210 protein-coding genes and 1 pseudogene (2 of these 211 running past the window's edge) are annotated in these 226,543 nt (G+C 60.6%); 92 read left to right on the plus strand and 119 right to left on the minus strand.

Translation table 11 applies throughout. From position 1 onward, the window contains the following. Positions 1-152: the start of a response regulator transcription factor gene (locus ACM6HV_RS26205; protein WP_003223938.1), read on the minus strand. The gene continues 532 nt to the left of window position 1, outside the view; the window shows 152 of its 684 coding nt (coding positions 1-152); its start codon is at positions 150-152; its stop codon lies off the left edge, out of view. A gap of 306 nt (positions 153-458) precedes the next feature. Between ACM6HV_RS26205 and ACM6HV_RS26210 the strand changes: the two genes are divergently transcribed. From ACM6HV_RS26210 to ACM6HV_RS26235, 6 genes are all read left to right on the plus strand, one after another. Next, the gene (locus ACM6HV_RS26210) at positions 459-1,400 is read left to right on the plus strand and encodes a hypothetical protein (protein WP_414905660.1); all 942 of its coding nucleotides are present in this window, start codon (positions 459-461) and stop codon (positions 1,398-1,400) included. Positions 1,401-1,665: 265 nt separating this feature from the next. Then, positions 1,666-2,013 (plus strand): metalloregulator ArsR/SmtB family transcription factor, encoded by a 348-nt coding sequence (locus ACM6HV_RS26215; RefSeq protein WP_095666906.1) that lies wholly within the window; start codon positions 1,666-1,668, stop codon positions 2,011-2,013. A 26-nt stretch (positions 2,014-2,039) separates the two neighbouring features. After that, positions 2,040-2,510, plus strand: a complete 471-nt coding sequence (locus ACM6HV_RS26220; RefSeq protein ID WP_041062974.1) for an arsenate reductase ArsC — start codon at positions 2,040-2,042, stop codon at positions 2,508-2,510. A gap of 12 nt (positions 2,511-2,522) precedes the next feature. Further along, positions 2,523-3,221, plus strand: a complete 699-nt coding sequence (gene arsH, locus ACM6HV_RS26225) for an arsenical resistance protein ArsH (protein ID WP_047295022.1) — start codon at positions 2,523-2,525, stop codon at positions 3,219-3,221. A gap of 102 nt (positions 3,222-3,323) precedes the next feature. Beyond that, positions 3,324-4,163: a helix-turn-helix domain-containing protein gene (locus ACM6HV_RS26230; RefSeq protein WP_095666904.1), complete on the plus strand. Its 840-nt coding sequence runs from the start codon at positions 3,324-3,326 to the stop codon at positions 4,161-4,163. A 68-nt stretch (positions 4,164-4,231) separates the two neighbouring features. Further along, positions 4,232-4,810: a LysE family translocator gene (locus ACM6HV_RS26235; protein WP_222015103.1), complete on the plus strand. Its 579-nt coding sequence runs from the start codon at positions 4,232-4,234 to the stop codon at positions 4,808-4,810. Here the strand turns inward: ACM6HV_RS26235 and ACM6HV_RS26240 are convergent. The 7 genes from ACM6HV_RS26240 to ACM6HV_RS26270 are packed head-to-tail and all read right to left on the minus strand — an operon-like array spanning position 4,781 to position 11,102. Continuing rightward, on the minus strand, positions 4,781-6,175 hold the full coding sequence (locus ACM6HV_RS26240) for an ATP-binding protein (protein WP_145596788.1): 1,395 nt from the start codon (positions 6,173-6,175) through the stop codon (positions 4,781-4,783). The genes ACM6HV_RS26235 and ACM6HV_RS26240 overlap by 30 nt on opposite strands. After that, on the minus strand, positions 6,172-6,834 hold the full coding sequence (locus ACM6HV_RS26245; RefSeq protein ID WP_047295015.1) for a response regulator: 663 nt from the start codon (positions 6,832-6,834) through the stop codon (positions 6,172-6,174). The genes ACM6HV_RS26240 and ACM6HV_RS26245 overlap by 4 nt, the downstream gene beginning before the upstream one ends. An 11-nt stretch (positions 6,835-6,845) precedes the next feature. Beyond that, positions 6,846-7,490, minus strand: a complete 645-nt coding sequence (locus tag ACM6HV_RS26250; RefSeq protein ID WP_414905661.1) for a tetratricopeptide repeat protein — start codon at positions 7,488-7,490, stop codon at positions 6,846-6,848. Continuing rightward, positions 7,487-8,296: an SDR family oxidoreductase gene (locus ACM6HV_RS26255; protein WP_414905662.1), complete on the minus strand. Its 810-nt coding sequence runs from the start codon at positions 8,294-8,296 to the stop codon at positions 7,487-7,489. Before ACM6HV_RS26255 ends, ACM6HV_RS26250 begins: the two co-directional genes overlap by 4 nt. After that, complete coding sequence (locus ACM6HV_RS26260; RefSeq protein WP_414905663.1) at positions 8,283-8,957, minus strand: TenA family transcriptional regulator; 675 nt, start codon at positions 8,955-8,957, stop codon at positions 8,283-8,285. Before ACM6HV_RS26260 ends, ACM6HV_RS26255 begins: the two co-directional genes overlap by 14 nt. Further along, the gene (locus ACM6HV_RS26265; protein ID WP_145596798.1) at positions 8,954-10,435 is read right to left on the minus strand and encodes an AMP-binding protein; all 1,482 of its coding nucleotides are present in this window, start codon (positions 10,433-10,435) and stop codon (positions 8,954-8,956) included. The genes ACM6HV_RS26260 and ACM6HV_RS26265 overlap by 4 nt, the downstream gene beginning before the upstream one ends. Continuing rightward, positions 10,425-11,102: a thermostable hemolysin gene (locus tag ACM6HV_RS26270; RefSeq protein WP_414905664.1), complete on the minus strand. Its 678-nt coding sequence runs from the start codon at positions 11,100-11,102 to the stop codon at positions 10,425-10,427. Before ACM6HV_RS26270 ends, ACM6HV_RS26265 begins: the two co-directional genes overlap by 11 nt. Before the next feature lie 207 nt (positions 11,103-11,309). On the opposite strand from ACM6HV_RS26270, the gene ACM6HV_RS26275 reads away from it, so the two are divergent. Continuing rightward, on the plus strand, positions 11,310-11,858 hold the full coding sequence (locus ACM6HV_RS26275) for a cytochrome b (RefSeq protein WP_095666897.1): 549 nt from the start codon (positions 11,310-11,312) through the stop codon (positions 11,856-11,858). A 209-nt stretch (positions 11,859-12,067) separates the two neighbouring features. On the opposite strand, the gene ACM6HV_RS26280 is transcribed toward ACM6HV_RS26275, so the two are convergent. Next, on the minus strand, positions 12,068-12,466 hold the full coding sequence (locus ACM6HV_RS26280) for a carbohydrate-binding module family 20 domain-containing protein (protein WP_414905665.1): 399 nt from the start codon (positions 12,464-12,466) through the stop codon (positions 12,068-12,070). A 192-nt stretch (positions 12,467-12,658) separates the two neighbouring features. Then, entirely contained in the window at positions 12,659-13,198 is a 540-nt protein-coding gene (locus tag ACM6HV_RS26285) for a thioesterase family protein (RefSeq protein WP_108184378.1), read from the minus strand. A 507-nt stretch (positions 13,199-13,705) separates the two neighbouring features. Here ACM6HV_RS26285 and ACM6HV_RS26290 point away from each other — a divergent pair. The 6 genes from ACM6HV_RS26290 to ACM6HV_RS26315 all read left to right on the plus strand — a co-directional run bounded on the left by ACM6HV_RS26290 (position 13,706) and on the right by ACM6HV_RS26315 (position 18,432). Continuing rightward, a complete protein-coding gene (locus ACM6HV_RS26290) occupies positions 13,706-14,068 on the plus strand; it encodes a DUF6124 family protein (protein ID WP_003226001.1) in 363 nt (120 codons plus the stop codon). Positions 14,069-14,207: 139 nt separating this feature from the next. After that, positions 14,208-15,749 carry a DUF2235 domain-containing protein gene (locus ACM6HV_RS26295; RefSeq protein ID WP_414905666.1) on the plus strand — a complete coding sequence of 514 codons (1,542 nt, stop codon included), beginning with the start codon at positions 14,208-14,210 and terminating at the stop codon, positions 15,747-15,749. After that, complete coding sequence (locus ACM6HV_RS26300; RefSeq protein WP_414905667.1) at positions 15,749-16,405, plus strand: DUF2931 family protein; 657 nt, start codon at positions 15,749-15,751, stop codon at positions 16,403-16,405. Before ACM6HV_RS26295 ends, ACM6HV_RS26300 begins: the two co-directional genes overlap by 1 nt. Positions 16,406-16,416: 11 nt before the next feature. Beyond that, the gene (locus tag ACM6HV_RS26305; protein ID WP_198758165.1) at positions 16,417-17,073 is read left to right on the plus strand and encodes a DUF2931 family protein; all 657 of its coding nucleotides are present in this window, start codon (positions 16,417-16,419) and stop codon (positions 17,071-17,073) included. Positions 17,074-17,084: 11 nt separating this feature from the next. Then, positions 17,085-17,744 carry a DUF2931 family protein gene (locus ACM6HV_RS26310; protein WP_098964397.1) on the plus strand — a complete coding sequence of 220 codons (660 nt, stop codon included), beginning with the start codon at positions 17,085-17,087 and terminating at the stop codon, positions 17,742-17,744. Positions 17,745-17,775: 31 nt separating this feature from the next. After that, a complete protein-coding gene (locus ACM6HV_RS26315) occupies positions 17,776-18,432 on the plus strand; it encodes a DUF2931 family protein (protein ID WP_198758166.1) in 657 nt (218 codons plus the stop codon). Positions 18,433-18,768: 336 nt separating this feature from the next. Here the strand turns inward: ACM6HV_RS26315 and ACM6HV_RS26320 are convergent, their stop codons facing one another. The 4 genes from ACM6HV_RS26320 to ACM6HV_RS26335 form a co-directional block, all read right to left on the minus strand. Then, positions 18,769-22,287, minus strand: coding sequence for an NACHT domain-containing protein (locus ACM6HV_RS26320; RefSeq protein ID WP_414905668.1), 3,519 nt, complete (start codon positions 22,285-22,287; stop codon positions 18,769-18,771). 482 nt (positions 22,288-22,769) lie between these two features. Further along, a complete protein-coding gene (locus ACM6HV_RS26325) occupies positions 22,770-23,876 on the minus strand; it encodes a DNA alkylation repair protein (RefSeq protein WP_414905669.1) in 1,107 nt (368 codons plus the stop codon). Positions 23,877-23,878: 2 nt separating this feature from the next. Then, entirely contained in the window at positions 23,879-24,484 is a 606-nt protein-coding gene (locus tag ACM6HV_RS26330) for a glutathione S-transferase (RefSeq protein ID WP_414905670.1), read from the minus strand. 61 nt (positions 24,485-24,545) lie between these two features. Continuing rightward, positions 24,546-25,454, minus strand: coding sequence for a MurR/RpiR family transcriptional regulator (locus ACM6HV_RS26335; protein ID WP_041062907.1), 909 nt, complete (start codon positions 25,452-25,454; stop codon positions 24,546-24,548). 539 nt (positions 25,455-25,993) lie between these two features. On the opposite strand from ACM6HV_RS26335, the gene ACM6HV_RS26340 reads away from it, so the two are divergent. The 3 genes from ACM6HV_RS26340 (at position 25,994) to ACM6HV_RS26350 (ending at position 28,541) form a co-directional block, all read left to right on the plus strand. Then, on the plus strand, positions 25,994-26,398 hold the full coding sequence (locus ACM6HV_RS26340; protein WP_003225981.1) for a TraR/DksA family transcriptional regulator: 405 nt from the start codon (positions 25,994-25,996) through the stop codon (positions 26,396-26,398). Between the two features lie 606 nt (positions 26,399-27,004). Further along, positions 27,005-28,228 (plus strand): methyl-accepting chemotaxis protein, encoded by a 1,224-nt coding sequence (locus ACM6HV_RS26345; RefSeq protein WP_414905792.1) that lies wholly within the window; start codon positions 27,005-27,007, stop codon positions 28,226-28,228. Positions 28,229-28,340: 112 nt separating this feature from the next. Next, on the plus strand, positions 28,341-28,541 hold the full coding sequence (locus ACM6HV_RS26350) for a hypothetical protein (protein WP_007966907.1): 201 nt from the start codon (positions 28,341-28,343) through the stop codon (positions 28,539-28,541). A gap of 6 nt (positions 28,542-28,547) precedes the next feature. On the opposite strand, the gene ACM6HV_RS26355 is transcribed toward ACM6HV_RS26350, so the two are convergent. Beyond that, positions 28,548-28,784 carry a DUF2789 family protein gene (locus tag ACM6HV_RS26355; protein WP_095666879.1) on the minus strand — a complete coding sequence of 79 codons (237 nt, stop codon included), beginning with the start codon at positions 28,782-28,784 and terminating at the stop codon, positions 28,548-28,550. Positions 28,785-28,830: 46 nt separating this feature from the next. Then, a complete protein-coding gene (locus tag ACM6HV_RS26360) occupies positions 28,831-29,106 on the minus strand; it encodes a hypothetical protein (protein WP_414905671.1) in 276 nt (91 codons plus the stop codon). 402 nt (positions 29,107-29,508) lie between these two features. On the opposite strand from ACM6HV_RS26360, the gene ACM6HV_RS26365 reads away from it, so the two are divergent. From ACM6HV_RS26365 to ACM6HV_RS26375, 3 genes are all read left to right on the plus strand, one after another. Next, positions 29,509-29,979: a hypothetical protein gene (locus tag ACM6HV_RS26365; RefSeq protein WP_041062894.1), complete on the plus strand. Its 471-nt coding sequence runs from the start codon at positions 29,509-29,511 to the stop codon at positions 29,977-29,979. An 8-nt stretch (positions 29,980-29,987) separates the two neighbouring features. Then, on the plus strand, positions 29,988-30,185 hold the full coding sequence (locus ACM6HV_RS26370) for a hypothetical protein (protein ID WP_041063058.1): 198 nt from the start codon (positions 29,988-29,990) through the stop codon (positions 30,183-30,185). A gap of 128 nt (positions 30,186-30,313) precedes the next feature. Beyond that, positions 30,314-31,330: an ABC transporter substrate-binding protein gene (locus ACM6HV_RS26375; RefSeq protein WP_414905672.1), complete on the plus strand. Its 1,017-nt coding sequence runs from the start codon at positions 30,314-30,316 to the stop codon at positions 31,328-31,330. 157 nt (positions 31,331-31,487) lie between these two features. Here the strand turns inward: ACM6HV_RS26375 and ACM6HV_RS26380 are convergent, their stop codons facing one another. Next, positions 31,488-33,620, minus strand: coding sequence for a TonB-dependent receptor (locus tag ACM6HV_RS26380; RefSeq protein WP_414905673.1), 2,133 nt, complete (start codon positions 33,618-33,620; stop codon positions 31,488-31,490). A 92-nt stretch (positions 33,621-33,712) separates the two neighbouring features. Then, positions 33,713-34,102: a DUF2946 domain-containing protein gene (locus ACM6HV_RS26385; protein ID WP_145596836.1), complete on the minus strand. Its 390-nt coding sequence runs from the start codon at positions 34,100-34,102 to the stop codon at positions 33,713-33,715. A 94-nt stretch (positions 34,103-34,196) separates the two neighbouring features. On the opposite strand from ACM6HV_RS26385, the gene ACM6HV_RS26390 reads away from it, so the two are divergent. Next, a complete protein-coding gene (locus ACM6HV_RS26390; protein ID WP_222015062.1) occupies positions 34,197-34,637 on the plus strand; it encodes a DUF3995 domain-containing protein in 441 nt (146 codons plus the stop codon). A gap of 145 nt (positions 34,638-34,782) precedes the next feature. Here the strand turns inward: ACM6HV_RS26390 and ACM6HV_RS26395 are convergent, their stop codons facing one another. The 7 genes from ACM6HV_RS26395 to ACM6HV_RS26425 all read right to left on the minus strand — a co-directional run bounded on the left by ACM6HV_RS26395 (position 34,783) and on the right by ACM6HV_RS26425 (position 41,995). Continuing rightward, entirely contained in the window at positions 34,783-35,145 is a 363-nt protein-coding gene (locus ACM6HV_RS26395) for a Na+/H+ antiporter subunit G (protein WP_047294967.1), read from the minus strand. After that, a complete protein-coding gene (locus tag ACM6HV_RS26400; RefSeq protein WP_003225959.1) occupies positions 35,142-35,420 on the minus strand; it encodes a K+/H+ antiporter subunit F in 279 nt (92 codons plus the stop codon). Before ACM6HV_RS26400 ends, ACM6HV_RS26395 begins: the two co-directional genes overlap by 4 nt. Beyond that, the gene (locus tag ACM6HV_RS26405) at positions 35,417-35,905 is read right to left on the minus strand and encodes a Na+/H+ antiporter subunit E (RefSeq protein ID WP_414905674.1); all 489 of its coding nucleotides are present in this window, start codon (positions 35,903-35,905) and stop codon (positions 35,417-35,419) included. The genes ACM6HV_RS26400 and ACM6HV_RS26405 overlap by 4 nt, the downstream gene beginning before the upstream one ends. Beyond that, positions 35,902-37,581: a monovalent cation/H+ antiporter subunit D gene (locus ACM6HV_RS26410; protein ID WP_095666874.1), complete on the minus strand. Its 1,680-nt coding sequence runs from the start codon at positions 37,579-37,581 to the stop codon at positions 35,902-35,904. The genes ACM6HV_RS26405 and ACM6HV_RS26410 overlap by 4 nt, the downstream gene beginning before the upstream one ends. Next, entirely contained in the window at positions 37,578-37,922 is a 345-nt protein-coding gene (locus ACM6HV_RS26415) for a Na+/H+ antiporter subunit C (RefSeq protein WP_003225953.1), read from the minus strand. Before ACM6HV_RS26415 ends, ACM6HV_RS26410 begins: the two co-directional genes overlap by 4 nt. After that, positions 37,922-40,840, minus strand: a complete 2,919-nt coding sequence (locus ACM6HV_RS26420) for a monovalent cation/H+ antiporter subunit A (protein WP_047294961.1) — start codon at positions 40,838-40,840, stop codon at positions 37,922-37,924. The genes ACM6HV_RS26415 and ACM6HV_RS26420 overlap by 1 nt, the downstream gene beginning before the upstream one ends. A gap of 216 nt (positions 40,841-41,056) precedes the next feature. Continuing rightward, a complete protein-coding gene (locus ACM6HV_RS26425) occupies positions 41,057-41,995 on the minus strand; it encodes a DMT family transporter (protein ID WP_414905675.1) in 939 nt (312 codons plus the stop codon). An 85-nt stretch (positions 41,996-42,080) separates the two neighbouring features. Here ACM6HV_RS26425 and ACM6HV_RS26430 point away from each other — a divergent pair, with 85 nt between their 5' ends. Then, complete coding sequence (locus tag ACM6HV_RS26430) at positions 42,081-42,644, plus strand: helix-turn-helix domain-containing protein (RefSeq protein WP_047598262.1); 564 nt, start codon at positions 42,081-42,083, stop codon at positions 42,642-42,644. Beyond that, positions 42,645-44,039: an FAD/NAD(P)-binding protein gene (locus ACM6HV_RS26435; protein WP_414905676.1), complete on the plus strand. Its 1,395-nt coding sequence runs from the start codon at positions 42,645-42,647 to the stop codon at positions 44,037-44,039. 187 nt (positions 44,040-44,226) lie between these two features. On the opposite strand, the gene ppnN is transcribed toward ACM6HV_RS26435, so the two are convergent. Then, the gene (ppnN, locus tag ACM6HV_RS26440) at positions 44,227-45,600 is read right to left on the minus strand and encodes a nucleotide 5'-monophosphate nucleosidase PpnN (RefSeq protein WP_041062856.1); all 1,374 of its coding nucleotides are present in this window, start codon (positions 45,598-45,600) and stop codon (positions 44,227-44,229) included. 223 nt (positions 45,601-45,823) lie between these two features. Here ppnN and ACM6HV_RS26445 point away from each other — a divergent pair, with 223 nt between their 5' ends. Beyond that, positions 45,824-46,351, plus strand: coding sequence for a DUF3087 domain-containing protein (locus ACM6HV_RS26445; RefSeq protein ID WP_086790878.1), 528 nt, complete (start codon positions 45,824-45,826; stop codon positions 46,349-46,351). Here ACM6HV_RS26445 and ACM6HV_RS26450 read toward each other — a convergent pair. Further along, complete coding sequence (locus ACM6HV_RS26450) at positions 46,348-46,734, minus strand: DUF2784 domain-containing protein (protein WP_095666869.1); 387 nt, start codon at positions 46,732-46,734, stop codon at positions 46,348-46,350. The two genes, ACM6HV_RS26445 and ACM6HV_RS26450, sit on opposite strands and share 4 nt — an antisense overlap. Positions 46,735-46,887: 153 nt before the next feature. Here ACM6HV_RS26450 and ACM6HV_RS26455 point away from each other — a divergent pair, with 153 nt between their 5' ends. The 3 genes from ACM6HV_RS26455 to ACM6HV_RS26465 all read left to right on the plus strand — a co-directional run bounded on the left by ACM6HV_RS26455 (position 46,888) and on the right by ACM6HV_RS26465 (position 48,115). After that, entirely contained in the window at positions 46,888-47,586 is a 699-nt protein-coding gene (locus tag ACM6HV_RS26455; protein WP_027612977.1) for an AzlC family ABC transporter permease, read from the plus strand. Next, positions 47,586-47,897, plus strand: coding sequence for an AzlD domain-containing protein (locus ACM6HV_RS26460; RefSeq protein ID WP_177327894.1), 312 nt, complete (start codon positions 47,586-47,588; stop codon positions 47,895-47,897). Before ACM6HV_RS26455 ends, ACM6HV_RS26460 begins: the two co-directional genes overlap by 1 nt. A gap of 62 nt (positions 47,898-47,959) precedes the next feature. Further along, a complete protein-coding gene (locus tag ACM6HV_RS26465) occupies positions 47,960-48,115 on the plus strand; it encodes a hypothetical protein (RefSeq protein WP_414905677.1) in 156 nt (51 codons plus the stop codon). Between the two features lie 45 nt (positions 48,116-48,160). Here the strand turns inward: ACM6HV_RS26465 and ACM6HV_RS26470 are convergent, their stop codons facing one another. From ACM6HV_RS26470 to ACM6HV_RS26485, 4 genes are all read right to left on the minus strand, one after another. Next, positions 48,161-48,433, minus strand: a complete 273-nt coding sequence (locus tag ACM6HV_RS26470; RefSeq protein WP_414905678.1) for a hypothetical protein — start codon at positions 48,431-48,433, stop codon at positions 48,161-48,163. Positions 48,434-48,802: 369 nt separating this feature from the next. Further along, positions 48,803-49,483, minus strand: a complete 681-nt coding sequence (locus tag ACM6HV_RS26475; protein WP_262948792.1) for an SOS response-associated peptidase — start codon at positions 49,481-49,483, stop codon at positions 48,803-48,805. Positions 49,484-49,531: 48 nt separating this feature from the next. Next, the gene (locus ACM6HV_RS26480) at positions 49,532-50,374 is read right to left on the minus strand and encodes an ABC transporter permease (protein WP_414905679.1); all 843 of its coding nucleotides are present in this window, start codon (positions 50,372-50,374) and stop codon (positions 49,532-49,534) included. Between the two features lie 60 nt (positions 50,375-50,434). After that, entirely contained in the window at positions 50,435-51,421 is a 987-nt protein-coding gene (locus ACM6HV_RS26485) for an aliphatic sulfonate ABC transporter substrate-binding protein (RefSeq protein ID WP_145596849.1), read from the minus strand. A 292-nt stretch (positions 51,422-51,713) separates the two neighbouring features. On the opposite strand from ACM6HV_RS26485, the gene ACM6HV_RS26490 reads away from it, so the two are divergent. The 3 genes from ACM6HV_RS26490 to ACM6HV_RS26500 all read left to right on the plus strand — a co-directional run bounded on the left by ACM6HV_RS26490 (position 51,714) and on the right by ACM6HV_RS26500 (position 54,044). Next, positions 51,714-52,661, plus strand: coding sequence for an ABC transporter substrate-binding protein (locus ACM6HV_RS26490; protein ID WP_095666865.1), 948 nt, complete (start codon positions 51,714-51,716; stop codon positions 52,659-52,661). A 131-nt stretch (positions 52,662-52,792) separates the two neighbouring features. Then, on the plus strand, positions 52,793-53,692 hold the full coding sequence (locus tag ACM6HV_RS26495; protein WP_145596851.1) for a polysaccharide deacetylase family protein: 900 nt from the start codon (positions 52,793-52,795) through the stop codon (positions 53,690-53,692). A 109-nt stretch (positions 53,693-53,801) separates the two neighbouring features. Then, positions 53,802-54,044 (plus strand): DUF1652 domain-containing protein, encoded by a 243-nt coding sequence (locus ACM6HV_RS26500; protein WP_041062828.1) that lies wholly within the window; start codon positions 53,802-53,804, stop codon positions 54,042-54,044. A 4-nt stretch (positions 54,045-54,048) separates the two neighbouring features. On the opposite strand, the gene ACM6HV_RS26505 is transcribed toward ACM6HV_RS26500, so the two are convergent. Further along, positions 54,049-54,411 carry an NUDIX hydrolase gene (locus tag ACM6HV_RS26505; RefSeq protein ID WP_007966809.1) on the minus strand — a complete coding sequence of 121 codons (363 nt, stop codon included), beginning with the start codon at positions 54,409-54,411 and terminating at the stop codon, positions 54,049-54,051. Positions 54,412-54,633: 222 nt separating this feature from the next. On the opposite strand from ACM6HV_RS26505, the gene ACM6HV_RS26510 reads away from it, so the two are divergent. After that, on the plus strand, positions 54,634-54,831 hold the full coding sequence (locus tag ACM6HV_RS26510) for a DUF2188 domain-containing protein (protein WP_414905680.1): 198 nt from the start codon (positions 54,634-54,636) through the stop codon (positions 54,829-54,831). Positions 54,832-54,893: 62 nt separating this feature from the next. Here the strand turns inward: ACM6HV_RS26510 and ACM6HV_RS26515 are convergent, their stop codons facing one another. Then, positions 54,894-55,133: a hypothetical protein gene (locus ACM6HV_RS26515; RefSeq protein ID WP_414905681.1), complete on the minus strand. Its 240-nt coding sequence runs from the start codon at positions 55,131-55,133 to the stop codon at positions 54,894-54,896. Between the two features lie 186 nt (positions 55,134-55,319). Between ACM6HV_RS26515 and ACM6HV_RS26520 the strand changes: the two genes are divergently transcribed. After that, a complete protein-coding gene (locus ACM6HV_RS26520) occupies positions 55,320-55,655 on the plus strand; it encodes a hypothetical protein (protein WP_414905682.1) in 336 nt (111 codons plus the stop codon). Between the two features lie 283 nt (positions 55,656-55,938). Beyond that, positions 55,939-56,064, plus strand: a complete 126-nt coding sequence (locus tag ACM6HV_RS26525) for a hypothetical protein (RefSeq protein WP_414905683.1) — start codon at positions 55,939-55,941, stop codon at positions 56,062-56,064. A gap of 191 nt (positions 56,065-56,255) precedes the next feature. Here the strand turns inward: ACM6HV_RS26525 and ACM6HV_RS26530 are convergent, their stop codons facing one another. After that, positions 56,256-57,140 carry a LysR substrate-binding domain-containing protein gene (locus ACM6HV_RS26530; protein ID WP_145596860.1) on the minus strand — a complete coding sequence of 295 codons (885 nt, stop codon included), beginning with the start codon at positions 57,138-57,140 and terminating at the stop codon, positions 56,256-56,258. A gap of 159 nt (positions 57,141-57,299) precedes the next feature. On the opposite strand from ACM6HV_RS26530, the gene ACM6HV_RS26535 reads away from it, so the two are divergent. After that, on the plus strand, positions 57,300-60,326 hold the full coding sequence (locus ACM6HV_RS26535) for an FAD-binding and (Fe-S)-binding domain-containing protein (protein ID WP_414905793.1): 3,027 nt from the start codon (positions 57,300-57,302) through the stop codon (positions 60,324-60,326). Here the strand turns inward: ACM6HV_RS26535 and ACM6HV_RS26540 are convergent. Both ACM6HV_RS26540 and ACM6HV_RS26545 read right to left on the minus strand, forming a co-directional pair. Beyond that, entirely contained in the window at positions 60,259-60,948 is a 690-nt protein-coding gene (locus ACM6HV_RS26540) for a paraquat-inducible protein A (RefSeq protein WP_414905684.1), read from the minus strand. The two genes, ACM6HV_RS26535 and ACM6HV_RS26540, sit on opposite strands and share 68 nt — an antisense overlap. Then, entirely contained in the window at positions 60,945-61,541 is a 597-nt protein-coding gene (locus ACM6HV_RS26545; RefSeq protein ID WP_041062800.1) for a paraquat-inducible protein A, read from the minus strand. The genes ACM6HV_RS26540 and ACM6HV_RS26545 overlap by 4 nt, the downstream gene beginning before the upstream one ends. Before the next feature lie 180 nt (positions 61,542-61,721). Between ACM6HV_RS26545 and ACM6HV_RS26550 the strand changes: the two genes are divergently transcribed. Continuing rightward, complete coding sequence (locus ACM6HV_RS26550; protein ID WP_414905685.1) at positions 61,722-62,891, plus strand: DUF1624 domain-containing protein; 1,170 nt, start codon at positions 61,722-61,724, stop codon at positions 62,889-62,891. 150 nt (positions 62,892-63,041) lie between these two features. Here ACM6HV_RS26550 and ACM6HV_RS26555 read toward each other — a convergent pair whose 3' ends face one another. Beyond that, complete coding sequence (locus ACM6HV_RS26555; protein WP_108182405.1) at positions 63,042-64,433, minus strand: aldehyde dehydrogenase family protein; 1,392 nt, start codon at positions 64,431-64,433, stop codon at positions 63,042-63,044. A gap of 103 nt (positions 64,434-64,536) precedes the next feature. Between ACM6HV_RS26555 and ptrR the strand changes: the two genes are divergently transcribed. Continuing rightward, positions 64,537-65,409 carry a putrescine utilization regulator PtrR gene (gene ptrR / locus ACM6HV_RS26560; protein WP_414905794.1) on the plus strand — a complete coding sequence of 291 codons (873 nt, stop codon included), beginning with the start codon at positions 64,537-64,539 and terminating at the stop codon, positions 65,407-65,409. Positions 65,410-65,462: 53 nt separating this feature from the next. On the opposite strand, the gene ACM6HV_RS26565 is transcribed toward ptrR, so the two are convergent. Further along, complete coding sequence (locus ACM6HV_RS26565; protein WP_414905686.1) at positions 65,463-66,086, minus strand: glutathione S-transferase family protein; 624 nt, start codon at positions 66,084-66,086, stop codon at positions 65,463-65,465. Between the two features lie 104 nt (positions 66,087-66,190). Then, a complete protein-coding gene (locus tag ACM6HV_RS26570; protein WP_145596870.1) occupies positions 66,191-67,606 on the minus strand; it encodes a purine-cytosine permease family protein in 1,416 nt (471 codons plus the stop codon). Positions 67,607-68,004: 398 nt separating this feature from the next. Between ACM6HV_RS26570 and ACM6HV_RS26575 the strand changes: the two genes are divergently transcribed. Further along, positions 68,005-68,916 (plus strand): LysR family transcriptional regulator, encoded by a 912-nt coding sequence (locus tag ACM6HV_RS26575; RefSeq protein ID WP_414905687.1) that lies wholly within the window; start codon positions 68,005-68,007, stop codon positions 68,914-68,916. Between the two features lie 19 nt (positions 68,917-68,935). Here the strand turns inward: ACM6HV_RS26575 and argE are convergent, their stop codons facing one another. The 9 genes from argE to ACM6HV_RS26620 form a co-directional block, all read right to left on the minus strand. Continuing rightward, positions 68,936-70,087 carry an acetylornithine deacetylase gene (gene argE / locus ACM6HV_RS26580; protein ID WP_414905688.1) on the minus strand — a complete coding sequence of 384 codons (1,152 nt, stop codon included), beginning with the start codon at positions 70,085-70,087 and terminating at the stop codon, positions 68,936-68,938. Further along, positions 70,084-70,761 (minus strand): DUF1028 domain-containing protein, encoded by a 678-nt coding sequence (locus ACM6HV_RS26585; RefSeq protein ID WP_047294908.1) that lies wholly within the window; start codon positions 70,759-70,761, stop codon positions 70,084-70,086. The genes argE and ACM6HV_RS26585 overlap by 4 nt, the downstream gene beginning before the upstream one ends. 118 nt (positions 70,762-70,879) lie before the next feature. Beyond that, a complete protein-coding gene (locus ACM6HV_RS26590; protein ID WP_414905689.1) occupies positions 70,880-71,296 on the minus strand; it encodes a RidA family protein in 417 nt (138 codons plus the stop codon). 57 nt (positions 71,297-71,353) lie between these two features. Continuing rightward, the gene (locus ACM6HV_RS26595; protein WP_041062773.1) at positions 71,354-72,673 is read right to left on the minus strand and encodes a flavin-containing monooxygenase; all 1,320 of its coding nucleotides are present in this window, start codon (positions 72,671-72,673) and stop codon (positions 71,354-71,356) included. 256 nt (positions 72,674-72,929) lie between these two features. Further along, positions 72,930-74,393 carry a GDL motif peptide-associated radical SAM/SPASM maturase gene (locus ACM6HV_RS26600; protein WP_414905690.1) on the minus strand — a complete coding sequence of 488 codons (1,464 nt, stop codon included), beginning with the start codon at positions 74,391-74,393 and terminating at the stop codon, positions 72,930-72,932. A gap of 102 nt (positions 74,394-74,495) precedes the next feature. Next, a complete protein-coding gene (locus tag ACM6HV_RS26605; RefSeq protein WP_145596884.1) occupies positions 74,496-75,074 on the minus strand; it encodes a DUF1842 domain-containing protein in 579 nt (192 codons plus the stop codon). 42 nt (positions 75,075-75,116) lie between these two features. Then, complete coding sequence (locus ACM6HV_RS26610; RefSeq protein ID WP_145596886.1) at positions 75,117-75,734, minus strand: DUF1842 domain-containing protein; 618 nt, start codon at positions 75,732-75,734, stop codon at positions 75,117-75,119. A gap of 34 nt (positions 75,735-75,768) precedes the next feature. After that, positions 75,769-75,954 carry a DUF1843 domain-containing protein gene (locus ACM6HV_RS26615; protein WP_414905691.1) on the minus strand — a complete coding sequence of 62 codons (186 nt, stop codon included), beginning with the start codon at positions 75,952-75,954 and terminating at the stop codon, positions 75,769-75,771. Positions 75,955-76,614: 660 nt separating this feature from the next. Then, the gene (locus ACM6HV_RS26620) at positions 76,615-76,845 is read right to left on the minus strand and encodes a hypothetical protein (RefSeq protein ID WP_414905692.1); all 231 of its coding nucleotides are present in this window, start codon (positions 76,843-76,845) and stop codon (positions 76,615-76,617) included. A 41-nt stretch (positions 76,846-76,886) separates the two neighbouring features. Between ACM6HV_RS26620 and ACM6HV_RS26625 the strand changes: the two genes are divergently transcribed. Next, complete coding sequence (locus tag ACM6HV_RS26625) at positions 76,887-77,255, plus strand: lysozyme inhibitor LprI family protein (protein ID WP_414905693.1); 369 nt, start codon at positions 76,887-76,889, stop codon at positions 77,253-77,255. Positions 77,256-77,292: 37 nt separating this feature from the next. Here ACM6HV_RS26625 and ACM6HV_RS26630 read toward each other — a convergent pair whose 3' ends face one another. The 5 genes from ACM6HV_RS26630 to ACM6HV_RS26650 form a co-directional block, all read right to left on the minus strand. Continuing rightward, positions 77,293-79,422 (minus strand): TonB-dependent receptor family protein, encoded by a 2,130-nt coding sequence (locus tag ACM6HV_RS26630; protein WP_414905694.1) that lies wholly within the window; start codon positions 79,420-79,422, stop codon positions 77,293-77,295. 202 nt (positions 79,423-79,624) lie between these two features. Further along, a complete protein-coding gene (locus ACM6HV_RS26635; RefSeq protein WP_414905695.1) occupies positions 79,625-81,169 on the minus strand; it encodes a class I SAM-dependent methyltransferase in 1,545 nt (514 codons plus the stop codon). A 290-nt stretch (positions 81,170-81,459) separates the two neighbouring features. Further along, a complete protein-coding gene (locus tag ACM6HV_RS26640) occupies positions 81,460-81,954 on the minus strand; it encodes a PaaI family thioesterase (RefSeq protein ID WP_414905696.1) in 495 nt (164 codons plus the stop codon). A gap of 8 nt (positions 81,955-81,962) precedes the next feature. Continuing rightward, complete coding sequence (locus ACM6HV_RS26645; protein WP_041062709.1) at positions 81,963-83,120, minus strand: GGDEF domain-containing protein; 1,158 nt, start codon at positions 83,118-83,120, stop codon at positions 81,963-81,965. A gap of 103 nt (positions 83,121-83,223) precedes the next feature. Then, complete coding sequence (locus tag ACM6HV_RS26650) at positions 83,224-83,472, minus strand: hypothetical protein (RefSeq protein ID WP_047294879.1); 249 nt, start codon at positions 83,470-83,472, stop codon at positions 83,224-83,226. A 170-nt stretch (positions 83,473-83,642) separates the two neighbouring features. Here ACM6HV_RS26650 and ACM6HV_RS26655 point away from each other — a divergent pair, with 170 nt between their 5' ends. The 3 genes from ACM6HV_RS26655 to ACM6HV_RS26665 all read left to right on the plus strand — a co-directional run bounded on the left by ACM6HV_RS26655 (position 83,643) and on the right by ACM6HV_RS26665 (position 85,889). Further along, the gene (locus tag ACM6HV_RS26655; RefSeq protein WP_414905697.1) at positions 83,643-84,287 is read left to right on the plus strand and encodes an ATPase; all 645 of its coding nucleotides are present in this window, start codon (positions 83,643-83,645) and stop codon (positions 84,285-84,287) included. 86 nt (positions 84,288-84,373) lie between these two features. Beyond that, on the plus strand, positions 84,374-84,715 hold the full coding sequence (locus ACM6HV_RS26660) for a hypothetical protein (RefSeq protein ID WP_041062700.1): 342 nt from the start codon (positions 84,374-84,376) through the stop codon (positions 84,713-84,715). A 220-nt stretch (positions 84,716-84,935) separates the two neighbouring features. Next, positions 84,936-85,889 (plus strand): bifunctional helix-turn-helix transcriptional regulator/GNAT family N-acetyltransferase, encoded by a 954-nt coding sequence (locus tag ACM6HV_RS26665; RefSeq protein WP_414905698.1) that lies wholly within the window; start codon positions 84,936-84,938, stop codon positions 85,887-85,889. Between the two features lie 45 nt (positions 85,890-85,934). Here ACM6HV_RS26665 and ACM6HV_RS26670 read toward each other — a convergent pair whose 3' ends face one another. The 5 genes from ACM6HV_RS26670 to ACM6HV_RS26690 form a co-directional block, all read right to left on the minus strand. Beyond that, complete coding sequence (locus tag ACM6HV_RS26670; protein WP_145596906.1) at positions 85,935-86,939, minus strand: XdhC family protein; 1,005 nt, start codon at positions 86,937-86,939, stop codon at positions 85,935-85,937. Between the two features lie 11 nt (positions 86,940-86,950). Beyond that, entirely contained in the window at positions 86,951-88,303 is a 1,353-nt protein-coding gene (locus ACM6HV_RS26675; RefSeq protein WP_414905699.1) for a c-type cytochrome, read from the minus strand. A 17-nt stretch (positions 88,304-88,320) separates the two neighbouring features. After that, positions 88,321-90,573 (minus strand): molybdopterin cofactor-binding domain-containing protein, encoded by a 2,253-nt coding sequence (locus ACM6HV_RS26680; protein ID WP_414905700.1) that lies wholly within the window; start codon positions 90,571-90,573, stop codon positions 88,321-88,323. Beyond that, positions 90,573-91,028, minus strand: coding sequence for a (2Fe-2S)-binding protein (locus ACM6HV_RS26685; RefSeq protein ID WP_027613020.1), 456 nt, complete (start codon positions 91,026-91,028; stop codon positions 90,573-90,575). Before ACM6HV_RS26685 ends, ACM6HV_RS26680 begins: the two co-directional genes overlap by 1 nt. Before the next feature lie 89 nt (positions 91,029-91,117). Continuing rightward, entirely contained in the window at positions 91,118-92,050 is a 933-nt protein-coding gene (locus ACM6HV_RS26690; RefSeq protein WP_414905701.1) for an AraC family transcriptional regulator N-terminal domain-containing protein, read from the minus strand. 242 nt (positions 92,051-92,292) lie between these two features. Here ACM6HV_RS26690 and ACM6HV_RS26695 point away from each other — a divergent pair, with 242 nt between their 5' ends. Beyond that, entirely contained in the window at positions 92,293-93,489 is a 1,197-nt protein-coding gene (locus tag ACM6HV_RS26695; RefSeq protein WP_414905702.1) for an MFS transporter, read from the plus strand. 14 nt (positions 93,490-93,503) lie between these two features. On the opposite strand, the gene ACM6HV_RS26700 is transcribed toward ACM6HV_RS26695, so the two are convergent. The 4 genes from ACM6HV_RS26700 to ACM6HV_RS26715 all read right to left on the minus strand — a co-directional run bounded on the left by ACM6HV_RS26700 (position 93,504) and on the right by ACM6HV_RS26715 (position 97,450). Continuing rightward, positions 93,504-94,502 carry an NADP-dependent oxidoreductase gene (locus tag ACM6HV_RS26700; RefSeq protein ID WP_414905703.1) on the minus strand — a complete coding sequence of 333 codons (999 nt, stop codon included), beginning with the start codon at positions 94,500-94,502 and terminating at the stop codon, positions 93,504-93,506. Positions 94,503-94,569: 67 nt separating this feature from the next. Continuing rightward, positions 94,570-95,439, minus strand: coding sequence for an alpha/beta fold hydrolase (locus ACM6HV_RS26705; protein WP_414905704.1), 870 nt, complete (start codon positions 95,437-95,439; stop codon positions 94,570-94,572). Between the two features lie 82 nt (positions 95,440-95,521). Beyond that, positions 95,522-96,310, minus strand: coding sequence for an SDR family NAD(P)-dependent oxidoreductase (locus ACM6HV_RS26710; RefSeq protein WP_414905705.1), 789 nt, complete (start codon positions 96,308-96,310; stop codon positions 95,522-95,524). A 39-nt stretch (positions 96,311-96,349) separates the two neighbouring features. Beyond that, on the minus strand, positions 96,350-97,450 hold the full coding sequence (locus ACM6HV_RS26715; RefSeq protein ID WP_414905706.1) for an alkene reductase: 1,101 nt from the start codon (positions 97,448-97,450) through the stop codon (positions 96,350-96,352). A 146-nt stretch (positions 97,451-97,596) separates the two neighbouring features. On the opposite strand from ACM6HV_RS26715, the gene ACM6HV_RS26720 reads away from it, so the two are divergent. Continuing rightward, positions 97,597-98,181, plus strand: coding sequence for a TetR/AcrR family transcriptional regulator (locus ACM6HV_RS26720; protein WP_414905795.1), 585 nt, complete (start codon positions 97,597-97,599; stop codon positions 98,179-98,181). Positions 98,182-98,294: 113 nt separating this feature from the next. Here the strand turns inward: ACM6HV_RS26720 and ACM6HV_RS26725 are convergent, their stop codons facing one another. From ACM6HV_RS26725 to ACM6HV_RS26745, 5 genes are all read right to left on the minus strand, one after another. After that, positions 98,295-98,681, minus strand: a complete 387-nt coding sequence (locus ACM6HV_RS26725; RefSeq protein ID WP_414905707.1) for a cupin domain-containing protein — start codon at positions 98,679-98,681, stop codon at positions 98,295-98,297. Between the two features lie 44 nt (positions 98,682-98,725). Beyond that, complete coding sequence (locus ACM6HV_RS26730) at positions 98,726-99,577, minus strand: AraC family transcriptional regulator (RefSeq protein ID WP_414905708.1); 852 nt, start codon at positions 99,575-99,577, stop codon at positions 98,726-98,728. Positions 99,578-99,643: 66 nt separating this feature from the next. After that, positions 99,644-100,012 (minus strand): hypothetical protein, encoded by a 369-nt coding sequence (locus ACM6HV_RS26735; RefSeq protein WP_414905709.1) that lies wholly within the window; start codon positions 100,010-100,012, stop codon positions 99,644-99,646. Positions 100,013-100,242: 230 nt separating this feature from the next. Continuing rightward, positions 100,243-101,082 (minus strand): glutathione-dependent disulfide-bond oxidoreductase, encoded by an 840-nt coding sequence (gene yghU / locus ACM6HV_RS26740; RefSeq protein WP_414905710.1) that lies wholly within the window; start codon positions 101,080-101,082, stop codon positions 100,243-100,245. Positions 101,083-101,155: 73 nt separating this feature from the next. Further along, positions 101,156-101,776: a LysE family translocator gene (locus ACM6HV_RS26745; protein WP_414905711.1), complete on the minus strand. Its 621-nt coding sequence runs from the start codon at positions 101,774-101,776 to the stop codon at positions 101,156-101,158. Between the two features lie 176 nt (positions 101,777-101,952). On the opposite strand from ACM6HV_RS26745, the gene ACM6HV_RS26750 reads away from it, so the two are divergent. The 3 genes from ACM6HV_RS26750 to ACM6HV_RS26760 all read left to right on the plus strand — a co-directional run bounded on the left by ACM6HV_RS26750 (position 101,953) and on the right by ACM6HV_RS26760 (position 105,799). Next, positions 101,953-102,846, plus strand: coding sequence for a LysR substrate-binding domain-containing protein (locus ACM6HV_RS26750; RefSeq protein ID WP_414905712.1), 894 nt, complete (start codon positions 101,953-101,955; stop codon positions 102,844-102,846). Between the two features lie 235 nt (positions 102,847-103,081). Next, positions 103,082-104,869: a thiamine pyrophosphate-requiring protein gene (locus ACM6HV_RS26755; protein ID WP_414905713.1), complete on the plus strand. Its 1,788-nt coding sequence runs from the start codon at positions 103,082-103,084 to the stop codon at positions 104,867-104,869. 216 nt (positions 104,870-105,085) lie between these two features. Next, positions 105,086-105,799, plus strand: coding sequence for a DUF72 domain-containing protein (locus ACM6HV_RS26760; RefSeq protein ID WP_414905714.1), 714 nt, complete (start codon positions 105,086-105,088; stop codon positions 105,797-105,799). Positions 105,800-105,844: 45 nt separating this feature from the next. Here ACM6HV_RS26760 and ACM6HV_RS26765 read toward each other — a convergent pair whose 3' ends face one another. Continuing rightward, a complete protein-coding gene (locus ACM6HV_RS26765) occupies positions 105,845-106,663 on the minus strand; it encodes an alpha/beta fold hydrolase (RefSeq protein ID WP_414905715.1) in 819 nt (272 codons plus the stop codon). Between the two features lie 189 nt (positions 106,664-106,852). Here ACM6HV_RS26765 and ACM6HV_RS26770 point away from each other — a divergent pair, with 189 nt between their 5' ends. Then, positions 106,853-107,302, plus strand: a complete 450-nt coding sequence (locus ACM6HV_RS26770; protein ID WP_145596942.1) for a winged helix-turn-helix transcriptional regulator — start codon at positions 106,853-106,855, stop codon at positions 107,300-107,302. Between the two features lie 73 nt (positions 107,303-107,375). Here the strand turns inward: ACM6HV_RS26770 and ACM6HV_RS26775 are convergent, their stop codons facing one another. Both ACM6HV_RS26775 and ACM6HV_RS26780 read right to left on the minus strand, forming a co-directional pair. Then, a complete protein-coding gene (locus ACM6HV_RS26775) occupies positions 107,376-108,419 on the minus strand; it encodes an LLM class flavin-dependent oxidoreductase (RefSeq protein WP_145596945.1) in 1,044 nt (347 codons plus the stop codon). A 63-nt stretch (positions 108,420-108,482) separates the two neighbouring features. Continuing rightward, positions 108,483-108,968: a flavin reductase family protein gene (locus tag ACM6HV_RS26780; protein ID WP_003225754.1), complete on the minus strand. Its 486-nt coding sequence runs from the start codon at positions 108,966-108,968 to the stop codon at positions 108,483-108,485. A 324-nt stretch (positions 108,969-109,292) separates the two neighbouring features. On the opposite strand from ACM6HV_RS26780, the gene ACM6HV_RS26785 reads away from it, so the two are divergent. Then, positions 109,293-110,699, plus strand: coding sequence for a purine-cytosine permease family protein (locus ACM6HV_RS26785; protein ID WP_414905716.1), 1,407 nt, complete (start codon positions 109,293-109,295; stop codon positions 110,697-110,699). Between the two features lie 345 nt (positions 110,700-111,044). Beyond that, positions 111,045-112,145: a polyamine ABC transporter substrate-binding protein gene (locus tag ACM6HV_RS26790; RefSeq protein WP_007960451.1), complete on the plus strand. Its 1,101-nt coding sequence runs from the start codon at positions 111,045-111,047 to the stop codon at positions 112,143-112,145. 77 nt (positions 112,146-112,222) lie between these two features. On the opposite strand, the gene ACM6HV_RS26795 is transcribed toward ACM6HV_RS26790, so the two are convergent. The 4 genes from ACM6HV_RS26795 to ACM6HV_RS26810 all read right to left on the minus strand — a co-directional run bounded on the left by ACM6HV_RS26795 (position 112,223) and on the right by ACM6HV_RS26810 (position 116,827). Further along, positions 112,223-113,200: a TerC family protein gene (locus tag ACM6HV_RS26795; RefSeq protein ID WP_414905717.1), complete on the minus strand. Its 978-nt coding sequence runs from the start codon at positions 113,198-113,200 to the stop codon at positions 112,223-112,225. 289 nt (positions 113,201-113,489) lie between these two features. Beyond that, positions 113,490-113,963: a hypothetical protein gene (locus ACM6HV_RS26800; protein WP_414905718.1), complete on the minus strand. Its 474-nt coding sequence runs from the start codon at positions 113,961-113,963 to the stop codon at positions 113,490-113,492. Positions 113,964-114,186: 223 nt separating this feature from the next. Beyond that, positions 114,187-115,899: an amidase gene (locus ACM6HV_RS26805; protein ID WP_414905796.1), complete on the minus strand. Its 1,713-nt coding sequence runs from the start codon at positions 115,897-115,899 to the stop codon at positions 114,187-114,189. Between the two features lie 139 nt (positions 115,900-116,038). Beyond that, positions 116,039-116,827: an AraC family transcriptional regulator gene (locus ACM6HV_RS26810; protein ID WP_095136410.1), complete on the minus strand. Its 789-nt coding sequence runs from the start codon at positions 116,825-116,827 to the stop codon at positions 116,039-116,041. A gap of 85 nt (positions 116,828-116,912) precedes the next feature. Here ACM6HV_RS26810 and ACM6HV_RS26815 point away from each other — a divergent pair, with 85 nt between their 5' ends. Beyond that, entirely contained in the window at positions 116,913-117,911 is a 999-nt protein-coding gene (locus tag ACM6HV_RS26815) for a bile acid:sodium symporter family protein (RefSeq protein WP_041062602.1), read from the plus strand. Between the two features lie 95 nt (positions 117,912-118,006). Here the strand turns inward: ACM6HV_RS26815 and ACM6HV_RS26820 are convergent, their stop codons facing one another. Then, positions 118,007-118,201, minus strand: coding sequence for a hypothetical protein (locus tag ACM6HV_RS26820; protein WP_414905719.1), 195 nt, complete (start codon positions 118,199-118,201; stop codon positions 118,007-118,009). 54 nt (positions 118,202-118,255) lie between these two features. Continuing rightward, a complete protein-coding gene (locus ACM6HV_RS26825) occupies positions 118,256-118,879 on the minus strand; it encodes a LuxR C-terminal-related transcriptional regulator (RefSeq protein WP_414905720.1) in 624 nt (207 codons plus the stop codon). A 114-nt stretch (positions 118,880-118,993) separates the two neighbouring features. On the opposite strand from ACM6HV_RS26825, the gene ACM6HV_RS26830 reads away from it, so the two are divergent. Next, positions 118,994-120,619: a hybrid sensor histidine kinase/response regulator gene (locus tag ACM6HV_RS26830; RefSeq protein WP_414905721.1), complete on the plus strand. Its 1,626-nt coding sequence runs from the start codon at positions 118,994-118,996 to the stop codon at positions 120,617-120,619. 1 nt (position 120,620) lies between these two features. Here ACM6HV_RS26830 and yecR read toward each other — a convergent pair whose 3' ends face one another. From yecR to ACM6HV_RS26850, 4 genes are all read right to left on the minus strand, one after another. Continuing rightward, on the minus strand, positions 120,621-120,929 hold the full coding sequence (gene yecR / locus ACM6HV_RS26835) for a YecR family lipoprotein (protein ID WP_145596960.1): 309 nt from the start codon (positions 120,927-120,929) through the stop codon (positions 120,621-120,623). 31 nt (positions 120,930-120,960) lie between these two features. Further along, positions 120,961-121,275 carry a hypothetical protein gene (locus ACM6HV_RS26840; RefSeq protein ID WP_041062586.1) on the minus strand — a complete coding sequence of 105 codons (315 nt, stop codon included), beginning with the start codon at positions 121,273-121,275 and terminating at the stop codon, positions 120,961-120,963. 507 nt (positions 121,276-121,782) lie between these two features. Beyond that, complete coding sequence (locus ACM6HV_RS26845) at positions 121,783-122,955, minus strand: cystathionine gamma-synthase (RefSeq protein WP_041062583.1); 1,173 nt, start codon at positions 122,953-122,955, stop codon at positions 121,783-121,785. Continuing rightward, a complete protein-coding gene (locus tag ACM6HV_RS26850; protein ID WP_108182454.1) occupies positions 122,952-124,328 on the minus strand; it encodes a pyridoxal-phosphate dependent enzyme in 1,377 nt (458 codons plus the stop codon). The genes ACM6HV_RS26845 and ACM6HV_RS26850 overlap by 4 nt, the downstream gene beginning before the upstream one ends. 392 nt (positions 124,329-124,720) lie before the next feature. On the opposite strand from ACM6HV_RS26850, the gene metE reads away from it, so the two are divergent. Next, complete coding sequence (metE, locus tag ACM6HV_RS26855; protein WP_414905797.1) at positions 124,721-127,009, plus strand: 5-methyltetrahydropteroyltriglutamate--homocysteine S-methyltransferase; 2,289 nt, start codon at positions 124,721-124,723, stop codon at positions 127,007-127,009. A gap of 123 nt (positions 127,010-127,132) precedes the next feature. Here the strand turns inward: metE and ACM6HV_RS26860 are convergent, their stop codons facing one another. Further along, a complete protein-coding gene (locus tag ACM6HV_RS26860; protein WP_414905722.1) occupies positions 127,133-128,068 on the minus strand; it encodes a Ppx/GppA family phosphatase in 936 nt (311 codons plus the stop codon). Between ACM6HV_RS26860 and ACM6HV_RS26865 the strand changes: the two genes are divergently transcribed. From ACM6HV_RS26865 to map, 3 genes are all read left to right on the plus strand, one after another. Next, positions 128,067-128,411: a hypothetical protein gene (locus ACM6HV_RS26865; RefSeq protein ID WP_414905723.1), complete on the plus strand. Its 345-nt coding sequence runs from the start codon at positions 128,067-128,069 to the stop codon at positions 128,409-128,411. The two genes, ACM6HV_RS26860 and ACM6HV_RS26865, sit on opposite strands and share 2 nt — an antisense overlap. Before the next feature lie 77 nt (positions 128,412-128,488). After that, positions 128,489-128,716 (plus strand): ParD-like family protein, encoded by a 228-nt coding sequence (locus ACM6HV_RS26870; protein WP_025111624.1) that lies wholly within the window; start codon positions 128,489-128,491, stop codon positions 128,714-128,716. Further along, on the plus strand, positions 128,713-129,504 hold the full coding sequence (gene map, locus ACM6HV_RS26875; protein WP_414905724.1) for a type I methionyl aminopeptidase: 792 nt from the start codon (positions 128,713-128,715) through the stop codon (positions 129,502-129,504). The genes ACM6HV_RS26870 and map overlap by 4 nt, the downstream gene beginning before the upstream one ends. A 131-nt stretch (positions 129,505-129,635) precedes the next feature. On the opposite strand, the gene ACM6HV_RS26880 is transcribed toward map, so the two are convergent. From ACM6HV_RS26880 to ribBA, 5 genes are all read right to left on the minus strand, one after another. Beyond that, positions 129,636-130,790, minus strand: coding sequence for an ABC transporter ATP-binding protein (locus ACM6HV_RS26880; RefSeq protein ID WP_414905725.1), 1,155 nt, complete (start codon positions 130,788-130,790; stop codon positions 129,636-129,638). Positions 130,791-130,807: 17 nt separating this feature from the next. Beyond that, positions 130,808-131,617 (minus strand): ABC transporter permease, encoded by an 810-nt coding sequence (locus tag ACM6HV_RS26885; RefSeq protein WP_414905726.1) that lies wholly within the window; start codon positions 131,615-131,617, stop codon positions 130,808-130,810. Between the two features lie 6 nt (positions 131,618-131,623). Further along, a complete protein-coding gene (locus ACM6HV_RS26890; protein WP_414905798.1) occupies positions 131,624-132,538 on the minus strand; it encodes an ABC transporter permease in 915 nt (304 codons plus the stop codon). Beyond that, on the minus strand, positions 132,535-133,560 hold the full coding sequence (locus ACM6HV_RS26895; protein WP_414905727.1) for an ABC transporter substrate-binding protein: 1,026 nt from the start codon (positions 133,558-133,560) through the stop codon (positions 132,535-132,537). The genes ACM6HV_RS26890 and ACM6HV_RS26895 overlap by 4 nt, the downstream gene beginning before the upstream one ends. A gap of 327 nt (positions 133,561-133,887) precedes the next feature. After that, positions 133,888-134,997: a bifunctional 3,4-dihydroxy-2-butanone-4-phosphate synthase/GTP cyclohydrolase II gene (ribBA, locus tag ACM6HV_RS26900; protein ID WP_414905728.1), complete on the minus strand. Its 1,110-nt coding sequence runs from the start codon at positions 134,995-134,997 to the stop codon at positions 133,888-133,890. Positions 134,998-135,066: 69 nt separating this feature from the next. Here ribBA and ACM6HV_RS26905 point away from each other — a divergent pair, with 69 nt between their 5' ends. Then, positions 135,067-135,363: a DUF1330 domain-containing protein gene (locus tag ACM6HV_RS26905; protein WP_414905729.1), complete on the plus strand. Its 297-nt coding sequence runs from the start codon at positions 135,067-135,069 to the stop codon at positions 135,361-135,363. A gap of 123 nt (positions 135,364-135,486) precedes the next feature. Here the strand turns inward: ACM6HV_RS26905 and ACM6HV_RS26910 are convergent, their stop codons facing one another. The 7 genes from ACM6HV_RS26910 to ACM6HV_RS26940 all read right to left on the minus strand — a co-directional run bounded on the left by ACM6HV_RS26910 (position 135,487) and on the right by ACM6HV_RS26940 (position 140,819). Beyond that, positions 135,487-136,050 carry an NUDIX hydrolase gene (locus tag ACM6HV_RS26910; RefSeq protein ID WP_041062549.1) on the minus strand — a complete coding sequence of 188 codons (564 nt, stop codon included), beginning with the start codon at positions 136,048-136,050 and terminating at the stop codon, positions 135,487-135,489. A 1-nt stretch (position 136,051) separates the two neighbouring features. Continuing rightward, positions 136,052-136,804 carry a GntR family transcriptional regulator gene (locus ACM6HV_RS26915; protein ID WP_041062542.1) on the minus strand — a complete coding sequence of 251 codons (753 nt, stop codon included), beginning with the start codon at positions 136,802-136,804 and terminating at the stop codon, positions 136,052-136,054. Between the two features lie 58 nt (positions 136,805-136,862). Further along, positions 136,863-137,252, minus strand: coding sequence for a carboxymuconolactone decarboxylase family protein (locus ACM6HV_RS26920; RefSeq protein WP_047293876.1), 390 nt, complete (start codon positions 137,250-137,252; stop codon positions 136,863-136,865). A gap of 135 nt (positions 137,253-137,387) precedes the next feature. After that, complete coding sequence (locus ACM6HV_RS26925; RefSeq protein ID WP_414905730.1) at positions 137,388-137,873, minus strand: flavin reductase family protein; 486 nt, start codon at positions 137,871-137,873, stop codon at positions 137,388-137,390. Positions 137,874-137,885: 12 nt separating this feature from the next. Beyond that, positions 137,886-139,367: an aldehyde dehydrogenase gene (locus ACM6HV_RS26930; RefSeq protein ID WP_222014916.1), complete on the minus strand. Its 1,482-nt coding sequence runs from the start codon at positions 139,365-139,367 to the stop codon at positions 137,886-137,888. Continuing rightward, a complete protein-coding gene (locus ACM6HV_RS26935) occupies positions 139,364-140,197 on the minus strand; it encodes an alpha/beta fold hydrolase (protein WP_414905731.1) in 834 nt (277 codons plus the stop codon). Before ACM6HV_RS26935 ends, ACM6HV_RS26930 begins: the two co-directional genes overlap by 4 nt. A 31-nt stretch (positions 140,198-140,228) precedes the next feature. Beyond that, on the minus strand, positions 140,229-140,819 hold the full coding sequence (locus ACM6HV_RS26940) for an amino acid synthesis family protein (protein WP_007968626.1): 591 nt from the start codon (positions 140,817-140,819) through the stop codon (positions 140,229-140,231). Positions 140,820-141,281: 462 nt separating this feature from the next. Between ACM6HV_RS26940 and ACM6HV_RS26945 the strand changes: the two genes are divergently transcribed. After that, positions 141,282-142,325, plus strand: coding sequence for a WD40/YVTN/BNR-like repeat-containing protein (locus tag ACM6HV_RS26945; protein ID WP_047293884.1), 1,044 nt, complete (start codon positions 141,282-141,284; stop codon positions 142,323-142,325). Continuing rightward, complete coding sequence (locus ACM6HV_RS26950; RefSeq protein ID WP_414905732.1) at positions 142,322-144,706, plus strand: efflux RND transporter permease subunit; 2,385 nt, start codon at positions 142,322-142,324, stop codon at positions 144,704-144,706. Before ACM6HV_RS26945 ends, ACM6HV_RS26950 begins: the two co-directional genes overlap by 4 nt. 175 nt (positions 144,707-144,881) lie before the next feature. Here the strand turns inward: ACM6HV_RS26950 and ACM6HV_RS26955 are convergent, their stop codons facing one another. Both ACM6HV_RS26955 and ACM6HV_RS26960 read right to left on the minus strand, forming a co-directional pair. Further along, positions 144,882-145,601, minus strand: a complete 720-nt coding sequence (locus ACM6HV_RS26955) for a FadR/GntR family transcriptional regulator (RefSeq protein WP_414905733.1) — start codon at positions 145,599-145,601, stop codon at positions 144,882-144,884. Positions 145,602-145,777: 176 nt separating this feature from the next. Continuing rightward, a complete protein-coding gene (locus ACM6HV_RS26960) occupies positions 145,778-147,514 on the minus strand; it encodes an IlvD/Edd family dehydratase (RefSeq protein ID WP_097087141.1) in 1,737 nt (578 codons plus the stop codon). A 194-nt stretch (positions 147,515-147,708) separates the two neighbouring features. Between ACM6HV_RS26960 and ACM6HV_RS26965 the strand changes: the two genes are divergently transcribed. The 8 genes from ACM6HV_RS26965 (at position 147,709) to ACM6HV_RS27000 (ending at position 154,454) form a co-directional block, all read left to right on the plus strand. Beyond that, positions 147,709-149,031 (plus strand): MFS transporter, encoded by a 1,323-nt coding sequence (locus tag ACM6HV_RS26965; protein WP_414905734.1) that lies wholly within the window; start codon positions 147,709-147,711, stop codon positions 149,029-149,031. A 146-nt stretch (positions 149,032-149,177) separates the two neighbouring features. After that, on the plus strand, positions 149,178-150,170 hold the full coding sequence (gene araD1 / locus ACM6HV_RS26970; protein WP_414905735.1) for an AraD1 family protein: 993 nt from the start codon (positions 149,178-149,180) through the stop codon (positions 150,168-150,170). 9 nt (positions 150,171-150,179) lie between these two features. Beyond that, on the plus strand, positions 150,180-151,760 hold the full coding sequence (locus ACM6HV_RS26975) for an aldehyde dehydrogenase (NADP(+)) (RefSeq protein WP_414905736.1): 1,581 nt from the start codon (positions 150,180-150,182) through the stop codon (positions 151,758-151,760). 158 nt (positions 151,761-151,918) lie between these two features. Then, complete coding sequence (locus tag ACM6HV_RS26980) at positions 151,919-152,218, plus strand: DUF5629 family protein (protein WP_414905737.1); 300 nt, start codon at positions 151,919-151,921, stop codon at positions 152,216-152,218. Beyond that, a complete protein-coding gene (locus ACM6HV_RS26985) occupies positions 152,218-153,393 on the plus strand; it encodes a lactonase family protein (RefSeq protein WP_414905738.1) in 1,176 nt (391 codons plus the stop codon). The genes ACM6HV_RS26980 and ACM6HV_RS26985 overlap by 1 nt, the downstream gene beginning before the upstream one ends. Positions 153,394-153,550: 157 nt before the next feature. After that, positions 153,551-153,730 (plus strand): hypothetical protein, encoded by a 180-nt coding sequence (locus ACM6HV_RS26990; protein WP_041062495.1) that lies wholly within the window; start codon positions 153,551-153,553, stop codon positions 153,728-153,730. Positions 153,731-153,990: 260 nt separating this feature from the next. Beyond that, positions 153,991-154,200: a hypothetical protein gene (locus ACM6HV_RS26995; protein WP_041062492.1), complete on the plus strand. Its 210-nt coding sequence runs from the start codon at positions 153,991-153,993 to the stop codon at positions 154,198-154,200. Further along, the gene (locus tag ACM6HV_RS27000; RefSeq protein WP_414905739.1) at positions 154,197-154,454 is read left to right on the plus strand and encodes a hypothetical protein; all 258 of its coding nucleotides are present in this window, start codon (positions 154,197-154,199) and stop codon (positions 154,452-154,454) included. The genes ACM6HV_RS26995 and ACM6HV_RS27000 overlap by 4 nt, the downstream gene beginning before the upstream one ends. A gap of 99 nt (positions 154,455-154,553) precedes the next feature. On the opposite strand, the gene ACM6HV_RS27005 is transcribed toward ACM6HV_RS27000, so the two are convergent. Genes ACM6HV_RS27005 through ACM6HV_RS27015 form a run of 3 tightly spaced genes read right to left on the minus strand, consistent with a single transcriptional unit; the run spans position 154,554 to position 160,017 of the window. Further along, complete coding sequence (locus tag ACM6HV_RS27005) at positions 154,554-155,138, minus strand: glutathione S-transferase (RefSeq protein WP_414905740.1); 585 nt, start codon at positions 155,136-155,138, stop codon at positions 154,554-154,556. After that, on the minus strand, positions 155,135-158,776 hold the full coding sequence (locus ACM6HV_RS27010; RefSeq protein WP_414905741.1) for an AAA family ATPase: 3,642 nt from the start codon (positions 158,774-158,776) through the stop codon (positions 155,135-155,137). Before ACM6HV_RS27010 ends, ACM6HV_RS27005 begins: the two co-directional genes overlap by 4 nt. Continuing rightward, positions 158,773-160,017 (minus strand): exonuclease SbcCD subunit D C-terminal domain-containing protein, encoded by a 1,245-nt coding sequence (locus tag ACM6HV_RS27015; RefSeq protein WP_414905742.1) that lies wholly within the window; start codon positions 160,015-160,017, stop codon positions 158,773-158,775. Before ACM6HV_RS27015 ends, ACM6HV_RS27010 begins: the two co-directional genes overlap by 4 nt. 242 nt (positions 160,018-160,259) lie before the next feature. Here ACM6HV_RS27015 and ACM6HV_RS27020 point away from each other — a divergent pair, with 242 nt between their 5' ends. Beyond that, complete coding sequence (locus ACM6HV_RS27020) at positions 160,260-163,883, plus strand: RCC1 domain-containing protein (protein ID WP_414905743.1); 3,624 nt, start codon at positions 160,260-160,262, stop codon at positions 163,881-163,883. 86 nt (positions 163,884-163,969) lie between these two features. Here ACM6HV_RS27020 and ACM6HV_RS27025 read toward each other — a convergent pair whose 3' ends face one another. The 7 genes from ACM6HV_RS27025 to ACM6HV_RS27055 all read right to left on the minus strand — a co-directional run bounded on the left by ACM6HV_RS27025 (position 163,970) and on the right by ACM6HV_RS27055 (position 171,432). Next, positions 163,970-165,607: a BatD family protein gene (locus tag ACM6HV_RS27025; protein WP_414905744.1), complete on the minus strand. Its 1,638-nt coding sequence runs from the start codon at positions 165,605-165,607 to the stop codon at positions 163,970-163,972. Next, positions 165,604-167,337, minus strand: coding sequence for a tetratricopeptide repeat protein (locus ACM6HV_RS27030; RefSeq protein WP_414905745.1), 1,734 nt, complete (start codon positions 167,335-167,337; stop codon positions 165,604-165,606). The genes ACM6HV_RS27025 and ACM6HV_RS27030 overlap by 4 nt, the downstream gene beginning before the upstream one ends. Next, positions 167,334-168,413: a vWA domain-containing protein gene (locus tag ACM6HV_RS27035; RefSeq protein ID WP_414905746.1), complete on the minus strand. Its 1,080-nt coding sequence runs from the start codon at positions 168,411-168,413 to the stop codon at positions 167,334-167,336. Before ACM6HV_RS27035 ends, ACM6HV_RS27030 begins: the two co-directional genes overlap by 4 nt. Next, positions 168,406-168,903: a DUF4381 domain-containing protein gene (locus ACM6HV_RS27040; protein WP_414905747.1), complete on the minus strand. Its 498-nt coding sequence runs from the start codon at positions 168,901-168,903 to the stop codon at positions 168,406-168,408. The genes ACM6HV_RS27035 and ACM6HV_RS27040 overlap by 8 nt, the downstream gene beginning before the upstream one ends. Then, the gene (locus ACM6HV_RS27045; RefSeq protein WP_047293911.1) at positions 168,900-169,844 is read right to left on the minus strand and encodes a DUF58 domain-containing protein; all 945 of its coding nucleotides are present in this window, start codon (positions 169,842-169,844) and stop codon (positions 168,900-168,902) included. The genes ACM6HV_RS27040 and ACM6HV_RS27045 overlap by 4 nt, the downstream gene beginning before the upstream one ends. 5 nt (positions 169,845-169,849) lie before the next feature. Next, positions 169,850-170,809, minus strand: a complete 960-nt coding sequence (locus tag ACM6HV_RS27050) for an AAA family ATPase (RefSeq protein ID WP_003218556.1) — start codon at positions 170,807-170,809, stop codon at positions 169,850-169,852. A 269-nt stretch (positions 170,810-171,078) separates the two neighbouring features. Next, the gene (locus ACM6HV_RS27055) at positions 171,079-171,432 is read right to left on the minus strand and encodes a hypothetical protein (protein ID WP_414905748.1); all 354 of its coding nucleotides are present in this window, start codon (positions 171,430-171,432) and stop codon (positions 171,079-171,081) included. Between the two features lie 503 nt (positions 171,433-171,935). On the opposite strand from ACM6HV_RS27055, the gene ACM6HV_RS27060 reads away from it, so the two are divergent. Then, positions 171,936-176,831 carry an NAD-glutamate dehydrogenase gene (locus ACM6HV_RS27060; protein WP_414905749.1) on the plus strand — a complete coding sequence of 1,632 codons (4,896 nt, stop codon included), beginning with the start codon at positions 171,936-171,938 and terminating at the stop codon, positions 176,829-176,831. A gap of 205 nt (positions 176,832-177,036) precedes the next feature. Here ACM6HV_RS27060 and ACM6HV_RS27065 read toward each other — a convergent pair whose 3' ends face one another. The 4 genes from ACM6HV_RS27065 to ACM6HV_RS27080 form a co-directional block, all read right to left on the minus strand. Further along, on the minus strand, positions 177,037-177,750 hold the full coding sequence (locus ACM6HV_RS27065; RefSeq protein ID WP_414905750.1) for an ATPase: 714 nt from the start codon (positions 177,748-177,750) through the stop codon (positions 177,037-177,039). Between the two features lie 241 nt (positions 177,751-177,991). Next, a complete protein-coding gene (locus ACM6HV_RS27070; RefSeq protein WP_414905751.1) occupies positions 177,992-178,393 on the minus strand; it encodes a cupin domain-containing protein in 402 nt (133 codons plus the stop codon). A 196-nt stretch (positions 178,394-178,589) separates the two neighbouring features. Next, positions 178,590-178,883: a putative quinol monooxygenase gene (locus ACM6HV_RS27075; RefSeq protein WP_047293918.1), complete on the minus strand. Its 294-nt coding sequence runs from the start codon at positions 178,881-178,883 to the stop codon at positions 178,590-178,592. Between the two features lie 123 nt (positions 178,884-179,006). Continuing rightward, positions 179,007-180,440 (minus strand): PLP-dependent aminotransferase family protein, encoded by a 1,434-nt coding sequence (locus ACM6HV_RS27080; RefSeq protein WP_414905752.1) that lies wholly within the window; start codon positions 180,438-180,440, stop codon positions 179,007-179,009. On the opposite strand from ACM6HV_RS27080, the gene ACM6HV_RS27085 reads away from it, so the two are divergent. Both ACM6HV_RS27085 and ACM6HV_RS27090 read left to right on the plus strand, forming a co-directional pair. Then, positions 180,429-180,671, plus strand: a complete 243-nt coding sequence (locus ACM6HV_RS27085) for a hypothetical protein (protein ID WP_414905753.1) — start codon at positions 180,429-180,431, stop codon at positions 180,669-180,671. The genes ACM6HV_RS27080 and ACM6HV_RS27085 overlap by 12 nt on opposite strands. An 83-nt stretch (positions 180,672-180,754) precedes the next feature. Then, the gene (locus ACM6HV_RS27090; protein ID WP_174376880.1) at positions 180,755-181,195 is read left to right on the plus strand and encodes a carboxymuconolactone decarboxylase family protein; all 441 of its coding nucleotides are present in this window, start codon (positions 180,755-180,757) and stop codon (positions 181,193-181,195) included. A 235-nt stretch (positions 181,196-181,430) separates the two neighbouring features. Here the strand turns inward: ACM6HV_RS27090 and ACM6HV_RS27095 are convergent, their stop codons facing one another. Then, complete coding sequence (locus ACM6HV_RS27095) at positions 181,431-181,775, minus strand: hypothetical protein (RefSeq protein WP_414905754.1); 345 nt, start codon at positions 181,773-181,775, stop codon at positions 181,431-181,433. Between the two features lie 207 nt (positions 181,776-181,982). On the opposite strand from ACM6HV_RS27095, the gene ACM6HV_RS27100 reads away from it, so the two are divergent. Genes ACM6HV_RS27100 through ACM6HV_RS27110 form a run of 3 tightly spaced genes read left to right on the plus strand, consistent with a single transcriptional unit; the run spans position 181,983 to position 184,166 of the window. Next, on the plus strand, positions 181,983-182,648 hold the full coding sequence (locus ACM6HV_RS27100; RefSeq protein WP_414905755.1) for a secretin and TonB N-terminal domain-containing protein: 666 nt from the start codon (positions 181,983-181,985) through the stop codon (positions 182,646-182,648). Then, positions 182,645-183,196: an RNA polymerase sigma factor gene (locus ACM6HV_RS27105; RefSeq protein WP_414905756.1), complete on the plus strand. Its 552-nt coding sequence runs from the start codon at positions 182,645-182,647 to the stop codon at positions 183,194-183,196. Before ACM6HV_RS27100 ends, ACM6HV_RS27105 begins: the two co-directional genes overlap by 4 nt. Before the next feature lie 31 nt (positions 183,197-183,227). Then, positions 183,228-184,166: a FecR family protein gene (locus ACM6HV_RS27110; RefSeq protein ID WP_414905757.1), complete on the plus strand. Its 939-nt coding sequence runs from the start codon at positions 183,228-183,230 to the stop codon at positions 184,164-184,166. Positions 184,167-184,454: 288 nt separating this feature from the next. On the opposite strand, the gene ACM6HV_RS27115 is transcribed toward ACM6HV_RS27110, so the two are convergent. Both ACM6HV_RS27115 and gspH read right to left on the minus strand, forming a co-directional pair. Continuing rightward, complete coding sequence (locus ACM6HV_RS27115) at positions 184,455-185,063, minus strand: prepilin-type N-terminal cleavage/methylation domain-containing protein (protein WP_414905758.1); 609 nt, start codon at positions 185,061-185,063, stop codon at positions 184,455-184,457. Further along, positions 185,060-185,512 (minus strand): type II secretion system minor pseudopilin GspH, encoded by a 453-nt coding sequence (gene gspH, locus ACM6HV_RS27120; RefSeq protein WP_414905759.1) that lies wholly within the window; start codon positions 185,510-185,512, stop codon positions 185,060-185,062. Before gspH ends, ACM6HV_RS27115 begins: the two co-directional genes overlap by 4 nt. A 133-nt stretch (positions 185,513-185,645) precedes the next feature. On the opposite strand from gspH, the gene ACM6HV_RS27125 reads away from it, so the two are divergent. The 3 genes and pseudogenes from ACM6HV_RS27125 to ACM6HV_RS27135 all read left to right on the plus strand — a co-directional run bounded on the left by ACM6HV_RS27125 (position 185,646) and on the right by ACM6HV_RS27135 (position 189,177). Next, positions 185,646-186,080, plus strand: a complete 435-nt coding sequence (locus ACM6HV_RS27125) for a type II secretion system protein N (protein ID WP_414905760.1) — start codon at positions 185,646-185,648, stop codon at positions 186,078-186,080. Positions 186,081-186,295: 215 nt separating this feature from the next. Next, the gene (locus ACM6HV_RS27130; RefSeq protein ID WP_414905761.1) at positions 186,296-188,704 is read left to right on the plus strand and encodes a hypothetical protein; all 2,409 of its coding nucleotides are present in this window, start codon (positions 186,296-186,298) and stop codon (positions 188,702-188,704) included. Positions 188,705-188,759: 55 nt separating this feature from the next. Next, positions 188,760-189,177, plus strand: a pseudogene (locus tag ACM6HV_RS27135) (type II secretion system protein N). A 96-nt stretch (positions 189,178-189,273) separates the two neighbouring features. Here ACM6HV_RS27135 and ACM6HV_RS27140 read toward each other — a convergent pair. Beyond that, positions 189,274-189,996, minus strand: a complete 723-nt coding sequence (locus ACM6HV_RS27140; protein WP_414905762.1) for an HNH endonuclease — start codon at positions 189,994-189,996, stop codon at positions 189,274-189,276. Positions 189,997-190,133: 137 nt separating this feature from the next. Beyond that, the gene (locus ACM6HV_RS27145; RefSeq protein WP_414905763.1) at positions 190,134-191,540 is read right to left on the minus strand and encodes a hypothetical protein; all 1,407 of its coding nucleotides are present in this window, start codon (positions 191,538-191,540) and stop codon (positions 190,134-190,136) included. A gap of 630 nt (positions 191,541-192,170) precedes the next feature. On the opposite strand from ACM6HV_RS27145, the gene ACM6HV_RS27150 reads away from it, so the two are divergent. The 4 genes from ACM6HV_RS27150 to ACM6HV_RS27165 all read left to right on the plus strand — a co-directional run bounded on the left by ACM6HV_RS27150 (position 192,171) and on the right by ACM6HV_RS27165 (position 196,550). Then, the gene (locus ACM6HV_RS27150) at positions 192,171-192,953 is read left to right on the plus strand and encodes a phage Gp37/Gp68 family protein (RefSeq protein WP_414905764.1); all 783 of its coding nucleotides are present in this window, start codon (positions 192,171-192,173) and stop codon (positions 192,951-192,953) included. 31 nt (positions 192,954-192,984) lie between these two features. Continuing rightward, complete coding sequence (locus tag ACM6HV_RS27155; RefSeq protein WP_414905765.1) at positions 192,985-194,214, plus strand: three-Cys-motif partner protein TcmP; 1,230 nt, start codon at positions 192,985-192,987, stop codon at positions 194,212-194,214. 191 nt (positions 194,215-194,405) lie between these two features. Continuing rightward, positions 194,406-195,104 carry a hypothetical protein gene (locus ACM6HV_RS27160; RefSeq protein WP_414905766.1) on the plus strand — a complete coding sequence of 233 codons (699 nt, stop codon included), beginning with the start codon at positions 194,406-194,408 and terminating at the stop codon, positions 195,102-195,104. A 1,086-nt stretch (positions 195,105-196,190) separates the two neighbouring features. Continuing rightward, the gene (locus ACM6HV_RS27165; RefSeq protein WP_414905767.1) at positions 196,191-196,550 is read left to right on the plus strand and encodes a DUF6124 family protein; all 360 of its coding nucleotides are present in this window, start codon (positions 196,191-196,193) and stop codon (positions 196,548-196,550) included. Between the two features lie 246 nt (positions 196,551-196,796). Here the strand turns inward: ACM6HV_RS27165 and ACM6HV_RS27170 are convergent, their stop codons facing one another. Continuing rightward, positions 196,797-197,435 carry an EcsC family protein gene (locus ACM6HV_RS27170; RefSeq protein ID WP_414905768.1) on the minus strand — a complete coding sequence of 213 codons (639 nt, stop codon included), beginning with the start codon at positions 197,433-197,435 and terminating at the stop codon, positions 196,797-196,799. A gap of 248 nt (positions 197,436-197,683) precedes the next feature. After that, positions 197,684-198,058 (minus strand): type II secretion system minor pseudopilin GspI, encoded by a 375-nt coding sequence (gspI, locus tag ACM6HV_RS27175; RefSeq protein ID WP_414905769.1) that lies wholly within the window; start codon positions 198,056-198,058, stop codon positions 197,684-197,686. Positions 198,059-198,206: 148 nt separating this feature from the next. On the opposite strand from gspI, the gene gspG reads away from it, so the two are divergent. From gspG to ACM6HV_RS27220, 9 genes are all read left to right on the plus strand, one after another. Continuing rightward, positions 198,207-198,665 (plus strand): type II secretion system major pseudopilin GspG, encoded by a 459-nt coding sequence (gspG, locus tag ACM6HV_RS27180; RefSeq protein ID WP_121185085.1) that lies wholly within the window; start codon positions 198,207-198,209, stop codon positions 198,663-198,665. Between the two features lie 8 nt (positions 198,666-198,673). Continuing rightward, positions 198,674-199,627 (plus strand): type II secretion system minor pseudopilin GspK, encoded by a 954-nt coding sequence (gspK, locus tag ACM6HV_RS27185; protein ID WP_414905770.1) that lies wholly within the window; start codon positions 198,674-198,676, stop codon positions 199,625-199,627. Then, complete coding sequence (gspL, locus tag ACM6HV_RS27190) at positions 199,624-200,808, plus strand: type II secretion system protein GspL (RefSeq protein WP_414905771.1); 1,185 nt, start codon at positions 199,624-199,626, stop codon at positions 200,806-200,808. Before gspK ends, gspL begins: the two co-directional genes overlap by 4 nt. Continuing rightward, the gene (gspM, locus tag ACM6HV_RS27195) at positions 200,801-201,349 is read left to right on the plus strand and encodes a type II secretion system protein GspM (protein ID WP_414905772.1); all 549 of its coding nucleotides are present in this window, start codon (positions 200,801-200,803) and stop codon (positions 201,347-201,349) included. Before gspL ends, gspM begins: the two co-directional genes overlap by 8 nt. Beyond that, the gene (gene gspD, locus ACM6HV_RS27200) at positions 201,346-203,727 is read left to right on the plus strand and encodes a type II secretion system secretin GspD (protein ID WP_414905773.1); all 2,382 of its coding nucleotides are present in this window, start codon (positions 201,346-201,348) and stop codon (positions 203,725-203,727) included. The genes gspM and gspD overlap by 4 nt, the downstream gene beginning before the upstream one ends. A 181-nt stretch (positions 203,728-203,908) precedes the next feature. Beyond that, positions 203,909-205,315, plus strand: coding sequence for a type II secretion system ATPase GspE (gspE, locus tag ACM6HV_RS27205; protein WP_414905774.1), 1,407 nt, complete (start codon positions 203,909-203,911; stop codon positions 205,313-205,315). Then, positions 205,315-206,526: a type II secretion system inner membrane protein GspF gene (gene gspF / locus ACM6HV_RS27210; protein WP_414905775.1), complete on the plus strand. Its 1,212-nt coding sequence runs from the start codon at positions 205,315-205,317 to the stop codon at positions 206,524-206,526. The genes gspE and gspF overlap by 1 nt, the downstream gene beginning before the upstream one ends. Before the next feature lie 473 nt (positions 206,527-206,999). Then, positions 207,000-208,112: a substrate-binding domain-containing protein gene (locus ACM6HV_RS27215; protein WP_414905776.1), complete on the plus strand. Its 1,113-nt coding sequence runs from the start codon at positions 207,000-207,002 to the stop codon at positions 208,110-208,112. A gap of 203 nt (positions 208,113-208,315) precedes the next feature. Continuing rightward, the gene (locus tag ACM6HV_RS27220; protein WP_414905777.1) at positions 208,316-220,807 is read left to right on the plus strand and encodes a filamentous haemagglutinin family protein; all 12,492 of its coding nucleotides are present in this window, start codon (positions 208,316-208,318) and stop codon (positions 220,805-220,807) included. Positions 220,808-220,872: 65 nt separating this feature from the next. Here ACM6HV_RS27220 and ACM6HV_RS27225 read toward each other — a convergent pair whose 3' ends face one another. From ACM6HV_RS27225 to ACM6HV_RS27235, 3 genes are all read right to left on the minus strand, one after another. Continuing rightward, positions 220,873-221,142 (minus strand): type II toxin-antitoxin system RelE/ParE family toxin, encoded by a 270-nt coding sequence (locus tag ACM6HV_RS27225; RefSeq protein WP_045122487.1) that lies wholly within the window; start codon positions 221,140-221,142, stop codon positions 220,873-220,875. Continuing rightward, the gene (locus ACM6HV_RS27230; protein WP_003225628.1) at positions 221,132-221,323 is read right to left on the minus strand and encodes a hypothetical protein; all 192 of its coding nucleotides are present in this window, start codon (positions 221,321-221,323) and stop codon (positions 221,132-221,134) included. The genes ACM6HV_RS27225 and ACM6HV_RS27230 overlap by 11 nt, the downstream gene beginning before the upstream one ends. Positions 221,324-221,595: 272 nt before the next feature. Next, positions 221,596-222,543, minus strand: a complete 948-nt coding sequence (locus tag ACM6HV_RS27235; RefSeq protein WP_414905778.1) for a transporter — start codon at positions 222,541-222,543, stop codon at positions 221,596-221,598. A 211-nt stretch (positions 222,544-222,754) separates the two neighbouring features. Between ACM6HV_RS27235 and ACM6HV_RS27240 the strand changes: the two genes are divergently transcribed. From ACM6HV_RS27240 to ACM6HV_RS27255, 4 genes are all read left to right on the plus strand, one after another. Then, entirely contained in the window at positions 222,755-223,852 is a 1,098-nt protein-coding gene (locus ACM6HV_RS27240; RefSeq protein WP_414905779.1) for an AraC family transcriptional regulator, read from the plus strand. Positions 223,853-224,035: 183 nt separating this feature from the next. After that, on the plus strand, positions 224,036-224,923 hold the full coding sequence (locus tag ACM6HV_RS27245; protein WP_414905780.1) for a Dyp-type peroxidase: 888 nt from the start codon (positions 224,036-224,038) through the stop codon (positions 224,921-224,923). A 25-nt stretch (positions 224,924-224,948) separates the two neighbouring features. Beyond that, the gene (locus ACM6HV_RS27250) at positions 224,949-225,914 is read left to right on the plus strand and encodes a Gfo/Idh/MocA family protein (RefSeq protein WP_414905781.1); all 966 of its coding nucleotides are present in this window, start codon (positions 224,949-224,951) and stop codon (positions 225,912-225,914) included. Between the two features lie 186 nt (positions 225,915-226,100). Continuing rightward, positions 226,101-226,543, plus strand: the 5' portion of a protein-coding gene (locus ACM6HV_RS27255; protein WP_041062347.1) for a GntR family transcriptional regulator. 310 nt of this gene lie beyond the right edge of the window; 443 of the gene's 753 nt are visible here — the first part of the coding sequence; its start codon is at positions 226,101-226,103; its stop codon lies off the right edge, out of view.

Genomic DNA, 226,543 nt, shown 5'->3' on the forward strand with positions numbered 1-226,543 from the left:
AGGGTAATCAGGTCGTAGTTACCACTGACAGCGCGGTCCAGACCTTCGCGGCCATTGTCGACCCAATCCACTTCCAGGCCGTGGCTGCTGAGTTCGGCAACGATTTCACGGGCAGTCACGGCGTCGTCTTCGATGGTCAAAATACGAGTCATAGAGCAGGCCTTGATCGGTTCAAACGGGATGGCAGCATTTTGCCAAGTATTTTCCGTCGCGCTTTAAATTAACTTTCATGTATAGCCTGTCACAAACGCAGATTCGGGTGCCCGGCTGTTTTGCCGTCAATGCAGAAAACCCGCCGCTTTGCGTGCATTGTTGCAAATTGCAATGAATGGAGAAGTTCAGTCTTTTTAACTCGTTGAAAAATAAAGGTTTATTTAAAGTTGTCGACTGGCACGGTCGCTGCAATTCATCTGCTGACGAGTTGTAACACCATTTTTCATGCCTGGAGCACTACAACAATGAATAGATCCTCTGATGGGTTTTATCCGGCCTTCAAAGGAGAGTCGAGCAACGTGTCAGGCGTGTCCTGGGGCGCGATCTTCGCGGGCGCGGCGGCGGCTGCAGCACTGTCGATGATTCTGGTGCTGCTTGGCTTCGGTCTGGGATTCTCTGCCGTTTCACCTTGGGCCGGGGAGGGCGTCAGCGCCAAGAGCCTGGGGATTTCCACGATTGTCTGGCTGGCGGCGACGCAGATTATTGCCTCCGGCCTGGGTGGCTACATCGCCGGTCGCCTGCGGGTGAAGTGGGCCAACATGCACGGAGATGAAGTGTATTTCCGTGATACCGCCCATGGCTTCCTCGCCTGGTGTGTGGCGACGCTGGTCACCGCCGTGCTGGTCGTCGGCTCGGTGAGCAGTGTCATCAGCGGCGGCGTGCAGGCCGGTGCCAGTGTCGCCGGTGGCGCAGCCGCTGCCGCGACTCAGGCGGCCGGTACCGCTGCAGCAAACACCAGCAGCGATCAATACGGTTACTTCGTCGACAGCCTGTTTCGCGATGACCGTCCTGCGTCCGTCAGCGATGACGCCGCGCATGGTGCGGTGACCCGGATCTTCGCCCAGAGCCTGGCCAACGGCCAACTCAGCCCTGAAGACCGCACCTACCTCGCGCAACTGGTCGCACAGCGGACCAACCTGAGTCAGGCCGACGCCGAGAAACGTGTCGACGAGGTTTATGCGCGTACTCAAAAAGCCATTGCCGATGCCAAGGTCAAAGCCCAACAGGCGGCTGACACCGCTGCCAAAGTTGCTGCCTGGACGTCGCTGTGGATGTTCATTGCGCTGTTGGCCGGTGCGTTCTTCGCCAGCCTGGCAGCCACCTTCGGCGGCCGTCGTCGGGATGCAGTCGAGTACGTTGAAGTCGAGACTTACACCGCCACTACCACGCTGCCTCCAGTCCGTTAACAAGGAGAATCACCATGCGCTCTCTACTACTGTTTTTCCTCGGTGTGCCAATCCCGATCATTATCCTGATCGCCCTGTTCGTGCACTGATCCTGTTGCTCTATTGAGGCCTTTGCCTCAGCCGCTTTCACTTCACGGTGAAAGCGGCTTTTTGCTTTCTGCGTCCACGCACGTTCCCGCAGGACTCATCGTTGTCGCTGAAATTCGGGGTTGAATAATATATGGATATCCGTATATTCGGTTTTCCATATGTTCGAGTCCGCCCCATGCTCACCCCCACCGAACTGTTCAAAAGCCTGGCCGACGAAACCCGCGTGCGCGCCACCTTGCTGATTGCCGAGCAGGGTGAGCTGTGCGTTTGCGAGCTGATGTGCGCCCTCGACGACAGCCAGCCGAAAATCAGCCGCCACCTCGCGCAATTGCGCAGCAATGGGGTGTTGCTTGATCGGCGTCAGGGCCAATGGGTCTATTACCGGCTCAACCCGGACCTGCCGGACTGGGTCCGGCAGGTTCTCAACGTCACGGCCAAGGCCAACACCGATTGGCTCAAGGACAACGCCTGTCGCCTGCACAACATGGATGGCCGTCCTGCCCGCGAAACCGCGTGCTGCTGAACTTCAAATATCCCCGGGAGCTACCCATGCGTGTCCTGTTCATGTGCACGGCCAACAGTTGCCGCAGCATCCTTTCCGAAGCCATGTTCAATCATCTGGCGCGGGAGGGCTTCGAGGCGGTGAGTGCCGGCAGTTTTCCCAAGGGCCAGGTGCTGCCACGCAGCCTGACGACGCTGCAACAGGCCGGTATCGCTATCGACGGTTTGTACAGCAAGGGCAACGACGCCTTTGAAGGCAACCCGCCGGACATCGTCATCACCGTTTGCGACAAGGCGGCGGGCGAAACCTGCCCGGTGTACTTCGGCCCGGCAATCAAGTGCCATTGGGGGCTGGAGGATCCCTCCGAGGTGACCGGTGATGAGGCGGCCGTGGACGCGGCGTTCCGTGCCACGCTGGCGATCATCGAGCGCCGCTGCGCAACGTTCCTTGGTCTTCCTTTCCAAACACTCAGCCGCGTTGAGCTTCAGCGTGAACTGGATCGCATCGGCTCCCTTTGAGCCGGAGGACATATGTCAAAGCACCTGCCCAATCTTGATCACACGCTGTTCGAAGGCCGCAACACGCCACCTTCGCACGAACACAAACCGCGTATCCTGCTGCTCTACGGCTCGACCCGCGAGCGCTCCTTCAGCCGTCTGCTGGTGGAGGAGGCCGCACGCTTGCTGGAGCACTTCGGTGCTGAAACGCGCATCTTCAATCCGTCCGGTTTGCCGTTGCCGGACGATGCCCCGGTCGATCATCCCAAAGTGCAGGAACTGCGCGAACTGGTGCTGTGGTCGGAAGGCCAGGTGTGGTGTTCGCCGGAACGCCACGGCGCGATGTCGGCGGTGTTCAAGGCGCAGATCGACTGGATCCCGCTGGAACTCGGCGCGGTGCGTCCGACCCAGGGCAAAACCCTCGCGGTGATGCAGGTCTGCGGCGGTTCGCAGTCGTTCAACGTGGTCAATCAACTGCGCGTGCTGGGGCGCTGGATGCGCATGTTCACCATCCCCAATCAGTCTTCGGTGCCCAAGGCTTTTACCGAATTCGACGAGGCGGGGCGGATGAAACCTTCGCCGTTCTATGATCGCGTGGTCGATGTCATGGAGGAACTGGTGAAGTTCACCGTGCTGCTGCGCGAGCGCCAGGATTTTCTGGTGGATCGCTATTCCGAACGCAAGGAAAGCGCCGAGCAACTGATGGCCCGGGTCAATCAGCGCTCGATCTGAAGCGCCGCGACACGCCTTCATCGGTCGGGCAGTGCACAAACGTTCTAGCCGTTCCGGGGCATTTGTGGATTACTGGCGCCAGCCCATTAGCGTATTCAAGCCATGAGTAACTGGATCGACCTTGCCCACGACCGGGAAACCGGCATCGAAACCCTGCACGCGCATTTCGCCGGGCATGCGCACGCCTACGATCCGCACTGGCATGAGACCTACCTGATCGGTTTCACCGAGCAAGGCGTGCAGCGCTTCAACAGCCGTCGGGCGCGGCACGACAGTACCCCGGGCAAAGTTTTCATGCTCGAACCCGGGGACATCCATGATGGCGACGCGCCGAGCCCGGACGGCTTCACTTATCGCATGCTGTACCTGCAACCGGCATGGCTGGAACAGGCGCTGGACGGTTTGCATCTGGGCAGTTATGGCAGCGGCTTGCCGGGCATCGGCAGTGTGCTCAACGATGATCCCGAGCTGGCCCGCGCCACCTTGTTTGCGTTCAATGCGTTGCATCAACAGGACGTGCGCATGGTGCGCGAGGTGGCGCTGGACGCCTTGCTCGAACGATTGGCGATTCATCTGTATCGCCGACCGCAACCGACCGCTGCCAACCGCGCGCCTTTGATCGCTCGTCAGGCGCGCGATTATCTGGTGGCCTTTCACGAACAGGACATCAGCCTGCAAACCCTGGCCGAGGTCTGCGGCACCGACCGCTTTCGCCTGACCCGCGCCTTCAAGGCAGCCTATGGGCTCGCGCCGCACGCGTGGCTGATCCAGCTGCGCCTCAGCCGGGGCCGGCAGATGCTCGCTGCCGGCATACAGCCTGTGGACGTCGCCAGTCGCCTCGGGTTCGCCGACCAAAGCCATCTGGGCCGCTGGTTCGTACGCGCTTACGGCATCACGCCGGGCGCCTATCAGCAACGCGCCATCGGCACCTCTCGGCGCTGAACAAACGTTCAAGACCGCAGCCCTGCGCAGCCGTCAGAGTAGGCCCTGACTTTCTACAGGGCCGTGCCATGCTTGCGTTCATCCTCTTTGCCTTCGTGGCCTCGGTTACTCCGGGGCCGACCAATCTGATCGTGCTCAGCACCAGCGCCCGGCGCGGCTGGCGGCCGTGCCTGCCGATCATCCTCGGCGCGGGAGCGGGTGCTGCGTCACTGGTGTGGGTGGCCGGCGCTGGCGCCAGCACTTTGATGCTGCCCGGCGTGCGCCCGGTGATCAGTGCGCTGGGAATGGGCTGGATGCTCTGGCTGGCGTGGCAGATCTTCAGCGCGCCGGCCACCGCCATCGACCCCGCCGCCGGCGAAGAGAAACCCGAACTGGGGCTGGTTGGCGCCGCGCTGTTGCAATGGGTCAACCCCAAGTCGTGGATGATGGCGATTGCCGTGATCAGCGTGTTCACCGCGCAGGGACAAGGGCTGAATGCGTTGTGCCTGGCGTTCTTTCTGGTGTCGTTGCCGTGTCTGGCGCTCTGGGCGTTGCTCGGTCGCGGTGCAGCGCGTTGGCTGAGCAATCCGGTGCAGTTGCAGTGGCTGAACCGGATCCTCGCGGTGTTGCTGGTCGTCTCATCCGCCGCGGCGTTGCTGCACACCTGAGCTGAGCGGCATCGACAAGGTGGCGCGTAAGCCACCCTCCGGCCGATTGACCAACGTAATCCGTCCGCCCAGGCGCAACGCGATGGTGTTGACGATGGTCAGCCCCAGGCCTGCACCGTTGGCGTTGCCGCGACTGTAAAAGCGTTCGAACAACCGTGCCCGATCGGCCTCGTCGATGCCCGGGCCCTGATCTTCGACGCTCAAAAGGCACCAGCCATCGGCCTCGCTCAGCTTGACGGTGATCACCCCGTTCTGCGGGGAGAAGTTGGCGGCGTTGGTGATCAGGTTGCTCAGGGCGATGTCGATGGCGGCGGTGCTGGCCATGACGTGCAGCGCTTGTGCGCTGTCTTCGAAGGCCAGTTCCAGGTGCTTGCTCAGCAGCCACGGCGTGAGTTGCACCAGGCTGTTGCGCACGGTTTCGCTGACGTCGATGCGTTGCAGCGGCGGCGGGTTGGATTTCGGTTCCAGGCGCGCCATGGTCAGCAATTGATTGACCAGACGACTGGCGCGATCAACCCCGGAAATCAGGAACTGCAACGACTCGCGGCGCTCCTGTTCGGTGCCGGCCTCCAGCAGGTTTTGCGCATGCACCCGCAGCACCGCCAGCGGCGTACGCATCTCGTGAGCGGCATCGGCGATGAAGCGCCGTTCACGGCCAAGCACCTCCTGGATCTGCGCAAGCATGCGGTTGAGCGCCGCCTGCATCGGTTCCAGCTCGCTGGGCAGGGGCGTCAGTTGCAACGGTTCCAAAGAGCCGCTGTGACGGGCGCGCAGGGTCGCGGCCATGTTCGCCAGCGGCTTGAGGCCCCAGCCGATGGCCAGCCAGACCATCGCCGCGAGGATCAGACTGCCCAGTACGTTCGGCCACAGCGTATGGCGCACGATACGATCGACCAGATCGGTCCGCACATCGTCGCGTTCGCCAACCCAGATGCGCAGCCCGTTTTGCGGGTCTTCGAGCATGAAGGCGCGCCAGTGGCGACCGTTCAAGTCCACCACATCACTGAAACCCGGTCGCGTCGGCGGCGCGGTGAACGAAGGGGCACTGGCGGTGTGCACCAGCACCTCGTTTTTCGGGTTCCAGACCTGGAAGGCGATCTTGCTTTCGTAAGGGTGACCGTCGACGCGCGGCTTGGCTTCGCCGAGCGCCTGATTGAACGCCTGATACAGCTGCGAGTGTTCCTGGCTCGCCAGCGGCATGCGCATCACGCCCTGCAGCAACCGAGCGTTTTGCGCCAATTGCGCGTCGTAGACTTCGGCGATTTCGTGGTTGCTGTCGTGCACGTTGAACACGCTGAGCACGGCAAGACCGGCGAGCAACAGGCCGATGATCAGCGTCAGCGTGCGGCGACGAATCGAGGTCATCGACGTTCCTCCACCAAATACCCCACACCGCGAATGGTGCGGATCAGGTCGGTGGAGAATTTTTTGCGCAGGTGATGGATATGCACTTCGAGGGTGTTGCTTTCTGCTTCCTCGTTCCAGCCGTAAAGCAGCTGGATCAGTTGATCGCGGGTCATCACCCGGCCCGGCGGCGAGAGCAATTCATGCAGCAACTGATACTCCTTGGGCGTCAGCGCCACAGGTTGGCCCTGATAGCTGACCTGCTGGGTGCCGGGGTTGAGGCTGATCCCGGCGTGCTCGATCAGCGCCTGAGCGCGGCCCGCACTGCGCCGCAACAGAGCGCGCAGGCGTGCCTTGAGTTCGGCGAGGTCGAACGGTTTGACCAGATAGTCGTCGGCGCCGGCATCCAGCCCGGCGATGCGGTCTTCGGTGGCATCGCGGGCGGTGAGTATCAGCACCGGCAGGTTCGAACCGCTGTCGCGCAGGCGGCGCAGCACTTCGAGGCCGTCCATGCGCGGCAGGCCCAGATCGAGCACCGCCACGTCAAAGGTTTCACTGAGCAGCGCATGCAACGCGCTGCTGCCATCCTTCAACCAGTCGACGGTGTAGCCCTCACGGCCCAATGCCTGATGAATGCCTTCACCGAGGGCTACGTCATCCTCAATCAGTAATAAACGCACGCGGACTCCTGTCAGTCGAGTTTCTTGTTCACGTCCACCAGCAGCGCAGCGATCTCTTTGCGACGCCCGGCGTCGGCGGTTTCCCGGCCCGGGCGCGGTGCAGCCTGCTGGGCCTTGAGCAGCGCGACCCTGGCTTCAGCGTAGCGCTTCTGACGGTAGAGGTGATCACCCCAGAAGTACAGGCTGTCGATGCCATCCGGATTCAGTTGCAGCGCCTGCTTGAGCAGTTGCTCGGCCTTGTCGCTGTCGCCGAAACCGATCGGCCAGCCCGGGACACGATCATACAGCGCTGCCAGGCTGGTATAGGCCGAACCTTGCAGGGCCTTGGGGTCGAGCGTCAGGGCTTTTTCCAGATCGGCCTTGGCGTCCTTGGCCTTGCCCAAGGCACCGAGCCCGCCCTGGGCTCCGGCCCAACTGCTGGTGACAATGCCTTTCCAGATCCACGCTTCGGCCACCGTCGGGCGCTGTGTAGTGAAGGCAGTGGCTTCGGACGACAACTGCTCGAACGCGGCGGCGCGCTGCTTTTCCGCCACTTCATACTGGATGTGCGCCCAACTCTGCTGGATGCCGTTCAGACGCTGCTGATCGGCCGGTTCCAGTGCCCAGACGCTTTGGCTGAGGGCGGCGAACAACAGGCATGCGCTAAGTTTTTTCATGGCTTCAGGGACTCGTTGTCGGTTTTTTCACTGAGGCGGCGGATCAGCGGCAGTTGCTTGCGCAAGCCTCGATCCACCAGATGCGGCAGCAGATTGTTCAGGCGTACGAAGAAGCGCTCCGGCCAGCCGAGATACAGGTCGCGGCGGTCGCCGGCGATCGCGTGGATCACCGCCGAGGCGACGGTTTGCGGGTCATCGACGCTGGCCTTGAGCGCATCGTTCAAGGCTTGCGCCGCCGCACTGTTCATCGACGTGCGCGTGGCGCGGGGCGCGACATACAGCACGTTGACCCGAGTGTCGGCCAGTTCGCGGCGCAGCGCTTCGGAAAATCCGCGCAGGGCGAACTTGGTCGCGCAATAACTGGCGTAGCCCGGGTAGCCGATCGAGCCGTAAGTGGAACCGACGTTGACCACCATCGCGCTGTCGGCCTGTTTGAGCAGTGGCAGCAGCAGCTTGGTCAGGCACATCGGCGCGCTGATGTTTACCGCGAGCATCGCGTTGATGTCGCTGTCGTCGAGCTGTTCGAGCATGGCGAAGTGATTGACTCCGGCCGCGTTGATCAGCAGGTTGATGCCGCCGATGGCTTCGGCAGCGGCCAGCACCTTGCGCCGGTCGCTGAGGAAGGTCAGGTCGGCGGCGACCCAGCACAGCGAATTTGGATAGCGCTCAAGCAACGGCGTCAGCGCCTGCTCATGCCGCGCCACCGCCAACACCTGGGCGCCGGCGGCGCACAAGGCCTCGGTAATCGCCAGGCCGATGCCGCCACTGGCACCGGTCAACACCACCCGCGCGTCACGCAGCTGCATGTTGAGTCTCCGCGTCACGCGGCAGGCCACGGAACATGTCGGTGTACAGGCGATAGACGACTTTCGAGGCGTGAATCACGGCCGCTTGGTCTTCGGGATCTTCCAGTTGATTCATCAAGCGGCGATAGGTCTGCATGTGCTCGATGTCCAGCGAACCGTGCGAGCTGAGGTAGCTGAACGCGGTGTCCGGCAGTGCCAGACGCTCGCGAATGCTCCCCGCCGCATGAGTGGCCAGGGCGATGCTGGTGCCTTCGAGCACGTTGACCATGCCGAACAGACCCACCGGATTGCCTCGGGCGATCAGGTCGTAGAGAAAACTCACCATCAGCTCAATCGGCAGCGAGGGCTGGCCGTCGCGGACCGCATCGCGATCACCGCCACACGCGGCAATATCGTTGAGCACCCACTGTTCATGGCCGTATTCGTCTTCGATGTACTCGGCCACCGCTTTGCGCAGCCACTCCAGGCGTGTCGGCAGGCGCGCGCCGCAGGCCATCATCAATGGCACGGTGTGGCGCACGTGGTAGTACGCCTGCGCCAGAAACGCCCGATAGCTTTCCAGGCTGACCTTGCCTTGCAGGGCGTCAAGAATGATCGGCAGATTGAACAGCTCGTGGCGTTCCTGCTGCGTGGCATCTTGCAGGGTGTCGAAAAAACTCATGATGCGGACTCCTCGGAAACAGCGGATTCAGTCAATTGGGCGTGGTACAGCGCGGCAATCGCCTCGCGGCGTGGCCGACCGTTGGCCGTGAGCAAGCCATTGGCGGCGGTGAACGGTTGCGCCAGGCGCGTCCAGCCATGCACCTGGGCGTAATCGGGCAAGGCTTGGTTGGCTTCGGCGACTGCGGCGGCCAGCTCCGCGTCGCTGCAATCGGCACGGTGCGGCCAGAGCAGGGCGTGGTTGCGCGGCAAGGCCTCGCCATAGACGAAGGCCTGGGCGATGTGGCGGCGCTGGGTCAGTTCCGACTCGACCCATTCCGGGTTGACGTTGCGCCCGAAACTGGTGACGAACTGGTGCTTCTTGCGACCCTTGAGGTAGAGGAAACCTTCGGGGTCGAACTCGCCCAGATCGCCGCTCGGCCACCATTCATCAGCGTATGGCGCGTCCCCCAGATAACCGAGCAGCGCCGAGCCCTTGATCAGCACTTCGCCGTCCTCGGCCAGGCGCACTTCAACGTGCGGCAGCGGCTGGCCGACGCTGCCTGGACGCCGCGCGCCGGGGCGATTGAGGCACACCACCGAGGCGCATTCGGACAAGCCGTAGCCCTCGAACACCGGCAGGCCGACACGCTGCGCGCGGTGCAGAAGATCCTCCGAGACCCGCGCACCGCCGACGGCGGCGAAGCGCAGTTTTTGTGGGTCGAAGGCTTTCTGCTCGGCAGCGCTGACCAACATCAGCAACAGTTGCGGCACCAGAATCAGACTCTCCGGCGCACGCCCGGCCAGACAGCCCAGCAAGTGCGGGACGTCGACGCCGCTGGCACCCTGGATGCCCAAGGTTTTCTGGCTCGGCAGACTCAAGGTCGCACCGGCGTACAGCGCGGCGTAGCAGCCGAGGTTTTCCAGCAGAATCGCCAGTGGCAACAACGCCAGATGATGCTGTGGATCGGTGGGTTTGCTCGCGTGATCCAGCTCACGCGCCACACGCAGCAAACTCTCTGCGCTCAGGCACACGCCTTTCGGTGTGCCGGTGGTGCCGGAGGTGAAGGTCAGTTTGGCGGTGCCGGCCGGCATCCGGCTCGGGCCGCTGAAGGTGCGGCACCAGAACTCGCCGCGCTGTTCATAGCCGGCGGCGAGCAGCTCGGCCGCCAGCTCCGGTTCGGCAATCACCCGTTCGGCCTGGCTCTGTTCCAGACAATGCGCCCGTTGCGCAGGGCTGAAAAACGGCGGCAGCGTCACGCAGGTCAAGCCCTCGAACAACACAGCCAGATCCCACAGCATCGCATCGACGCCGTTATCCAGCGCCAGGGCGACGACTTGCGCCGGTTCATCGCGCAGGCGCTCCTGGCGATACAGCACCTCGGCATACACCGTGGCGTAATCAAGTTTCAGCGTATCGCCCCACAGCGCGGTGGCGTTGTCATTGCGCCGCGCATGTTCGCGCAGGGTTTCCTGGAAGCGTTGCAGTTCAAGCGACATGGCAAGCTCCTTCGATCGAAGTCGGCAGGCCCAATCGAGTGAACAGGCCGATATTGCGCAAATGGACGAAGCCGGCGCGGATGTTGCCGACGTGCACCCACGGCTTGCTTTCGTAATAACTGCCCCAGTGTTGACGCTCGTCACCCAGGCGTTCCGGGTCGGCGGCGCATAATGTGACTGGCTTCAGACCGAGCCGATGGAAGCTGTTGACCAGCCCGATGTTGCCGGTGAACGTCACCCATTCCAGGCCGCCCATGGCCAACAGATAGGTGATCGCGATGATGCTCAAGCGTGCGCTGCCGGTGTCGCTGGCAGCGAGGTTGCCGACTTCGACGATGGAGCTACGCTCAACTGGACGATCCGCCGCCGCACTGATCAAGGGTTCGATCGGTTCATCCAGATAGCGCTCAAGGAACAGCGGTTCCACATGCGCTCGGCGCACCCCGGCCACCGCACACAGCGCACCGTCGCCGTTGTGCATGCCGAACAGCTCGGGCATAAAGTGCCGAATGTCGGCACCGTGGGCTTTGCGAAAACGCTGCTGGATGAAGGCTTCGAAAGTCTCTCGCAGCGCGTCGTCGGGCAAGGCGCCGGTCAACGTCATCTGCGGCGTTTCGGCTTGACCGAAGCGCAGGGGCAGGGGAATGTTCCAGTGGTAATCGGGCATGGGCAGAGCGCCTCCCTCAATGGTTTGAGCGCAGTATCGGAGGCATTTCTTAACGAAGTCTGAAGGTGAAAAAAGGTTAATCAACGGGCAATCTTCAGATTGTCTTAAGACTGCAAGGGCAGGGTGGCACCGTCGGTTCGCCCTGCAACCGGATCGAGACTGTCGAACGAATCGACCGTCGCTTACGACAATCACGAGGCGCTTCTTATGACCCGCGACACCGCCGTCACCCGTTATGGAAAACTGTCAATTACGTTGCACTGGCTGATGCTGGCGCTGTTCGTCGGCGTCTATGCCTGCGTCGAAATCAAAGGCTTCATGCCCAAGGGCAGCGAAGCGCGCGGCTTGCTGATGGGCTTCCACGGCCTGTTCGGCGCGAGCATTTTCGTGCTGGTCTGGGTGCGCCTGCTCGGCCGTCTGACCCCACGCCCGCCGATCACCCCCAAGCCGCCAGCCTGGCAGACCGGCATCTCGCACCTGATGCACTTGGCGCTGTACGTGCTGATGATCGCCACCCCGATCCTCGCCTGGCTGATGCTCGCCGCCGCCGACAAACCCTTCCCGTACTTCGGCTTCCACGTCCCGGCACCGGTCGCCATCGACCCGGACTTCGCCAAACAACTCAAGTACTGGCATGAAACGCTGGGCAGCGCCGGCTACTGGCTGATCGGCCTGCACGCGGCGGCGGGGCTGTTTCACCACTACTGGGTGCGGGATAACACGCTGGTGCGGATGTTGCCGGGCCGCACGGAATAATCCAGACCCCAATCCCTGTGGGAGCGAGCCTGCTCGCGAAGGCGGTGTGTCAGCCAGCGATGATGTCGGCTGACACGACGCCTTCGCGAGCAGGCTCGCTCCCACAGGTTTTTGTGGTGTCTGGCAGGTGGGGGGCAGTTGCCGTAATCGTACTTCGCGGCGGCCGAGGCCAGAGTTCGAGCTTGTAGCCGCGGCACCTTACGGTCGATTCAGAAGCTTCCCGTCGCCAGAGGTGTGGGACTGAAAGCCATGGTTACTTGATTGTTGGGGGCTGTTTGCCAGGTCGCGTCGCTGGGGTTGCTGTCACTGCGGACGATACATTTCCACTCCACGACATCACCGGCTTTTACGTTATTGAATTTTATCTTGCCGGACCAAGAGGGGTAGGCGGAAGGCGTGAGTCGAACCGCTTTGGCCGGGTCCCAATTCCCTAACTCCGGCCGATCACCCACCGCGTAGACGCTATAGCCTTGTGTCGTGACGCCGTTATCACAGCGGAAATCCACCTCGAGCGAAATATACGTCCAGGTGACACCGGCATCGCCAATCATTGGCTGCAAGGCCAGCAGCAGAGCACTCAGTGGCAACAAGTATCGAATGCGGCCCATGATCAGTTCCTCAGTTTTCCTTCAGTCGGGCCAGCTTAGCCCTGCGAAAACTGGAAGAGACCTGTAAGAACTGACAGTCCGTCAGACTCTTTTGCGATACCGTCACTGGCGCCTTATTCCCACCCCAAGCCGTGCGCGAAACCTGTGGGAGCTAGCCTGCTCGCGAAGACGCCAGCCCAGCCACCAAAGCACTCAAACCTCCTCACCCCTGAGCTGAAGACTCATCAGATCGCAACTCGCCGACCACGACGTCAACCATGCCGGCATCTCCGGCGACTGCTCAGGCAACCCCAACGCCCTGACAAACTCACCCGGCGCCATCGTGCCTCTCGCCGACCGAAACAGCCCACGCATGACCACCACGCCGATCACCCGTCCCTTGCTCACGAAGCGATGCTCCATGAAGCTCCATTTGTCGTCCCAGCCAAGCATCCGGCTGTGAATTTCAAACGCTTCGAACAGCTTCAGCTCACGCCGAAATTTGCCCCAGGTATCGCCAACAATCGGCAACGCCTTAGCGCGCAACGCCACCCGAAACGCGCCACTGCGCAACACAAAATCCATGCGCCCGACGTCAGCCATAGTGAAGTAGCGACCATTGGTGACATGCCGATTCAAATCGAGATCCAGCGGCCACACGCGCATGCGGATCACGGTGGATTCCAGCGCATTGACCGGTTTGCGCCACGGTCGGCGAAAAAGCATGCAGAGCAATCGAAACCACAGATTCATCAGTACGTCAGCCCGTTGAAAAGAGCGCTGCACTCTAGCGAGCCGAGCGATGGCGAGGTAGGTGCGTAAATGACTTTTTTGAACGGAACAGTGCATTCCGATCATTGCCGGGTGGGCGATGGATCGGTAGCCCGTTCAACCGGCGGATAAACAGGAAATAATCGGGATGTTTATATGAAGCCTGCCGTTACCACCGAAGCCCTACAACGCCTTGCGCCATCGCCTACGAGTACGCCAGAATCCGCCGGCTTGTGCGTCTAGAGCGCGGGTTCTATCGTCTGTCGGTCGCTGAAAAACAGTGATCGGGTTTGGTAGCCCTGAGTTCTCGTAGATTGCATAAGCATCATGATTTGCAGTGTCTGTTCGACACGGCTTTATGGTGGTCATGCACAGGGCGTCTTCGGGCGCGCCGGTTTTCTACGTCCCGGTCTACCAACCTGCGCATGGCCGCCACCCTCGTTTGGTAGCGAGAGTGATGGCTCCCTTTTTTGACGTAGGAGCTTCACCATGATCAAACCAACACCCAACCCGCCAGAAACCGACCTCGCATCCCCCTACGAATCCCTCGATTCCAAAAAACTCCACGAAGCCGCCGAACGCGCCCTCGACCATTACCTGTCCCCGGCCACCCAAATCATGGCCAGCCCGCACAAACCCGAACCCATGTACCTCGCCAACCCGAAGTGCGACACCGAATCCCTGCTCGCCAACGCCAGCGAAACCCTCGGCTCCGCCAGCGAAATGCTCAACAACTTCGCCGCCACACTCGACACCTCCCACCGCAAAACCGCACTGGGCATCGCCCAGGTCGTCATGCTCGGCGAACTCGCCGTAAACCAGGCCCTCGACAACGTCGAAATCGCCCACTGACCACCCGGTGCGACGAGCTCAAACCCTCGCCGCACCCGGCAATTTCAACCGAGCTGGCACAGAGCCACGCCTTGCGCCCCCAAGCCTCGGCTGTCACCCTTCGGCCCGTTCTTCAAGGATCAGAACAAGGAATCAAGGATTGAGTGGCTACGTTCCCAACCCCCCGAAAAACTACCGCTACGAAGAAGCCAAACCCGTCGATATTCATGCCCAGCGTTGGGCTGAGTATGAGAAGCATGGGAAAGAGCCTGCGCGCGAGCCCGAGAAAATCGGCATTGCGTTGAGGATTGGGGTGTTCTTTGATGGTACTGGCAATAATGCGAATAACACGGCAGCAGGGCTGCTGTGTGGTGCGCAGCATCCGATTGCGCCGCAGGATATTCCTGCGAGTTGCATGCCTTACATGAGTGATCCGGATAGCAGTTATGGGGCCGGCCTCACGAATGTTAAAAAACTGCATGATCTGTATAAAAAGACTGAAAAAGCGGAGGGCTCAGGGGCCTTCAAATGCATTTCACGTCCTGTCTATGTTGACGGAATAGGCACCGTCAGCAATAAAAAAGACAGCACGGTGGGCGCTGGTACGGGGCGAGGTGATACCGGTGTTGCAGCGCGTGTGCAGGCGTCTTTCGCGCAAATCAAACAAACCATTGATGAGGCCCTGCAAGATAGTCCCGGCAGTGAAATAGTGTCTCTGACTTTTGATACGTTTGGCTTCAGCCGTGGCGCCGCAGCTGCCCGGCACTTTTCCAATGAAATCGTGCGAGGCAAGCAGGGTCCACTAGGGAATTTGCTGAACATTTACGCCCGAGATTTCAGCCGAAATTTTGATAGCCAGTACGGAAACGGTATCAAGATGGGATTTATTGGCCTGTTCCACACAGTGCCATCCATTGCCGGCTTCACCAATCTTGGTCAAGTGACAAGTCCTATTGCTCCCGGTGTGAAGCTTTACCTGGACCGCAGGTTCTTCAAAGATGTTGTCCATCTCGTTGCTCGCGATGAGTGCCGAGTGAATTTCGCGCTCAGCCGTGTTAAGCCCGACCATCCGGAGTACACCCTTCCCGGCGTTCATTCGGATATCGGTGGAAGCTACCTCGATGAAGTCGAGGAATGCGTGCTGGTCAGCCCCATGCAAGCCCTTGATGTCTCTGTCCAAACTGACGTTGCAACTACGTCGATCTACCGGGATGCTGCACGCCTGAAAAGTCAGTGGGTTGCCAAAGGGTGGCCTGAGCATCTTCTGGAAGTTGTGACACCCACCGCGCTCGTGCTCCCGAGGGACAACCAAGATCGACTGGCTCCTAGAGAAAAACGCGTGTACGCCGCGCTGCAGCTCAAAAGGCCAGTCAGCGGTAAGCTTTCACTGGTTTACTTGAGAGTCATGTATCAACTGGCAAAGGAAAAGGGTGTTCAGTTCATCGACATGCCAGAAAACGATGAGTACGCGGTTCCGGAAGAACTACAAGCCTTGTGTGATCGTTTTGTTGCCGGTGATTACAAAACCTCTGATGAGGAAGAAACACTGCTTAAGCTCAAATACATCCACACCTCTGCAAACTGGAATCACCCTCTCGGAAGAAATGACGGCAGTGGCATCGAGGCCGTTTACATCAACGCTCCGACGGCAGACGCAATTCGCGTACAACACCCACACGTACCTGATTGGAAGCTTTGGTAATGAGAGCATTGATTGTTCTGCTGGGCATTTTTCTGTTGGCGGGTTGCCAGACGGGCGCAGCCGAAAGTGGCGAAAGTGACCCCAAATCTCCTTGGTGGCAGTTAGGGTTTGTAGAGCCGGACTACATGAAGGTTTGGGTAGAAGACAGCTCAGTCCTGGACATCAAAAATAGAACGTTTTTCAAGGCGGGCGGAAGCACCGCTGCCGGAGGTGAACCAGAAGATGGCACAGAGTCAGCCCGTGGTTGGGGCACGGTCAGTGGTTCTGGTATTCCGGTAACCGGTGCCGATCTTCCCAAACTCATCTTTGTTCGTTGGCAGTCCATATCAGAGCAGAAAACCTACAAGGGTTTCATTGAAATTCCAGAGTCAGCGAGGCAGTTGATGGTGGATTCAACGCACCAGCGTTGCCCGGAAACTCCTGAAAGGACCGCTCGGTACATGGCTTCGCTTTACGTGGGGCTGGCCCCGGGTGGGGTACTTCGAGCGTGGGTAAGAGACTCATGCCATCGCCCGATTCAAGTCGCTCATGCTCAAGGCGAACTTGAACCGCTAGGCCCGGAGCAAGGGAAGCACGGCGGGCGCTATGCCTATCCAGTCAGTGAAAAGTCTAAGCGGTATATCGAAAAATTCGGCATCCCTTACGGTAGTTGGTAGGCGGTAAACCTATGAAGTTAAGCATTGTGGCGGTATGCGCGTTGTTACTGAGCGGCTGTCAGTCCGCCTCTCCGCTTTCCGTAAAAAACGACCCGAAATCCGATTCATGGGAGCTTGCGTTCACCGAACCCTATTACATGAAGGTCTGGGTTGAGGACAGTGCCGTCGAAGACATAAACGGCAAGCTATTCACGCGGACGGGAGGAGGCACAGCCGCTGGTGGTGAACCAGAGAATGGCAAAGAGTCCGCACGCGGTTGGCATGCGGTGGGCGCGGCTGCGAAACCAGTGATTGGCGCTGACTTGCCCAAACGCATTTACGTGCGCTGGCAATCCATTGTCGAGCCGCAGACCTATAAGGTTTGGGTGGATGTGCCTGAAGAGGCGAGGCAACTGATGGTGCAATCGGTCAGTCAGCGGTGCCCGGAAACACCGGAGGAACAGGCCAGCTACAGCGCATCTATTTATCTGGGATTGGCTCCAGGGGGCGTTGTACAGGTTTTTGTTCGGGACGAGTGCCATCGCCCTGTCAAAGTCGCCAGAGCACAGGCAGAGGTCGAACCGCTGGGGCCTAGTCAAGGTAAGAACCAAGGGCGCTATGCGTATCCCGTCAGCGAAAAGTCCAGGCGGTATATCGATAAATTCGGCATCCCGTACGGGAGTTGGTAATCCTTAAGCCAATGAAACAACTCATAACGATACTTTGCGTTTTGCTGATCTCAGGGTGCCAAGAAACTGATCCACTCTCAGCCAAAAATGACCCGAAGTCCGAATGGTGGGAGCTGGCGTTTATTGAGCCGGACTACATGAAGGTCTGGGTTGAAAACAGTTCTGTTCAAGACGTTAACAACCGGATTTTCTACAAAACCGGCGGCGGCACCGCTGCCGGGGGAGAGCCTGAAGATGGAACAGAGTCAGCCCGGGGGTGGGCTGGTGGAGTTGGCGGCAGCGGGAGGAGGGTGATAGGAGCAGACCTGCCCGTTCGAATCTGGGTCCGTTGGCAATCAATCGTCGAACAGAAAACCTGGCAAGCATGGGTAGATATTCCGGAAGAGGCCAGGCAGTTGATGGTGACGTCCGTCAATCAGCGCTGCCCGCGAACTCCCGATCGGCAAGCAAGATTCATGGCATCGGTTTATCTCGGTCTGGCTCCCGGCGGTGTCGTGCAGGTTTGGGTAAGAGACTCATGTCATCACCCAGTTAAGGTCGCGCGAGCACAGGCGGAAATTGAGCCACTGGGGCCGAGCCAAGGTAAGAACGAAGGGCGGTACGCCTATCCTGTGAGTGAAAAGGCTAAGCGGTATATCGACAAGTACGGCATTCCATATGGAAGTTGGTAGCCGTGACAAATACTTGAATGGATCATTTGTAATGAAAGCAACGATTGCACTGCTGGGCGCTTTATTGTTGTCCGGCTGCCAAAGCAGTGGCCCAGAAACAGGCGAAAATGACCCTAAATATCCATGGTGGGAATTAGTGTTCGTTCAGCCGAATTACATGAAGGTATGGGTAGAGGACAGCTCCGTCCAAGACATCAATAACAGAGTCTTCTTTAGAGCTGGCAAGAGCACTGCAGCCAGCGGAGAGCCCGATATCAGCACGGAATCTGCTCGTGGTTGGGGAACCGTGTCGGGGAGCGGGAGACCTGTGACGGGCGCCGATCTTCCAAAACTGATCTTTGTCCGCTGGCAATCCATAACAGAGCAAAAAACCTACAAAGGCTTCATCGAAATTCCGGAAGAGGGCAGGCAACTGATGGTGAAGTCAACACACCAGCGCTGCCCGGAAACACCGGAGAAAACTGCTCGCTTTATGGCGTCACTTTACGTGGGGCTCGCTCCGGGCGGCGTGCTCAAAACATGGGTTAGAGATTCATGCCGAAATCCGGTTGAGATTTCTCGCGGTCAAGGGGAGATAGAGCCTCTGGGGCCGGAACAAGGGAAGCACGGTGGTCGTTATGCCTATCCGGTAAGTGAGAAGGCTAAGCGGTATGTCGAAAAGTACGGCATTCCGTATGGGAGTTGGTAGGCGACACTTCTCTTGCCTGTCTTTCAGGGCGTTTGTCTTGAGTGAGTCACCTTTTTGACAGCTATCGCGTCAATGCTGAGCTCAACGAAGGTTCGCTTTCGGCCAAAAGCAGACGGTGGATAATAAAAAACTTTGCCAACTGACGATTGAATATACATTTGTTCCGTCCAGGGCCAGTAGCTCGGGGAGTATAGCGAGCTACTGGATCTGGCTGAAATATACACTAACAATACAAGCACGCGACGCCTAGTCCTGCCGAAACCCCACTTTTATGCCGTGTTACTTTTGTAAAAGCTGACTACAAACTTCGCGGTACGAATATTGAGCATCTTTCAATCACGAAACTTTTGTGATTTCAAGCACTCCGTTCTGGAAGCGAATATTCAGCCCTTCTCTTGAAGCATTTCTTTCGAAATAGAAATATGTCGCGTGCCATGCCGAGGAGTTTGGGTTCTTATTAACAAAATCGGTTAGAGCGCTATATGCAGCAGGCCCTTCTTTCGCAATAATTCTTTCCACAACGCTGTGCATTGGCAGATTTTTACCTTTGTTTAGAATTAACCAAAGCGTGTTTGATTCAAGATCTATCTGATCCGCCATAATGCTCTGAGCTAACCATCTATTCCAGTCTTCATTTTTGATTTGGTCATGAAGTCCCAAGTAGTCATTAATGGACATGACAAGCTGTTTATTTGCCCAGTCCAAACCGGATTTCGCACAAATTAAAAGCAGCTTTCTACCTTCCAGGCTTTGAGTTCCTACCGCCTTTATGAGGTTTTCAGCTTGCGACAAAACTATTGCATCAATTTCTCTTGGGGCTTTACGGCTTTTAAATGGGCCGCCCAGTTTGATATTCTTAATATCACCATCCGGAAGCCAAGTCATGGAAATATGCAACTGCTCGATAATTCCAACAATTTCAGAGTTTTGCAACGTTCGGGAAAATATAGTCTCCACCCCATTCTTCACTATTGCATCAGTAAAATATGGGCTCTTGAAAATCCAAGAGTGAATTTGTTGAGTGCTCGCCGTATTCAGTTGCTCAGTGGCGGCTTGAGCGAACTCCGAGTAGCCGAGTGCCCCAAGAGTTATTTGAATATCATATCGGTGCTTGGAAGCAGTTAGCATGTCGTTCGCAACTTCAGATAGTAAATCGACAACCTCTTGAGGCACCCCTTCTCTTCGATTACTACTCAAATAAGAAAGGGGATAAACTTTGCCGCTGTCTTGCTCCGTTCGACACATGCCGCGAAAATGATTTTTCCACCAACTTGTCGACATGTAAGCCTCGCTAAAGCTTTGCCAGAGGCCGCCATATTCCGTTTCTTGGAATGCGGCCTCTATTAACGCACTTTGAGAGCCATCGGAGTACTCCTCTACAAAAAATGTTGCTACGCCCCTAACAACCAACGGGAGAGCACTTTCAGAAACAATAGCCTTCCAGTTTATCGATTCATTTTCGCGCAATTGATAAAGGACTTCTGCAATTACGGCGGAGGATAAAGTGCTTGAGCCTTCCTTTCGAGCTCTCTCCAAAAGAAGCTCAAGGGCCTCGTTTTTTGCGAGCGCTATTGCACGATGCCAATCTGAATCCCATAACTCTCTAATATCTTCTTGCGTAAGTACGGCTTTTAGGCAATCAAGCATAAGCTCGCTACTGCCAACTCTAACTAGAATAGTGGCTCGCTCGTAGATATCACGATTACTACTTACAAGTACATCTCTGATACTAGGATGCAGTGGCTTGCAAAAACCGTCAGCGATCAAGTTGCCAATCTGTATTCTGATTTGATGCCCGCCTTTAGTTAGGGCAAATGCCAACTTTGAAGCCACCATATCCCGAAGTTCTGAACTAACGGATGCACCATTGACAATGCATCTTGCAGCCAGCCTCAATGAAGTATAAAAAATATCATCATCGCGATCGATTTGACGGCGCAATAAGATATCCGCATTGTCTATTTTCTCTACGGCAAATTGAATCGCTTGAGCCCATGGGCGGCGATATACATTCTCAAGCCAGTCATCTGCATCAAGCCTACCGGCAAGAGCTAACACGCAGCCAGCCAAGTATTCTTGAATGGTAGGAATGCTAAAGGCGAGCCTTGGCCCTCTACGCTCAACGAGTCCATTTTGGACTAGTGCATCAATGCAATCGTCACCAATGGGGTCGCCGAGCGCTTTACTGAGGCATAAGCGTGCCATTGACTCAGGAACTGCAGCTTCGTTACGCTCCAAAGACAGAAACGCAATTGCTTCGGCTCCCCGTCGTAGCTGTGATTTTCCAATTGTGGACTTAACTACACCTTTATGCCTTTCTGGCGAAAGTGCATGCAGTATGTAAAGCTCCAATACTTCTGATCTACTGGTGGGGATCGCACCACTCCTGGGCAATGTGGCGGCATAAATTGCGAGAAACAGCGGAGTTCGGCAAAGTAGCTCTAACTCCTCGTAAGCTCGGACATGACTTAAGCTTCTTTCTGTGTCGATTTCCCCTCGAGTGCGAAGGTAGGCTCGCAACATCTTAATCATTTGGTCGTGATCGAGACGCTGCAACCGAAACAATTTGAATTGCGGCGGGAAAGACGTTACCGAAGCATCGCGCGCTCCGACCAATACTGGCATGTCTGGAAAACGTGCCACCGCTCGCCCAACCATGTTAACTAGGGCAGCCCTGGAGCTATCGTTAAGCTCATCAACGCCGTCAATGAACAAAACAGCTCGTCCCTGTTCACAAAGCACTGTCCAATCTATGGTCACTTGGTATTGGGCATTATAGTCGGAATTTAAGTAATCTTGTATTGTGGGATGTTCAGGCAACCGCTCTGCATGTATGAAAGCCGGGACAAATGTAGTCTGCTGTGCCAGCCGGCGAACTGTGGCACGGAGTAATGTTGACTTACCATGGCCAGCGCCGCTTTCGAGAATTACTAATCTCATTTCCGGCGTTGGGAATTCACGTAAATCTACTTCATCACCATTGTAACGGTGGGGACGCCATGGGTCCTCATCATCAAAATTGGCCCGGTCAGTTTTATCAAGCGACACAATGGTAGGCCAAACAAATAGGTCGTCTTGATGCACTGAAATAGAAGTGCCAGGTACGCCAATATGATCCACCTGTGTGGCTATGGCTTGGCCATATCGCTCAAGACCATCTGACTGGGTGCCAAAGATGCGGATATTGTATTTTTTGAACAACGTTTCTGATAGCTCATTCGCCCGAAAAGTATGACGAATTCTCGCGGCCTCACCACAGCAATCCCGCAATCGACTGTATAGGGCATATGGGCTCTCAGAGGCATGAGGCATCCAGTCCCTTACTCCTGACGTTTCGACTGAGCTCAGTATTAAAAATTCTGCACGGGTTCTTTTTACTACAAAAAAAGCATCATCTTCAGGCAAAGAAAGTGCATTCAATATTAAATCCGCAATTTCGCTATGCTTCTTATTAAGAGCGCTACGCCACTCTCCAATATTTTCTTTTCCTTGTGCTCGCTCTAGCGTCTCCCGCAGATTTTCCAATGCCGAACCAAAAGTTCCCAGGACTAGTCGAAACTGATCTGTGTCTCCACGAATTTTCTCAGTCTGTTTTCTGGCGGAACTCCAAAATTTTTCCCAAGCCTCACCTTTAAGAGCTAGTTGCTCCTTAGCCTGAATATAAAGCACCGACCCATTTGCGTAGGTTACAACGATATCATCGATATGTTCGGGAGCCTCTACACGTACAGAAACAACTCTTGAATGGCCATTGATCGGTGCCCGGATATCGAGTAATGCGCCCATGTAAAGCGCAGTGATACTGTTTTGGTAATAAATTCCCGACTGCGTTGTCGGACCTCCGGACTCAGCCAATTTGCCTCCTTATCAATCCAATAGCGCATTGTTTAGACCATGCTTCGCACTACGTACACCATTCTGTAAAGTCAAAGCAAGATAATAAACACGTTCACTAACCTATATGCTCCACTGCCCTAGGGTTACGCGCTTACGCCTTGGAGAGGCATTTTTGATAACGCGGAACCCAGCGCGCTGAGTTTTTAGCAGCCGCTTGTCCATTAAGCGATCAGCAGAAATGGCAATTCTAATGGTGGTTGCTGCATTCTTGACGAACCAAAATAACAGTAAAAATAGATGCTTGGCTCCGTCCTATCTTCTGCAGATGGCCGGAACAGCCGTCGGTGGACCACAGCTAAGGCCGTTAACCTTAGGTTGCGAACGTCCACTTCTGGCCGACAGCCGACGCTCCAGAACGTCTGCTTTTGGCCGAAAGCAGCCCCATCCGTAATTCCCTATCAGTCCGAGTCCCGCCAGATCAACGGAATCTATTACCGGTATCAATCAGCAACGATCTCAAACGCAGCACTCCCCAAAACCTCCCCATTAACCAAAACCCTCACCCCATGCCGCCCCAAAAAATGCTTCCGCGTCGTAAAATCCCGAATCACCTGCCGCCTCCCCACAACCACTTCCCCAAACCCCGCCAACACCACCGTCTTCAACTTGAATACCTTCCCCGAAACCCCGCCATTCGCCTTCACATAGTCAATCGCATAATCAATCACCAACCGTTGTTCATGCGCCACTGTCGACTTCACCGTAAACGACAACGTAATCGCTTCACCCAACCGAACCACTGCCGGCTCAACCCGCACATCCAGCAACTCAACCTCAGCCTTGGCCCCCGCACCAATCACCGTCAGCGCGCGCAAATCGCCCTGTTTGATCAAACTGCGCAATGCATGCTTGGCAATCCACGCCGTGTGTTTGTTCTCCAGTGGCCAGCCTTCAATCGTGTCCAGCACCCATTCCGGATGCTCTTTGGTCACGTCATTCAGATGGTTTGCCACGGACTTGCGTACGTACAGACTCTCGTCGGCTTTCAACCGATCGAGGATGCCGGCGGTCAGTTGCGGGTTGGCTTGCACGGCTTCCAGGCGGAATGACCAGGGTAGGCGGGGGCGGGTGCCTTCGCTGGCGAGGCGGCGGACGTGGTGGTTTTCGTCTTGGGTCCAGTAGTGCATGAGTTCCAGCGAGCGTTCGAGGTCGCTGCGCAGGAAGTGGCGGATGGCGAATTCGGAGGAGCCGAAGGTGGTGAAGTATTTCAGTGCTTGCATCGAGGTATCGAAGGCGTGGCCGCCGTAGCTGGCGACGTAGTGCGGCAGGCACATGCTGACGAATCCGCTGTTGAGGCGGGGGGCGAGTTGGCGTAGGACTTCAAGGGAATCTTCGTAGTCCAGCGGCAGCACGGCGTGCAGGCTTTCGCTGACGCGGGCCATGCGTTGCATCACTGACAATTCCGCCAGCCCTTGGTTGGCGTGCTTGAGAAACGCCTTGGCCTTGAACGCCGGGTACACGGCGCTCATTTCGCAGGCGATGTGTTGCAGGCGTTCGGCGTTGAAGATTTCCTTTAACGCCGGGGCGGCGGTGTCGGTGGCGCTCATGGTCAGGTCATCGGGGTGCTGACGAACGCTTCGAGGGTTTCGGCGTACGCGGTGTATTGGGCGATGTGCGGGTAGCGGCGGGTGTCGATCTGGTCGGGGACGACGAGGCCGGTGAAGCTCCAGGCGACGGCGAGGCTGATGCCGGCCTGGGTCAGGGTGCCGTCGGTGGGCAGGCCGGTTTTTTCCAGTTCCTGTTCGAGGGCGGTGAACGCGGCGGCGAGTTGGCCTTCGACGCGTTCGACCCACGGCTGGTATTGAATGTCGGCCGGGCGCAGGTTACGTTCGTAGTAGAGCTGGACGGCTTTTTCGCAGGCGGCGAGGCTGAGGCCGATCAGGCGCAGGGCGTGGGCGCGTTGTTTGAGGTCGCTCGGCAGCAGGCTGTTGCCGCTGGCGGCTTCGAGGTAGTCGAGGATGAGGGTGGAGTCCATCAGGACCACGCCGTCATCGAGGATCAGTGTGGGCGCCTTGACCACCGGGTTGATCTGCTGGAATTGCTCGAAGTGGCGGAACACCGAGACTGATTGATGTTCGAGGTCGATGCCGAGGCGTTTGGCGGAGATCGCCACGCGGCGCACGTAAGGGGAGTCCAGCATGCCGATCAGTTTCATGACGCGTTCCTTCAAGTCGAACCGGTGGGAAGGCATAACCTAGCCGAGCCTGAGGCAAATGTCAGTCGTCAAAACCAGCCTGCTCGTGAATCTCATCCACATTCAATTCCAGCCGATACGCCACCGCCACGAACAACGCCTGACACAAACACAAGGTCGCGCTCAGCGAACGAAACGCCAATGCGCTGCCTTCATTCACCAGCAGCAGGCTGTTGGCGTTTTTAGCCAAGGGCGAGAGATGGCTGTCGGTGAGGATCAGGGTATTGGCCTGTTGCTGGCGGGCGTAGCGCAGGCAGTGTTGGGTTTCCTTGGCGTAAGGGGTGAAGCTGATGGCGATCACCAAATCACCGCTACGCACGCTGCGCATCTGCTCGCGATAACTGCCGCCCAGCCCGGAAACCAGGTGAATGCGCTTGTGAGTGTGTTGCAAGTTGTAAACGAGGTAGTCGGCGACGGCGAAGGAGCGACGCACGCCGACCACATAGATGTTGTCGGCGTTGACGATCAGGTCGACGGCTTTTTCGAACGCGACGTCGTCGAGTTCACGGCCCAGGCGTTCGATGCCGGAGCGGGTGGCGTCGATGCATTCGCGGGCGAGGTCGCCGTCGCTGGCCTGCTGCGACTGGTTGGCGATCATGCTGCGGATGCGTTGCTGGTAGTTGTGCACCGGCGAGGCTTTGTGGGTGTAGGCGGTGCGGAACAGCGCCTGCATTTCGCTGAAGCCACTGAAGCCGAAGCGCTGCGAGAAACGCACGATGGCGGACGGATGCACCTCGCATTCGCGGGCGATGTCGCTGATGCGATCGACCATGATCCGCTCGCTTTGCTGGCTCATGTAGCTGGCGATGCGTTTGAGTTGGCGCGGCAGGGTGTCGTATTCGTCGGTGATCAGTTGCAGCAGACGCTCGGCATTGATCGGGGGGCTGGCGAGGGGGCGCTCGTCGTTGGCCGGCAGATCGGGGCGGGGCATAAGTCTTCCTTCAGGCTGATCAAATCACACTGTGGCGAGGGAGCTCGCTCCCGCTGGACTGCGCAGCAGGCCCAAAGTTGGGGGCCGCTTCGCGACCCAGCGGGAGCAAGCTCCCTCGCCACAGTTATTTACGGTGTGCCTGATGATAGGCGGGGTGCGGGGAGTTGGCAGGGGAGATTTCCGGCGTCTGCGCAGCTGAAACGATGCACTGCGCGGGCGGCATGGCTGAAAAAAATGCGATCAACTGCCGCTCGGTTAGCCGTTTGTCTTCTATATACAGCCGTTGGACTGAATTTCTTGCTATAAACGCACTCCGATGACCGCCATGACGCCTGTGTCAGAGCTGTTTACAGGGCTTGTCGGACAAATTCCCGGTATTTACAGTTGCTGAGGCCTCAAACGGGCCTTAGACTGCCGCCCCTTCGTAAATTGAGTGCCGGGTGGCGTTTGCAATAAACGATGCCTTTTCGTCGACCGGACACGGTTCGCCGGAACGCTCCCTATTTCGCCTTAATGCACGTTTTTTTATAGAGATATCAATGACAAAGGACAAGTTGCTGGCCATGCCGGCAGATGACTACATGAATGCCGAGCAACACGCTTTCTTCACTGAGCTGTTGCAGAACATGAAAGTCGAAACCCATGAGCGCATTGAGCAAAACCGTATCGCCATCGAAAGCCTGGACACTCCGGCCGACCCGGCGGACGCGGCTTCGGTTGAAGAAGAGCGCACCTGGCTGGTGAACGCGATCGATCGCGACCAGCGCATGCTGCCGCAACTGGAACAAGCCCTTGAGCGCATCAAGGAAGACAGTTTTGGCTGGTGCGACGACAGCGGCGAGGCCATCGGCCTGAAACGCCTGCTGATCAGCCCGACCACCAAATACTGCATCGAAGCTCAAGAGCGTCACGAGCAGATCGACAAGCACCAGCGTCAGGCCTGATTCCATGGCTGCCCCCTGAATCGGGGGCGCCTGCAAAAGATCGCAGCCTTCGGCAGCTCCTAGACGAGCTGACGGGGCTGCGATCTTTGCTTTTGCTCGTCTGCGATATGTTGCGCACCGTTCCATTGACCTGCTGCAGACTCCACGACTAACGGACCATGGATAATGGCGTTCTAGTGGCGTTTAATGCAGTCACAACAATGAGAACACGCGTGGGGTGTTGATATGACGAGAGATGGATCTCTGGTTGGGGCTTTGCCCGCACCAGTGCTGTTGCCGAAAAACCGCTGGATCGCTCCGACCCTGCAAAGCATCGCCCTGATGCTGTTGCTTGCCGGCATGACGCTGGGTGGAGGCTCGCTGTACATCGGCCTGCCGCTGGCGGTGCTGATTGTCTGGCTGCCGCGCCTGCGCTCGCGTGCCATCCCCGATGTTGCCCCTGTCGATGCCGGCAGCGCGATTTCCGAACTCACTCGCGACCTTTCCTACACCACCAGTCATAACGCGCTGTCAGCCGCCGGTGTGGCGTTTTCCGTCAAGCAACTGGCGAGCAAACTGGAATCGCAACTCGACGCGGCGGCGCAGATTGTCAGCAACGCCGAAGTGATGATCGCCACCGAACACGCCACCTCGCAGCTCAGCCGTGAAGCGCTGGACGCCGCCAGTGAAGCGCATCACAGCAGCGCGGCGGGGCGCACCGAACTGGTGGATTCGATTGCGCGCATGCATCAACTCAGTCAACGCGCCAATGCCAGCCGTGAGCTGATCGAAGCCCTGAGTCTGCGTAGCGACGACATTCAACGGGTGACGCTGGTGATTCAGTCCATCGCCAGCCAGACCAATCTGCTGGCCTTGAACGCGGCGATTGAAGCGGCACGGGCCGGCGAGCATGGCCGGGGTTTTGCGGTGGTGGCGGATGAGGTGCGCGGTCTGGCGGCGCGCACGGCGTCGGCGACGGGCGAGGTCGGCGAGATGGTCGCCGACATTCAGCAGCGCACCGCGCAGGTGGTGGAGCAGATCCGCGAGCTGTCCAGTGATCTGCAGACCGGCGTCGAGCAGGTCGAGAACACCGGTCAGCATCTGGAAAACATCGCCCGGTTGGCCGCCGGGGTGGAAGATCAGGTCGGCGAAATCGCCCGGGGTGCGGAAACCAATCGCGAGCAGCTCGACAGCCTGTTCAAGGCCATCGAACAGATGCGCAGCGATCTGGCGATCAGCGATCAACAGACCCGGCGCCTGGCCGAGGCCGCCGTGCAGATGGAAGGCCAGGCGGAAACCATCAGCGAGCGCCTGGCCGAAGTCGGTCTGGATGACTATCACCAGCGCGTCTATGACCTGGCGCGTGAGGGCGCGAGTCAGATTGCTGCGCGGTTCGAAGCGGATGTCGAGCAGGGGCGGATCAGCCTTGAGGATTTGTTCGACCGTCAGTATCAGCCGATTCCCGGAACGCAACCGCCGAAGTTTCAGACCCGTTTCGACCGTTACACCGATCAGGTGCTGCCGGCGATTCAGGAGCCGCTGCTGCCGCGTCATGAGGGGTTGGTGTTCGCCATCGCCTGCACGCAACAGGGCTATGTGCCGACGCATAACCTGGCGTTCAGTCAGCCTTTGACCGGTGACGAGCAAGTCGACGCGGTGGGCAACCGCACCAAGCGCAAGTTCGCTGACCGCACCGGGATTCGCTGCGGCAGTCATCAGCAAGCGGTGCTACTGCAGACGTACACCCGCGATACCGGCGAGCTGATGCATGACCTGTCGGTGCCGATCATGGTCAAGGGCCGGCATTGGGGCGGTCTGCGCCTGGGCTATAAGCCAGAGACTCCGCGCTGATCGATTGTTACCGCTCGCGCAATGAATCTGTGCACGGGCATTGCTGTTTCCTCCGCGACGAAGTCATTACCATGGCCGTTAGTTAGGTAGCTAATGAAATCGAGAGGTCAGTATGTGCAGAGTCGATGTCGCGGTGATGATTGGCAGTGGTGTGCCCGCCGGATTGCGCGCGATGGGCCAGAGTGTCTGCTGGGTGGTGCTGCTCAACGGTGAGCGGCGCGGCACTGCGTTCGCCAGTCGCGATGAGGCGGAGGAGTGCAAGGCTGCCTGGCTCGCGCAACTGATGGCCGAGCCTGGCGACAGCCTGCACTGACATTTATTAACGTCCGTCGTGCAGGCGTACGTTCAACTCATCGACCATCACCGCTTCTTCGCCGTCGGCGCGCAACCATTCTTTCAGAAGTTGCGCCTGTTGCGGCGTCCAGAACTCGGCATCGATCAACTTGGTGTTGGCGTCCAGCGGATGCGCTTCGATGAAATCGTCGATTGCCCCGTTTTCCGAAGGCAGGCCCAGTTGGTCGAACAGGGTTTTCAGATCATAGGCTGGCAGTTCCATCGTTTACTCCTTTTGCGTTGGCCGGAATGGCGCTGTCGCTCGCCCTTTATCTGAGGCGGTCGTTGGACAAGAGTTCGATTCGTGATTCAAGCGAGCGGGCAAGGGCGCATGCTTCGTTATGATCTTCGCGGAAACCTCTTACACGACCGGTGGATGATTCTTTGATATGAAAGAACGCGTTGCCCGCCGGAACTACCTGAAATCGAGGTCTGTAATTGTTCGCTCCGGGCTCCGCAAGGTCAGCCAAATCGGTGCCTTGCAGCACGAACGGCGAGTCAATGCCTAGATTGGAAGGCTGGGCAAAGTGAGTCAGAGTGCACATATGAAGTCCTTTTCATGAGATGGCCGACGGTTACAGGTCGGTTCGGGTAGTCGGAAGGAGCATCGCTGCTCTAGAATCGCCAGTGTCTGTTGGCGACAGGTGCCTATCTAAAGCAATTTTTTACCGGCGATATGTCGGAAAAGGGCTTTTTTTCGTCAGTTTTTTCCCTAAAGTTTGTAGTTCCTCTTCGTTGCGCCTCATTGAAGATTTTTCCTTCAAGGTTTGGCGAACGTCGAGGCAAGTTTCTCGCCTGACTTTCCAGTAGTCTTGCGAACCCTTGATGAATGAGCGTTCTGCTTGTTTCAGGTGTGTTGAAGTCGTTCGGTAACAGCATCGGCCTGGCCGTTTTTTTTGCCGTGCGCGTTTTGGCGCAGGGTACTTTTCAGATGTGGGGATGTTTCTTTGGCAGTCAGTAATCTCGATATGCATGCTTTGTTCGTGTTGGGTGATTTGCGTGCAAAGCTGGTCAAGCTGTTTCAATCGCGTTTTGTTTACATCACCGAACAGAACGCCGAAGGTATTTACGTGGCCGAGATCGACACCGAAAGTGCATTGGTGGTCGATGACAAACCGGGGCTCAAGCTCAAGGTCGGTGATCATTTCAGCGCGGCCGTGCTGCCCAGCCGTGAAGGCGGCAAGATGGACATCCGCTTTCGTGAAATCAAACTGACGGTGTACGGCCTTGGCGACTACGCCTTTGTCGATACAGCAGACGGCCACGCGATCCTGTTCAAGGAAGGCCACAGCGTGGTGACGGTGTTTGCCGCGCATCAGCAATTGCAGGAAGGCCTGACCAAAACCCTGAAAGCGGTCACCGGCAAAGCCGCGAAGTGGCGCAAGGGCGAGCTGGTCACGTTCAAGGCCAGTGAGTGACTGGCGATTTGAGTCGCGCTGACTTCCATTCCCGGCACCTCGACCGAGCACGTGAAGAGGCTTTGCGGCTATTCAACGCCAAGGCCGGAATGCAAGGCGCGTGGCTGAACTGGGTGGCTGCGCAGATCTACACGTTGCGGCCTGCGGAATACGCCAGCATGGTCAGACGCGAGCTGCAAAGCTTGCAGGAAAAGTCTGAAACGTAACCTCGTCGGGATAGGGTCCCGGAAAAAGCAGGAACCTCGGCTACAGTCAGTTGACTGAGTATTCAGAGGCTTGCGGTCTTCTGCCAGGCCATCCTGCTATTGCTGTGAACAGCACGAGGTGCAAAAGCATGAAAGGATTTCGACGGCTACTGGCCGCCAGCATGGTCACGTTTGGTGTGCTGACATCGGCACAACCGGTGACGGCGGCGCAAACGCCCATCCATTTTGCCGACCTGAATTGGGAAAGCGGCAGCCTGATCACCGATGTCCTGCGGATCATCGTCGAGAAAGGTTACGGCTTGCCGACGGATACGCTGCCGGGCACCACCATCACCCTGGAAACGGCGCTGGCCAACAATGACATTCAGGTCATTGGCGAGGAGTGGGCCGGGCGTAGCCCGGTGTGGGTCAAGGCCGAGGCGGAGGGCAAGGTCGCCAGTCTCGGTGATACGGTCAAGGGCGCTACGGAAGGCTGGTGGGTGCCGGAGTACGTGATCAAGGGTGACCCGGCCAAGGGTATCAAGCCGCTGGCGCCAAATCTGCGCAGCGTCAGTGACCTGAAGCAATACAAGGACGTGTTCAAGGACCCGGAAAACCCGAGCAAGGGCCGTTTTCTCAACAGCCCGATTGGCTGGACCTCGGAAGTGGTGAACAAGCAGAAGCTGACCGCTTATGGCCTGCAGGATGACTACACCAACTTCCGCAGCGGGTCGGGTGCTGCGCTGGATGCCGAGATCAGTTCTTCGATCCGCCGGGGCAAACCGGTGCTGTTCTATTACTGGTCGCCGACACCGTTGCTGGGCAAATTCAAACTGGTGCAACTGGAAGAACCACCGTTTGATGCCGAAGCGTGGAAGACCCTGACCGATGCCGATAACCCCAATCCGAAACCGACCCGTTCCCTGGCCTCGAAACTGTCGATCGGGGTGTCTACGCCATTTCAGAAGCAGTATCCGCAGATCGCGGATTTCTTCAGCAAGGTGGATTTCCCGATTGAGCCGTTGAACAAGGCGTTGGCCGAGATGAGCGAGAAACACACTGCGCCGCGCCAGGCGGCAGAAGCGTTCATGAAAGCACATCCGGAGGTGTGGCAGGCGTGGCTGCCGAAGGATGTGGCGGACAAGGTCGCGGCCGAACTGAAATAAGCCGGGCATCTGTGGCGAGGGAGCTTGCTCCCGCTCGGCTGCGGAGCAGTCGCTATCTCGGGAAATGCGGTTTTAATGATTAACCGCGTCAGCCGATTTCAGGGCTGCTTCGCAACCCAGCGGGAGCAAGCTCCCTCGCCACAGATTATGTGTCGACTCAGAATCGAGTCTGCACCGCCAATTCGAAGGTGCGCGGCGTACCCAGGTAGTAAGCCGGCGACACATGCGCAAACTCGGCATACACCTCATTGGTCAGGTTACGCACCCGGCCGGTAACGGTGGTGTGCGAGTCGACCTTGTAGCTGAGGAAGCTGCCGAACAGGGTATACGACGGCACGGTCATGGTGTTCGCCGTGTCCGCATACACCGACGCCACATACCGCGCATCGACCCCACCTTGCCATTGCGGCGAAAAATCATAAGTCAGCCACAGATTGCCGACCCGGTCCGGGACGTTGGTTGGCGTGTTGCCCTTGCGTGAAACCACCACGCCGGCGGCATTCTTTTCGGTGAAGTCGTCGTACTGCGCATCGACCCAGGCGAAGTTGCCTTCGGCCAACAGCTTGTCGGTGATCCGCAGAGAGCTGGCGATTTCTATGCCTTTGGAGGTTTGCTGACCGACCGGGATGCTGCTGGTCGGGTCCAGCGGGTCAGTCACGGCGAAGTCCTTGCGCTCGATGGTGTAGGCGGCAACCGTCGCCGCGCCTCGGCCATTCAGGTAGTCGAACTTGCTGCCGATTTCCCACTGTTTACCGGTTGAAACATCGAAGTCCTGCGTGCCGTTCGGTTGTTCGGCGGCGGTGCTGTATTGCACGTAGACGTTGGCCGACGGGATGAACTGGTAGGTCAGGCCGACGCGCCCGGTGACCGGCTCCCAACTGCGTTTGAGGTGCTTGGGATTGGCGGCCGTCACCGTGCGATGGTTGGTCACGTCGAGGTCGATGTCTTCGTAGCGCAGGCCAGTGAGCAGCGCCAGTTTTTCGGTCAGGGCCAGACGGTTTTCCGCGAATAGCGCTTTGGTCGTGACTTCGTTGGTCTTGTCGCTGATCAGCGCCGGGTTGGTGCCGGGAATGTCGTAGAAATGCCCCGGACGGTAGTTGTTCGGATCGACCGTGCTCGCGCCTTTGATATTCAGCGGCGAGTTGGTGGTCTGGTTGACCTTGTACTCGAAACCACCGGACCACGTCGTGTCGAGACCGAAAAACGTGTTGTCGTGGCGCAGTTCGAACTGGTTGCCGTTCTGCTCACCCTGATGCCGCACCTGATAGGCAGTGGAACGGTTTACCGCGCTGTTGTCGGCGTTGTACTGATAGGTTTCGAGGTTGCGGTAGTCGCGCTGGCTGTCGAGGTGATACAGCGTGTTGCGCAGGGTGGTGCTGTCGTTGATCCGGTAATCGATGATCGAGCGCACCCAGATCGTGCGCTGTTCGTAGCGTCCGTCCTCGACGTTGTAGTTGTTGAAGCGGTTGTGTTTGTCGATCTTCAACTCGCCGGCCTTGGGGTTGAGCACCGGCGTGCCCCAGTACGGGCTGTCTTCGTGTTCGTCTTGATATTCCAGGGCCAGGGTGTGCGACAGATCCGGCGTGAGGTCGCTGAGCAACGAGAACGCCACGCTCCAGGCATCGCGCTCCTGGCGGTCGATGTAGCCGTTGCTGGTGTTGTGACTGACATCGAGGCGCGCGTAGTGCTGCACGTCGGCGCTCGGGTCGGTCAACGCGTGGTTGAGGCCGAACGCGGTTTCGGTGGTGTCGTAACTGCCGTAGCCGACGCGACCTTCAGCGGCTTGTTCTTCGCGGGTCGCCAGTTTGGTCACGTAGTTCAACGAGCCGCCGACCGAGCCTGCGCCGTTGATCAGCGACGACGGTCCGCCCACCAGTTCGACTCGATCATAGATCCATGAATCCACCGGTCGGGCGAGGCCGCCGGAGACGGTGACGCCGTTGAACATCTGAGTGATCTGGCTGCTGGTGAAACCGCGATAGGAGACGAATCCGCCAAAGCCCGGTGGTGCGCTGGCATTGACCCCGGGCAGGGTGTTGGCGGCGTCCTGAAAGTTCTGCGCGCCGTGGCGTTCGATGTCGTTGCGGTTGGCGACGGCCACTGACGCAGGTGTGTCCCGTACGCTGAGGCCGAGGCGCGAAGCCATACCGCTGGATTGGTCGAGGCTCAGGCCCGGTTCGCTGGTGGATTCGCCGTCGATGGTGATCGGCGCCAGATCCACGGTGGATTGCGCCCAGGCGTTAAGGGACAGGCAGCCGCACAGGCTGGCCAGCAGAGGAATATGTTTCATCGTTGAATCCTGAATGCTTGTCTGGGAATCAGCGCACAGGCGAACGCCGCGCGTTGGCGCAGTGGGCTGAAAAATCAAAAAGGCAAAGACACTCAGGCGAGCGGTGGGGCGCGAGGGTTGGCCGAGGGCCAGGTGAAGCGGGCAGGGAGGTCGGCGCTGACGATGGGCGCCAGCGGCGGGCTGTGGTGCTCGGGCAGTACCGCGAGGGTCAGGCTGGAGTTGAATGCCGGGCCCATGCCGCCGCCGACCGAGCACAGCGGACAGCCGAACGCCTTGGACAGGGTCGGCAATGGTTCTTCGCTGGGATTGCTGGTCAGCGGCGCTTGGGTGGCCGGGTCGACCGTACAGAATTGGCCGCCGATGCCGTTGAGCTGCATCCCGACCATTTGCCCGTGACCGATGCTGCAGGCGAACACGTTGAACAGGACGCAGCAATAAAGCATCCAGGCCAGCAGTGAGCGATCGGAACGGGTGAATTTCATGGGGCGGCACTTTACCGTACCGCCGATCGGTCGTGCACTTCAAAAAATGCCGACTAGGATGTTTTGTTCAAATCCCCAGAAAGGATTCTCGACCATGACCTTTGTGTTGGCTCAATGGCTGGTGACGATATTTGCGGCAATCGCCCTGGTACACGTGTATTGGGCGCTGGGTGGGCAATGGGCGGCGGTGGCGGCGGTACCGCAAGTGCCGGTGCGAGGATTGGTGGCGACGGTGCGACCGGCATTCAAACCATCTGGCTGGATCACGCTGTTGGTGGCGGCAGCGTTATTGGTGATCGCCGCGCTGGTGTGCATGCGGGTCGGCTGGGGCATGCCGCCGGTGCATCACAAGGCGCTGCAGTGGGTGATCAGTGCGATTGCGTTACTGATGTTTGCTCGGGCGATCGGCGATTCGCATCTGGTGGGATTTTTCAAGGAAGTGAAGGGGTCGCGATTTGCGCGGCTGGATACCTGGGTGTATTCACCGCTGTGTCTGTTGCTGGGGGCGGGGTTGTTGGCGGTGGCTTGGGTCTGACCCGGTTCATGTGTTGGCAGTACCGGCCTCTTCGCGGGCAAGCCCGCTCCCACAGTGATTGTGGGTGTTCACAAGTAACGGACTCCATCCAAAAACCTGTGGGAGCGGGCTTGCCCGCGAAGAGGCCTGTCCAGACCCCGCCGAATTAACTACCACTCTCGGTCCTGCGGCTGCTGACCTCAGCCGGCACATCATCCCCGGCCATGCGCTTGCGGAACAACGCCGCCCGCGCCAGCAGCAACGTGGTCACCGGCACGGTAATCGCCAGCAGGATCGGAATCAGCCAGGCATGCATCACCGGCCCGGACTTGAGTGCCGAGAAGCAGATGATCGACGCCAGTGCCACGCACCATGCACCCAGCGTAGAGGCCAGCGCCGGTGGATGCATGCGCTGGAAGTAATCCTTCATGCGCAGCAAGCCGGCTGCGCCAAGCAGCGCAAACACCCCGCTGAGCACCAGTAGAATGGCCACCGGAATCTCGACCCACAACGACAATTGCGCAGTCATTCGATCACCTCGCCACGCAGCAGGAATTTCGCCAGGGCAAACGAACCGACGAAGCCGAACAGCGCGATCAGCAGCGCTGCCTCGAAATAAGTGTCACTGGAATAACGGATGCCCAGCGTCAGCATCATCAGCATGGCGACGATGTAAAGATAATCCAGTGCCAGGACTCGATCCTGCGCCGACGGCCCCTTGAACAGGCGAATCAGGGTCAGGACCATCGCCAGCGAGAACAGGAACAGCGTCAGCAGAATCGCGTTCGACAGCAACGGGCTCATTCGAAAATCTCCATCAACGGCTGCTCGTAGGCAGTCTTGAAGTGGTGGATGAAGTGCGCCTCGTCATCCAGATCCCAGACGTGCAGCAGCAGAATGCTGCGATCCAGCGCCAGCTCCGACCACACGGTGCCCGGCACCACGGTGCAGATCATCGCCAGCGCGGCCAGACCGTTGGCGTCGCGCAGGTCCAGCGGCACTTTGACGAAACGCGAGCGTGGCGGTCGGCGACCCGCGTTGAGTACGCCCCAGGCGACGATCAGGTTGGAGAGGATCACGTCACGACCGACCATCACGAACAGGCGCAAAACGGTCAGCGGGCGGCGAATGCGCACCTGTTTCGGGCGCAGCTTGCGCATCATCAATGGTGCGGCGAACCCGAGTATCGCGCCGAGCAGCAGGTTGCCCGGGCTGACGGAGAGATTGAGTGTCAGCCACAAAACCCATAAAGCCAGTGACAGCAGCGGAGCCGGGAACACGCGCTTCATGGCTGCACCTCCAGCATCGCGGCTTTGGCTTCCGGACTTGGTACGGCGCGGGTGCCGAGCACGGCCATCACGTATTGCTGCGGGTTGTTCAGCGCGTCGGCGGTGGCCTGGGTATAGCGCAGCAGCGGTTCGGCCTTGAAGGTCAGGGCGATGCTCAGCCCCAGCAACAGGAAAACCGGCGCACATTCGAGTTTGCGCAGCAGCGGTGACGGACGTTCTTCAGGGGTCCAGAAACGCTGGACGCCCATGCGCGCGAACGCCATCAGAGAGGCCAGCCCGGAGAGGATCAGCAGCGCCAGCAACGCCCAGGACGCGTTGGAAATCGGCGCTTCATCGCCCAGCCCCAGTGGATTGAGCAGCGCACCGATCAGACTGAGTTTGCCGATGAACCCGGACAGCGGCGGCATGCCGATGATCAGCAGTGCGCAGGCAATGAAGCTCAGGCCGAGAAACGCCATGGTCCACGGAATGACCTGACCGACCACGGCTTTCTGCTCGTCGTCGAGGTTGATGCCCTTGGGCGGTTGCAGGGATTCCTGCGGACGCGGCAGCAGTTCGCTTTCATCCTCCAGCGGGATTTCGTTGGCCGAACGCGACCGCTCGATCAACTCCGCCAGCAGGAACAGCGCACTCAGGGCCAACGTCGAGCTGACCAGATAGAACAGCGCCGCGCCGATCAGGTTCGGCTGGGCGAAACCCACCGCCGACAGCAGAATCCCCGCCGACACCAGAATGCTCAGGCTGGCCATGCGCTCCAGGCGTTGCGCAGCCAGAATCGCCAGCGCGGCGCAGGCGATGGTCGCCATGCCGCCGTAGATCAGCCAGTCACCACCGAAAAACGCCGATGCCCCGGCCTGGCCGGAGAACAGCAGCGTCCACAGGCGCAGCAAGGTATAAACGCCGACCTTGGTCATGATCGCGAACATCGCCGCGACCGGTGCGCTGGCCGAGGAGTAGGCCGGCACCAGCCAGAAGTTCAGCGGCCACATGCCGGCCTTGGCCAGAAACGCCACCGCAAGAATCCCCGCGCCAGCATGCAGCAAGCCACGGTCGGCTTCCGGCACCAGCGGGATCTTCAGCGCCAGATCGGCCATGTTCAGGGTGCCGGTGACACCGTAGATCAGCGCCGCGCCGATCAGAAACAGCGACGAGGCCAGCAGGTTGATCGAGATGTAATGCAGGCCCGACGATACCCGCGCCCGCCCCGAGCCGTGCAGCAACAGGCCATAAGAGGCCGCGAGCAGCACTTCGAAGAACACGAACAGGTTGAACAGGTCGGCGGTGAGGAACGCGCCGTACAGGCCCATCAGCTGAATCTGGAACAACGCGTGGAAGCTCGAGCCCGCGCCATCCCAGCGCGCCATGGCGAACAGCAGGGCGCTGACGCCGATGATCCCGGTCAGTACCAGCATCAATGCCGACAGGCGATCGACCACCAGCACGATGCCGAACGGCGCCTGCCAGTTGCCCGGCAGGTACACGCCAATGGAGCCGGGCACGCCGGTGGTTTGCGTCCATTGCAGCAGCATCACCGAAATGAACAGGCCGACGAGGCTGGAGAACAGGTTGATTTTCGCCTTCAGCGGCCGGTGTTTCTCGCCCAGCATCAACATCACGGCGGCGGTCAGCAGCGGCAGCAGGATCGGTGCGGCGATCAGGTGAGTCATCGCCATCATTCCTTGGGCTCCCGGCCGTCGACGTGGTCGGTGCCGGTCAGGCCCCGCGATGCCAGCAACACCACCAGGAACAGCGCGGTCATGGCAAAGCTGATGACGATTGCGGTCAGCACCAGTGCCTGTGGCAGCGGATCGGTGTAGTGCAGCAGGTCCTGGGTCACACCGTCCTTGATCACCGGCTCTTTACCGATGAACAGGCTGCCCATGCTGAAGATGAACAGGTTGACCGCGTAGGACAACAGGCACAGGCCCATGACCACCTGGAACGTCCGTGGCCGTAGCACCAGCCACACGCCGGACGCGGCGAGGACGCCGATGGCGATTGCGATGACTTCTTCCATCAGACGGCTCCTTTGCTGGCGACGGACTTGGGCAGCGACGCGGTTTTGTGACCACGCACCGATTGGTGGGCGAGAGCGGTGAGGATCAGCAGCGTCGAGCCCACGACCACGGCGTACACGCCGATGTCAAAGAACAGCGCGCTGGCAATATGGATGTCGCCCAGCAGCGGCAAGGCGAAATGCCAGGTGTGGGTGGTCAGGAACGGATAACCGACCGCCATCGCCCCGAGACCGGTGGCGGTTGCGAACAGCAGCCCGGTGCCCATCCAGCGCAATGGTCGCAGGCTCATTTGCGCCTCGACCCACTGCGTCCCGGCGACCATGTATTGCAGGATGAACGCCACCGACATCACCAGCCCGGCAACGAAACCGCCGCCCGGTTGGTTGTGGCCGCGCATGAACAGATAGCACGACACCACCAGCGCAATCGGCAGCAGCAGGCGCACCAGCACCGCCGGCACCATCATGAAGCCGAGCGCGGTATCGCTGGCGCTGCGCGGGTTGACCAGATCGGTGACCACGTCCGGCGCGAGCAGGCGTTGCTGGGCCGGCAGTTGCAGGCTTTCTTTCGGCGGGCGGAAGCGCCGGAGCAGGGCGAACACGGTCAGCGCCACGGCTACCAGCACGGTGATTTCACCGAGGGTGTCGAAGCCGCGGAAGTCCACCAGCATCACATTGACCACGTTGCTGCCACCGCCTTCGGGCATGGCCCGGCTGAGGTAGAACGAGGAAATGTCGTTGGGGGTCTGCCGCGTCAGCATCGCGTAGGACAGCAGCGCCATGCCGGCGCCGACCGCAATCGACAACAGCAAGTCGCGCAGGCGCCGCACCCGGGCCTTGCGCAGGCTCGACGGCAGTGGCGAGACTTCTTCGATGCGTCGCGGCAACCAGCGCAGGCCGAGCAGGATCAGCACCGTGGTCACCACTTCCACCGCCAGTTGCGTCAGGGCCAGATCCGGCGCCGAGAACCAGACGAAGGTCACGCAAGTCATCAGGCCGCAGACGCTGACCATGGTCAGGGCGGCGAGACGGTGATACTTGGCTTGCCATGCGGCGCCGAGGGCGCAGGCAATCGCCAGCAGCCACAGGGTGACGAACACGATGGAGCCCGGAATCTTCGGCCGGTCGCCCCAGCTCAGCTGGCTGTGCAGCATCGGGATCAGGCCGGCGAGCACCGCCGCCAATACCATCAGGAACAGTTGCATCTGCAGGCGGCGGGTGCCGAGTCGACGTTCTACCCGGCGGGCCATGCGCATCATCAGCACCAGACTGCGCTCGAACAGCCGCTTGCCGTTGAAGCGACCTACCAGCGGCGGGTATTTGAAGCGGCCACGCTTGAGCTGATTGCGCAGCAACAGATAAACCACGATGCCACCGGACATGGCGATCAGGCTCATGATCATCGGCGCATTCAGACCGTGCCAGATGGCCAGGCTGTACTCGGGCAGCGTTCCACCCACTACCGGCAGTGCGGCGGCCGCGAGCAGCGGACCGACCACTTGCGCCGGGAAAATCCCGACGATCAGGCAGGTGAACACCAGCAGCTCGACCGGCGCACGCATCCAGCGCGGCGGTTCGTGCGGGGTGTGCGGCAGGTCGGTGGCCGTCGGGCCGAAGAACACGTCGACGGTGAAGCGCAGCGAGTAGGCGACGCTGAAGGTGCCGGCGATGGTTGCGACAATCGGCAGGGCCGCTTCGACCCACGCGGTGGCATTGATGAACACGGTTTCGGCGAAGAACATTTCTTTCGACAGGAAGCCGTTGAGCAGCGGTACGCCGGCCATCGACGCGCTGGCAACCATCGCCAGGGTCGCGGTGAACGGAATCAGTTTGATCAGGCCGCTGAGTTTGCGAATGTCTCGGGTGCCGCTCTCGTGGTCGATGATCCCGGCGGCCATGAACAGCGACGCCTTGAAGGTCGCGTGGTTGAGAATGTGGAACACCGCCGCGACTGCCGCCAGCGGGCTGTTCAGGCCCAGCAGCAAGGTGATCAGGCCCAGATGGCTGATGGTCGAATAGGCCAGCAGACCCTTGAGGTCGTTCTGGAACATCGCGCAATACGCGCCGAGCAACAGCGTACAAGCACCGGCGCCGCTGACGATGTAGAACCATTCTTCACTGCCGGACAGCGACGGCCACAGGCGTGCGAGCAGGAACACCCCGGCCTTGACCATGGTCGCCGAGTGCAGATAAGCCGAAACCGGGGTGGGCGCCGCCATGGCGTGCGGCAGCCAGAAATGGAAAGGGAACTGGGCGCTTTTGCTGAGGGCGCCGATAAGGATGAGGGGAAGCAGGATGGGGTAGAGGGCATGTGCGCGAATCTGATCGCCGGCGGCCAGGACCTTGTCCAGGTCATAGCTGCCGACGACATGGCCGAGGATCATGACCCCCGCCAGCAGGCATAGTCCCCCGGCGCCGGTGACCATCAGCGCCATATAGGCGCCACGCCGGGCATCGGAACGGTGGTGCCAGTAGCCGATCAGCAGGAACGAGAAGAGGCTGGTCAGCTCCCAGAAGAACACGATCTGGATCAGGTTGCCGGAAATCACCAGGCCGAGCATGGCGCCCATGAACGCCAGGAAGAAGGCGAAGAAGCGCGGCACCGGGTCGTCCGGCGACATGTAATAACGCGCATATAAAGAGACGAGGGCGCCGATGCCCAGCACCAGCAGCGAGAACAGCCAGGCGAAACCATCCATACGCAGGACGAAGTTCAAACCGAGGCTGGGCAGCCACATGAATTCTTCACGGATCACGCCGCCGTGGGCGATTTGCGGGTACAACAGCGCGACCTGCACGGTGCCGATCAGAGCGACCAGACCTGCCAACAGGGATTCGGTATTACGCGCATTGTGTGGCAGCACCGCTGCCAGACAGCTGCCAATGAATGGCAGAAGCAGTAGAACTATCAGGGACATAGGCTTCTAATCTGCGGAAGTTTGTGAAGCATCATACGTGCCAGCTCCCTGATTACCAAACGCCAGGATGTCTCAGAATCCTACAAAGTAGTCTGAAAAATGGGCTTTGGCTGTGTTTCAAGGTCGAAAAAAAGATCGCATCCTGCGGCAGCTCCTACATTGGAATGCATGTCCCTGTAGGAGCTGCCGCAGGCTGCGATCTTTTGATCTTCGCGCTCAATTGCCGCTGTCATTCTCCAGGGCACCATCAACTTCGACGTCAACCTTACCCTTGGTCTTCAACTCACTGACAATCACCGCCGCGACAATCAACCCTGCACCCACCAAGGCAATCGCCGGCAAGCGCTCCCCGGCGATCCGCCCGACGATCCCGGCCCACACCGGCTCACCGGCATAGATCAACGTTGCCCGGGTCGGCGAAACGCATTTCTGCGCCCAGTTCATCGCCACCTGAATCGCCGCACTCGCCGCGCCGAGTCCCAGTGCGGTCACCAGCAGCGTCCAGGAAAAATCCGGAAGTGCCTCACCGGTCGGCACTACCAGCAGGAATGACAGCACCGAGGTCGCTGCCAGTTGCACCACGGTCACCCGGCGTACATCGACCTGGCCGGCATAGGTGCTGATCAGAATGATCTCGGCGGCAATCGCGATGGCGCTGATCAGCGTGGCGATTTCGCCGGGGCTGAAATTCAGCGCAGCCCCGGACGGCCCGGACAACAGCATCAACCCGGTAAACGCCAGCATGATGCCAATGCTCGGCATCAGCCCCGGCCGACGGCCCAGCACCAGCCATTGCAGCAACGGCACGAAGGGCACGTACAACGCGGTGATGAATGCCGACTGGCTGCTCGGGATCGTTTGCAGGCCAACGGTTTGCAGGCCGTAACCGAGCATGATCGCCACGCCGATGAAGGTCCCGGCCTTGAGTTCGAACAGGGTCAGGTTGCGCAAGTGGCGCCAGGAAAACAGCGCGACAATGGCGGCCGCAGCGGCAAAGCGCAGGCCGACGAAGAACATCGGCCCGCTGACGGTCATGGCGTGTTGCACCAGCAGGAACGTACCGCCCCAGACCATGGTGATCAGCACCAGCACGCACTCGGCCTTGCTGAAGCGGGAGAAGCGAAGAGGTGTGGGGGAGCTGTTCACTGACGTCATGACCTTGCGCACTATAAAAGGCAGGACGCACAATGCGCCCAACGTTGCGCAGTATACTGCCCAACCCCACCGAGTGAGCAATATAGTGCACAAAGATTCCAGCCAACGGGCGTCCGTCCTGCAACACGTCAGCCACAATGTTCGGCGCCTGCGCCACGCCGCTGACATGAGCCAGACCGCGCTCGCCGAAAAGTCCGGGGTCAGTCGGCGCATGCTGGTGGCGATCGAGGCCGGGGAAAAGAATGTCAGCCTGACCACCCTCGACCGCGTCGCCGAAGCGCTCGATGTAGCCTTCAGCGACCTGATCCAGGCCCCCGACGCGCGCGATACCAGTCGCATCAACGAAGTGGCGTGGGCCGGCGTCATTCCGGGGAGCAAAGCGGTGCTGCTGTCCAAGGCCACCGCCACCCGTGAAGTCGAACAGTGGGAATGGTGCCTGCAACCGGGCGAGGTCTACCCGTCGCAACCCGACGCCGATGGCTGGAGTGAACAGATCTATGTGTTCGAAGGTTGCCTGACGTTAACGGTGGGTGAAGTGACCAATACCATTGCGACTGGCGAGTTTTTCATGTTTGCCAGCAACCAGCCGCACGGCTATCGCAATGACGGGCCGGTGGCGGTGCGCTTTGTGCGCAATGTGGTGATTTGAATGAATCAGCGCGCAGACATCCTGATCATCGGCGGTGGCCTCAGCGGCACGATGCTGGCCGTGCAATTGCTGCGACTGCCCGGCCAGCGGCGGATCCTGATCATCGAACCGCGCGCCGAACTCGGTCGCGGTGAAGCTTACAGCGCCGTCGAACTGGGCCACACGCTCAACGGCAATGCGGCGCGCATGAGTGTCGACCCCGATAACCCCGATGACCTGACTCAATGGCTGACTGCGCACATTGCCGCCGGCGGCTGGCCGGAGTCCGCCGAGCAGAATGTGCCGATCAGTGAGCTGTTCCCTCCACGCGGGCTGTTTGGCGTGTATGTGCAGCAGCGTCTGGCCGAGGCGCGCGTCGTTGGTGCGCAGCATGGTTCGACCGTCGAGCACGTTCGCGCCGAAGTCGTCGATCTGCAAACCGATGCTGATTCGGTGCAACTGACCCTGAACGATGGGCAGCACCTGAATGGCGCCTGTGCCGTGCTCGCCACGGGCATGTTCCCCGCCGCGCGCACACCGCAGAAGGATTCCAGCGGCCTGAATGCTGCTGCGCTTGATCCGTGGGACGTCGCGGCCATGCGCCAGCTCGATCCGCAGTCAACCGTGCTGATCATTGGCTCCGGGCTGACCATGGTCGATGCCGTGGTTTCGCTGGAGCAGGCCGGGCATCGCGGGCCGATCGACGTGTTTTCCCGCCATGGACTGTTGCCCCATGTGCGTCGGCAACCGCCGGCGTGGGTGGATTTCCTTGCGCAAGATCCGGGCATTCGCACGCCGCGACAGTTGCTGCACGAACTGCGCAGGCATTGCCGTGACGCCATTGCCCAAGGCATCGACTGGCAGGCGCCGCTGGACACCGTGCGAGCGAATATCGGCCGGCTGTGGAGTCAGGCGACTGACGTGCAGCGAAGACAATTCGTACGCCATGTGCGGCCATGGTGGGAGAGTCATCATCACCGGTCGCCGCCGCTGAGTGCAGCATTGGTTGAGCGCTTGCACAACGAAGGACGGTTGCGGATTCAGGCAGCGTCGTTCAAGGGGCTTGAGCCGAGTACGCAGCAGGGTGTCAGCATTCGCATTCGGCCACGCGGTGAGTCTGAGACTCGCGTGGTACACGGCGCAGCGCTGATCAATTCCAGTGGCATCGAGTATGACTGGCGGCGCGTGGCGCGACCGTTGCCGCAGCAGTTGCTGGCGCGTGGGCTGGTGCGTCCGGGGTCGTTGGCGTTGGGGATTGCAGCGGCGGTGGACGGTGCGGTGCTGAACGCTGAAGGGCAGGCTGGCAGCCGAATATTTGCCATGGGCCCACCATTACGCGGGATGTGGTGGGAGAGTACGGCAGTGACGGATGTGGCGTTGCAGGCCAAGGCATTGGCGGCGCGATTGGCGGGATAACGTGATGCTGATCTTTCGCGAGCAAGCTCGCTCCCACAGGTGACTTTGCTTGTAAATAACCTGTGCGCCACGCAACAGATCCTGTGGGAGCGAGCTTGCTCGCGAAGAAGCCGTGTCAGTCAACATCAATGTTGCCTGACACACCGCTTTCGCGGGCAGGCCCGCTCCCACATTGGGGCCGGAAGAGTTACGCCACCACGCGATAGCACGGCACATACGCCGCGCCGCCCGGCAGTTTCATCCGGTGCTGGGCGACGAAGGCTTTGAGCAGCGCATCGAGCGGTTGCATGATCGCTGCGTCACCACGGATCTGGTACGGCCCGTGTTCCTCGATCAAGCGGATGCCCTTGTCCTTGACGTTGCCGGCGACGATCCCGGAGAACGCGCGGCGCAGGTTGGCGGCCAGTTCGTGGGGCGGCTGGTCGCGGTGCAGCTTGAGGTTGGCCATGTTCTCGTGGGTCGGATCGAATGGACGCTGGAAGCTTTCGTCGATCTTCAGCAGCCAGTTGAAGTGGAACGCGTCGTTGCGCTCGCGGCGGAACTGCTTCACCGCTTTGAGGCCAGCCGTCATCTGCCGGGCGACTTCGGCCGGGTCGTCGATGATGATCTCGTAGTGCTGCTTGGCCGCATCGCCCAGGGTGGCGGTGACGAAGGCATCGAGTTGTTCCAGATACGGCGCGGCATGTTTCGGCCCGGTCAGAATCACCGGGAACGGCAGGCCCTGATTGTCCGGATGCATCAGGATACCAAGCAGGTACAGGAACTCTTCGGCGGTGCCGGCGCCGCCCGGGAAGATGATGATGCCGTGGCCGACACGCACGAACGCTTCCAGACGTTTTTCGATGTCCGGCAGGATCACCAGCTCATTGACGATCGGGTTCGGCGCTTCGGCGGCGATGATCCCCGGCTCGGTCAGGCCAAGGTAACGCCCACCGTGGATACGCTGCTTGGCATGGGCGATGGTCGCGCCCTTCATCGGGCCTTTCATCACGCCGGGGCCGCAACCGGTGCAGATGTCGAGGCTGCGCAGGCCCAGTTCGTGGCCGACTTTCTTGGTGTATTTGTATTCTTCGGTGTTGATCGAGTGACCGCCCCAGCACACGACGATTTTCGGCTCCACGCCCGGGCGCAAGGTGCGCGCGTTGCGCAGCAGATGGAACACGTAGTCGCTGATGCCTTGCGAGGTGCTGAGGTCGATGCGTTGGCTGTCGAGTTCGTTTTCGGTGTAGACGATGTCACGCAGGGCGCTGAACAGCATCTCGCGGGTGCTGGCAATCATTTCGCCGTCGACGAACGCGTCGGCCGGGGCGTTCAGCAGTTCGAGGCGCACGCCGCGATCCTGCTGGTGAATGCGGATTTCGAAGTCCTTGTAGGCTTCGAGGATGGTCTTGGCGTTGTCGACATGCGCGCCGGTGTTGAGGATGGCCAGGGCGCACTGGCGGAAGAGGGTGTAGGTGCTGCCGGATCCGGCTTCGCTCAGTTGCTGCACTTCACGTTGAGAAAGGGTTTCCAGGCTGCCTTTCGGGCTGACCGAGGCGTTGATTACGTGTCGTTGGGTCATGCAATGATCCTTAAAACGATGTCATTCCAATGGCAGGCAAATGGCATCCGAATAGTGTGTATCCATGAATGAAGATGGCACGATCTGCGCTGTACCGCCATGTCCCCGTTGGACGCTGAAAAGATGAAAAGGGCCCCCAGCATAGCTAAATCGTGCACAGAGGCGATAATGCGCAACGAGTTTTTTCCGTTGCCCTTTTTATCGTTCAAGGAAGTCATGCCTGATGTTCGAGATCCAGCCGATGGACCCAGCAACGTTTCGCCAGCAGACCCGTCGCAGCACGCTGATCATTGCCGTGCTGTTCCTCGTGTTGGCGATGGCGCTTTCGACGGCGGCGGTGGCGCTGTTCGGTGAACCCGGCGGCGATAATCTGCGTTTCAATGTCGGCGGAGTGTTCGTCGCGTTTCTGCTGACGGCGGCGCTGATGCGCGGGCAGTTCTGGCAGCAGCCGTGGATGGCCCCGGCGGTCTATAGCTGGCGGCTCAAGCGCAGCCTGATGAGTGTGACCAACGTGATGCATCAGGTGACCGCCGCAGTGGAACAGAACGATCCGACGGCAATGAAGGTGCTGCGTTTCTATCATCTGGGTTTGACCCAGATGCACGAACTGGACGGTAACTCCAGCGATCACGCGCAGTTGCAGCGGGAGGTCGCAGCGCACCAGGAGCGGATGCAGGCGCTGGGTCTGGAGATCGACCAGAAGCGCCTGGATCCGGCCTGGTTGCAAGCCTTGAAACCCGCCGCGCGTTAAAACGGGATGCGGCTGGCGCGGCGCAGTTTCCACGCACGGGCCAGACGCCCGTAGACCAGCAGGTTGATCACCAGCACCACGCTGCCCAGTGCCAACTGGATCTGTGGCGTCAGACCTGCGGGGTAGATGATCGGCCACACGTAGTGCTCGATGAAGCCGCCGGCGTATTCGGTCTGCCCGGCGGCGTGGCGCATCAGGTTTTCCCAGTAGGTCAGCGGACAGGTCAGGTGCAACACCTCGACTGCCACGCCCCACGCCGCCGCCGGCAGATGCAGCCACATCAGGCGTGGCCATTTGAGCACCAGCAGCCCGCCGAACAGCACGAACAGAATGAATGACAGATGGAACAGCACCAGCCCGTCGGCTGCGATTCGGTACAGCATGTCGTCTCCCTGACACGGTTGTGAAGGCCTCCATGGTACGCCGGCAGCGGCGCCGGGGCGCGGCGATTTGGCGCAAAGTGCGCAAGATTGTTCAAGCCACAAAGGGGCATTTGCTGGCAGAGTCTGCGACCGTTTCCTCGGTTGAAGAGCGTTATGTCTGACTCACTTATGCCGCGCCGTGCGTTTCTTCGCGGCGCTGCGGCGATCATGCCGTTATCGTTGGCGACGGCGCCGTGGGGGCTGCTCGCCGGCTCCATGGCGATCGAAGCCAATCTCACACCGCTGCAGGGGCAGGGCCTGTCGAGCATTGTGTTCGCGGGCGCCGCGCAACTGGTGGCGATCGGCATGCTCAAGGGCGGTGCCGGGATTTTCTCGATTCTGCTGACCACACTGCTGCTGACCTCGCAGCACCTGTTGTACGGAATGAGCATGCGCTCGGTGATCTCGCCGCTGCCCGGGCGCTGGCGCATCGGTCTGGGCTTTTTGCTCACCGATGAACTGTTTGCCCTGACCAGCCAGCATGACCGCCAGCAGTTCAATCGCTGGTATGCCTTGGGCGTCGGCCTGACGTTCTACATTGCATGGAACCTGTTCACCCTGGCCGGCATCGTCCTGGGCAGCAGTATTCCGGGGCTTGAGCATCTGGGCCTGGACTTCTCGATTGCCGCCACTTTCATCGCATTGATCACCCCGGTGGTGCGTAACGTGCCGACCGTGGTTTGCGTGGCGGTGTCGCTGTTCTGCTCGGTGCTGTTCAGCTATTGGCAATGGGGCTCGGCGCTGGTGCTGTCGGGGCTGGCCGGGATGACCGCAGGATTTGTCTGCAACAAGCTGTATCGGGGGCGCACATGATGGTCTGGGCAGTGATTGTCGGCATGGGGATTCTGGTGTTCCTCAACCGCTACGTGTTTCTCGAACCGCGCCTGCCATTGCGTTTGAGCAGCAACGCGCGGCAGTTTCTCGGGTTTGCCGTACCGGGAATGTTGACGGCGATCTGCGGGCCAATCGTGTTCATGCCGGACAAACAGTTGAATGTGCAGTGGGATAATCCGTATTTGCTGAGTTCGCTGGTTGCTATCGGCTTGGTGCTGTACACCCGCAATACGTTGCTCAGCATGCTTTTAAGCATGGCGTTTTTCTTTCTGTTGCGCTGGTGGTTGTAAGTTGACGGGGAAAAACTGTTCTACGCTTATTGGATGATTATTGTCGACGAGGCGAAGTTCACATGACGACCGAGCAGAAGCGTCCGGATGAAAACCAGGCATTAGACGACGAAGTGGACGAACCGAGCGAAGAGGAAATCGAGCGCGAGAAACGCAAGGAACAAACGTGGAAGCACGACGATGACAAGGAGCTCACCGGGCCCGACGTGAAATTCTGACAGCCCCATGTAAAAAGCCCCGCAGCAGCGGGGCTTTTTGTTGTTTCACAGGTCTTCCAGGTGCGGGAAGTCCGGATGTGACGCCCGATAGCCCAGCGTCTTGTCGATCCACGCATTGAGCTCATTGACCATCACCGGTGGGTGGCCGGGATAGCCTTCGAGCGTGGTGCGCAGAATACGTTCGATGTCCGGCACTGAACGCAGGTTTCGGGTCTTGATGTAGTGGCCGATAAAACAGTCGAGTTGAAAGCGTTCTGTCATGGACAGATAAATACACTCCAGGCCTTTGGCCTGTTTGATTGCAAAATCGTCGCGCAACTTAGTTCTCTGCAAGGCTTGGTAAAAGTTGTAGGGGATTCCTGGTTTGTTGACTCTTTGGTCAACTGGTATGCCAATTGGAAATGCGGCGCGCATGCTATCCGTAGTGCATCTAAATGTATGTATGACGGTTGAAATGTCAGACAAGCGGTTAGATCGCTCAAACGACTGTTTTTTTGAGGCTGTTTCAGCGATGAAACACCAGCTGTAAAGATCGAGTGTCACCTGTAATCACCTGTAATCACCTGTAATCACCTGTAGGAGCTGCCGCAGGCTGCGATCTTTTGATCTTGCTTTTAAAAAATTAAAAATCAAAAGATCGCAGCCTGCGGCAGCTCCTACAGGTTAAACGCGTGAGATCACGGATCTTTAAGCCACTTCTTCAATCAGCCCGGCGCCCTGATTGCGCGAATTGCCGACGGCTTTGCCAACCTTGTGCCAGGCAAATGCCTCGCTGGCTTCACCTTCGAACAGCAGCATCTGTTCGGCACGTTCGGTCGGTGTTGCCGGGTCCAGCCACTCGGCAGCCAGCTCCGGGCGGAACACCACCGGTCGGCGATCATGGATATCGAGCAGGCCGCCGACGCTGTCGGCGGTGATGATCACGAAACCATCGTCGTCCCGGGCGTCGTTGCCGGGGGTCGGAAACTGGCCGATGGCCGCACAGAACACCGGCCCGTGATCGGCACGCCGGATCAGCCACGGCTGTCGGGTGTCATCCGGGCCGTCGACCCATTCGAACCAGTTGTCGACCGGCACGATCAACCGATGACGCCAGATCGCCCGGAAGAAGGGGCCATGGGCGACTTTTTCCACACGGGCGTTGATCGGCGCCGCGCGGTCTTTGGCCCAGTGCGGACGCCAGCCCCAGCGCAGGTTGTCGGCATACAGGCGTTGATCATATTGATGAAGAATGGCGAGAGACGTGGTCGGCGCCGCATTGTAGTGTTCCAGCGCGGCGTCGCCGACGTGATTGATCAGCGCATCGGGAATGCTCAGCACCGCGACAAAGTCGTGAATGCCACGGTACTGCGAGAGTCTTCCGCACATGCGCTGAATCTCCGGTTGCACGCTTTCAGCTTAGTTGGCTCTGGCCAATCAATCCTGCGCCTCCTGACCGGTGAACGTGTCGCGCCAGACCAGCCAGCGGCGTTCCAGCAGCGCGAGCACACCATCGCTGAGTTTGCCGAGCACGGCGAGCACGATGATCGCTGCCAGCACGATGTCCGGTCGCGAGGTCTCGCGGCCGTCGCTGAGCAGATAACCGAGGCCCTTGGTCGCGGCGATCAGCTCGGCGGCCACCAGAAACATCCACGCCAGACTCATGCCGCTGCGCAGTCCGGTGAACAGGCCGGGCAGGGCGGCCGGCAACAGAATCCGCCGTACCAGTTGCAGGCGGCTGAAGCCATAGATGCGCCCGACCTCGACCAGTTTGCGATCGATGTTGCGAATCGCCGCGACCACGTTGACGTACACCGGAAAGAACGCGCCGATGGCGATCAGCACGATCTTCGAGGTTTCATCGATGCCCAGCCACAGCAGCAACAGCGGCACCCAGGCCAGACTCGGAATCGAACGCAGCGCGGCGAACGTCGGTTCCAGATACGCCTCGGCCTCACGACTGAGGCCGACCCAGGCGGCGAACACCAGTGCCAGGCTGGCGCCAATTGCAAACCCGAGCAACACGCGGATCAGGCTGGCGCCGATGTGTTTCCACAGCGCGCCTTCGGCGAGGTCGGTGAGGGTCAGGGCGATCTCGCTGGGGGCCGGCATTTGGTAGGACGGCAGCCAGCCGAGACGCACGATGAACTCCAGGGCGACCACGATCAGCAGCGGCAGGGCCAGACCTTTCAGGCGCCGGCGCCATGTCGGGTTGAGGGAAGGATGCGGCCTCGACAAGCTGCGAGGCGGCGCTGGCAGTTCGTTACTGCGAGTGCTCATACGTAGGCTCCGCTCACAGCGAATCCGCGTCTGACGCGGATGGGCTGTGAGTCTGGTCGGTTACTGGCGGGCGACGGCTTGCTGCACGCCACTGTCGAGCAACTGATCGATGACTTGATCGACATTCACTCCACGCCGCACCAGTTCCTCGGAGACCAGAATCGGTGCCGCCGCCTTGGACGCCTGCACGTCGTTGGCGGTCAGTTGCGGGCTGCTCAGGTCGGTGCGCGACAACTGCAGTTTGGCCACGTCCAGCGGCAGGCCAGATTCCTTGGCGAGCAGGGCGGCGAACTCCTCGGGATTTTGCAGCGCCCATTGTCGCGCCTGCTCGTAGGCTTTGATCACCGTGTCGATGGTGTGCGGATGCTCCTTGGCGTACTGCTCGGTGACGCTGACCACGCCGTAACTGTTGAACGCCGGGTTGCGGTACAGCAGGCGCGAACCGGCCTGCACCTGACTGGCGGCCATGTGCGGATCGAGACCGGCCCAGGCGTCCACATCGCCCTTTTCCAGCGCGGTGCGACCATCCGGATGTTGCAGGTGCACCAGTTCCACGTCGTCTTTTTTCAGCCCGGCCTGTTGCAGGCTGCGCAGGGTGAACAGGTAAGGATCCGTGCCTTTGGTGGCGGCGATTTTCTTGCCTTTGAGGTCGGCGACGCTCTGGTACGGCGAATCCTTGCGCACCACCAGCGCAGTCCATTCGGCGCGGCTGTAAACATAGACCGATTTGATCGGGCTGCCGTTGGCGCGGCTCAGCACTGCAGCAAGGCTGGCGCTGGAGGCGAAATCGACGCCGCCGCTATTTAGATACTCCAGCGAACGGTTACTGCCCTGGCTGAGTACCCAACTGACTTTGGTCTGCGGCAGGGCTTTTTCGAGGAAGCCGAAATGCTTGAGCACCAGGCTGACCGGTGAGTAGTAGGCGTAGTCCAGATGAACTTCGGCGGGTGCCGTTTCGGTGGCGTGAGCCAGCGGTTGCAGGCTTAGCGCCATGGCGCTGGCGACCAGCAGTGTTTTGAGGCGGAAAAACGGGAAGAAGGATGTCATGGCGGCGCTCCGGCAAAGGCACTGTTTTTATGTCCAAAAATATATTTTTAGTGGCTGCTTCCTGCATGAATGGAATATTGCAGGCTCTGTGCCATGTGCGTATAAGCCAATGTTTACGGGGGTTTCGCCGGGTTTGGTGGCTTTCAACTGTTGCTGGGGCAACACGCTGGTATCGCACTGTTGCACAGCGAACAGTGAGCATTCGGTGTGCTGAGCTTATGCATTAATCGAATTTAAAAAGCGCCGATCAAGAGCGTTATGGTCTATGCAAAATCCCATTGCAGGACCCGCCATGAAGCTCTCCAAATTCTTGCGTATCACACTGATTGCTGGACTGTTCAGCGCACCGCTTTCCTACGCCGCCGAGTCGTTGGTCCTGCACGTCGGTGATCAGAACTACTACAACATCCGCGCCTCGATCGAGGCCTCCGGCGTGTTGAAAGATGCGCCGTACAGCGTCGACTGGAAACATTTCCAGGCCGCTGCACCACTGGCCGAGGCGTTGCAGACCGGCTCGCTGGATCTGGGCTTTCTCGGTGATTCGGGTTTTCTGTTTCTCGCTGCCAAACAGGCGCCGGTGAAGCTGATCGGGGTATCGCGGCAGAATCCGGACACCATCGCCTTGCTGGTGCCGAAAGATTCGCCGGTGAAAACCATTGCTGATCTGAAGGGTAAAAAAGTCGCCTACTGGCCTGGCGCGTGGAGCCAGCAACTGACCTTGCGCGCCCTGGAGCAGGGCGGTCTGCCGGAAAACTACGTCGACTTCGTCAAGCTGATGCCGATTGACGCCGCGGCGGCATTGCCACAGGGCAGCATCGACGCTTTCCCGGTGTGGGAACCGTACATCTCCCAGCAAATCGTGTTCTCCGGCGCGCGGCCGATTCTCACGGCGAAAAACCTGATGCCGGGCCTCAGCGCGATTGCCGCGTCGGCGCCGTCGATCGACAGCAAGCGTGCGGCGATTGCCGATTTTCTCGGGCGTTTGAAACGGGCGCGGGCCTGGGTCGACAGCCACACCGATGAATATGCGGATCTGTGGGCGAAGAAGGCCAATCTCGATCAGCAGGTGTCGCGGCACTGGTTGCGCCAGGCGCACATGAGCGTCGGGCCGGTGGATCGACAGGCCGCCGCCGACCTGCAAAGCACCGCCGACTTCCTGTTCAAGGTCAAGGCCTTGCCGGCGCCGCTGGCCACTGCCGGGATCATCGACACCTCGTTTCAACAGGCATTGGCGGACTGAGCGAGCGCCGGAACCAAAGCCTGTGTACCCTATCCAACGCTGGCTCGAATAGCCGGGCGCAGGGATGGATCAGGGCGAGGGAGTTTTGCCGGACGACAACAGGACCGCAACGGTCAGGCGCAAGGCAAAGCATGAAATACGCGTTCAATCTTCTCTGTGCAGCGGCCATCGCGTTCGGGCTGGCCGGCTGCATTGCCGCGCCGATCGAGATGACCGCGCAAACCGAAACCCGGCTCAAGGCCCAGGCGCCGGTACGTTTTCTGCTGACGTTCGATGACGGCCCCAGCGCTTCGAGCTTGTGGAACCCGTCGGCGACGGTGCTCGACAGCCTCAAGGACAACCCGGTGCAACCGGACATCAAAGCGGTGTTCTTCGTCCAGACCCGCGCGCCCCGCGCCGGCAACAGTGACATTGGCCGCGGCATCATGCGACGCGAATACGCCGAAGGGCACATCCTCGGATTTCACACCGCCACCCATTGGCACACCAACCATCGCTCGCTCGATCCGCAAGAGCTGGAGCAGTCGCTGAGCAACGGCACGGCGGATATCGCCGCGATCACCGGCGCTGCGCCGATCCTGCTGCGTCCGCCCTTCTGGAATTATGACAAGCGCACTTTCGCTGCCTATCAGCAACACGGTCTGCATGTGTTGCTGACCGATTTGAGCGCCAACGACGGCAAGATCTGGGGCTTCAACGCCAGTCCCCGACGTCGGGCGAATATGCTGCGCCAGCTATCGGAAGTCCGCGAGCGCATTGCCCGCGGCGAATTACCAACCGTGGACGGCGTCATTCCGGTGGTGGTGACCTTTCATGACCTCAACCGTTACACCGCGCGACATACTCGCGAATACTTGCAGATCCTCCTCGACAGCGCCGCCGCCACGGGCGTGAGGCTGGCGGACAAAGCGTTCTACGACGATCACGCGGCGCTGCAGAAAGCGGCGCTGGCGCGAACGGTTCAGCAGAGTTCACAGCCGGTGCAGTTGCCGGGCATCTGGAACTGGATCTGGGATCACGACGCGCATTGAGGCGGGGTCAAATATGTGAGCGGGTTGGCAATTGCCGGGGCGGCAGGTTGCTGATGGCTCATCTATGCTCAACGGGTCGACCGACTCAACGCCTGCGAGGCGTGTATCCATGCTAGCCATTGCCGACATCTGCCGGATTGTCGAGTCCGGCTTTCCGTCGCTTGAATGCGAATGCACACAAGTGGAGCAGGGACTGCTGCGGATCAAGGTTTATGAGCCTGACTCCGGGCGAGTCGAGTTGTTGCTCAATGGGGTTTCGCCGGAGCATCTGGTGACGATCCGCGATCTTTCCAACTTCATCGGCGAATTGCGCACGGAAATCAGCGCCGGGCGCCGGGCGTTTGCCGGTTGAAACCTCACAAGCGTCGTTGAAATGCCTGCACGATGCGCAAGGTCGCGTCGCTGGTGGGCAGATTCTGCACCGCGTCCAGCGGATGCCAGATGCATTCGATGATCTCGTTTTGCGGGCGCAACTGCTCAAGGTCGAGCACCGAAGCCTCGTAGACATGATGCTGGGTGCTGCCGCTGTGCAGTTCCATCAGATACAACATTTGCTCGGCATCCAATGCCGTTTCTTCCTGCAGCTCGCGCGTCGCCGCCCCGGCTTTGGTTTCCCCAGGCTCGACCTTGCCGCCGGGCAATGTCCAGCGACAGCGGGGTTTGCGGACCAGGAGAACGTGTCGATCCTGCTCGCAAATGACGGTTGCGCGTACTTTCATCTGTTACCTGTTTGTTGCGTGTCACATAAATGAAATAAAACTGCAATATTCGAGCCGGGCCCGGATTCAAAGGTTCCCTTGGGGTTTTGAGTGTTTGGCCTGGCGGAAAGTGCCAGAGCCTTGGCGCATCGCGATGGCGACACCCGGTCGGCACAACTGCGGCATCCGGGTGTAAGTTAAAAAGGCAGAGCTGAATCCATTGTCAGCAAAAAGGAGGTGCCCATGAGCATTCCGGTCTTGAACAAAATGCACATGAACGGCTACGACGTACTCAGCGTGAACAACGGCCCATGGCGGGTTTGTACTCAAGGCGACCGGCTTGCGTCGTTTGTTAGCAGAGAGGAAGCGCTGGCCTATGCCGCTACGTTGCCGGGTTACAGAAAACGCTCGGTGCGAGCGCGAAGTCACACTGCAAGTTGAAGCAAATGTAACGAAAGAGCCCCGGTGATTACCGGGGCTTTTGTTGAGGGCAGGGGGTGGTATCAGTGGACCTTTGTCCGGCTGATGGAGCGCGTCTTCACTTCCTTGGCATAAGACTGCAAGCGTTCTTCATCACTTTGCAGCACCTCACAAGACCTCAGCACCGCTTGGGCATCGGCTTCATTGCCGCTCTTGCGCAGCTGTTCGGCGATGCGCTTGAGGTCGACCGCCGACCATCTCAGATCCGATGCAACGGCTTGCAGGTCGCGTTGAAGTTCGTGTTCGTATTCATTGAGCCGCATGATCACCTCCGGAACATTCTCGGTAAAACAGAGTAGCCGCATTTTTCAGCGATGATGCGCAGCTCGTCTGCCACCGGGCTGGATGCATGTAAATATTTGTCCAATCCCCCTTGTGGGCGAGGCGTCGCGCTGGATGTACATCCGGTTACACGTTACATTCGCTTTTTTTCAAAACAGGGAAACACCATGCGGATATGGATCGGGAGTCTGGCGTTGGCATTGCTGGCGGGTTGCTCATTGCCAGCATCGCTGGTTCCGGGCGAGCCGAATCTCAGCAAGACCACCACCAAGGCGCCTAAAGACTATGCCGCGTGCTTGTTGCCGTTGTGGCAGCAGGACATTCCGAAAACCACGCAGACCGCGATTTCCAATGGTTATCGGATCACGGCACCGAGCATCGTCACCGCCGACGAGATTCTCGACGTCATCAAGTACAAGGACGGCAGCCGGGTTTCCCTGTATCAGGGACCGCCATGGGCCAAGTCCGGGTCGTTGCGCAAATCGGTGCGTGACTGCCTGTAAAGCACAGCCTCAGCTGCAAAACCCGCCGCCAGAAAAGCAGAAACCGGAGCAATGGTTTCTGCTTTTCTGCTTTGTGAATTTGCGAAATGCGTTGTGACAGATCGGCACGAGGCGTTAATGGTTACGAAGTAAAAATGTAACGAATAAAAACTCATACCCCAGCGAGTGGTACAGCACCTTTGCGCGTCACAATAGGCTGGTAACGCTGCATTTGACCGATGAAAGGCGATTGTTCGGCTGGCCCGTCGAGTGGCCTTCAGGCCCTCTGGAAGGACAGTTCATCATGCTGAATCCAGGCTGGCTGGTGGAGGATGGCGTGGCGTTGCCTTTTGGCGCCGAACTATTGGTGATAGATTCCTCGAAAGTTCAGTGGGTCGAATTCAGTTCTGTCGAAGAGGTTTCATCATGAGCGCAAAAGAGCCTACTCCCATGCCGCCTGGCGTCAGGCGCCTCTTTTATGGCCCGGACGGCAAGCTGCTGGCCAAGCCCCTTGTCAAAGGGCCAAGTGCGCCGCCACCGCTAAAGCGCCAGTACCGGGATTGACTGAACGCCGCTCATCAAGCGGCGTTTCGTTATGTCTGGCATTTGTGGGGTCACCGGTCAGAGCGTATCCACCAACCAGTCCCTGAACGCTTTCAGTGACGGCAACGCCTCATTACGCGGCGGATACACCAGGTAATAGCTGCGCCGGCTGGTGATCGGCTCCCCCAGTTGCAGCAGTTCGCCGTTGAGCAATTCATCCTCCACCAGAATCCGTGGCACCAGCCCCACGCCGATATTCGCCCGCACCGCCTGAATCAGGTGCGAGGTCATTTCAAAGCTCGGGCCGATACGCATGCTGCGGTGTGGCAAGCCATGATGGGTGAACCATTCCGCCCACGCCTGGGCATTGCTGCTGACATTGAGCAGCAACTGCCCGGCGATGTGCTGTTCGGCGTCGTCGCGATCGGCCGGCGACAACTGCGCGCTGGCGATCACCACCAGTTCCTCAGTGTGCAGCGGCAGGGCACTGAGGCCCGGCCATTCACCGCCGCCGACACAGATCGCGGCGTCGATTTCGCTGGTGTCGAAGTCGATTGCTTCAATGCGCGAATGCAAGTGCACGGTCATGCCCGGGTGCGCGGTGTAGAAGTCCTTGAGCCGTGGCAGCAACCATTTCGAGCCGAAGGTCGGCAGCGTCGCCAGACGCAAACTGTGAATGCCCGAACCGAACGCCATGGCCTGCAACGTCGCGCTGCGGATCTGCCCGAGGGCTTCGGCCAGTTCGCGCTGATACATGCGCCCGACATCGGTCAAAACCACTTGCCGGCCTTCACGGCTGAACAGGCGCATGCCGAGCATCTTTTCCAGAATCTGCACCTGACGGCTGACCGCGCTTTGCGTCAGCGACAGTTCGTGGGCGGCGCGGGTGTAGCTTTCATGGCGTGCAGCGGCCTCGAAGGCCAGCAATAACGACATGGAAGGGGTGAGGGTTCGCGGATTCATTCGTTTTAGTCATGGATTGCGGGTCGATTTTACGTTTGTCCCGACGGCGCCAAGCAATGAACATAAGCACCATGAGATGGCGGGAGCGTGACGCAATCATTCATTGCGCACAACTGTTCACCGCCACACGGCCCGATTTTGACCGAGATTTCCTCACCGATGATTGCCCAGCTGTCGCCCGCCACCGCATTGACCACTGATTACCAACAGTTCCTCAAAGCCCTGAAAGCCAGTGGCTTTCGTGGTGAGATCAGTGCCGATTACGCCAGCCGCGTAGTGCTCGCCACCGACAATTCGATCTATCAGCGCCTGCCGCAAGCGGCAGTGTTTCCGATGGATGCCGAGGATGTGGCGCGGGTCGCGCGACTGATCGCCGAACCGGCTTATCAGCAAGTGGTGATCACCCCGCGCGGCGGTGGCACGGGCACCAACGGTCAGTCGCTGACCGATGGCATCGTCGTCGACCTGTCGCGGCACATGAATCGCATCTTGGAAATCAACGTCGAGCAGCGCTGGGTGCGGGTGCAGGCCGGGGTGGTCAAGGATCAGCTCAACGCCGCACTGAAATCCGCCGGGCTGTTTTTCGCCCCGGAGCTGTCGACCTCCAACCGCGCCACTGTCGGTGGCATGATCAACACCGACGCCAGCGGCCAGGGCAGTTGCACCTACGGCAAGACCCGCGACCACGTGCTGGAACTCGACATGATTCTGCGCGGCGGTGAACGCCTGCACGGTGCAGCGCTCGCGGAAGACGACCTGACAGCGTTGTGTGCCCGTCAAGACCGGGTCGGTGAAGTCTATCGCTGTGCGCGGCAGATCATTGATGAGCAGGGCGAGCTGATCAAGCAACGCTTCCCTGATCTCAACCGCTGCCTGACCGGCTACGACCTGGCGCACCTGCGTGAGGCCGACAATCGTTTCAACCTCAACAGCGTGCTGTGCGGCGCCGAAGGCTCGCTGGGGTTTGTGGTCGAGGCGAAGCTCAACGTTCTGCCGATCCCCAAACACACGATGCTGGTGAACATCCGCTACGCCGGATTCATGGATGCATTGCGCGACGCCCGGGCGCTGATGGCGCTCAAGCCGCTGTCGATTGAAACCGTGGATTCCAAGGTGTTGCTGCTGGCGATGCAGGACATCGTCTGGCACGGCGTCGCCGAATACTTCCCGGAAAGTGCCGAGCGGCCGACACTGGGGATCAACCTGGTGGAGTTCTGCGGTGACGATCCCGAGGATCTGCAGCGCCGGGTCGAAGCCTTCCTCGAACACTTGAGCAGCGACACCACCGTCGAACGCCTCGGCCATACCCTGGCGGTCGGCCAAGCGGCGGTGAACAAGGTCTATGGCATGCGCAAGCGCGCCGTCGGCCTGCTCGGCAACGTTGCCGGCGAAGCGCGGCCGCAGCCGTTTGTCGAGGACACCGCAGTGCCACCGCAGCACTTGGCCGAATACATCGCTGAACTGCGCGAACTGCTCGACAGCCACGGTTTGCAGTACGGCATGTTTGGCCATGTCGATGCCGGCGTGCTGCATGTGCGGCCGATTCTCGACATGAAGGATCCACAGCAAGCGGCGTTGGTGCGTCCGGTGTCCGACGGTGTCGCGGCGCTGACTCAGCGCTACGGCGGCCTGTTGTGGGGTGAGCACGGCAAAGGCCTGCGCTCGGAATACGCGCCGGCGTTTTTCGGTGAGCTGTACCCGGCGTTGCAGGCACTCAAAGCCGCGTTCGACCCGTTCAACCAGTTCAACCCGGGCAAGATCGCCACGCCGGCCAACACGCACGCGCAGCTGTTGAAGATCGACGAAGTGACCCTGCGCGGCGAAATCGACCGGCAGATCGACGAAAAGGTCTGGCAAAGCTATGGCGCGGCCCTGCATTGCAACGGCAATGGCGCCTGCTACAACTTCGATCCCGACGACGCCATGTGCCCGTCGTGGAAGGCTACCCGCGAGCGTGCGCAATCGCCCAAGGGCCGCGCGTCGTTGATCCGCGAATGGCTGCGCTTGCAGGGCGAGGCGGGGGTGGATGTGCTGTCCGATGCGATTCGTCGTCCGGCGTTTTTCCGCAACCTGTGGACCCGTTGGCGCAACAGTCGAGGGCAGGGCGCAGATTTTTCCCATGAAGTGTATGACGCCATGGCTGGCTGCCTGGCGTGCAAATCCTGCGCGGGGCAGTGCCCGGTCAAGGTCAATGTGCCGGAATTCCGTTCGCGGTTTCTGGAGCTGTATCACAGCCGTTATCTGCGCCCGGCGCGGGATTATCTGATTGCTTCGCTGGAGTACAGCATTCCATACATGGCGCGGATTCCGGCGCTGTACAACGGTTTGATGGGCGCTGCGTTCGTGCGCCAACAGTTGGAGCGTCTTGGTGGCATGGTTGATGTGCCGTTGCTCAGCCGCTTTGATTTTCATGCTGCGCTGCGTCGGTGGAAGGTGCAGCCAGCGACGGTCTCGACACTGTCGGCGCTGACCCCGGCCCAGCGCGAGCGCAGTGTGGTCTTGGTGCAGGATGCCTTCACTCGTTACTTCGAGGCGCCGCTGCTGGCGGATCTGCTGGAACTGATTTCGCGGCTGGGCTATCAGGTGTATCTGGCACCGTTCAGCGCCAACGGCAAGCCGCTGCATGTGCAGGGCTTCCTGTCGGCGTTCAACCGTGCAGCATTGCGCAATGCACGACAACTGCGTGAGCTGGCCGATATCGGCGTGCCGTTGTTGGGGCTGGATCCGGCCATGACGCTGGTCTATCGCCAGGAATACCAGAAAGTGCCCGGCATGCTGGAATGCCCGGAAGTTGCACTGGTGCAGGAATGGTTGCTCAAGGTGATGCCGGAGCAGCCTGTTGCCGACGCGCCGCCGTCATTCCGACTGCTGGCGCACTGCACCGAGAAAACCAACGCACCAGCCGCCACTCGCCAGTGGGAGCAAGTGTTCGAACGGGCCGGATTGAAACTGGCGACGCAGGCCACCGGTTGCTGCGGCATGTCCGGCACCTATGGCCATGAAGCACGCAACCGTGAAACCTCGGCAGTGATCTACGAGCAATCCTGGGCGCGGCAGGTCGAGGCTCCGGCGGAGCAGGGCGAAGCACTGGCCACCGGTTATTCCTGCCGCAGTCAGGTCAAGCGCCAGTCGGATCGGGCGCTGCGCCATCCGTTGCAGGTGTTGCTTGAGGTGGTGCGTCGCTAAGCGGTTCATCGTCCGGGGCGTTGTCCCAGATCAGCCGCGGGTCGAAACTCATCGCCGAGAGCATGGTGAACACCACCACCATGCCGAAAAACAGGATGCCCGGGCGTGGTTCGATATCGCCCAGCGCCTGGAACTTCACCAGCGCCGCGACCAGGGCGACCACCAGTACGTCGAGCATTGACCAGTAGCCGATCAGCTCGACGAATCGGTACAGTTTCGAACGCTCGCGGCGTGCCCAGTCGCTGTTGCGCTGCACGGTGATCAGCAGCAGTGACAGGGCGACAAACTTGATCCCCGGCACCGCGATGCTGGCGATAAAAATAATCAGCGCGATGTCCCATGCGCCACCCTCCCAGAACTCCAGCACGCCGCTCATGATCGTGCTGTCGGCGCCGTTGCCGAGCATCACCGTGTTCATCACCGGCAGCAGGTTGGCCGGCACGTAAAACGCCAGCGCGGCAAACAGATAGGCCCAGGTGCGCGTCAGGGAATTGGTCTTGCGCCGATGCAGCGGTGCATCGCAGCGCGGGCATTCGTGCGGTTCGTCGGTCATGTCGCAGGCCAGCCCGCAGCTGTGGCACAGGCACAGATTCAATTCGCTGGAGGTCGCGGGTCGCTTCATAAAATGTCCCACAGATCACGAATGTCGCGGCCGGCAATGCGGATCATCATCAGGCTCAGCACCGCCAGGGCGAACAGGCCGATGCCCGGCAACACATCCAGCAGCCCGGCGAGTTTGAACACCGCTACCATTGCCCCCAGCAGACACACTTCGAGCATGCTCCACGGACGCAAGGTTTCCAGCCAACGCATGCACAGCTTGAAGCCCGGTGCCCGCCGTGAAGACAGTGCGTAACTCAGCACCCAGATCAACAGCACCAGTTGAAAGGCCGGGGCGATGATTATCGAAATCGCCGCGACCATCGCCATGAAGGTGATCGGCCCCTGACTCAACGCCAGCACCGAATCCCACAGCGTCGCGCTGTTCTTCAGGCCTTTCATGCTGATGCTCATCACCGGGTAGAAGTTGGCGAACAGCCACAGCATGGCGGCGGTGAACGTCAAGGCCAGCCGCTGTTCCACGGTCAAGCCGTTATAACGCTGCAGCACGCCGCCACAACGCACGCAGAGGGTTTTCTGGTGTTTGCCGAGCACGACTTTTTCATACACGCAATCGCAATGCTCGCAGATGATCAGGTGTTCGGTTGAGGTCATGGGCAACGCTCGACAGCTGGCGCAAAGGGCGGGAGGCGCCTGATCACTATAGAAGCCTGACGTGATTGGGCAAATGTCGATTGGCTTGGGAATCGACTTTTTATGTTATAGAGTAACGCGGATTTTTGCTGAGGCTCGCCGTTGCGACCCCTGATTCACTGACTCGATGGCGAAATGTCCATGACGATTACCTGTGCTCGTTCCAACCCGCCGCCGACCGGTCGCTTGCTGTCCATTGATGCGCTACGAGGTCTGGTGATCCTGTTCATGTTGCTGGATCACGTGCGTGAGACGTTCCTGTTGCACCGTCAGGTGTCCGATCCGATGGATATCGCCAGCACTGAGCCGGCGTTGTTTTTCAGTCGCACTTTGGCGCATCTGTGCGCACCGGTGTTCGTGTTGCTGACCGGGCTGTCTGCGTGGTTGTTCGGCGAAAAGTACGCGGGCAAGGCCGATGTCAGTGCCTTCCTGTTCAAGCGGGGGCTGTTTCTGGTGCTGCTGGAATTCACTTGGGTGAACTTCGCGTGGACGTTTCAGTTACCGCCGAGCGTGATCTATCTGCAGGTGATCTGGGCGATTGGCCTGAGCATGCTCGCGTTGTCGCTGCTTGTCTGGTTGCCGCGCTGGCTGTTGCTGACGCTGAGCCTGGCGATCATTGCCGGGCATAACCTGCTCGACGGTGTGCATTTCGCGCCGGAGTCGGCACTGCATGTGCCATGGGCGATTCTGCATGATCGGGGCTGGATCGAGGTCGGTGACAGTCTGCGCTTGCGCACTTCGTATCCGCTGTTGCCGTGGATCGGCGTGATCGGTCTGGGTTATGCGCTGGGCCCGTGGTTCGCCCGCGGGGCTGATGCCTGGAGCCGTCAGCAGGGCCTGTTGCTGGGCGGTGTCGCCGGTCTGCTGGGCTTCGTCGGGCTGCGGCTGATCAACGCTTATGGCGAAAAGCCTTGGGCGGTTGAAGACACGACCTTGCAAACGCTGATGGCGTTTTTCAACATTACCAAGTACCCGCCATCGCTGCTGTTCATCACCCTGACGGTGAGCATCGGATTGCTGTTATTGCGGGTGTTCGAACGGCGGCAGACGCGCCGCTGGATTCGCTGGCTGACGGTCTTCGGTTCGGCGCCGATGTTCTTCTATCTGCTGCACCTGTACGTGCTGAAGGTGCTTTACCTGATGGCGCTGGCGCTGTTCGGACTGAATCAGGGCAGCCATTTCGGGTTCGACTCGGTGCCGGCAATCTGGCTGCTGTCGGTGCTGTTGGCGGTGGCACTGTACCCGGCGGTACGCTGGTTCTCTGCGCTGAAATCGCGGCGTCGCGACATCGCCTGGCTGAAATATCTGTAAGCCCTGGGGTCATTGCGCTCGCGCAATCAACGCACGACGTAAAACCCTGTAGGAGCTGTCGAGTGAAACGAGGCTGCGATCTTTTGATCTTGATCTGGAAAATCAAAATCAAGAGATCGCAGCGTGCCGCAGCTCCTACAGGGGGCGGTGTTATTTGCGATCCAGCCACACCGTCTGCGCGTTGCAGAACTCACGCACGCCGAAGTGCGAGAGCTCGCGACCGAAACCGCTTTTCTTCACGCCGCCGAAGGTCACGCGCGGGTCGCTGGCGGAGTAGCCGTTGATGAACACGCCGCCGGTGTCCAGTTCGCTGGTCAGTTGCTGGGCCAGTTGCACGTTGGCGGTGTAGATCGTGGCGGTCAGGCCGAAGTCGCTGTCGTTGGCCAGGGCCACGGCGTGGGCGCAATCGCGGGCGGTGATGATCGACGCGACCGGGCCGAACAGCTCTTGTTTGAACGAGGTCATGCGGTCGGTGACATCGGCCAGCACGGTCGGTTCGTAGTAGTTGCCCGGGCCTTGGGCCTTGCCACCGCCGAGCAGCAGGGTTGCGCCTTCTTCGAGGGTGTCGCGCACTTGCTGGTCGAGTTCGTCACGCAGATCGAAACGTGCCATCGGGCCGATGTAGGTGTCAGCGGACAGCGGATCGCCGACTTTCAATTGACGCGTGGCCTCGACGAATTTGCGGGTGAACTCTTCGACCACGCCTTCTTCGATGATCAGGCGCTTGGCGGCGGCGCAGACCTGGCCGGAGTTCTGATAGCGCCCGATGACGGCAGCCTGCACGGCCTCATCCAGATCAGCGTCATTGAGCACGATGAACGGGTCGGAGCCGCCGAGTTCCAGTACACACTTTTTCAGTGCGGCACCGGCCTGAGCGCCGATGGCCATGCCGGCGCGTACGCTGCCGGTCAGGGTCACGGCGGCGATGCGCGGGTCGGCGATGGCGGTCGAAACGCCTTCGGGGGTGACGTTGATCACTTCAAACACGCCGTCCGCGAAACCGGCGTTCTTGAAGGCATCGCGCAGCAGGTAGGCGCTGCCCATCACGTTCGGCGCATGTTTGAGCACGTAAGTATTGCCGGCGATCAGCGCCGGTACCGCGCCGCGCAGCACTTGCCAGATCGGGAAGTTCCACGGCATCACCGCGAGGATCGGGCCCAGCGGACGGTACTCGATTCGCGCCTTGCCACCCTCGACCTGAGTCGGTTCGGCGCTGAGCATGGCCGGACCGTTTTCGGCGTACCACTCGCAAAGCTTGGCGCACTTTTCGATTTCGCCACGGGCCTGGGCGATCGGCTTGCCCATTTCCTGGGTGATCATGGTTGCCATGGCTTCGGCGCTGTCGCGCAGGGCGCCGGCCAGCGCCGTCAGGGCGCGGGAGCGATCCTGCAGCGGCTTGCGTTTCCATTTCGAGAAACCGAATGCGGCGCGGGTCAGCGCAGCGTCGAGGGCCTCAGCGGATTCAAAGGCGTAGTGACCGATCTGTTCGCCGGTGGCGGGGTTGATCGAGATGGCGTGGGTCTGGCTGGAAATCTGGCTCATGGCTGGCTCCTGCGAGTTCAGTGGATGGGCCTAGAGTAGGGTGGCGTTTGTTTTCTGGAAACTGAATAATAAAGATCGTTTCTTTCACGATTGGAGAATGACTGTGGATCTGGTGCAGCTGGAAATCTTCAAGGCCGTTGCCGAGCACGGCAGCATCAGTGCTGCGGCGGCGCAGATACATCGCGTGCCGTCGAACCTGACCACGCGGATCAAACAGCTGGAGCAGGACCTGGGCGTCGACCTGTTCATTCGCGAGAAAAGCCGTCTGCGCCTGTCGCCGGCTGGCTGGAGTTTCCTCGAATACGCCCGGCGCATTCTCGATCTGGTGCAGGAGGCGCGGGCCACGGTCGCCGGTGAAGAGCCGCAGGGTGCATTCCCCCTCGGTTCGCTGGAAAGCACCGCCGCAGTACGCATTCCCGAACTGCTGGCGGCGTACAACCAGTTGCATCCCAAGGTCGATCTGGACCTGTCCACCGGCCCGTCCGGAACGATGATCGATGGCGTGCTGGCCGGGCGCTTGGCGGCGGCGTTCGTCGATGGCCCGGTGCTGCACCCGGCGCTGGAAGGCGTGCCGGCGTTCGAAGAAGAAATGGTCATCATCGCACCGCTCAATCACGCCCCGGTGCAGCGTGCGGCGGACGTGAATGGCGAAAACATTTACGCGTTCCGCTCCAACTGTTCCTACCGGCACCACTTCGAAAAATGGTTCAGCACCGACGCCGCTGTGCCGGGCAAGATTTTCGAGATGGAGTCGTATCACGGCATGCTCGCCTGCGTCAGCGCCGGGGCCGGGCTGGCGCTGATGCCCCGCAAAATGCTGCAGAGCATGCCCGGCAGTGCGACGGTCAGCGTCTGGCCGCTGGCGGCGGATTTCCGTTATCTGACGACGTGGCTGGTGTGGCGCCGGGGTACGGTGTCGCGCAGCTTGGGTATGTTCGTGCGTTTGCTGGAAGAGCGCGGTGTGGTGCGTGCATAAGAGTAGCTGCGTCGACGACGTCACTCATGCCTCGACGCCGCAACGGTCATGCTTCACGGCGTACCGTTTCTGCCGTACAGGCGAAAGCCTTCGCGTTGGCTCAGACGCTCGTAATACGCCCTGACGGCGGCATAGTCCGGATGTGCGAGCGGCGTTTCGAACCAGCGGTTGACTGACAGCCCGATGGGGATATCGGCGAGGGAAAACCGGTCGCCACTGACGTAGGCGCCAGTCTTCAGCAACTGTTGATCGAGGATGCCCATGGTCTTCGACCATTGCTCGATGCCCTTGGCCAGAGCGGCGCTGTCCTGATAATCCGCTGACTGGCGCACCAACGACATGAACGCATACGACCACGAGCGGTTCAGCTCCGACGCTTGCCAGTCGATCCACTGATCGACCCGCGCACGAACTCGCGGCTCGGCAGGGTAGAGGTCTGCGCCGCCATAGTTGCCCGCCAGATAACGAATGATGGTGTTCGATTCCCACAACGTGAAATCGCCGTCCTGAATCACCGGCACCATGGCACAGGGGTTGAGGGCGAGAAACTCCGGGGTGTCGGTGGGTTTGAAGCCCGAGCCCCAATCCTCACGCTCGAACGGGATCTGCAGTTCAGCGCAGGTCCACAGCACTTTGCGCACATTGATCGATGACGCCTTGCCCAGAATTCGCAGCATGAGTTTTCCCTGTCTCGTGGGTGCCTGTCGGGGCATCAAGAAATACCACACCACAACGCAGAAGGCCCGCGCATGGCGGGCCTTCTTTTTACATCGAATCAATCTCAGTGACTGCCCACCAGTTTCCCGCCCATCATCCGCCGCCGATAAGCGCTGTCACGATTGGCCAGCCAGAAGTACAGCGGCGAGGTCACCAGCAGCCCCACCAGCCACGACAGATCCGCGCCGTTGATATGCGCCGACACCGGGCCGACGTACAGCGGGGTGTTCATGAACGGGATCTGCACCGCGATGCCGATCGCGTAGGCCAGCAACGCTTGCGGGTTGTAGCGTCCGTAGATGCCGCCGTCGACCTGAAAGATCGACTGGATGTCGTACTTGCCCTTGTGGATGGCGTAGAAGTCGATCAGGTTGATCGCGGTCCACGGTACCAACACCACCAGCAGCACCAGCACCATGTCGACGAAGTGCCCGATGAAGTCCTTCGAGGCGCCGACGGCGGCGAAGCAGCAGGCCAGCAGCACGATGATCGAGATTACCGCACGGCTCTTGGCGGTCGGAATCCAGCGGTAGGCGAAAGTCTGCACCAGGGTAATCAGCGACAGCACCGCGCCGTACAGGTTGAGGGCGTTGTGGCTGATCACGCTGAGCAGGAACAGCACCAGCATCAGCGGCCCGATCGAGCCGGTGGCAAGTTTGACCGCATCCATGGTGTCCATGCCCACGGGCGTTGCCAGCACGGCAACGGCACCGAAGATGAACGCCAGGCTCGAGCCGAGCGCCGAACCCAGATAGGTGGTCCAGAACGTCGACGAGACTTTCACGTCCGCCGGCAAATAACGCGAATAGTCGGACACGTACGGGGCAAACGCGATCTGCCACAGCGCGGCGAGCGACACGGTGGCGAGCCAGCCGGAGAGGTTGAAGCTGCCGCGGGTGAGGAAGTCATCGGTTTGAATATGGGTGAAGATGTAGCCGAAACCGACGACGATGCCGATCCCCAACACCCAGGTACCGATGCGGTTGAGCACGTGAATGAAGCGGTAGCCGATGATGCCGATGATCCCTGAACCGAGGGCGCCGATGACGATGCCGACCGGCACCGGCACGCTGTCGACCACGCCGTGCAACGACTTGCCGGCCAGTACGATGTTGGAGGCGAAGAAGCCGATGTACATGACGCCGGCAATCAGCACCACCAGCAGCGCGCCGAGCGAGCCGAACTGTGCGCGGCTCTGGATCATCTGCGGAATGCCCATCTGCGGGCCTTGCGCCGAGTGCAGTGCCATCAGCACGCCGCCGACCAGGTGACCGACCAGAATCGCGACGATGCCCCAGACCAGATTCAAGTGGAACAACTGCACGCCCAGCGCGCCGGTGACGATGGGCAACGGCGCGATGTTGCCGCCGAACCACAGCGTGAACAGATCCCTGACCTTTCCGTGGCGATCTTCGGGGGGCACGTATCCTATCGTGTGTTTTTCAATGAGCGGGGCGGACGTTGTTGCAGAGGTGGACATGACGAACTCCAAGGCAAGGATGAGTACGTGGACGTACTTCGGCAAGCGCCGACACGGACGGCGCATTTCTTGTTGAAGCGATCATGTGCAAAGGCCCGGGATAGATAAATTAGTAAGTTTGTTGCTTCAGACCTTAAAAAATATATGCCGCGTGTAATGCGTAGCTCCGGTATGTTCAGGCTTCGCTCTTTTCTGGATTTACACCGTTTTGTGGTGAGGGGATTTATCCCCGATGGGCTGCGAAGCGGCCCCTCTTTTGACTTTAGAAACAGGGGCCGCTTCGCGCCCCATCGGGGATAAATCCCCTCACCACAGAACCCCCTGACTACAGACAAATGCCCTGACCACAGATAAATCTCCTCAACACAAAAGCGTTGTCTCACTTGCAGAGGTTTTCCATGGCCGCCTACAACCTGCGCCAGCTCAAATACTTCGTCACCACCGCCGATTGCGGCAGCGTGGCCGAAGCCTCGCGCAAGCTCTATATCGCCCAGCCGTCGGTATCGACCGCGATCAAGCATCTGGAAGAAAGCTTCGGTGTGCAGCTGTTCATCCGCCATCACGCCCAAGGCGTGTCGCTGACGCCCAGTGGCTCACGGTTTTATCGCAAGGCGCTGGAGTTGCTGCGGGTGGCGCATGAGTTCGAGCAGAACGCGCTGGCGGACAACGACGTGGTCTCCGGGCAGATCGATATCGGCTGTTTCGAAACCGTCGCGCCGTTGTACCTGCCGCGCCTGATCGCCGGGTTCAAGCAGCGCTGGCCGGGGGTGGAAATCCGTATTCGCGACGGCGAACAGCAGGAACTGGTGCAGGCACTGACCGCCGGCAGCATCGATGTCGCGATGCTGTTCGAGCACGACCTCGACAGCACCATCGACACCACCTCGCTGATGCCGCCGCAGCAGCCCTATGCCTTGCTGCCGGCCGACCACCGCTTTGCGCAACAGGCGAAAGTCTCGCTGCACGATCTGGTGCTGGAACCGATGATCCTGCTCGACGTGGTGCCGAGCCGTACCTACTTCGTGAGCATCTTCGAAGAGCGCGGACTGGCCCCGCACATCGTTTTCAGCTCACCGTCGATCGAGATGGTGCGCGGCATGGTCGGGCGCGGTTTCGGCTTTTCGATTCTGGTGACCCGGCCGTTCGGCGAGTACACCTACGACGGACAGAAAGTGGTGTGTGTGCCGCTGGCGGAAACCGTGACCGGCTCGGGCCTGTCGGCGGCCTGGCTGCGCCGGGTGCAACTGACCAAACCGGTGCAGTTGTTCGTCGATCACTGTCGGGAGGAATTGGCTCGACTGTACGCCTGAACGTACGTCGAGCCGTGTTTCAAGCGCGGATAAAAGCCAGCATCCGTTGCAGCATCGCATCACAGGCATCGAGTTGCGCGCGACTGACAAACTCGTCCGGTTTGTGCCCCTGATCCATGCTGCCGGGACCACAGACCACGGTGGGAATGCCCGCCGCATCGAACAGCCCGCCCTCGGTGCCGAACGCCACGGTGCCGAATTCCCGTGAACCGCAGAACGCCGCGATCAATTCCGCCGCCTGACTCTGCGCATCGGTGGCCAGGCCGGGATAAGCCGACAGCTCACTAAAACGAATCGCGCTGTGCTCGCTGACCGCCCGCATGCGCGGCAGCACGTGCTGCTCGGCGTAGGTCTGCAACTGCTGCGCGACCAGGCTCGGATCCTGCGAGGGCAGGGCGCGGATTTCGAAGTCGAAGCGGCAATCGGCGGGGACGATGTTCAAGGCCTTGCCGCCGCTGATCACTCCGGTCTGCACCGTGCTGTAGGGCGGATCGAAACGGCTGTCGTGCTGCTCGGGCGCCTTCAGTTGTTGGCCGATGCGCCCCAGTTCGCCGATCAGCTCGGCGGCATACTCGATGGCGTTGACCCCCAGCGGCGCGTAGGCCGAATGGCACGGATGACCATGCACGTCGCAGCGCATCGCCAGTTTGCCTTTATGGCCGAGTACCGGTTTCAGTTCGGTGGGTTCACCGATGATGCACAGCAAAGGTTTGACTGGACGTTGTTCCAGCTCGGCGAGCAACGAGCGCACGCCGAGGCAGCCGACTTCTTCGTCGTAAGACAGGGCAATGTGCACCGGCATGCGCAATGTTGCTTGCACCAGCGCCGGCACCAAGGCCAGCACGCAGGCGATGTAGCCTTTCATGTCTGCGGTGCCGCGCCCGAACAGCTTGCCGTCGTGCTCGCTGAGTTCGAACGGCGCTACGGTCCACGGCTGGCCGTCGACCGGCACCACATCGGTGTGCCCCGAGAGCACAATGCCCGGTTGCCCGGCCGGGCCAATCGTCGCGAACAGATTGGCCTTGCTGCGCTCGGCGTTGTAGATCAGCTCGCACGGTACGTCGAAGCCTGCGAGGTAATCACGCACGAACTCGATCAACTGCAGGTTGGATTCGCGGCTGGTGGTGTCGAACCCCACCAGCGTCTTGAGCAACGCGACGCTGTTGCTCATCGATCATCTCCGGCAACGCCATAGCCCGGTGCCTTGGCCGGGTCGAGCGCGCGATCGATGTAGTCCTGCAGCTGCGGCTGATAGGCGTCCCAGAGTCTTTGCAACTCGCCGATCGGATTCTCGTCGGCCCAGTCGACCCGCAGATTGACGATCGGCCAGGTCTGTTCGCCGACCACCATCACAGCCGCCGAATGCACTGGCCCGGCTTCGCCACCGAGGGCCTGGGCGGCGTGCAGGGCCTTGAGCAAGCGGTCGGCCAATTGGCCTTCGCCGTCTTCAAAGGCGCTGACCATTGCTTCGATCACCGCGCGCCCGGCGAGCATGTTGCCGGCGGCCACGCATTGTTCGCCGGACACGGCGTTGTGCACGCCGAGGGTCTGCGCGCCGCTGAAATGCGCGGTCTGGCCGAGGTGGTTGATCGCGGTGATCTGCCGGTACTGGCTATAGCCGTTGCGGGTCAGCACCTGGTCCAGCGCCGCATCGGGCGCGTGACCTTGTTCCATCAGTGCGAGGACTTCCGGGCCGAGGGACGGCAGGGTGATGTTCTGGCTCGACACCGCGCCAACCCCCGGCAGCAGCCACGGGCAACGCGCACCGACGGCGATGCTGGAGGAACTGATGGCGACACCGAACTGGCCGGTTTCGGGGCAACGGGCTGCGATTGAAAAGGTCATGGTCTAACTCCTTGTGTGTCTGGGCCGGCCTCTTCGCGAGCAGGCTCGCTCCCACAGGGGATTGCATTTCAAGGTGGGAGCGAGCCTGCTCGCGAAGGCCGCGACTCGGTCTGCCGACTTACTCGGGAACCACCGCCACCACATCAATTTCCATCAGCCACTGCGGCTGCCCGAGTGCCGACACCACCAGCCCGGTGGAAATCGGGAACACGCCTTTGAGCCACTTGCCGACTTCCTGGTACACCGGCTCGCGGTAGCGCGGGTCGATCAGGTAGGTGGTGGTCTTGACGATGTGGCTCATGTCGCTGCCGGCTTCCTCCAGCAACTGTTTGACGTTGCGCATCGCCTGTTCGGCCTGCGCGCGCGGATCACCGAGGCCCACCAGATTGCCATCGAAGTCAGTGCCGACCTGACCCCGCACATAAACGGTGTTGCCGGCGCGCACGGCCTGGCACAGGTCGTTGTCCAGGGTCTGGTTTGGGTAAGTGTCCTTGGTGTTGAACATACGGATGCGGGTGTGAGTTGGCTTGCTCATGTACAGCTCCAGACTAGGTATTCAGCGGCGCAGAAGCACCGCCGCGAAAGTAGGCAATCAAGCGTCGACGGTGTCGGCGGCTTTCGTGTTGGCGGTCGAATGCAGGGCGGCTTCACGCTGCTCGGCATCTTTATAATCAAGGTATTTGCGCTGGGTGGCGATGTGGTCGGCCACGTGTTTGGCGTCATGCCAGACGCCCCAGATAAACGACGAACCGCGTCGCGACTGCCATGGCAATCCGAGGAAATACACCCCCGGCTCGCTGGACACGCCGCGCTGGTGCTGCGGTTTGCCCTTGTCATCAAATGCCGCGACTTGCAGCCAGGAATAATCCACGGCGAAGCCGGTGGCCCAGATGATCGAGGTGATCCCGGCTTCGGCCAGATTCAGATCGAGCAGCGGATTTTTCACGCACTCCGGATCTGGATAGGTCTCTCGCGCTTCAGGTTCTTGCGGCAGGTCGAGGCCATTGCGCTCGATGTAGGCATCGGCGGCATCCAGCAAGGCGAGGTAGTTGTCATCGCCACGTTTGAGGTTGTCGACCAGGTCCTGCTTGAAGGTCACCACGCCGTTATTGAACGACTCGGTCACGCCGACCAGGGTCATGCCGCGATGGGCCAGTCCCCGGAAATCGATGGTGCGTCCGCCATGCGCGCCGCTGACCGCAATGGTCACGTGCTCACGGCCGGGTTTCATCGCCGCCTGATCCCACTCGCCGAGCACCCCCAGCCACCAGCAGAAATCACGGTTGCGATAGGCACGCGGCGGACGGTCGTGAGCGCCGACCGACAGGTAAACCTGCTTGCCGGAACGCTGCAGTTCATCAGCGATCTGCACGCCGGACGAACCGGCACCCACCACCAGCACCGCGCCGTCAGGCAGTTGCTGCGGATTGCGATAGTCGGCGGAGTGGATCTGCAACAGACGCGGGTCGTGCGGTGCAATCGGCGGGATCACCGGGCGCTGGAAAGGACCGGTCGCCGCGACCACCCGGCTGGCCTCGATCACGCCCTCGGAGGTCTCGACGGTGAAGCCCGGACGACCGACATTGCGCACCACGCTTTTGACCTCGACGCCGGTGCGGATCGGCGCATTGAATTTCTTCGCGTAGGCTTCGAAGTAGTCCGCCACACGCTCCTTGGGGGCGAAACCATCGGGATCGACGTCATCGAACTCCAGCCCCGGAAAGCGGTCGTGCCACGCCGGACCGTTGGCCACCAACGAGTCCCAGCGCCCGCTGCGCCAGCGTTCGGCAATGCGGCTGCGCTCCAGCACCAGGTGCGGTACACCGAGTTTGCTCAGGTGCTCGCTCATCGCCACACCCGCCTGTCCGGCGCCCACGACAAGCGTGTCTGTTTTTATTGTTTCAGTGCTCATTTGTACATCCTTCCTGGCAAGGCAAGTGGATTCGGATCGCTTCAGGCTTGTCCGTTTTGCTTGCGGTCAGACTAGGCAGGAGGGGGGTATCGGTAAAATATTATTAAGCTGGGATGTGAATACAAATTGCTGAAGCAGAACGGCGAAACCCAGTAAAAACGGGCCTTTGCGGGCAGGGGGAGAACTGTCCCAGGCAGGAAAACCCGGGACAGAGAAGAGAAATTTCTATTTCAGGACTGACGCCGACCCCATGCAATCAGCTCAGGCGACTGGGCGCGATACCCAGCAGCCCGGTCAGCGTATTCATGATCGCCTGCTGCCGCGCGCGATTGGCCTGGTGCTCGGCTTCGGCGGCGGCGACATCGGCGGCGCAGTGCGGACAGATCACCTCGTGCGGATAGATGTACTGCAAGCAGCTGCGGCACAGGCTCAGTTGCGGAGCGATCCGGCCTTGTTCCGGCGATTGCTGGCCCTGATTGATCCACGCCAGTTTGATTACCTGACCGCTGTCGCTGACGCTGCTGACTTTTTCGCCGATGTCGATGCGTTCGGTGATCAGGTCGAAGCGGCCGACCGCAAATGATTTCTGCGCCGCGTCCTCGACCTTGACGATGCGCTCGCGCAGCCCGCGCTTGTGCAACTCCAGCGTACGGTAATGGCAATAGGGGTTGTTGCCGGGTTTGCCGAGCAGCGAGTGCGAAGTCCAGGTGCAACCGCCGCGACAGACGTCGTTGTAATAACAGCCACGGCAGTAACCCCACATGTCATCCACCGAGCGCAGGCGGCCAAAATGCATGCCTTCGCTGTAATGCCAGATGTCGTGCAGGCTCATATTGCGCACATTGCCGCCGGAGAAACCCACGGTGGCCAGGGACGGGCAGCCTTTGACCGTGCCGTCGGCCTCCAGCGCCAGAACGGTCTGGCCGGCGGCGCAACCGGTCCAGTGCACGCGCTCGTCGCCGAAGCCGCGCCACAGGTGTTCATACGGGCCGTAATAGCCGATGTTGTTGCCGACATTCATCAGCAAGCCACGGTCGACACCTTCGCGATACAGCCGCGCAAGCAGCGGCATCACTTCGAGCAATTGATAGGGTTGCAGCAGCAACTCCGGATGATCCACCGCGTTGCCCATGGCGACGGTGATCTGGATCTGCCAGTGGGTGGCGCCGAGTTCGATGATGGTGTCCATCAGCGCTGGCAAGTCGGGCAGGGTCGCGGCGCCGATCTGGGTGTTGACGCTCACCGCCAGCCCCGCGGCTTTGGCCCGGCGCAGGGTGTCCACGGCCTTGTCGAACGAGCCGGGAACGTTGCGCACCGCATCATGCAACGGCGCAAGTCCATCGAGGGAAATGCCCACGCCGTCGAGCCCGGCATCCACCGCCGCCTGCATCTTCGCCGGGGTCAGGTTGCGCCCGCCGGTCTGGATTGCGCAGTACATGCCGTGGTCGTGAATGGCCTTGATCAGTTGTGTCCAGTCCTTGCGCAAATAGGCTTCGCCGCCGATCAGGGTGATTTCGCGAGTGCCCAGCGCGGCCAGCGAGTCGATGACGTCCAGGCATTCGCGGGTGTTGAGTTCGTCAGGCCGGCGATGCCCTGCGCGGGAGCCGCAATGCAGGCATTTCAAGTCGCAGGCCAGGGTGATCTCCCAGACCACGTGCACCGGCACGTAGCGTTTGAGATCGGTGTCGCTGAGGTAACGGGCAGGGCGCACGTCTGACATGGGAAATCCTTGCGCACCATCCTGTGCGCGCTACGAAGGCATTGACCGCCGTTGAACAAGCCCCGGGCGCGATCCTGTGCAATCGCGCCCGGGGCCGGTCGGTTAGCGTGTTTCCAGACGCGTGATTTCCGCTTTCAGATGCTCAAGCGCACTGCGCAAGGCGCCCTCATGCGCCACTTGTTGCTCGGCCTGTTGCACCACGGATTTGAGCTGCGCCAGATCGCCGCCGGCCTGCGCCTGCTGCACGGCCACGGCGTACAGGGGTTGCGGATGCGGCGTGGGGTGGGTTTGCTCGCTAGGTGCCGGATGCACCGCAACGTGCTTTACCTCCTGCCACTGGCCCTTTTCTTCATAGCGATAATCGACAAAACCACTGGCCCAGTCGCCGCCCAGAATGCCTCTGAGGTGGAAGGTCTCGGCGATCTGGCTGAGCGGGCCGCTCGGACCGCCGTCAAGGGTCAGGATGATGTGGTTCTCGACGTTTGCAGTCAGTTTGGTTTCGGAAAAACTGCCCCAGACCTGAGTCCGGAAATTGACCGTCGGCCAGGTGGCCTGGAACACGCTGGCAATCCCGCTGACCCGTTTATGCGCGGTGTCGACCAGCAGATCAAGGGTCAGAACCGGTGCGCCAAGCAGTGAGTTGCTGATGTAGAGACGAGTGTGAAAAAGTCCAATCGACATGGTGCTACTCCCTGAAGTGAATGGTGAATCAAGTGGCCTGACTCAGCGGCTCTGCAGCCGGCTGACCTCTTTCTTCGCGGTGTCCAGTGCGTCGCGCAATTTCGGCAGTTGCTCCAGTTGCTGTTCGGCGAGTCGGGCGAGGTTCTTCATCTGCGCCAGGTCACCGCTGGCAATGGCGCTCTGAATCGGCGCGGCATACAGCGGCAGGATCGGTGGGTGCGGGTTGATCACCGGGCCGGGATTGAACGGTGAAGGTATCGACTCCACCAAATGCGCCGGGGCGTTGTTGACCTCATGCCAGCGTTGACCATCGAAGTAACTGTAATTGGCAACGCCTTCACGCCAGTCGGTACCGACCACCAGTCTTACTTTGAAATTAACGATGGAGTTGGCGCCTGGGCCGCCGTGATTGCCCTGGGCCGTCACGAGAATCTTGCTGACGCCGGGCGACATCACGGTGAGGTAGGTGTACTCGCCCCAGACGTCGGAATGCACGTCGAGTGGCGGATTGGTCGCCTGGGTGATCGCGGCGGTGCCGTTGACTTTCGTATCGGGTGTCGAGACCAGCAGGTGCAGCGCCAGCGACTGCGCACCGGGAGCGCCGGTACCGATGCGATAGCTCACCGGGAACAGGCCGACATTTTCAGTGGATCCGGACATGTTGATTGCCTCCATTGCAATGTGATTGATGGCTTCAGGACTTTTCGTGCCTGGAAACTTCCCTGGCCAGTTTTTCGTACGCGTCTTTCAGGTCTTGCGCTTCAGGCTTGCTGGTGTCGCGTTGCTGCAACAACGACTTCATGTGCTGCACATCGCCTTGCTTGATCGCACTTTGAATGGCGACGCCGTAAGGCGGGATGTTGGCCGTTGAACGGGACATAGCGAGGGTTTCCTCATCGGTGCTGCAAAACCGCCCCCTGACGAGAAGGGGCGCCTTACCTGACAGACAGGCAGCCTCTGCCTTGTGGAGCACCGGCAGGCGAGCAACCTGATCCGTCGGGATCTGTTCAAGGGTGATGTCCGGGGGCACGGCGCAGGCGCCATGCGCCGAGGCCGCGCGCGTCCTCAGCCGAAACCGCCAGGCGGGACGTCGGGTGTTTCACAAGTGGCCTGCCTCAGGGGCTGGCAAGGGGAAATGACCGGTACGTTGTTCATCTTTCTATCCTTGAGAGAACACAACGAAACGCAGGGATCAGTGGCGCGCCCGGTGGCGCGCAGAACAACCGCAAGCACAAAAACCATCCCTGATTTCTTTTCCAGTGCTACTACGGGCGAGCGCGTGACCGCCGCTCGCGGGTCGCTGGCACATCGCCAGCCACGCAACCCTAGATGCGATTTCGCGGCCCTGCCAGCGAAAGCGCCGAACGGTCGTGAGCGGGAGTTTGACGGTCAGCAGAATGTATCCGCTCCAGACCTTCAAGGCTTTGAACGGACACAGTTATCGGGAGGGAAGAGAGGCGCGCGCAACGCATGGAATCATTGGCAATAAGCAATCCATCCAACGAGCATATTCGCGCAGCGCTACCTTGTGTTCGACGAATTAATTGCCGTCAGCGACCTTGCGCTCGATCTCATCGGTTTTGCGCTTGAGTGCCTCGGCTTCCTGTTCCTTGGTGCGGATCGAGGTTGGCGTCAGCACCTCGTCCACAGTCTTGGTGTCGTCGTCGCTGTCCTGCAGATCCCGGCGAACCACATCCACCGGTTTGCCCGCCGCATCCAGCGGTGGTGCGTTGTGAGGGGTTGCAGGCTTGCTGTCGTCGGTGCTTTTCATTTCTCATACCTCCATTGGCTTACAACGTTGGATACGACGACATGACACGAGTTCGAGAAATTTCACGGGTGACCGCCGCGGCCCTCGGCTGTGCGCTGCTGATCGCTGCCAATTCAGCACACGCCGCCAGTTTCGACTGTGCCAAGGCCAAAGCGGCAGACGAGAAAGCAGTCTGCGCCAACCGCTCGCTGAACGACCTGGACGTGACCATGGGCGAGCTGTTCAGCCTCGACAAACGCCTGCTGCCGATGGGCGGGCGCGATGCGCTGATCGGCGAACAGCAGGCTTTTCTGAAAAGCCGCAAGGCCTGTGCCGCGAAGGTCGGTTGCTTGACTGAGCTGTACCAGAAGCGGGTTGACGCGCTGCGCAACATCATCGAGACGCGGGTGATGACGCAGGGGCCGTTTTGATCCGCTGTTTATTGCCGCTACGGGTCAGATCCTGCGGTCAGAGCAAACTCCACGACACCCCGACATAAACCCCCAGCCCTTCACCCGGCGTAGACCGCGCCGCATCCAGACCCTTGTCGTCATACCCCGGCGTGACTGTCGCGGCGTAGTGCTTGTTGGTCAGGTTGCGCAAGTCGAGCCAGGTTTGCCAGTCGTTTTTCGGCGCGTTGTAGCCGACGGTGGCGCCGAACAGTGCGTACGGATCGGCGTAGTAGCTGTTGGCGTAATCCACCGCGACCTTGGACACCAGTTGCGTGTTGACCGCCGCGAAGAAGCCTTGTGGCCAGTCGTGGCGCAGTTCGCCCTGGTAGTAATGCATCGGCAAACCCGGCAGGCGGTTGTCGCCAAAACGCTGATCGTCGCGGTAGTGGAAGTCGCTGAAGGTGTAGGCCTGACGCAGGCTCAATTTACGTCCGTCGGCGGCTGACCACAGCGTGCTTTGCAAGCTGGCTTCGACACCCTGATGCACGGTGGGGCTGGCGTTGAGTTCGTACGGGGTGACGGCGTTGGCGTCTGGCAGCACCGACAGCAATTCGTGGCGCACCTGCGCGTAGTACCACGCCAGGCTCCACTGGCCGAGCGTGCTGTCGCCGCGACCGCCGAGTTCGAGGGTCGTCGCGGTCTGGTTCTGCAGTTTGATCGGATCGCTCTGGGTGCCGGTCGCCGCACCGTTGCCGGCCGGGAAGCGGATGTTCGAGCTGTAGATCAGCGACCACGGGTGCGGTGCTTCGACCGAACGGCTGAGGTTGCCGAACAACTGCAGGTCCGGCGTGACCTGATAGCGCAGGCCCAGACGCGGCGCATAGTCCCAGTCGCTCATGCTGGTCTTGCCGCCGCTTTGCGGGTAGGTGACGGCGCTTTCGCGGCGGGTGTAGAGGGCGGCGAGGCCGGTGGTCAGCCACAGGTCGTCGGCGATTTCCAGATCGTTGCCGACGTGCAGAACGGTGTCCGAACCCTGATAGGTGAAGTTGCGCATGCGGGTGCCCTGCGCATACGTGGCAGTGTTGCCGGACGGGATGCGCACGAATTCACTGGCGCCGTCGTTGGGCAGGTGTTTGGTGGTGCGCAGGCCCACGGTGCTGCGGCTTTCCATGCCGAACAAAGTGTCACGACGCTTGTAGTCGAAGGTGCCGCTGACGTCGGTGTAGGCGACTTTCAGATGGTTCGGGCCTTCGCGCAGATCCATCGGATAGTTGTGATAGACCAGGCCGGTCTGGATGCTCGAATCATCGTCGATGTAATAGGTGGTCTTGTTGCCGATGAAGGTGCTGCCTGGTTGTTTGCGGCTGTCGTCGCGCGCCACGTAAGCCGGGTTGGCCGCCCGTGGCGTGTGTTCGATCGAATGCTTGGTCACACGGCCGGCGAGGTCGTTGTCGGTCTCGCGGTAACGGAAATAGAAGCGGGTCTCCAGGTTCGGGCTGAAGCGATAGCCGAAGTTGGCAATCACGCCTTGGCTCTCGCTGGCGGTGTGATCCTGATAGCCGTCAGCGTTCGCGTCGGTCAGCGACATGTAGTAGTCGAAGTCGCCCAGCACCTGCCCGGAACTCACCTGACGCTGCTGGTAACCATGGCTGCCGGTGGCATAGCGCACCTGCAATTTCGGCGCGTCGTAGCCGGTGTGGCTGACGTAATCGATGGCGCCACCCAGCGCCAGTGCGCCGCGATCGAAGCCGTTGGCACCGCGCAGCACCTCGACATGGTCGAGCCACAGCGGTTCGAGCAATTCGTAGGGCGTGCCGCCGGGGCCGGTCAGCGGCAGGCCATCGAGCATCGTGTACAACCCCGAGGCATGCGCGCCGGGTGCGCGGTTGATCCCCGAACCCCGGATCGAAATCTTCACCCCTTCGTTGCCCGCCGACTGCGCGTAGACCCCGGGCTGATACGCCAGGACGTCCTGATTGCTCGCCACCCGGCCCTGCAACGGCTGACGCATGTCGACCACATTGCTGCCGCCGGGCACTTGCGCCAGACGCGCTTCGGCCTCCGCCACGGAGGCATCGGTGCCACTTTGCTCGTCAGCGGAAATCAGCACTTGTCCCAACTCCATGCCTTTGGGTTCCTCGGCCATGACCGGGCAGGCGAGGGCCAGGCCCAGCAGGGCAGAGGGCAGGGATTTGGGCGACGGCATCGAGAAACTCCAGACAGACAGGGACGGGCAATGAACAGTGCGACGCCAGAAGGAACGATGGAAACACATGGCAATTTTGCTTTTTTGCCAGGGAATCTGGGATGGAAGTGCTGGAGGTTAAGTCCGGAGGCGGCATTCATGGCCGCAAACGCAGACGACCGGCCGCTGGTGATCGTGGCCAGTCGTCCGGCGTGTGGAGGGATCAGGCAATCTTCAACGCCATGAGAATGTCCAGCGGTGTCTGGGCAAATGCCCGGGCCTGCTCAGTCATCTCGGCAAGGTTTTCTTCCGCGGTGAGCAGCGGCTGGTCACCCCTGAGCAGCACTTCGCCCTGATCGCCGATGACGGCCCACGCCAGTTGCGCCCAGTCTTGCGGGTCAGTCATGCCTTGTTTGAGTGAAATCAGGAACAACTGCTGGACGCGGCTGACTGCCACACCACCGCCGGTGACCGGGCTGGCCAGCACCTGAATATCGCTGTTGAACAGTGCCCGCTTGCACAGTTGCAGGTTCAGGGTGTCGCAACGTTCCTGCACCTGTCTTTCAGCGGCCTCGCTCTGGCATGGCGCGGCGACGCCCATGCCGATCAGCACGGTGACAGCCTGTACCAGGTCGTCGTAAGACACGGAGCCCACAGCCATCGACAACTGCTGCAGGGTTTTCGCTGCATAGGCATTGGCTGCGAGCGCTGCGAGCACCGGGCTGTAAATCTCCGCTTGCAGCGAAGCCGCACCGGCCGGACCCGTGACCGTGTCGGGAATGTTTTCAATGGCTTGCAACAGGACAAAACGGCTTCTCAGCAGGGCATCGCGCTGTTCGGCGGCAGACAGCCGATTGGCACCGCGCACGTACAGATCCCGGCGGAAGTTCTGATTGATGAAGTAGTCGCGCGCCTGTTCGCGCATGACCGGATGCTCGATCCCCTGCAGAAAGTCCATGCCTTCTGTACTCAGATTCAGCGCAGCAACGCTATCCAACGGTACGGCGGTCGCGGCGTAGTCGAGTTTGGCCGCCGCCATGGCGTCGACCACGTCAGTGAAATACATGCAGTTCCAGTCGCGATTGAAGTACTCATGGGCCACGTACTGACGATTCTGGCCCTTGATGCTCTGCAACTGGGCACCGAGAGCCGGCGCCGTTCTGGCGTACTTCGGATTGGCCGCCAGCAGCGCTTCGGAAAATTGCATCGCGGCATCGATACGTTTGGCCGGGCTGGTGGAGGCATGGCTGGCAAAGCGGTTGTGCAGACTGAACAGATTGCGCAAGGGCGCCGAAGGCGACCAGCCCGGGAAACAGTTGTAGCTGACATACAACAGGCCGCCGGGTTTGAGGTGACGGCGGGCGAATTCGACGATCAGTTGCTGATTGTCGCGGCTGACCCAGGTCCAGATGCCATGCAGGCTGATACTGTCGAAGGCCGGCAGGTCATCCCGGGCCAGCAGTTGCTCGAAACTGTCGTCATACAGGCGGGCCTGGCTGTTCCAGTCGCTCGCCAATGCAATGGCATGCGCGGCCTGGGATGGCATGAAATCGGTGCCGACGTAGTTTCCCGGGTTGGCGGCAGCATGGATGTTGATCGACACACCCTGGCCGAAGCCCAGTTCGCAGTGGTAGCCAGCGGCACTCTCCAGCGTGGCAAACCCGCGCAACAACAGGCAAAAACGCTGGAACACCGGATTGATTTCCCGGCTATACGAGTAGGTGTAGCCCTCGTCGGTGAAATACCCTTCGTTCCAGGCATTGCTCATGGGTGCATCCTTCAATTCGCGAGTGAGAGCCGCTCTTATAAGGGTTTGGTAATGTGCACCACAAGCGGAAAAACATGTAGGTGAGTCTTACGATTGCCGAGGCGTTTAGACGTCTGTCTGCCATCGCTGCTGTGGGCCGCAAATCGGTCATGCAGTCTTTCGGGTCAGCGCGCGGGTTAATTCGAGCACCATGTCCTGTAGGAACTGCCGCAGGCTGCGATCTTTTGATGTTGATCTTTAAAGTCAAAAGATCGCAGCCTGCGGCAGCTCCTACAGGGGCGCGTGTAAATTCAGCGCCCGTGCGCCGCGTCCGCCAGTTGCCCGGTATCGACCCGCACGAACACCGAATCACCCACCGCCGTCAGCACTTCCCCGGCGTACACCTCGCAGATCACCCGCGTTTTGCGCCCGACGTCGCCTTCGACCCTGGCGCGCAAGGTCAGGGTGACGCCCATCGGTGTGGGTTTGATGAACTTGAGGCCGAGGTTGCCGGTGACGCAGTCGATGCGCGGCAGGCTGCCCGGGGCACGCTGTTCGGCGCGGTAGTGGTAAGCCATCGCGGTCCAGTTGGAATGGCAGTCGACCAGCATCGCCAGCAACCCGCCGTACACCAGGTCCGGCCAGCCGCAGTATTTGTCGTCCGGCAGGTGTTCGGCCATCACATGCACGCCGTCCTCGTGCCAGAAGCTTTTGACGTGCAGCCCATGCGGGTTGCGGCCGCCGCAGCCGTAGCAGACGCCCTCGGGGGCGGCGAGGTCTTGCAGGGGAGTTTCGGAACGGGTCATGGGGCTGGTCATCCTGAAGGGGTGATTCCGGTCAGACGCAGGCGATTGCGCCCACCGCGCTTGGATTCATAGAGCGCGGCGTCGCCTTGTTCGATCAATGCCGCGAGACTGGCCGGCGGCTGGTTGAACAGGGTGGCGCCGATGCTTAACGTCACTGGCTCTGGTGTCGGAAATGCCTGAGCGGCGCTGCGGTGAAACTGATCGCGCAGGGCGTCGCCCAGTCTGACGACGTGATCACTGGGCGCGTTGCTCAGCAAAATCACAAACTCGTCGCCGCCCAAACGGGCGGCGAGCGCCTCATCGGAGGTCTCGGCGCGGATCATTTCGCTCAAGGCCACCAGCAGACGGTCGCCGGCGCTGTGGCCGTACTGATCGTTGACCGATTTGAAGTTGTCGATATCGATCAGCAGCAGGGCGCCCGGATGCGCCGGAGAGACGTCCTGCAGCAAGCGCGGCGCGCGCACATCGAGGGCGCGGCGGTTGTAGAGAGCGGTCAGCGGATCACGGGCGGCCAGTCGGGCGATCTGTTCCTCGCGCCGGTAGCGTTCGGTGCCGGTCATCGACAGCGCGATCAGCATGATCGCCATTGCGCCTTCGACCAGCGAAATCTGAATGATTTCACCCCGGAACGCAGCCAGATCGATCAGCGTGCCCGGGATCATCACGGTCAGGGCCTTGGCCACATAGAACAGCCCGTGACCGAGCAACACGTAGCGCAGTTGCACCGCGCCGACGCTCAGCGAGCTGCCATGGGGGCGCAGCAGCAGACTGGCCTTGAGCGTCGAGGCGGCCACCAGCAGCGAGTTGGCGGCCAGCATGACTTTCGACCACAGCGGCCCGTCCGGCAACAACAGCATGACCAGCCAGCTGACGAAAATCAGGTACCAGGCCGGGGACAGACGGATCTGCGTGAAGCGCGCCACCCCCAGCAAAAACAGAAAGTGCGCGGTCACCAGCAAGCCGTTGGCGAACCAGATGCCGATCAGCAGAAAACCGTTGCTGCGCAGCAGGGCCAGGGTGGAACCGATGGTGATGGTGGCGAAACCGGCGCTCCAGAACAGCAGCGAAGGCTCACGAATGCTGCGCCACTCGACCGCCAGATACAGCGCGGCGGCGGCTGCGAGAGCGATCGAAATGGTCAGCATCGTCAGTGGGTCGAGCGGCATTTCCGGGGGAGCCTGTCAGAAGGTCGGTAGGGCCGGCGATTGTAAGCGTTCGGGGCCGTTTTGGCAGGCTCCGCACGCTGATGTCATGGCCGGGCGTTCGCCGTCATGACTGTGGCGCGAGCCAGGTGTCGACGACCCGCCGATCCAGTTCTTCCCAATAAGCCATGCCCAGCACCCGTGTGGTGTTCAGCCCGCGCAGATAGCCACGCAACTGATTGGCCGTATCGCGTTTGAGCTGCACATCGGTGATGTCCTTGTCCAGCAACACGTTTTCGTACTGCACCAGGTATTCCGCCACCCGCTCGCGAAAGTCGGGCAAAACCGCGTCGCGGATCAGGTCAAAGGTTCTCAAAGCGGCGTCCTCACTGTTGTTTTAGTCATTAGAGATGAGCATGGATCAAACTTTATCGTCAGTAACTATCGCTAGAAGTAATAGTGACCATCACGAAACGCAAGTTCAGCTTTGCAGGCAATAGGCGGAAAATTGCCTTCATTGAAAACGCAGCTCAAGGAAATTGCGCGATGAAGACACTGACCCGACTGGCGCTGACCGCTCTGCTGATGAGCGGCATGGTAGCCACGGCACCGTCTTACGCAGACGACGCTTGTGCGTGTCATCTTCAGCCAATCGCCGGCAGCAGCGCGACATTGCAACATTCACAGACCGTGGGTGTGCTGTACAGCGAAAACACCCGGGAAAACCTGCAATACCTGACGCGCTACCACGACATGGCGTTGCACGGCGCCAAGGACGCGCTGGATTCGCGAATTCGTGCAGCCTTTGTCAGCAGTTCCGACCCGGAACTGGCCATCGATTGGTTGCTCAGCTCGCTGCAGCGTCATTTTTCGTCGGTGACGGTTTACGACAGCCTTGATGCGCTGATTCAGGCACACCCGGACATCGTGGTGAAACTCGACACCTTCAACCGCTTGCTGACCCAGCAAAACAGCCTGTACGAAGCGCATTTCATCGCGCGTTTCTACGATGTCGACCTGCAATACATCGGCAAGGCCGAGGGCTCGGTGGAGAAACAGATTCCGTCGGTCTGGGTACACGACAAAGCGGCGCAGGAGATTGCCGCGCAGATCCAGCAACAACGTGATCTGCAACTCAATGCCTTGAAGCAGTTCGATGCCTCGCTCAAGGCGCTGGTGGCTTCCAGCTGAACACTCAAAATCAAAAGGGCGGCGGCGGCGCCGTCACGCTGAACCGCTGCCGGATGAACCGGACTTTTATTTTCAGGATTACACCGATGCGTACTTTTTTTGCCCCGACCCTGGCTGTTGCCTCCTTGCTGCTCGCCGGTTGCGCCTCCGCACCAAACGACCCGACGCTGACCTTGCAGACCCGCAAGACCCCGGCGCAATACGCCGATTGCGTGGTGCCCAAACTGCAGAGCAGTGCGCTGAACCCGACCGTCTCGCAGACCCAGCGCAGCTACCGGATCGTGGTGCCGAGCAAGGTGTCGGCAGACAACGTGCTGGAAGCCTACAAGGCCGGCAACGGCGGCAAAGTGTTCATCTATGAGCGCCACTTGCTGGCTTCCAATTTCCTGCCTTCCAGTTTTGAACGCGCTGCCCAGGATTGCATCTGACCCGGCCGCGCAAACCGTTCTGACCGAGCTCCTTTGGTTGGCCGCAACCAACCAATACTTTGCCCCGCACCTCATTCGGTTGCGGGGCTTTTTTTGCCTGACGTTGGCTGCGGTGGCGACGTCGACAATTTTTGAACGCTTGCCCGGCGTCGTCAGCTTCTTGCACCGTCATATTCAAATATGGTTGTATAGTACAACTAAATTTCAGCGGTGATGTGTCATGAGTATCCCAGCAGCCTTGATCGAAGAAATCCGTACAGCGTCGCGCACGATGGTGCGTGAGTTCGGTTTCCTGCGCGCCACCCTGGCGGCGACCGACTATTCAGCCTCCGGCGTGCACGCATTGCTGGAAATCGAGGCCGGGGACGGCGTCAGCGCTGCACAACTGGCGCAAAGCCTTGGTCTGGAAAAGTCCAGTGTCAGCCGCATGGTCGGCAAACTGATCAAGGCCGGGGAGATCGAAGAGCGCGCCGCCGAGGACGCCCGGGTCAAGCTGTTGCAGCTGACCGCGCAGGGCCGGCAGACCGTCGCCGACATTCATGCCTACGGCCAGGCCCAGGTCAGCAAGGCACTGGACACGCTCAATCCGTCGCAGCAACAGAGCGTGGCGCAGGGCCTTTCAACCTACGCGCATGCGCTCAAGACCATCCGTCTGGGCGCCGACCAGCCACTCACGCCGAACCTGCACATCAGCGCCGGCTATCGCCCCGGGCTGATCGGCCGCGTGGCGCAAATGCATGCGGATTATTATTCGCGGCATTCCGGTTTCGGCGCGATCTTTGAAAGCCGTGTCGCCCGTGAAACGGCGGAGTTTGTCGGACGCCTCGATCAGCCCTGCAACCAGATCTGGGTAGCCACGCTTGATGAGCGCATCGTCGGCTCCATCGCAATCGACGGGCAGGATCTGGGTAACAATCAGGCGCATCTGCGCTGGTTCATCCTCGACGACGGCTGCCGCGGCAGTGGCGTCGGTCGGCAACTGCTGAGCGCGGCGGTGGAGTTTTGCGATCAGCACGGCTTTGACGCGATTCAGCTCTGGACCTTCAAGGGCCTCGACGCCGCGCGCCGACTGTACGAAGCGGCCGGGTTCGAACTGACGATGGAAGAGCAGGGCAGCCAGTGGGGCAGCGTGGTCACGGAACAACAGTTCACCCGTGCAGCCGCCTCACGTTGAAGGTTGATTCAGCGTCATCACGCAGGCGCTGAATGTGTCCGCCAATCAGGCTTCCTGCGCCTTGGCGCTGGCAATCGAAAACGCCTTCGGCAGGCTGGCGCCATTCTTCGCGGCCAGGATCTCGGCCATCACGCTGACGGCGATCTCCGCCGGTGTCTTGCTGCCAATGTAGATGCCGATCGGCCCGTGCAGGCGCTCAAGTGATGCCTGGGTCTCACCAAAATGCTCGATCAGCCGTTCGCGGCGCAGTTGGCTATTGCGCCGCGAACCGATGGCGCCGATGTAAAACGCCGGGCTGTGAAGAGCTTCGAGCAGCGCCAGATCGTCGAGTCGCGGATCATGGCTCAAGGCGACGATGCAGGTGCGCAGATCGACCGCGAAGTCGCGCACCACGTCATCCGGCATACCGATGATCCGCTCCACGCCGTTCACCGCCCAGGTTTCGATGTATTCCGCACGCGGGTCGCACACCGCGACCTTGAAGCCGTTGAACAGCGCCATGGTCGCCAGATACTCGGCCAGCGCGCCGGCACCGATCATCAGCAGCCGATACCCCGGCCCGAGGGTATTGAGCATCTGTTGGCCGTCGAAACTGAATTGCTCCGGGGTGGCCGTGGCTTGCAGTGTGACGCGACCGCTATCCAGTGCCAGGCAGCGGCGCACCAGTTGCCCGGTATCCAGTTGCAGCAGCAGTTGGTCCAGCACCTGCCATGAGGGATTGAACTCGAGAATCAGCTCAAGCGTGCCGCCACAGGGCAAACCGAAACGATGCGCCTCGTCGGCGCTGACGCCGTAGCGCACCACCTCGGGCGCACTGTCCTTGAGGCCGCTGCCGCCGTGCGCGGTGGTGTAGCGCTGGATCAGGTCGTCCTCGATGCAGCCGCCGGACACGCTGCCGACCACGCGTCCGTCGTTACGCAAAGCCATCATCGACCCTGTCGGGCGCGGCGAAGAGCCCCATGTGCGCGCCACCGTGGCGAGCAACACCTGCTCGCCGGCGGCGAGCCAGTCCCGCGCGGTGCGCAGGACCAGCAAGTCGATGCTTTCCATCAAACGTTCCTCTAACGCATTTGCAGGATGATCGGGCTGCTGCTCGCCGGATCGGTACGTTCACGCAGCTTGTTGACGGCCTGCGCTTCAATGGCAGCGCCCTGATTGCCCCAGGTGCTGCGCATGAAGGTCAGCACTTCGGCGATCTCTTGATCCGACAACTGCTCGCGGAAGGCCGGCATGCGATAGGCGTCCGGTACTCCGGCGGCCACCACCCGTTGCGAACCGTTGAGGGTGATGTTGATCGCGGAGGCACTTTCCTTGGCCAGTGCCGAGGTGGCGCCGGCCAGCGGCGGCATCCATTCGGACTGGCCCTTGCCGTCCAAACCGTGGCACGAAGCACAGCGCGTGACGTAGGTATGAGCACCGGGCGCGTCCAGACGTTCCGTCGCCGAAACCGTTTGGTACTGCCATGGCTGGCCGTCGCGCTGACGGTCCCCGGGCAATGACTTGAGATAACGGGCAATCGCGGTCAGATCGTCATCGCTCATGAACTGCGTGGAGTTGTTGAACGCCTCGGTCATCGAGCCGTAAACCACTGCATGTTTGTTGCGCCCGGTCTTGAGGAACTGCACGATCTCCGGCTCACTCCAGCGGCCCAGGCCGGTATTGTGATCATCACGCAGGCTCGGCGCATACCAGCCATCGAGCAAGGCGCCGGCGAGGTACGGCGAGGCGTATTCATCCAGGGCCTTCTCGTTGAACGCCAGACCGCGCGGCGTATGGCAACTGCCGCAGTGCCCGGCGCCTTGCACGAGATAAGCGCCGCGATTCCACACGGCATCCTGCGACGGTTTGGCCACGTAAGGTTCGGTATCGGCAAACACACCGTTCCACAACGCAATCGGCCAGCGCAGGTTCAACGGAAAAGGAATCGCACTCGGGATATTCGCCTGCTTGACCGGTGCCACGCCTTTCATGAAAAACGCGTACAGCGCTCGCACATCGTCGTCACTGAGCTTGGCGTAGGACGGGTAGGGCATCGCCGGGTACAGACGACGGCTTTCAGGTGCCACGCCGTGGCGCACCGCACGGTCAAAGTCCGCCAGGCTGTAGCGACCGATGCCGGTTTCCGGCTCCGGGGTGATGTTGGTCGCGTGGATCGCGCCCAGTGGTGTGGCCATTTCCAGACCGCCAGCGAACGGCGCACCGCCCGGCACGCTGTGGCACGCCACGCAATCGCTGAGTCGGGCGACGTATTCGCCACGAGCGACCAGCGCCGGGTCGATATCGGCCACGGCGGTGTGGTTGTTTTCAAGGCGCGAGACAGGCTCGCGGGTGACATACCAGGCCAGCAGGCCTGCCGCGACCAGGCACGGCACTGCCAGCCAGCCTGCGGTTCTTGCGAATCGGCTGTTGTTCATGGACGCTCCGGCGCTGATCAAGTGAAGGTGTGGCGGCTCATGGGCAGGCTGCGCACACGTTGCCCGGTCAGCGTTGCCACCGCATTGGCGACGGCGGGCGCGACAGCGGGCAACGGTGGTTCACCGATGCCGCCCATTTTTTCCCCGCTCTCGACCACACGCACGTGGACCCGGGCCATCCGCGCAGGCGGCAGGATCGGATACAAGTCGTAGTTGCGCGCGCGCGGTTTGCCATCAATCCATACGGCTTCCTCCACCAGGGTCTGCGACAGGCCCAGCGCCACCGCGCCGTTGACCTGCGCTTCGACAATCGCCGGATTGACGATGCTGCCGGGGTCGATTGCCTGCCAGATGTCGTGCACCTTGACCTGACCGTGCTCGATGGAGACCTCGGCGATCACCGCCGTCTGGGTACCGAACGGCGACGCCATCGCCACGCCTCGCGCACGTTTGCTGCCGTCCGCCGCGGTAAACGGCCCACGCTTCCAGCCACCCGACAGCTCGCCCACGGCTTGCAGCAGGGTGGTCAGTCGCGGGTTGTCGCGCAGCAGATGCAGGCGCAATTCGAACGGGTCCTTGCCACCCTTGTCAGCCAGTTCGTCAAGGAACGATTCATAGAAGAAGTCGTTGAGCGAATTGCCCACCGAACGCCAGTAACCGAGCATCGCCGGGCCTTTGGCGTAGATCTGCGCGATGCGCTTGTTGGGGATTGCATAGGACTTGCCCGACAAGCCTTCAAGCGCCGTCGGGTCGAGCTTCTCACCCTGTTTGCCGGCCAGCGCCTCGGTCGGTCCTTCGGTGGCGCTGATCGCTTCGATTGCCAGCGGCCAGCCGTCGTTGTCCAGCGCGGCGCGGAAATTCACGGCGGCCACGGGACGCAGCACATCGCGCAGAAACTCTTCCTCGCGACTCCAGATCAGTTTGACCGGGCGGCCAACCGCTTTCGATAACTCGATTGCCTGCGGGTAGGGACTGGCGGCATCGTAAAGGAAATGCCGACCGAAGAAGCCCCCGAGCAATGGCGAATGCAAGGTGATGCGCGACGGGTCCAGCCCGGTGCGTTTGGCGATGTCGGCACGGAACATGTCCGGCGCCTGATTCGGCAGCCAGACTTCCAGCGAACCGTCGGGATTGAATCGGGCCAGCGCCGACGGCGGCTCCAGTTGTCCGTGGTTCAAGTACTGGTTGTGGTAAGTGGCGTCAATCCGGGTCTTGGCGCTGGCCAGAACTGCAGCCACGTCGCCCTCATTTTCATCATCCCTGGCCGGGCCTTTGTCGTCAGCCAGGCGTTTGAGCCAGGCATCACTGGAAAAGTCTGCGGGCATCGGCCGAACTTTGCTGTCGGCGGTTGGCTCTTGCCAGTCGACCTGTATTGCTTCCACTGCACGTTTGGCGTGCCACCAACGCTCGGCGACCACCGCCACGGCACCCGGCAGACGATGCACGGAATGCACGCCTTTCATCGCCTTGACCTGCTCTTCGTTGCGCAAATTGCCCACGGTCATGCCCAAACGCGGGGCATGCTGAACGGCGGCATGCAGCATGTCGTCGACCTTCAGGTCGATGCTGTACAGCGCCTTGCCGGTGGACTTGTCGTAGGCATCGACGCGCTTCACCGGTTTGCCGATCCAGCGGAACTGGCTCGGATCACGCAGTTGCACCGAGGCCGGATCGGGAACCGGCAGATCCATGGCGTGCTCGGCCAGTTCGCCGTAGGCCAGCGAGCGACCCGACCTGGCGTGCACGACTTTGCCGGGTTCGGTACTCAGCTCGCTGACCGGCACCCCAAGTTTCTGCGCACCGGCCTGCAGCAGCATGGCGCGGGCGAGGGCGCCGAGGCGGCGCATCACCGGGTAACTCATGCGCACCGACATGCTGCCGCCGGTGATGCGCATGCCGTTTTCCATCACCACATAGGCTTCGCCGGGTGGCGCGGCTTCGACCAGAAAAGTCGCCGGGTCGGCATCCAGTTCTTCACCGACGATCTGCGCCATCGCGGTGAACGTACCTTGTCCGCCTTCCATGAACGGGCAGAGCAGGCGCACGCGGTTGTCCGGGCGGATTTCCAGAAACGCCGGCACCTGCGTGCCACGCTCGGCAGTTGCGGCGGCCACTGCCGCTTGCACGCGCGTCGTGCCCAGCGGAAGGCCGAAGCCGAGCACCAGTGCGCCGACGGCGGTGCCGGCCAGGAAACGTCTGCGCGACACGTTGATCGGCTCGTGCAGAGCCAGTGCTGATACTTCCTGAGCAGGATCGATACGCACGTTCATCAGGCGTCTCCCTTGCCGGCCAGCTCATGCACGGCGGCATGAATAGCGTTGTACGTGCCGCAGCGGCACAGGTTGACCATCGCCGCCTCGATCTGCGCATCACTCGGCTTGGGGTTCTGCTTGAGCAGCGCCGTGGCGGCCATCACCTGCCCGGACTGGCAGTACCCGCACTGGGCGACCTGCAGATCAACCCAGGTCGAGACCACCCGTTTGCCGACGTCATCGGCCTCGATCGCCTCAATGGTGGTGACCTCGCGACCGACCACACCGGCCACCGGCGTGACGCACGAGCGCACCACGTTGCCGTCCACCAGCACGGAGCAGGCGCCGCATTGCGCCAGGCCACAGCCGTATTTGGTGCCGGTCATGCCCAGATCATCGCGGATCACCCACAGCAGGGGCGTATCGGCGTCGGCATCGACCTGATAGGTTTTCTGGTTGATTCGTAGTTCCATGGTTCACCCGCTCGATCATCGGTTGACGTGCATTTTTTTAAGCGGTGAAACGCGGCGTGGCGCCTCACCGGTAACGCGTGTTCTTTTGCTCAACTGGCCGTATTGCCCAGTGCTTCTGCGGCGAAGGGGTCGCCACGCAATAGTGCGATGTCCCGACTGGGTGCGGTGCCGTACAGGCGTGCGTATTCGCGGCTGAACTGCGAGGGACTTTCATAGCCGACCGCAAACGCCGCTCGCGAAACGTCCAGACGCTCCATCAACATCAGCCGGCGCGCCTCGTTCAGTCGCAGCCACTTCTGGTACTGCAGCGGGCTCATGCCGGTGAGTTGGCGGAAGTGATGGTGAAAGGTCGGTGCGCTCATCTGCACCCGCGCCGCCAGCTCATCGATGCGCAGCGCCGCGGTGTAGTTGACCTTGAGCCAGTCGATGGCTTTGGCGATGCGATAACCCTGGCCATCGACGGCTGTGATCTGCCGCAGCCGCGCACCTTGATCGGTATGGAGCAACCGATAGTGGATTTCCCGCAGCACCAGCGGCGCCAGCACCGGAATCGCCTCAGGCTCGTCGAGCAAGGCCAGCAGGCGTTCGAGCGCACCTTCCAGCGCGGTCGACATGCTGCCAATGCCAGCGCCCGCGTTCATCGACGGCTGCCGTTTCGCAGGCAAGCCACCTTTACTGAGGATCTCGGCGAGCATGCCGACATCCAGTTTCAGCACCAGCCCGACACAGGGCAGCTCGGGGCTGGCTGCCAGCACTTCGGAATTGGCGGGCAGATCCAGTGAAGTGACCAGAAATCGCGAAGGGTCGTAGCGGTAACCCTCACCGCCGACCCACAAACGCTTTTCCCCACGGCCCACCAGAATCAGGCTCGGCTCGATCATGCACACGCTCGGTGGCGCCGGCTGATCGCGACGAAACAGCGACAGGCCGGGTATCGACGTGGCGAAGTCACCCGCTACGCTCACGCGCGAGTCAATGTTCAACGCCAAAGGTGATTCGTGGCGCAGCGGGGTAGGGATCATGTCGGGCAACTCCTGTTGAACGAACTCTAATCCGCTGCACAGGCGATTCCTATACACCACCCTGCATCCTCAGAGGATCAGGCAAGCATTCAAGAGGAATGCACTAGGGCAGAGGTGAATCGACCGGGAGAATGTGTCAAACCATTACGGGAGAGACGCGATTCGACAACGCGATCCTCGCACCGTGAAAACAGTTCGTCCGGGCCATCGCCCGGACGCCTCTCGCCATACAGGTAGTTCCAATGACTTCCCTTTCTACAGAACAGCGCGGCTGGAGCGCGGTGCTGGCCATGTCGTTGGCCGCCTTCGCTCTGGTCGCTTCAGAATTCATGCCGGTCAGTCTGCTGACGCCGATTGCCGCGGAACTGCAGATTAGCGAAGGCCAGGCCGGGCAGGGGATTTCCGTGTCCGGTGCATTCGCCCTGATGACCAGCCTGGTGATTGCAGCGGTCGCTGCTCGGGTCGAGCGCAAGAAACTGCTGTTGGGGCTGACCTTGCTGATGATCGTCTCGGGCACGGTGGTCGCGTTCGCGCCGGGCTATCCGTCGTTCATGTTCGGGCGGGCCTTGATCGGCATCGCGATCGGCGGTTTCTGGTCGTTGTCAGCGGCAACCGCGATGCGTCTGGTGCCGCCTGACCAAGTGTCCCGGGCACTGGCGATCGTCAACGGCGGTAACGCGCTGGCGACGGTAATCGCCGCTCCGGCGGGGAGTTTCCTCGGCGCGTTGATAGGTTGGCGCGGCGCATTCTTCTGTGTGGTTCCGGTCGCCGCGCTGGCGGCCATATGGCTGCTGATCAGTCTGCCGTCCTTCAAGCTTGAGCGTCAGGCCGGTCGCGGCAACGCCCTGCGGCTGATGAAGCAATGGCCGGTCGCTTTGGGGATGGTCGCTGTCAGCGTATTTTTCATGGGGCAATTCATGCTGTTCACCTACCTGCGGCCCTTTCTGGAGGGGGTCACCGGGGTCAGCGTCTCAACCCTTTCCCTAATGTTGCTGGGGCTGGGGCTTGCCGGTTTCATCGGGACCTTTGTGATCGAAAGTTTCCTCGGCACTGGCTTGTACCGCACGCTGACGGTTATCCCGCTGATAATGGCGCTCATCGCCCTGGCGCTGGTCAACTTTGGCGCATCGCCGCTTCTGACTGCGGTGCTGCTCGGACTCTGGGGACTGGTCGCCACGGCGGCTCCCGTGGGCTGGTGGACATGGCTGGCGCAGACGCTTCCGGAGGATGCCGAAGCCGGCGGAGGCTTGCTCGTGGCCATCGTGCAACTGGCAATCGCCGGAGGGGCCATCGTCGGTGGCCTGGCGTTTGATCTGAGCGGTTATAAAGCCACCTTCGAGCTGAGCGCGGCGGTGTTAGTGATTGCGTCGGTGCTCGCTTGGTGCGCCGGTCGCAGTGCGACTGAAGTTCATCTGGTCGAGTCGAACGCGGCCGGCTGACGAGGGGCACGTTGTCATTTGAGCGTAACGACGACCTTGCCCTTGGCGCGCCCCTGCTCGACGTACTTCAACGCCTCTGCCGTCGAGGCAAACGAGAAGCTTCGGTCAATCACCGGTCGGATGATTGCCTCCTCGACCAGCGTGGCGATTTTTTGCAGTTGTGCACCATTGGCCCGCATGAAGACGAACGTGTAGTTGACCGCCTGCTTGCGCGCCTTGCGCCGGATACCGAAGCTCAACAGGCGCATGACCTGTTGCAATGGCCAGGACAAGCCTTGTTCTTGTGCGAACTGTGCGGTGGGCGGTCCCGAGATGGAAATGAGTTGGCCGCCGGGCTTCAGGACCTTGAGTGATTTTTGCAAAACGTCCGGGCCAAGGCTGTTCAACACCACGTCGTAGTCGTGCAGGACGCTTTCGAAGTCTTGCTGTTTGTAGTCGATGACCAGATCGGCCCCCAGTGCCTTGACCCATTCGACGTTCGCGGTGCTGGTGGTCGTGGCGACGAAGGCGCCGAGGTGTCTGGCCAACTGGATGGCAATGCTGCCAACCCCACCGGATCCCGCGTGAATCAGTACTTTCTGACCCTTTTTCAGTTGTGCGGTTTCGATCAGTACTTGCCACGCCGTCAACGCTACCAAGGGCAGGGACGCGGCTTGTGCCATGCTGGTATTGGCAGGTTTTCGTGCGACCGCGTTTTCGTCCACGGCGATCCATTCGGCGAACGTTCCGATCCGCGTTTCCGGCGGGCGAGCGTAAACCTCGTCTCCCGGTTTGAACTGCGTCACCTGTGAGCCAACCTCAACCACCACACCCGCCAGATCATTGCCCAGTATCAGCGGTAATGCATAGGGCAGAATCAGCTTGAACTCGCCACTGCTGATCTTCGAATCCAGCACATTGACGCTGCTGGCGTGTACCTCGATCAAGACATCACGGGCACCCACCACAGGGGCAGACGCTTCGCCAATGCGCCCGGTGTTCTTTCCATAGCGATCAATCAGAAATGCTTTCATCGTAGTGCGGCTCTTGGCGGTTGTAAGGAGGGTAGCTGGCGCGTTGCGGTGTTGCTGCGCCGTGTCGTCAGGCGTCGAGGAATGCCTGGGCCTTGGCGACAAAATCAACGCAGTGCTGGAAAATCCCGCCGTGGCCGGCATCCTCATAAATCACCAGTTGTGCGTTGGGAATGCGCTTGGCCAGCGCCATCGAGTTGACGCTGGGCACCATGATGTCGCTGTCGCCGTTAACGATAAGCGTGGGTATGCGCAAGCGTCCGAGGTCTTGCGGCGGCTGTTGGCCCCACGCGGTGATCGCTTTCAACTGGCGCAGAAAAGCGCTCGGTGTCGGGCCTTTGTCGCGATTGTTTTTGCGTGTTTTCAGGCGTCGCAGATACTGCGACGCAGATCGACGGCCATTGGCTGTCGAGGTGAAGAACAGGTAGACCTTGGGATCGCGCAAGGTCAGCAAGCCTTTGAGGATCAATGGCCACGTCACCGCACCGACTCTGTCGATGCCGTCGCCACCGGCCGGACCGGTACCGGTCAGAATCAACCGACGCACCCGATCAGGCGCCTTCAGGGCAATATCCTGAGCAACGAAGCCGCCGAGCGAGAATCCCAGTACATCAACGGTTTCCAGCCCCAGCGCCCGGATCAACTGAATGGCATCGTCAGCCATTTCACCGACAGTCAGTGGCGCGGCTCCACCAGAGCCGCCAATACCGCGATAGTCAGTGGTAATGACCCGTCGGGTTCGTGCCAGGCCATCAATGATCGCGGGATCGAAGTTGTCCAGCACGGCGCCCCAATGGTTGAACAGCACCAGCGGCACGCCGATCGCGGGGCCGATGTCGCGGTAAGCGAAGCGAACGCCGTTGACCGTGATCGACTGGTTCGCCGCGTTGCTGAATGGCGTCGACGCGCCAGTGTGGTTATTTGCCAGGATTTGATTCATTTCTGCTCCGGATCGCGGGCCGGATTCGATGCAGTGACTTGCGCCTGCATCGAATCCGCCGCGCGTGTTTGCTACCAGACAATCACTGTGGGTCCAGGTAGCGCTGGGCAACCGCAGACTGACGGATTTGCCCGATCAGGCCCTGACGTGCGCCTTGCAGATCATTCCAGCGTTGCGCTTCGTGCAGCGGCGGGATGGTTACCGGTTCGCGGCGATCGAAGCCGACCAGAGCGGCATCCACCAGATCGCCCACTTCCATGATGTCACTCAAGGTGTTGATGTCGATGCCGGAGCGATCCCAGATCTCCGTACGGGTGGCGGCGGGGAGTACGGCTTGCACGTAGACGCCCTGAGGTGACAGTTCCAGGCTCAGTCCCTGGGACAGGAACAGGACGAAGGCCTTGGTCGCACCGTAGACGGTCATGCCGAACTCCGGCGCCAGGCCCACCACCGAACCGACGTTGATGATCGCGCCGTCACCGGCCTTGACCAGACGTGGAGCGATGGCGCTGGCCAGGCGCACCAGCGCGGTGGTGTTGAGGGCGACCAGTTGCGCAACGCTGTCGGCGCTTTGGTCGATGAAGTTACCGGAGAGGGCGGCGCCGGCGTTATTGATGAGGATGCCGATACGGGCGTCGTCGCGCAGGCGGCTTTCAACGGTGCTCAGATCAGCGACTTGGGTCAGGTCCGCCGGGATTACATCGACGGTGACATCGTGTTCGCTGCGCAAACGAGCTGCAAGTGCGTCCAGGCGTGCCTGGTCGCGGGCGACCAGAACCAGATCATGGCCGCGTTGCGCGAAGCGCTCGGCGTAGACCGCGCCAATGCCGGTGGAGGCGCCAGTGATCAGAACAGTAGGGCGAGTGCTCATGGGGGATCTCTCTTTCAGGATGTGAGAAACAGAACGCGCTCAGTTGGCGCTGACGCTTGATTCAGCCAGCGTCGGGTAGTCGATGTAGCCCGCCGCACCGCCGCCATAGAGGGTGGCGGGATCGAACGCGGACAACGGCGCGCCCTGCTTGAGGCGCTCCACCAGATCCGGATTGCCAATGAACGGGCGACCGAAGGCGATCAGGTCGGCCTGGTCTTCGGCGAGCTTCGAGGTCGCCAGGTCCAGGTCATAGCCGTTATTGGCGATGTAGGTGTTTTTGAAGCGCTGGCGCAGTGCGCCGAAGTCGAAGGGCGCCACGTCGCGCGGGCCACCGGTCGCACCTTCGACCACGTGCAGATAAACCACCCCAAGGGCATCGAGTTGCTCGGCGACGTAATCGAATTGCGCCTGCGGATCGCTGCTGGAGACGCCGTTGGCCGGCGACACCGGAGACAGGCGCACACCGGTGCGATTGGCGCCGATTTCATCAACGACGGCCGCCGTCACTTCAAGCAACAGACGCGCCCGGTTTTCAATCGAGCCGCCATACGCATCGGTACGCAGGTTGGCGCTGTCCCTGAGGAATTGATCGAGCAAATAGCCGTTCGCGCCGTGAATTTCCACGCCATCGAACCCGGCGGTAATCGCGTTTGCCGCAGCCTGGCGAAAATCGGAAACGATCCCCGGCAGTTCACTGGTCTCCAGCGCGCGCGGCGCCGAGACATCTTCAAAGCGATTGTTGACGAAGACTTTGGTGGCAGCGCGTAGTGCAGAAGGGGCCACGGGGGCGGCGCCGTTTTCTTGCAGATCAACGTGCGACACGCGGCCGACATGCCACAGTTGCAGAAAGATTTTTCCGCCCTTGGCATGGACTGCATCGGTCACCTGGCGCCAACCGTCAATCTGCGCCGGCGTGTAGATTCCCGGGGTGTCCTGATAGCCCTGACCTTGTCGGGAAATCTGCGTGGCTTCACTGATCAGCAAACCTGCGCTGGCCCGTTGGCTGTAATAGGTGGCTGCGAACTCGCTGGGTACAAAGCCTGCGCCTGCACGGTTGCGAGTCAGCGGTGCGAGGACGACGCGGTTCGACAGCGTCAGGTCGCCAAGTGTGTAAGGGGTGAACAGGGTCTGGTTGCTCATCTGGTATTTCTTCCGTGCCCGTTGGAGAAGTCGCTGTGCCTGCAATTAGGATGATGATCGAAATCTAAACTGTCAACGGTTTTGATTATGACCAGCATCTATGTATGATTGGCGCAAGCATTCCCAATGAACACGAGGTACTGCACGTGCGAGTAACCAAGGCCCAGGCGCAGGCCAATCGAGAACATATCGTCGAGACCGCCTCCGAGCTGTTCCGTGAGCGCGGCTTTGACGGCGTCGGTGTGGCGGATCTCATGGCGGCTGCCGGTTTCACCCACGGTGGTTTTTACAAGCATTTCGGCTCCAAGGCCGACCTGATGGCTGAAGCCGCTTCCTGCAGTCTTGCCAAGTCGCTGGCAGGTGCCGGAGCGCTCGACGTGCCTGGTTTCATCGATGTCTATGTGACGAGAGAACATCGCGACGGACGTGGCAGCGGTTGCACCATGGCCGCGCTGTGTGGCGACGCGGCGCGTCAATCGGATGATGTGAAAGCGACGTTTGCTGAAGGGATCGAGCGCACCTTGCAGACCCTCGGAGACAAATATCCGACCGGGCCGGACCTCGTGGAGGGCGAGGGGAGAAAGAAAATGATCGACCTGCTGTCGCGGGCTGTCGGCGCGATTGTGCTGTCGCGCGCCTGTCCGGATGATTCCGCCCTGGCCGACGAGATTCTTGAGGTGTGCCGCGCGGAGATGCTGGCTTCGTTGCCGGTTGACGAAGAGGTGGTCTGAGGCGGTGCTCGCTCAGTAAACCCAGTACAAAATCGCCCGTCGATCAGCGGCCAACCAACGGCACGACACTCAAAAAAGGCGCCGTCAAATCGCAGATTGACGGCGCCTCCTGCTCAGATCCAGACGTCGTTGTCAGCCGTGCGCTCGCCACCTTCGTGCCCGGTGTTACGCACACCCTGAGGCTCGATCATCATCAGGCGCGCTTCTCCCTCCGCTGCCGTCCGATGTTCGATCCCGCGCGGCACGACATACAGCTCACCCGGTTCGACGTATACGCTGCCATGGGGCAGGTCGATCCGCAGCGTGCCCTCGATCACAATAAAGGCCTCATCTGTTTCCGGGTGGGAGTGCCAGATGAACTCACCTTCGATACGAACCACTTTGAACTGGTAGTCATTCATTTCGGCGACCACACGGGGGCTCCACTGCTGATCGATCAGCGCGGATTTCTGCGCCAGATTGATGGCGTGCAGTGCTGGTACTTTGCTGGTATGTGGCATGACAAATCCTCTATCAGACAGGAGTCGTCAGCCTAGCGAAGGGGTTATTGGCGATGCTTGTACGATCCTGCAAGTTGCCTTTGCCCCAGGACGCGTTCCAGCCAACGCGACGGAGATACCCCATAAGTGCGGGTGAAGTGCCGGGTCATATGACTTTGGTCGTGAAAACCCGCAGCCAGTGCGGCATCCACCAGCGAGAATCGGTCAAGCAGCAGCGTGCGCAATATATCCAGGCGACGCAGGGTCACGAAGCGATAGGGGCTGGTGCCAAACAGCACTCTGAAGTCCCGAGAGAGGCTCCATCTTTCACGACCGCTGGCGCGCTCCAGCATTTCCAGCGTAATGCTCTGGTGCAGGTGAGCCATGATGAATTCCCTTGCGCGCTCGGCTGCCGGGTAATCGAGCAGTTTGCGCCCGCGAGGTTTGCCCGCCACGGCGCGCAGGGCCATTGCCAGATCAAACAGGGCGTCCTGTTCTTCCAGCGGATCAAGTGAGTAATCCATCGTCTGCACGAACGCTTCACTGGCGCGATACAGGCGCGGGTCGCTGGACAGACCGCCGACGATGAAGGGTAGCGGTTCACCCTTCAACACCTGCTGAATCAAAGCCGGATCGATATAGGCCATTCGATAGCGAAACCCCGCTTCGGTCCCGGCCATGCCATCGTGCAGTTCATCAGGATGCAGGAGCAAGGTGTTACCCGGTAAGCCGTGGCGCAGGCTGCCCTTGTAGTGAAAGCTTTGCACGCCAGAGAGGGTGCGACCGATCGAGTAAGTATCGTGCCGATGTGGGTGGTAGCCATGGCCGCCAAACCGGGCTTCGATACGTTCTATCCGCCCCGGCTGTGTGCTGCGCACTACCCAATCGGAATCTGGATCTGGTCTGGACTGTTCCATGGTTTCACTGTCTCTGAGAGAAGCCTGCTGCGAGCGATGATAGCCAAGCTGATCGAAAGCAGGGTGTCACCGTTGCCCTCGCGTATTTTGCGCCAGACGCTCACGCCAGTTGCCACCGTGCGTGCGTTGGCATGCCTCCTCGGAGTCGAAATACACTTTGCGCTCTGATGCGGGCAGGTCGATATCGGCCTCCCTCAGCGCAGTGGCCGTCAGTTCGAAGATCCGCGCTTTGGCTTGTGTGAGGGCGAGATGTTTGTCGGCCTCAGTATCGAACACCCAGATCACTTTCAGGGTTGCCGCCAACGCGTTCAGGTCAGCGGTGTGAGTCAGCCAGGTGAAGCCTTTGATTTCGCTTTTTGCGCTTTCACACGCGTCGGTGAGCGTGGCAATCACGCGCCGCTCGATCCGCGCCAGTTCTCGTTTTCCAACAGGCATTGCAGATCCTTATACGACAGTGGTGGTGTGGTCTCACTGTAATTGCTGAGGTTAACAAATCCTCATGTCCAACCCGAATTTCCTGTGGGAGCGAGCTTGCTCGCGAAAGCGGTAGGTCTGTGATGTCAGTGTTGACTGACCTGGCGCCTTCGCGAGCAAGCTCGCTCCCACAAAGGTTGCTGTGAACCGGGATGCCCCTGTCCAGCACAAATCTTTGTGGGAATGTGGCGTCAATCCAGATCGCTGGCCTGATGCCGCTCGGAAACCTGGCTCGCCTCGTCACCCCAGGTGCGATTGACGCGCTGGCCACGCTTCACCGCAGGGCGTTGGGCGATGTCTTCGGCCCAGCGCTGCACGTGTTTGTAGTCCTGAGCCGATAGAAATTCGGCGGCCGAATACACGTTGTTGCGCACCAGTTGGCCGTACCACGGCCAGACCGCGATGTCGGCGATGGTGTAGCTGTCGCCGGCCAGATAGCGGCTTTCCTTGAGGCGTCGGTCGAGTACATCGAGCTGACGCTTGGTTTCCATGGTGAAGCGGTTGATCGGGTATTCAAGCTTCTCCGGCGCATACGCATAGAAGTGCCCAAAGCCGCCGCCCAGATACGGCGCAGAGCCCATCTGCCAGAACAACCAGTTCAGGGTTTCCGTGCGGCCAGCCGGGTCTTTGGGCAGGAAGGCGCCGAATTTTTCCGCCAGATACAGCAGGATCGAACCGGATTCGAACACCCGAATCGGCGGCTGTGCGCTGCGGTCGAGCAGCGCCGGAATCTTCGAGTTCGGATTGATCTCGACAAAACCGCTGGAGAACTGATCGCCCTCGTTGATGCGGATCAGCCACGCGTCGTACTCGGCCTCGGTGTGCCCCAGTGCGAGCAATTCTTCCAGCAGGATGGTCACCTTGACGCCATTGGGTGTCGCCAGTGAATACAGCTGCAGCGGGTGTTTGCCCACTGGCAGGGTCTTTTCATGCGTCGGCCCGGCAATCGGGCGATTGATGCTGGCGAAATGTCCGCCGGACGGCGCTTCGTGTTTCCAGACCTTGGGCGGAGCGTAGGGCGCTTTACTCATGAAATGGGCCTCATGGTGAACTTGCCGAGAATGACCTGACGGATATCAGACACGACAGCATAAACGCTCTAGCTCAAGACTGCGCAACCCCCGGAATGATCAAACACGCCGCCAGCCCCATCAGCGCAATCCCGATGAACTTGTCGAGGAGCCGCTGTTTTTCCAGCAGGCGACGGCGTAACCGTTCAGAGGAGAAAAACAGCGCAACCAGACTGAACCACAGCCAATGAATGACCGACATGAACAAGCCATAGGCGAAGTTCACCATCAGTGAACTGCCTGGCTCCACCACCTGGCTGTAGGCCGCCACAACGAACAACATGGTTTTCGGATTCAGTGCATTGGTCAGAAAACCTGAGCAGAACACCTTCCAGGCGCGGGGTGCCGAAGCGCTCGCATCGGTAAATGTCAGCACCGATTGATTGGTAAAGGATTTGATGCCCAGAAAGATCAGGTATGCGGCGCCCAACAGCTTCATCATCCAGAACAGCAGTGGCGACTGGGTGATGATCAGCGCCACCCCGAACACCGTGTAGAACAGATGAACCTGCACGCCACAAGCGATGCCCAGCGCAGCGAGCAAACCACTGCGTCGGCCGTAGGCATAGCTGTTGCGAGTGACCATGGCAAAGTCCGGGCCGGGACTGATCACCGCCAGAGCAGTGATGGCGATTACCAGAAACAATTCATTCATGCCTACGCTCCATCGCGTCATTTGCGCTACTTGATTTCACAGATGCACTGTCCGAAGTCATTCTTGAAAAAGTTTGGAAGGATGCGGCAGGCTCCGAGTAGCGCCATGATGGGGAATTGTCACTGGCAAAAAAAACGATTTATAGTCGCGAAAATCTGTGAGAAATCATCGTCTATATGAACCTGCCTCCGCTGGCTGCCTTTCGCTTCTTCAACACCGCCGCCCAGACCCAGAGTTTCGTCAAGGCTGCCGAACTGCTGCACGTCACCCACGGCGCGGTCAGCCGCCAGGTGCGTTTGCTGGAGGAGGCGATCGGGGTCGAGTTGTTTGAACGGCGTAACCGCGCGATCTTTCTCAACCACGCCGGGCGCTTGCTGTTCAATGTCACCGCGCCGATGTTCGAGCAGTTGCAGAGCACGGTTTATCGTCTGCAACGCGAAGTCCACGATGACGTGTTGGTGGTGTCCTGCGAGCCGACCATCGCCATGAAATGGCTGATCCCGCGTCTGCCCGACTTCCACAGCGCGCATCCACAGTTGCAAGTGCAATTGCTGACGGCCGGCGGGCCGATCGACTTCGCTCGTTCAGGCGTGGATCTGGCGATCCGCCGTGACGATTTCCATTGGGACGAAACCGTGCACGGCGTGACCCTTTGTGAAGAGTGGATCGGCCCGGTCTGCGTGCCGTCCAGTCGACCTGACGGTGATCATTTGCGTGGCGCCTGCCTGCTGCACAGCAAGACGCGCCCGCAGGCGTGGGACAACTGGATACGACTGGCTGGCATGAATGCATCGGATGTCAGTCGGGTCGATTACGAGCATTTCTACCTGTGCATTCAGGCCGCGCTGGCCGGGCTGGGCGTCGGTATGGCGTCGTTTCTGATGGTGCAGGACGAACTCAAGTCCGGCCAGTTGATCTCGCCGTTCGGCTTTGTGCGGGACGGTTCGAGCTATTGCCTGCTGTCACCGCGACCCTTCGAACAGAGCGCCAATGCCATGATTTTTCGCGAGTGGATTGCCCGGCAGATGAGCGCGTGCAGCCCACCGCTCGTGGATGATCTGAAGCCTTGACGACAGAGGGGCTGCAGTCAATGGGTCAGGCGTCATCGCCGCTCGTTCCTGCATGCACCAAAAACAACATCAGAAGATCGCAGCCTTCGGCAGCTCCTACAGGGAGCGGTTCGGCAATGCCGTCGGGCAAAAACAATCGAAACTTCGCGCGCTCCCAAGCTGTCCAGACCCATGTACCGCCCGGCGGATGTCTCGCCGGGCAGGCTTCATGCATCGGTGACAGGCGAGGAACGAGATGACGACGACAGTGGGAGATTTTCTGGTTGAGCGGCTCAGCCAATGGGGCGTCACGCGGATTTTTGGTTATCCGGGAGACGGCATCAATGGTGTGTTCGGCGCGCTCGCCCGAGCCAATGGCAAGATCGAATTCGTTCAGGCCCGACACGAAGAAATGGCCGCGTTCATGGCGTCGGCCCACGCCAAATTCACGGGCGAACTGGGCGTGTGCATCGCCACGTCGGGGCCCGGCGCTTCGCACCTGATCACCGGTCTGTACGACGCGCGCATGGATCACCAGCCGGTATTGGCAATTGTCGGTCAGCAGGCGCGGACGGCGCTCGGCAGTCATTACCAGCAGGAGCTGGATCTGGTCTCGATGTTCAAGGACGTGGCCGGGGCCTTTGTACAGCAGGCGTCGGCGCCGTCGCAGGTGCGTCATCTGCTCGATCGTGCCGTGCGCACGGCGGTTGGCGAGCGGCGGGTGACGGCGATCATTCTGCCCAATGATTTGCAGGATCTTGCGTACGAGCCACCGGCGCGGGCACACGGCACTGCGCATTCCGGCGTCGGATACACCAAGCCGAAAGTGCTGCCCTACGAGGCGGATCTGCAGCGCGCTGCCGACGTTTTGAACAGCGGTGAAAAAGTCGCGATTCTGGTCGGCGCTGGCGCGTTGCAAGCGACGGATGAAGTGATCGCCATCGCGGAAAAACTCGGTGCTGGCGTGGCCAAGGCGTTACTTGGCAAGGCCGCGCTGCCGGACGATTTGCCGTGGGTCACCGGCAGTATCGGCCTGCTGGGCACCGAGCCGAGCTACAAGATGATGAGCGAGTGCGACACTTTGTTGATGATCGGCTCGGGTTTTCCCTATGCCGAATTTCTGCCCGAGGAAGGTCAGGCGCGCGGCGTGCAGATCGACCTGCAGCCAGACATGCTCAGCCTGCGTTATCCAATGGAGGTCAATCTGGTCGGTGACTCCGCCGAAACCCTCGCTGCGCTGCTGCCGTTGCTCGAACAGAAGACCTCGCACAAGTGGCGCAAAAAGATCGAGGGCTGGCGCGGCAGTTGGGAGAAAACCCTGGAAAAGCGTGCGATGGCCAAAGCCGATCCGATCAATCCGCAGCGGGTGGTGTATGAGCTGTCACCGCGCCTGCCGGAGCAGGCGATCATCACCAGCGACTCGGGTTCCTGCGCCAACTGGTACGCCCGTGACCTGAAGATTCGCCGCGGCATGCAATGTTCGCTGTCCGGTGGCCTGGCCTCGATGGGCGCTGCCGTGCCGTATGCGATCGCCGCCAAGTTTGCCCATCCCGAGCGCGCGGTGATTGCGCTGGTGGGTGATGGCGCGATGCAGATGAACAACATGGCCGAACTGATCACCGTTGCCAAATACTGGCGCCAATGGAGTAGCCCGAAATGGATCTGCGCGGTGTTCAACAACGAGGATCTGAATCAGGTCACCTGGGAGCAGCGGGTGATGGAAGGCGATCCGAAGTTCGAAGCCTCGCAGAGCATTCCCGATGTGCCGTATCACCTGTTCGCCATTTCCATCGGCCTGAAAGGGATTTTCGTCGACCGCGACGAGGACGTCGCTGCCGCCTGGGAGCAGGCGCTGGCCTCGGACGTGCCGGTGCTGATCGAGTTCAAGACCGACCCCAACGTGCCGCCGTTGCCGCCGCACATCAAGCTCGAACAGGCAAAAAAATTCGCCACCACTTTGCTCAAGGGTGACCCCGACGAAGCGGGCGTGATTGTGCAAGCCGCCAAGCAGGTGCTGGCCAGCGTCCTCCCCGGCAAAAAATAGTCGTGCAGGCGCTTCGTCGTGTCCCAAATCTGTGAGCGCCGCAGAACTCTGTGGGAGCGAGCTTGCTCGCGAAAGCGTTGTGTCAGGTGCAGCGATTGTGGAGGTGCCGACGCCTTCGCTGGCAAGCCAGCTCCCACAGGTATTTCGCCGTGTCCTGAATCTGTGAACGAAGACTGTGGAGATTTTCATGGGTGAAGCAGCGAAGGGTTATTTTTGATGTTCATCGGTTGCGCAGGCTGGAGTCTGGGGCGTGAATTTTGGCCAGAGTTTCCGGCCGAGGGCACGCATCTGCAGCGCTACGCGGCGCGGTTCAACGGCGTGGAAATCAACAGCTCGTTTTATCGTCCGCATCGGCGTCAGACCTATGCGCGTTGGGCGGATTCGGTGCCGCCTGGCTTTCGTTTTTCGGTGAAGGTGCCAAAGCAGATCACGCATGAATGGCGTCTGCGGGACTGTGATCAAGCGCTGGACGAGTTTCTCGGGCAGTGCGAGGGCCTGGCTGACCGGTTGGGATGTTTGCTGGTGCAACTACCGCCGTCGCTGGCCTTTGAGCCGGCAAGTGCAGAGGCGTTTTTTGTGGCGTTGCGCCAACGCTTCGCCGGTGCCGTGGTGCTTGAGCCACGGCATGAGTCATGGGTGGCGGCGCCGCCGATGCTGCAGGCGTATCGGATTGCCCAGGCCGTGGTCGATCCGTCGCGGATCAGTATCGATGGTTCGGCGCAAGGCTGGGCAGGTGTGTGTTATTGGCGATTGCACGGTTCGCCACGCATCTACCACAGCGCCTACAACGGGCGTTATCTGCAAGCGCTGGCAGAGCAGATGCAGGTCGCGGCAGCAGAGGGCGCCGCGGTCTGGTGCATCTTCGACAACACCGCCAGTGGTGCCGCGCTGGGTAACGCGTTGGCACTGGCAGCGTTGATGGCGGATTGAGCCAGGCGGACACGTCGTCGCAGACGATCGTCGCGCCGATGATCGTCAGCGGTTGAGGAAGGCCAATAGATCCTCATTCAGCGCCTCGGCGTGCGTCACGGCAAAACCATGGGGCGCGCCGGCGTAGACTTTCAGCTCGGCGCCCTTGATCAGCGCGGCGGCCTGCTTGCCGGTGGTTTCAAACGGCACGATTTGATCGCCGTCGCCATGGATCACCAGGGTCGGCACGTCGATCTTCGTCATGTCCGGGCGGAAGTCGGTTTGCGAGAACGCGGTGACGCAATCCACGGTGCCTTTGAGCGAGGCGAGCAGGGCGACGTTCAGGGTTTGCGTAAGCACGCCGTCGGAGACTTTCTGGCCCTGATTGGTCCCGTAGAACGGCGCGGCGAAGTCCGCGATGAATTGCGCACGATCCTTGAGCAGACCGGCCTTGATTCCGTCGAACACCGAAGTGTCGACGCCTTGCGGATAGTCGGCCTTCTTGCCGAACAGTGGCGTCACCGCGCCGAGCAGCACCAGCCCGGCAACGCGCTCGCTGCCGTGGCGGGCGATGTAGCGGCTGACGTCGCCGCCGCCCATGGAGAAACCGACCAGCGTGACGTCGCGCAGGTCGAGGTGTTTGATCAGTTGCGCGATGTCGTCGGCAAAGGTGTCGTAGTCATAGCCGTTCCACGGTTGATCGGAGCGCCCGAAACCACGGCGGTCGAAGGCAATCGTGCGGTAGCCGCGACTGCTCAGGTACTCCATCTGGTATTCCCACATATCGGCATCCAGTGGCCAGCCATGGCTGAACAACACGGGTTTGCCACTGCCCCAGTCCTTGAAATAGATCTGTGTGCCGTCATCGGTAGTGAATGTGCTCATGGAAACTCCTTGCTGTGGGCGATCGTTCAGGAAGGCCGGATACCGCAATGGCCGCCAGTTACTATCGGCGCAAATCGTTGCTGTCACTTGTACGCAAGTGCTGAATTGCCAAGGCGGGTGGTGTGGTTCTTTTCCACTGTCACAGTTGTAAGATGCAACCACACGCTGGATTTGACGGAGAAACACCCTGTGAAGCGCAAAAGCCTGCACGGCAACGCCTGCCCGGTCGCCCGTACGCTGGACCTGATCGGCGACTGGTGGTCGCTGCTGATCATCCGCGATGCGCTGGAGGGCATTCGCCGCTTCAGTGATTTTCAGAAGAATCTGGACATCGCCAAGAACATGCTCAGCGCTCGGCTCAAGGCCTTGGTGGAGCAGGGGATCCTGCAAACCGTGCCGGCCGCCGATGGCGGTGCCTATAAGGAATACGTGCTGACCGAACGCGGCAAGGCCTTGCAGACGGTGATCGTTGCGCTGTCGCAGTGGGGCGGCGAGCACCTGTATGCGCCGGGTGAGCCGGGTTCGGTGATGGTTGACGCGCAGCAGCGGCAGCCGATCAGGAAGCTGGAGTTGCAGGCGGCTGATGGCCGTGCGCTGGGGGCCGGCGAGGTGTCGACGAAACTCGGCGTGGTGCACTGATTGAAGGTTTAAATGCAAACGCCCCGACACAGCGTTGGGGCGTTTGTTTGTTCGGTTTCAACCTGTAGGGTCCTTAGCGAAACGCCGGCACCACATGCTTGATGAACAACTCCAGCGACTTCTTCTTCTCCGCATGCGGCAGACTGTTGTCACACCAGAAACTGAACTCATCCACCCCCAGTTCCTGGTAGTACTTGATGCGCGGAATGATCTCCTCTGGCGTACCGATCATCGCCGTCTTGTGCAAACTCTCCAGCTCAAACTCCGGACGCCCGGCAAACTTCTCTTCCGGGCTCGGAGCGAGGAAGCCGTTGACCGGTACTTCCTTGTTGCCAAACCACGCATCGAAGGTGCGATAGAACCGTGAGATGGCTTTGGCGCCGACTTTCCAGCCGTCCGGATCGTCCGCCGAGTGCACGTGGGTGTGGCGCAACACCATCAGTTGCGGGCGCGGGACGTCGGGGTTGTTGTCCAGTGCGGCCTGGAACTTGTTCTTCAGGTCGACGACTTCTTCGTCGCCTTTCATAAGCGGCGTGACCATCACGTTGCAGCCGTTGGCCACGGCGAAGTTGTGCGAGTCGGGGTCGCGGGCGGCGATCCACATCGGTGGGTTGGGCTTCTGAATCGGCTTCGGCACGCTGGTCGAGGTCGGGAATTTCCAGATGTCGCCGTCGTGGGCGTAGTCGCCTTGCCACAGGGCGCGGACCACCGGAACCATTTCGCGCAGGGCCTGACCGCCGCTGGAGGCGGGCATGCCGCCGGCCATGCGATCGAATTCGACCTGATAGGCGCCGCGCGCCAGGCCGACTTCCATGCGGCCGTTACTGATGACGTCGAGCAGGGCGCATTCACCGGCCACCCGCAGCGGGTGCCAGAACGGCGCGATGATGGTGCCGGCGCCCAGGTGAATGGTGGTGGTTTTGGCGGCGAGGTAGGCCAGCAGCGGCATCGGGCTCGGCGAGATGGTGTATTCCATCGCGTGGTGTTCGCCGATCCACACGGTGCTGAAACCGCCGGCCTCGGCCATCAGGGTCAGTTCGGTCAGGTCTTCGAACAGTTGGCGGTGGCTGACGCTTTCGTCCCAGCGTTCCATGTGGATGAACAGGGAAAATTTCATGACGCTTCCTCGGATCTTTTATTGTTGAGGCTACAAAGCTGTGTGGGAGGGCTGAAATCTTGCTCAGGCCAGAACGGGCAGGGCGCCCATCTTGCCGTGGCAATACACCAGCGGCCCGGTGTGCTGTTCCGGGACGATCAGGTTCTTCACCGCGCCGACCATGATCGCGTGGTCGCCGCCTTCGTATTCGCGCCACAACTCACACTCGATGATAGCCGTCGCGTTGGCCAGGATCGGGTTGCCCAACTCGCTCAATGTCCACTCGATGCCTTGCGCTTTGTCCTTGCCTTTACGGGCGAAGGCGTAGGCTTCGCTCTGTTGGCCGCCAGAGAGGACGTGGATCGCGAAGCGTTTGTTCTTGATCAGCACGGGATAAGAATCGGAGCTGTAGTTGGGGCAGAACAGCACCAGGGCCGGGTCCATCGACAGTGAACTGAAGGCGCTGGCGGTGAGGCCGACGATCTGGCCGTCATCGTCCAGCGTGGTGATGACAGTGACGCCGGACGGAAACGAGCCCATGACTTGTTTGTAGATGGCAGCATCGATCATTGGACGATCCTCGGGTGTTGTGACGCGATTTTTATGTATTTGTTGGTCTGATGGTATACCAGTATTTTTTCTTTGCAAGGGCTTTTGGGCTGAACCGATAAACGTGGTGCTTTCGTCGGAAACTCAGCGTTTATTGGGCTTTAGGCTGGCCTGCAGGCCGCAGTATCAGTGAGGATGGCGCATCAGATAGCGTCGTAAAATACGGATCAGTCTTGTGAAATGTTTGGAATACCATAATATGGTCTGCATCTGAGGGGCGGCCGCAGAGTCCCCCCGGTTTGGCTTCATACAAAGATAAGAACAGACAAACTCGAGTTCATGCATATGTCCCAGATGTCCCGGCAAGATCCGTTGATCGAGAATCACACGGTCGACTACGTCCCACTCGCGGAACGCCACGGGAAGGCCCGCGACCTTTTCACCTTATGGTTCAGCACCAACATTGCGCCACTGCCCATCGTCACCGGCGCCATGGTGGTTCAGGTATTCCATCTCGACTTGCTCTGGGGGCTGCTGGCGATTGCGCTGGGGCACCTGATCGGCGGCGTGGTGATCGCACTGGCCTCGGCGCAGGGGCCGCGCATGGGCATTCCACAAATGGTTCAGAGCCGTGGCCAGTTCGGGCGTTACGGCGCATTGTTGATCGTGTTTTTTGCGGCGCTGATCTACATCGGCTTCTTCATTTCCAACATCGTGCTTGCCGGTAAATCGATTGTCGGCATTGCGCCGTCGGTACCGGCGCCGCTGAGCATTCTGATTGGCGCACTGGCGGCCACGGCGATTGGCGTGATCGGCTACAACTTCATTCACACACTGAACCGCATCGGCACCTGGGTGATGGGCAGCGCGCTGCTCGCCGGTTTCATCTACATCTTCGCCCACGACTTGCCGGCAGACTTCCTGACGCGCGGCAGCTTCAACTTGTCGGGCTGGCTGGCGACGGTGTCGCTGGGGATCATCTGGCAGATCAGCTTCTCGCCGTACGTGTCCGATTACTCGCGTTATCTGCCGGCAGATATCGGCATCGCCAAACCGTTCTGGGCCACTTATCTGGGCGCGACGCTGGGCACGATTCTGTCATTCAGCTTTGGTGCCGTGGCGGTTCTGGCGACGCCGGAAGGCACCGAGGCGATGGCGGCGGTCAAGCAGTCCACCGGTTGGCTGGGACCGATTCTGATGGTGTTGTTCCTGCTCAATATCATTAGCCACAACGCGCTGAATCTGTACGGCGCGGTGCTGTCGATCATCACCTCGATCCAGACCTTCGCCAGCCAGTGGACGCCGAGCATCAAGGTGCGTGTAACGTTGTCGAGCATGGTGCTGGCGGCTTGCTGCGTGGTAGCGCTGGGTGCCTCGGCGGATTTCATTTCGCAGTTCATCGGGCTGATTCTGGCGTTGCTGCTGGTGCTGGTGCCGTGGGCGTCGATCAATCTGATCGACTTCTACCTGATCAAGCGCGGCAGCTATGACATCAGCTCGATTTTCCGCGCGGACGGCGGCATTTACGGGCGCTTCAATCTGCACGCGATCATTGCCTATTTCATCGGGATCATTGTGCAACTGCCGTTCGCCAATACGTCGCTGTACGTCGGGCCGTACGCCAATCTGGTCGACGGTGCAGATCTGTCGTGGCTGTTCGGCCTGGTGGTGACGGTGCCGTTGTATTACTGCCTCGCCACGCGCGGGCAGACCCGGCAGAGCAGGGTGGCGCGGTTGAGTTATACCGACTGACCGATCATCAATAATACTGTGGCGAGGAGCTTGCTCCCGCCGGGCCGCGCAGCGGACCTCGCTCTTCGATTTAGAAAAGCAGGGCCTGCTGCGCAGTCCAGCGGGAGCAAGCTCCCTCGCCACAAATGATGTTTCCTTAGCCCTTGTGCATTCCAGTGGTCATTCAAATTGGCCATTTCGATCCCCTTTTGGCCCATCCCCCACTGTGCCGCGACCCCGCGGTCGGCAAGAATCAAAGTCATAACTAAACGCTGGACTTTGCTTGCCCTTGGCTACCTTTACAGCCGCTGCCGTGTACAGAACATAAAAACCATCGATCTCACGTCGCATTCCGGGGAAACAACCATGGTCACGATGAAACGCATTCTGGGTGCCACCGTGTGTGGGCTGACGCTGCTGGCCAGCGCGGTACACGCCGAACAGCGCGAGCTGCGGGTCTACAACTGGGCGGATTACATCCTGCCGTCGGTGCCCAAGGATTTTGCCGCGAAGACCGGCATCAAAGTGACCTGGGACACCTTCGACACCAACGAATCGCTGGAGGCCAAGTTGCTCACCGGCAACTCCGGTTACGACCTGGTGGTGCCGTCGAACCAGTTCATCGACACCCAGATCAAGGCCGGCGTGTTCCAGAAACTCGACAAGTCGAAACTGCCGAACTGGAGTCACCAGGATCCGGCGCTGCTCAAACTGCTCGACGCTAATGACCCTGGCAACCAGTATGGCGTGCCCTACATGTACGGCACGGTGCTGATCGGTTTCAACCCGGCCAAGGTCAAGGCAGCGCTCGGCGACAACGCGCCGGTGGACAGCTGGGATCTGGTGTTCAAGCCGGAAAACATGGAGAAGCTCAAATCCTGCGGCGTGGCGATGCTCGATTCGCCGTCGGAAATTCTGCCGCTGGCCCTGCATTACCTCGGCCTCGACCCGAACAGCCAGAACCCGGCCGACTATGAAAAGGCCAAGGACCTGATGCTGAAGATTCGTCCGTACGTGACCTACTTCAACTCGGCCAAGTACATGACCGACATCGCCAACGGCGATATCTGCGTGGCCATCGGTTACTCCGGCAGCTTCTATCAGTTCGGTAACCGTGCGAAAGAGGCGGGCAATGGTGTGGTGGTCGACTGGCGCTTGCCGAAGGAAGGTGCGCCGATCTGGTTTGATACCTTCGCCATTCCAAAGAGCGCGAAGAATGTCGAAGAGGCCCACGAATTCCTCAACACCTTGCTCGATCCAAAAGTCATTGCGCCGATCAGCGACTTCCTCGGCTACCCGAACGTCAACAAGGACTCGATGCCGCTGGTGAACAAAGACATCACCGCCAACCCGAACCTGACGCCAACGCCTGAAGCCCTGAAAACCCTCTACGTGGTCCAGCCACTGCCGCAAAAACTCGAACGCGTACGCACCCGGGTGTGGACCAGCATCAAGTCCGACAAGTAACCACGCCCCTGTAGGAGCTGCCGCAGGCTGCGATCTTTTTTAAAGCAAAATCAAAAGATCGCAGCCTGCGGCAGCGCCTACAGGGATTGGGTTTGGTCTTCCTTGCGGGTGACGATCAGGCTCAACACCACTGAGCCCAGAATCACCCCGCCGACCACCGCCAGCGACCATTCCACCGGCATGTGAAACCACGGCATCAGCGTCATTTTGCCGCCGATGAACACCAGCACGATCGCCAGTCCGTACTTGAGCAGATGAAAGCGGTCGGCCATGTCTGCCAGCAGGAAATACAACGCCCGCAGTCCCATGATCGCGAAGATGTTCGAGGTGAACACGATGAACGGATCGGTAGTGACCGCGAAGATCGCCGGGATGCTATCGACCGCAAACATCAGGTCGCTGGCCTCGATCAGCACCAGTACCAGAAACATCGGCGTGGCCCAGCGCACGCCGTTCTGCAGCACGAAAAAGCGCTCGCCATGAAAGCCCTGAGTGATTCGCATGTGTCCGCGCACCCAGCGCAGCAGCGGGTTTTTGTCGAGATCAGGTTGCTGCTCGGCAAACATCAGCATCTTGATCCCGGTGATGATCAAGAACACCCCGAAGGCATACAACAGCCACTCGAACTGCGACACCAGCCACACCCCGGCAAAGATCATCGCCGCGCGCATCACGATCGCCCCGAGCACGCCATACAGCAGCACCCGGCGTTGCAGTTCCGGCGGCACCGCGAAGTAGCTGAAGATCATCACGAAGACGAACATGTTGTCGATCGACAGCGACTGTTCGATCAGATAACCGGTGAGGAATTCCAGGGTCTTGCGCTGGGCAATGTCGGCGCCGAACTCGCCGTGCAGATGCCACCAGAGCAACCCGGCGAAAGCCATCGCCAGTGCGCACCAGGCGATCACCCAACAGGACGCTTCCCGCACTGAAACGCGGTGTGCCTTGCGTCCGCCAAAAACGAACAGGTCCAGTGCAAGCATGGCGAGGACGAAGACGATAAACGCGCCCCACATCCATGGTTCGCCGATGTTGATATTGTCAGTTGGCATGGCGGGCTCCCTGGCTTTATGTCGTTGGAGATAGACCGGGACATGCTAGCGAGGAGTGAGTGCCAAGGAAAAATCGTATATTCCTGAGATAAAGTTCGATAAAAACGAAGTGTCTGGCGTTTTTTTTCAGCAGGCGTCTTTGCAATGGCAAGCGGCATTGATGCGTGACTGCGAGAGAAATTTCAACGTGAGTTAATTTGAAAGGTGGAGCTGCCAAACACTGCGGGCAGGCACTTACCCGTTTGGCATTGATGTGTGTTTGCAACCAGCTTTCCTATTGCTGAAAGTTTTAAAGAGGGCCCGTCGCCAGTAGTGCTAAGCTGCCATCTACGTTGTAGGTTGTATCCTCGAACTCTATTTGGAATTTAAACTCTGCGTATATTGATTGTTCTATGTTGTTTCGAACAAGTTTGATTCTGCCGTTGTCACCATAAAGGAACCCTTGAGTACCAGTGACGTGAGCAAACACAGGGCCTTCTTCGCCTCTCATAAACGTGTATATGCCGCTTTCTAGCTTCTGATCAATGACGATAGTAATTTGGTATAAAGCGTTACCTTTGTGATATCGGCCGATGACACTGACTGTGTCGGGAGCGAAGGAAGCATACATAAACACGTTCGGCTCGAACCTCGGAATGGGCGGAAAATCAGGGGTGAATGTCGCCTTGTAGTATTTATCAAGGGGTTGTTGTTTTACTTTGATGGGTAAAGGCTTCAAATTCTCATCGACGCCAAGTTGTTGTAATAGATTGGCATTGCTCATGGTCTGCGTTCCTTGAGTGATAAGCGATTTCGCGGATTTTCTAAATGGAAAGTCCATCGAGCGAGAACGTTACTCGCGGTCCTGTTCGACCGTTACTGTCAGAACTGTCAGTTGTCAGGCACGGGAGGGTATGTTGAAGGGGGATTGACGCAGAGATGAGCGACAGGCCACTGCTGCCGAGAGCGGATTGAGACCCTTTCGAGCCTCAATCCAACCCTCCTTGTTACTTGCCGGCAGTCAGCGCCGGAGTGCGCGGCGGCACCTGACGCTTGGAGCCGGTCGCCTCGAACGCCGAGGCCAGGCGCAACAGATTCGAGTCATCGTAGGCACGACCGGCGAAGGTCAGGCCGACCGGCATACCGATGTCGGTCATGATCCCCATTGGCACAGTGACGGTCGGCACGCCGAGGTGCCGGATCGCCAGGTTGCCGTTGGCGACCCAGATGCCGTTGCTCCAAGCGATGTCCGCCGATTCCGGATTGATATCGGCATCTGCTGGGCCGACGTCAGCGTTGGTCGGGAACAGCACCGCGTCGAGTTTCAGCGTGTCCATCCAGTCTTCCAGATCGAGCTTGCGGGTCTTTTCCAGGCCGCGCAGGCCGTCCGGCAGAGTCGGGATCTGATCCCACGGGGTGATGCCGCGCTCGGCCATGCGCACGTATTCGTCCATGCCGGCGGCCAGGTCGCCCTCACGGTTGGGCAGGGTGCCGGGGTCGTGCGGGAAGATCTTCGGCCCGTCGACATCGGCCAGACGGTTGAGCTTCGGATCGCCGTTGGCGCGCAGGAAATCGTCGAAGGCCCAGGCCGACAGGTCCCACAGTTCGTGGTGCAGGAACTCCTTGGAGACGATGCCGCGATTGAACACGGTCGGCGCGCCCGGACGGTCGCCTTCGCAGTTGGAGACCAGCGGGAAATCCACTTCGATGACTTCGGCACCGGCCGCTTCCAGAGCCGCGCGGGCCTGTTTCCACAAGTCGATCACCGAGGGGCGGGTGTTGATGCGTTGCCCGGTCGGGCCGCCGATGCCTGGCGCTTCGCTGGTGCCGGCTTCAGGGTCGGCATTGATGTACATCTTCGGCACACCGAGGCGCTTGCCCGCCAGCGCATCGGACTTCACCGCCAGTTCGGCGTAGGACGCCGGGCGCACCGAGGCAACGCTCGGGATCGGCACCCACGGCTGCAGGCGCCACAGGTCGCCACGGGTGTCGGGGTCTTCCGCGACGACCACGTCGAGCACTTCAAGCAGATCGGCCATGGTCCGTGCGTACGGCACCACCACGTCCATGGTCGGCGTCAGTGGCCAGTTGCCGCGTACCGAAATCACGCCGCGCGACGGCGTGTAGGCGCACAAACCGTTGTTCGACGCCGGGCCGCGACCGCTCGACCAGGTTTCTTCCGCCAAGCCGAAGGCCGAGAAACTCGCGGCGGTGGCGGTGCCGGCGCCGTTGGACGATCCGGAGGCAAACGGCGCAGTCAGGTAGGCCGCGTTGTAAGGGCTTTCGGCGCGACCGTAAACACCACGCTGCATGCCGCCATTGGCCATCGGCGGCATGTTGGTCTTGCCTAGGCAGATCGCCCCGGCGGCGCGCAGGCGTTCGATAGTGAATGCATCGCGATGCGCGACCAGATCGGCGAAGGCCGGGCTGCCGGAGGCGGCGGTCAGACCCTTGACCAGATAGCTGTCCTTGGCGGTGTAGGGGATGCCGTCGAGCGGGCCGAGGGTTTCGCCCTTGGCCCGGCGCGCATCGGATGCCTGGGCTTCGGCCAGCGCTTCAGGATTGCGCACCACCACGGCATTCAGTGCGGTGGCGGTGTGCGGGCCGTCATAGGCGTCGATCCGGGCCAGATAGGCCTGCACCAGTTCAACCGCGGTGGTCTGGCCGGCTTCGAGCGCCGCGCGTAATTGAGCAATGGAGACTTCAGTGACTTCGATCATGCTGTTACCGCCGACAGGTTCGCTAAAGGGTTGGGTCATCAGGGTTATCGTCGAAATGCGTGAAGCATTTCGTATGGGCGAAACTCTACCCTGAACTTTGCCGAATGGCATGTGATAATTCGATAAATATCGACAAAAGTCAGCGAAAAAATTCGCCCGGGGTCTCACCAAACTGCTGGCGAAAGGCCGCGATGAACGCCGAGGTCGAGTCATAACCGCAGGCCAGCGCCACGTCGGTGACCCGCTCGCCGCGTTCCAGCGGGGTCAGCGCACCCAACAGACGCAAGCGCTGACGCCAGGCGCGGAAGGTCAGGCCGGTGTCGCGTAAAAACAGTCGGCTGAGGGTTTTCTCGGTGACACCGAATTTTTCGCTCCAATGGTTCAGTGTGGTCTGTTGTTCCGGATGTTGCTCCAGACTTTGATAAATCTGCCGCAGACGGCTGTCCTGCGGCAGCGGCAGCATCAGGTCAATCTGCGGCGCCTCGGCCAGTTGATCGAGGATCACCTGGGCCAGGCGGCCATGCGCGCCGGTCTCGTCGTATTCCACCGGAACCAGACTGAACGCACGAATCAGCTCGCGCAGCAGGTCGCTGACGCCCAATACATGACAACGTTCAAGCGCCCAGCCAGCCACGCTGCAATCGATGTACAGGCTGCGCATTTCCGTGTGCGGCGAGCTGAACACTCGGTGCGGCACGCCCGCCGGAATCCACACCGCGCGCTCCGGTGGCGCGACGAAACGCCCGGCGCTGGTCTGCACTTCGAGCACGCCCTGAATCGCGTACGACAATTGCACCCACGGGTGGCTGTGACGCCGGGTCAGTGCGCGATTGGGCAGCGATTCGGTGCGCCCGTACAGCGGACGGGGCAGGCTGGGCAGGCCGGGAATGCTGCGCCGGAAGCTTTTCTCGTGTCCTTTAGGCGGCATCTGTTGGCTCGTCGGCGTTAGTCGGTAATTTCTGCTCACGTTAGAGTCGCAGTCACGTACTGGCAACCCCCGGATGAACAGACCCATGACCCGACCAAGATTCCTGCCCGACAACTTCACCCTGACCCTGATCGGCGTCGTGCTGCTGGCCAGTTTTCTGCCGGCCAGCGGTCAGGTCGCGGTCGGGTTCGGCTGGCTGACCAACATCGCCATCGCGCTGCTGTTTTTCCTGCATGGCGCCAAGCTCTCGCGTGAGTCGATCATCGCCGGCGCCGGCCACTGGCGCCTGCACCTGTTGGTGTTCGGCCTGACCTTTGTGCTGTTCCCGCTCCTCGGTCTGGCGTTGAAACCGCTGCTGTCACCGCTGATCGGCGACAAGCTGTACATGGGCATGCTCTACCTTTGCGCGTTGCCGGCCACCGTGCAGTCGGCGATTGCTTTCACCTCGCTGGCCCGGGGCAATATTCCGGCGGCGATCTGCAGTGCGGCGGCATCGAGCCTGTTCGGGATCTTCCTGACGCCGTTGCTGGTGACGCTGCTGCTGAACGTGCACGGTGACGGCGGTTCGACCGTCGATGCGATTCTGAAGATCAGCGTGCAACTGCTGCTGCCGTTCATTGCCGGGCAGATCGCTCGGCGCTGGATCGGCGCGTGGGTCGGCCGCAACAAAAACTGGCTGAAGTTTGTCGATCAGGGTTCGATTCTGCTGGTGGTGTATGGCGCGTTCAGCGAGGCGGTCAACGAAGGTATCTGGCATCAGATTCCGCTGGTCGATCTGCTGGGGCTGGTGGTGGTCTGCTGCATTCTGCTGGCGCTGGTGCTGCTGGCGTCGACCTTGCTGGGCAAGGCGTTCGGTTTCAGCCAGGAAGACCGTATCACCATTCTGTTCTGCGGTTCGAAGAAGAGTCTGGCCACTGGCGTGCCGATGGCGCAGGTGTTGTTTGCCGGCAGCACGATTGGCGTGTTGATCCTGCCGCTGATGCTGTTCCATCAGATTCAATTGATGGTCTGCGCTGTGCTGGCGCAGCGTTACGCGAAACGGCCAGAGTCGGTGCCGGAGTTGATGGCGCAGGTTGATCCGTAAAACACCGCTTCCCCTGTAGGAGTTGCCGCAGGCTGCGATCTTTTGATTTTAAAAGATCGCAGTCTGCGGCAACTCCTACAGGGGTTTTTGTTGTATCAATCCTGCGTAACGTGTTTCGGGCCGGCCAGTGCCCAGGCAATCAGGCCAAACAAGGGCAGGAACACGATGGTGATAATCCACACGCCTTTATTGCTGCCTTTGCCTGCGCTCTTGCGCACCCTGTTGATCGCCCACAGTTCAATGATCACAAGAACGACGGCGAGTACGATCCAGACGGGTTCAATTTGCATGGGCTACCTCCTGATGGTCTTTCAGTTAGGTAAGCCCAAGCCCGCAGGGTTCATTTAAATTGCGCCACTGCCTCCCGAATATTTCACCGCAGCGGCTGCCCGCGACGGCACATTGAGCGTGCGCAACAACGACGACACGTGGATGCGCACGGTGAATGGCGAAATATCCAGCTCCCGGGCGATTTCCTTGTTGGTCTTGCCTTGGGCGATCAACCGCAACACATCCTGCTGACGCGGGGTGAGGGCGGTGCCGGTCTCCAGTGGCAGCAACCCGGAAGGGGCGAACCTGACCAACACTTCGCCTTCGCGGATCGCCAGAATCGCCTCGCCGATTTCATCCGGGGCGATGTTCTTGCCGATGAAGCCGTCTATGCCAGCCGCCATCACTTCGCCGATCAACGCCTCGTCGTCGACCATCGACACTACGATCAAAGTGGTGCGCGGCAGTTTTTGGCGCAGCTCGGCGAGTTGGCTGATGCAGGTCAGGCCGGGGAAGCGCAGGTCGAGAATCAGCGTGTCCGGCTCGTTGCCGGCGGGCAGCAAGGCCAGCACGGCCAGCACGGCGTCGAGATCGCCGGCCTCCTCGATAGATGCTTCGGGCAGCAGGCGCTGCACGGTGCGCCGCATGGCTTCGCGAAACAACGGGTGATCGTCGGCTATGATGATTCGGCCGGTCATGGCGTGACCCTCCCTGGATCAGGCGTGGTTTACGGCATGCACCTTAGCACCGCAGACGCGGATTGCCTGCTGGCCGCTGCTGAATCTGACGACTGTCGCACAAGGATGTTGCCCATGAAGTTCGAGAAAAACACCGAGCTGGATCAGGCCAATCTGCGCATCATCATCGCCAGCATTGCCATGGTTTACATCTGCGTGCTCGGCGTGTTGCCGGGTCAGCGCTTCGCTACCTATCTGCCGGTGGTGGTCTATATCGCGCTGTTTCTGCTGGCGTCGATTGTCCTGCGCCAGGCCATTGCGCGCTGGCCCGGGCATTACCCGGCGCGGCGGATCTTTGGCATGATCCACGATTACACCGGCACCTGTTTCGGCCTGGTGCTCGGCGGTGAAGCGGCGTTGCCGCTCTACGCGGTGATCATCTGGGTCAATCTGGGCAACGGTATGCGCTATGGCTCTCGCTATCTGGCGATTGCCACGGGGTTGGCGTTGCTGGCGCTGCTGGCAGTCTATCGGTTGACGCCGGTGTGGCAGGCGCAACCGTACATGGTCCTGATGTTGATGCTCACCAGCACGGTGATTCCGTTCTACGCGCACTTGCTGCTGGAGCGCACGCGCAAGGCCTCTGAAGAAGCCGTCGCAGCCAATCTGGAAAAGTCGCGGTTTCTCGCCCAGGCCAGCCACGATCTGCGCCAGCCGATTCACTCCATCGGTCTGTTCACAGCGTGCCTGCGTGAATCGCGGCTGGGCGAGCAGGAGCGGCAACTGGTCGACAACATTGACCGGTCGCTGCTCAACGTCTCGCAGTTGTTCCGTTCGATTCTTGACCTTTACACCCTGGACAACGGGCGCGTCCTGCCCAGGTTGCAGGTGTTCAATCTGGGCGAGTGGCTGACTGACCTGGTCCGCCAGAACGCCGAAGCCGCGCGCTGGGCCGGTGTGGAATTGCGCCTGCGCCCGTGCCGTCACTGGGTGCAGAGCGATCCGGCGCTGCTCGCGACCATGGTGCAGAACGTGCTTTCCAACTGTTTCAAGTACGGCGCGCAACGCCCGGTGCTGATCGGCGTGCGCAGACGCGGCACCGGGCTGGCCATCGTGATTTATGACCGCGGCAACGGCATTGCCGAGGAGCATCTGCCGAAAGTGTTCGAGGAGTTTTATCGGGTGCGTCAGGTGCGTGACAAGGACGTGGAAGGCGTCGGCCTCGGGCTGTCGATCGTCAAGCGTCTGGGGCAGTTGATCGGCGTCGATGTGGCGCTGCGCTCGCAGCTTGGGCGCGGCACGGCGGTCACCCTGTATGGCTTGCCGGTGGCCGTGGCGCCGCAGTTGCCGGCCATGCGTGACGATGTGCGGCAGGCCGGTCTGTTGACCGGGCTAAAGGTGTGTCTGGTGGAGGATGATCGCAACGTGTTGCTGGCGACCTCGGCGCTGCTCGAGCGCTGGGGCTGCGTGGTGCAAGGCGAGTTGAGCGGGCAGGGGCTGGTCACCGATTGCGACGTCATCGTCGCCGATTACGATCTGGGTACGCATTCGACCGGGATCGAGTGCATCGACGAGGTGCGGCGCCAGCGTGGTTTTGCGGTGCCGGCGATGATCATCACCGGGCATGACATCGAGAAAATACAGGCGGCCTTGCACGACCGCCAAATTGCCATCCTGTCCAAACCGGTACGCCCGGCCGAGCTGCGCGCGACCTTGCGAGCCCTGCGCGACCGGCAAACCGAACCGGCCGAGCAGGTTTGACTCAACGCTTGCAGAGGTAGTCCTGAGTGATGGTGGTTTGCAGGCAGTTGAACTGGCCCATGGTGCGGCAGATGTTTTTCTCCGAACCGGTCACCTCGGCGTTCTTGTAACCCCAGGTCTTGCAGCGCTCCATCGCGACAGTCAGACCTTGTGCGGCGCTGGTCTGGCCGCTTTCAAACTGGCCCAGTTCGTAGGAGACCTGAACCACGCCGTCGTTCTTGCTGCCGCCGGTGGCTTCCCACTGTTTGGGCGTGGCGCAGCCGGTCAGGGCGAGGGCGGTGAGGGTGAGAGTAGCGATCAGGGTTTTCATGATGAACGTCGTCCTTTACCGAAGAAATCAATTACTGAACGGGGATCGGTGAGGCGCCTTTGGGCAGGCAAGACAGCGGCGGAGTCATGATGCCCATGCTCGCCACCGCGATAATCGCGCCGCTGGGCAACTCGCAGTTGTACTCGCCGGCCGAGGTATACGCGGTGTAGTAGGTGAGGGTGCTGTCGCTGCGGATGTTATCGATTTTCGACACCGGTTTGCCGATGACGGTCTGGGCCCGTTCTTTCATGCTGGCTTCGGTAGGTTTGGCAGTCTGGCAACCGCTGGCGCCCAGCATCAGGGCGCCGACAATGGCCACTTTGCACAGATTGGAATGCAGTTTCATGGTGCTTCTTCCTTGGTGTTGTTCTGATTTCCAAGCACAACGATCCCGCGCACTGCACAGTGGCAATGTTGGGGAACATCGGGGGTTGCGAGGGAATATAGCGCCGGGTGGCGGGGCGGTCGATTAGCACAAATGTGCTAGTGAGCCGTGAAGCCGATAGTCTTTTCGCTTCCTTGCAAGGGGGCGCAGAAAGGAAATCAGTCTAAAAACACTCACCCATCAGCCGATGGCGTTTGCTAGCCTCAAAGGTGTAGGCGAAGACGCAGACTGATGCGCAAGCGGATAGCAAGGGGACGTGGGGCGCGTTCCGAAGGGTACACGGTTAGAAAGATCTCCGCGCTGAGATCCAGCCCTTATGCCGTGTGAGGCAGCAAAGCACCGCTCTTTTTCCATGGTTGCTTTTGTACTGTGAGAGGCCCGATAAACCTTGTAAGCCAGAGACCAGCACTGGCCGCCTACTCGAACACCAAAGCCCGCATTAATGCGGGCTTTGTCGTTGTTGCAGGGTCAGATTTTCGTCAGCGCGTACGCCAGATCGGCGCGCAGGTCTTCGAGATCTTCGACCCCCACCGACAGACGCACCAGGCCATCGCCGATGCCCAGTTTTGCACGGGTTTCCGCGGGAATGGTCGCGTGGGTCATGATCGCCGGGTGCTCGATCAGGCTTTCGACGCCGCCCAGGCTCTCGGCCAAGGCAAAGATCTTCACGTTTTCCAGAAAGCGTCGGGCGCCCTCCAGATCACTGTTCAGATCCACCGAAATCATCCCGCCAAAACCATGCATCTGCCGTTTGGCCAACTCATGCTGCGGGTGCGACGGCAGGCCTGGGTAGTAAACGCGTTTGACCTGCGGCTGCTGCTCCAGCCACTTGGCCAGTTCCAGTGCGTTGCTGCAATGACGTTCCATGCGCAGCGCCAGGGTTTTCACCCCGCGCAACGTCAGGAATGCATCGAACGGCCCGGAAATCGCGCCGACCGCGTTCTGCAGGAAGCCGAGTTTGTCCGCCAGTTCGGCATTCTGCCCAACCACCGCGATACCACCGATCACGTCGGAGTGACCGTTCAGGTACTTGGTGGTCGAGTGCAGCACGATGTCGAAACCCAGCTCCAGCGGGCGCTGGATATACGGGCTGGCGAAGGTGTTGTCGGCAACGCTGATGATCCCGCGTGCGCGGCAGATGCGTGCAATCGCGGCCAGATCCGACAGGCTCAGCAGCGGGTTGGTCGGCGACTCGACAATCACCAGGCGGGTGTCGTCCTGCAGCGCCGCTTCGAACGCCGCCAGGTCAGTCAGATCGACGTAGCTGAAACGGTGTCCGGCACTGCGCTGGCGTACCTTGTCGAACAGGCGGAACGTGCCGCCGTACAGGTCATTGCCGGAGATCACGTGCGAACCGGCATCGATCAGTTCGAGCACGGTGGAAATCGTCGCCAGCCCGGACGCGAACGCGAACGCGCGGGTACCGCCTTCCAGATCCGCCACGCAACGCTCCAGGGCAAAACGCGTCGGGTTGTGCGAGCGCCCGTAATCGAAGCCCTTGTGCACGCCGGGGCTGTCTTGCAGGTACGTCGAGTTGGCGTAGATCGGCGGCATCAACGCACCGGTGGTCGGGTCAGGCGTTTGCCCGGCGTGGATCACCCGGGTCGCGAAGCCTTGGGATTTATCGTCGTGCTGACTCATGCGAGGGATCTCCGTAATTGGTTGAGCATGTCGGTGCGGGTAATCAGGCCATGGAAGCCAGAAGCGTCGGCAATGATCGCCACGAGGCCACGACTGAGCACCGCTTCGAGCTCGGTGAGATGGGCGCCAGGTGCGAGGGTTTGCAGTTTGTCGGTCATCACGCTGGACACCGATTGACTGAAGCGCGCGGCGTCTTCGTGCACCGCGAGCAAGATGTCGGATTCGTCGATTACGCCGACCAGTTGTTTGCCTTCAACCAGCACCGGCAGTTGTGAAACATCTGCCAGACGCATGCGCTGGAACGCGGTCAGCAGGGTGTCGTCGGGGCCGACGCTGATCACACGGCCGTCTTCGAAACGCCGGGCGATCAGATCGCGCAGGTCGCCATAGCGTTTGCGCTGCAACAGGCCCTGATCGGTCATCCACTGGTCGTTGTAGACCTTCGACAGATAGCGCGTGCCGGTGTCGCAGACGAAGCTGACCACGCGTTTCGGCTCGGTCTGTTCGCGGCAATAACGCAGCGCGGCAGCCAGCAAGGTACCGGTGGACGAACCCCCGAGAATGCCTTCGGCCTTGAGCAACTGACGGGCGTGGTCGAAGCTTTCTTCGTCGCTGATCGAGTAAGCGTGGCGCACGCTGCTGAGGTCGGTGATCGACGGAATGAAGTCTTCGCCGATGCCTTCCACCGCCCACGAACCGGGCGTCGGCATCGTGCCGTCGCGGCTGTATTGCGCCATCACCGAACCCACCGGATCGGCGAGGACCATTTCCAGATCCGGCTGTACGCGTTTGAAGAAACGGCTCAGCCCGGTCAGTGTGCCGGCAGACCCGACGCCGACCACGATCGCGTCCAGATCATGTTCGGTCTGCGCCCAGATCTCCGGTGCGGTGCTGCACTCGTGTGCCAGCGGGTTGGCAGGGTTGTTGAACTGGTCGGCGAAGAACGCGCCGGGAATGTCTTTCGCCAGGCGGGCGGCGACGTCCTGGTAATACTCGGGGTGGCCCTTGCCGACGTCGGAGCGAGTGATGTGCACTTCGGCGCCCATGGCTTTCAAGTGCAGGACTTTTTCGGTGGACATCTTGTCCGGTACCACCAGCACCACGCGGTAGCCCTTGGCCCGGCCGACCAGCGCCAGACCCAGGCCGGTATTGCCGGCGGTGGCCTCGACGATGGTGCCACCCGGTTGCAGGCGCCCGTCGCGTTCAGCGGCGTCGATCATCGCCAGACCAATGCGGTCCTTGATCGAGCCGCCGGGGTTTTGTGATTCCAGTTTGAGAAACAGTGTGCAGAGGCCGGTATCGAAGCGGGTAACTTGTACCAGCGGCGTGTTGCCGATCAGCCCAAGTACGGCAGGGCGTGAATCCTTTGACATTTCTTCACCTCTTGTAGTGGTGTTGATCGCGTTCCATTCGCGGGGAAAAGCTCGCGTGCAACATAGGCGCAGACAGGATCTGTCGCAACCATTAGTCAGCCGCAGATACAGCCATTTCGATCTAACCATAGAACAGATTCGAAGCCTGCAACGGCGCGGTTTCAGAGGGTTTACATCAAGGCGCCATTGAGTATTCAAAGGGCGTCGTGACCGCGCTCGCCAGCTTGATTCGCGCAGGAATATCCTGCAGGGCAAAACATGTTTTCAGCGGGCATACAGGTGACATTCGATCATGAGGGAAACTTGTGATCATCAAGATTAAAATGAGTTTGTCTCACCAGCACCTGATACCGACAATGGCCGCCATCAACAAGACATTGGAGTTGTTTGTCATGGCACTGGCCCATTCCCTCGGATTTCCGCGCATCGGTCGCGACCGCGAACTGAAAAAAGCGCAAGAGGCGTTCTGGAAAGGAGAACTGAACGAGGCCGGCCTGCGTGACGTTGGCCGCGAGTTGCGCAAGGCCCATTGGGACTTGCAGAAAAACGCCGGCATCGAGCTGCTGCCGGTAGGCGATTTCGCCTGGTACGACCAGGTGCTGACTCACTCGCTGATGTTCGGGGTGATCCCCGAGCGTTTCCGTCCGCACGACGGTAAAGCCAGCCTGCAGACCCTGTTCGGCATGGCCCGTGGTGTCAGCGACAGCTGCTGCGGCGGTGCCCACGCACAGGAAATGACCAAGTGGTTCGACACCAACTACCACTATCTGGTCCCGGAATTCAGTGCCGATCAACAGTTCCAGCTCGGCTGGGAACAGTTGTTCGAAGAAGTCGAAGAGGCCCGTGCCCTCGGCCATAACGTCAAACCGGTGATTATCGGCCCACTGACTTATCTATGGCTGGGCAAGGCCAAAGGCGCTGGGTTCGACAAGCTGGAATTGCTTGATCGCCTGCTGCCGCTGTACGGACAAATCTTCGCCCGGCTCGCCGCACTCGGTGTGGAGTGGGTGCAGATCGACGAGCCGATTCTGGTGCTCGACCTGCCGCAGGAATGGAAGAACGCTTTCGAGCGTGCGTACAACCAGATCCAGCGCGATCCGCTGAAGAAACTGCTCGCCACTTACTTCGGTGGTCTGGAAGAAAACCTCGGCCTGGCCGCCAACCTGCCGGTTGATGGTCTGCACATTGATCTGGTGCGCGCGCCGGATCAGTACCCGACCATCCTTGATCGTTTGCCAGCGTATAAGGTGTTGTCGCTGGGCCTGGTCAATGGCCGTAACGTCTGGCGCTGCGATCTGGAAAGTGCGCTGGCGACTTTGCAACATGCGCATGAGCGATTGGGTGATCGGTTGTGGGTCGCGCCGTCCTGTTCGCTGTTGCACAGTCCGGTGGACCTGAGCCGCGAAGACCAGCTCGATGCCGAGCTGAAAAGCTGGCTGGCGTTTGCCGTGCAGAAGTGTGAAGAAGTCGCCGTGCTGGCTCAGGCAGTCAACGAGCCTGAGTCACCAAAAGTGCTCCGCGCCTTGACCCAAAGCCGCTCGGTACAGACCAGTCGCGCCGCCTCGCCACGTATTCACAAACCGGCGGTGCAGGCCCGTGTGGCGGCCATTACAGCGCAGGACAGCCAGCGCCAATCGCCGTTTACCCAGCGTATCGCCAAGCAGCGCGCCGGCCTCGACCTGCCGCTGTTCCCGACCACCACCATCGGTTCGTTTCCGCAGACCGCCTCGATTCGTCTGGCGCGTCAGTCGTTCAAGCAAGGCAAGCTCAGCGCAGCCGAATACACCGAAGCCATGTACAGCGAGATCCGCCACGCCGTGCAAATCCAGGAACAGTTGGGCCTCGACGTACTGGTGCACGGAGAAGCCGAGCGCAACGACATGGTCGAGTACTTCGCCGAGCAACTCGACGGCTATGTATTCACCCGTTTTGGCTGGGTGCAGAGCTACGGTTCACGTTGTGTGAAACCGGCAGTGATCTTCGGTGATCTGAGCCGTCCGCAAGCCATGACCGTGGACTGGATCCGCTATGCTCAGGGCCTCACCGGCAAGGTCATGAAAGGTATGCTGACCGGCCCGGTGACCATGCTGATGTGGTCGTTCCCCCGCGAAGACGTGTCCCGTGAAGTGCAGGCGCGGCAACTGGCGCTGGCAATTCGTGATGAAGTGTTGGATCTGGAAGCCGCCGGAATCAGGATCGTGCAGATCGACGAAGCCGCCTTCCGCGAAGGCTTGCCGCTGCGCCGGGCGCAATGGCAGCACTATCTGGACTGGGCCACCGACGTGTTCCGCCTGTGCGCCTCGGGCGTGCGCGACGAAACCCAGATCCACACGCACATGTGCTACAGCGAATTCAACGATGTGATCGAGTCCATCGCTGCGATGGATGCCGACGTGATCACCATCGAAACCTCGCGTTCGGACATGGAGTTGCTCGATGCCTTCGAAGCCTTCGACTACCCGAACGAGATCGGCCCGGGTGTCTACGACATCCATTCGCCACGCGTTCCCGATGCTTCGGAGATGGCCAACTTGCTGCGTAAGGCAGCGCAGCGGATTCCGGCCGAGCGGTTGTGGGTCAACCCGGATTGCGGCTTGAAAACCCGTGGCTGGCCGGAGACTGAGGCGGCACTGGTGCACATGGTTGCCGCCGCCCGTCAGCTGCGCAAAGAACTGGCCTGAAGCCTGAATACAAACCCTGTGGGAGCGAGCCTGCTCGCGAAGGCGGCGTGTCAGTCGAATAATGTTTCTCTGATACACCGCTTTCGCGAGCAGGCTCGCTCCCACAATGGAGTTAGTGATCGGTCAGTGCCGGCTCATCAAACCATGCAGCACACCCAGGCGCAGCCCCGGTTCCGACGGCGCCATCTGCGAAATCCCGAATGCCTTGAACGCCGCCAGCATCAATACCAATCCGCCGGGCAAAATGCTCTGGCGATGCGGCTGCAAACCTGCCAGCTTCAACTGCTGAACGTTTTTCACCTTCAGCAGCAACAGCGACAAGCGCAACAACCCACCATAGGTAATGCCATCCTGGCCGAAGTCGTTCAAGCGATTGGCCTTGAGCACTTTCGCCAGCATCCGCGCCGTGCCCGACGAGCCAATGGTTTGCTGCCAGCCCTGCGCGCGATAGCGGCGGGCGACTTTTTCGAATTGCAGGATCGCCACGCGTTCGGCTTCCTGCAGCGCACCGGGCGCGATGCGCCCGTCAGGGAAATAGCGTGCGCCCAAGGTGCCGCTGCCGATGGCGATGCTTTCGGTGAGCAGCGGCTGCGACCCCTGGCCGAGAATCAGCTCGGTGGAACCTCCACCGATGTCGACCACCAACCGCATGTCTTCAGCGCCCGGCAGGGAATGGGCGACGCCGGCATAGACCAGTTGCGCCTCTTCATGGCCGGAAATGACATCGATGCGAAACCCCAGATGACGTTCGGCGCTATGCAGAAACAGCTGCGCATTGTCGGCCTCGCGTACCGCGCTGGTTGCCACGGCCCGCACTTTGCCGGCCTCGAATCCGCGCAGTTTTTTGCCGAACCGCGCCAGCGCCTGCCAGCCCCGATCCAGCGCCAGTGCGTCCAGAGCTCCGCCTTCGAAACCTTCGGCCAGTCGCACCGGCTCACGCAGGGTTTTGACCTCCTGAATCATCAAGCCCTGTCGACTGCGTATCGATTGACCGATCATCAGGCGAAACGCATTCGAACCCAGGTCGATGGCGGCAAACAGCGAGGCGTCTTGTTTCATGGGAATCCCTGCAAAGCATCCGTCGAAGGCTCAAGACGGTTTGCGAGGATTCTGCGGTGCGGTTGATGACATCCTGATGACGGGGCAAGGGCGCTTAAGTGAAGGGTTGGCTGTCATGACACTGTCATTATCCGGCGTCTATCCTGAACCCAATACATCGCGTGTTCTTAAAGTATTTGCTGCCTCTTTGGGCAGCTTTTTTTTGCCTGAAATTCCACACGTTTCCCCCAAAAACCAACACAAAATCCCTGTAGGAGCTGCCGCAGGCTGCGATCTTTTGACTTTGTTTTTGAAGATCAAAAGATCGCAGCCTGCGGCAGCTCCTACACGTTTATGTCAGTAGGTTTGCGGAGTGTATTGCAATTTTCCATGAGGCTTGGATAGTATACGATCCATATACACTTCGTATTGGATTTGGATATGGGTATCGTAAAGATTTCTGAAGACATGCACGAGAACCTGCGCATCTCCAGCACCGCGCTCAGCCGCTCGATCAACGCGCAGGCCGAGCACTGGATGCGCATCGGCATGCTCGCCGAGCTGCACCCCAACCTCGACCACAGCGCCATTTGCCGTTTGCTGATCCGCGCCGAACAGAACGGCGGGCTGGATCTGCACCAACTGACTCAGGAAGCCGTCAGCGCATGAGAAACCAGATCAAGATCAACACCCCCGCCGAAATCGCTCAGTCACGCGCTGCCGGCAAGCTGGCCGCCGAGGTGCTGGCGATGCTGGTACCGCATGTGAAGGCGGGGGTGACCACCGATGAGCTGGATCGGTTGTGCAACGATTACATCGTCAACGTGCAGAAAGCGATTCCGGCCAACGTCGGTTACCACGGTTTTCCGAAAACCGTCTGCGCCTCGGTCAACGACGTGGTGTGCCACGGCATTCCGTCCGGCACGCCGTTGAAAGACGGCGACATCGTCAACCTCGACATCGCGGTGATCAAGGACGGCTGGTTCGGCGACACCAGCCGCATGTACGTGGTCGGCACGGCGTCGCCTGAGGCGCAACACCTGATCAAGACCACCTACGACGCCATGTGCGCCGGCATCCGCAGGGTGCGTCCGGGCGCGACGCTGGGCGACATCGGCCATGCGATCCAGAGTCTGGCGGAGAAAGAAGGCTTCAGCGTGGTGCGCGAGTATTGCGGGCATGGCATTGGCAAGGTCTACCACGATGAACCGCAGATCCTGCATTACGGGTTCCCCAATCAGGGCATGAAGCTCAAGGCGGGGATGATCTTCACCGTCGAGCCGATGCTCAATGCCGGCAAGCGCCATGTGAAGAACATGCCGGACGGCTGGACCGTGCTGACCAAGGATGGCTCGTTGTCGGCGCAGTGGGAGCATATGGTCGCTGTGACGGAAACCGGCTTTGAGATTCTCACGGCGTGGCCGGACGAAATCGAAGGGTTCACTCCGATCAACTGAACACCTCTGGCCCCTGTGGGAGCGAGCCTGCTCGCGAAGAGGCCGTGTCAGTCAGCATTAACGTTGAATGACGCACCGCATTCGCGAGCAGGCTCGCTCCCACAGTTGAAATGCAGCGCCTGCACGGACTGTCAGTGAGAACCGGCGGCTTTGTTGAGGTCGCTTTCAGCCCATTCGCTGTAGACACAGGCATCCGCCGTGGCCCAGCGTACCCGCACCGGGTCGCCAGCCTTGAGTGGCATGCCGGCGGCGGACAAGGCTTTCACCGTCATCGAAGTACCGCCCGCGGTGACCACGCTGCACGTCTGGCTCTCACCAAGAAACAACACTTCCACAACCTGCGCCGACACCTCATTCCAGCCCGCCGCCAACGGCTCGTCGCTCGCCTGCTGCACGCTCAGTGCCACAGCCTTTTCCGGCCGCACCATCAGCAGTACGTCCTGATCGGTGTGCAAGCCGGCGGTCAGGCGAATCGACAACGACTGCCCTTCAAAACTCGCCGCCGCGTTGCCTTGCGCCTTGAGCTTGAGGAAGTTCGAGTTGCCGAGGAACGACGCGACAAACGCGTTCGGCGGATTCTGGTACAGGTCATAACCGCTGCCTAAACCCACAATCTTGCCGTGACTGAAAATCGCAATGCGCTGCGACAGGCGCATGGCTTCTTCCTGATCGTGGGTCACGTAGACGATGGTGATGCCCAGACGCCGATGCAGCTGGCGCAGTTCATCCTGCAAGTCTTCACGCAGTTTTTTATCCAGCGCTCCGAGGGGTTCGTCCATCAACAGAATGCGTGGCTCGTAGACCAGCGCGCGGGCGATGGCGACGCGTTGCTGTTGCCCGCCAGAGAGTTGCGAAGGGCGGCGATGAGCGAATTGTTCCAGTTGCACCAGCTTCAACATCGCATCGACACGCTTGTCACGTTCGGCGGCGGCGAGTTTGCGGATCGCCAGCGGAAAGGCGATGTTGTCGCGCACCGACAAATGCGGGAACAGCGAATAGCGCTGGAACACCATGCCGATGTCGCGCTTGTGCGGCGGCACGTTGACCAGCGACTGACCGTTGACCAGGATCTCGCCGCTGCTCGGCGTTTCGAACCCGGCGAGCATCGACAGCGTGGTGCTTTTGCCCGAGCCACTGGAGCCGAGGAAGGTCAGGAACTCGCCGTCCCTGATGTCCAGCGAGATGTTGTCGACGGCGGCAAAGTCGCCGTAGTGCTTGTTCAGATTACGCAGGCTGACCAGAGGTTTGTCGTTCTGCTGGGAGGCGTCTTTGATCACGGCACTCATGTCGTACTCCTGGGCGCTCAGGCGCTGATTTCGTTGCGCCGGCGCAGCGCGGCGGCGATGACCATGACCAAAACCGACAAGCCGATCAGCAGCGTCGAAGCGACGGCGATCACCGGGGTCAGGTCCTGGCGCAGGGTGGTCCACATTTTCACGGGAAGGGTTTGCAGGGTCGGGCTGGCCATCATCACGCTGAGCACCACTTCGTCCCACGAAACCAGAAAGGCGAAGAGGGCGCCGGCGACCATGCCCGGACGGATCGCCGGAAAGGTCACCTTGAACACCGCTTGCAGGCGCGAGGCACCGCAGATTACCGCCGCGTCTTCAATCGACTGATCGAACAGCTTCAGCGAGTTGATGATCGAGATGATGGTGAACGGCAGCGCGACGATCACATGGCTGACCACGAAGGCGAACATCGTCCCTGTGTAACCGAGCTTGAGAAACAGCGCGTACACCGCCACGGCGATGATCACCAGCGGCACGATCATCGGCAGGGTGAACAGGCCGTAGAGCATTTCCCGACCGGGAAAACGCCCGCGCACCAAGGCAAACGCCGTCGGCAGACCGAGGGCCACGGCGCAGATCGTGGTCAGCACCGCGATCTTGAGGCTGGCCGCCGCAGCGTTCATCCAGTCGGCGTTGGAGAAGAACTGGCCGTACCATTTCAGCGTCCAGCCCGGCGGCGGGAACACCAGCCACTGCGACGAGCCGAACGACAGCAGGACGATGAACACGATCGGCAACAGCAGGAACAGACCGATCAACCCGGTGGTGGCGTACAAGCCGAAACGCATCCGCCGGCTCATGGCATTGGGAGTCAGGAGCATCTCGGCTTACCTCGCGTTGCTGGCGCCAACCGGGGATTCCGGCTGAAGCTTCAGGTAGAAGTAGAACAGCACCAGCGTGATCGCGATCAGCAACGCGGCGCCGGCACTGGCCAGGCCCCAGTTGAGGAACGATTGCACCTGCTGAATGATGAACTCCGGCAGCATCATGTTCTGCGCCCCGCCGAGCAGCGCCGGGGTGACGTAGTAACCGAGCGACATCACGAACACCATCAACCCGCCGGACGCCAGCCCCGGCCGGCACAGCGGCAGGAACACCCGGAAGAAGTTGGTCCACGGGCTGGCGCCGCAGATCGAACCGGCCTGCAGGATCATCGGGTCGATGGCCTGCATGGTTGCCTGCAACGGCAGGACGATGAACGGGATCATGATGTAACTCATGCCGATCACCACGCCGGTGAGGTTGTGCACCATTTCCAGTGGCTGATCGATGATGCCCAGCGCCATCAAGGCCTTGTTGATAACCCCCGAGGCCTGCAGCAATACCAGCCACGAATAGGTGCGGGCGAGCAGGCTGGTCCACATCGACAGCAGCACGATGTTGAGGATCCAGCGGCCCCAGCCGCGCGGTACCAGCGTGATCGCCCAAGCCAGCGGGAAGCCCAGCAACAGGCTGAAAATCGTCACCAGCCCGGCCACCGAAAAGGTGTTGAGCAGCACCCGTGCGTACGCCGAGTTGGCGAACAGTTGTTCGTAGTTGCCAAGGCCGGGGGTCGGTTCGAGCACGCCGCGCAACAGCAGGCCAATCAACGGCGCGAGAAAGAACAAACCGAGGAACAGCAGGGCCGGGATGAGATTGCCGGCACCTTTCCAGCGTTGTCTGAAGGTGGGGATCGAGCCGACAGCGCCAGTGGCGCTCCCGGTCACCGTTGCGGGGCGGGGCGCAGTGGCCGCCATTTTCATTTGACCAGCCATTCGTTCCACCGTGTCGCGATGGCTTGACCGTTCTTGGCCCAGTACGCGAAATCAAGCGTGATTTGATCCTTGGCGTAGGCCGTCGGCAGGTTCGGGGCCAGCACCGAGTCCAGGCGCGCCACGCTGTCGATGTTGACCGGGGCGTAGGCGGTCAGGTTGGAGAAGTCCGCCTGGCCTTTGGCACTGCTGGCATTGGCCAGAAACTTCATCGCCGCGTCCTTGTTTTTCGAGCCTTTTGGAATCACCAGAATGTCGGCCATGACCAGGTTCTGTTTCCAGCTCACGCCGACCGGTGCGCCGTCTTCCTGCAGGGCATGAATCCGGCCGTTCCAGAACTGGCCCATGCTTGCTTCACCGGAGGCCAGCAGTTGCTGCGACTGCGCGCCGCCGCCCCACCAGACGATGTCTTTCTTGATGGTGTCGAGTTTCTTGAAGGCGCGATCCAGATCCAGCGGGTAGAGCTTGTCAGCCGCTACGCCGTCGGCCAGCAGCGCCAGTTCGAGCACGCCGGGGCTTGGCCATTTATAGAGCGCGCGTTTGCCGGGATAGGTCTTGGTGTCGAACAGGGCGCTCCAGTCTTGCGGCTTGGCAGCGCCGAGCTTGCCCTCGTTGTAGCCGAGGACGAAGGAGAAGAAGAACGAGCCGACGCCGTAGTCGCTGACGAAACGCGGGTCGATCTTGTCGCGCTGGATGACGTTGAAATCGAGGGGTTCGAGCAGGCCTTCGGCAGCGGCGCGCAGGGCAAAGTCGGCTTCGACGTCGACCACGTCCCACTGCACGTTGCCGCTTTCGACCATGGCCTTGAGTTTGCCGTAGTCGGTCGGGCCGTCCTGCACGACGGTGATGCCGCTGGCCTTGCTGAACGGATCGGCCCATGCCTGTTTCTGCGCATCCTGGGTGCTACCGCCCCAGCTGACAAAGTTCACACTCTCGGCGGCCATTGCAGCCTGGCCGGTCACGCTCAGCAGTCCCGCAAAAAGGATTGCGGTTGCAGCTTTGTTCAACACCATTTTTACGCCCTCATTGTTGTGTTTTTGAGCGGGCTTGCGTTGTTGCCCGCCTGTCGGGAGCAGTAGCTGGACGGTTTTTTAGGTCGTCCGGTCTATGGAATATCATATTATGGTATTCCAAACTTTGTGCAAGCACTTTGCCTTACCGGTTATCTGGCGAAGCTGTTTTTTGACCGCTGAAGGATTTTCTAAAGATGAAATTGTGGCGAGGGAGCTTGCTCCCGCCGGGTTGCGAAGCGACCCTCGCTTCTCTGAAAAGCTGGGGCCTGCTGCGCAGTCCAGCGGGAGCAAGCTCCCTCGCCACAGGAAATCACCTGTGTCTGGGCGTTATTCGGTAAACGGAATGCTCTCCACCACCTCCAGGTCATACCCGGTCAGCCCCGCATACTTCAGCGGCGGCCCAAGATGGCGCAGTTTGCCGACACCGAGGTTCTGCAGAATCTGCGCCCCGGTGCCGACCTCCGAATAAATCCGTGATTGCGAGCGGCTGAACTGCCGCGGCGGCTGGGTCAGTTGCGGCACGCGCTCGAGCAGCGCCTGTGACGATTCATGATTGGCCAGCACCACCACAACGCCATGCCCCTCGGCCGCAACCCGTTGCAGCGCTGCCCACAACGTCCAGTTCGATGGCCCGCTGTACTCGGCGCCGACCAGATCACGCAGCGGATCGATCACATGCACGCGCACCAGCGTCGGCTCTTCGCGGCGCAATTCGCCCATGACCATCGCCATGTGCACGCCGCCCTCGATGCGGTCTTCGAAGGTGATCAAACGGAACGTGCCATGCACCGTCGGCAACTCCCGCTCGCCGATGCGCTCGATGGTGTGTTCGGTGCTCAGGCGGTAGTGGATCAGGTCGGCAATGGTGCCGATCTTGATCCCGTGCTTGCGCGCAAACAATTCCAGATCCGGGCGGCGTGCCATGGTGCCGTCATTGTTCATCACCTCGACAATCACCGAGGCCGGAGTAAAACCGGCGAGGCGCGCCAGATCGCAACCGGCCTCGGTGTGGCCGGCGCGGGTCAGCACGCCACCTTCCTTGGCGCGCAGCGGAAAGATATGGCCGGGTTGCACCAGGTCTTCGGCGCGAGCGTCTTTCGCCACAGCGGCAGCGACCGTGCGCGCGCGATCAGCAGCGGAAATGCCGGTGGTCACGCCAACCGCCGCTTCAATCGACACGGTAAACGCGGTGCTGAACACGCTGCCATTGCTCGGCACCATCTGCTCAAGGCCCAGGCGCTGGCAGTGTTCGTCGGTCAACGTCAGGCAGATCAACCCGCGTGCTTCACGCGCCATGAAGCTGATCGCCTCGGGCGTGCAGCAGTCGGCGGCCAGCAGCAGGTCGCCTTCGTTTTCCCGATCTTCGTCATCGACCAGCAGGACCATTTTGCCGAGGCGATAATCTTCGAGGATTTCTTCGATGCTGTTGAAGGCCATGCTGGACTCTCAGGGTTGGTTGCAAATAATATTGGTATACCATAATACAAAATCAACAATGAGGTCACTATGAAGGCGTACTGGATTGCTCACGTGGATGTCGACGATGCCGAGCACTACAGCCAATACACCCAGCGCGCGCCGAAAGCGTTCGCCGAATTCGGCGCGAAGTTTTTAGCGCGTGGCGGGCGCAGCGAAGCGCTGGAGGGCAGGGCTACGCCTCAGCGTAGCGTGGTGATCGAGTTCGAGAGCTACGAGCAGGCGCTGGCGTGCTACCACTCGGCGGCGTATCAGGAGGCGAAACGTTATCGCGAGGAATGGGCAAGGGCGGAGATCGTCATCGTAGAAGGCATCGCCCCACTTTAAGCAACACCATTAAACACTGTGGGAGCGAGCCTGCTCGCGAAAGCGGTCGTTCATTCAACATTTGTATCGACTGACCCGACGCCTTCGCGAGCAGGCTCGCTCCCACAGGGGGATAGGTGGTGATCAGCGGATAAAGTGGATCTTGCCGCTGTCATCATTGCCCATGTAGATCCCATACACCCCGGCCTGACGCTCCTCGATGTAACGCTCGAGAATCTGCCGGATCGCCGGGTAGTAGATCTGCTCCCACGGAATGTCTTCAGGGGCAAAGAACTTGTAGTCGAGAGTCTCGGGTCCGTACTGCCCGGTGATCTCCAGCGCGATCGCGCGGAAGATGATGTATACCTCGCTGATTTTCGGCACGCTGAAGATCGAATACGGCGAGACGATTTCCGCACGTACGCCGCTTTCTTCCCAGACTTCGCGCAGCGCCGCCTGCTCGGTGGTTTCGCCGCTTTCCATGAAGCCGGCGGGCAGCGTCCAGGTGCCGGGGCGCGGCGGGATCGCCCTTTGGCACAACAGGTATTTGCCGTCCTGCTCGATGATGCAGCCGGCGATGATCTTCGGATTGACGTAGTGGATATAGCCGCAGCCGCGGCACATCAGGCGCTCGTGCGTATCGCCCGGCGGTACCTGCTGACCGAGGTCAGGGCCACCGCATTTAGGGCAAAAGCTCGGGCTGAACATGTCAGTGACCTATGCGCGGTTCTTTCAGCGCGATGGGCAGGGTGATCGCCGGCGTGGCGCCGGTCTCTTCCTGTTTGCGCTTCAGATAATCGAGGGCCACGGCAGCCGCCGCACGCACGTGATCGACGCAGGCCTGATGCGCCGCCAGCGGATCACCGCTCTTGATCGCCTCGACCATTTTTTCCATTTCGTGATTACTCGCGCCGCGCCGGTTTTCCTGGGACACCGAGGTCGCCCGCAGGTAGCTGATGCGCGCCTGCAACTGGCGCAACTGCGTGGCCGCAACATGGTTGCCCGAGCCTTCGAGCAGCACGTCGTAGAAGCCCTGCACCGAGTCGATCACCTGTTGCAGTTCGCCGTCCTTGAGTGCCTTGCGGTTCTCGTCGAGGGCTTTTTCCAGGGCCTTGATGTCCTTGGCCTTGGCGCGCAGGGTGAACAGCTGGACGATCAGGCCTTCGAGCACGCAGCGCAGTTCATAGATGTCGACTGCATCGGCGAGGGTGATGATCGCTACGCGCGGGCCTTTGGCATCGGCGAATTCGACCAGGCCTTCGGACTCCAGGTGACGCAAGGCTTCGCGCACCGACGTGCGACTGACACCGAGGCGATCGCACAGATCGCGCTCAACCAGACGATCGCCGGGCATGAGCTGGAAATTCATGATCGCGCTACGCAGTTTGTCCAGCACGATTTCGCGCAGGGTAACGGGGTTGCGATTGACCTTGAAGCTGTCGTCGAGTGGCTGGCGTTTCATGGGGTCCGCTCTTTAAGTTGGCTGTCCATGCCAGACGGGCATCTAAACAGCCGAGGGGTTAACTGGAGGCCTCGGCGTCGGCTTCGGCGAAGGCTTCACGGGCGAGCCGGAAACTGTCCACGGCTGCCGGGACGCCGCAATAAATACCGACCTGAAGCAGAATTTCGCGTATTTGCTCACGACTCAGGCCGTTACGCAAGGCGCCGCGCACATGCAGCTTGAGTTCGTGCGGGCGGTTGAGCGCCGAGATCATCGCCAGGTTGATCATGCTGCGCTCCTTGAGCGACAAACCCTCACGGCCCCAGACATGGCCCCAGCAGTATTCGGTGACCATTTCCTGCAGCGGGCGGGTGAAGTCGTCGGCGTTCTCGATCGAGCGTTGCACGTAGGCTTCGCCCAGCACTTGGGTGCGGATCTTCAGGCCTTTTTTGTACTTTTCGTTACTCATAAATCCTCCAAACACAGTTGTTTCCTGTGGGAGCGAGCCTGCTCGCGAAGGCGTCGTATCAGTCGATGCAAATATTGAATGGTCGACCGCTTTCGCGAGCAGGCTCGCTCCCACATTGGCAATCGTGTGTGGCAATCAGGCCAGGGTCGGCAACGGCCCGAGCTTGCCTTTGTGATAAATCATCGGCGTCACCGGTTGCGCGGGCAGGATCAGGTTCTTCACCGCGCCGACAATGATCGCGTGATCGCCACCGTCGTATTCACGCCACAACTCGCACTCGATGATTGCTGTGGCCTTGGCGAGGATCGGGTTACCGAGTTCGCTCAAATGCCACTCGATGTGCTTGGCCTTGTCCTTGCCTTTACCAGCAAAGGCGTAGGCCTCGGCGGTCTGGTCGGCGGACAGCAAATGGATCGCGAATTTCTTGCTGTCGCGCAGCACCGGGTAGGTGTCGGAAGCGTAATTGGGGCAGAACAGCACCAGCGCCGGGTCAATCGACAGCGCGCTGAAGGCGCTGGCGGTGATGCCGACGATGGCGCCCTCCGGGTCGAGGGTGGTGACCACCGTGACCCCGGACGGAAACGAGCTCATGACGTCTTTGTAAATGCCGGGTTCGATCATGTCGCAGGACTCCTAGCGCATCACAAACGGGTCAGGCATCGGCGCCTGAGAGAGATTGATCCACACCGTTTTCAGTTCGGTGTAGGCCAGCACCGAATCGATGCCGCTTTCGCGTCCATAGCCACTGTTCTTGAAACCGCCAATTGGCGCCATGGCCGATACCGCGCGGTAGGTGTTGACCCAGATGATCCCAGAGCGCACGTCCCGGGCCAGACGATGGGCGCGGCCCAGGTCGCGGGTCCAGATGCCGGCGGCAAGGCCAAACTGCGAGTCATTGGCAATCGCCAGCGCTTCGGCTTCATCCTTGAAGCGAATCACCGAAGCCACCGGGCCGAAGACTTCTTCTTGCATGATCTTCATCGAGTTGCGGTCGCACTCGAACAGCGTCGGCTCGTAGAACCAGCCGTCACCGAGGTCGGTCGGACGCTTGCCGCCGGTGCGCAACCGCGCGCCTTCAGCGATGGCATCCGCCACCAGACCTTCGACCACCGCCAATTGCTGCGCGGTGGCCATCGGGCCCATTTCGCTGTGGTCTTCCTGCGGGTTGCCGATGCGGATGCGCTGGGCGCGTTCGACCAGGCGATTGACGAACTCGTCGTAGATTTCGTCCTGCACCAGCAGGCGCGAACCGGACACGCAGCTCTGGCCCGAGGCGGCGTAGATCCCGGCGATGGCGCCGTTGATCGCGCTGTCCAGGTCGGCGTCGGCGAAGATGATGTTCGGCGATTTGCCGCCGAGTTCCAGCGACAGCTTGGCGAAGTTCTCGGCGCTGCTGCGCACCACATGCCGGGCCGTGGCCGCGCCGCCGGTGAAGGCGATCTTGCGGATCAGCGGATGGCGGGTGAGGGCGGCGCCGGTGCTCGGGCCGTAACCGGTGACAACGTTGACCACGCCCGGTGGAATCCCGGCTTCGAGGGCCAGACGCGCCAGCTCAAGGATGGTTGCCGAAGCGTGCTCGGACGGCTTGATCACAATCGTGTTGCCGGCGGCGAGGGCCGGCGCCAGTTTGATCGCGGTCAGGTACAGCGGGCTGTTCCACGGAATGATCGCGGCGACCACGCCCATCGCTTCGTGCACGGTGTAGGCAAACAGGTCGGGCTTGTCCAGCGGCAGGGTGCCGCCTTCGAGCTTGTCGGCCAGGCCTGCGGTGTAGTGGAAGAACTCCGGTAGATAACCGACCTGACCACGGGTTTCGCGGATCAGCTTGCCGTTGTCGCGGCTTTCCAGCTGCGCCAGTTGTTCCTTGTTTTCCGCGATCAGGTCGCCGAGACGCCGCAGCAGTTTGCCGCGCGCGGTGGCGGTGAGGCCGCGCCAGGCCGGGCTGTCGAAGGCAGTCTGCGCCGCTTGCACGGCGCGTTCGACATCGGCTTCATCGGCGTCAGGCAGTTCGGCCCAGGCTTGCGCGCTGGCCGGGTTGAGGCTTTCGAAAGTCTTGCCGGAGAGGGCGTCGACCCATTCTCCGCCGATGCACATCTGGAAGCGTTGGAGTGTCATGCAACGATCCCCTTTATAGGGTTTTGTCGGGCGTGTGCGTAGTCGAGAAATTGCAGCAGCGTCTGGTTGACCAGGCGCGGCGACTCTACCGGCATCATATGCCGTTGCTCGGGCAGTACCGCAACCTTCGCACCGGGGATGCGCCGGGCCAGTTGCTCGGCCATTTCCGGGGTGGAACCGGGGTCAAGTTCGCCGGTGGCGATCAGCGTCGGTGCCTGGATGCTGCCGAGGTCGTCGGCGCGGTACATGTCCTGAGTGGCGAACAATTCGTAGGTGGTCAGGTAGCCCTGCGGGTCGTTGCCGGCCAGGGTCTGACGAGTGGCCGCAATCTGCGCCGGGTTCGCCGCCTGATATTCGCGGCTGAACCAGCGCGACAGCGCCGCTTCGGCATTGGCGTCCGGCCCGTGTTCAGCGGCCTGCGCGGTGCGGGCGATGACCCCGGCGCGCTGTTCTTCGCTGCGGTTGAACACGCTGTTGAGCACCACCAGGCTTTGCAGACGCTCGGGGTAATGCAGGGCAAACGCCCGCGCCACCAAACCGCCCATGGAGAAACCGATCACCGCTGCCTGGGGCAGATTCAGGTGATCGAGCAGCTCCAGCAACTGATCGGCATAACCGAGCAGGCCGGTGCCGCTGGCCGGGCGCGGGCTGGCGCCGTGGCCGAGCATGTCGTAGGCGATCACCTGGTATTGGGCAGACAGGCCAACGATCTGGCCGCCCCACATTTCTTTGTTCAGGCCCACGCCGTGGATCAAGACCACGGGCTGGCCTTGGCCGGTCGCCAGGTAACTGGTGCCAGCCGGGGTGAGTTCAGCGGTGAGCCGAATCATGGAGCGCTCCTGCAATGCCTTTTTATTGTGATTACTGGGCTTTTTCGGCGGCCAGTTCTTCCAGATCGATGTAGCGGTTGCCGATGCGCGGGTGCAGGCGACCACCGTCGGCGCAACCGAGCACCACGACGATTTCGTCGGCACGCGGCGCGTCCTCGATCTGCATTTCCAGGGTGATGTAGTGCGAGCGCAGACCTTCGTCGTCCTTGTGCATCATCGGGATCTGGATCGACGTGCCCGGGCCGCCGCGCTTGTTGGTGAAGCTCAGGTAGCTCTTGGCCTTGACCGCTTCGCGGTAGTGGTTGCCGAAGCGCAGGGTGTGGATCACGGCCGAGGCGTGTTCGATTTCGCCGTCAGCGCCGACCACTGCCGCTTTGCCGTAAGCCTCGATCTTCTCGGCGCCACCGATGATGCCCACCAGACGCTCGACCATCATTGCGCCGAGGTCGGAGCAGTTGGCGCGGATTTGCGGTTTCAGGTCCTCGACGAAGCCGTTGCCGACCCACGGGTTCTTCATCACCACGGCCAGGCCAACCATGGTCACTGGCTTGTCAGTGGCCTTGCCGCCTTCGATGAAGGTTTCTTCGACATAGCTGACGATCTTGCGAATTTCGAAACTCATGAGCTGCTCCGTAGGGGGATTGAGAGTGTCTGTGCGTCTGATGGTATACCATAATACCGATCGTGCAAGTCCCCCACGCAAGATTTGCCGCATCGATCCGGCGAATGGCGGTGCATTCATCCGCCACCACAATTCTCCTAAACATCATTAACCCTTGTGGGAGCGAGCCTGCTCGCGAATGCGGTGGGTCAGCCGATGATGATGGCGACTGCAAGGGCATCTTCGCGAGCAGGCTCGCTCCCACAGGGAAATTCCTTCGTTACAGGGGGCCGCTTTTGGTTAACAAAAGATAACGTGGCGCCGATTGTCAGACGTTTCCAAAGCCCGATAGGATGAGCCAGCTTCCCAAGGCGCTCTGGACTGCGGGTTTCACGGCTATGCTTGTGACCCATCAGTCACCACGAGCACCCTTGCGGCGCCCTAAGGCCCAATGGCCTAACAATAATAAATAGGGGAAGGTCTATGAGTCGTTGCCGCCCGCCGGCGTTACGCAACACCGCGTTGCTGGCCACAGCACTCACACTGCTGGGCTGTGCTGCCTTGTCGGCACCCGTTCTGGCCGCCGAAGCGCCCGCCGACGGGGTGTATTCCACCGAATCGGCCAAAGCCGCCAAAAGCCTGATACTCGATGTTGTCCACGCCGGCACCCGGTTGGTGGCGGTGGGTGATCGCGGGCACATTCTCTTTTCCGACGACCAGGGCAAGACCTGGACCCAGGCCAAAGTGCCGACCCGGCAACTGCTGACGGCGGTGTACTTCGTCGATGACAAGCACGGCTGGGCGGTCGGCCACGACGCGCAGATCCTCGCCAGCGCCGACGGCGGCCTGACCTGGAGCAAACAATTCGAAGACCTCAAGCGCGAAGCACCGCTGCTCGACGTCTGGTTCCAGGACGTCAACCACGGCGTCGCCGTAGGCGCCTACGGTGCCTTGCTGGAAACCACCGATGGCGGCAAGAACTGGCAGGACGTCAGCGACCGCCTCGACAACCAGGACCAGTTCCACCTCAACGCCATCGCGGCGGTCAAGGACGCCGGGCTGTTCATCGTCGGCGAGCAGGGCAGCATGTTCCGCTCCCCGGACTGGGGCCAGACCTGGGAAAAACTCCAGGGCCCATATCAAGGCTCGCTGTTCGGCGTGATCGGCACCGCTCAGGCGCAGACTCTGTTGGCCTACGGCCTGCGCGGCAACCTCTACCGCTCCAGCGATTTCGGCAGCACTTGGCAGCAGGTCGAACTCAAGGCCGCGCGCGGTGCGCTGGAGTTCGGTCTGTCCGGCGCCACGCTGCTCGCCGACGGCTCGATCGTGATCGTCGGCAACGGCGGCTCGGTGATCAGCAGCAGCGACAACGGCGAAACCTTCAGCGTGTTCAACCGCCCGGACCGCATTTCGCTGTCCTCGGTGACAGCGGCCGGCGACGGCAATCTGATTCTGACCGGGCAGGGCGGCGTGCACACCACTCAGCCAAACGGCGCCGAAATCAATAATAAGAAGGCGGGGCTATGACTTCCTTGAGCACTCATCATCAGGACAAGGCGACGTTCCTCGAACGTCTGATTTTCAACAACCGCCCGGCCGTGATCCTGATCTGCCTGGTGGTCAGCGTCTTCCTGTTCTGGCAGGCCACGCTGATTCGCCCCTCCACCAGTTTCGAAAAAATGATCCCGCTCAAGCATCCGTTCATCGAGAAGATGATGGAGCACCGCAACGATCTGGCGAACCTGGGCAACACCGTACGGATTTCGGTGGAAGCCAAAGACGGCGACATCTTCTCCAAGGAATACATGGAGACCCTGCGCCAGATCAACGACGAGGTGTTCTACATCTCCGGCGTCGACCGTTCCGGCCTCAAATCGCTGTGGAGTCCGAGCGTACGCTGGACCGAAGTGACCGAAGAGGGTTTCGCCGGCGGGGAAGTGATTCCGCAGAGCTACGACGGCTCGCCGGACAGCCTCGACATGCTGCGCAACAACGTCCTCAAGTCGGGGCAGGTCGGGCGCCTGGTGTCCAACGACTTCAAATCGAGCATCGTCGATATCCCGCTGCTGGAGTCCTACCCGGACCCGCAGGATCAGGGCAAGCTGCTGGCGCTGGACTACCGCCAGTTCTCCCATGAGCTCGAAGACAAGATCCGCAACAAGTTCGAAGCGCAGAACCCCAACGTCAAGATCCACATCGTTGGCTTCGCCAAGAAGGTCGGAGACCTGATCGACGGCCTGGTGATGGTGGTGATGTTCTTCGGCATCGCTTTCGTCATCACCCTGATTCTGCTGCTGTGGTTCACCAACTGCCTGCGCAGCACCATTGCGGTATTGAGCACCACGCTGGTGGCGGTGGTCTGGCAGCTCGGGCTGATGCACTTCTTCGGTTTCGGGCTGGATCCGTATTCGATGCTGGTGCCGTTCCTGATCTTCGCCATCGGCATTTCCCACGGCGTGCAGAAGATCAACGGGATCGCCCTGCAATCGAGTGAGGCGGACAACGCCCTGACCGCTGCGCGGCGCACCTTCCGGCAACTGTTCCTGCCGGGGATGATCGCGATTCTCGCTGACGCCGTGGGCTTCATCACCCTGCTGATCATTGATATCGGGGTGATCCGCGAACTGGCGATCGGCGCGTCCATTGGTGTGGCGGTGATCGTGTTCACCAACCTGATCCTGCTGCCGGTGGCGATTTCCTATGTCGGCATCAGCAAGCGCGCCATCGCCAAGAGCAAGAAGGACGCGAACCGCGAGCACCCGTTCTGGCGCCTGCTGTCGAACTTCGCCAGCCCGAAAGTCGCCCCGGTCTCGATTGCTCTGGCGCTGCTCGCCTTCGGCGGCGGCCTCTGGTACAGCCAGAACCTGAAGATCGGCGACCTCGATCAGGGCGCGCCGGAGCTGCGTCCGGACTCGCGCTACAACAAGGACAACAACTTCATCATCAACAACTATTCCACCAGTTCCGACGTGCTGGTGGTGATGGTCAAGACCGCCACCGAGGGCTGCTCGCGCTACGAAGCGATGGCGCCGATCGACGAACTGATGTGGAAGATGCAGAACACCGAGGGCGTGCAGTCGGCGATCTCGCTGGTGACCGTGTCCAAACAGATGATCAAGGGCATGAACGAAGGCAACCTGAAATGGGAAACCCTGTCGCGCAACCCGGACGTGCTGAACAACTCGATTGCCCGCGCCGACGGCCTGTACAACAACAGCTGTTCGCTGGCGCCGGTGTTGATCTTCCTCAACGACCACAAGGCTGAAACCCTCGACCGCGCGGTGCATGCGGTGCAGGAATTCGCCAAGGCCAACAACAAGGACGGTCTGGAATTCATCCTCGCCGCCGGTAACGCCGGCATCGAAGCCGCCACCAACGAGGTGATCAAACAGGCCGAACTGACCATCCTGATTCTGGTGTACATCTGCGTCGCAGTGATGTGCATGATCACCTTCCGTTCATGGGCGGCGACGCTGTGCATCGTCCTGCCGCTGGTGCTGACCTCGGTGCTGGGCAACGCGCTGATGGCGTTCATGGGCATCGGCGTCAAAGTCGCGACCCTGCCGGTGGTGGCACTGGGCGTGGGGATTGGCGTGGACTACGGCATCTACATCTACAGCCGTCTGGAGAGTTTCCTGCGCGCCGGTCTACCGTTGCAGGAAGCCTATTACCAGACCCTGAAATCCACCGGTAAAGCGGTGCTGTTCACCGGCCTGTGCCTGGCCATCGGCGTGTGCACCTGGATCTTCTCGGCGATCAAGTTCCAGGCCGACATGGGCCTGATGCTGACCTTCATGTTGCTGTGGAACATGTTCGGTGCGCTGTGGCTGTTGCCGGCGCTGGCCAAGTTCCTGATCAAGCCGGAGAAACTGGCGGGGCAGAAGGGCAATTCGCTGTTTGCTCACTGATCCGGATGCCTGAAACAACAAAGCCGCAACTCGAGGGTTGCGGCTTTTTTGTTGGTCAAGATCAAAAGATCGCAGCCTTCGGCAGCTCCTACAATGGGCACAAGTACACCCGATATTCACCGGTGCACATGATCCCTGTAGGAGCTGCCGAAGGCTGCGATCTTTTGACTTTGCTTCAAGAGAACTCGGTGCCGAGCACAGCGCTCAACGCACTGCGCGCATCATCCAGCTGCACCAGCGTCGCGTGGCGGGCACCCAGTGCATCGCGGTTCTCGATCGCCGTAAGAATCGCCTTGTGCCGTGGCAACGCCAGTTCATGCAGATTCGGCCGTTGATTCGAATGCTTCAACGCCTCGGCAATCGCCACCGAGAGCATGTTGCACAGGTTCGCCAGCAAATCGTTATGGGTCGCGTCGGCAATTCGGCTATGGAAGTCCAGGTCCGGTTGCAGCAAGGCCTCCGGTGTCGGCGCGGCTTCCATGCGCTGATAAGCCTCGCCGATGGCGGCGATGTCGTCCTCGGTCGCATGCTGGGCGGCGAGGGCGGCAGCGGCCGGTTCGATGATGCTGCGCACGCTGGTGAGCACATTGAAGAATTCATTCTGCGGGCTGCTTTGCATCAGCCAGTGCAGCACGTCCGGGTCGAGCATGTGCCATTCGCGACGGGCTTTGACCACCGTGCCAACACGCGGTTTGGAGTACACCAGCCCCTTGGCCACCAGCACTCGCGTGGCTTCGCGCAACACCGGGCGGCTGACCGCGTATTCCTCGCACAGCAGTGCTTCGGCGGGCAGTTTGTCGTCGGGCAAAAAGCGTCCGGAGACGATCTGCATGCCCAGTTCCTGGACAATGCGCGAGTGCATGCTTTTACGGTCGGAAGGTTTGCGGTAATCCATGGGGAACGGCGCGATCCTGAGCGATGGAGATGCCGCGCATCATAGCAGGCACCAGACAATCTTGAGGCAGACACAGAAACCGAATGTGGGAGCGAGCCTGCTCGCGAAGGCGGCGTATCAGTCAAATTGATGTCGACTGACACTCCCTCTTCGCGAGCAGGCTCGCTCCCACAGGGTCAGTGAGAATGACGTGGGACTTCCGCCCCTCGGCAACCGACCAGGAAGTCGAAATCGCAACCCTGATCCGCCTGCAACACATGATCGATGTACAGCTGACGATAGCCGCCGACCAGTAGCTGCTGCGGCGGCTGCAGATCCGCCATGCGCGCTGCCAGTTCGGCATCCGGAATGTCCAGGTGCAAACGCCCGCTGGCGCAATCGAGCTCGATCCAGTCGCCTTCCTGCACCACCGCCAACGGCCCACCGGCAGCGGCTTCCGGGGCAACGTGCAAAACCACGGTGCCGTACGCGGTGCCGCTCATCCGTGCATCCGAGATGCGCACCATGTCGGTCACGCCTTGGGCCAGCAGCTTGGCCGGCAAGCCCATGTTGCCCACCTCGGCCATGCCTGGATAACCTTTCGGCCCGCAGTTTTTCATCACCAGAATCGAGTCTTTATCGACATCCAGCTCCGGGTCGTTGATCCGCGCCTTGTACATGTCGAAGTTCTCGAAGACCACCGCACGACCGCGATGCTGCATCAATTCCGGGGTCGCGGCGGACGGCTTGAGTACCGCTCCCAGCGGCGCCAGGTTGCCGCGCAACACGCAGATACCGCCGTCCGCGCGGATCGGATTGTCGAGGGTGCGGATCACTTCGTCCTCGCCATAGATCGGCGCGTCCTTGGTGTTCTCGCCCAGCGTCTTGCCATTCACGGTCAGCGCGTTCGGATTGGGGATCAGATTGGCCTCACCGAGACGCCGCAGCACCGCCGGCAAACCACCGGCGTAGTAAAACTCTTCCATCAGGAAACGCCCGGACGGTTGCAGGTCGACGATGGTCGGCATGCCGCGCCCGATGCGCGTCCAGTCATCCAGATCCAGCTCGACGCCGATGCGCCCGGCGATGGCTTTGAGGTGAATCACCGCGTTGGTCGAACCGCCAATAGCCGCGTTGACCCGAATGGCGTTTTCAAAGGCTTCCTTGGTCAGGATCTTCGACAGGCGCAAATCTTCGCGCACCATCTCCACTGCGCGCATGCCGGACATGTGCGCCAGCACATAACGCCGCGCATCCACTGCCGGAATCGCCGCGTTGTGCGGCAGGGACGTGCCGAGTGCTTCGGCCATGCAGGCCATGGTCGACGCGGTGCCCATGGTGTTGCAGGTGCCCGCCGAGCGTGACATGCCGCCCTCGGCTGCAAGGAAATCGTCAATGGTGATGGTGCCGGCCTTGACCTGCTCGCTGAGCTGCCACACCACCGTGCCGGAACCGATGTCCTTGCCCTTGTGCTTGCCGTTGAGCATCGGCCCGCCGGTGACGACGATCGCCGGCACGTCGCAACTGGCCGCGCCCATCAGCAGCGCCGGGGTGGTCTTGTCGCAGCCGGTCAGCAGCACCACGCCGTCAATCGGGTTGCCGCGAATCGCTTCTTCCACGTCCATGCTCGCCAGGTTGCGGGTGAGCATGGCGGTGGGGCGCAGGTTCGATTCGCCATTGGAGAACACCGGGAATTCCACCGGAAAGCCACCGGCCTCGATCACCCCGCGTTTGACGTGCTCGGCAATCTGGCGGAAATGCGCGTTGCACGGGGTCAGTTCCGACCAGGTGTTGCAGATGCCGATGATCGGCTTGCCGTGGAATTGGTGGTCGGCGATGCCCTGATTCTTCATCCAGCTGCGGTACATGAAGCCGTTCTTGTCGGCCGTGCCAAACCATTGGGCGGAGCGCAGGGTGGGTTTCTTCTCAGACATGATCGATTCTCTTATTGTAAGACTATTGTTTGCGAGTCATGGCTAAACATAAGCGCAAAATCGCCGCTTTGGAAGTGTTGTTGGGTAATTAGTATTACTATATAGTCGTTTTCGACGGAGGGATTGGCCCTGGCGATTTTTCGCGAGAGGCGTCCCCCGAGGTTCTATAAAAACAACAATCGGAGACCGATCCCATGAGCCAGGAATTGCGGCTTATCCGCCGCATCACGCTGAAACTGATTCCCTTCCTGATCTTGCTGTACCTGATCGCCTATGTGGATCGCTCCGCCGTCGGCTTCGCCAAGCTGCACATGGGCGCTGACATCGGCATCGGTGATGCGGCCTACGGTCTCGGTGCCGGGCTGTTTTTCATTGGCTACTTTCTTCTCGAAATTCCCAGCAACTTGATGCTCGAACGCTTCGGTGCGCGGCGCTGGTTCGCGCGGATCATGATCACCTGGGGCGCGATCACCATCGGCATGGCGTTCGTCCAGGGCCCGCACAGTTTCTACGTCATGCGCTTTCTGCTCGGCGCGGCGGAGGCGGGGTTCTTTCCCGGCGTTCTGTACTACATCACCCAATGGTTCCCGGTGCGCCATCGCGGCAAGATCCTCGGGCTGTTCATCCTCTCCCAACCGATCGCGATGATGATCACCGGCCCGGTGTCCGGCGGTTTGCTCGGTATGGACGGCATTCTCGGGCTGCACGGCTGGCAGTGGCTGTTCATTGTCATCGGCACCCCGGCGATCCTGTTGACCTGGCCGGTACTGCGCTGGCTGCCCGATGGCCCGCAAAACGTGAAGTGGATGGATCAGGCCGAGAAAGACTGGCTGACCGGCGAGCTGAAAAGGGATTTGCAGGAATACGGCCAGACCCGTCACGGCAACCCGCTGCATGCACTCAAGGACAAACGCGTGTTGCTGCTGGCGCTGTTTTACCTGCCGGTGACCCTGAGCATTTATGGCCTTGGCCTGTGGCTGCCGACGCTGATCAAACAGTTTGGCGGCAGCGATCTGGTGACCGGTTTCGTCTCGTCGGTGCCCTACATCTTCGGCATCGTCGGTCTGCTGATCGTGCCACGCAGCTCCGACCGCATGAACGATCGCTACGGCCACCTGGCGGTGCTCTATGTGCTGGGTGCACTGGGCCTGTTTTTCAGCGCCTGGCTGACCCTGCCGGTAGCGCAACTGGCGGCACTGTGCCTGGTGGCGTTCGCGCTGTTTTCCTGCACGGCGGTGTTCTGGACTTTGCCCGGGCGGTTCTTTGCCGGTGCGAGTGCGGCGGCGGGGATCGCCTTGATCAACTCGGTGGGCAACCTCGGTGGTTACATCGGGCCGTTCGTGATTGGGGCGTTGAAGGAATACACCGGGAACCTTGGATCCGGCCTGTACTTCCTCTCGGGGGTGATGGTGTTCGGTTTGATCCTGACGGGCGTCGTCTACCGCGTGCTTGAGCGTAAGCACGTGCTCCCGGTCGAGCAGTTCGCCGCCAGTGCACGCGGCGCCACCCGCACCTGACTCGACAACGCTGGCCCCTGTGGGAGCGAGCCTGCTCGCGAAGAGGCCATCACATTCAACATTGTGGATGACTGACACACCGCTTTCGCGAGCAGGCTCGCTCCCACAGGGGGACGGCGGTGTTTTTGAGGCAATAGGAGAAAAACATGCATCTGGTTCAATTCGAATTGATAAACGGCGAGCGCCGCGTCGGTGTGGTCGACAACGGTCTGATCCGCGAAGTGCAGGACGCCCGTAGCGTACGCGATCTCGCGCTGGCCGCCATCGAAGCCGGCGGCACTCTGGAGCAGCAAGTACAAACCCACGGCCTGGGCATCAGTCATGACTACGCCGAGCTGCTGAGCACGCGGCGAATTCTGCCACCGCTGGATCACCCGGACCCGGCGCACCTACTGGTCAGCGGTACCGGCCTCACGCATCTGGGCAGCGCCTCGGCGCGGGACAAGATGCACCAGCAGGCCGGCGACGAAGCGCAAATGACCGACACCATGCGCATCTTCAAATGGGGCGTGGAGGGTGGTAAACCAGCGGCGGGGCAGGCGGGCGTGCAGCCGGAATGGTTCTACAAGGGCGACGGCAGCATCGTCGTGCGTCCGGGCGAAGCCTTCCCGTTGCCGCCGTTCGCCGAAGACGCTGGCGAGGAACCGGAGATGGCCGGGCTCTACGTCATTGGCCACGACGGCAAACCCTATCGCCTCGGTTTCGCCGTGGGTAACGAGTTCTCCGATCACGTCATGGAGCGCAAGAACTACCTGTACCTGGCCCACTCGAAACTGCGCAGTTGCAGCTACGGCCCGGAACTGCGCACCGGCGAACTGCCGCAACATCTGGCCGGCAGCAGTCGCATCCTGCGTAACGGCGAAGTGCTGTGGCAGAACGAATTCCTCAGCGGCGAAGCCAACATGTGCCACAGCCTCGCCAACCTTGAATACCACCATTTCAAATACCGCCAGTTCCTGCGCCCGGGCGACGTGCACATTCACTTCTTCGGCACTGCAACCCTGTCGTTCGCCGATGGCGTTCGCACCCAACCGGGCGATCAGTTTGAAATCAGCCAGGCCGAGTTCGGCGCCCCGCTGGTCAACGGCATCGCGCCAGCAGCAGCGGCCTTTCAACCGGACAGCATCGGCACCCTTTAAGGAGCTCCCATGACGCAGATTCTTGGACACAACTTCATTGGCGGACAGCGCAGCGCAGCGGGCGACGTGACACTGCACAGCGTCGACGCAACCACCGGCGAACGCCTGCCGTACGCATTCATTCAAGCGACTGAAGCCGAAGTCGATGCCGCCGCCAAAGCCGCCGCCGCAGCGTACCCGGCCTATCGCAGCCTCAGCGCCGAACGCCGCGCGCAATTTCTCGACGCGATTGCCGACGAACTGGATGCGCTGGATGATGATTTCGTAGCGTTGGTCTGCCGTGAAACCGCGCTGCCCGCCGGACGCATTCAGGGCGAGCGCGGGCGCACCAGCGGGCAGATGCGCCTGTTTGCCAAAGTCCTGCGGCGCGGTGATTTCTACGGCGCGCGAATTGATCTGCCGCTGCCGGAACGCCAGCCGTTACCGCGTCCGGATCTGCGTCAATACCGCATCGGCCTCGGCCCGGTGGCGGTGTTTGGCGCGAGCAACTTTCCGCTGGCGTTTTCCACCGCCGGTGGTGATACCGCTGCCGCGCTGGCCGCCGGTTGCCCGGTAGTGTTCAAGGCCCACAGCGGCCACATGGCAACCGCTGAACTGGTCGCTGATGCACTGATTCGCGCGGCGGAAAAAACCGCGATGCCGGCAGGCGTGTTCAACATGATTTACGGCGCTGGCGTTGGCGAATGGCTGGTCAAGCATCCGGCGATTCAGGCAGTTGGGTTCACCGGTTCGCTGAAGGGCGGCCGCGCACTGTGCGACATGGCTGCGGCACGGCCGCAACCGATCCCGGTGTTCGCCGAAATGTCGAGCATCAACCCGGTGATCGTTCTGCCTCAAGCCTTGGCTGAGCGCTCGCAAGCCATCGCCCGCGACCTGACCGCTTCGGTGGTGCAGGGCTGCGGTCAGTTCTGTACCAACCCGGGTTTGGTCATTGGAATTCGCTCGCCGCAGTTCAGCGCCTTCGTCCAGCAAGTCGCCGGGCTGATTGGCGACCAACCGGCGCAAACCATGCTCAACGCCGGCACCCTCGGCAGCTACGGCAAGGGTCTGCAAAAGTTGCTGGCGCATTCCGGCATCGAGCATCTGGCGGGTAATCCGCAACAGGGCAATCAGGCGCAGCCACAACTGTTCAAGGCCGATGTCAGCCTGTTGATCAACGGCGATGAAGTGCTGCAGGAAGAAGTGTTCGGCCCGACCACGGTGATCGTCGAAGTGGCGGACAAGGCCGAACTCAGCGCGGCGCTGTCGGGCCTGCACGGGCAACTGACGGCGACGATGATCGGCGAGCAGGCCGACTTCGAACGCTTCCCGGAACTGACGCCGCTGCTCGAACAGAAAGTCGGACGGATTCTGCTCAATGGTTATCCAACGGGTGTGGAGGTGTGTGATTCGATGGTGCATGGCGGGCCGTATCCGGCGACTTCCGATGCGCGCGGTACCTCGGTGGGGACGCTGGCGATCGATCGGTTCCTGCGCCCGGTGTGTTTCCAGAACTACCCCGACAATCTGTTGCCCGAACCGCTGAAGAATGCCAACCCATTGCGCATCCAGCGCCTGGTAGACGGCAAGCCGTCACGCGAAGCCCTCTGACCCACAAACCCTGTAGGAGCTGCCGAAGGCTGCGATCTTTTGACTTTGATTTTAAAAAACAAGATCAAAAGATCGCAGCCTTCGGCAGCTCCTACAGGGGGGGAATGTGGATCTTTGGGCTATCATTGCCGGTTTCCCCCCTGAAAGACTTGATTGCCATGACTGCCCAAACCCTTCTCAACGCCCTCGAACACTGCGGCATGGTCGAAATCGACGGCCTGCACGCCTTCGAATTCGCCCTCGACGAAGACGATAACCTGCACATCGAATGCATCGATGGCCGCGCGGCCAAGCATTGGGAGTTCACCCCGGCGCAGGTTGCGGCGGCGACGTTTGACGAAGACCTGCAGAGCTGGCTGATCATTGGCTACGCCAGCGACACCAAGACCACCGGCGAACACCGTCTGGTGTGCCTCGGTGATGTGGTCAGCAGCAGCGACGACGAGGATGACAATTAATGAACATGCGTAAATTCTGGCCATTGCTGATGGCCGGCAGCGTCGGTGCGATGGGCCTGTCCAGTGCCAGCGCCGAGAGCTATCAATTGCTGGTCGGCTCCTACACCGCCGGCACCAGCCAGGGCATCTATCGAATGAATTTCGACAGCGCCACCGGCCAGATCGCCGCCAAGCCACTGCAAGTGGTGAAGAGCGAAAACCCGTCATGGCTGACCTTGTCCAAAGACCAGAAGCAGCTGTTCGTGGTCAATGAAAACGGTCCCGGCCAGAAAGACCCGGTCGGCCGCGTCAGCAGCTATTCGATCGACCCCAAGACCCACACTCTGACCCTGATCAATCAAGTGCAGAGCCTGGGCAACGAGCCGACCCACTCGAGCCTCAGCGGCGATGCGAGCCATCTGTTCGTCAGCAACTATTCGGTGATGGAAGATCCGGGCGGCACCCTCGCGGTGTTGCCGGTCGGTGCCGATGGCAAACTCAAACAGGTGGTGCAGATGAGCGCGCACCCGGCGAGCCGGGTCAACCCCGAGCGTCAGGCCTCGAACCACGTGCACTCGACGGTGTCCTCGCCGGATGGCCGCTACGTGTTCTCCAATGACCTGGGGGCGGACAAGGTCTTCATCTACCAGTTCGACCCGAAAGCCAACCCTGAGCTGCCGTTGACCCCGGCGAAAACTGCTTCGGTGAGCCTGCCGGCCGGCAGCGGCCCGCGTCATCTGTTGTTCAGCGCGGACGGCAAGCATGCCTGGCTGACCATGGAAATGAGCGCACAGGTCGCGGTGTTCGACTATCACGACGGTGTGCTGACCCAGACGCAACTGGTCGATCTGGCTGCCGGTCAACCGACCTCGGACAAAGCCGCCGCCGCGCTGCATGCCTCGGCCGATGGCAAGTTCCTCTACGTCAGCAACCGTGGCACTGCCAACCAACTGGTGGTCTTTGCGATCGATCCGGCAACCGGCCAGCTCAAGGAACTGCAAAAACGTTCGGTGGAGGGTGATCACCCGCGCGAATTCAGCCTCGATCCAAGTGGCAAATTCCTGCTGATCGCCAACCAGAAGAGCAACGAAATTGTCGTCGTCGAGCGCGACGCCAAGACTGGTCTGCTCGGCAAAACCGTGCAGAAACTGCCGATGGACGCGCCCAGCGACCTGAAGTTTATCGTGCGACAATAAGCCACAGGCCCCGGTTTACGGGGCCTGTCTCTTTGTATTAATCGCGCTGATATCCGGTAATGCTACAAAGCATTTCAAGCGATCAACCCTCGAGCGTTAAGTTTGCTTCACGGCCCAACCGGGCAAAGCAAGCCAACCGAACACGAGGGTTACCGCCATGAACTTCAATCTCTTCTCCGTCATCGCCGCTTCCGCCATCTCCGCCACCGTTGCATTGCCAGCCAGTGCCAACGTTGAAATCGCCAGCAAAAAATCCCACACCCAGAGCTACACCCAGAAATACCTGCAACAGAGTGCCAACTTCTACGCCGCGCTGGATCACAAAGCCCAACACTGAAATGCCCGCTTCGAACAACTCCCTGTAGGAGCTGCCGAAGGCTGCGATCTCTTGATCTTCAACGTCAAAAGATCGCAGCCTTCGGCAGCTCCTACACGTATGCGTGATCAAAAATCTCCGCTCGATAGGTTTTCTCCAATGCTGAGATAGACGGCCTAAATAATCAACGAAGCTGATGTTTACTATGGCAAACCCTGAGTGGTTACCACGGCTTTTTTGATTGATCCTGACGGCACTGAAACATGCCCACGGAGCACATCATGGCCAGTTCAATCATCACCTCAGCCAAGCGCGGCGCCTACCTGGCCATCGGTCTTTACCTGGCCCTGGTGCTGTTCGTCAGCATCGCTGCGCAAACCCAACACAGCTTCGACGCACCGATCGAAGTCGCACACCCCGGCATCCAGTTCGAACACCGCGCAGACGTGCTGGTTGATCGTGCTGAACTCGCAGGAGTGAGCGGCGCATGAAAGGCTACAGACTCTGGGTCATCGCCGGTCTGGCATTGATGACCAATGGCGCGGCGTTACTCGGTTTTGGCCAAGGCTCGGTCGGTGCGCTGGCCCGGGCCATAGAGGTCAATCACAGCATTGCGCACAATATCGAACGGGCCAACTCGCAGGGGTTGCTGGCCGGTAATCCGCCGATCAAGGCTGAGGTCGATTTTCTCGGGCCGTTTGAAGTGGATTGCTCGGCACTGGGCATGTGCAACGCCCTGGCCTGAAACACATTTCCTGTAGGAGCTGCCGAAGGCTGCGATCTTTTGATTTTGTTTTTAAGATCAAGATCAAAAGATCGCAGCCTTCGGCAGCTCCTACAGGGGTTATTTCTTCATGATGGAGGTGAAGAGGTTGGATTCGAGGAAGCGCTGTAGCCACGCCTGCAAGCGAACATAGGGCGTCTGCGCGAACCACTCGCGATCCACATGCGCAAACTGTCGAACGAACGGCAGCAACGCTATATCTGCAAGACACGGATGATCAGTCAGCAGGTAATCGCGGCCCGTCAGCAACGCTTCCAGTCGCTGCAGAAACACCGCGCCCTCGGCCCGATAAACCTCCATCGGCTGCTCAGGATAGCGCTCGGCGTATTTATAGCGGTTCAAATGCACCTTGAACCCCTGATCATTGGCCTCGATCAACTCGGCAATCCGTGAATCGCCATCGAGCAGCCAATCGTCCGGATCATGCTGCGCCAACGCCCAGCGCATGATCTCCAGGCTCTCGTCGATCACCCGGCCATCGGCCTCCAGCACCGGCACCGTGCCTTTGGGGGAGATCGCGAGCATCGCGGCCGGTTTGGCCTTGAGGCTGACTTCGACGATCTCCACCGGCACGCCCGAATAGCGCAGGGCCATCCGCACGCGCATCGCGTAGGGGCAGCGGCGGAAAGAATACAGCGTGTTCATTTCACTTCCAGCGTGCTCAAGCCGTTGCCTTGGCGCTGCACCTGAATCTGCACCGGAATCCGCTCGTGCATTTCCTGCACGTGGGAAATCACCGCGACCTTGCGCCCCTGCGCCTGCAGGCCGTCGAGGGCATCCATGGCCAGTTGCAGAGATTCCGGATCGAGGCTGCCGAAGCCTTCGTCGATGAACAGCGATTCGATTTTCAGCGTGCTCGAGGCCATCGAGGCCAGCCCCAGTGCAAGGGCCAGCGACACCAGAAAGGTCTCGCCGCCGGAAAGCGAATGCACCGAGCGCAATTCGTCGCCCATCTCGGTGTCCAGCACCAGCAGGCCGAGCATGCTACCGCCGCGTTTCAGGCGATAGCGTTTGACCAGTTGACGCAACTGCACGTTGGCGTGATGCACCAGCAGGTCGAGGTTGTAGGCCTGGGCGATCTTGCGGAAGGTGTCGCCGGTGGCTGAGCCGATCAACGCGTTCAGGCGCGCCCAGCGCTGGTACTCGGCGTAAGCCTCGGCGATCTGCTGCGCCAATGCCTGATTGGCGTTCTGGCGGCGCTGATCTTCGGCCTGTTCGGCGCGCAGTTCGGCACACTGTTGCTCGCTGAGGTTGAACTGGTTCTGCAGCTCGGCGAGAGCGCTGGCGAGTTGTTCGGCATCGAGATTGCCGTTGTGCTGCGCCTGATGATCGGCCAAGCGCTGATCGCGTTCCTGCAGCAGCACCTTGGCCTGTTCGATGGCTTTTTCGTTGTGCTGCAAGCGCTGGCGCAGTTCGCTGAGCTGCGTGTCATCGACGCGCAACAGATCTCCCAGACCGCCGTCATCCAGTTCAGGATGGCGTGCGCGCCAGTCGGCAATCTTCTGCGTCAGTTCGCTGTCTTCGCTTTGCAGTGCCTGTAAGCGTTCTTGTTGTGCCTTGAGTTCGGCGCCAATTTGCACAAGTTGCGTACGCACGCTCTGCAGTTCCGCTGCGGTGCTGGTTTCGGCGTTGCGCGCCTGTTCCACGGCCTGTTCCAGCTGCTGCTGCCAGTGCTCGGCGCTGCTGTGCTCGCCCAGCAGCTGCGCGAGTTTTTCCTGACTGGCCTGTTGCTGTGCGGCCAGGGCGCTGAACTGCTGCTCGGCGCTTTGCAGCTGCTGTACGCGGCTGAGCTGGCGGTCCTGTTCTTTCTCCAGCGTTTGCTGGCGTTGTTGCTGTTCGGCCAACTCTTCCTTCTGCTGCTCAACCTGCGCCAGACGCTCGGCAATCTGCCGATCCAGTTGCATGAAGGTTGCCGCCGGTTCAACGCGCAGGGCTTCGAGGGTGTCGGCTGGCAACAGGCTGGCGAACGCGCTGAGCTCTTCGTCGAGACGCTGACGGTCGCTGCTCAGTTCGCGCTGTTGATTGCTCAGGTGCTGCGCCGCTTGCTGATGTGCGGTTTCGGCATTGCGCAGTTGCTGGGTCAGACGCGCCGCATCCTGTTGCAGGGTGAGCAGGGCGCTCTGGCGTTGTTCGTCCTGAGTGATGCTCTGGTTCAGTTGCTCGTTTTGCCGGGTCAGCCAGGCATCGCGCTTGTCGGCGTCCTGATTCAGCAACTGAGGCGCCAGCGGATGCGCCTCCAGACTCGGCGCCAGTGCCTGCAGCTGGACGGTCAATTGCTCCTGCTGTTGCAGCAGCTCTTTCTGCCGGGCGATCACGCCACCGACTTCAGCGCGCAACTCGGTGAGTTTTTCCTTGAGCTGATCCACTGCGTGCTGCGCGTTGGCCTGCTCGGATTCATCGTGCCGGCCGAGGCTTTGCAGCAGCGCTTCCGGCTGATGATACGGGTGCTCATGGCTGCCGCAGACCGGGCAGGGCTGGTCGTCCTGCAACTGCGTGCGCAGCTCTTCGACACTGGCGCTGCGGGCCAGACGCTGGCGTTCGAGCAGTTCACGGGTGACGTTGAGGGTTTGTTCGGCGACGGTCAGCTCGGCCTTGGTTTTCACCCCGTCCTGGGTCAGGCGCTCGCGTTCCTGCTGCGCATCGAGCAGGCGCTGTTGCAGCTCGGCGCCGCGTTTTTCCAGCTCCTGCTGACTGGCCCAGAGCCGCGTCAGTTCTTCGATGGCGCGCAGCTGTTTGCGGTTGTCCTGCAACAGCGTGCCGAGGATGCCGATCTGTTCGGCGACGGCATCCGGCTCGGCGCCGGCCTCTTTGAACAGCACTTCCAGTTGCTGTTTCTGCGTGGCCAACTCGTCGGCGCTGTGTGCGGCATTCTGTTCGAGGGTCGCCAGTTCGGCCTGACCTTTATTCAGACGATTGCCGATCAGCATCAGCTGTTGCAGGCGATCGCGGTAGGCATTCCATGCATCGCTGAGCGGCGCCAGCGGAGTGCTGTGTTCCAGCTCGGCGGCGATTTTCTGCAGGCGTTCAGCGACTTCGGCCTGTTTCGTCTGCAAGGCTTGAATTGCGCTCTGGCCTTCGCTGCAGGCCAGCTCGGCGGACTGGCGGGCCTCGGCGCTGAGGGCTGTTTCCCTGGCGAGGCGGGCAAGGGTGCTTTGCTCGTCGAAAGCCTGACGCAGCAGCGGGGCACTTTCGCTGTGCCGCTGCTGCGCTTCGCTCAGGGCGATGTTTGCCGCATTGAGCGCCTGTTCCAGTTGCGTCTGGCGCTCGTTGAGCTCGCCGTGTTGCTGGGTATGCGCGGCAATCTGTGCCGCCAGCGGCGTCAGTTGCGCATCGATTTCAGTCTTGCGCGCGAACTGGTGGCGTTGCGGCGCGAGTTGCTCCAGGCGCGTCAGCTTCAGGCGCTCGCCAGCCAGACCTTCCCACTGCTGCTGTGCACTCTGCAGTTGTTCGGCGGCCGCTTGTTGCGCGTCCTGCAACTGGCGCAAATCCTTGAGCCAGCTGTGCTGTTGTTCCAGTTGCTTGAGCTGCGCCTGCTGCAACTTCAACTGTTGCTGGGCGGCGTTGAAGCGTTCGTCCAGATCGGCCCGCGCCTCGGGCGTCAGCGGGGTTACGCCGGTGGCCTGATCCTGCAGCAGCTTGTGCGCTTCGCGGGCCTCTTTGGTCTTGTCGAACGCGCGGCGGCCAAGGCGGGTGTAGAGCGCGGTGTCGGTGAGTTTTTCCAGCAGTTCGCTGCGGTCGTTGTCGTCGGCCTTGAGAAACGCGCTGAACTCGCTCTGGGCCAGCAGCACGGCACGGGTGAATTGTTCGAAGTTCAGACCGAGCGCGGCTTCGAGCTGGGTCTTGTATTCGCCTTTCTGACTGGCGAGCAGTTGATCCTGATCGATGTCGCGCAGGCTCTGACGACTGGCCTGCAACTTGCCGCCGGCCTTTTCCCGGGCGCGGTTGGCTTCCCAGCGCGCGCGATAACGCCGGCCATCGACGCCGACAAAATCCACCTCCGCGTAACCTTCACCGGTACCACGGCGCAGCAAGGTACGCGGGTCGCCGGTGGCGATTTCGCCGTCGGCATCCGGCACCTTGGCGTCGCGGCCAGTGTTATTCAGGCGCGGCACCGCACCGAACAGCGCCAGGCACAGCGCATCGAGCAAGGTACTTTTACCCGCGCCGGTCGGCCCGGTGATCGCGAACAGGCCGGCACTGGCCAGCGGTTCGGCGGTGAAATCAATCTCGAACGGCCCGGCCAGCGAGGCGAGGTTCTTCAAGCGAATGGCGAGAATCTTCATGGCTGCTCGCCCTCCAGTTGCACGTCCTGCAGCAGCTCGGCGAAGTCCTTCAGCGTCTGTTCATCGACCTCGTTACCGTAGTTGTCGAGCCAGGCACGGCTGAACAGTTCCTGCGGGGTGAGTTGATCCAGTTCGACCAACGCGCTGCCGTCGTCGCTGCCATCGGCGCCGCGGTTGCCGGCGTACTCGGCGGCGATCCGCACCAGGCGCACGGCTTTGCCTTGCAAGGCGTTTTCCACCTGATGGCGCAGATCCGGCTGCGGCTCGTCGAGGGTGACGCGCACTTCCAGCCATGGCTGACGCTGGGTTTCAGCGAGCAGATCGATATTCGGCAGGTCAGCCAGTTGCAGCAGAATCTCCGCCAGCGGCGCCGGGCCGATGCGTTGCAGGTTGACCGAGCGCGGGATCAGTTTCGGCTCGACGCTGACCAGGGTTTCGCCGTCGAGGGTGATGTCGAGAATCTGATGCTGATAACCGATCTCCGAAAACGACAGCGGAATCGGCGAGCCGCTGTAGCGAATGCGTTCTTCACCGTTGACCTTCTGCGGCTTGTGCAAATGGCCGAGCGCAACGTAGCTGATGCTCGGCCCGAACAGGCTGGCGGGCAGCGCCTCGGCATTACCGATGATCAGGCTGCGCTCGGAGTCTTCCGAGACCGAACCGCCAGCCATGTGCGCGTGGCTGATGGCGACCAGCGCCTGACCCGGCTGGCGCTTGGCATTCGCCGCTTCGATCAGCCACTCATGCACCTGACCGATACCGCGCAGGTAGTCGTCGCCTAGATGCGCACCGGTCACCTCGGCTGGACGCAGGAACGGCAGCGCCAGACACCACGCGACGATCTCGCCTTGGGCATTGGGCAGTGGCAGCAGCAGACGTTCGGCGTCGAGCTGACCGTCATCCAGCCACAACACCCGCCCCAGCGCATGGGTGCGCAAACGGCGCATCAACGGCGCTGGCAGCTCGATGCGCGAGCCGGAATCGTGGTTGCCGGCGATCATCACGATGGTCAGCAACGGTTGCTGCTCGTGAGCGCTGACGATGAAGTCGTAGAGGCGTTCCTGGGCTTTGACCGGCGGGTTGACCGTGTCAAAGATGTCCCCGGCAATCAGCAGCACATCCGGCTGCGCCAGTTGCAGTTGGCGCAGCAGCCATTCGAGAAAGCACGCATGCTCGAAATCGCGCTCCTGGCCATGCAGGTTTTGCCCAAGGTGCCAGTCGGAGGTGTGGAACAGACGCAAGGTGGACTCCGCTACAAAAAGAGGTGATGGCCGCGGGGGAAATGATGGGCGGCTAAAGAGGGGGGAGTTTACTGGCAAACGAGCGGGCTTGCCCAAAGGCTTGCAAGATCAAGAGGCCGTAGCCGCTTCCGTCTGTCGCTACTGTCAGATCTGACAGTAGCGACAGACGGCGGCGGGTGATGGGATACCGCAGTCGCCAAGGCGCCAGGCCGGGGCTTTCTGTCACCTGAGGAATTGCCTGTATGAAAACGCAATCATCGTCGCCCTCTACGTCTTCTGATCCAGACGTGAGGGCACTCAAGCCCATAAAAATCACCAAACTCAAGACTCCCGTGCAGGGCTATGACGGTGGGTTGCCGGTGGCCGCTGTGGAGGGAGGCGTCGAGTTTCTGGTGCCTCCCTGGCTGGTCATGAAGGCGGGTGATCTGATTGAGGTGTTCTGGGGCGACCTGCAGACGCCGGTCTGGAGCAAAGACATCGAGCCAGAAGATGAAAACGAACTCATCAAAGGGATTATCGATGAGGGGCATATCCGCAAGGGGGAGGCCTATCCGGTTTTTTATCGCGTGACCCGACCGTTTCAGGAGCCTGAGTCAACTCCGCCGGAGAGGTTCTTCGTCAAACTGGATCGACCCGGCGGCTTCGATGACGACCAGTCGACGCCCGGTAACCAGAACCTGCGTTACCACATTCCCCAAAGCATCATCGACAGCGGTGTTGGCCCCGAAGAGGCCGCAGCGGGTGTGCCGATCACGATCCTGCCGTACCTCTTCATGCGCATCAACGACCTTGTCAAAGTGGCATGGGGCAGCGTAGAGAAAACCGTCCTTGTCGAGCAAAGACATATTGATGACCCTGACGATAACCCGCTGGTCGTGACCATCGAGAAGCCACTGATCGAGCAGGCGGGCGACAGCGCCGGGGTGATCGTGACGTACCAGGTGATCGATGAGTGCGGTAATTATCCCGATCTGCGTTCACCGTGGTCAGCGGAAACCCGCGTCGTGGTGGATCTGAAAGAAAATCGCCTCGATGCGCCTATCGTGCTGGAGGCCGATCCGCAGACTGACGAAATCGACCTCGACGAATTGAACGATGACGACGTGAACGTTCTGGTCAACACCCCCGCCGGCTCCTTCCAGGAACAGGATGTCGTCGCATTGACTTGGCTGGGAACCAACGCCCAGGGCGCACCGATCAACCATGGCCCGGTAGAGCTGACGGTGACGCGAGTCGGTCTTGCGCTGCCGTTCACCGTCCCGAACGACAAGGTACGGGCCATTGCCAAAGGCCGGGCCAGTGTGTCCTACATCCTCAAGCGAGCGGGCGAGGCCGATCGGCCGTCCAAGACCGTCGGTATCTCGGTGATAGGGGAGGCCTACCGGCTGCCTTCTCCTACGGTGGACGAAGCCCCTGCCGGTACGCTGAACCCGGACGAACGCTGGGCCACCGTGCGCATTCCATGGTTTGCGGGGCGTGCCGCCAGTGACCTGTTGACGCTGATCTGGCAGGCCACGCGCCCCGGCGGCGGCATCGTCTATTACGAAGATCCGCGTCCGGTTGGTGATGTGCCGGATGACGAGCCAGTGTTGCGCAACGTCTCGAACGCGGTGATCCAGCGTTTCGACGGGTTGAAGGTTTCGGTGTTCTATACCGTCGCCAATGATGACGAGGCGACACTCAACGTGCGCGAGTCGTTGCCGTTCGAGATGCAGGTGGGCGAGGTGCAGCCGCTTTTCGTAACGCCGCGCGTGGAAGAGGCGGTGCCTGGCACGTCGTTGATCGATCCGGAAGCCGTACCGCCGCTGGGCTGTAAATTGATTGTGCCGTATCTGCAGACGCTGCCCGAAGACGTAGTGAATTATCGCTGGCGCGGGTCGGCCGCCAGCGGCAGTACCAGCGGCTCGCTGCCACTGACATCGCAAACCGCCGGCAAAGAGGTGCCGTTCACCGTGCCTAAACAGTTTGTGACCAACAACCTCAATCGGCGGATCGTCATCGACTACTTTATCGTGCGTAACGGCAAGACCCTGGGTTACTCCTTTCCGCTGACCTTGCGGGTCGGCAATGCCCTGCTGGATTTCGATCCGCCCTCAATCGATGGCGCACGCGGCGACCAGATCGATGCGAGCGCGGTACCTGCGGTGGGTGCCACCGTGCGCCTTGCCGCGACGTATGGCCTGAAGGTTGGCGACCGCGGCGAGATCCGCTGGATCGGCGTTGCCGGAGAGGGCACGGCGATCGTGCCGTTTCGCGTGGAAAGCGGAGAAGCGGGACGCGACAAACTGATCAGCGTGCCGCAGTCGGTGGTGTTGGCCAACGTCGGACAGGAGATTTCGCTGGATTGCACCGTGGTGCGTCAGGCCGGTGGTCAACAGTACTCGCGCGTGGCGGTTTATGACGTGCGTGCTTCGCTGGGGACAGACCGCTTGCTGGTCATGGGCGCGCGCTCGCGGGGCAATTATCAGATTTATGGCGGCGGGACTGCGTGGCTGACTGCGCTGGATGGAATCACCCGGCAGCCGGTCAAGGCCTGGTGGCGTTATAACGGCGAGGAGGGCGAGGTCAGTGGTACGACGTTCCGTGACACTCGGCCGGACCGGCTGCTGCATGTGCGGATCAGTGATGATCAAGTGACGATCAATCCGCAGAACCTGTGTGGGAACGGGAATTTTATATCCGGCGCGGAAGCAAACAATGCGGCCTTTGCGGCGCGGACTGAACGTGGTGCTCTGGTGGCTTGGGGCAGGCCTGGTCGTGGTGGAGATTTGGGGGATTCGTTACCGGCCATTTCTGATGCCCTATCGCTGAGTGCTTGCGGTTATGCATTTGCGGCGCTTCAGGCCAGTGGCGGGGGGGTGGCTTGGGGGCGGAAAGAAGACGGAGGCGAGATACCTGAACCCATCAGTCTTATGCGGGATATCTTGGCAGTGAGCGGCAACGGTTATGCATTCTGTGCGCTGCGTCGTGATGGGAGTCTGGTGGCGTGGGGAAACCCTAGTATGGGGGCGGCGCTTCCACAGCCAATCCCTGCATTGAGAGATGTCGTCAGAGTGATTGGCAACCTCTACGCCTTTGCTGCGTTACGGGCCAATGGTTCGGTCGTGGCGTGGGGGCACCAAAGCTACGGTGGTAATGTGCCTGCGGTCATCGCGGCATTGACTGACATCGTCGATCTAGTCGCTACCGCATACGCCTTTGCAGCTCTGCGTGCCAATGGTTCGGTAGTGGCATGGGGAGCCGGCACTCTCGGCGGAAACGTGCCTGCCACGATTAGAGACATGACAGACATAATCGAGCTGAGCGCCACTCCAAGGGCCTTTACCGCCCGACGAAGCAATGGCAGCGTTGTTGCCTGGGGGGATGGGGCATATGGCGCCAACGTTCCTGCGCCGATCGCAGCCCTGACGGATATCCGGACCGTGACGGGTAACTTTGGATCTTTCGTCGCACTGTTGAGCAGCGGGCGTGTAGTGGGGTGGGGAGCCCAGGCTATTCCGGCGCCGGTTGCAGCTCTGACAGATATCGTACAGGTTGTATGCGGGTACGTTGCTTTTGCCGCGCTGCGGGCCAACGGCACTGTTGTAGCTTGGGGCTTTGCTGATCAAGGCGGTGAAATCCCGGATGCCACTGCCGCCAGACTGGTCAACGTCCGCGCCATTTATGGAAACACCCATGCCTTCGCTGCACTGACGTCCAGCGGCGACGTCGTGACCTGGGGGCGTGGCCCCGCCGGAGGAGATAGCGATGCCGTCGCCGATCAGCTCAATGGCAAAATCTTCTACGAAGCTACAGCGCTGTCCCGTGGTTTGGGAATGCGTGAGACGCGATTGCTTGAAGCGGCAGAAAGTGAACAAACGTCTTAACACCGCCAACGCCTGAACGATCGCAGCCTGCGGCAGCGCCTACATGTGATCCCTGTAGGCGCTGCCGCAGGCTGCGATCTTTGCTTTTACTTCGGGTAGAGCGGCGGCAACCCGCTGTCACCCACCGGATCCTGCACCCGCTCCGCCGCCGGAATGGTGCGGATTGCCCGCCACAGATCTTCGCCTTGCCAATGCTGCCCCGTCTCGCTGTACAGCGCACCATTCAGCCCATCCAGCGCATCCGACAACGGCACAAACCGCGCCGCCATGTCCGCCAGAGTTTCCGGCTGCTGCCGCGCCCATGCATCCAGTGCCTGCCGCGTCGCTTGCGGATCATTCGCCTGGCACGCCCGTTTGATGTCGTCCAGCAAGGTGCGTGGGCTTGGGCCGGTCTGGGCGGCGCGATGCACCGCCGGTTGCCAGCGCGCACGCCACCAAAGGCCGAAGCCGAGCAGGGTGGTGCAGGCGAGGATCAGCGTGCTGAGTTTCCACCACCACAGGGTGTCGCTGTCGACAATGGCCGATTGCAGGGTGCCCGCCGGGGTGTCGACCTGCAGGCTCGGGTTGTTCGCCACCTGCAGGGTGCGCGCCGGCAGGCTGGTGTGTTCCAGATGATCTTCGAAGGTGTTCCACCAGACCACATCGACGGTGGGCAACTCGATGCTGCCGCTGCGGCTGGGCACCAGTGCTTCGCGTTCTTCACGGCTGCCGATCAGGCCGCGCTCGCCGCTCTGGTTGCTCAGTACCGGTTGATCCGGGTAACGGCGCAGGCCGTTGGCTTCGGTGCCGGGCAGGGCCGGCAGCTGCGAGCTGGCCAGGCCTTCGACTTTCAGAGTCAGGCTGCGGGTCAGCGAGTCACCGACCTGAATGTGCTCCGGCTCCGGGTTCCAGCTTTCGCTCAGGCTCAGGCTGCGCGCCGGCAGCCACGGCGCATCGGCCGGATAGGTCAGCGGTTTCGGTTTGACCGTCAGGGCGATCTCGGCGGAGTTGACCCGCAGCAATTTGCCCGGTTTCGGGCCTTGCGCGGTGGCGTCCTGGCTGGGCTGGCTGTCGACCAGCGTGGCGCTGAACGTCTGCGGGGCGATGAGCAGCAAACCACTGTGCTGCGGGTAGATCGCATAGCGCATCTCGATCACGCCATGGCGCACGCCGTTGATGTCTTTCTCATAGGTCCGCATGTCGCCCAGCTGTTCGATCCGCGCATCGGCGATTTGCAACGGGGTCAGGCTGCTGTCGTCGTACAGCGACACTGAATGGTAGATGCGCAGGGTCAGGATCGCCTGGGCTTGCACGTAAACGCTGGACTGATCGAGGCTGACCTCGATGAATACCGGGTTCGGGTTGTTTTTTTCTTCGCGAGTGTCGCTCTCGACCACTTGCACGGTGATCGGCTGGCTCTGCACGTCACCCAGTTGCAGCGGTGGAATGACCACGCTGCCGTTCTCTTTCGGCAGCAGGGTGATGATCCAGCGCGTGGTGGCACGGTTGTCGCCATTGAGCGTGTTCAACTGGTTGACCTGACGCGTGCCGCGCACCTCGAACAACGGCTCCAGCGGCGTCAGGTCGGGTTTGCCGAACTGGGTGACATCGCTGGTTTCGAGGATGAGCTCGACCGTCTCGCCGGAGTTCAGGCGACTGCGATCCACGCTGGCCGTCAGCTCGGCTGCCTGGGCGGTGGCCGTGCAGAGCAGCAGGGGTAGCAAGAGGGCGCTGAAGCGGGTCATCGAGTTTTTTCCTGATCCTGATGTTGTTGCTGTTCGTACCAGAATTTGCGTCGCAGCAATTCGCCCGGGTTGTCCGGAATTTTGCCCAGCCATTGTTCCAGTGCCTGACGCTGTTCGCCTTCGAGGTTCTCCTCGGCCGGTTGCAGCGTCGGTGCCGTATTCGGTGCTTCTTCCGGCGGATTGCCCGGCACTTCGTCAGGGCCCGGCTGCGGGGGCGTGGTCGGCGGCTCGGTGGCCGACTCGCCGGGCTGAGCCTCGCTCGAGGTCTCGTTTTTGACCGTCGGTGGCGGCGCGGTCGCTGGCGGTGGTTCATCGCCGGGTACGTTCGGCTGGGCCGTTTGCGGCTGTGGTTCGACTGGCGGCGGGGTGTTCTTCTGCTTGAGCAGGTTTTCCACCAGGGCCTTGTTGGTCAGCGCCGGACGCAAATCCGGTTGCAGTTCCAGCGCTTGTTCATAGGCATCAATCGCCGCTTCCAGCTCGCCACTTTTCGCCAGCGCATTACCGCGATTGTAGTGGGCACGGGCGTCGCTGCCTTCGGCGAAACGCTGAGCGGCGCCACTGTAATCGCCGGCCTCATACAACGCCAGCCCTTGCCACTGGTGATCTTCAAAGTGTTCGGCGGCCTCGGCCGGGCGTTTCTGCTTGAGCAAGTGCAAACCCTGTTGGTCAGGACGCAGCCACAGGTCTTCGAAGTCGAAAGCGTAGCTCGGCTGCGGCAGGCACAGCAGCAGCGGCAGGCAGAATAACCAGCCACGCCGTCCGGCACACGCGGCGAGCAGCAACAGCGGCAACAACAGCCAGTAACCCTGATCGGCCCAGGTGTCCAGGCGCACGGTCTGACCATCGTTGCGCAGGCTGCGCGGACCATCGAGCAGGCCGAGGGCGCGCAAGTCGGATTCGTCCAGACGCGCGCTGTGGTATTCACCGCCGACGCTGGCGAGGAACGCGCCGAGGCCCGGGCTGTCGAGTTGCGGTACGCGAATCGCGCCTTGTTCATCCTTGAGGAAACTGCCGTCCTCCTGAGCGATGGGCGCGCCTTCAGCGGTGCCGATGCCGAGCATCAATAGTTGCGCCGATTGCTCGCCGAGGGCACGGCGGATGCCTTGACGTTCTTCCTCGGTCAGCGAGGAACCGATCAGCAGGATGCGTCCCTGACCCAGAGCACCTTGCTTGAGCAAGGCCAATGCTTTACCCACGCCGAGGTCGGCGCGGTGGCCGCTTTCCGGCATCAGCGACGGCTTGAGGGCGTCGAGCAGGTTGCGGCTGGTCGCCAGGTCATCCGACAGCGGCACCAGCGTGTGCGCGCTGCCGGCGTAGACGACGATCGCGGTCTGCGCATCGCTGCGCGCCTGCAACAGATCGAACAGCTTGCGTCGAGCCTGTTCCAGTCGCGTTGGCGGTGAGTCGGTGGCGAGCATTTCCGGGGTCAGCTCCAGCACCACCACCAACGGATCGGCGGGTTTCTGGCTGGTCTGTTCGACGCGCTCCCAGCTCGGCCCGAGCAGCGCGACGAGGGTCAGCAGCCACGCCACGCCGAGGGCAACCCACGGTAGCTTGCTGTCGCGTCCACCGCCACCGCTGAGCAACGTCGAGTGAAACGCTGGCGGCAGAATCATCTGCCAGCGTCCGGCACGTTTCTGTCGGTGCCAGAGTTGCCAGATCAGCCAGCCGAGCAGCGGCAGAAGCAGCAGCCACCAGGGGCGGAACCAGTGCGGCCAGAGCGCGATCATCGGCGCCTCCGCAAACGCAGGCGCTTGAGACGCTCGCGCCAGTCAGGCAACGGACTTTGCAGATACAGCTCCTTGGTAAACAGGCGTTGCAGCGGGTTGTCCGGCCACAATTCGCGGACGACCAGCAACAGGCTCAGCAGCAGGGCCAACGCCAGCGGCCAGTGATACAAGGCTTGCGCCGGGCGCGCCTGGGTCGGTTGCTGGGTGACCGGTTCGAGTTGGTCGAGGGTGTCCCTGATCGCTTGCAGCTCTTTGCCGTCGCGGGCGCGGAAGTACTGACCGCCGGTGACTGCGGCAATCGCCTTGAGCGCCGGTTCGTCAAGGTCCAGGCTCGGATTGACCCCGAGCAGCCCGGTGCTGCCACTGTCTTCCGGGTCCGCACCAATGCCGATCGGGTAGATTTTTACCCCTTCGCTGGCGGCCAGTTTTGCGGCGGTCAGCGGATCGATTTCGCCACCGTTGTTGGCACCGTCGGTGACCAGAATCAACACTCGGCTTTGCGCCGGACGCAGGCGCAGCCGCTTGAGCGCCAGACCGATTGCGTCGCCGATGGCGGTGTTCTTGCCGGCAATGCCGATGCGCGCTTCATCAAGCCAGACGCGCACGGTGTGGCGGTCAAACGTCAGCGGTGCCTGCAGATACGCCTGACTGCCGAACAGGATCAGCCCGACGCGGTCGCCATCGCGGCTTTCGAGGAAATCACCGAGCAGATGCTGAACCAGCGACAAGCGGCTGACGTCTTCGTCCTGCCACTGCATGTCGGGAAAATCCATCGAGCCGGACACGTCCACCGCCACCAGCAGATCACGGCCGCTGGCGGCAATCGGCAACGGTTCGCCGAGCCATTGCGGGCGCGCCGCGGCGCTCAGCAGTAGCAGCCACAGCAACAGAAACGGCGCCTGCTGACGCCACGCCGGCAGGTTGGCGCGGGCCCGGCGACGGGCGAGGTCTTCGAGGTCCGAGAGAAAACTGACGCGCAACGCCGGCTCGCCACTGTCGGCCACCGGCAGCACCAGACGCATCAGCCACGGCAGCGGCAGCAGCACGAAGATCCACGGCCAGGCGAACTCAAACATGCTTGCGAATCCAGGTGTCGACGGCTTGGGTCAGGCCGGCGATGGCTTTGTCGTCGAGTTTGCATTCCGGTTTGTAGGCGCCTTCGACCAGCACCATCCAGCGCGTCAGGCCGGCCGCCGGGCAGCGGTTGTCGAGAAACGCCAGCCATTTGCGACCGTTGAGCGTGTGGCTCTGGCTGTAAGGGTAGTGGTTGCGGCACAGGCGTTTGAGCAGGCCGTTGAGCTGCTGCAGCCAGGCCCCGGCCGGTGCGCCGTCGTAGGGTTTGGGCATCTGTGCCAGTTCGGTCAGCGCGGCAATGCGCACCGGATCCAGCGGTTGTTCGGCGCGCACGATCGGGCGTTTCTTGATCGGAATGAACCGGCGCAAACGCCACGCCGCGAACCCGAGCAGCGGCAGCAATAACAGCAGCAGCCACCAGCCCGGCGCTGGCGGCCAAAAGTCGATCGGCGGTGGCGAAATCAGCGGTTGCAGTTGCTCGAGGCCGTTCATCGACTGCTCCCCGGGCGCTGCGGATTGAGGAACTCGCGCATTTGCTCGACCATTTCGCTTTGCGTGCTCAACGGCATCAGCAACACCCGCAGTTTTTGCGCGAGCAATTCCCAGCGGGCGATACGGGCCTCGGCCTGGGCGCGATAGGTTTGACGCAGCTCGAAATTGAGGGTGTCGAGTTCCAGTTGCGCGCCCCTTTCCGCGAATCTGAGCAGCCCGGCGGCGGGCAGGGCGTGGTCCAGTGGATCGGACAGCGGCAGCATCAGCAGGTCGCAATGGCGCGCCAGCAGGCTCAGTTGCTGCTCGGCGCTGTCGGTCAGCGCGCGCTCGTCACAGATGACGATCACCAGACTGCCCGGGCGCAACACTTCGCGCGCCCGGCGCAACGCCACGCCGAGGGCGTCGCGGTCCGGCTCGCGTTCGCTGTGCAGCGACTGATTGACCTTCACCAGGCGATTGAGCAGTTGCAGCAGGCTCTGCTTGCTGCGGCGCGGTTTGATTTCGTAATGCTCGTTGTCGCCGAACACCAGCCCACCAACCCGGTCATTGTGCCCCAGCGCGGCCCAGCCGATCAGCGCCGCCGCTTGCGCCGCGAGCACTGACTTGAACATCAGCCCGGAGCCGAAAAACAGCCGCGTGCTTTGCTCGACCATGATGAAAATCGGTCGTTCGCGTTCTTCGTGGAACAGCTTGGTGTGCGGCTCCTGGGTGCGCGCGGTCACGCGCCAGTCGATGGTGCGCACGTCGTCGCCGGCCTGATACACCCGCACCTGATCGAAGTCGACCCCGCGTCCGCGGAATTTCGAGTGATGCAGGCCGATCAGCGGGCTGCGCTGACTTGGCGTGGAAAACAGCTGCACTTCGCGCACGCGGTGACGCATCTCGATCAGGTCAGTGAGGCTGATGCGGATGCCCGGTTCGGACGGCAGGGGGGCGTTCATGGGGGTCAAGCGACGGCTACGACGTCGAGAATCCGCTGCACCACCCGATCTTGGTCGATGCCGGCGGCTTCGGCTTCAAACGACAGAATGATGCGGTGACGCAACACGTCGAACAGCACCGCCTGAATGTCTTCCGGGCTGACGAAATCGCGACCCGCCAGCCAGGCGTGAGCCCGGGCGCAACGGTCGAGGGCAATCGAGCCGCGCGGGCTGGCGCCGTAGGCGATCCACTCGGCCATCTCCGGGTCGAACTTGGCCGGGGTGCGCGTGGCCATCACCAGTTGCACCAGGTATTCCTCTACGGCGTCAGCCATGTACAGACCGAGAATTTCCTTGCGCGCGGCGAAGATCGCCTGCTGGCTGACCCGGCGTTCGGGCTTGGTTTCACCGTTGAGCGCTTCGCCACGGGCCTGCTGCAGGATCCGGCGTTCGACGGCGGCGTCCGGAAAACCGATCTTGACGTGCATCAGGAAACGATCGAGCTGGGCTTCCGGCAGCGGATAGGTGCCTTCCTGCTCGATCGGGTTCTGCGTGGCCATCACCAAGAACAGTGGCGACAACTCATAGGTGCTACGTCCGACACTGACCTGACGCTCGGCCATGGCTTCGAGCAGCGCCGATTGCACCTTGGCCGGCGCCCGGTTGATTTCGTCCGCCAGCACCAGGTTGTGGAAGATCGGGCCTTGCTGGAACACGAAACTGCCGGTTTCCGGGCGATAAATCTCGGTGCCGGTGATGTCGGCCGGCAGCAGGTCCGGGGTGAACTGGATGCGATGGAACTGGGCTTCGATGCCCTCGGCGAGTTCTTTGATCGCTTTGGTCTTGGCCAGACCCGGAGCGCCCTCGACCAGCATGTGGCCGTCGGCGAGCAGGGCGATGAGCAAACGCTCGATGAGTTTTTCCTGGCCGAGAATCTGCGTTGAAAGAAAGGTTCGCAGCGCCAGCAGCGCTTCACGATGTTCCATCGGTGACTGTTCCTGGAAAGGGTGGCCGCAGGCGTTCGGATAACGCCGGGGCTGGGGGCGTTACTTTAATCCATCGAGGGGGGCGGCGACTAACGGCATTTTGCGCAAAGTGCGGGAAATGACCGGGGGATTTGTTGGAATTTTGTAGTGGGAGAAAGGTGCAGTGTTCTTTCGGGCCTCTTCGCGAGCAGGCTCGCTCCCACATTTGAACGGTGTACATCCGTCAATGTGGGAGCGAGCCTGCTCGCGAAGGGGCAGCCCAGACGACATCAAATTTCGCTAATGAAGGTCCCGGTGCCATCCAGAATGTTCTTCAGGGTTTCCTCAACCTCCTCCAGATCCACCATATCCGGATTGAATGTGATCTCCAGCACATCATCGCCATTCAGCGCATCGGCATCCGCCGCCGCGATCTCGATCTTCAACTGCGTTTTGCTCAGGGTGACCTTTACGCCGTCGAGCGTCGAAGGCTCGCCATCCAGGGTGATCTCCAGCTCGTCCTCGTCCGGATAGCGGCTCATCAGAAACATCTCGCCCTTGTCGCTATGGCAGCAGAGCATGGCCATGTTGTCTTCTTCGTCGTCGCACGGGTTGACGATCAGTAGGGCGGTGGTCATTTGCATGGGAATTCCTGCCTCGGCGGGCGTGTTGGTCGCAATTGGGCGCGATTCTGCCAGCCCTCGGGAATTTCTGCATGTGAGAGTGTCAGAGGATGTGTCGTGAACGCGACACAGGTCAATGGTCACTTCTGGCACAGATGTACCGTAAATACGGGCATTCAGGCCGCCGTTTTCCGCCATGAATGCTAGTGTTTACCGTTGCCAAAGCCTTGGTTTACGTGCCAATGACCGAATATGTCGCAGCACCGCAAGCAGACACATTGTCGCACCCATTAAGCTGCGCAACGGATGAGCACCCGTAAAGACATTGTCGGCAGCCTCGACAGTCGTTTTTGCAGATGCCCATTCAATGGAAGGTGAATGTGACCTGAGTGTCTCGTCCAGCTTCACCCACCTGTCCCCCTGTTTCCTCTGCCCGAGAATCAGGAACAGGGCGACACAAGCCCCGCAAGGGGTGTTGCACGCGACGCTTTCCATCAATAACAAGCTTAAGCGGAGTACCACAGATGGCGTTCTTCACCGCAGCCAGCAAAGCCGACTTCCAGCACCAACTGCAAGCGGCACTGGCGCAGCACATCAGTGAACAGGCACTGCCACAAGTGGCGCTGTTCGCTGAACAATTCTTCGGCATCATTTCCCTGGACGAGCTGACTCAACGTCGCCTCTCCGACCTCGCTGGCTGTACTCTTTCCGCGTGGCGCCTGCTTGAGCGCTTCGATCACGCGCAACCGCAAGTGCGCGTCTACAACCCTGATTACGAACGCCACGGCTGGCAGTCGACCCACACCGCGGTCGAGGTGCTGCACCACGACCTGCCGTTCCTGGTCGACTCGGTCCGCACCGAGCTGAACCGTCGCGGCTACAGCATCCACACCCTGCAGACCACCGTGCTCAGCGTGCGTCGTGGCAGCAAGGGCGAGCTGCTGGAAATCCTGCCAAAGGGCAGCACCGGCGAAGGCGTGCTGCACGAGTCGCTGATGTACCTGGAAATCGACCGCTGCGCCAACGCGGCCGAACTGAATGTGCTGAGCAAAGAGCTGGAGCAGGTGCTCGGTGAAGTGCGCGTCGCAGTCGCTGATTTCGAGCCGATGAAGGCCAAGGTGCAGGAGATCCTCACCAAGCTCGATCACAGCGCATTCGCCGTCGATGCCGACGAAAAGAGCGAAATCAAGAGCTTCCTGGAATGGCTGGTGGGCAACCACTTCACCTTCCTCGGCTACGAAGAGTTCACCGTTGTCGATCAGGCCGATGGCGGTCATATCGAATACGACCAGAACTCCTTCCTCGGTCTGACCAAACTGCTGCGCACCGGTCTGACCAACGAAGACCGTCACATCGAAGACTACGCGGTGAACTACCTGCGCGAACCGACCCTGCTGTCGTTCGCCAAGGCTGCGCATCCGAGCCGCGTACACCGTCCGGCCTACCCGGACTACGTGTCGATCCGTGAAATCGACGCCGACGGCCACGTCATCAAGGAACACCGCTTCATGGGCCTGTACACCTCCTCGGTGTATGGCGAGAGCGTGCGGGTCATCCCGTTCATCCGCCGCAAGGTCGAAGAAATCGAACGCCGTTCCGGCTTCCAGTCCAAGGCTCACCTGGGCAAGGAATTGGCGCAGGTGCTTGAAGTGCTGCCGCGTGACGACCTGTTCCAGACCCCGGTCGACGAACTGTTCAGCACCGTGATGTCGATCGTGCAGATCCAGGAACGCAACAAGATCCGCGTGTTCCTGCGCAAAGACCCGTACGGTCGCTTCTGCTACTGCCTGGCCTACGTGCCGCGCGACATCTATTCCACCGAAGTGCGCCAGAAGATCCAGCAGGTGCTGATGGAGCGCCTGAAGGCCACCGACTGCGAGTTCTGGACCTTCTTCTCCGAGTCCGTGCTGGCTCGCGTGCAGTTGATCCTGCGTGTTGATCCGAAGAACCGCATCGACATCGACCCGCTGCTGCTGGAAAAAGAAGTGGTACAGGCCTGCCGCAGCTGGCAGGACGACTACGCCGCCCTGACCGTCGAAAGCTTCGGCGAAGCCCACGGCACCAACGTGCTGGCGGATTTCCCGAAAGGTTTCCCGGCGGGTTACCGCGAGCGTTTCGCGGCGCATTCGGCCGTGGTCGACATGCAGCACCTGCTGAGCCTGAACGAAAAAAATCCGCTGGTGATGAGCTTCTATCAGCCGCTGGGCCAGGTGTCTGGTCAGCGCGAGCTGCATTGCAAGCTGTACCACGCCGACACCCCGCTGGCGCTGTCCGACGTGTTGCCGATTCTGGAAAACCTCGGCCTGCGCGTGCTGGGTGAGTTCCCGTACCGTCTGCGTCACACCAATGGCCGCGAGTTCTGGATCCACGACTTCGCGTTCACCGCGGCGGAAGGTCTGGAGCTGGACATCCAGCAACTCAACGACACCCTGCAGGACGCGTTCGTCCACATCGTCCGTGGCGATGCCGAGAACGATGCGTTCAACCGTCTGGTGCTGACCGCCGGTCTGCCATGGCGCGACGTGGCGCTGCTGCGCGCTTACGCCCGTTACCTGAAGCAGATCCGTCTGGGCTTCGACCTGGGTTACATCGCCAGCACCCTGAACAACCACACCGACATCGCTCGCGAGCTGACCCGGTTGTTCAAGACCCGTTTCTACCTGGCGCGCAAGCTGGGCAGCGATGATCTGGAAGACAAGCAACAGCGTCTGGAACAGGCGATTCTGACCGCGCTGGACGACGTTCAGGTGCTCAACGAAGACCGCATCCTGCGTCGTTACCTGGACCTGATCAAAGCCACCCTGCGCACCAACTTCTATCAGACTGATGCCAACGGCCAGAACAAGTCGTACTTCAGCTTCAAATTCAACCCGCACGCGATCCCTGAGCTGCCGAAGCCGGTTCCGAAGTTCGAAATCTTCGTGTACTCGCCACGCGTCGAAGGCGTGCACCTGCGCTTCGGCAACGTTGCGCGCGGTGGTCTGCGCTGGTCCGACCGTGAAGAAGACTTCCGTACCGAAGTCCTCGGCCTGGTAAAAGCCCAGCAAGTGAAGAACTCGGTCATCGTGCCGGTGGGTGCGAAGGGCGGCTTCCTGCCGCGTCGCCTGCCACTGGGCGGCAGCCGCGACGAGATCGCGGCCGAAGGCATCGCCTGCTACCGCATCTTCATTTCCGGTCTGCTGGACATCACCGACAACCTGAAAGACGGCGCGCTGGTACCGCCGGCCAACGTCGTGCGGCATGACGACGATGACCCGTACCTGGTGGTGGCAGCGGACAAGGGCACTGCGACCTTCTCCGACATCGCCAACGGCATCGCCATCGACTACGGCTTCTGGCTGGGCGACGCGTTCGCCTCCGGTGGTTCCGCCGGTTACGACCACAAGAAAATGGGCATCACCGCCAAGGGCGCGTGGGTCGGCGTACAGCGCCACTTCCGCGAGCGCGGCATCAATGTTCAGGAAGACAGCATCACCGTGGTCGGCGTGGGTGACATGGCCGGTGACGTGTTCGGTAACGGCCTGTTGATGTCCGACAAGCTGCAACTGGTCGCTGCGTTCAACCACATGCACATCTTCATCGATCCGAACCCGAACCCGGCGACCAGCTTCGCCGAGCGTCAGCGCATGTTCGACCTGCCGCGTTCGGCCTGGACCGACTACGACACCAGCATCATGTCCGAAGGCGGCGGCATCTTCTCGCGCAGCGCGAAGAGCATCGCCATCTCGCCACAGATGAAAGAACGCTTCGACATCAAGGCCGACAAGCTGACCCCGACCGAACTGCTGAACGCCTTGCTCAAGGCGCCGGTGGATCTGCTGTGGAACGGCGGTATCGGTACTTACGTCAAGGCCAGCACCGAAAGCCATGCCGACGTGGGCGACAAGGCCAACGACGCACTGCGCGTGAACGGCAACGAGCTGCGCTGCAAGGTAGTGGGCGAGGGCGGTAACCTCGGCATGACCCAACTGGGTCGTGTGGAATTCGGTCTCAATGGCGGCGGTTCCAACACCGACTTCATCGACAACGCCGGTGGCGTGGACTGCTCCGACCACGAAGTGAACATCAAGATCCTGCTGAACGAAGTGGTTCAGGCTGGCGACATGACCGACAAGCAACGCAACCAGTTGCTGGCGAGCATGACCGACGAAGTCGGTGGTCTGGTGCTGGGCAACAACTACAAGCAGACCCAGGCCCTGTCCCTGGCAGCGCGTCGTGCCTACGAGCGCATTGCCGAGTACAAGCGTCTGATGAGCGATCTGGAAGGCCGTGGCAAGCTGGACCGTGCCATCGAGTTCCTGCCGACCGAAGAGCAGATCAACGAGCGCGTTGCGGCAGGCCATGGCCTGACCCGTCCGGAGCTGTCGGTGCTGATCTCGTACAGCAAGATCGACCTCAAGGAACAGCTGCTGAACTCGCTGGTGCCGGACGACGACTACCTGACCCGCGACATGGAAACGGCGTTCCCGCCGACCCTGGTCAGCAAGTTCTCCGAAGCCATGCGTCGTCACCGTCTGAAGCGCGAGATCGTCAGCACCCAGATCGCCAACGACCTGGTCAACCACATGGGCATCACCTTCGTGCAGCGACTCAAAGAGTCGACCGGCATGAGCCCGGCGAACGTGGCCGGTGCCTACGTGATCGTGCGTGACATCTTCCACCTCCCGCACTGGTTCCGTCAGATCGAAGCGCTGGACTATCAGGTTTCCGCTGACGTGCAGCTGGAGCTGATGGACGAGCTGATGCGTCTGGGCCGCCGTGCTACCCGCTGGTTCCTGCGTGCCCGTCGCAACGAGCAGAACGCTGCCCGTGATGTCGCGCACTTCGGTCCGCACCTGAAGGAGCTGGGCCTGAAGCTCGACGAACTGCTGAGCGGCGAAATCCGTGAAAACTGGCAGGCGCGTTATCAGGCTTACGTCGCGGCCGGTGTGCCGGAGTTGCTGGCGCGTATGGTCGCGGGTACCTCGCACCTGTACACGCTGCTGCCGATCATCGAAGCGTCCGACGTCACTGGCCAGGATCCGGCCGAAGTGGCCAAGGCCTACTTCGCCGTAGGCAGTGCGCTGGACATCACCTGGTACCTGCAACAGATCAGCGCACTGCCGGTTGAAAACAACTGGCAGGCCCTGGCCCGTGAAGCGTTCCGTGATGATGTGGACTGGCAGCAACGTGCGATCACCATCTCCGTCCTGCAACAGGGCGACGGCACCCAGGACGTGGAAGCACGCTTGGCGTTGTGGATGGCACAGCACGAAAGCATGATCGAGCGCTGGCGCGCCATGCTGGTGGAAATCCGTGCTGCGAGCGGCACTGACTACGCCATGTATGCCGTGGCCAACCGTGAGCTGCTGGACCTCGCGTTGAGCGGGCAAGCGGTGGTGCCTGCGGCTGCTGCGAATGCCGAGCTTGAACCGGCCTGAGTAGTGGTTGAATGAAGAAGCCCCGGTGTCGTGAGATGCCGGGGCTTTTTTATGCTCGTTGATGCGCTCCCTGTAGGAGCTGCCGAAGGCTGCGATCTTTTGATTTTAAAAGTCAAAAGATCGCAGCCTTCGGCAGCTCCTACAGGGTTTGAGTGTCACCACAAATCCTGTGGGAGCTGGCTTGCCAGCGATGAGGGCCTTACTTTCAATACAAGTCAGGTGCTTGTTTGTTATCCAGCATCGACACTTTATCTGTCGGCCTGGTCAATAAATTACTCAGCGACTGATCAAACTTCTGCAGCGCCCGAACTTGCACATCCTGCTGCTGATTAATATCAGCGACGATCTCTTCCGAACGTTTGAAGTCCGCCCAAACCGGTGTCAGTTCTTTGGCCTCCGAACCTTTCGCCGTGCCGATGTAATTCAACTTCGCATCATAAAAATCCGCACTCACATCAGCCTTGATGTCGGAACTGCGCGAGGTGATCAACTGGCTGTGGGTGTCGATGATCGCCACCACGTCGGGATGCGCCGCGCGCAGGCTCTGCATGTCCGGGTACACCGTGACGGAGCCGAACTGGCGTTGCAGCGAAGCCTTGACCCAGTCCACGGCCATGTCCGGTTTCGAGGTGTTGACGTAGGCGTCGTGGATCGGCTGCACCAGCAGGCTCTGGCCGAAACCGGTGCCGGCGTTGGCCTGATAGTCACGCAGGTATTCGCGGTTGGTCTGGGTGCTCGGGCTGTAGACCACGCCCAGTGACACGCCGGGACCGCTTTTCACCTGGGCGGCGCTGCTGCGGCCAACCGGTTGGGTGAACAGCGTGTCGAGGGACGACACCGCTTTCGGCGCGGTGGGTACGGAACAGGCGGACAAGGCTAAAACCGATATCGCCAGGGTACTGGCAAAGGCAAGTTTCATGGTGAGTCTCCCGTGAAGCAACTTCAGTCGGAACGTCAGAGTTGTCGCGGCTGTTTGTGACGGGCGCACGACAGTTGATTCAGACTAAACCCGCCAACCTGTAAATAAGCTGACAATTTTCCGTGTTGTGGCGATGTATTAGTTTTATTGGCTTTAAGGCAAAACGGTTAATTTCGTCCGGACATAAAAAGGCGCAAAACAGGGTTTTGCGCCTTTTTATCTATGGCTGTGCCAACAATCATCAGTTTTTCAAAGGGATCAGCACTTGTTCGTCCGGCGCCAATACCATGAACACCAGCAACTTCGCCGGTTTGCTTTTGCTGGCGTTTTTCGACACCAGATGTTCGGAGCCGGCCGGTTCGTACCAGAACTGGCCTTTCTTGTAGGTGATCGGCTGTTCGCCCTTGACCTGGGAAATCACTTCGCCTTCGAGCACATAGGCCATGGCGGTACCGTCGTGCTTGTGGGCGATCGAGGACTGCCCGGGTTTGTAGTCGACTTCGATCATCATGGCTTTCTTGCCGGGGGCGTTCTTCAGAATCTGGTCTTGCAGGACGGTGACTTTCTCGGATGGGTCGTGGGCCAAGGCGGCAGCGGACATGGACAGGGCGAGAATGGCGGTGAAGAGGTGCAGGGCTTTCATGTTCGATCACCAGTTGGGGAGGGGTGATGATCACAGTAGTCTGCGGGGTGGGGTATTCAAACGGCCAATATTCGGGAAGATCGGGTGACCAATCGGCTGCCGCCAAAAAGCAAAAGATCGCAGCCTTCGGCAGCTCCTACAGGAAACGCATTCCACTGTAGGAGCTGCCGAAGGCTGCGATCTTTTGATCTTGTTTCTAAACGATAGGGAAACTATTGAAATCCACACTATTGGCCAGACGGCTATCGATCAGGTCAATAAACCCCTGCGCCTCGGGCCGGTTGAAGTGCGCCTGCATCGCCGCTTCCGACTGCCAGCGTGCGCTCACCATCCAGCGTTGGTTGTCCTCGGGGCAGCGGTCGACCATATAGGCGTCGCAGCCCGGTGTCTGGCGCAGGGTGTCGACGATCTTCTGCAACTGCCGGCCGAGTTCTTCCGAACGGCCGGCGGCAGCGCGCACCTGGACGGTGTTGATCACTTCGTTGGACATTGCTCACTCTCCTGAATCAGGCCGGACGAATCCTGCTCATTGAGGGATAACGCCCATGCAGAATAGGCCCGCACCGGTTGATCACCAATAACCAATCGGCGGTTAATCGCGCAGACCAATCATTCACGCCACTTGTTGCAGAATGTCGCGCAGGCGATCCAGAGCGGTGTCGATGTCGAGGGTTTCGATGGCGCCGAAGCCGAAATACAGGCCGCTCCTCACCGGCTGTTGATAATAGAAAATGTCGATGGGGTATAACCCGACCTCGACCTTTCTCGCCAGCTCGATCACCAGCGCCAGGTCGACCGGCACTTTGCACAGCACCGCCATGTGGAACCCGGCACTGGGCGCTATCGCCTCCAGCCACGGCGACAGATCCGTGGCCATGCGCGCCAGAATCCGCTCGCGGCGCTGGGCGTAAATCGCGTGGCAGCGGCGGATGTGCTTGAGCAGGCAACCTTCGGCAATGAACTTGGCCAGCGCCCATTGCGGCAAGGTCGAAGCGTGCTGGTCAGTGAGCTTTTTCGCGCGGATCACCGCTTCGAGGATCGCCGGCGGCAGAATCGCGTAACCCAGGCGCAGCTCCGGCAACAGGGTCTTGGAGAAGGTCCCGACGTAGGCAACGATCTCGCGCTGGTCGAGGCTGAACAGAGAGTCCGTAGGCCGGCCTTCATAGCGGAACTCGCTGTCATAGTCGTCCTCGATGATGATCGCGCCCAACTCATACGCCCGGGCGAGCAACGCCTCGCGGCGCGCCTGGCTCATCGGCATGCCCAGCGGAAACTGGTGCGACGGGGTGACGTAAATCAGCCGCGTACCCTCGGGAATCTGTTCGACCACAATGCCTTCGGCGTCAACCGGAACTCCACTGACTGCGGCGCCGTGGCTGCCGAACAGCAGGCGGGCTGGCGGATAACCCGGGTCTTCCATCGCCACTCGGCTGCCGGGGCTGATCAGCACGCGGGTGATCAGATCCAGCGCCTGCTGCGCGCCGTTACACACCACGATGTCCTCGTCCCGACCGTTGATCCCGCGCGAAAACGCGATGTGCCGGGCAATCGCATTGCGTAGCGCCGGCAAGCCTTCGGGGACACTGTAGAAGCCTTTGGAGCCGGCCATCTGACGCATCGCATGCGACACGCAACGGCGCCAGTCGTCATGCGGGAACTGGCCCTTGCTGGTGGCGCCGCCGATAAAATCGTAACGCAGCGAGCCTTCCAGCGTCGGGTGCTGCAGGAACATCGGCAGGTTGCGCCAGCGCTCGATCTGTTCGGCGCTGGCCAGTTCGGTGTGGCTTTGCTTGCGCTGAACCTGCGCCGGACGGGCGTTGACGTAGGTGCCTTTGCCGATGACGCCGGTGAGGAAGTTTTCGTAGGTCAGTTGCGCGTAGGTGTCGGAAATGGTCTTGCGCGAGATCCCCAGTTGCTCGGCCAGCAAGCGGCTGGGCGGCAACTGGGTGCCGGCGGCCAGACGCCCGGACTCGATGGCGCTGCGCAGCTGATTGTACAGCTGGCCGGCCAGGTCCTTGCGGCCATTGATCACGACGTGAAGTTCCATACCGACGCGGCTCCGGGGGGCGATTGGGGTGTCGGCCAGATTACCGCTGTTGCCGGATCGACAATAGTTGCCTACCCGAAAAACTCCAAATTGGCCCCAACCCGTGTAGGAGCTGCCGAAGGCTGCGATCTTTTGATCTTGCTTTTGTTTGAAAAAAATCAAAGTCAAAAGATCGCAGCCTTCGGCAGCTCCTACAGGGGATTTGTGTTTGCCTTGGGTGCAGTGGTGTAGCGATATTCCGTGGAATTGGGGCTGTAAGACCGTCCGCTGTGCGCCTACCGTAAAACCACTATCCCGCATTCCGAGACCTGCCCATGTCCCCGCGTCTGGACTATTACAACGCCTCACCCAAGGCGATGAAAGCCATGCTCGCCATGGAAGCGCTGACCCGCGACCTGAGCATCGAGGCGCCACTGTTGCAACTGATCCGGATCCGCGCCTCGCAGCTCAACGGCTGCGCGTTCTGTACCGACATGCATTCAGTGGATGCGCGGCGCGCCGGGGAGAGTGAACGGCGTTTGTATGCGATTGCGGTGTGGCGCGACAGTGGCTTCTTCAACCCCCGCGAGCGTGCCGCGCTGGCCTGGGCCGAGGCAGTGACGTTGTTGGCGGAGAGTCATGTGCCGGATGATGTTTACCAGTTGGCCAAAGCGCAATTCAGTGAGGCCGAACTGGTGGATCTGACCATGGCCGTCACCACCATCAACAGCTGGAATCGCCTGGCCGTAAGCTTCCGCCAAACCCCGAGCGATTGACGTGCATACCCTGTAATTGGGGTATTTCTAGTGATTGAGGTATTCCTTGTGGTGAGGGGATTTATCCCCGATGGCCTGCGCAGCAGGCCCAAAACAATCCGACGCGGGTCCGTCAGATAAACCGAGTCAGCGGGATTGACGACTGCTGCGCAGCCGATCGGGGATAAATCCCCTCGCCACAGGTTTGTTTCCCCTTCCTCTAGGTGTGTGAGTTTCTTAGCCTCAGGTGTTTGATTCATTTATTGGTTAATGGGGATGTTCCGTTATTGGCGGGTGGGCGCTGCGGTTTGACTGAGGTGCCGAAGGTGTTACCCATGCGTGTGCCAGTTGCGGCCGGGGTCGCCAGCCCAACCTGATTCGGCGGCCGCTTGTTCACCGGCACATTCAGCGCTTCCTGATTCTTCTGCGCAGCCGCAGCACCCTCGGGATTGTTGCCCATCTGCTGGCTCAGACAATCGTAATTCGGCGCCTTGTAGCCACCCACCGTTACCTCCACACAGCCCAGCGGCTGTTCGGCGTGGGCGCTGGCGAAGGCGCTCAGCAGCAGCCCGCCGAGGGCGATTTTCCACAGTGATTTCATGCAAGCCTCCTGGCCGGCCCGAAGCGGCCGTTGTCTGCTTGCAGTCTAGTGCAAGCCTTGGGCGAATCCCGTGATGGTTTTTTTGCACCGCCCGTCACACCAGATTCATAAACAGCCATCAGGATGACGGTTTTCAGGGGTACGTCAGCCGTGCAGCGAGGCAGTTCCAGGGACGGTCTTCAGCGTTCAGCGACTCTCGTACGCCGGGTGAGTCTGGGGCTGCTGTTTGGCTGGTTCAGCGGCGGGGCGACCGCCGAACCGCTGCCGGCGGACTTGCGCATGACCCTGCACATTCCGGCGCAGGACCTGGCCCGGGCGCTGGATCAGTACAGCCACGCCACGGGTGTTGCGGTGCTGGTCGACAGTCAGTTGAGTCGTGGCCGGCGCTCGTTGGCGGTCGATGGCGAATACTCCGCTGCCGATGCGCTGCGCCGTTTGCTCGGCGGCAGCGGCCTGATGGCGCGTTACGCCCGCGACGATGCGTTCACCTTGCAGGTGGCGCAGGTCGAGGACGTGCCGTCGGCCCTGGACAAAACCACCCCGGCCAGTGCCGCTGTCAGTCGCAGCTACGCCACCGCGGTGCAAGCGGCGATCGAGCGCAACCTGTGCCGTTCGCCACTGACTCGTCCGGGCAGTTATCGCGCGGTGTTGCAGGTCTGGGTCGGGCGTGACGGCGTGGTGCAGCACAACCGGTTGGTCACCACCACCGGTGATGTACGGCGCGATACCGCGCTGGTGGAGAGCTTTCGCAATCTCAGGATCGACCGGCCGACGCCCAGCGCGTTGCGTCAGCCGGTCACGTTGCTGTTGTTACCGGAGTCGTCAGGGAAACGCATGGAATGCACCAAATGGGAAGGAGTTTCCGGGGGATGAAAGACACCGGACAAGGTTCGATGGTCCAGCTGTTCCTGACGTCCTACGAGGACTTTCGGGTGCGCTTGCGCAGGCGTCTCGGCTCGGAAGATCTGGCCAACGACGTGTTGCACGAAACCTACCTGCGGGTCGACCGCATGGAAACGCCGCCCAACCTGCTGCGGCCAAACGCTTACCTCTATCGCATGGCCCTGAACATCGCCGCCGACCGCCGTCAGGCCGATGCGCGCCTGCTCACCGGCGAGGAAGTCGAAGAGCTGTTGCAAGTCGGCGACGAGGCGCTGGACCCGGCGCGGGTGGTCGGTGGGCAAAAGGAAATCCAGTCGCTGCTCAGCGCCCTCTACGAACTGCCAGCGCGGCGTCGCCGAATCTTCATCGCCGCGCGACTGGAGGAGGCGCCGCACCTGGAAATTTCCCAGCGTTTCGGCATTTCCACGCGCATGGTCGAAAAGGAAATCAAAGCCGCATTGGGCTACTGCGCCGCGAAACTGGAAAGAAAAGTGTTTCAGCGGTTCGGTCGCGGGGCCGGAAAACCGTCTTCTGAATAGTGCCCGATCATTTCGTTGAGAATCTGCGCGTTTGAACATCTTTCGACTGACACCTGCCAAGCCATCGGCGGCCGACAATCTGCACAGCGAAGCCCACGACTGGTTGGTCCTGCTGACCTCCGGCCGCGCCACTGTGGCCGACGCCCGCGCCTTGCGCCAGTGGTGCGCGCAGAGCGCCGAACATGCTCAGGCTTTCGAGCAGGCCAAGGTGTTGTGGCACAACCTGCAGCCTGCCGCTGAAAGGCTACAGTCGCCTCGGCGCTTCGGTCGCCGGGCGTTTCTCGGTGGTGCTATCGCGGCATCGGCGGCGTTTATGCTGGTGCGCGGGACGATTCCCGGTGGCTTCGAAGGGCTCGGCGCCGATTACATCACCGAAGTCGGCCAGCAGAAGCGCTTCGAACCCGCCGACGGCGTGCGCCTGGAACTCAACACCCAGACTCGCATCAACCAGCGCGCCGGCGATGATGGTGTGCAGGGTTTTGAACTGGTCAGCGGCGAAGTCGAAGTGCAGACCGCGCGGCTGCCGCTGGCGATGCAAGCGGGAGGAGGGTGGTTGCGCGCCAGTCAGGCACGGTTCAACTTGCGCAACACCGATCAGCAGGTGTGTGTGACCTGTCTCGATGGTTCAGTGGACGTCAATGTCGATGGTCGCAGCCTGCGTTTGCAGCCGGGTGAGCAACTGACCTACGACGCGCAGCAAGTGGGCGCAGTGCAAAGCGTCGACACCGCCGCAGTGATGAACTGGCGCCAACAAGTGCTGGTATTCAACGGCACGACCCTCAGCCAGATGGTCGACGAGATCAACCGCTACCGCCCAGGCATGCTGCTACTGCTCAACCGCGAACTCGGCCAACGCCGCGTCCAGGCCCGCTTCAGCCTCGACCAACTCGCCGGCGTCGCCCTGCTGATCCGCGACGCCTACGGCGTCAAATGCACTGAACTGCCCGGCGGCGTCGTCGTCCTCAGCTAACAATCCCGCCAAACCCACCACCCCCTGTGGGAGCTGGCTTGCCAGCGATGACGCCTAACAGCCAACCACCTCTCCAACTGACCAAACCCAATCCAACTGTGGGAGCGAGCCTGCTCGCGAAGACGACCTCACAGCCAACCAATCCCCAACTGACTGCCCCAATCCCATGTAGGAGCTGCCGAAGGCTGCGATCTTTTGATTTTGATTTTGCAGTTCAAAAGATCGCAGCCTCCGGCAGCTCCTACAGAAATCTCCGATATGCAGCGATTTCGGCATAACCCGCACGCATCACTCCAACGGCCCCATCACCTGCCGATACCGCTCCACCCCCTGCGCCGTCTCCCGCGTCAACCGAACCTCCAACCCCAACGGATCCTCCCGCCGATTACCACTCAACTGCCGCCACCCCTTATCCACCTCCCAAACCCGCACCTGCACATCACTCACACCCTGCAACACCGCCACTCCAGCCCCCGGCGCCGGCAACGGATAACGACTGCGCGCCTCAGCCACCGCCCGATACAAGGTATCCCCCTTGACCCACCAACGCACCCGCTGCAAAGCCCCAGGCTGATCCGCCGCACGGCGAATAATGTCCAGCCGAAACCCCTTGCTGTCACTACTGCGCACCGTCAGCGCAGGCGGCGCACTCGGCGGCTCATCATCCACGCCAACCTTCTTCGGCTCACTCAGCTCCACACCCGCGCGCATCTCCACATCACGCTGCAACTGATTCAACGCCCGCAACAAACCGTCACTCTGCTCACTGCTCGCCTGCAAATGACTGTCCGCCCGCGTCACACTGTCCAGCCCGCGCCAGGCAATCAAACTGACCACCGCCATCAGCAGAATCGCGACCATCACCTCGATCAGGGTAAAGCCCCGTTGATCGCTCATTGCACACTGATCCTTCCACTAGCATCCCGCAGCACACTCAGTCGATTGAGCCCATCAGACAGGGTCAATTGCAGCGGCGGATTGATCCACTCGGCGTTGAGCACCACCTTCTGCTTCGGCTCCACCCGCACCTCCAGCTTCGGACTCTGCCAGGTGCGTGGCCGCAACTGCGGATCATCCTTGAAATGCTCAACCCCCCGGCCACTCTCACTGCGCCGACTGAAGCGAAAGCCCTTGCCATCACTCAGCCACACAATCGGCCGGCCATCGGCGCGGGCCTCCGCCTGCGCCACCTGCAGCAACTGCGCCACGCGCTCAGCGTCCTTGCGCAGCAACTGCAGCGGATCCGGCTTGATACTCAGGCTGATCGCCGCACTGGCGATCCCGATGATCACCAGCACCACCATCAACTCGATCAGCGTAAAGCCCTGTTGCTTGCCCACCTTCATCGGTTGCGCGCTCCGTTGCGTCCTGCCCCGTCCCAAAAAAACATCCTGCACGGCCAACATGTAAGGCGTGTGAAATAAAACCGTGAGAATTGCCGCGTAGCCTGTCAGCAGGGACTAAAAGGAGATTCAGCCCATGATGCTCACCACCCGCATATCCCCCCCGCAAACCGTCCAGGCCCTCGCACTGCTCGCCGCCCTGGTCGGCGTCGCGACCTGGTCGTCGCTGCTCCTGACCTCCGCCGAATCCCACACCCCACCAGCGCCCCCGCAAATGCTCGCGGCGCGCAGTGACAGCCCGGCGCTGCAATGGTTTTCCAATCAAACGGCGCCGGTGGATATCAAGGTGAGCGGGGTGATGGCGGGGAGTCGCGGGGCGGTGGCGATTTTGAGTTTGAACGATGGGCCGCCGAGGAGTTTTTTGCAGGGGGAGAGGGTGGGGCCTGGGGTGAAATTGGTGGCGGTGGAGGGGGATGGGGTGGTGATTGAACAGGGTGGGGAGAGGGTGCGGTTGGAGGTGGAAAGGTTGGCGGAGGGGCCGCCGTTGTCGCCGCTCATCCGGCCTGAGTAGAGCCTGTTCTTCCGCTTCCAGGAAATGACCATTTGTCATAAAGCCCCACTCACCTGTCAGATATGACAGGTGACAGCCGCTCTGCATCAAGCCTTCAATCATCCCGTGTCTGCATGGCTGAACAGAAGTCTTCGCCTTGCATAACTAATGATTGCCTGACAGTGGGCCGGGTAACTCGAGCGCCTGTTCGAAGCTTGAGATCAAGGCGGAGCATCATGCAAATCAAATGGACGCGGGTCAGGGCGTGGCTGTTGGTATTGCTACTGTTCAATAGCCTGGGTGAAGCCGCAACCGGCCCGGAAATCGCACAATTGCTCAACAAGCGCTATCAAAACGTGCAAGCAGAGTGTGTGGGCGGCAACCCGGCGTATTTTTGCAGCGGCGTCATGTTGCATGGCAGCGCTCCGATGAGCGAATTCTGGAAACACGATGATGTAGCCACGCAATTGGGGGCGGAAAGTTTTGTCTATCTGCGCGCCGATTTGGGTACGCAGACATTGCCGTCAGCCAACGGGGTGGTGTTCAGTGATTCGTTCACGGCTATCGGCAAGGACCAGCCACTGGATGTCCTGTGCGCCTATCCTTTCGCGTTCATACCTGTTGGGAGCCATGCGGGTTTCGGTTGCGGCCTGTCAACTGCAAGTCGACAGGCCGCCGACGCGAGCTCTTGCGCAAGCGAGGGCGTAAGTGATTCAACGAGTTGGTTGGCGCACTTCGAGCAACAAGGCCGACAACCGACAAAGCAATGCTCGTTGAGCAGCCTCAATCCCACGTTATTCAAGGCCAGCCTGGTGGCGCATCAAGGCATCGACAGCGATTGGTCGGCCCGACCTACTCAGTTGCAGATACGAAACTGGGACGAAACCGCACCCAAGAAAATCCCGATCCAGGCGCTTTTTTACGATACGAATCAATCAGGTTCGTTGTTCGGGGCACAGAGAGATCAGTATGACTACTTTGCAACTACCGGGGATTGGCTGCCAATTCTGCGAATGGATTTGACTCAGGCAGACCGTGCGGTATTCGGATTCAATCAGCAGGATCAGTTGTACATCGGTTATCAAGTGGCCGATAAACTGAATGCAAGGTATGCCGACACCACGCCAGCCTGTCGTGGCAACACGCCAGCCTACGAGTGCAATGGCGTGTTGATCAGAGTGACAAGTGCCTCACCGGACTACCATGCGTGGAACCCAAGCCCGGGATCTGTAGAGCGAAACGGCGTGTCATTTTCCTATATTCGAGAAGATGTCGGCACCAAGGGCTTCTTGTATGCGAAAAGCCAAGGTTTGATTCTCAAGGAAATGGCGGCACCCACCGGTTTTCCCCTTACCGTGCGCTGCGCCTATCCGTTTGATGCGGCAACCGATCACCGGAGCGACAGTTGCAACGAGTACGAGGAGTTACCCATTAGCAAGCCGTGTGTGGAGCAAGGTGTTATCGATATTACAACGTGGCGCGTTTATTACGATGAGTTGAACGGGGCTTATGGGCGCCATTGTAGTTTCGGTGCAAATCAATCCGAATTTGCGATGAGTGTTGATGTTAGATCTCACCTTCCTGATCCGAATATGCGCAGGCTTCATAACGAGGTCATCATCGCCGCGTGGCCCCAGAACATTGCGACGCAGCTCCCCATTCAAGCCTTTTTCCATACAAGTGAAACGGCGTTAACGAGCGCGCGCTTTTTTCAGCGCGATTACTTTCAGGAGACGGGGCAGTTCTTGCCTATTGTCCGGGTGAACTTGAGTGGCTCTGATGGTCGCACCTTTGTTTATGAACCTCATGACCAAACCGCTCAAGTTCCCATACTGCAAGTGCCACACGCATCAGATGTCGAGGCCAGTGTGACCCTGGCCGCTCTCGACGCCAAATCAGGTGTACGGGTGAGCGTTGCCTACCCTGGTATGAATAAGGACCAAAGCATTCAGTTGATAATGTCCGGCACGCCGGGAGCCGGCTCCCCGACGATTCCACCCATGCCGGGTGCGGAGAGTGGGAGTGCGGAGCTTTGGATTGATTCTGAGGCCATTGCTGCCAACGTCGGCAACGCCACTAAAAGCTTCATGCTCAAGTACGAAGTCACGGAAGGCGACAGTAAAACCGCGTCGGGCACGCTGACTGTAAACGTCCTGCCGTTACCTGCCGCGGAGCTGGATAAACTCAGCATCGTGCAGGCTGAGGGCGATCAGCTGGATCTGAGCAAAGTTACGGAGGGCGGTACTCTCCGGGCGGGAGTCTGGGCATTCATGCAGGCTGGTCAGCCTGTTTGGCTGGAATTGAAAGGCAGGACTGCCACGGGTGCAGAGCACAATCTTCAAGTGTGGAAGGTCCCTGGCGCGGCAGTGAATCAGAGTTGGATTAATACCGGCCAATATGTTCGGACCGTGCCATACAGCTATCTTGAAGGGCTGGGAAACGATAGCTTGCTGGAGCTGCATTACAAGTTGGCTTTGACTATGAGCCAAGTCAAAGCGGACGCTATTGACGGGCCAGTGAAACGGTACAGGATCAAAGCGGTGGATGTTGCGAAACCTTCTGTTAACCGGTCGCGCGCTCCGTTGCGGCCAGCCCGTTCCCAAAAAAACATCCTGCACGGCCAACATGTAAGACGTGTGAAGTAAAACCGTGAGAATTGCCGCGTAGCCTGTCAGCAGGGACTAAAAGGAGATTCAGCCCATGATGCTCACCACCCGCATATTCCCCGCGCAAATGGTTCAGGCCCTCGCACTGCTCGCCGCTCTGGTCGGGGTGGCGACCTGGGCGTCGCTGCTCCTGACCTCCGCCGAATCCCACATCCCACCAGCCCCCCCCCACAAATGCTCGCGGCGCGCAGCGATAGCCCGGCGTTGCAGTGGTTTTCCAACCAGACGGCGCCGATGGGCATCAAGGTGAGCGGGGTGATGGCGGGGAGTCGCGGGGCGGTGGCGATTTTGAGTTTGAACGATGGACCGCCGAGGAGTTTTTTGCAGGGGGAGAAGGTGGGGCCTAGGGTGAAGTTGGTGGCGTTGGAGGGGGATGGGGTGGTGATTGAGCAGGGGGGGAGAGGGTGCGGTTGGGGGAGGGGGTGGAGATGCCTAGGTTGGTGAGGCCGTGATTTTCGGGGTTCTCGTCATTACGAGAGACTACTTTCAACTCTAAGCTGCTAGCTAACTCACACTCATGCTCTAACGCTAAGTTTCCTTGAGCCACATCAGCAAGTTGCTCGAATGACTCGATAGTGAGGCTCAGGCAGGCTTCCCGGCGTTGGCGCCAAAGCTCGCTTTTCTAGCGGGACTATGGTAGTGACTCCTGGGAGGCGCATGACCGAAACAAGTACTCCTTCGTGCTCAGTTATTTCAATGGTAAATTGATCTTTAGCCGTCGTATCCAGTATCTCGCTCGGCTCAGTGCAGAGAATACACCACCAGTTATCGCCTCTCCCTGGCCGCCGAGCGAAAGCTCGAGCCTCTCCCACGCGATCGGAAACTGCGACGTCATAAAAGTGCTTACCTAGTTGCTCAAGTCCAATCTTCAGTAGCATACGAACCACTGCCAATGACTCCGATACTTCAGCAATTAAATGAAACTGGCAGACTCGTCCCCGTTCGACGAGATTTCTCAATTGGTTGTTTCGCGGTTCGAGATGAATGATTCCAGATGCTCCCGATGCCTCCACTTCGCCAAGCTTGGTATCCATTCGAATGAAGCGTCTTTTCTTCGAAGGCACTCCTTGCAGAAGGCGGTACCCACTAAACGGGAAGCTCTGCACCGCCTTAGACTCAACTTTTTGCCCAAAGTATTGATTGCAGCGATCACAGGTAACTCCCGGTCGGCCAATTGGGGAATATTTTCCACCTAACGACTCTGGGACAATGTGGGCTACTGACGAGCTCCCACTGCTGTGACAAAAAATGCATGAGAGGTGGGGCGGCATCTTTATATGATCCGAAGAGATTTAGACGACACCTAAACTGTGGTGTCGCTCGAATGAATATGACTGAGCACTGACAAGATAGCTAACGGGCGGATTGAATACTAGTTTTGCTTATACCCTGAACACAACGTGGTTTTTCAATGCGCAGTTGCACAGGCTGCATTGAGCTCCTCACCAAAAATCCGCAGTTGAGCCCGAAGGACATGGTCCTGTTCATCGAAGCACTGCTTCAAGATATAAAGATAGTTGTTCTGCTCCCTGTAACCAAAAGGTTCTATTAGGTTTGCTCGCATCACTCTAGTCAACGGCGCTAGGTGGGCATATTGTTCCAAGTTCTGTAGGGTGGTGAGCACCACGCAAAGCAGTTCGTCTTTGAGTCGACGGGGTACGCGCGGCGAAATAAGGATCGTTCGGATAACACGGCCTGTAGCTTCTGCGGCTTGGAAGGAAATATAAACATGACTGCCTTCACGCTGTTCCCGATGCAGTAGGTCACCAGGCTTTGTTAGAGCCTCGGCGTCCCTCACCCACACCGTAGTAGTGTCAACGATTTCGTACAGGAGATAACCCAGCGGCGTTGGGAACTCGTAGCTTTCGTCTTCTGGCCGAACTTCGCGAGCGCGATCGACTAGGCGGCTGGCGAAATAAGGCATGTAGGGGAGCCACAAGTGATCGGCGACACGTTGATGCAGGCCTTCTAGGATCATGATCCTGAAGAAAAAAATTCCCGCATAAACTGGGTCGTGGTGCTTTCCAACATCTTGAAAGGTCATCAACCGTCCATTGAGCTTTCTTTCAAGAACTTCGTCCGTGTCAATCCGCGCGAGTACTGCCTCGCCGACCGACCGATAGACCCCGAGACGAGCAGCCACATCAACATCTACACAATAGAACCGCAGGAGTCGATTCTCAGCAGGAAGCGCAAGGCGGTGTCCTCCCTCGCCGAAATTGTCGTTGTTATTGAGCTCGCTATAAAAGATGCTGGCCTCATTCGCCAATAGAGCGTTGAAGAAATCGTCTTGAAAGCCTCCTGCAAGACGTGTTGCGCGTTCCATGATTTCCATACAAAGGTACGGTCTCGTGATTGCGAGGTGTCCGGCCAATCGACGGGATGACAGCAGTCGTTTCAAAACGATGACAGCACGGCGCTGCACCCGCTGCGAAGAACCGACAACGTCGGCAACCCATTCGCGAAAGCTGAACCATTTGCGAAATAGCCATTTTGTCGGAGCCCCTTCACCCAACAAGAAGGAGCCGTCGTCTCGGAAGACTACTTGGAACTCGGGATGCGGTGGTCGGATGATGCTAGCTAAACGACTTCGAACGCTTGTCGACGCTGCTAGATTTAGCGCTAATGCGAGATGACGATGGAGCAATTCAGTGAGCTCCTCGAGCTTCCCTGCGTGCAGGAGCGACGTTGTCAGATCATCGAAGAGCCCAAGATTCCAGCGAGTCAGCTTAGTTTTACGTGATCGCCAGTAGATAAAAACAGCCAGTAGCAAGAACAACAGGTACTGGGTAGCGCTCTTGTCGAAACCCCACAACCAAGGTCCAAGGGTTGGGAACCCAATCGCGACAAGTACGGGCTCGAAAGCCCGTGGATGGTGAGCAGTATGGCAGAGATGACCAGCCAGTCAGCCCAGTCAAGGCTTAACCGAAAGCTGAGCTTTGCAGTGCTAGGTACGACCGACCACACTGCAGCAATTAGGCCCAGCATGGTGAGTAGTGCACTAGTGTCGATGCCTGCAGGATTCATATGGTGATCCAAAATTCGGAAGTGGCTGAATGGGTGCAAACGCTTGGTTGAGGTGATTTCTGCATGATGAGGAACTTCACCGTCGTCACTGGGCTGCTGGTGACATAACAAGGTAGGGGAAGGATCTGTTTTCTGAATAATAGATCCGTCTCTATTTTGGATCCCAATTTCGCTTATTTTACGGTTCCATTGCTACTGCATACTTGCGCCATTGGGCAGGAAGCATCAGGGGGGGAGGTGTTTTATCGAGCGAATGACATTAATTTGGATATCCATACAGCATTGTCCTGGTTGGGCTGAGATTGTTGCGTCATAGCTGCCCTATCTGGAGGTTATTCATTATGATGGCCATCGAATACGGCTCGCTCGGTCAGAAATGCGCCAGTTAGGAATGCAAACGAGGGGGCTAGGGAAGGATATGGCAGAGACACAGATTGAGTGGACGGACTCCACATGGAATCCAGTAGCTGGCTGCTCCATCATTAGTGCCGGGTGCAAGAATTGCTATGCCATGGAGATGGCGCGTCGACTCGAAGCCATGGGCACTCCGAAGTACGTGGGGCTGACCCGTAAAAAGAACAAGCGAATCGTCTGGAACGGCACCATAGTCGAAGACTACGACGCTTTGGCGATCCCTTACCGGTGGAGAAAACCGAGAAAGGTATTTGTGAACTCCATGAGCGACCTTTTCCATGAGAAAGTCAGCGACGAGTTCATTGTCGCCGTCTGGAAGGTCATGCGAGAAACCCCGCATCACAACTACCAGATTTTGACCAAGCGGCCAGAACGGATGAAGCAGATCCTCAATGAAGTCATCATAGAGGTGCTACCCAATGTGTGGCTAGGCACCTCTGTTGAAGATCGTGATGCTGCCGGGCGCGTTCAGTTTCTGAAAGACACACCTGCCCAGATCAGATTCATCTCCTTTGAACCATTGATTGGCCCCGTAGGCATCATTGATCTCTCGCAGATTGACTGGGCTATTGTCGGCGGTGAGAGCGGGAATAAAGCGCGGCCTGTGAAAGAGGGTTGGATTGATGAGATCTACACCCAGTGCCTAGAAAGCGGCACAGCGTTTTTCTTTAAACAGTGGGGGACATGGGGTAAAGATAATGTCCGACGTTCGAAAAAAGCTAACGGTCGTGAGTACCGTGGCAAAACTTGGGATGAGATGCCTGTAAAGCTGGTGGGCATGGCCTAGTAGAAACACCGTAGCCTGACAAGGAATATCCATGGCTAAGAAGAAGTATGATTGGGAAGAAGGTGCGACTCTTGAAGAGCACTCAAGGAAGAAGCATCAAATACTTCGCGATTATTTTTATCAGTACGTAATCACACGATGCAAGCACCCGCAGGTTAGAAAGTTTCGCTTGGCTGTGGTAGACGGCTTCAGTGGCGCTGGCCGATACAAATGTGGCACTGCCGGTTCACCTATCATCTTTGTGGAGGAGCTGAGTAGAGCGTTAACTGACATAAACACCTACAGGGCAATTAACAATTTACCTCTTGTTGATATCGAGTGCAGCCTGTTCCTGAATGACGCTGAAAGGATGGCAATTGAAATTCTGGAAGGAGTACTGAATCCGATTATTCTTCACCATAGTATCTCGAACAGCCGGCTTAAAATCCAAGCCCGTTACTCGACCGAGTTGTTCGAACACGCTTATCCAAGAATAAGAGCCCAAATCAAGTCAGAGAAATATCCGAATATCATCTTTAATCTCGATCAGTGTGGACACAGCCATGTTGACACTGCGACCTTGGTCGACATGATGAATCTGAATGAGTCGGTGGAGGTTTTCTATACCTTCGTCATCTCTTCTTTGCTGGCCTTCCTGAAGCAGCATGATCCAAAAACGCTGTCGAGCCAATTGGCATACTTGCAGCTAAGCAGCCGGGACTTCGAGATCCTTGAAGAGAAGCAATCGAGGACAGCATGGCTCGGCGTGGCGGAAAACATTGTCTTCGAAAACTTTAAGAAATGTGCAAAATTTGTCAGTCCTTTTTCAATCAACAATCCTAGTGGTTGGCGATATTGGTTAATACACCTCGCCAATTCGTATCGTGCTCGCCAGGTTTACAATGACCGGCTCCATCAAAACAGCGAGACTCAAGCTCATTTCGGCAGATCTGGCCTTGGCATGCTTGCGCACGACCCTAGTGAAGGAAAGACGCTTTACCTCTTCAATGAGTCGGCTAGAGATCAGGCAAAAGACCAGCTCAGGGAGGACATTCCCAAATTCCTCCATGACTCGGCACCCGCCTTATCCGTTAGAGATTTTTTCGAAAGGATCTATAACAACACTCCAGCCCATAGCGATGATATCAATGCTGCGCTACTAGGTAGCAACGAGATCGAGATTCAAACTGCTACCGGTGGAACAAGACGCAAGGCCAGCCAAATCCATACGACGGACATCATCGCTTTCAAAAAGCAACGAAGCTTCTCCTTCCCCAAATGAGGTGGTGTCGGCCATGGAGCGGCATGATGAGGCCGATCACCACCCTTTTGTTTCTGGGGTCACTTTCGACGCTCGCAATGTATTCACTTGATCCAGAAACTCTTTTCCGTGCGTTAGGGGCATCTGGATATCGCAATACGAAAAATGGGGGCTGACTTTTTTGCAACTCAACATATCTAAGGAGTGAGGTTTTGATAGAGAAATTAGTCGAGTTGTTACTTGGAAAACTGTGGCCCACCGTAACGGCTACCGCAAAGGATGCGCAGGTACTTTTTCAATCAAATGCGTCTTTTCTGGAGGTGATGAAAGCCAGATCAGACATCTGCGGTCGGGCATGGCTGTTCGGTGTGATCGTGGCTATCGGACTGGGCGTTTTAGGGTTGCCCGCCCTGAGATCTGCAGGTGTGAAACCGAGTCTCGAACTTGCCGGTGTGATGACACTGATGAACTGGTTCTTGATAGCAATTTATGGGGTGTGCTTCGGCATTGCAGCTCGTCTGTTAGGAACATTTCGCAGGATGATGGTGAGTGTTAACACTTTTTTCTTTCTCTCAGCCTGGCTTGTTGTACTCAAGCTCTTCGAGATGCCAGCCCTTGGTGCGCGTTTCACAGCGATTGCTCAAAGCTGCACGTTAGATGGCTACGAGATGGCCGTGCAAACGGCTATCCGGGGTAATCAGATGGCTTACAACTCAGACTGGTTCGTAGTCTTCGGCTACATAGGCTTTGCATATTTGATAGCTCGTATGCAAAAGACGCTGCACGATTTTGGATGGATGCGGACCGTGTTAGCAACAATGCTAGGTATGGTGTTTTTAGGCACAGTAGCCGGGTACGTTCAAGGCCCAATCATTTCTCAGTTAATTTGCAGCTATGGCCGAGACCTGTAGCAGGTAGATGTCATAGATTCTGCAACAGACATCTGGGGGGCGGATTATTTGTGCTCAGAAAATCAACATGCCCTCTGTCATATTGGAAGTGTGGAGCCTTTTTGCATGAAGCTAAATACGCCGCAAATATATCATCTTGATCTATTTGACGATCGCCCATATCGACTTATTTCGAATGGGTCGGCATGTAAATTCTCAAAACCCGCGAGTACCAAAAAACATCCAAAACTATACACGTTGTCAGCGGCCGGAAAGCTCCTCTACGTCGGGGTCGCGTCACAGCCGATGTCTTCGCGCCTTTCGTTTGGTTTTCGGGCTAATGGTAAGGGTGGCTATCATGGGTACAAATGGAAAAACTTAAGACACAAACTGACGCTAAGTATTTGGACTGCAGAACACGAGGGTAATATCACGACTCTACGAGATCTGGAGACAGTAGAGGCGGAGGTCGCTTTTCTGTGCAGGCAACAGTCTGGTCAGTGGCCAGAGTTTCAACACGAAATTCACTTCTATCCTTCGCTCCTCATCCATACGGAAGCAGCCCAAGCTATTTATTCCAACGCTATTCAGCAGAGCACCTAAAAAGAAAGCGGGAAAAGAAAGGAAAAAATTAATCCGTCACCTTTTCTGATCAAAACAGCCTGATGTCGATTTTTTTCAAAGCAAAAACAATCAATCTAGTTTTGGTACGGATCTGCATTAGGCGGGAGGCGACAGATTGATGGTCGATAAACATCAACGTTTAAAAAGACATCTCCTGACACTCTCTCAGGCTACACACCCTTGCGCCTTTGCCTACAGCTACGCCAGAATCCGCCGGCTTGTGCGCTTTGTACCTGGTCTTTATCGTCTACGTGTCGCTGGCAACCCAGTGACCGGGTTTAGCGACCCGACCAGGTATAAGTGCAACGACGCTCCAGTTTGTCGCAGACGTTTGCGACGACGATATGGTGGCTGTGCGTGGGAGACCTTCGGGTCTGCCGGGTCTTATACCTCTCGGTTCGCTAACCCGCGTACAGCTGCCACCCTTACTTGTTTAGCGACGGGTTTTGGTGGTTCCACCAGGTATAAAAATGGAGCTTCACCATGATCAAACCAACACCCAACCCACCCGAAACCGCCTCGGTTTCCCCCTACGAATCCATCGATTCCAAAAAACTCCACGAAGCCGCCGACCGCGCGCTCGACCATTACCTCTGTCCGCCCGGTGCCACGCCGCCGCCGCGTAAAACCCGTGGGATGTATGCCGTGACGGCGGACAACAAAACCGAAGAGCTGCTGGTGGATGCCAGTGAGACGCTTGCTTCGGCCAAAAACATCGCGCAGAACATTGCCAGCCTGGTGCCGGTGTCACAGCGTCGGGCGCTGTTGGGGATTGCGCAGTTGATTATGCTCGGGGAGTTGGCGGTGAATCGGGCTTTGGATAATTTGCAGTTGCAGGGGTGATACGCGTATCAGGATCAGCTGGTGATTGATCTTGTGTCAGATCTGGCGTCTTCGCGAGCAAGCTCGCTCCCAAAGGGATTTATGTTGATCACAGATTTTGTGTAAGTCGCTGGAACCGGTGGGAGCCAAAGACAGAGGGGACGGATTTATTGTCAGAAAATAAATCCGTCCCCTCTGTCGCGTTTGCTGATTTTGGCTCTGCATTCCCTTGAAAACGGGAAATGCAGCTACCGCTGAGGTGGCCCGTTATGCAATCGCCACATCTTTTGGTGTGAATGTATCGCGCGCTACATTACCGATGGTGTTGGTCGTGTAGGCATCGAAACTTCCGCCAATCAAGCCTCCCAGCAGCGGCACGGCTTTGCCAAGATTGATCACGCCTTTTTCACCAAACTTGGTGAACAGCTTGAAGCCGACCTTTTTGTTTATCTCTATCAAAGTCTTACCGGAAATCGACTTCACGGCGTTCATCGCAAGTTTGTTGCCCACGGCAATACCGATGTCTTTCAGCACTTCTTTGGCGGAGTTGGCGGTGAGACAGGCGAAAACGAGGGTCTTTACCTTGTCATCCCTCACGTCGTAGCCACCTAGGTGAGCGATGGCGGCGATCATGCGAATTTGTACGAAAAGCACACTTGTGATGTTGGCGGGCAACGCTACGGGCAGTGTAATTAATCCACCCAAGCCGGTAATGAAGCCTGAGGTGGCCGATTTGGTGTTTTGCCAGCGAATCAGTGAGTTAGCTTGATCGTAAGCAGAGCTTTCTTCCTTGGCGTAGCTGGCTGCGAGCTCCTCGGCGGAATCAAGACCGGAGAACCCATTCACAGATCTCTCGTAGGCCCAATCAAGGACCTGCATTATCTTTTCTTGACTTATCAGTTCCATCTTCAGTCTCAGCGCATGAATAGTGGCCTTATGATGCCATGTCTGCCGGCTTATTTGCATCACTTTGCTTTGAACAAATTCCCTCCAAATACTTTCGCCGCCGCGCTGATGGCATAACTCCACTTTTTAAATACTCGCCCAGCCCCCCCCCGCGATTACATGCTGCGGGACAGAGGGAACGCATTTGCGGGCTCGATAAACGCCAACGTTTAAAGGCAAAGTCAAAAGATCGCAGCCTTCGGCAGCTCCTACAGGGGACGATTCAACAGGGTTTCCAGGCGGGCCAGGGGCGGGGCGTCCTGGTTGCGGTCGAAGACTTGGATGGCGACTTTGAGCAATCGGCCATTCTCTGCCGCTGCGATGGCTTGTTCGCAGCGCAATAACAGGCGTCCCTGATCACAATCAACCGCTTTCAAACCCGTCGGCAATCGACCTTCCAGTTGCAGTTCCGCCATGCGTGTTTGCGCTGCGATCATGGCAATTGAGCGATCCCGCAGAACTCCGCTGCTTTGGGTCATTAGCCCGGCCACGCGCACAGCCGCCGACATCGCTACGGCAATGATCGCCAGCGCCACCAGCACTTCAATCAGGGTGAATCCGCTTTCTCGGGAGCGCGCAGGCATAAATGGCCCAAAACCAGAACACAGCCCTCGACCCTAACCCCCGTCCTTGACGGCTTGACGACGAAAACTCCCGAGGATTTTCAACATCCCTGACATATCTTCTTGCAACACTGCGCGTCGAATCGAATCAAGCCAAGGGAATGTCGAGATGGATATCGCGCAGTTCAAACAGCCCACACGACCGAGCCGGATGCCCCGTGGGCAGCAGGGTTTTACCCTGATCGAGATCATGGTGGTGGTGGTGATTCTCGGGATTCTGGCGGCAATGGTGGTGCCCAAGGTGCTCGACCGGCCGGATCAGGCGCGGGCCACGGCGGCGAAGCAGGACATTGGCGGTTTGATGCAGGCGCTGAAGTTGTATCGCCTCGATCACGGCACTTATCCAAGCATGACGCAGGGGCTGAAAGTGCTGGTGGAGCGGCCGGCGGATGCGAAGAACAGCAACTGGCGTTCGTACCTGGAGCGTCTGCCGAATGACCCGTGGGGTCGTCCTTATCAATACCTCAACCCCGGCGCCAACGGCGAGATCGATATCTTTTCCCTCGGTGCCGACGGTCAGCCTGACGGCGACGGCGTAAATGCCGACATCGGTTCCTGGCAGCTGTAAGGCCGGCGATGAACAGCCAATCGAACCAGCAGGGGATGGCGATCATCAGTGCGCTGTTGATTGCGGCGGTGGTCGCGGTGATTGCGGCGGGGATGTTGACCCGGCAGAGCGTTTCGACCCGTGCGCTGGAGGCGGATCAGCAGCGGGTGCAGGGGCGCTGGGTGTTACACGGTGGTCTGGAGATCAGCCGGCAATTGCTCTGGGATGCGCGGCAGCGTGATCCGCTGACCCGGCTCGATCAGCCGTGGGCGCAGCGTTTGAATGCGCACGGTTTCGAGGGGCGGCTGGAGGATGAGCAGGGCAAGTTCAACCTGCGCAATCTGGTGGCCAACGAGCGTGTCGATGAGGCCCAGGTGCAGGCCTTTCAGCGGCTGTGCGAGTTGATCGGCATCAGCGCCGGGTTGAGTCAGCGCATCAGTCAACGGGTGATCGGCTCTTATCCGTATCTGTTGAATCCGCAGATTGCCGAAACCACCACGAGCAAAAACGCCTTTGACAGTGGCCGCGCCACGTCGCCGAATGCGTCGCGCAAGCCACAGCATCCGAAGTTGCCGATGCTGCGCAGTGTTGATGATTTGCGCAGCGTCGAGGGTGTGAATGAGGCGGTCATCGGCAAACTGGCGCCGTACCTGACGGTAATTCCGGCGACTACCTGGCTCAATGGCAATACCGCCACCGCGCCGGTGCTGGCCGCGTATGTGCCGGGGTTGTCGCTGGAGCGCGCGCAGGCGCTGATCAATGAGCGCGATGCCGGGCGCTGGTTCATCAACCGTGGCGATTTCGTCAACCGCTTGCGTATGCCGAATCTGGAGCTGACCAGCGTCAAGGTCGGCATCACCAGTGACTGGTTTCGTCTGCGTGGCGAGGCGCGGCGTGATCAGCGCCGAGTCAGCCTCGATGCGTTGTTGCATCGCAGCGAGGACCGTCTGCCGCAAGTGATCTGGTCGCGGGTGGGCGTATGAGTCAGTTGCGTTTGAGTTTGCCGCCACTGGCGCAGTTGAGTCTCGACAGTGAAATGGACTGCGTATGGCTGGACCGGCAGGGGCAGGTCATTCGTGAGCAGCGCCAGACCTTTAGCCAACTGGGGCAGTCAGCGAAGCAGCCAGCGCTGAGCGTTTTTCTGCACCCGGCGGACAGTCTGCTGGCGAGCATCGACCTGCCGCCATTGCCGGCGAACAAGACCGCAGCGGCGGTGCAATGCGCGGCGCAGGCCTTGATGCTCGGTGACTGCAATGACATGCACATCGCTCACAGTTCGCGGGATGAAGCGGGGCAGGTGCAGATTGCCTGGGCGCCGCGTCAGCGTTTGCAGCATCTCGGGCAATTGCTGAAGCAGACCGGACTGAATCTGCGCGGCTTGTACCCGGCGGCGTACAGCTTGCCGGTGCTGCCGGGCACGGTGGCCTGTCGGCAGGACGGCCATTTGTTGCTGCGCGAAAGCGTGCAAGTGGCGCGGGTGCAGCCGCTGTTCGACGACGAGATTGGCGATTGGCTGCTGAGTTGCGGTACGCCGTTGCACTGGATCGGCTCGACGCCACCGCCGGATGCAGAATTGCCGATGGCCGAGGCGCAACGCTGGACCGGGCCGTTGCCCGGTTGGGGCCTGCACGGCGCGGTGCAACAGCAGCGCAGCGAGCATCGCGGTTGGGGCCGGGCGCTGGGGCTTTGCGCCTTGGCGGTGGCGGTGTGGGTCATCGGCCTGAACCTGTATGCCGCCCGTGAGGCCAGTCAGGGTCAGCAGCTCAAGGCGCAGATGGCGCAACGAGTGAAGCAGGCCTTTCCCGAGTTGCCGGTGATCCTCAATCCGCTGCAGCAGGCCCGTCAGCAATTGGCGGCGCGGCAGAAGGGCGCGGCGGGGGACCCGGCGCAGCCGTTCAATCGGCTGGTGTTGCAGGCCGGCAATGGCATGCCGTTCATGGCCGGCACGGTCGAGCGCCTGACGTTTGTCGACGGCAGCTTGCAGTTGAGTCTGCTGGCCGACGCCCGGCGCAGCGCCAATGACAAGGACAAGGATTGGCAAGCCGCATTGGCCCAGGTCGGGATCAGTGCGACGGCTGACGATGAGGGCTGGCTGCTGCGCCCGAGCGATGAAGTCACCACTCTCGACGACAGCGCTGACGACAGCGGAGCAGAAGATGAATAAGGCATCGCTCGCGGTGTACCGCGCCCGTTGGCAGCGTTTCAGTGCGCAGTTTCAGGTGCGCTGGCAAGCGTTGGCATTGCGCGAGAAACGCATGGTCGGCGGCATGGCGGTGGTGCTGTTGTCGCTGTTGGTGTGGGTCGTACTGATTCAGCCGCCGCTGAAAAAAATCACTTACTGGCAAAGCGAAACGCCGAAGTTGCGTGCGCAGACCGAAGCCCTTGAAGTGCTGTTGCGCGAAGTCAGCGTGCGCCCGGACGGGCAAAGTCTTGCGCAGTCTCTTGAGCAGACGCTGCAGGCCAGCGACCTGGCCGGACACTTTCAATTGCAAGCCGGAGAGGCCGGCGCGTGGCAACTGACGTTCGACGCGGCGCCGGCCGATGCGGTGCTCGACTGGCTGTTGAGCACCCCGGCACAGCTTTCTCTGCAAGTGGTCGAGGCCCGTCTGCAACGCGCCGACAACGCTTCGACCGAAGTCACTGCCGGCACATTGTCAGGCACCGTTCGCATGGATCAGGCGCTGGGCGCTAAGGAAGCTTCATGAAGGGGTCAGGATCCAAACCGGCGCGCATGGCGTTGCCGATGCTGCTGATGGCATTGAGCGCGTGCAGCAACACCACCACGCCGCCGAATCAGCCGTCGTTGCTGGTGGACAGTGAACTCGGTCGGCCACTGGGCAACACCCAGCGCAGCGGTGACGCGCTGCTTGATCGTCAGCGCGCCCAGGCACAAACCGCGCCGCAACCCCGGCAGATGCACAACATCACCGAACGCGCACGCAGTGGCGGCGCCCCACGCGGCAGCACACTGCCGAGCAACCCGCTGGGCGATCAGCCGGTGACGCTGAATTTTGTCGACGCCGATATTCAGGCGGTGGTGCGCGCGTTGTCGCGTTCCACCGGCCAGCAGTTTCTGGTCGATCCTCGGGTCAAGGGCAGCCTGACGCTGGTCTCGGAAGGCCAAGTACCGGCGCGCCAGGCCTACGACATGTTACTGGCGGCGTTGCGCATGCAGGGTTTCAGCGTGGTCGATGTCGGCGGCGTCGCCCAGGTGGTGCCGGAGGCCGATGCGAAACTGCTCGGCGGTCCGATCTACAGCGCCGACAAACCCGCCGGCAACGGCATGCTCACCCGCACCTTTCGCCTGCAATACGAGAACGCGGTGAACCTGATTCCGGTGCTGCGCCCGATCGTCTCGCCGAACAACCCGATCAATGCCTACCCCGGCAATAACACCATCGTGGTTACCGATTACGCCGAGAACCTGACCCGCGTCGCCCAGTTGATCCAGACCATCGACACCCCGAGCGCGATCGACACCGACGTGGTGCAGATCCAGAACGGCATCGCCGCCGACATCGCGCCGATGGTCGCGGATCTGCTCGACGCGCCGGGCAACGATCCAACGCAGAAAATCGCGGTGATCGGTGACCCGCGCTCCAACACCATCATCATCCGCGCCGGCAGCCCCGAGCGCACCGAACTGGCGCGCAACCTGATCTACAAACTCGACAACGCGCAGAGCAATCCGAGCAACCTGCACGTGGTTTATTTGCGTAACGCGCAAGCGGCGAAACTGGCGCAGGCGTTGCGCGGTTTGCTCACCGGCGAAAGCGACAGCGGCACCAGCGACAGTGCGCGATCGGTGCTCAGCGCCATGGGCAGCAATGGCAACAACAATGGCGGTTCGAGCGCGCAGAGCGGCACGCAAAGCAGTGGCAACACCTCGACCACGTCGAGCACTGGCAGTACCGGCGGCAGTTATACGCAGGGCAGCAGTTCGACCAGCAGTGGCGGCAGTCAGGCTAGCGAGCAGAACGTCGCGTTCAGCGCCGGCGGGGTGACGATTCAGGCTGACGCCACCACCAACACTTTGCTGATTTCCGCGCCGGAGCCGTTGTATCGCAACCTGCGCGAGGTCATCGATTTGCTCGACCAGCGCCGTGCGCAAGTGGTGATCGAGAGCCTGATCGTTGAGGTCGGCGAGGACGATGCCAGCGAATTCGGCGTGCAATGGCAGACCGGCAATCTCGGCGGTAAAGGCGTGATTGGCGGGGCGAATCTTGGCGGTTCGGGGATCAATCTCAACGGCAAGACCAGCCTCGATGTGCTGCCGCAGGGTTTGAACCTCGGCTACGTCAACGGCACCGTCGACATCCCCGGCATTGGCAAGATTCTCGACCTGAAAGTGCTGGCCCGGGCGCTGAAGAGCAAGGGCGGCACCAACGTGCTGTCGACGCCGAACCTGCTGACCCTGGATAACGAGGCAGCGAGTATTTTTGTCGGCCAGACCATTCCGTTTGTCAGCGGCAGTTACGTCACTGGCGGCGGGGGCACCAGCAACAATCCGTTCCAGACCGTGACCCGGGAAGAGGTGGGATTGAAGCTGAATGTGCGGCCGCAGATTTCCGAGGGCGGCACGGTCAAGCTCGATATCTATCAGGAAGTCAGCAGCATCGACGAGCGCGCGTCGGCCAGCGCGACGTCGGCGGGGATCGTCACCAACAAACGCGCGATCGACACCAGCATCCTGCTCGACGACGGTCAGATCATGGTTCTCGGCGGCTTGCTGCAGGACGGATACAGCCAGAGCAACGAAGCGGTGCCTTGGCTGGGGACGTTGCCGGGAATCGGTGCGCTGTTTCGCAACGAGCGCCGGGCGATCAGCAAGACCAACCTGATGGTGTTCCTGCGCCCGTACATCATCCGTGACAGTGAAGCGGGGCGCAGCATCACCCTCAACCGCTACGACTTCATGCGCCGCGCCCAGGGCGGCCTGCAACCGGAACGCAGCTGGGCAATGCCGGACATGCAGGCGCCGCAGCTGCCGACGGCGGCGCAGGGGGTGCCGAGTCCGGTTCCGGCTTCGGGACCTCGCGCGACCATCAAAGCGGTGCCGATTCAGTCGGGGCCATCGTTATGAAACACACTCTGAATCTGGTTGATATTCCTGTGGCGAGAGAGCTTGCTCCCGCTGGGCTGCGCAGCAGACCCAAAACCTGCAACCCCGTTCTTCCAGATACACCCTGCATCCCGGATTTACGGGGGCTTCGCCCCCGAGCGGGAGCAAGCTCCCTCGCCACAGGAATGGGGGAGGGCTTTAGATGAGTGCGTTGCCCTACGCCTGGGCCAAGGCCCAGCGCATTCTGTTGTGCGACGGCGTGCTGACCGTATGCCCATCGACCCCCGGCTGGTCGATCAGCGAGGTGCGGCGCCAGTTCGGTGAGACGTCGCTCCGGCGCGTGCGCGACGATGAACTCGACGGCTTGCTCACTACGGCTTACGCGGATACCGGCAGTGCGGCGGCGGTCGTTGGCGCAGCAGAAAACGAAGTCGACCTCGACCGCCTGATGCAGGACATGCCGGAAATCACCGACCTGCTCGACACTCAGGACGGCGCGCCGGTGATCCGCATGATCAACGCCTTGCTCACTCAAGCCGCGCGCGATGAGGCCAGCGACATTCACATCGAACCGTTCGAAACCCATTCGGTGGTGCGCTACCGGGTCGATGGCACCCTGCGCGACGTGGTTTCGCCGCGCAAGGCGCTGCACGGTGCGCTGGTGTCGCGGATCAAGATCATGGCGCAACTCGACATCGCCGAAAAACGCCTGCCGCAGGACGGTCGTATCGCGCTGCGCGTGGCCGGGCGGCCGATCGATATTCGCGTGTCGACCGTGCCCACCGGGCATGGCGAGCGCGTGGTGATGCGCTTGCTCGACAAACAGGCCGGGCGCCTGCATCTGGAAACCCTCGGCATGGACGCGCAGGTGCTGGCCAAACTCGATCAGCTGATCCGCCAGCCCCACGGCATCGTGCTGGTGACCGGCCCCACCGGCAGCGGCAAGACCACCAGCCTCTACGCCGCGCTGGCGCGACTGGATGCCAGCACCAGCAACATCCTCACCGTCGAAGACCCGGTGGAATACGACCTGCCGGGGATCAGCCAGATTCAGGTCAACGCCAAGATCGACATGACCTTTGCCCTGGCGCTGCGGGCGATTCTGCGTCAGGACCCGGACATCATCATGATCGGCGAGATCCGCGATCTGGAAACCGCGCAAATCGCCGTGCAGGCCTCGCTCACCGGGCACCTGGTGCTGGCGACGCTGCACACCAACGACGCGGTGTCGGCGGTCAACCGCTTGATCGACATGGGCGTCGAGCCGTTTCTGCTCGCATCGTCGATGCTCGGGGTGTTGGCGCAACGGTTGGTGCGACGGCTGTGCAATCAGTGCAAGCAGGAAGATCCTGCAGCACCGGGCACGTGGCGGCCAGTGGGCTGCGCTGCCTGCAACCACACCGGTTACAGCGGCCGCACCGGCATCCACGAATTGTTCTGCATTGATGACGACATCCGCACCCTGATTCACCAAGGGGCAGGGGAGCAGGCCTTGCGCGCGGCAGCGGCCAAGGCCGGGATGTTCAGCCTGCGCGAGGACGGCGAGCGCTGGATTCGCAGCGGCGCCACCGCGCCTGAAGAAATCCTCCGTGTGACTCGGGACGCCTGATGAATCGCTATCGTTTTGAAGCCGCCGATGCCAGCGGCAAGATCGAGTCCGGGCACCTGGAGGCGGACAGCCAAGGCGCGGCGTTCAGCGTGTTGCGCAGCCGTGGTTTGACCGCGTTGTCGGTGCACAAGGAAAGTAACGTCGCCCAGCATGGCGGCGGTGGTCTGTTCAGTGCGCGGATGTCGGACAACGATCTGGCCTGGGCCACCCGGCAACTGGCGAGCCTGCTCGGGGCCAGCCTGCCACTGGAGGCGGCGCTCAGCGCGACGGTAGAGCAGGCCGAGAAAAAACACATCGCCCACACGCTCAGCGCGGTGCGCGCCGACGTGCGCAGCGGCATGCGTCTGGCCGAGTCGCTGGCGGCGCGACCACGGGATTTTCCGGAGATCTACCGCGCGTTGATCGCTGCAGGGGAGGAGTCCGGCGATCTGGCGCAGGTGATGGAGCGGCTGGCCGACTACATCGAGGAGCGCAACAACCTGCGCGGCAAGATTCTCACCGCGTTCATCTATCCCGGTGTGGTCGGGCTGGTGTCGATCGGCATCGTGATCTTCCTGCTCAGCTATGTGGTGCCGCAGGTGGTCAGTGCGTTTTCCCAGGCGCGGCAGGACTTGCCGGGGCTGACCTTGGCGATGCTCACCGCCAGTGATTTCATTCGGGCATGGGGCTGGTTGTGTGCGGCGCTGATCGCGGGGGCATTCTGGAGCTGGCGCCTGTACCTGCGCAATCCGGCGGCGCGCTTGAGTTGGCATCATCGGGTGCTGAAATTGCCGCTGATCGGGCGTTTCGTGTTGGGCCTGAACACCGCGCGATTCGCCTCGACCCTGGCGATTCTCGGCGGTGCCGGGGTGCCGTTGTTGCGGGCGCTGGAGGCGGCGCGGCAGACGCTATCCAATGATCGGCTCAGCCTGAGTGTCAGCGACGCCACGGCCAAGGTTCGCGAAGGGGTGAACCTCGCGGCGGCGCTGCGGGTAGAGAACGTGTTCCCGCCGGTGCTGATTCACCTGATCGCCAGCGGCGAGAAAACCGGCGCACTGCCGCCGATGCTTGAGCGGGCGGCGCAGACCCTGTCCCGCGATATCGAACGGCGGGCGATGGGCATGACCGCGTTGCTCGAACCGCTGATGATTGTGGTGATGGGTGGGGTAGTGCTGGTGATTGTGATGGCGGTGTTGTTGCCGATCATTGAGATCAATCAACTGGTCCAATAGTGGTGTGTCTGGTGCTTTGATGGTGTCTGGGCTTGCCCCTTCGCGAGCAGGCTCGCTCCCACAGGGGGAACGCATTTCAACTGTGGGAGCGAGCCTGCTCGCGAAGGGGCCGGTCCGGGCAACAAAAAATCCAGATTTTTTACCAGGACTTCAGCATCACCCGAGCCTCAAAAGAACCATCCTCGGGTTCTCCTTTCTGTCATCTGCAACCACCCCGCAACGGCTGCAGCCAGTTTCCGCCAAACCCACGATCCAGACGCCGCGCAATCCCCCGCAAACACCCGAGAAAACCGCCTGAAAAACCCCGCGCAGCTCCCGAGGTTTTTTCCTTTATCTGTCACCGGAACCTGCGAATTTCTCACTGCGACTTAACCCCGGGCCCCGCTTGCGAAGGTCAGCGGTGAGTCTTCCCAGTGTCATGCAAGACCCCTGAAAACCTGTGTTCACAACCATCGTTGAAAAGGAGATTCTTCATGTTCAAGCGCACTCTGATCGCCGTTTCCCTGACTGTCGCCGCTCTGGCTTCCGCCCAGGCCATGGCCGTTACCGGTGGCGGCGCCACGCTGCCAGCCGCTCTGTACAAAGGTTCGGCCGACAGCATCCTGCCTGCCAACTTCAGCTACGCCGCCGTGGGTAGCGGTGCCGGCAAGACCGCTTTCCTGACCAACAACCCGGCCGGCTTCAGCACCACCGGCACCGTGCATTTCGCCGGTAGCGATTCGATCCTCAGCGCTGCGGAAATCAACACCTACAACACCACCTACGGCGCTTCGTATGGCCCGCTGATTCAACTGCCGTCGGTGGCCACTTCGGTTGCCATCCCGTACAAAAAAGCCGGCCAGACCGCGCTGAACCTGACCAGCGCTCAGCTGTGCGATGCGTTCTCCGGTGCAAAAACCACTTGGGGCCAACTGCTCGGCACGACCGACACCACGCCGATTCGCGTTGTGTACCGCAACGTTTCCAGCGGCACTTCGGAAATCCTCAGCCGTCACTTGAACTCGGTCTGCCCGACTCAGTTCGCCACCAGCTCCACCTTCACCAACGCGCGTCTGCCAGCCGGTTCGGCACTGCCGTCGAACTGGGTCGGCGTCGCCAACACTGCCGATGTCGCCACCGCCGTGAACGCGGTTGACGGTTCGATCGGTTATGTCGGTCCGGACGGTGTCGACGCTACCAGCAACGCTGTTGTTGCTCGCGTCAACGGCGTTCAGCCAACGTCGCTCAACGTCACCCTGGCACTGTCGTCGGTGTCGGCTCCTTCGACCCCAGCCCAGGCTGCAAACCCTGCCAACTGGTCGCCAGTGGTGGCTAACCCGGCTTCGGGTTACAAACTGGCTGCCTACACCAACTTCATCTTCGGTCAGTGCTACAAGGATGCAACCGTGGCCGCGGCCGTCAAAGCCTTCCTGACTCAGCACTACAGCAACCCGGGCAACAACGCCGCGACTCAGGCTCACAAATTCGTCGCCGTGCCTAACGCCTGGAAAACTGCTGTGACCGCCAACTTCATCACCAACACTTCGGGCAACAACCTGGACATCAACAACGCCAGCGTCTGCAACGCTATCGGTCGTCCTTTGTAAGCTCGCGCGGTCGTAACACCGATGACGGCAACCTTGGGGTTGCCGTCATTTTTTTTGGCTCGGATACACGCCGAACATGAAGTTTGTGTGACATCCGTTCGGTCGCGCCCCTCGCCAACGGCCTATGTCGTAACAGCAGGTTTTTGCAGGCCTGCGGCATCTTTGGCAACCAAAGTGTGGCAATCAAAAAGGATCTCGTAGTGATGCTCGCTCGCCCATCCCGTCGTACCAACGTTCTGTCCTCCAAGCGTGAAACCGTCGAACCGTCGCTGTGGTTGCTCAAACCGTTGGCGCACGCGGTGGCGTTGTGTCTGGTGGCGGGCAGTGCGCAGGCGCAGACGGCGTTCAGTTCGAGCTGGTTTGCCGCCAAGGGTGCAGCGCAACAGGCCGCAGCGGCGCGTCCGAGCGTTGGCGGATTGCCGGGGATGACACCGCCATTGGCCCAGCAACAAAAAGCCAATGCGCAATTGCAGCGTTCGATCCAGACCCTGAACAACACCGTCGCCGCGATTGCCGCGCAACAAGCGGCGCAGGCGGCCGGACGCACGGCGGCGTTGGGCACGGTACAGTTTGTGCCGGACGGTCTGGGCGAGGGCGGTTTGAAAGTCGATAACAGCCTGACCCAGGGTTGGCAGAACGCCAAGGGCCCGCAACAGACCCAGGCCGACGGCAAGACCACGGTGAAGATCGAGCAGACCGCCGACAAGGCGATCCTCAACTGGGAAACCTTCAACGTCGGCCGCAACACCACCGTTGAATTCGCCCAGCAGTCGAACTGGGCAGTGCTCAACCGCGTCAACGACCCGAATGCCCGGGCCAGCCAGATTCAGGGCCAGATCAAGGCCGACGGCACGGTGATGCTGATCAACCGCAACGGCATCGTGTTCAGCGGCGGCAGTCAGATCAACGTGCGCAACCTGGTGGCAGCAGCGGCGAATATCACCGATATCCAGTTCCGCGATCGAGGTCTGTATTTCGACAGCACCGGCACCCAGCCGACCTTCACCGATGCGGCCGGCAAAGTGTTGGTGGAACGTGGTGCCTCCATCGACACCCACAAGCCGGCATCGTCTACCGCTGCCGGGGGTTATGCCTTGCTGCTCGGCAGCGAGGTACAGAACGACGGCAGTATTAGCACCACCAAGGGCCAGACCGTGCTCGCCGCTGGTGATCGTTTCTACATCCGCAAGGGCTCGGGCACCGAGGGCAATGCGCTGTCCACCACATTCGGCAGCGAAGTCATTCCCGGCTTCAAGGCCGGTGCCGTTGCGGGCAAAGTCACCAACAACGGACTGATCCAGTCGTCTACCGGCGACATCACTCTGACGGGTCACGAGGTCGTGCAAAACGGCGTATTGCTCGCCAGCACGTCAGTGGCGACGCGGGGCACGATTCACCTCACCAACCCGATCACCGATACCAACGGCAGCGTGACGCTGGGGCAGGGCAGTGCGACGGCGATCATGCTCGACAGCAGCGACATGACCGCCCTCGACAGCCAGCATCAGGCCGCGCTGACGGGCGTCACGGCCAATAACCGGATCCGTAGCGATCAGTCACGCGTCGAGATTCAGAGCGGCGGCAGTGTCGAGTTCCAGAGCGGTTCGATCACCCTGGCCACTGGCGGCCAGGTTGCGGTCAATGCACAACGCCGCAGCCTGGTGCGCGACGGTGCAATGATCGATGTGTCCGGTGCCCTCGGCGTCAAAGTGGCGATGGAAAACAACAGCATCAAGATCAACGTGCAAGGCAACGAGCAGCGCGATGCCTCGGTCAACCGCGAGAAAGGCGCGCTCAACAGCAATGACATCTGGGTCGATGTGCGCGATCTGGTGTACGTGCCAGCCGGCACCAACGGCTACGCCACGGATCGCTGGTACACGGCGGGCGGTTTGCTCGAAGTCGGCGGTTATCTGGGCACTCAAGGGCACAGCGTCGGCGAATGGATGGCTCAGGGCGGCATAGTGAGTTTTGCCGGCAACGACGTGGTGACTGAAAAGGGTTCGCTGATCAACCTGTCCGGCGGCACCCTGGATGTGCAGAGCGGCGAGATCCGCCAGAGCTGGCTGCGTGGCGCCGACGGCAAGCTGTATGAAGTGTCGCGCGCGCCGGGGGATCTGCTCTACACCGGCCTGTACAAAGGCTATGAAGACAGCAGCGACCGCTGGGGTCAGACCAGCTATTACTACAGCCCGCTGATCGCTCCGCGTTCACGCTTCGAATCGGGTTACACCGTGGGTCGCGACGCCGGACAACTGGTGATCGCCACGACCAATGCGGTACTCGACGGGCAAATGATCGGCGAGGTGTATCAGGGCGAACGGCAGAATCAGGCGCCGAAACCGCTGCTCGACGGCTATCAGCAGAGCCAGACCGCGCTGGCCCGGCGGGCGCAGTTGATCGTCGGCAGTTACGACCCGACCTTCGTCGCGGCGTCGAATGGCCTGCTCTATACCCTCAATCCATTGCTCGATCAGGTGCAGATCGGTGGCGCCCGCCCGGTTGCCGGCAGTGATCTGAACCTGAGCGCCGCAGTGTCCGAGTCGCGCAAGGGCAAGTTGTATCTGGACAACGATCAACTCAATGGTTTCCGGCTCGGTGCGCTCAAGGTCGCGGCCAGCGAACAGATCGTCGTGGACGGCGCGTTCACGGTCGATACTGGTGGCGACATCACCCTGTATTCCCCGGATGTGCAGATCGGCGCCGAACTGACCGCGCGTGGCGGTAGTCTGCACTTGGGCAACGTGCTCAATCAGTTTCTCAGTAGCGATACCGCTGACACTCGGCTCACGGCGAAGGTCGGCAAGGCGACGCAAGTCACTGTGGCCGAAGGTGTGCAACTCGATACCCGTGGTGTATGGAGCAACCTGCGCAGCAACCCGGACGACGGTGCGAGCCTGGCGTCTCTCAATGGTGGCCTGGTATCGATCCGCAGCAGCGGCGATATCGACCTTGGCGCGCGCAGCCTGCTCGATGTTTCCTCCGGTGGCGCTGTGCTGGCCAACGGCAAGACCCGGGGTGGCAAGGGCGGCGACCTGACGCTGGAATCCAGTGCGATTTCGGCGCCCGGTGAAACCCACCTGAACCTTGCGGGCGATCTGCGTGGCTACGGTGTCACGGGCGGCGGCACGCTGACGGTGCAGGCCAACAGGATTCTCATCGGTCAGACCGACAAGGCGCTGGCCGACAATACCCTGCAGCTGTCTGCCGATCTGTTGCGCAAGGGCTTTTCCGCCTACAACCTGATTGGCCTGAATGGGCTGGACGTTGCTGAAGGTACGGCGATCGATGTGCACATGCCGGTGTACCGTTTCGCTGATGCCGCGCCGAATCAGGTCAGTGGTGTCGATCCGCAAACGGCGCTGGAGCTGTGGACGCCGACGCTGTTCCAGGAAAACCCGACCAAGGGCGTGCTGACCCAACGCGCCGGCGCCAGCCTGACGTTGCAGGGCGGGGCCAGCCTGATCGGTTTGATCGATGCCGCCAACAGCCCCCTGACCCTGGGCCGCGGTTCGCGGATCAGCGTCGATCCGGGGCAGAGCATCAAACTGCGCGGTGCCGGGCAGATCACCGTGGAAGGTGAACTGAATGCCTGGGGCGGCACGATTGATATCCGTCAGCAACAGTTCGGTTCGAACAAACCGGCGACCGCCATTGTCGTGGCCGATCCGAACGCTCATGACCGTTCCATCTGGATCGGTGAACAGGCGGTGCTGGATGTCGCCGGACGCGCCACTACGGCAGTCGATGCGCTGGGCCGCACTTACGGTCAGGTCGGCAAGGGCGGCAGCATCATCATCGGCGGAGAAATCGATGCGAAACTGGCTACAGCCACGGCCGCCGATGCTTATGTGATCGTCCGTGAAGGCGCCCGGCTGGAGGCTTCCGGCAGCGAAACCGTTCTGGATATCGCCGGCCAGGGGCCGACCCGCGTCGCAACCGACGGCGGGCGGATCAGCCTGAGCTCCTACAACGGCCTGTTCGTTGAGGGCAACCTGCGTGCAGCGGCGGGCGGTGTCGGGGCTGCCGGCGGTCGTCTGGACATTGCGCTTGAGACACCGCTGTACGTTGACTCGGCAAGCAATGCCGTGCGGGCGCCGCGAGAGATGATCATTGGCCAGACACCTGCGGACAAACCGCTCGCGCCGGATCTGCGTCCGGGCGAGGGCGCCGCTGGCCTGCGCTACGGTCAGACGCGCTTGAGCGCAGACGGCCTGATGGCGGGCGGCTTCGATAACCTGAGCCTGTTGAGCAACGGTTTGCTGTCGTTTGACGGCGACGTCAATCTGCACATGAACCAGAGCCTGACGCTGTACGCCGGGGCGTTGTCGCTGGCTGACGCCTCCGCGAGTACGACCCGCGTCGATTTGAGCGCGCCGTACCTGCGTCTGTCCGGCGTGGGCACTTACCACGCCGGCTTCGGCCTGATACGGCCGCGATTGACCAATAATCCGACGACACAATTGTCGGACGCGACCTTCAACGCATCAGCCGACCTGCTGGATGTGGGCAATGGCCTGTCGTTCGGTACACAGGGTTCGATCCTGCAACTCGGCGCGCCGGCGGTTGCGTATGGCCGACGGGCATTTGGTCAGGTGAACCTCGACAGTCGTGGCGATCTGCGTTTCCTCGCGCCCAACGACGGTGCCGAAAAAACCCGGTTGTGGACGCCGGGTGACTTGAACCTCGGTGCTGCACAAATCTATCCCGCCAGTGATGTCCAGGCGGAAGTGCGCGTTGGCTATCAGGGCGCCGTTGCGGTGTCCGACCATACGCTGCGGATCAGCAGCCACGGTGCGGCACCCGCTGAGGTGCCGTATTCGGTATTCGGCAATCTGAGTTTTTCCGCGGCGTACATCGAGCAGGGCGGGGTGGTGCGGGCCCCGCTGGGCAAGATTGTTCTGGGTGACGATTTGCAGACCACCAGTCATGAGGTTCGACTGCTTTCGGGCAGCACCACGTCGGTCAGCGGCGCCGGTCTGGTCATGCCATACGGTGGCACCACGGACGGCATCGACTATCTCTACAACGGTAAATCGGTGGTGTTGAACGGCATCACGGGCGATAAAAACGGCGTGGCGATCGGTGGGCAATACATCGAGGTGCAGAACGGTGCGCTGATCGATCTGTCCGGCGGTGGCGATCTTCGCGGCGCCGGTTTCATTTCCGGACGCGGCGGTTCTACCGATGCGCGCTTCAATCCGCTGGTGCGCAATGCCACCGATGGCACCTTCAGTCTGCCGGGGCTGGCGAGTAATCCGGTCTACGCCATCGTGCCGGGCAATCAGAGCCGTTACGCGCCGATCCTGGCCGAAGCCGGAGCGGTCGATCCGCGCATCGGCCAGCAGGTCACTATTGGCGCCGGCGTGCCGGGGCTGGCGGCGGGGACTTACACACTGCTGCCGTCCACCTTTGCCTTGTTGCCGGGCGCGTTCCGGGTCGAGGTCAACGGTCAGGCGACGCCAGCTGCGACGACGGCAGCGTTGCAGCTGCGCAACGGTTCGTGGACCAGCAGCGGGCAGATGTCGATTGCCAACACCGGACTGCGCGACAGTCTGGCCAGTCAGGTGATCCTGACGTCGGCTGACGTGCTGCGCCGTTACTCGCAGTACAACGAAACGACCTTCACTCAGTTCATCCGCAGCGATGCCGCCCGGCGCGGCGTGCCGCGTGCGTTGGCGCCAATGGACGGCAAGGTGCTCGATCTGCGCCTGAGCACGGGTGGCAAGCAAGAGACTGCGTTGCAGTTCGATGGGCGAGCGCTGTTTGATGCCGCCGAAGGCGGGCTGATCGGCACGGCGGCGCTACGCGGTGGTTACGCCGGCGCCGAGTTCGAGGTGCTCGGTGCGGGGGATGCGCCGACGCCGGGTTTCAGTGGCGTGTCGGTGTACGCCGACACGCTGAACAACCTCAATGCCGGACGTCTGACGCTTGGTGCGCTGCCGGAGGTGATTTACAACACGACCGGCAACATCATCAAGTTCGTGGGGACCTCGGACAACATCACGCTGCGTGAAGGGGCCATCCTGTCTGCGCCGGAAGTCGTGTTGCGCACCACCTCGACCACCGGTGGCATCACGGTCGAAGCGGGCGCCGGGATCAACACCCTGGGGCGTGGCAATGTGGCCTTCGATTCGATGTCCGGCTACCTCTTCCAGCCGCAAGCCTCGAGTCTGTTGGTGGTGTCCAACGGCTGGACCCATGTGCTGGCGCCGGAAGCGGCCAGCGGCATCAGCGGTGCGGGCAGCATCCGGATTGGCGTGTGTGCCTCGTCACCCTGCAACGATCCGGCGCTGCTCTATTCGAACGGCAGTATTACGGCGGCGACGGACAATCAGTTCGAACTGGGTGAAGTGGTACGTTTCGGCACGCGCCGACTGGCACTGGCAGTGGGCTCGGTCAACGCCGGCAGCGCGGATGCGCTGGCGGCGGCCGGCAGTCGCGTGCCGGCCGGTCTAACGCTGAACCAGAACGTACTCGACCGCTTGCTGCGCGGTGATACGCAGTTTGACGCGCCAGCGCTGGAAACCCTGAGCCTGACCACCCGCGATGCCTTCAATTTCTACGGCAGCGTGAGCCTCGACACAATCGATCCGCAGACCGGCCAAAGCAAACTGCAGAACCTGGTGCTGGTCACCCCGGCGATCTACGGTCTGGGCGATGCCAGCGATGTGGCGAGCATCCGCACCGCCAACCTGATCTGGAACGGCGCGACGCAAAGTGCCGGCAGCGTCATTACCGGTGGCGCCGGTACGGGCAGCGGCACACTGGACATTCAGGCCCAGCGGATCGAGCTGGGTTACGGCCCGATGCCTCAGGCCAGCGGGCTGGATCAGAACAATCGTCTGGCGCTGGGTTTTGCCAACGTCAACCTCAGCGCCAGCGAGCGCATCACCGCCAATCACAAGGGCAGCCTGGCGGTGTATCAGGAGCAGGGCGCGTACGATCCGCTCAAGGGTTACCGCTACAGTGGCGGCAATCTGAACCTGCGCACGCCGTTGCTCACCGGTGAGGCGGCATCGGTCAGCCTGCTCAAGGCCGGCAACAGCCTGACGCTCAGCGGCGCCGGGGCTGTCGGGGTGGCGAATGCTTTGGGTGCGGAGTTGAACCTTGAAGCCCGCGATATCGTGCTGGACAGCCGTATCGCCTTGGCCAGCGGCAAGTTGACCGTCAAGTCCGAGGGCGATTTGACGCTGGGCACTCGTGCCGTGCTGGACATGGCCGGGCGGACCTTGCCGTTCAACGATGTCAGCAAATACAGCTGGGGCGGCGACGTATCGCTGTACAGCGCCAACGGCAATATCCGTCAGGCCGCGGGCTCGCGGATCGACCTGTCGGCGAAGAATAATCAGGCCGGTAATCTCAGCGTCGTAGCCTTGGCCGACGCGGCCGGGATGGTCGATCTGCAAGGCGAGATTGTCGGCGGCAGCAGCGGTTACTACGACGCCGGAGGCACGTTGGTGCCGTACAAGGCCGGTGGCGTGGACATTCGCGCGCAGCGCCTGGGCGGTGACCCTACCGAGCAGTTCGCCGCGCTCAACCAGCGCTTGAATGCCGGGCAGGTTTACGGCAGCCGCAGCCTGCAACTCAAACAAGGCAACCTGGTGATCGGCGACGGTCTCAAGGCCGGTGAGGTCAATGTGTCGGTGGACAATGGCAGCCTGACGGTGGCCGGTCTGATCGATGCCAGCGGCGAGCGTGTCGGCAGCATTCGCCTGTCGGCGAAAAATGGCCTGACCCTGGCTGGCAGCAGCGTACTCGATGCCCATGGTCGCGTGCTGCGGGTCGACAGCTACGGCAAGATCATCGATGCGCCGAACCGCGCCACGGTCGAACTGAATTCCGGCGATGGCTTGCTCACGCTGGGCAGCGGCGCGCGCATCGACCTGCGCCACGGCACTGATGCCGTGCCCGGTTTCCTCGCCGGGCAACACGATGGAATGCTGCGCGGCACACTGGAGCTGAACGCGCCGCGTCTGGGCAGCAATGACATCGCCATCGACGCCAGCGGTGTGTTGACCATTCAGGGCGCACGGTCCATCGGTCTCAATGGTTTGCGCCGCTATACCGATGCCCGCGATGGCGTCGATCCGGCGGTCAGTGGCCGACCGTATCAGGTGATTGATCAGGCCATGCTCGAACGCATTCACGGCGACAGCAATGATTTTATCAACGCCGCACTGGGCAACAACGATCTGTTGCAACGCAAACTCGCCGGGCTGAATAACGCCACTTACGCCGACGTGTTCCATCTGCGCCCCGGAGTGGAAATCGCCAGCAAGACTGCCGACGGTGATCTGGTGGTGGAGGGCGATCTGGATTTGTCCGGTTATCGCTACGCCAGTCTCAATCCACACACGCAGCAGAATCCCTCCGTATATGGTTCCGGGGAAGCGGGCAGCCTGGTGATTCGCGCCGGTGGCAACCTCGATATTTACGGCAGCATCAACGACGGGTTCGCGCCGCCGCCGGAAACCCAGGACGATGCCGGCTGGAAACTGATTGCCGGTGTGCAGCCGTTCGGTGGCGACCTGATCGTGCCGGGCAGCGGTGTTTCGCTGGCCGAAGGAACACAGTTCCCGATAGGCGTCACGCTCAATTACGACGTGACCCTTCAGGGCGCGGTGTTGGCCAGCGGCACGTTGCTGCCGACTCAGGCAGTGTTGGCTGAGGCGTATACCTTCAGCGCCGGCACCGTGCTGGCGGGGGCGATCCACGACAGCAACGGTAATCTGCTGTTCGCCGCCGGTACGCTGCTCAGCGACAGCGTGACGTTGCCTGCCGACACCCGCCTGGGCGCCGGGATCCGTTTGAACAAGGCCACCGCCCTGCAAGCGATGAACTGGCCCAAGGGTGTGCCGTTGCCCAGCGTTTACGATGCAGACCTGACGACGTTCTCCGGGGTGAAGTTAAAGGGCGAACTGGCCTTGTTGCGCGGTTCGCTGATTCCGTCGATGACCGATGTGAAGCTCGCCGAAGGCACTTCGCTGATCGAGTTGCGCCCGTTCAACGGCACACAACAAGGCAAGAACTGGGCGCTGGCCAGCATGCTGCCGTCGGGCAGTGCCTCATGGTCGATGCGTGTGGTCGCCGGTGCAGATCTTGCTGCGGCCGACAGCCGTGCGGTCAAACCGCTGACCCCTGAAGGCAATCTGCGGCTGGCGGACAGTCATTACGGCGTCAACATCACCACGGCGGCGGGCAAGCTGGTCTGGGCTCCGGACAATCCCTTCTTTACCCCCTACGAGCCGGTCCCTGATGACATGCTCGAGTACTGTCAGCAGATTGCCGACTTGTGCGTACCCATGGCCCGGTGGGTCTGGGCGCCAGGCAGCGGAATGGGGCCGGACTACGAACCGGTTCCCGAGGAGGCTCAATTCATTTGTGATCTGCAGCCAGAGCTGTGCATCGGCAACAATCCCGGGAAAACGGCCAAGGCCCATATGCAGATGTTCAGTGTTCTGCGCACCGGCACGGGTGATCTCGACCTGATCGCCGCAGGCAACCTGAGCATGGATTCGCCTTTCGGCGTGTACACCGCCGGCACCCAGTCAGCGAATATCGATCCGCTCTATAACCAGCCGCGCGGGCATCTTTCGGATAACAATTCGGTGTTGGGCACGGCCGGTGCCGCTTATGAAAAATGGGTCGACGGTGGCAGCGACAGCCTCTACCAGGCCTGGTATCCGCAATTGGGCGGCAATCTGCACATCAATGCCGGTGGCTCGGTTTCCGGTGATTCCGTCGGCACAAAAGCACAATCGGTGAATGGCGGTTTCCGCGAACAGATCGCCAGTGCGTCAGTGGGCAACTGGTTGTGGCGCCAAGGCACGGGCAACCCGGATGTGCCCACAGCGTGGTGGATCAACTTTGGCAGTTACGCGACTCGGTTGATGACGCCTGACGGTAATACCGAACCTTATCTGGTGGGCTTCACCGGATTCGGCACCCTGGGCGGCGGCAACATCAGCCTGCGTGCCGGTGGCGACGCCGGGATGCTCAGACCGTTGGGCGATGCGGTCAATTATCCGCGCAGCCAGGGGCTGATCGTTGCCGTGGGCAGCACCGGGCGTGTCGCCGACGATGGCAGCGTGCAGATGACCGGCGGTGGCGATATGGACATTCGCATCGGCGGCGCATTCAACCCATCGCTGCAAGCGCGGGCCGGGGATAACGGGACTCAGCCGCCGAGGCACGACCTGCAAGGCGCACTGATCAACTTGCGCGGTGCCGCGCAATTGACCGGAGGGGCGCTGGGCGGCATCAATCTGCAATACGGTGCCAGCTCGCAGTTGCATGATGTCCGTGAAACCCGACCGCTGGATCCGTTCACCTCGACGACCAGCAACGCTTCTGGTGGCCTGGTGCTGATTCCCGGAGACTCCGGCATGAGTCTCAGCACCCGTGGTGATCTGGTATTGGGGGGGGCGGCCGATCCCGGTCGTGTGAGCCAATTCAACGCCACGCCACTGCTCGATAGCGACGCTAATATCCTTACCGGCGGCATCCTGAGCGGCTTCTCACTGTGGACCGATCACACCGCCATCGATCTGTTTTCCGCCGGCGGCAATCTCACGCCCAGCACTCAGTTGGCGCAGGTCGATGGGAGTCTGTCTCCTGTGAGCGGCGCCAATACCTCGCCCACCGATGGTCGTTTTGTCTACCCGGCGATTCTTCGGGCCGTTGCCGCTCAAGGTTCGATTTATGCGGGGCCATCTGCGGCTTACGGGGTCGGCAATGCTGCGCCGAAAACCGCGTATTCCCTGCTTTTGGCGCCTTCTCCATCCGGGCAACTCGAACTGTTGGCGGGCGATTCCATCTATGCCGGCGGCTACGCAATCAATCAGTCCGGTGCCAGCCCGCTGGCCATCGCCACCCCGTTCAGGCCGTCATTCCTCGCCTTTTCCAGCAATAACCCCAACAAGCCTCTCAACAGCAACTACGGCAGTGACGGTGTTAAACCGGATGGTAATTCGCGTTATCCATTGTTCGCTTTTGGGCCCGACAGCTATTCCGGTTTGAGTGATGTGCAGGGGCCCGCACGGTTCTATGCCCTGACCGGCGATCTGGTAGGGATACGCAGTGGCGAGACGTTGAGTTTCGATACTTCGAAACGCACTTGGTACGAAGCAGCAGGCCCTGTCTGGATGATTGCCGGCCGTGACATCGTGGCATCCGGAACCCACCTGGGCCAACCGACAGCCGTGCAGCCCGATGAGATGGGCGTGGGTCGGGAAGGCATTACCTCGACCGGCAACCTGTTCGTTCATAACAATCCGCGAGATATATCGCGGGTGTCGGCGGGTCGCGACATTCTCTACAGCAGCTTCGATATCGCCGGCCCTGGCACGCTGGATATCAATGCCGGGCGCAATATCCTGATGGAAAATCGCGCCAGCATTACCAGTCTCGGCGCGATAGTGGCCGGGGATACGCGACCCGGTGCCAGCGTGGTATTGCAGGCGGGCGTGGGCGCACAGGGGCCGGATTACACAAGGTTCATCGCGCGTTACCTGAACCCGCAGAACCTTGCCAATCCGAATGCCGCTCTCAACGATCAGCCGGGTAAAGTGGTCAAGACCTACCTCGACGAGTTGCAGAGCTGGCTGACCCTCGGCTACGGCTTCAGCGGCAACGCGGAGCAGGCACAGGCGTTCTACGCCGCGCTGCCGAGTACCGAGCAGGCGACTTTCGCCCGTCAGGTGTACTTCGCCGAACTGCGTGCGGGCGGCCTGGAGTACAACGACGTCGATGGCCCGCGCAAAGGCAGTTACCTGCGTGGTCGCAACGCCATTGCGGCGCTGTTCCCGAGCACTGATGTGGCGGGCAATCCGATCCGCTACGACGGCGACATCACGCTGTACGGCGGCGCCGGGGTCAAAACCCTGTTCGGCGGCGATATCCAGATGCTCACGCCGGGCGGCGGTCAGGTGTTCGGCATCGAAGGCGCAGCTCCACCGTCCACCGCCGGGATCATCACCCAGGGGTCGGGCAACATTCAGCTCTACTCGCAGGGCAGCATTCTGCTGGGGCAGAGCCGGATCATGACCACCTTCGGTGGTTCGATTCTCGGCTGGTCGGCCGAGGGCGACATCAACGCCGGTCGCGGCTCAAAAACCACCGTGGTCTACACCCCGCCAAAACGCGTCTATGACACTTGGGGCAACGTGACGCTATCGCCATCGGTGCCGAGCACCGGTGCCGGTATCGCCACCCTTAACCCCATCGCCGAGGTGGCGCCGGGCGATATCGACCTGATCGCGCCGCTGGGCACCATCGACGCCGGGGAGGCGGGGATTCGTGTCTCGGGCAACGTCAACATCGCCGCGCTGACGGTGGTCAACGCTGCCAACATCGCCGTGCAAGGCAAAACCAGTGGCGTACCGGTGGTGGCGGCGGTGAACACCGGGGCGATCACCTCGGCCAGTTCGGCGGCGTCTTCGGCAACCCAGGCCGCTGAGGACGTGGCCCGTCAGCAGCAGGCAGCAGCGCGACAGAACCAGGCTTCGGTGTTCACCGTGCAGGTGCTGAGTTTCGGTAACGAGCAACTGGCGCCAAACCGCGATGGCGCCAGCCGTGCGCCGACGACCGGATACAACCCGGACAGCCCGGTGCAGGTGCTGGGCGCCGGGGCGCTGGATGAACAGGCGAAGCAGCAGCTGACCGAGGAGGAACGGGGGCAGCTGACGTTGTAAAGGACTCTCGTGTAGTACTTTGGGCGGCCGGTGGGGCGCCCTTTTTTTGTGTGGGTGGGGAAAGCTCAGGGATACGCTTGTCGAGCGTGCAAAAGGTTGAGAATCTCGATCCGGTCGGTCACCCGATAAACCACAACGTAGTTGGGATGGACAACGATTTCCCGTGTACCGGCGACCTTGCCGAAGCGATAAAGGTAGGGGTGAAGTGGGAGGGCGGAGGTAGCCGCTTCGATGGCGGCGTTCAGTTGACTGGCCGCCACGGCGTTACGGTCAGCGATGTAGTTCAGGGTTTGCCAGAGTTGAGTGCGAGCTTCAGGTCGCCAGTCAACCCGCACTGTTTTTGTTGAGTTTCGATTCGATGAGGGCGCGCATCTCCGCCATCACCTGCTCGTGGGGGATGTTGGGCCGCGGATCATCCATCGAGGCCTGTACCTGTGCCCTGAACCAGCGATCATAGCTGGCGGCCTGCTCTGGGGTTTCGAAGTCTGAAACGATAAGGGAAAGTTCGGCGCTCATAGTGACCTCCATGATCAATGTGAAGCAGTCTAAGGGGGATGTGGCTCGCTGTCGTCACTGGCAAGACGAAGTGCCAAGTATCCCCAAGCGCTGGCGGGAAAGATGTCAGACGTTTCCCTTGCCCATAAGGGAAAATCGACGCACGTTGTCATCGGATTCCTCCACAACACCGCCGTCTGTGTAGGAGCTGCCGCAGGCTGCGATCTTTTGATCTGGCTTGTAAAAACCAACGTCAAAAGATCGCAGCCTGCGGCAGCTCCTACAGGTCGAGGTCAGAAGGCATAGGGGATGCTGACCTTGGCCCAGAGCATGTCGCCCTCCGGCCGGTTCTCCACGTCAAACTCCTTGGCCCAGCGAATCTCCGCGCTGGCGTACTTGAGAAAGGTGAAGTGGAGCGCCGGGCCAATCGCAAAGACTTTGCCGCGCACGCCGTCGTCCACATCCTGCCCGGCGAACTGCACGGTGTGGCCGTACTGTTTGTCGTCGGTGGTCTGCTTGAGGTAGTAGCCGTTGATACCGAACATCACGTTGTCGGTGATCTTGTAACTGGCCGAATAATCGAAGTGGAAAATCTGTCCGGACTTGTAGTCGGTGTCTTTGTTCTTTTCGTTGAAGCTGTAGGTGGTCTTGAGTGACACCTCGGTCTTGTCGGTCGGCAGCCAGGTGAACGAGAACAGCGGCTTGTAGGTGTAGAAATTGTTGCTGGTGTTGGCCAGCCGATCGACGCTGTATTCACCGGTGGGCACGGTGATTTCCAGGGCGGCGCCGAGGGTCAGATTCTTGCCCATGTCCCACAGGATGATTGGCGCAATCGTGGTGTCGCCCATGCCTTCGCGGGTATCGCTGAGGCCAAATACCGAGACTTCCTGCTTCAACCAGGGCTGGGCGATGTAGCCGGCCAGGCGTCCGCCGAACACGCGTACCGGGCTCAGGTAATCGATGCGCGGAATGACCGCCGTGGATTCGATGTCGACATTCGGCACCTTGCCGCCCAACGAACTGATGTTGAGCTTGGTCGACTTGTAATGGTTGTAGTAAAGGTTGAACGCGACCATGTTCTGCGGAAGGCTGTCGACTTCCAGCGGCAGCATGAAGAACCCGTCGGTGCCGGGGCCGATGTTGTCGACGCCGGCTTCGGTGGCCAGGGCCGGCAGGGACGCGGTGCAACCGAGCAAAGTCAGTGCCAGACGCAAGGGGAAAGTGGCGCGGTTCGGGCTCATGGTCTGTCCTCATTATTATTGTGGTGGGACGTGGCGCCGGTACGCAGAACGTCCGGCACCATAGAAATAAGCGCTAGAGGCCCGACGGGGCAGGGTATTGGCGGACAGTTAGGGGGGCTTCTGCGGACAGTCGGCCAACCCTGTGCTAACTTCCTTCGACATAACCGGTAACAAAAATAACAATCAAGCGTGATCCGGAATGTCAGTCCCCATGAACGTAAAAGTCCAAGACCCCACTTTCGAATTGGCGCTGGTCTCGCCGTTTCTCCTGCAAACCCTTGCCGAAGTCGTACACAACAAAGGCATCGACCCCGAAAGCCTGTGCCGTGGCCTGGGCTTCACCCTCGAAGATCTGCAGGATCCGGCGCAACGGATTTCCTATCGCCAGGCTGTGGCGATGATTCAACGGGCGCTCAAAGTGTTGCCCAATCAGGGGTTGGGGCTGTGGGTCGGCGCGCAGAATGTGCTCGGTACGCTGGGCTTGCTCGGGCATGTGCTGTCGCTGTGCAAGACCTTGCGCGATGCCTTTGCCCTCGGCATTCGCCATCAGCACACCTCCGGCGGGATCGTGGTGTCCAGCGTCGATGTGGTGGGTGATCAGGTGCACCTCGACGCCGAGTGCCGCTTGCCGTTCGCCGACGTTCAGGTGTTTGCCGTCGAAGAGTTTTTCGCCAGCCTGCTGGTGTATGGCCGGGCCTTGGCCGGCAGTGAATTCAAGCCGATTGCCGTGGAGTTTGTGCACGCCGTACCGGATTACCTGAGCGAATACCACCGCTTGCTCGGGCCCGATGTGCGCTTCGGTTGTCTGCACAATCGCATGCTGATCGATGTTCAGTGGCTGGACGTCAACTTGCCCAATCATCATTCGCTGGCGCTGCGCCAGGCGGTTGCATTGCTGGAGCTGGAAGCGGCGCAGGTGCACCAGAAACTCGATTTGATTCAAGCCGTGGAACGGGCGATTGCCCGGGACTTGAGCCGGGGCAGTCATATCGAAAAAATCGCCGGCGACCTGAACATGAGCAGCCGCACCTTGCGCCGGCGCCTCACCGAGCACGCACTGACCTTCGAAGCGCTGCTGGAACAGGTGCGGCAGGCGCGGACCCTGAGTCTGCTGGCGAATCCGGACATGTCCATCGAGCGGATTACCGAAGAGGTCGGCTATAGCGACGTGCGCAGCTTCCGTCGGGCGTTCAAGCGCTGGACCGGGATGAGCCCGAGTGCGTGGCGGCATGACACAAACCCTCACCCCAGCCCTCTCCCGGAGGGAGAGGGGGCCGACCGAGGTGTGTCGCGTCATACATCGACCTGAAAGATTTTTGTCGATTATGGATTCGGTACATCATTTTCAAGTCGGCATATCTCTACAGCTTCCCCCGTTCAGTTCCCTCTCCCTCTGGGAGAGGGTTAGGGTGAGGGGTTTTTAGCATTCTCCAAACCCACACAAACCCTCCGGCTACAGGTAAACTCCCGCGCACTTTCCCAAGGAGTTCACATGAGTTACTACCAGCCGGGCATTCTCGCCACCCCCGTTCCTGCACAAGCGCGTCACCTGTTTTTCGCCCTGGCGTCGGTTGAAGCACTGCCGCAGGCGATCGACAACCTGCTGAGCCTGGTGGACGGCAAGTCGGCGGTGGTCGGTTTCGGTGAATCCCTGACCAAGGCGCTGAACGTACGCATTGATGGTCTGCGCAGCTTCCCGGCCATGACCGGCGTCGGCGTGGAAAACCCCTCGACCCAGCACGCGCTGTGGGTCTGGCTGCACGGTGACGACCGTGGCGAACTGCTCAACCGCTGCAACGCCGTCGAGGCCGCACTGGCCCCGGCGCTGCGCCTGGTCGACAGGCAGGAAGCCTTCCGCCACAAGGACGGCCATGACCTGACCGGCTACGAAGACGGCACCGAAAACCCGCACGACGAAGCCGCCATCGCTGCAGCCTTGTTGGGCGAGGGCGCAGAAGGTCTGGTCGGCGGCAGCTTCGCCGCGATCCAGCAGTGGCAGCACGATCTCAAGGGTTTTCATCAATTGTCCGGCGAAGACAAGGACAACATCATGGGCCGTCGCCTGAGCGACAACGAAGAGATCGACGATGCGCCAGTCTCTGCCCACGTCAAACGCACCGCCCAGGAAAGCTTCGCCCCCGAAGCCTTCGTCGTGCGCCGTTCAATGCCATGGATTGAAGGTGACCGGGCCGGTCTGATGTTCCTCGCCTTCGGGTTCTCGCTGGACGCCTTCGAGGCGCAACTTCGGCGCATGAGCGGTCTGGAAGACGGCATCACTGATGGTCTGTATCGCATCAGCCGGCCGATCACCGGCGGCTACTACTGGTGCCCGCCCATCAAGGACGGCCACCTCGATCTGCGCGCGTTGCGCATCGGCTGAGTGTTTCAAACACAGGGAGTTGACCATGGACGTGGTGCGTTGGGGCATGATCGGTTGCGGCAGCGTCACTGAACGCAAGAGCGGGCCGGCCTTCTACAAGGCCCCGGGTTCGGCGCTGGTGGCGGTGATGGGCCGGCGCCTCGAAGCGGTGAGCGATTACGCCGCGCGCCATGGCATCGCCCGGGTCTACACCGATGTTGACGCACTGATCAACGACCCCGAGGTGGACGCGGTGTACATCGCCACGCCGCCCGACAGCCACCACGCCTACAGCCTCAAAGTCGCTGCCGCCGGCAAGCATTGCTGCGTCGAGAAACCGATGGCGCTCAACGCCGGGCAAAGCCGCGAGATGCAGCAGGCGTTTGCCGACGCCGGTCTGCACCTTTTCGTTTCCTACTACCGCCGGTCGTTGCCGCGTTTTGCTCAAGTGCGGCAATGGCTGGCGCAGGGCCGCATCGGTGAGGTACGACACCTGAGCTGGACGCTGACCAAAGCCCCCTCGGCGGCGGATCTGGACGGCAGCGCCAATTGGCGCACCGACCCGAGCGTGGCCGGTGGCGGTTACTTTGCTGATCTGGCCAGCCATGGTTTCGACCTGTTCCAGTATCTGCTCGGCGATATCGTCGAAGTCGCCGGTTTCACCGCCCGGCAAGCCGGGTTGTATGCGGCGGAAGACGCGGTCAGCGCCAGTTGGCGCTTCGCCTCCGGAGCGCTGGGCATGGGCTGTTGGAGTTTTGTCGCGGATCGGCGCGAGGACCGCGTGGAAATAATCGGCAGTCAGGGGCGTATCGCGTTCTCCGTGTTTGACGAGCATCCGGTGCAGCTATTCGCCGATGAGCAGATCAGCCTGGAGATCGCGCATCACGAGCACATTCAGTGGCACCACGTGCTGGGCATGAATGCGCATATTCGGGGGGATTCGCAGCATCCGGCCGTCGCCGAGCAAGCCGTCAAGACCGACTGGGTGATGGACCAGATCCTCAAACGCTAAAGTCAAAAGATCGCAGCCTTCGGCAGCTCCTACAGGGGATCGCATTTTCAAACTGTAGGAGCTGCCGAAGGCTGCGATCTTTGCTTTTCAACAGCGCGTCTAAGGTTATGCCCAAACAATATTTCTCAAGCTTGTCATAACGTCTCTAAGATCACGTCATAACTCGTTATAACAAGTGATTCCGTGATGACCGATAACGTACTGTCCCTGGCAAGTGTCCCGCTGCACACGCAACTGCGCGACGTGCTGCGCGCCCGCATTCTTGACGGCGAATACCCGCAAGACAGCCAAATGCCTTCCGAAAGCGAGCTCGGCGCGCTGTTCAAAGTCAGCCGCATCACCGTGCGTCAGGCACTGGGCGATCTGCAGAAAGAAGGGCTGATCTTCAAGATCCACGGTAAAGGCACGTTCGTCGCCAAGCCGAAAACCTTCCAGAACGTCAGCAGCCTGCAAGGCCTCGCCGAGTCCATGACCGGGCGCGGTTACGAGGTGATCAACCGCCTGCGCAGCTTCAAATTCATCCCTGCCGACAAACGCGTGGCCGAGCGCCTGCAAGTCGCCGAAGGCGAGACCGTGGCGCAGATCAAACGCGTTCGGCTGATCAACCGCGAACCGATCTCGCTGGAAAT

It is taken from the genome of Pseudomonas sp. IT-P260, from assembly GCF_949768395.1.
Lineage (GTDB): Bacteria > Pseudomonadota > Gammaproteobacteria > Pseudomonadales > Pseudomonadaceae > Aquipseudomonas > Aquipseudomonas parakoreensis.

Bases quoted from the DNA above. Each gene is read 5' to 3' on its own strand.
- ACM6HV_RS26215 (WP_095666906.1), top strand. From the start codon at position 1,666: ATGCTCACCCCCACCGAACTGTTCAAAAGCCTGGCCGACGAAACCCGC.
- ACM6HV_RS26695 (WP_414905702.1), top strand. From the start codon at position 92,293: ATGACTTCCCTTTCTACAGAACAGCGCGGCTGGAGCGCGGTGCTGGCC.
- ACM6HV_RS27070 (WP_414905751.1), bottom strand. From the start codon at position 178,393: ATGAAAGCCCTGCACCTCTTCACCGCCATTCTCGCCCTGTCCATGTCC.
- ACM6HV_RS26605 (WP_145596884.1), bottom strand. From the start codon at position 75,074: ATGTCGATTGGACTTTTTCACACTCGTCTCTACATCAGCAACTCACTG.
- ACM6HV_RS26850 (WP_108182454.1), bottom strand. From the start codon at position 124,328: ATGTCAAAGGATTCACGCCCTGCCGTACTTGGGCTGATCGGCAACACG.
- gspK (WP_414905770.1), top strand. From the start codon at position 198,674: ATGAACAGCCAATCGAACCAGCAGGGGATGGCGATCATCAGTGCGCTG.
- ACM6HV_RS26250 (WP_414905661.1), bottom strand. From the start codon at position 7,490: ATGAAAAAACTTAGCGCATGCCTGTTGTTCGCCGCCCTCAGCCAAAGC.
- ACM6HV_RS27150 (WP_414905764.1), top strand. From the start codon at position 192,171: ATGGCAGAGACACAGATTGAGTGGACGGACTCCACATGGAATCCAGTA.
- ACM6HV_RS26880 (WP_414905725.1), bottom strand. From the start codon at position 130,790: ATGAGTGCCGTGATCAAAGACGCCTCCCAGCAGAACGACAAACCTCTG.
- ACM6HV_RS26745 (WP_414905711.1), bottom strand. From the start codon at position 101,776: ATGAATGAATTGTTTCTGGTAATCGCCATCACTGCTCTGGCGGTGATC.
- ACM6HV_RS26415 (WP_003225953.1), bottom strand. From the start codon at position 37,922: ATGGAAGAAGTCATCGCAATCGCCATCGGCGTCCTCGCCGCGTCCGGC.
- ACM6HV_RS27020 (WP_414905743.1), top strand. From the start codon at position 160,260: ATGAAAACGCAATCATCGTCGCCCTCTACGTCTTCTGATCCAGACGTG.
- ACM6HV_RS26520 (WP_414905682.1), top strand. From the start codon at position 55,320: ATGCGGATATGGATCGGGAGTCTGGCGTTGGCATTGCTGGCGGGTTGC.
- ACM6HV_RS27075 (WP_047293918.1), bottom strand. From the start codon at position 178,883: ATGTCCAACGAAGTGATCAACACCGTCCAGGTGCGCGCTGCCGCCGGC.
- ACM6HV_RS26490 (WP_095666865.1), top strand. From the start codon at position 51,714: ATGAAGCTCTCCAAATTCTTGCGTATCACACTGATTGCTGGACTGTTC.
- ACM6HV_RS26730 (WP_414905708.1), bottom strand. From the start codon at position 99,577: ATGGAACAGTCCAGACCAGATCCAGATTCCGATTGGGTAGTGCGCAGC.
- ACM6HV_RS26805 (WP_414905796.1), bottom strand. From the start codon at position 115,899: ATGATCGAAGTCACTGAAGTCTCCATTGCTCAATTACGCGCGGCGCTC.
- ACM6HV_RS27000 (WP_414905739.1), top strand. From the start codon at position 154,197: ATGAAAGGCTACAGACTCTGGGTCATCGCCGGTCTGGCATTGATGACC.
- ACM6HV_RS26920 (WP_047293876.1), bottom strand. From the start codon at position 137,252: ATGAGTAACGAAAAGTACAAAAAAGGCCTGAAGATCCGCACCCAAGTG.
- ACM6HV_RS26475 (WP_262948792.1), bottom strand. From the start codon at position 49,483: ATGTGCGGAAGACTCTCGCAGTACCGTGGCATTCACGACTTTGTCGCG.
- ACM6HV_RS26910 (WP_041062549.1), bottom strand. From the start codon at position 136,050: ATGTTCAGCCCGAGCTTTTGCCCTAAATGCGGTGGCCCTGACCTCGGT.
- ACM6HV_RS26820 (WP_414905719.1), bottom strand. From the start codon at position 118,201: ATGCAAATTGAACCCGTCTGGATCGTACTCGCCGTCGTTCTTGTGATC.
- gspL (WP_414905771.1), top strand. From the start codon at position 199,624: ATGAGTCAGTTGCGTTTGAGTTTGCCGCCACTGGCGCAGTTGAGTCTC.
- ACM6HV_RS26550 (WP_414905685.1), top strand. From the start codon at position 61,722: ATGACGATTACCTGTGCTCGTTCCAACCCGCCGCCGACCGGTCGCTTG.
- ACM6HV_RS27235 (WP_414905778.1), bottom strand. From the start codon at position 222,543: ATGAGCCCGAACCGCGCCACTTTCCCCTTGCGTCTGGCACTGACTTTG.
- ACM6HV_RS26220 (WP_041062974.1), top strand. From the start codon at position 2,040: ATGCGTGTCCTGTTCATGTGCACGGCCAACAGTTGCCGCAGCATCCTT.
- ACM6HV_RS26275 (WP_095666897.1), top strand. From the start codon at position 11,310: ATGACCCGCGACACCGCCGTCACCCGTTATGGAAAACTGTCAATTACG.
- ACM6HV_RS27115 (WP_414905758.1), bottom strand. From the start codon at position 185,063: ATGAGCGATCAACGGGGCTTTACCCTGATCGAGGTGATGGTCGCGATT.
- ACM6HV_RS26755 (WP_414905713.1), top strand. From the start codon at position 103,082: ATGACGACGACAGTGGGAGATTTTCTGGTTGAGCGGCTCAGCCAATGG.
- ACM6HV_RS26905 (WP_414905729.1), top strand. From the start codon at position 135,067: ATGAAGGCGTACTGGATTGCTCACGTGGATGTCGACGATGCCGAGCAC.
- ACM6HV_RS26635 (WP_414905695.1), bottom strand. From the start codon at position 81,169: ATGAGCAATGCCTGGAACGAAGGGTATTTCACCGACGAGGGCTACACC.
- ACM6HV_RS26750 (WP_414905712.1), top strand. From the start codon at position 101,953: ATGAACCTGCCTCCGCTGGCTGCCTTTCGCTTCTTCAACACCGCCGCC.
- ACM6HV_RS26945 (WP_047293884.1), top strand. From the start codon at position 141,282: ATGAGTCGTTGCCGCCCGCCGGCGTTACGCAACACCGCGTTGCTGGCC.
- ACM6HV_RS26785 (WP_414905716.1), top strand. From the start codon at position 109,293: ATGTCCCAGATGTCCCGGCAAGATCCGTTGATCGAGAATCACACGGTC.
- ACM6HV_RS27155 (WP_414905765.1), top strand. From the start codon at position 192,985: ATGGCTAAGAAGAAGTATGATTGGGAAGAAGGTGCGACTCTTGAAGAG.
- ACM6HV_RS27165 (WP_414905767.1), top strand. From the start codon at position 196,191: ATGATCAAACCAACACCCAACCCACCCGAAACCGCCTCGGTTTCCCCC.
- ACM6HV_RS26775 (WP_145596945.1), bottom strand. From the start codon at position 108,419: ATGAAATTTTCCCTGTTCATCCACATGGAACGCTGGGACGAAAGCGTC.
- ACM6HV_RS26950 (WP_414905732.1), top strand. From the start codon at position 142,322: ATGACTTCCTTGAGCACTCATCATCAGGACAAGGCGACGTTCCTCGAA.
- ACM6HV_RS26700 (WP_414905703.1), bottom strand. From the start codon at position 94,502: ATGAAAGCATTTCTGATTGATCGCTATGGAAAGAACACCGGGCGCATT.
- ACM6HV_RS26790 (WP_007960451.1), top strand. From the start codon at position 111,045: ATGGTCACGATGAAACGCATTCTGGGTGCCACCGTGTGTGGGCTGACG.
- ACM6HV_RS26965 (WP_414905734.1), top strand. From the start codon at position 147,709: ATGAGCCAGGAATTGCGGCTTATCCGCCGCATCACGCTGAAACTGATT.
- ACM6HV_RS26800 (WP_414905718.1), bottom strand. From the start codon at position 113,963: ATGAGCAATGCCAATCTATTACAACAACTTGGCGTCGATGAGAATTTG.
- ACM6HV_RS26865 (WP_414905723.1), top strand. From the start codon at position 128,067: ATGGGAATCCCTGCAAAGCATCCGTCGAAGGCTCAAGACGGTTTGCGA.
- ACM6HV_RS26870 (WP_025111624.1), top strand. From the start codon at position 128,489: ATGGGTATCGTAAAGATTTCTGAAGACATGCACGAGAACCTGCGCATC.
- ACM6HV_RS26335 (WP_041062907.1), bottom strand. From the start codon at position 25,454: ATGCCCCGCCCCGATCTGCCGGCCAACGACGAGCGCCCCCTCGCCAGC.
- ACM6HV_RS26895 (WP_414905727.1), bottom strand. From the start codon at position 133,560: ATGGTGTTGAACAAAGCTGCAACCGCAATCCTTTTTGCGGGACTGCTG.
- ACM6HV_RS26660 (WP_041062700.1), top strand. From the start codon at position 84,374: ATGCGTACTTTTTTTGCCCCGACCCTGGCTGTTGCCTCCTTGCTGCTC.
- ACM6HV_RS26235 (WP_222015103.1), top strand. From the start codon at position 4,232: ATGCTTGCGTTCATCCTCTTTGCCTTCGTGGCCTCGGTTACTCCGGGG.
- yecR (WP_145596960.1), bottom strand. From the start codon at position 120,929: ATGAAAACCCTGATCGCTACTCTCACCCTCACCGCCCTCGCCCTGACC.
- argE (WP_414905688.1), bottom strand. From the start codon at position 70,087: ATGAGCAACAGCGTCGCGTTGCTCAAGACGCTGGTGGGGTTCGACACC.
- ppnN (WP_041062856.1), bottom strand. From the start codon at position 45,600: ATGACCCAACGACACGTAATCAACGCCTCGGTCAGCCCGAAAGGCAGC.
- ACM6HV_RS27065 (WP_414905750.1), bottom strand. From the start codon at position 177,750: ATGAAACTTGCCTTTGCCAGTACCCTGGCGATATCGGTTTTAGCCTTG.
- ACM6HV_RS27050 (WP_003218556.1), bottom strand. From the start codon at position 170,809: ATGGAACATCGTGAAGCGCTGCTGGCGCTGCGAACCTTTCTTTCAACG.
- ACM6HV_RS27055 (WP_414905748.1), bottom strand. From the start codon at position 171,432: ATGCAAATGACCACCGCCCTACTGATCGTCAACCCGTGCGACGACGAA.
- ACM6HV_RS26985 (WP_414905738.1), top strand. From the start codon at position 152,218: ATGAACATGCGTAAATTCTGGCCATTGCTGATGGCCGGCAGCGTCGGT.
- ACM6HV_RS27125 (WP_414905760.1), top strand. From the start codon at position 185,646: ATGATGCTCACCACCCGCATATCCCCCCCGCAAACCGTCCAGGCCCTC.
- ACM6HV_RS26280 (WP_414905665.1), bottom strand. From the start codon at position 12,466: ATGGGCCGCATTCGATACTTGTTGCCACTGAGTGCTCTGCTGCTGGCC.
- ACM6HV_RS26255 (WP_414905662.1), bottom strand. From the start codon at position 8,296: ATGCAGCTGCGTGACGCGCGGGTGGTGTTGACCGGTGCCAGTGGCGGC.
- ACM6HV_RS26620 (WP_414905692.1), bottom strand. From the start codon at position 76,845: ATGAAAAGCACCGACGACAGCAAGCCTGCAACCCCTCACAACGCACCA.
- ACM6HV_RS27030 (WP_414905745.1), bottom strand. From the start codon at position 167,337: ATGATCGCGCTCTGGCCGCACTGGTTCCGCCCCTGGTGGCTGCTGCTT.
- gspD (WP_414905773.1), top strand. From the start codon at position 201,346: ATGAAGGGGTCAGGATCCAAACCGGCGCGCATGGCGTTGCCGATGCTG.
- ACM6HV_RS26715 (WP_414905706.1), bottom strand. From the start codon at position 97,450: ATGAGCAACCAGACCCTGTTCACCCCTTACACACTTGGCGACCTGACG.
- ACM6HV_RS26585 (WP_047294908.1), bottom strand. From the start codon at position 70,761: ATGACCTTTTCAATCGCAGCCCGTTGCCCCGAAACCGGCCAGTTCGGT.
- ACM6HV_RS27010 (WP_414905741.1), bottom strand. From the start codon at position 158,776: ATGAAGATTCTCGCCATTCGCTTGAAGAACCTCGCCTCGCTGGCCGGG.
- ACM6HV_RS26450 (WP_095666869.1), bottom strand. From the start codon at position 46,734: ATGCTGTACCGAATCGCAGCCGACGGGCTGGTGCTGTTCCATCTGTCA.
- ACM6HV_RS27105 (WP_414905756.1), top strand. From the start codon at position 182,645: ATGAAAGACACCGGACAAGGTTCGATGGTCCAGCTGTTCCTGACGTCC.
- ACM6HV_RS26455 (WP_027612977.1), top strand. From the start codon at position 46,888: ATGTCTGACTCACTTATGCCGCGCCGTGCGTTTCTTCGCGGCGCTGCG.
- yghU (WP_414905710.1), bottom strand. From the start codon at position 101,082: ATGAGTAAAGCGCCCTACGCTCCGCCCAAGGTCTGGAAACACGAAGCG.
- ACM6HV_RS26630 (WP_414905694.1), bottom strand. From the start codon at position 79,422: ATGCCGTCGCCCAAATCCCTGCCCTCTGCCCTGCTGGGCCTGGCCCTC.
- metE (WP_414905797.1), top strand. From the start codon at position 124,721: ATGGCACTGGCCCATTCCCTCGGATTTCCGCGCATCGGTCGCGACCGC.
- ACM6HV_RS26495 (WP_145596851.1), top strand. From the start codon at position 52,793: ATGAAATACGCGTTCAATCTTCTCTGTGCAGCGGCCATCGCGTTCGGG.
- ACM6HV_RS26530 (WP_145596860.1), bottom strand. From the start codon at position 57,140: ATGAATCCGCGAACCCTCACCCCTTCCATGTCGTTATTGCTGGCCTTC.
- ACM6HV_RS26930 (WP_222014916.1), bottom strand. From the start codon at position 139,367: ATGACACTCCAACGCTTCCAGATGTGCATCGGCGGAGAATGGGTCGAC.
- ACM6HV_RS26725 (WP_414905707.1), bottom strand. From the start codon at position 98,681: ATGCCACATACCAGCAAAGTACCAGCACTGCACGCCATCAATCTGGCG.
- ACM6HV_RS26665 (WP_414905698.1), top strand. From the start codon at position 84,936: ATGAGTATCCCAGCAGCCTTGATCGAAGAAATCCGTACAGCGTCGCGC.
- gspE (WP_414905774.1), top strand. From the start codon at position 203,909: ATGAGTGCGTTGCCCTACGCCTGGGCCAAGGCCCAGCGCATTCTGTTG.
- ACM6HV_RS26615 (WP_414905691.1), bottom strand. From the start codon at position 75,954: ATGTCCCGTTCAACGGCCAACATCCCGCCTTACGGCGTCGCCATTCAA.
- gspM (WP_414905772.1), top strand. From the start codon at position 200,801: ATGAATAAGGCATCGCTCGCGGTGTACCGCGCCCGTTGGCAGCGTTTC.
- ACM6HV_RS26300 (WP_414905667.1), top strand. From the start codon at position 15,749: ATGAGAGCATTGATTGTTCTGCTGGGCATTTTTCTGTTGGCGGGTTGC.
- ACM6HV_RS26915 (WP_041062542.1), bottom strand. From the start codon at position 136,804: ATGAAACGCCAGCCACTCGACGACAGCTTCAAGGTCAATCGCAACCCC.
- ACM6HV_RS26500 (WP_041062828.1), top strand. From the start codon at position 53,802: ATGCTAGCCATTGCCGACATCTGCCGGATTGTCGAGTCCGGCTTTCCG.
- ACM6HV_RS26760 (WP_414905714.1), top strand. From the start codon at position 105,086: ATGTTCATCGGTTGCGCAGGCTGGAGTCTGGGGCGTGAATTTTGGCCA.
- gspG (WP_121185085.1), top strand. From the start codon at position 198,207: ATGGATATCGCGCAGTTCAAACAGCCCACACGACCGAGCCGGATGCCC.
- ACM6HV_RS27250 (WP_414905781.1), top strand. From the start codon at position 224,949: ATGGACGTGGTGCGTTGGGGCATGATCGGTTGCGGCAGCGTCACTGAA.
- ACM6HV_RS26600 (WP_414905690.1), bottom strand. From the start codon at position 74,393: ATGTCAGACGTGCGCCCTGCCCGTTACCTCAGCGACACCGATCTCAAA.
- ACM6HV_RS26510 (WP_414905680.1), top strand. From the start codon at position 54,634: ATGAGCATTCCGGTCTTGAACAAAATGCACATGAACGGCTACGACGTA.
- ACM6HV_RS26290 (WP_003226001.1), top strand. From the start codon at position 13,706: ATGATCAAACCAACACCCAACCCGCCAGAAACCGACCTCGCATCCCCC.
- ACM6HV_RS26265 (WP_145596798.1), bottom strand. From the start codon at position 10,435: ATGTCGCTTGAACTGCAACGCTTCCAGGAAACCCTGCGCGAACATGCG.
- ACM6HV_RS26405 (WP_414905674.1), bottom strand. From the start codon at position 35,905: ATGAAGCGCGTGTTCCCGGCTCCGCTGCTGTCACTGGCTTTATGGGTT.
- ACM6HV_RS26310 (WP_098964397.1), top strand. From the start codon at position 17,085: ATGAAACAACTCATAACGATACTTTGCGTTTTGCTGATCTCAGGGTGC.
- ACM6HV_RS26270 (WP_414905664.1), bottom strand. From the start codon at position 11,102: ATGCCCGATTACCACTGGAACATTCCCCTGCCCCTGCGCTTCGGTCAA.
- ACM6HV_RS26385 (WP_145596836.1), bottom strand. From the start codon at position 34,102: ATGAAATTCACCCGTTCCGATCGCTCACTGCTGGCCTGGATGCTTTAT.
- ACM6HV_RS26400 (WP_003225959.1), bottom strand. From the start codon at position 35,420: ATGAGCCCGTTGCTGTCGAACGCGATTCTGCTGACGCTGTTCCTGTTC.
- ACM6HV_RS26625 (WP_414905693.1), top strand. From the start codon at position 76,887: ATGACACGAGTTCGAGAAATTTCACGGGTGACCGCCGCGGCCCTCGGC.
- ACM6HV_RS26410 (WP_095666874.1), bottom strand. From the start codon at position 37,581: ATGATGGCGATGACTCACCTGATCGCCGCACCGATCCTGCTGCCGCTG.
- ACM6HV_RS26780 (WP_003225754.1), bottom strand. From the start codon at position 108,968: ATGATCGATGCTGCCATCTACAAACAAGTCATGGGCTCGTTTCCGTCC.
- ACM6HV_RS26675 (WP_414905699.1), bottom strand. From the start codon at position 88,303: ATGAACAACAGCCGATTCGCAAGAACCGCAGGCTGGCTGGCAGTGCCG.
- ACM6HV_RS26645 (WP_041062709.1), bottom strand. From the start codon at position 83,120: ATGCCGCTCGACCCACTGACGATGCTGACCATTTCGATCGCTCTCGCA.
- ACM6HV_RS26710 (WP_414905705.1), bottom strand. From the start codon at position 96,310: ATGAGCACTCGCCCTACTGTTCTGATCACTGGCGCCTCCACCGGCATT.
- ACM6HV_RS26975 (WP_414905736.1), top strand. From the start codon at position 150,180: ATGACGCAGATTCTTGGACACAACTTCATTGGCGGACAGCGCAGCGCA.
- ACM6HV_RS26825 (WP_414905720.1), bottom strand. From the start codon at position 118,879: ATGACCGGCCGAATCATCATAGCCGACGATCACCCGTTGTTTCGCGAA.
- ACM6HV_RS27215 (WP_414905776.1), top strand. From the start codon at position 207,000: ATGTTCAAGCGCACTCTGATCGCCGTTTCCCTGACTGTCGCCGCTCTG.
- ACM6HV_RS26540 (WP_414905684.1), bottom strand. From the start codon at position 60,948: ATGAAGCGACCCGCGACCTCCAGCGAATTGAATCTGTGCCTGTGCCAC.
- araD1 (WP_414905735.1), top strand. From the start codon at position 149,178: ATGCATCTGGTTCAATTCGAATTGATAAACGGCGAGCGCCGCGTCGGT.
- ACM6HV_RS26940 (WP_007968626.1), bottom strand. From the start codon at position 140,819: ATGAGTTTCGAAATTCGCAAGATCGTCAGCTATGTCGAAGAAACCTTC.
- ACM6HV_RS26890 (WP_414905798.1), bottom strand. From the start codon at position 132,538: ATGAAAATGGCGGCCACTGCGCCCCGCCCCGCAACGGTGACCGGGAGC.
- ACM6HV_RS26670 (WP_145596906.1), bottom strand. From the start codon at position 86,939: ATGGAAAGCATCGACTTGCTGGTCCTGCGCACCGCGCGGGACTGGCTC.
- ACM6HV_RS26465 (WP_414905677.1), top strand. From the start codon at position 47,960: ATGACGACCGAGCAGAAGCGTCCGGATGAAAACCAGGCATTAGACGAC.
- arsH (WP_047295022.1), top strand. From the start codon at position 2,523: ATGTCAAAGCACCTGCCCAATCTTGATCACACGCTGTTCGAAGGCCGC.
- ACM6HV_RS26570 (WP_145596870.1), bottom strand. From the start codon at position 67,606: ATGTCCACCTCTGCAACAACGTCCGCCCCGCTCATTGAAAAACACACG.
- ACM6HV_RS26680 (WP_414905700.1), bottom strand. From the start codon at position 90,573: ATGAACGTGCGTATCGATCCTGCTCAGGAAGTATCAGCACTGGCTCTG.
- ACM6HV_RS26380 (WP_414905673.1), bottom strand. From the start codon at position 33,620: ATGAAACATATTCCTCTGCTGGCCAGCCTGTGCGGCTGCCTGTCCCTT.
- ACM6HV_RS26435 (WP_414905676.1), top strand. From the start codon at position 42,645: ATGAATCAGCGCGCAGACATCCTGATCATCGGCGGTGGCCTCAGCGGC.
- ACM6HV_RS26285 (WP_108184378.1), bottom strand. From the start codon at position 13,198: ATGAATCTGTGGTTTCGATTGCTCTGCATGCTTTTTCGCCGACCGTGG.
- ACM6HV_RS26815 (WP_041062602.1), top strand. From the start codon at position 116,913: ATGACCCGACCAAGATTCCTGCCCGACAACTTCACCCTGACCCTGATC.
- ACM6HV_RS26705 (WP_414905704.1), bottom strand. From the start codon at position 95,439: ATGAATCAAATCCTGGCAAATAACCACACTGGCGCGTCGACGCCATTC.
- ACM6HV_RS26955 (WP_414905733.1), bottom strand. From the start codon at position 145,601: ATGGATTACCGCAAACCTTCCGACCGTAAAAGCATGCACTCGCGCATT.
- ACM6HV_RS26305 (WP_198758165.1), top strand. From the start codon at position 16,417: ATGAAGTTAAGCATTGTGGCGGTATGCGCGTTGTTACTGAGCGGCTGT.
- ACM6HV_RS26830 (WP_414905721.1), top strand. From the start codon at position 118,994: ATGAAGTTCGAGAAAAACACCGAGCTGGATCAGGCCAATCTGCGCATC.
- ACM6HV_RS26690 (WP_414905701.1), bottom strand. From the start codon at position 92,050: ATGATCCCTACCCCGCTGCGCCACGAATCACCTTTGGCGTTGAACATT.
- ACM6HV_RS26685 (WP_027613020.1), bottom strand. From the start codon at position 91,028: ATGGAACTACGAATCAACCAGAAAACCTATCAGGTCGATGCCGACGCC.
- ACM6HV_RS26845 (WP_041062583.1), bottom strand. From the start codon at position 122,955: ATGAGTCAGCACGACGATAAATCCCAAGGCTTCGCGACCCGGGTGATC.
- ACM6HV_RS27090 (WP_174376880.1), top strand. From the start codon at position 180,755: ATGTCCCCGCGTCTGGACTATTACAACGCCTCACCCAAGGCGATGAAA.
- ribBA (WP_414905728.1), bottom strand. From the start codon at position 134,997: ATGGCCTTCAACAGCATCGAAGAAATCCTCGAAGATTATCGCCTCGGC.
- ACM6HV_RS27220 (WP_414905777.1), top strand. From the start codon at position 208,316: ATGCTCGCTCGCCCATCCCGTCGTACCAACGTTCTGTCCTCCAAGCGT.
- ACM6HV_RS26350 (WP_007966907.1), top strand. From the start codon at position 28,341: ATGTGCAGAGTCGATGTCGCGGTGATGATTGGCAGTGGTGTGCCCGCC.
- ACM6HV_RS26330 (WP_414905670.1), bottom strand. From the start codon at position 24,484: ATGAAACTGATCGGCATGCTGGACTCCCCTTACGTGCGCCGCGTGGCG.
- ACM6HV_RS26375 (WP_414905672.1), top strand. From the start codon at position 30,314: ATGAAAGGATTTCGACGGCTACTGGCCGCCAGCATGGTCACGTTTGGT.
- ACM6HV_RS26535 (WP_414905793.1), top strand. From the start codon at position 57,300: ATGATTGCCCAGCTGTCGCCCGCCACCGCATTGACCACTGATTACCAA.
- ACM6HV_RS27040 (WP_414905747.1), bottom strand. From the start codon at position 168,903: ATGAACGGCCTCGAGCAACTGCAACCGCTGATTTCGCCACCGCCGATC.
- ACM6HV_RS26545 (WP_041062800.1), bottom strand. From the start codon at position 61,541: ATGACCTCAACCGAACACCTGATCATCTGCGAGCATTGCGATTGCGTG.
- ACM6HV_RS26935 (WP_414905731.1), bottom strand. From the start codon at position 140,197: ATGATTCGGCTCACCGCTGAACTCACCCCGGCTGGCACCAGTTACCTG.
- ACM6HV_RS26485 (WP_145596849.1), bottom strand. From the start codon at position 51,421: ATGACATCCTTCTTCCCGTTTTTCCGCCTCAAAACACTGCTGGTCGCC.
- ACM6HV_RS26325 (WP_414905669.1), bottom strand. From the start codon at position 23,876: ATGAGCGCCACCGACACCGCCGCCCCGGCGTTAAAGGAAATCTTCAAC.
- ACM6HV_RS26610 (WP_145596886.1), bottom strand. From the start codon at position 75,734: ATGTCCGGATCCACTGAAAATGTCGGCCTGTTCCCGGTGAGCTATCGC.
- ACM6HV_RS26565 (WP_414905686.1), bottom strand. From the start codon at position 66,086: ATGCTGCGAATTCTGGGCAAGGCGTCATCGATCAATGTGCGCAAAGTG.
- ACM6HV_RS27035 (WP_414905746.1), bottom strand. From the start codon at position 168,413: ATGTTTGAGTTCGCCTGGCCGTGGATCTTCGTGCTGCTGCCGCTGCCG.
- ACM6HV_RS26230 (WP_095666904.1), top strand. From the start codon at position 3,324: ATGAGTAACTGGATCGACCTTGCCCACGACCGGGAAACCGGCATCGAA.
- ACM6HV_RS26445 (WP_086790878.1), top strand. From the start codon at position 45,824: ATGTTCGAGATCCAGCCGATGGACCCAGCAACGTTTCGCCAGCAGACC.
- ACM6HV_RS26505 (WP_007966809.1), bottom strand. From the start codon at position 54,411: ATGAAAGTACGCGCAACCGTCATTTGCGAGCAGGATCGACACGTTCTC.
- ACM6HV_RS27095 (WP_414905754.1), bottom strand. From the start codon at position 181,775: ATGAAATCACTGTGGAAAATCGCCCTCGGCGGGCTGCTGCTGAGCGCC.
- ACM6HV_RS27245 (WP_414905780.1), top strand. From the start codon at position 224,036: ATGAGTTACTACCAGCCGGGCATTCTCGCCACCCCCGTTCCTGCACAA.
- ACM6HV_RS27025 (WP_414905744.1), bottom strand. From the start codon at position 165,607: ATGACCCGCTTCAGCGCCCTCTTGCTACCCCTGCTGCTCTGCACGGCC.
- ACM6HV_RS26765 (WP_414905715.1), bottom strand. From the start codon at position 106,663: ATGAGCACATTCACTACCGATGACGGCACACAGATCTATTTCAAGGAC.
- ACM6HV_RS26795 (WP_414905717.1), bottom strand. From the start codon at position 113,200: ATGCCAACTGACAATATCAACATCGGCGAACCATGGATGTGGGGCGCG.
- ACM6HV_RS27170 (WP_414905768.1), bottom strand. From the start codon at position 197,435: ATGGAACTGATAAGTCAAGAAAAGATAATGCAGGTCCTTGATTGGGCC.
- ACM6HV_RS26240 (WP_145596788.1), bottom strand. From the start codon at position 6,175: ATGACCTCGATTCGTCGCCGCACGCTGACGCTGATCATCGGCCTGTTG.
- ACM6HV_RS26980 (WP_414905737.1), top strand. From the start codon at position 151,919: ATGACTGCCCAAACCCTTCTCAACGCCCTCGAACACTGCGGCATGGTC.
- ACM6HV_RS26390 (WP_222015062.1), top strand. From the start codon at position 34,197: ATGACCTTTGTGTTGGCTCAATGGCTGGTGACGATATTTGCGGCAATC.
- ACM6HV_RS26575 (WP_414905687.1), top strand. From the start codon at position 68,005: ATGGCCGCCTACAACCTGCGCCAGCTCAAATACTTCGTCACCACCGCC.
- ACM6HV_RS26960 (WP_097087141.1), bottom strand. From the start codon at position 147,514: ATGTCTGAGAAGAAACCCACCCTGCGCTCCGCCCAATGGTTTGGCACG.
- ACM6HV_RS26425 (WP_414905675.1), bottom strand. From the start codon at position 41,995: ATGACGTCAGTGAACAGCTCCCCCACACCTCTTCGCTTCTCCCGCTTC.
- gspI (WP_414905769.1), bottom strand. From the start codon at position 198,058: ATGCCTGCGCGCTCCCGAGAAAGCGGATTCACCCTGATTGAAGTGCTG.
- ACM6HV_RS27130 (WP_414905761.1), top strand. From the start codon at position 186,296: ATGCAAATCAAATGGACGCGGGTCAGGGCGTGGCTGTTGGTATTGCTA.
- ACM6HV_RS27045 (WP_047293911.1), bottom strand. From the start codon at position 169,844: ATGAACGCCCCCCTGCCGTCCGAACCGGGCATCCGCATCAGCCTCACT.
- ACM6HV_RS27080 (WP_414905752.1), bottom strand. From the start codon at position 180,440: ATGGAACTTCACGTCGTGATCAATGGCCGCAAGGACCTGGCCGGCCAG.
- ACM6HV_RS26840 (WP_041062586.1), bottom strand. From the start codon at position 121,275: ATGAAACTGCATTCCAATCTGTGCAAAGTGGCCATTGTCGGCGCCCTG.
- ACM6HV_RS26555 (WP_108182405.1), bottom strand. From the start codon at position 64,433: ATGAGCCAGATTTCCAGCCAGACCCACGCCATCTCGATCAACCCCGCC.
- ACM6HV_RS27005 (WP_414905740.1), bottom strand. From the start codon at position 155,138: ATGAACACGCTGTATTCTTTCCGCCGCTGCCCCTACGCGATGCGCGTG.
- ACM6HV_RS26480 (WP_414905679.1), bottom strand. From the start codon at position 50,374: ATGAGCACTCGCAGTAACGAACTGCCAGCGCCGCCTCGCAGCTTGTCG.
- ACM6HV_RS26355 (WP_095666879.1), bottom strand. From the start codon at position 28,784: ATGGAACTGCCAGCCTATGATCTGAAAACCCTGTTCGACCAACTGGGC.
- map (WP_414905724.1), top strand. From the start codon at position 128,713: ATGAGAAACCAGATCAAGATCAACACCCCCGCCGAAATCGCTCAGTCA.
- ACM6HV_RS27240 (WP_414905779.1), top strand. From the start codon at position 222,755: ATGAACGTAAAAGTCCAAGACCCCACTTTCGAATTGGCGCTGGTCTCG.
- ACM6HV_RS26595 (WP_041062773.1), bottom strand. From the start codon at position 72,673: ATGAGCACTGAAACAATAAAAACAGACACGCTTGTCGTGGGCGCCGGA.
- ACM6HV_RS26990 (WP_041062495.1), top strand. From the start codon at position 153,551: ATGAACTTCAATCTCTTCTCCGTCATCGCCGCTTCCGCCATCTCCGCC.
- ACM6HV_RS26655 (WP_414905697.1), top strand. From the start codon at position 83,643: ATGAAGACACTGACCCGACTGGCGCTGACCGCTCTGCTGATGAGCGGC.
- gspH (WP_414905759.1), bottom strand. From the start codon at position 185,512: ATGAAGGTGGGCAAGCAACAGGGCTTTACGCTGATCGAGTTGATGGTG.
- ACM6HV_RS26360 (WP_414905671.1), bottom strand. From the start codon at position 29,106: ATGTGCACTCTGACTCACTTTGCCCAGCCTTCCAATCTAGGCATTGAC.
- ACM6HV_RS26345 (WP_414905792.1), top strand. From the start codon at position 27,005: ATGATCGCCACCGAACACGCCACCTCGCAGCTCAGCCGTGAAGCGCTG.
- ACM6HV_RS26860 (WP_414905722.1), bottom strand. From the start codon at position 128,068: ATGAAACAAGACGCCTCGCTGTTTGCCGCCATCGACCTGGGTTCGAAT.
- ACM6HV_RS26525 (WP_414905683.1), top strand. From the start codon at position 55,939: ATGCTGAATCCAGGCTGGCTGGTGGAGGATGGCGTGGCGTTGCCTTTT.
- ACM6HV_RS26515 (WP_414905681.1), bottom strand. From the start codon at position 55,133: ATGCGGCTCAATGAATACGAACACGAACTTCAACGCGACCTGCAAGCC.
- ACM6HV_RS26260 (WP_414905663.1), bottom strand. From the start codon at position 8,957: ATGAGTTTTTTCGACACCCTGCAAGATGCCACGCAGCAGGAACGCCAC.
- ACM6HV_RS26640 (WP_414905696.1), bottom strand. From the start codon at position 81,954: ATGACCCGTTCCGAAACTCCCCTGCAAGACCTCGCCGCCCCCGAGGGC.
- ACM6HV_RS26735 (WP_414905709.1), bottom strand. From the start codon at position 100,012: ATGCCTGTTGGAAAACGAGAACTGGCGCGGATCGAGCGGCGCGTGATT.
- ACM6HV_RS26420 (WP_047294961.1), bottom strand. From the start codon at position 40,840: ATGTCCCTGATAGTTCTACTGCTTCTGCCATTCATTGGCAGCTGTCTG.
- ACM6HV_RS26810 (WP_095136410.1), bottom strand. From the start codon at position 116,827: ATGCCGCCTAAAGGACACGAGAAAAGCTTCCGGCGCAGCATTCCCGGC.
- ACM6HV_RS26590 (WP_414905689.1), bottom strand. From the start codon at position 71,296: ATGAGCAAGCCAACTCACACCCGCATCCGTATGTTCAACACCAAGGAC.
- ACM6HV_RS26395 (WP_047294967.1), bottom strand. From the start codon at position 35,145: ATGACTGCGCAATTGTCGTTGTGGGTCGAGATTCCGGTGGCCATTCTA.
- ACM6HV_RS26925 (WP_414905730.1), bottom strand. From the start codon at position 137,873: ATGATCGAACCCGGCATTTACAAAGACGTCATGAGCTCGTTTCCGTCC.
- ACM6HV_RS27060 (WP_414905749.1), top strand. From the start codon at position 171,936: ATGGCGTTCTTCACCGCAGCCAGCAAAGCCGACTTCCAGCACCAACTG.
- ACM6HV_RS26210 (WP_414905660.1), top strand. From the start codon at position 459: ATGAATAGATCCTCTGATGGGTTTTATCCGGCCTTCAAAGGAGAGTCG.
- ACM6HV_RS26995 (WP_041062492.1), top strand. From the start codon at position 153,991: ATGGCCAGTTCAATCATCACCTCAGCCAAGCGCGGCGCCTACCTGGCC.
- ACM6HV_RS26315 (WP_198758166.1), top strand. From the start codon at position 17,776: ATGAAAGCAACGATTGCACTGCTGGGCGCTTTATTGTTGTCCGGCTGC.
- ACM6HV_RS27140 (WP_414905762.1), bottom strand. From the start codon at position 189,996: ATGCCGCCCCACCTCTCATGCATTTTTTGTCACAGCAGTGGGAGCTCG.
- ACM6HV_RS27230 (WP_003225628.1), bottom strand. From the start codon at position 221,323: ATGAGCGCCGAACTTTCCCTTATCGTTTCAGACTTCGAAACCCCAGAG.
- ACM6HV_RS26460 (WP_177327894.1), top strand. From the start codon at position 47,586: ATGGTCTGGGCAGTGATTGTCGGCATGGGGATTCTGGTGTTCCTCAAC.
- gspF (WP_414905775.1), top strand. From the start codon at position 205,315: ATGAATCGCTATCGTTTTGAAGCCGCCGATGCCAGCGGCAAGATCGAG.
- ACM6HV_RS26885 (WP_414905726.1), bottom strand. From the start codon at position 131,617: ATGCTCCTGACTCCCAATGCCATGAGCCGGCGGATGCGTTTCGGCTTG.
- ACM6HV_RS26340 (WP_003225981.1), top strand. From the start codon at position 25,994: ATGACAAAGGACAAGTTGCTGGCCATGCCGGCAGATGACTACATGAAT.